The sequence below is a fragment of the Christiangramia sp. OXR-203 genome (assembly GCF_034372165.1).
In the GTDB taxonomy this organism is placed as follows: domain Bacteria; phylum Bacteroidota; class Bacteroidia; order Flavobacteriales; family Flavobacteriaceae; genus Christiangramia.
Genome location: NZ_CP139698.1, coordinates 2,363,802 through 2,594,487 on the forward strand (window position 1 = coordinate 2,363,802; position 230,686 = coordinate 2,594,487).

General features: G+C 38.3%; 195 protein-coding genes, 6 tRNA genes and 3 rRNA genes (1 of these 204 running past the window's edge). 117 read left to right on the forward strand and 87 right to left on the reverse strand.

Translation table 11 applies throughout. The annotated features are described in order from the left end of the window. The first annotated feature begins 37 nt into the window (after nucleotides 1-37). The 3 genes from T8I65_RS10960 (at nucleotide 38) to T8I65_RS10970 (ending at nucleotide 2,521) form a co-directional block, all read left to right on the forward strand. Nucleotides 38-688: an ATP-binding cassette domain-containing protein gene (locus T8I65_RS10960; protein ID WP_322300647.1), complete on the forward strand. Its 651-nt coding sequence runs from the start codon at nucleotides 38-40 to the stop codon at nucleotides 686-688. A 77-nt stretch (nucleotides 689-765) separates the two neighbouring features. Further along, nucleotides 766-1,491 carry a class I SAM-dependent methyltransferase gene (locus T8I65_RS10965; RefSeq protein WP_322300648.1) on the forward strand — a complete coding sequence of 242 codons (726 nt, stop codon included), beginning with the start codon at nucleotides 766-768 and terminating at the stop codon, nucleotides 1,489-1,491. A gap of 460 nt (nucleotides 1,492-1,951) precedes the next feature. Beyond that, entirely contained in the window at nucleotides 1,952-2,521 is a 570-nt protein-coding gene (locus T8I65_RS10970) for a PepSY-associated TM helix domain-containing protein (protein ID WP_322300649.1), read from the forward strand. Between the two features lies 1 nt (nucleotide 2,522). Here the strand turns inward: T8I65_RS10970 and T8I65_RS10975 are convergent, their stop codons facing one another. The 4 genes from T8I65_RS10975 to T8I65_RS10990 all read right to left on the reverse strand — a co-directional run bounded on the left by T8I65_RS10975 (nucleotide 2,523) and on the right by T8I65_RS10990 (nucleotide 5,304). After that, the gene (locus tag T8I65_RS10975; RefSeq protein ID WP_322300650.1) at nucleotides 2,523-3,239 is read right to left on the reverse strand and encodes a glycosyltransferase; all 717 of its coding nucleotides are present in this window, start codon (nucleotides 3,237-3,239) and stop codon (nucleotides 2,523-2,525) included. A gap of 131 nt (nucleotides 3,240-3,370) precedes the next feature. Further along, nucleotides 3,371-3,444: transfer RNA gene (locus tag T8I65_RS10980), tRNA-Pro, on the reverse strand. 68 nt (nucleotides 3,445-3,512) lie between these two features. Then, nucleotides 3,513-4,361 (reverse strand): aldo/keto reductase, encoded by an 849-nt coding sequence (locus tag T8I65_RS10985; protein WP_322300651.1) that lies wholly within the window; start codon nucleotides 4,359-4,361, stop codon nucleotides 3,513-3,515. A gap of 43 nt (nucleotides 4,362-4,404) precedes the next feature. After that, entirely contained in the window at nucleotides 4,405-5,304 is a 900-nt protein-coding gene (locus T8I65_RS10990; protein WP_322300652.1) for an alpha/beta fold hydrolase, read from the reverse strand. Between the two features lie 137 nt (nucleotides 5,305-5,441). Here T8I65_RS10990 and T8I65_RS10995 point away from each other — a divergent pair, with 137 nt between their 5' ends. Then, entirely contained in the window at nucleotides 5,442-6,686 is a 1,245-nt protein-coding gene (locus tag T8I65_RS10995) for a YaiO family outer membrane beta-barrel protein (protein ID WP_322300653.1), read from the forward strand. Here T8I65_RS10995 and T8I65_RS11000 read toward each other — a convergent pair. From T8I65_RS11000 to T8I65_RS11010, 3 genes are read right to left on the reverse strand one after another with little or no spacing between them, the layout of a single operon-like run. Continuing rightward, nucleotides 6,683-8,134: a glycosyltransferase gene (locus T8I65_RS11000; protein ID WP_322300654.1), complete on the reverse strand. Its 1,452-nt coding sequence runs from the start codon at nucleotides 8,132-8,134 to the stop codon at nucleotides 6,683-6,685. The genes T8I65_RS10995 and T8I65_RS11000 overlap by 4 nt on opposite strands. Next, the gene (locus T8I65_RS11005) at nucleotides 8,124-9,176 is read right to left on the reverse strand and encodes a hypothetical protein (protein WP_322300655.1); all 1,053 of its coding nucleotides are present in this window, start codon (nucleotides 9,174-9,176) and stop codon (nucleotides 8,124-8,126) included. The genes T8I65_RS11000 and T8I65_RS11005 overlap by 11 nt, the downstream gene beginning before the upstream one ends. Continuing rightward, nucleotides 9,173-9,529, reverse strand: coding sequence for a response regulator (locus T8I65_RS11010; protein WP_322300656.1), 357 nt, complete (start codon nucleotides 9,527-9,529; stop codon nucleotides 9,173-9,175). The genes T8I65_RS11005 and T8I65_RS11010 overlap by 4 nt, the downstream gene beginning before the upstream one ends. Nucleotides 9,530-9,938: 409 nt before the next feature. Between T8I65_RS11010 and T8I65_RS11015 the strand changes: the two genes are divergently transcribed. The 8 genes from T8I65_RS11015 to T8I65_RS11050 all read left to right on the forward strand — a co-directional run bounded on the left by T8I65_RS11015 (nucleotide 9,939) and on the right by T8I65_RS11050 (nucleotide 18,048). Beyond that, nucleotides 9,939-10,352 carry a response regulator gene (locus T8I65_RS11015; RefSeq protein WP_322300657.1) on the forward strand — a complete coding sequence of 138 codons (414 nt, stop codon included), beginning with the start codon at nucleotides 9,939-9,941 and terminating at the stop codon, nucleotides 10,350-10,352. Between the two features lies 1 nt (nucleotide 10,353). Beyond that, complete coding sequence (locus T8I65_RS11020; RefSeq protein WP_322300658.1) at nucleotides 10,354-10,908, forward strand: heme NO-binding domain-containing protein; 555 nt, start codon at nucleotides 10,354-10,356, stop codon at nucleotides 10,906-10,908. Continuing rightward, nucleotides 10,895-13,270 (forward strand): PAS domain S-box protein, encoded by a 2,376-nt coding sequence (locus T8I65_RS11025; protein WP_322300659.1) that lies wholly within the window; start codon nucleotides 10,895-10,897, stop codon nucleotides 13,268-13,270. Before T8I65_RS11020 ends, T8I65_RS11025 begins: the two co-directional genes overlap by 14 nt. Before the next feature lie 1,068 nt (nucleotides 13,271-14,338). Beyond that, complete coding sequence (locus T8I65_RS11030) at nucleotides 14,339-14,503, forward strand: hypothetical protein (RefSeq protein ID WP_322300660.1); 165 nt, start codon at nucleotides 14,339-14,341, stop codon at nucleotides 14,501-14,503. 278 nt (nucleotides 14,504-14,781) lie between these two features. Beyond that, a complete protein-coding gene (locus T8I65_RS11035) occupies nucleotides 14,782-15,102 on the forward strand; it encodes an Hpt domain-containing protein (protein ID WP_322300661.1) in 321 nt (106 codons plus the stop codon). An 11-nt stretch (nucleotides 15,103-15,113) separates the two neighbouring features. Then, nucleotides 15,114-15,833 carry a LytTR family DNA-binding domain-containing protein gene (locus tag T8I65_RS11040; protein ID WP_322300662.1) on the forward strand — a complete coding sequence of 240 codons (720 nt, stop codon included), beginning with the start codon at nucleotides 15,114-15,116 and terminating at the stop codon, nucleotides 15,831-15,833. Nucleotides 15,834-15,960: 127 nt separating this feature from the next. After that, nucleotides 15,961-17,040, forward strand: a complete 1,080-nt coding sequence (locus tag T8I65_RS11045) for a mannose-1-phosphate guanylyltransferase (protein ID WP_322300663.1) — start codon at nucleotides 15,961-15,963, stop codon at nucleotides 17,038-17,040. A 99-nt stretch (nucleotides 17,041-17,139) separates the two neighbouring features. Further along, nucleotides 17,140-18,048, forward strand: coding sequence for a hypothetical protein (locus tag T8I65_RS11050; RefSeq protein WP_322300664.1), 909 nt, complete (start codon nucleotides 17,140-17,142; stop codon nucleotides 18,046-18,048). A gap of 500 nt (nucleotides 18,049-18,548) precedes the next feature. On the opposite strand, the gene T8I65_RS11055 is transcribed toward T8I65_RS11050, so the two are convergent. After that, nucleotides 18,549-18,734, reverse strand: coding sequence for a hypothetical protein (locus T8I65_RS11055; protein WP_322300665.1), 186 nt, complete (start codon nucleotides 18,732-18,734; stop codon nucleotides 18,549-18,551). A gap of 479 nt (nucleotides 18,735-19,213) precedes the next feature. On the opposite strand from T8I65_RS11055, the gene T8I65_RS11060 reads away from it, so the two are divergent. Beyond that, nucleotides 19,214-19,570: an STAS domain-containing protein gene (locus T8I65_RS11060; protein WP_322300666.1), complete on the forward strand. Its 357-nt coding sequence runs from the start codon at nucleotides 19,214-19,216 to the stop codon at nucleotides 19,568-19,570. Between the two features lie 473 nt (nucleotides 19,571-20,043). Beyond that, nucleotides 20,044-21,237: a glycosyltransferase gene (locus tag T8I65_RS11065; protein WP_322300667.1), complete on the forward strand. Its 1,194-nt coding sequence runs from the start codon at nucleotides 20,044-20,046 to the stop codon at nucleotides 21,235-21,237. 75 nt (nucleotides 21,238-21,312) lie between these two features. Here T8I65_RS11065 and T8I65_RS11070 read toward each other — a convergent pair whose 3' ends face one another. Both T8I65_RS11070 and T8I65_RS11075 read right to left on the reverse strand, forming a co-directional pair. Further along, nucleotides 21,313-23,304 (reverse strand): response regulator, encoded by a 1,992-nt coding sequence (locus T8I65_RS11070; protein WP_322300668.1) that lies wholly within the window; start codon nucleotides 23,302-23,304, stop codon nucleotides 21,313-21,315. Further along, entirely contained in the window at nucleotides 23,305-24,117 is an 813-nt protein-coding gene (locus T8I65_RS11075; protein ID WP_322300669.1) for an alpha/beta hydrolase, read from the reverse strand. A 1,736-nt stretch (nucleotides 24,118-25,853) separates the two neighbouring features. Between T8I65_RS11075 and T8I65_RS11080 the strand changes: the two genes are divergently transcribed. Together T8I65_RS11080 and T8I65_RS11085 are read left to right on the forward strand one after the other, a co-directional pair. Then, nucleotides 25,854-26,285 (forward strand): hypothetical protein, encoded by a 432-nt coding sequence (locus T8I65_RS11080; protein ID WP_322300670.1) that lies wholly within the window; start codon nucleotides 25,854-25,856, stop codon nucleotides 26,283-26,285. Nucleotides 26,286-26,295: 10 nt separating this feature from the next. Beyond that, nucleotides 26,296-27,978: a zinc-dependent metalloprotease gene (locus T8I65_RS11085; RefSeq protein WP_322300671.1), complete on the forward strand. Its 1,683-nt coding sequence runs from the start codon at nucleotides 26,296-26,298 to the stop codon at nucleotides 27,976-27,978. A 170-nt stretch (nucleotides 27,979-28,148) separates the two neighbouring features. Here the strand turns inward: T8I65_RS11085 and T8I65_RS11090 are convergent, their stop codons facing one another. Both T8I65_RS11090 and T8I65_RS11095 read right to left on the reverse strand, forming a co-directional pair. Beyond that, on the reverse strand, nucleotides 28,149-29,372 hold the full coding sequence (locus T8I65_RS11090) for a site-specific integrase (RefSeq protein ID WP_322300672.1): 1,224 nt from the start codon (nucleotides 29,370-29,372) through the stop codon (nucleotides 28,149-28,151). Between the two features lie 216 nt (nucleotides 29,373-29,588). Continuing rightward, a tRNA-Pro gene (locus tag T8I65_RS11095) sits at nucleotides 29,589-29,663 on the reverse strand. Nucleotides 29,664-29,781: 118 nt separating this feature from the next. On the opposite strand from T8I65_RS11095, the gene T8I65_RS11100 reads away from it, so the two are divergent. The 14 genes from T8I65_RS11100 (at nucleotide 29,782) to T8I65_RS11165 (ending at nucleotide 45,323) form a co-directional block, all read left to right on the forward strand. Next, on the forward strand, nucleotides 29,782-30,972 hold the full coding sequence (locus tag T8I65_RS11100; protein ID WP_322300673.1) for a PQQ-dependent sugar dehydrogenase: 1,191 nt from the start codon (nucleotides 29,782-29,784) through the stop codon (nucleotides 30,970-30,972). Between the two features lie 4 nt (nucleotides 30,973-30,976). After that, a complete protein-coding gene (locus T8I65_RS11105; RefSeq protein ID WP_141878234.1) occupies nucleotides 30,977-31,444 on the forward strand; it encodes a c-type cytochrome in 468 nt (155 codons plus the stop codon). Between the two features lie 120 nt (nucleotides 31,445-31,564). Next, entirely contained in the window at nucleotides 31,565-32,173 is a 609-nt protein-coding gene (gene udk, locus T8I65_RS11110; protein ID WP_026914810.1) for a uridine kinase, read from the forward strand. A gap of 19 nt (nucleotides 32,174-32,192) precedes the next feature. Continuing rightward, entirely contained in the window at nucleotides 32,193-32,507 is a 315-nt protein-coding gene (locus T8I65_RS11115) for an FtsB family cell division protein (RefSeq protein ID WP_322300674.1), read from the forward strand. Between the two features lie 25 nt (nucleotides 32,508-32,532). Next, nucleotides 32,533-33,933 (forward strand): methylmalonyl-CoA mutase subunit beta, encoded by a 1,401-nt coding sequence (locus T8I65_RS11120; protein WP_322300675.1) that lies wholly within the window; start codon nucleotides 32,533-32,535, stop codon nucleotides 33,931-33,933. A 5-nt stretch (nucleotides 33,934-33,938) separates the two neighbouring features. Continuing rightward, nucleotides 33,939-36,068: a methylmalonyl-CoA mutase gene (gene scpA, locus T8I65_RS11125; RefSeq protein ID WP_322300676.1), complete on the forward strand. Its 2,130-nt coding sequence runs from the start codon at nucleotides 33,939-33,941 to the stop codon at nucleotides 36,066-36,068. Between the two features lie 19 nt (nucleotides 36,069-36,087). Further along, a complete protein-coding gene (locus tag T8I65_RS11130) occupies nucleotides 36,088-36,969 on the forward strand; it encodes an SDR family oxidoreductase (RefSeq protein WP_322300677.1) in 882 nt (293 codons plus the stop codon). Between the two features lie 153 nt (nucleotides 36,970-37,122). After that, nucleotides 37,123-39,954, forward strand: a complete 2,832-nt coding sequence (locus T8I65_RS11135) for an insulinase family protein (RefSeq protein WP_322300678.1) — start codon at nucleotides 37,123-37,125, stop codon at nucleotides 39,952-39,954. A 149-nt stretch (nucleotides 39,955-40,103) separates the two neighbouring features. Next, nucleotides 40,104-40,868 (forward strand): ParA family protein, encoded by a 765-nt coding sequence (locus T8I65_RS11140; RefSeq protein ID WP_141878241.1) that lies wholly within the window; start codon nucleotides 40,104-40,106, stop codon nucleotides 40,866-40,868. A gap of 2 nt (nucleotides 40,869-40,870) precedes the next feature. Next, the gene (locus T8I65_RS11145; protein ID WP_141878242.1) at nucleotides 40,871-41,776 is read left to right on the forward strand and encodes a ParB/RepB/Spo0J family partition protein; all 906 of its coding nucleotides are present in this window, start codon (nucleotides 40,871-40,873) and stop codon (nucleotides 41,774-41,776) included. Further along, the gene (locus tag T8I65_RS11150; protein ID WP_322300679.1) at nucleotides 41,766-42,359 is read left to right on the forward strand and encodes a DUF5683 domain-containing protein; all 594 of its coding nucleotides are present in this window, start codon (nucleotides 41,766-41,768) and stop codon (nucleotides 42,357-42,359) included. The genes T8I65_RS11145 and T8I65_RS11150 overlap by 11 nt, the downstream gene beginning before the upstream one ends. Then, nucleotides 42,360-43,073 (forward strand): 4-hydroxy-tetrahydrodipicolinate reductase, encoded by a 714-nt coding sequence (dapB, locus tag T8I65_RS11155; RefSeq protein ID WP_322300680.1) that lies wholly within the window; start codon nucleotides 42,360-42,362, stop codon nucleotides 43,071-43,073. A gap of 49 nt (nucleotides 43,074-43,122) precedes the next feature. Beyond that, complete coding sequence (gene lepB / locus T8I65_RS11160; protein WP_322300681.1) at nucleotides 43,123-44,685, forward strand: signal peptidase I; 1,563 nt, start codon at nucleotides 43,123-43,125, stop codon at nucleotides 44,683-44,685. Between the two features lie 2 nt (nucleotides 44,686-44,687). Beyond that, on the forward strand, nucleotides 44,688-45,323 hold the full coding sequence (locus tag T8I65_RS11165; protein WP_322300682.1) for a WbqC family protein: 636 nt from the start codon (nucleotides 44,688-44,690) through the stop codon (nucleotides 45,321-45,323). Here the strand turns inward: T8I65_RS11165 and T8I65_RS11170 are convergent. The 7 genes from T8I65_RS11170 to T8I65_RS11200 all read right to left on the reverse strand — a co-directional run bounded on the left by T8I65_RS11170 (nucleotide 45,318) and on the right by T8I65_RS11200 (nucleotide 51,532). Next, nucleotides 45,318-46,346 (reverse strand): endonuclease/exonuclease/phosphatase family protein, encoded by a 1,029-nt coding sequence (locus T8I65_RS11170; RefSeq protein WP_322300683.1) that lies wholly within the window; start codon nucleotides 46,344-46,346, stop codon nucleotides 45,318-45,320. The genes T8I65_RS11165 and T8I65_RS11170 overlap by 6 nt on opposite strands. After that, nucleotides 46,347-47,252, reverse strand: coding sequence for a rhomboid family intramembrane serine protease (locus tag T8I65_RS11175; RefSeq protein ID WP_322300684.1), 906 nt, complete (start codon nucleotides 47,250-47,252; stop codon nucleotides 46,347-46,349). After that, complete coding sequence (locus T8I65_RS11180; RefSeq protein ID WP_322300685.1) at nucleotides 47,252-47,995, reverse strand: rhomboid family intramembrane serine protease; 744 nt, start codon at nucleotides 47,993-47,995, stop codon at nucleotides 47,252-47,254. Before T8I65_RS11180 ends, T8I65_RS11175 begins: the two co-directional genes overlap by 1 nt. Continuing rightward, complete coding sequence (mutL, locus tag T8I65_RS11185; RefSeq protein WP_322300686.1) at nucleotides 47,995-49,848, reverse strand: DNA mismatch repair endonuclease MutL; 1,854 nt, start codon at nucleotides 49,846-49,848, stop codon at nucleotides 47,995-47,997. The genes T8I65_RS11180 and mutL overlap by 1 nt, the downstream gene beginning before the upstream one ends. Further along, on the reverse strand, nucleotides 49,849-50,142 hold the full coding sequence (locus T8I65_RS11190; protein WP_260443423.1) for a hypothetical protein: 294 nt from the start codon (nucleotides 50,140-50,142) through the stop codon (nucleotides 49,849-49,851). It abuts the gene before it with no gap. A gap of 106 nt (nucleotides 50,143-50,248) precedes the next feature. Next, nucleotides 50,249-50,755, reverse strand: a complete 507-nt coding sequence (gene ribH, locus T8I65_RS11195; protein WP_322300687.1) for a 6,7-dimethyl-8-ribityllumazine synthase — start codon at nucleotides 50,753-50,755, stop codon at nucleotides 50,249-50,251. Between the two features lie 3 nt (nucleotides 50,756-50,758). Then, a complete protein-coding gene (locus T8I65_RS11200) occupies nucleotides 50,759-51,532 on the reverse strand; it encodes a tetratricopeptide repeat protein (protein WP_322300688.1) in 774 nt (257 codons plus the stop codon). A 147-nt stretch (nucleotides 51,533-51,679) separates the two neighbouring features. Between T8I65_RS11200 and recF the strand changes: the two genes are divergently transcribed. Genes recF through T8I65_RS11220 form a run of 4 tightly spaced genes read left to right on the forward strand, consistent with a single transcriptional unit; the run spans nucleotide 51,680 to nucleotide 53,713 of the window. Then, entirely contained in the window at nucleotides 51,680-52,759 is a 1,080-nt protein-coding gene (recF, locus tag T8I65_RS11205; RefSeq protein ID WP_322300689.1) for a DNA replication/repair protein RecF, read from the forward strand. Then, on the forward strand, nucleotides 52,756-53,199 hold the full coding sequence (locus T8I65_RS11210; protein WP_322300690.1) for a lipocalin family protein: 444 nt from the start codon (nucleotides 52,756-52,758) through the stop codon (nucleotides 53,197-53,199). Before recF ends, T8I65_RS11210 begins: the two co-directional genes overlap by 4 nt. Beyond that, the gene (locus tag T8I65_RS11215) at nucleotides 53,177-53,479 is read left to right on the forward strand and encodes a DUF721 domain-containing protein (RefSeq protein ID WP_322300691.1); all 303 of its coding nucleotides are present in this window, start codon (nucleotides 53,177-53,179) and stop codon (nucleotides 53,477-53,479) included. Before T8I65_RS11210 ends, T8I65_RS11215 begins: the two co-directional genes overlap by 23 nt. Before the next feature lie 9 nt (nucleotides 53,480-53,488). Beyond that, the gene (locus T8I65_RS11220) at nucleotides 53,489-53,713 is read left to right on the forward strand and encodes a hypothetical protein (protein WP_322300692.1); all 225 of its coding nucleotides are present in this window, start codon (nucleotides 53,489-53,491) and stop codon (nucleotides 53,711-53,713) included. Between the two features lie 61 nt (nucleotides 53,714-53,774). Here T8I65_RS11220 and T8I65_RS11225 read toward each other — a convergent pair whose 3' ends face one another. Together T8I65_RS11225 and T8I65_RS11230 are read right to left on the reverse strand one after the other, a co-directional pair. Beyond that, on the reverse strand, nucleotides 53,775-54,194 hold the full coding sequence (locus T8I65_RS11225) for a nucleoside-diphosphate kinase (protein WP_026914833.1): 420 nt from the start codon (nucleotides 54,192-54,194) through the stop codon (nucleotides 53,775-53,777). A 75-nt stretch (nucleotides 54,195-54,269) separates the two neighbouring features. Then, the gene (locus tag T8I65_RS11230; RefSeq protein ID WP_322300693.1) at nucleotides 54,270-55,286 is read right to left on the reverse strand and encodes an alkaline phosphatase D family protein; all 1,017 of its coding nucleotides are present in this window, start codon (nucleotides 55,284-55,286) and stop codon (nucleotides 54,270-54,272) included. Nucleotides 55,287-55,363: 77 nt separating this feature from the next. Between T8I65_RS11230 and T8I65_RS11235 the strand changes: the two genes are divergently transcribed. The 3 genes from T8I65_RS11235 to T8I65_RS11245 are packed head-to-tail and all read left to right on the forward strand — an operon-like array spanning nucleotide 55,364 to nucleotide 58,082. After that, entirely contained in the window at nucleotides 55,364-56,380 is a 1,017-nt protein-coding gene (locus T8I65_RS11235; RefSeq protein ID WP_322300694.1) for a bifunctional oligoribonuclease/PAP phosphatase NrnA, read from the forward strand. Then, the gene (gene gldI, locus T8I65_RS11240) at nucleotides 56,377-56,949 is read left to right on the forward strand and encodes a gliding motility-associated peptidyl-prolyl isomerase GldI (protein WP_322300695.1); all 573 of its coding nucleotides are present in this window, start codon (nucleotides 56,377-56,379) and stop codon (nucleotides 56,947-56,949) included. The genes T8I65_RS11235 and gldI overlap by 4 nt, the downstream gene beginning before the upstream one ends. Next, nucleotides 56,949-58,082 (forward strand): peptidylprolyl isomerase, encoded by a 1,134-nt coding sequence (locus T8I65_RS11245; RefSeq protein WP_322300696.1) that lies wholly within the window; start codon nucleotides 56,949-56,951, stop codon nucleotides 58,080-58,082. Before gldI ends, T8I65_RS11245 begins: the two co-directional genes overlap by 1 nt. Before the next feature lie 66 nt (nucleotides 58,083-58,148). Here T8I65_RS11245 and T8I65_RS11250 read toward each other — a convergent pair whose 3' ends face one another. Then, the gene (locus T8I65_RS11250; protein ID WP_322300697.1) at nucleotides 58,149-59,609 is read right to left on the reverse strand and encodes an aminoacyl-histidine dipeptidase; all 1,461 of its coding nucleotides are present in this window, start codon (nucleotides 59,607-59,609) and stop codon (nucleotides 58,149-58,151) included. 136 nt (nucleotides 59,610-59,745) lie between these two features. Between T8I65_RS11250 and T8I65_RS11255 the strand changes: the two genes are divergently transcribed. From T8I65_RS11255 to T8I65_RS11290, 8 genes are all read left to right on the forward strand, one after another. Continuing rightward, complete coding sequence (locus tag T8I65_RS11255; protein WP_322300698.1) at nucleotides 59,746-60,819, forward strand: DUF3810 domain-containing protein; 1,074 nt, start codon at nucleotides 59,746-59,748, stop codon at nucleotides 60,817-60,819. A gap of 84 nt (nucleotides 60,820-60,903) precedes the next feature. Then, complete coding sequence (locus T8I65_RS11260) at nucleotides 60,904-63,882, forward strand: amidohydrolase family protein (protein ID WP_322300699.1); 2,979 nt, start codon at nucleotides 60,904-60,906, stop codon at nucleotides 63,880-63,882. Between the two features lie 10 nt (nucleotides 63,883-63,892). Continuing rightward, complete coding sequence (locus T8I65_RS11265; RefSeq protein WP_322300700.1) at nucleotides 63,893-65,206, forward strand: amidohydrolase family protein; 1,314 nt, start codon at nucleotides 63,893-63,895, stop codon at nucleotides 65,204-65,206. A 111-nt stretch (nucleotides 65,207-65,317) separates the two neighbouring features. Further along, nucleotides 65,318-66,130 carry a TrmH family RNA methyltransferase gene (locus T8I65_RS11270; RefSeq protein WP_322300701.1) on the forward strand — a complete coding sequence of 271 codons (813 nt, stop codon included), beginning with the start codon at nucleotides 65,318-65,320 and terminating at the stop codon, nucleotides 66,128-66,130. A 10-nt stretch (nucleotides 66,131-66,140) separates the two neighbouring features. Further along, a complete protein-coding gene (locus tag T8I65_RS11275; RefSeq protein ID WP_322300702.1) occupies nucleotides 66,141-67,379 on the forward strand; it encodes a M48 family metallopeptidase in 1,239 nt (412 codons plus the stop codon). Nucleotides 67,380-67,414: 35 nt separating this feature from the next. Continuing rightward, entirely contained in the window at nucleotides 67,415-69,625 is a 2,211-nt protein-coding gene (locus T8I65_RS11280) for a RelA/SpoT family protein (RefSeq protein WP_322300703.1), read from the forward strand. Nucleotides 69,626-69,648: 23 nt separating this feature from the next. Then, complete coding sequence (locus T8I65_RS11285; protein ID WP_322300704.1) at nucleotides 69,649-70,104, forward strand: transcriptional repressor; 456 nt, start codon at nucleotides 69,649-69,651, stop codon at nucleotides 70,102-70,104. Between the two features lie 12 nt (nucleotides 70,105-70,116). Beyond that, entirely contained in the window at nucleotides 70,117-71,391 is a 1,275-nt protein-coding gene (locus tag T8I65_RS11290) for an adenylosuccinate synthase (protein ID WP_322300705.1), read from the forward strand. Nucleotides 71,392-71,733: 342 nt separating this feature from the next. Here T8I65_RS11290 and T8I65_RS11295 read toward each other — a convergent pair whose 3' ends face one another. Continuing rightward, nucleotides 71,734-72,606, reverse strand: coding sequence for a ferritin-like domain-containing protein (locus T8I65_RS11295; protein ID WP_322300706.1), 873 nt, complete (start codon nucleotides 72,604-72,606; stop codon nucleotides 71,734-71,736). A 25-nt stretch (nucleotides 72,607-72,631) separates the two neighbouring features. Then, nucleotides 72,632-73,438 carry a ferritin-like domain-containing protein gene (locus tag T8I65_RS11300; protein ID WP_322300707.1) on the reverse strand — a complete coding sequence of 269 codons (807 nt, stop codon included), beginning with the start codon at nucleotides 73,436-73,438 and terminating at the stop codon, nucleotides 72,632-72,634. A 279-nt stretch (nucleotides 73,439-73,717) separates the two neighbouring features. On the opposite strand from T8I65_RS11300, the gene T8I65_RS11305 reads away from it, so the two are divergent. The 8 genes from T8I65_RS11305 (at nucleotide 73,718) to T8I65_RS11340 (ending at nucleotide 83,772) form a co-directional block, all read left to right on the forward strand. Continuing rightward, nucleotides 73,718-75,457: an OstA-like protein gene (locus T8I65_RS11305; RefSeq protein ID WP_416173217.1), complete on the forward strand. Its 1,740-nt coding sequence runs from the start codon at nucleotides 73,718-73,720 to the stop codon at nucleotides 75,455-75,457. Then, the gene (locus T8I65_RS11310; protein ID WP_322300709.1) at nucleotides 75,454-76,653 is read left to right on the forward strand and encodes an aspartate aminotransferase family protein; all 1,200 of its coding nucleotides are present in this window, start codon (nucleotides 75,454-75,456) and stop codon (nucleotides 76,651-76,653) included. Before T8I65_RS11305 ends, T8I65_RS11310 begins: the two co-directional genes overlap by 4 nt. Nucleotides 76,654-76,741: 88 nt before the next feature. Further along, entirely contained in the window at nucleotides 76,742-78,139 is a 1,398-nt protein-coding gene (locus T8I65_RS11315) for a tetratricopeptide repeat protein (protein WP_322300710.1), read from the forward strand. Nucleotides 78,140-78,178: 39 nt separating this feature from the next. Further along, nucleotides 78,179-79,117 (forward strand): DUF368 domain-containing protein, encoded by a 939-nt coding sequence (locus T8I65_RS11320; protein ID WP_322300711.1) that lies wholly within the window; start codon nucleotides 78,179-78,181, stop codon nucleotides 79,115-79,117. Then, nucleotides 79,104-80,120, forward strand: coding sequence for a DUF368 domain-containing protein (locus tag T8I65_RS11325; protein ID WP_322300712.1), 1,017 nt, complete (start codon nucleotides 79,104-79,106; stop codon nucleotides 80,118-80,120). The genes T8I65_RS11320 and T8I65_RS11325 overlap by 14 nt, the downstream gene beginning before the upstream one ends. Continuing rightward, nucleotides 80,117-80,845: a shikimate dehydrogenase gene (aroE, locus tag T8I65_RS11330; protein ID WP_322300713.1), complete on the forward strand. Its 729-nt coding sequence runs from the start codon at nucleotides 80,117-80,119 to the stop codon at nucleotides 80,843-80,845. Before T8I65_RS11325 ends, aroE begins: the two co-directional genes overlap by 4 nt. A 115-nt stretch (nucleotides 80,846-80,960) precedes the next feature. Next, nucleotides 80,961-83,237 (forward strand): DUF349 domain-containing protein, encoded by a 2,277-nt coding sequence (locus tag T8I65_RS11335; protein WP_322300714.1) that lies wholly within the window; start codon nucleotides 80,961-80,963, stop codon nucleotides 83,235-83,237. Nucleotides 83,238-83,397: 160 nt separating this feature from the next. Next, a complete protein-coding gene (locus tag T8I65_RS11340; protein WP_322300715.1) occupies nucleotides 83,398-83,772 on the forward strand; it encodes a DUF2200 family protein in 375 nt (124 codons plus the stop codon). A 443-nt stretch (nucleotides 83,773-84,215) separates the two neighbouring features. Here the strand turns inward: T8I65_RS11340 and mazG are convergent, their stop codons facing one another. The 5 genes from mazG to T8I65_RS11365 all read right to left on the reverse strand — a co-directional run bounded on the left by mazG (nucleotide 84,216) and on the right by T8I65_RS11365 (nucleotide 87,553). Then, a complete protein-coding gene (gene mazG / locus T8I65_RS11345) occupies nucleotides 84,216-84,989 on the reverse strand; it encodes a nucleoside triphosphate pyrophosphohydrolase (RefSeq protein ID WP_322300716.1) in 774 nt (257 codons plus the stop codon). Between the two features lie 62 nt (nucleotides 84,990-85,051). Further along, nucleotides 85,052-85,453, reverse strand: coding sequence for a lipocalin family protein (locus T8I65_RS11350; protein WP_322300717.1), 402 nt, complete (start codon nucleotides 85,451-85,453; stop codon nucleotides 85,052-85,054). A 92-nt stretch (nucleotides 85,454-85,545) separates the two neighbouring features. Beyond that, a tRNA-His gene (locus tag T8I65_RS11355) sits at nucleotides 85,546-85,621 on the reverse strand. A gap of 60 nt (nucleotides 85,622-85,681) precedes the next feature. Next, nucleotides 85,682-86,398: a bacillithiol biosynthesis deacetylase BshB1 gene (gene bshB1, locus T8I65_RS11360; protein ID WP_322300718.1), complete on the reverse strand. Its 717-nt coding sequence runs from the start codon at nucleotides 86,396-86,398 to the stop codon at nucleotides 85,682-85,684. A gap of 6 nt (nucleotides 86,399-86,404) precedes the next feature. Continuing rightward, a complete protein-coding gene (locus tag T8I65_RS11365; protein ID WP_322300719.1) occupies nucleotides 86,405-87,553 on the reverse strand; it encodes a PLP-dependent aspartate aminotransferase family protein in 1,149 nt (382 codons plus the stop codon). Nucleotides 87,554-87,720: 167 nt separating this feature from the next. Between T8I65_RS11365 and T8I65_RS11370 the strand changes: the two genes are divergently transcribed. Both T8I65_RS11370 and T8I65_RS11375 read left to right on the forward strand, forming a co-directional pair. Further along, the gene (locus tag T8I65_RS11370; protein WP_322300720.1) at nucleotides 87,721-88,767 is read left to right on the forward strand and encodes an NAD(P)-dependent alcohol dehydrogenase; all 1,047 of its coding nucleotides are present in this window, start codon (nucleotides 87,721-87,723) and stop codon (nucleotides 88,765-88,767) included. Between the two features lie 2 nt (nucleotides 88,768-88,769). Further along, nucleotides 88,770-89,147: a PH domain-containing protein gene (locus tag T8I65_RS11375; protein ID WP_322300721.1), complete on the forward strand. Its 378-nt coding sequence runs from the start codon at nucleotides 88,770-88,772 to the stop codon at nucleotides 89,145-89,147. Between the two features lie 69 nt (nucleotides 89,148-89,216). Here T8I65_RS11375 and T8I65_RS11380 read toward each other — a convergent pair whose 3' ends face one another. Further along, nucleotides 89,217-89,585: a DUF1622 domain-containing protein gene (locus T8I65_RS11380; protein WP_322300722.1), complete on the reverse strand. Its 369-nt coding sequence runs from the start codon at nucleotides 89,583-89,585 to the stop codon at nucleotides 89,217-89,219. Between the two features lie 3 nt (nucleotides 89,586-89,588). Continuing rightward, entirely contained in the window at nucleotides 89,589-91,208 is a 1,620-nt protein-coding gene (gene treA, locus T8I65_RS11385; RefSeq protein WP_322300723.1) for an alpha,alpha-trehalase TreA, read from the reverse strand. A gap of 90 nt (nucleotides 91,209-91,298) precedes the next feature. Between treA and T8I65_RS11390 the strand changes: the two genes are divergently transcribed. After that, a complete protein-coding gene (locus tag T8I65_RS11390) occupies nucleotides 91,299-91,763 on the forward strand; it encodes a GNAT family N-acetyltransferase (RefSeq protein ID WP_416173199.1) in 465 nt (154 codons plus the stop codon). Nucleotides 91,764-91,824: 61 nt separating this feature from the next. Then, complete coding sequence (locus T8I65_RS11395) at nucleotides 91,825-92,637, forward strand: MBL fold metallo-hydrolase (RefSeq protein WP_322300725.1); 813 nt, start codon at nucleotides 91,825-91,827, stop codon at nucleotides 92,635-92,637. A gap of 481 nt (nucleotides 92,638-93,118) precedes the next feature. On the opposite strand, the gene sucC is transcribed toward T8I65_RS11395, so the two are convergent. Then, on the reverse strand, nucleotides 93,119-94,312 hold the full coding sequence (gene sucC, locus T8I65_RS11400; protein ID WP_141878289.1) for an ADP-forming succinate--CoA ligase subunit beta: 1,194 nt from the start codon (nucleotides 94,310-94,312) through the stop codon (nucleotides 93,119-93,121). Nucleotides 94,313-94,538: 226 nt separating this feature from the next. Here sucC and T8I65_RS11405 point away from each other — a divergent pair, with 226 nt between their 5' ends. Together T8I65_RS11405 and lysA are read left to right on the forward strand one after the other, a co-directional pair. Continuing rightward, nucleotides 94,539-95,705, forward strand: a complete 1,167-nt coding sequence (locus tag T8I65_RS11405) for an MFS transporter (protein ID WP_322300726.1) — start codon at nucleotides 94,539-94,541, stop codon at nucleotides 95,703-95,705. A 105-nt stretch (nucleotides 95,706-95,810) separates the two neighbouring features. Next, nucleotides 95,811-97,049 carry a diaminopimelate decarboxylase gene (gene lysA / locus T8I65_RS11410; RefSeq protein ID WP_322300727.1) on the forward strand — a complete coding sequence of 413 codons (1,239 nt, stop codon included), beginning with the start codon at nucleotides 95,811-95,813 and terminating at the stop codon, nucleotides 97,047-97,049. Here the strand turns inward: lysA and trhA are convergent. The 7 genes from trhA to T8I65_RS11445 form a co-directional block, all read right to left on the reverse strand. Continuing rightward, on the reverse strand, nucleotides 97,046-97,693 hold the full coding sequence (gene trhA / locus T8I65_RS11415) for a PAQR family membrane homeostasis protein TrhA (RefSeq protein ID WP_322300728.1): 648 nt from the start codon (nucleotides 97,691-97,693) through the stop codon (nucleotides 97,046-97,048). The two genes, lysA and trhA, sit on opposite strands and share 4 nt — an antisense overlap. Before the next feature lie 54 nt (nucleotides 97,694-97,747). Further along, nucleotides 97,748-98,854, reverse strand: a complete 1,107-nt coding sequence (locus T8I65_RS11420) for a sensor histidine kinase (protein WP_322300729.1) — start codon at nucleotides 98,852-98,854, stop codon at nucleotides 97,748-97,750. Then, nucleotides 98,854-99,615, reverse strand: coding sequence for a LytTR family DNA-binding domain-containing protein (locus T8I65_RS11425; protein WP_322300730.1), 762 nt, complete (start codon nucleotides 99,613-99,615; stop codon nucleotides 98,854-98,856). Before T8I65_RS11425 ends, T8I65_RS11420 begins: the two co-directional genes overlap by 1 nt. 166 nt (nucleotides 99,616-99,781) lie before the next feature. Then, nucleotides 99,782-100,333: a hypothetical protein gene (locus T8I65_RS11430; RefSeq protein WP_322300731.1), complete on the reverse strand. Its 552-nt coding sequence runs from the start codon at nucleotides 100,331-100,333 to the stop codon at nucleotides 99,782-99,784. A 255-nt stretch (nucleotides 100,334-100,588) separates the two neighbouring features. Continuing rightward, nucleotides 100,589-100,792 carry a hypothetical protein gene (locus T8I65_RS11435; protein WP_141878296.1) on the reverse strand — a complete coding sequence of 68 codons (204 nt, stop codon included), beginning with the start codon at nucleotides 100,790-100,792 and terminating at the stop codon, nucleotides 100,589-100,591. A gap of 158 nt (nucleotides 100,793-100,950) precedes the next feature. Beyond that, the gene (gene serA / locus T8I65_RS11440; RefSeq protein WP_322300732.1) at nucleotides 100,951-102,840 is read right to left on the reverse strand and encodes a phosphoglycerate dehydrogenase; all 1,890 of its coding nucleotides are present in this window, start codon (nucleotides 102,838-102,840) and stop codon (nucleotides 100,951-100,953) included. A 204-nt stretch (nucleotides 102,841-103,044) separates the two neighbouring features. Continuing rightward, entirely contained in the window at nucleotides 103,045-104,289 is a 1,245-nt protein-coding gene (locus T8I65_RS11445) for an NAD(P)/FAD-dependent oxidoreductase (protein ID WP_322300733.1), read from the reverse strand. Nucleotides 104,290-104,563: 274 nt separating this feature from the next. Between T8I65_RS11445 and sbcD the strand changes: the two genes are divergently transcribed. The 4 genes from sbcD (at nucleotide 104,564) to T8I65_RS11465 (ending at nucleotide 114,033) form a co-directional block, all read left to right on the forward strand. Further along, nucleotides 104,564-105,784 carry an exonuclease subunit SbcD gene (sbcD, locus tag T8I65_RS11450; RefSeq protein WP_322300734.1) on the forward strand — a complete coding sequence of 407 codons (1,221 nt, stop codon included), beginning with the start codon at nucleotides 104,564-104,566 and terminating at the stop codon, nucleotides 105,782-105,784. After that, a complete protein-coding gene (locus T8I65_RS11455) occupies nucleotides 105,785-108,808 on the forward strand; it encodes an AAA family ATPase (RefSeq protein ID WP_322300735.1) in 3,024 nt (1,007 codons plus the stop codon). 313 nt (nucleotides 108,809-109,121) lie between these two features. Further along, nucleotides 109,122-109,973, forward strand: coding sequence for a universal stress protein (locus tag T8I65_RS11460; RefSeq protein ID WP_322300736.1), 852 nt, complete (start codon nucleotides 109,122-109,124; stop codon nucleotides 109,971-109,973). Nucleotides 109,974-110,094: 121 nt separating this feature from the next. Next, the gene (locus tag T8I65_RS11465) at nucleotides 110,095-114,033 is read left to right on the forward strand and encodes an AsmA-like C-terminal region-containing protein (RefSeq protein WP_322300737.1); all 3,939 of its coding nucleotides are present in this window, start codon (nucleotides 110,095-110,097) and stop codon (nucleotides 114,031-114,033) included. Between the two features lie 148 nt (nucleotides 114,034-114,181). Here the strand turns inward: T8I65_RS11465 and T8I65_RS11470 are convergent, their stop codons facing one another. Both T8I65_RS11470 and T8I65_RS11475 read right to left on the reverse strand, forming a co-directional pair. After that, nucleotides 114,182-116,491, reverse strand: coding sequence for a glycoside hydrolase family 3 protein (locus T8I65_RS11470; protein WP_322300738.1), 2,310 nt, complete (start codon nucleotides 116,489-116,491; stop codon nucleotides 114,182-114,184). A 326-nt stretch (nucleotides 116,492-116,817) separates the two neighbouring features. After that, nucleotides 116,818-118,599, reverse strand: coding sequence for an alpha-amylase family glycosyl hydrolase (locus tag T8I65_RS11475; RefSeq protein ID WP_322300739.1), 1,782 nt, complete (start codon nucleotides 118,597-118,599; stop codon nucleotides 116,818-116,820). A gap of 239 nt (nucleotides 118,600-118,838) precedes the next feature. Between T8I65_RS11475 and T8I65_RS11480 the strand changes: the two genes are divergently transcribed. The 4 genes from T8I65_RS11480 (at nucleotide 118,839) to T8I65_RS11495 (ending at nucleotide 121,694) form a co-directional block, all read left to right on the forward strand. Next, nucleotides 118,839-118,985 (forward strand): hypothetical protein, encoded by a 147-nt coding sequence (locus T8I65_RS11480; protein WP_322300740.1) that lies wholly within the window; start codon nucleotides 118,839-118,841, stop codon nucleotides 118,983-118,985. 120 nt (nucleotides 118,986-119,105) lie between these two features. Beyond that, complete coding sequence (locus tag T8I65_RS11485; protein WP_322300741.1) at nucleotides 119,106-119,441, forward strand: hypothetical protein; 336 nt, start codon at nucleotides 119,106-119,108, stop codon at nucleotides 119,439-119,441. A gap of 179 nt (nucleotides 119,442-119,620) precedes the next feature. Next, nucleotides 119,621-120,304, forward strand: a complete 684-nt coding sequence (locus T8I65_RS11490; RefSeq protein ID WP_322300742.1) for a type 1 glutamine amidotransferase domain-containing protein — start codon at nucleotides 119,621-119,623, stop codon at nucleotides 120,302-120,304. A 202-nt stretch (nucleotides 120,305-120,506) separates the two neighbouring features. Then, nucleotides 120,507-121,694, forward strand: a complete 1,188-nt coding sequence (locus T8I65_RS11495) for a glycosyltransferase family A protein (RefSeq protein WP_322300743.1) — start codon at nucleotides 120,507-120,509, stop codon at nucleotides 121,692-121,694. Here T8I65_RS11495 and T8I65_RS11500 read toward each other — a convergent pair. Both T8I65_RS11500 and T8I65_RS11505 read right to left on the reverse strand, forming a co-directional pair. Next, on the reverse strand, nucleotides 121,613-122,932 hold the full coding sequence (locus tag T8I65_RS11500) for a bifunctional PIG-L family deacetylase/class I SAM-dependent methyltransferase (protein ID WP_322300744.1): 1,320 nt from the start codon (nucleotides 122,930-122,932) through the stop codon (nucleotides 121,613-121,615). The genes T8I65_RS11495 and T8I65_RS11500 overlap by 82 nt on opposite strands. Then, on the reverse strand, nucleotides 122,929-123,987 hold the full coding sequence (locus tag T8I65_RS11505) for an acyl-CoA dehydrogenase family protein (RefSeq protein WP_322300745.1): 1,059 nt from the start codon (nucleotides 123,985-123,987) through the stop codon (nucleotides 122,929-122,931). The genes T8I65_RS11500 and T8I65_RS11505 overlap by 4 nt, the downstream gene beginning before the upstream one ends. A gap of 302 nt (nucleotides 123,988-124,289) precedes the next feature. On the opposite strand from T8I65_RS11505, the gene T8I65_RS11510 reads away from it, so the two are divergent. The 9 genes from T8I65_RS11510 to T8I65_RS11550 all read left to right on the forward strand — a co-directional run bounded on the left by T8I65_RS11510 (nucleotide 124,290) and on the right by T8I65_RS11550 (nucleotide 139,563). Beyond that, nucleotides 124,290-124,466: a histone H1 gene (locus T8I65_RS11510; protein ID WP_322300746.1), complete on the forward strand. Its 177-nt coding sequence runs from the start codon at nucleotides 124,290-124,292 to the stop codon at nucleotides 124,464-124,466. A 915-nt stretch (nucleotides 124,467-125,381) separates the two neighbouring features. Beyond that, nucleotides 125,382-125,645 (forward strand): helix-turn-helix transcriptional regulator, encoded by a 264-nt coding sequence (locus tag T8I65_RS11515; protein ID WP_322300747.1) that lies wholly within the window; start codon nucleotides 125,382-125,384, stop codon nucleotides 125,643-125,645. A 3-nt stretch (nucleotides 125,646-125,648) separates the two neighbouring features. Further along, nucleotides 125,649-126,911, forward strand: a complete 1,263-nt coding sequence (locus tag T8I65_RS11520) for a type II toxin-antitoxin system HipA family toxin (RefSeq protein WP_322300748.1) — start codon at nucleotides 125,649-125,651, stop codon at nucleotides 126,909-126,911. Then, the gene (locus tag T8I65_RS11525) at nucleotides 126,912-130,187 is read left to right on the forward strand and encodes a helicase-related protein (protein WP_322300749.1); all 3,276 of its coding nucleotides are present in this window, start codon (nucleotides 126,912-126,914) and stop codon (nucleotides 130,185-130,187) included. It abuts the gene before it with no gap. 2 nt (nucleotides 130,188-130,189) lie between these two features. Then, a complete protein-coding gene (locus T8I65_RS11530) occupies nucleotides 130,190-133,657 on the forward strand; it encodes an Eco57I restriction-modification methylase domain-containing protein (protein WP_322300750.1) in 3,468 nt (1,155 codons plus the stop codon). Nucleotides 133,658-133,660: 3 nt separating this feature from the next. Further along, nucleotides 133,661-135,607 (forward strand): AAA family ATPase, encoded by a 1,947-nt coding sequence (locus tag T8I65_RS11535; protein ID WP_322300751.1) that lies wholly within the window; start codon nucleotides 133,661-133,663, stop codon nucleotides 135,605-135,607. A 6-nt stretch (nucleotides 135,608-135,613) separates the two neighbouring features. Continuing rightward, complete coding sequence (locus T8I65_RS11540; RefSeq protein WP_322300752.1) at nucleotides 135,614-137,608, forward strand: ATP-binding protein; 1,995 nt, start codon at nucleotides 135,614-135,616, stop codon at nucleotides 137,606-137,608. Between the two features lie 867 nt (nucleotides 137,609-138,475). Then, a complete protein-coding gene (locus tag T8I65_RS11545) occupies nucleotides 138,476-138,880 on the forward strand; it encodes a BfmA/BtgA family mobilization protein (protein ID WP_322300753.1) in 405 nt (134 codons plus the stop codon). A 293-nt stretch (nucleotides 138,881-139,173) separates the two neighbouring features. Then, nucleotides 139,174-139,563 (forward strand): hypothetical protein, encoded by a 390-nt coding sequence (locus T8I65_RS11550; protein WP_322300754.1) that lies wholly within the window; start codon nucleotides 139,174-139,176, stop codon nucleotides 139,561-139,563. Nucleotides 139,564-139,567: 4 nt separating this feature from the next. Here T8I65_RS11550 and T8I65_RS11555 read toward each other — a convergent pair whose 3' ends face one another. Next, nucleotides 139,568-140,779, reverse strand: a complete 1,212-nt coding sequence (locus tag T8I65_RS11555) for a site-specific integrase (protein ID WP_322300755.1) — start codon at nucleotides 140,777-140,779, stop codon at nucleotides 139,568-139,570. A gap of 239 nt (nucleotides 140,780-141,018) precedes the next feature. Continuing rightward, nucleotides 141,019-141,103: transfer RNA gene (locus T8I65_RS11560), tRNA-Ser, on the reverse strand. 217 nt (nucleotides 141,104-141,320) lie between these two features. Between T8I65_RS11560 and T8I65_RS11565 the strand changes: the two genes are divergently transcribed. Then, nucleotides 141,321-141,947: an SGNH/GDSL hydrolase family protein gene (locus tag T8I65_RS11565; protein WP_322300756.1), complete on the forward strand. Its 627-nt coding sequence runs from the start codon at nucleotides 141,321-141,323 to the stop codon at nucleotides 141,945-141,947. A gap of 196 nt (nucleotides 141,948-142,143) precedes the next feature. Next, nucleotides 142,144-143,166, forward strand: a complete 1,023-nt coding sequence (locus T8I65_RS11570; protein WP_322300757.1) for a M28 family metallopeptidase — start codon at nucleotides 142,144-142,146, stop codon at nucleotides 143,164-143,166. Between the two features lie 78 nt (nucleotides 143,167-143,244). Here the strand turns inward: T8I65_RS11570 and T8I65_RS11575 are convergent, their stop codons facing one another. Further along, a complete protein-coding gene (locus T8I65_RS11575) occupies nucleotides 143,245-143,886 on the reverse strand; it encodes a protein-L-isoaspartate(D-aspartate) O-methyltransferase (protein ID WP_322300758.1) in 642 nt (213 codons plus the stop codon). Between the two features lie 136 nt (nucleotides 143,887-144,022). Between T8I65_RS11575 and T8I65_RS11580 the strand changes: the two genes are divergently transcribed. From T8I65_RS11580 to miaA, 8 genes are all read left to right on the forward strand, one after another. Then, a complete protein-coding gene (locus tag T8I65_RS11580) occupies nucleotides 144,023-144,988 on the forward strand; it encodes a Gfo/Idh/MocA family oxidoreductase (RefSeq protein ID WP_322302799.1) in 966 nt (321 codons plus the stop codon). A gap of 65 nt (nucleotides 144,989-145,053) precedes the next feature. After that, complete coding sequence (locus T8I65_RS11585; protein WP_322300759.1) at nucleotides 145,054-145,944, forward strand: 3-hydroxybutyryl-CoA dehydrogenase; 891 nt, start codon at nucleotides 145,054-145,056, stop codon at nucleotides 145,942-145,944. A 76-nt stretch (nucleotides 145,945-146,020) separates the two neighbouring features. Further along, nucleotides 146,021-147,256 carry a DUF1015 domain-containing protein gene (locus T8I65_RS11590; protein WP_322300760.1) on the forward strand — a complete coding sequence of 412 codons (1,236 nt, stop codon included), beginning with the start codon at nucleotides 146,021-146,023 and terminating at the stop codon, nucleotides 147,254-147,256. A 63-nt stretch (nucleotides 147,257-147,319) separates the two neighbouring features. After that, nucleotides 147,320-147,979 carry a YggS family pyridoxal phosphate-dependent enzyme gene (locus T8I65_RS11595; protein ID WP_322300761.1) on the forward strand — a complete coding sequence of 220 codons (660 nt, stop codon included), beginning with the start codon at nucleotides 147,320-147,322 and terminating at the stop codon, nucleotides 147,977-147,979. A gap of 18 nt (nucleotides 147,980-147,997) precedes the next feature. Further along, nucleotides 147,998-149,371 carry an exonuclease domain-containing protein gene (locus T8I65_RS11600; protein ID WP_322300762.1) on the forward strand — a complete coding sequence of 458 codons (1,374 nt, stop codon included), beginning with the start codon at nucleotides 147,998-148,000 and terminating at the stop codon, nucleotides 149,369-149,371. After that, nucleotides 149,364-151,343, forward strand: coding sequence for a DUF3857 domain-containing protein (locus T8I65_RS11605; protein WP_322300763.1), 1,980 nt, complete (start codon nucleotides 149,364-149,366; stop codon nucleotides 151,341-151,343). The genes T8I65_RS11600 and T8I65_RS11605 overlap by 8 nt, the downstream gene beginning before the upstream one ends. A gap of 24 nt (nucleotides 151,344-151,367) precedes the next feature. Continuing rightward, nucleotides 151,368-152,192, forward strand: coding sequence for an ion transporter (locus T8I65_RS11610; protein WP_322300764.1), 825 nt, complete (start codon nucleotides 151,368-151,370; stop codon nucleotides 152,190-152,192). Next, nucleotides 152,185-153,093 carry a tRNA (adenosine(37)-N6)-dimethylallyltransferase MiaA gene (gene miaA, locus T8I65_RS11615; RefSeq protein ID WP_322300765.1) on the forward strand — a complete coding sequence of 303 codons (909 nt, stop codon included), beginning with the start codon at nucleotides 152,185-152,187 and terminating at the stop codon, nucleotides 153,091-153,093. Before T8I65_RS11610 ends, miaA begins: the two co-directional genes overlap by 8 nt. On the opposite strand, the gene T8I65_RS11620 is transcribed toward miaA, so the two are convergent. The 14 genes from T8I65_RS11620 to T8I65_RS11685 form a co-directional block, all read right to left on the reverse strand. Beyond that, complete coding sequence (locus tag T8I65_RS11620) at nucleotides 153,083-157,834, reverse strand: HYR domain-containing protein (RefSeq protein ID WP_322300766.1); 4,752 nt, start codon at nucleotides 157,832-157,834, stop codon at nucleotides 153,083-153,085. The two genes, miaA and T8I65_RS11620, sit on opposite strands and share 11 nt — an antisense overlap. A gap of 376 nt (nucleotides 157,835-158,210) precedes the next feature. After that, nucleotides 158,211-158,933 (reverse strand): response regulator transcription factor, encoded by a 723-nt coding sequence (locus tag T8I65_RS11625; protein WP_026914972.1) that lies wholly within the window; start codon nucleotides 158,931-158,933, stop codon nucleotides 158,211-158,213. 3 nt (nucleotides 158,934-158,936) lie between these two features. After that, nucleotides 158,937-160,514 carry a HAMP domain-containing sensor histidine kinase gene (locus T8I65_RS11630; RefSeq protein ID WP_322300767.1) on the reverse strand — a complete coding sequence of 526 codons (1,578 nt, stop codon included), beginning with the start codon at nucleotides 160,512-160,514 and terminating at the stop codon, nucleotides 158,937-158,939. A gap of 67 nt (nucleotides 160,515-160,581) precedes the next feature. Continuing rightward, nucleotides 160,582-161,172 carry a dephospho-CoA kinase gene (coaE, locus tag T8I65_RS11635; protein ID WP_322300768.1) on the reverse strand — a complete coding sequence of 197 codons (591 nt, stop codon included), beginning with the start codon at nucleotides 161,170-161,172 and terminating at the stop codon, nucleotides 160,582-160,584. Beyond that, nucleotides 161,169-162,116 carry a YbbR-like domain-containing protein gene (locus T8I65_RS11640; protein WP_322300769.1) on the reverse strand — a complete coding sequence of 316 codons (948 nt, stop codon included), beginning with the start codon at nucleotides 162,114-162,116 and terminating at the stop codon, nucleotides 161,169-161,171. Before T8I65_RS11640 ends, coaE begins: the two co-directional genes overlap by 4 nt. Further along, entirely contained in the window at nucleotides 162,100-163,119 is a 1,020-nt protein-coding gene (locus T8I65_RS11645) for a glycosyltransferase (protein WP_322300770.1), read from the reverse strand. The genes T8I65_RS11640 and T8I65_RS11645 overlap by 17 nt, the downstream gene beginning before the upstream one ends. A gap of 75 nt (nucleotides 163,120-163,194) precedes the next feature. Further along, nucleotides 163,195-164,016, reverse strand: coding sequence for an enoyl-ACP reductase FabI (locus tag T8I65_RS11650; RefSeq protein ID WP_295181476.1), 822 nt, complete (start codon nucleotides 164,014-164,016; stop codon nucleotides 163,195-163,197). Between the two features lie 87 nt (nucleotides 164,017-164,103). Beyond that, the gene (gene recN / locus T8I65_RS11655; protein ID WP_322300771.1) at nucleotides 164,104-165,756 is read right to left on the reverse strand and encodes a DNA repair protein RecN; all 1,653 of its coding nucleotides are present in this window, start codon (nucleotides 165,754-165,756) and stop codon (nucleotides 164,104-164,106) included. Between the two features lie 58 nt (nucleotides 165,757-165,814). Further along, nucleotides 165,815-166,705, reverse strand: a complete 891-nt coding sequence (locus T8I65_RS11660; RefSeq protein WP_322300772.1) for a DUF4835 family protein — start codon at nucleotides 166,703-166,705, stop codon at nucleotides 165,815-165,817. Beyond that, nucleotides 166,698-167,906 (reverse strand): bifunctional phosphopantothenoylcysteine decarboxylase/phosphopantothenate--cysteine ligase CoaBC, encoded by a 1,209-nt coding sequence (gene coaBC, locus T8I65_RS11665; protein ID WP_322300773.1) that lies wholly within the window; start codon nucleotides 167,904-167,906, stop codon nucleotides 166,698-166,700. Before coaBC ends, T8I65_RS11660 begins: the two co-directional genes overlap by 8 nt. A 15-nt stretch (nucleotides 167,907-167,921) precedes the next feature. Then, nucleotides 167,922-168,248: a DNA-directed RNA polymerase subunit omega gene (locus T8I65_RS11670; RefSeq protein WP_141879238.1), complete on the reverse strand. Its 327-nt coding sequence runs from the start codon at nucleotides 168,246-168,248 to the stop codon at nucleotides 167,922-167,924. A gap of 10 nt (nucleotides 168,249-168,258) precedes the next feature. Next, the gene (locus T8I65_RS11675) at nucleotides 168,259-169,068 is read right to left on the reverse strand and encodes an outer membrane protein assembly factor BamD (RefSeq protein WP_295181485.1); all 810 of its coding nucleotides are present in this window, start codon (nucleotides 169,066-169,068) and stop codon (nucleotides 168,259-168,261) included. 138 nt (nucleotides 169,069-169,206) lie between these two features. Then, on the reverse strand, nucleotides 169,207-170,082 hold the full coding sequence (dapA, locus tag T8I65_RS11680) for a 4-hydroxy-tetrahydrodipicolinate synthase (RefSeq protein ID WP_322300774.1): 876 nt from the start codon (nucleotides 170,080-170,082) through the stop codon (nucleotides 169,207-169,209). Beyond that, complete coding sequence (locus T8I65_RS11685) at nucleotides 170,082-170,588, reverse strand: DUF6913 domain-containing protein (RefSeq protein WP_322300775.1); 507 nt, start codon at nucleotides 170,586-170,588, stop codon at nucleotides 170,082-170,084. Before T8I65_RS11685 ends, dapA begins: the two co-directional genes overlap by 1 nt. Before the next feature lie 363 nt (nucleotides 170,589-170,951). Between T8I65_RS11685 and T8I65_RS11690 the strand changes: the two genes are divergently transcribed. Beyond that, complete coding sequence (locus tag T8I65_RS11690) at nucleotides 170,952-171,707, forward strand: 5'-nucleotidase (protein WP_322300776.1); 756 nt, start codon at nucleotides 170,952-170,954, stop codon at nucleotides 171,705-171,707. A 1-nt stretch (nucleotide 171,708) separates the two neighbouring features. Next, on the forward strand, nucleotides 171,709-172,614 hold the full coding sequence (locus tag T8I65_RS11695; protein ID WP_322300777.1) for a metallophosphoesterase: 906 nt from the start codon (nucleotides 171,709-171,711) through the stop codon (nucleotides 172,612-172,614). On the opposite strand, the gene T8I65_RS11700 is transcribed toward T8I65_RS11695, so the two are convergent. From T8I65_RS11700 to T8I65_RS11725, 6 genes are read right to left on the reverse strand one after another with little or no spacing between them, the layout of a single operon-like run. Next, on the reverse strand, nucleotides 172,615-173,235 hold the full coding sequence (locus T8I65_RS11700; protein ID WP_322300778.1) for a M15 family metallopeptidase: 621 nt from the start codon (nucleotides 173,233-173,235) through the stop codon (nucleotides 172,615-172,617). It lies immediately after the preceding gene. A gap of 57 nt (nucleotides 173,236-173,292) precedes the next feature. Then, complete coding sequence (gene ligA / locus T8I65_RS11705) at nucleotides 173,293-175,290, reverse strand: NAD-dependent DNA ligase LigA (protein ID WP_322300779.1); 1,998 nt, start codon at nucleotides 175,288-175,290, stop codon at nucleotides 173,293-173,295. 12 nt (nucleotides 175,291-175,302) lie between these two features. After that, nucleotides 175,303-175,971 carry a VOC family protein gene (locus T8I65_RS11710; protein WP_322300780.1) on the reverse strand — a complete coding sequence of 223 codons (669 nt, stop codon included), beginning with the start codon at nucleotides 175,969-175,971 and terminating at the stop codon, nucleotides 175,303-175,305. Between the two features lies 1 nt (nucleotide 175,972). Continuing rightward, on the reverse strand, nucleotides 175,973-176,575 hold the full coding sequence (locus T8I65_RS11715; protein ID WP_322300781.1) for a TIGR00730 family Rossman fold protein: 603 nt from the start codon (nucleotides 176,573-176,575) through the stop codon (nucleotides 175,973-175,975). Further along, a complete protein-coding gene (gene prmC / locus T8I65_RS11720) occupies nucleotides 176,559-177,422 on the reverse strand; it encodes a peptide chain release factor N(5)-glutamine methyltransferase (RefSeq protein WP_322300782.1) in 864 nt (287 codons plus the stop codon). Before prmC ends, T8I65_RS11715 begins: the two co-directional genes overlap by 17 nt. A gap of 13 nt (nucleotides 177,423-177,435) precedes the next feature. Continuing rightward, nucleotides 177,436-177,921: a GNAT family N-acetyltransferase gene (locus T8I65_RS11725; RefSeq protein ID WP_322300783.1), complete on the reverse strand. Its 486-nt coding sequence runs from the start codon at nucleotides 177,919-177,921 to the stop codon at nucleotides 177,436-177,438. Between the two features lie 28 nt (nucleotides 177,922-177,949). On the opposite strand from T8I65_RS11725, the gene ribD reads away from it, so the two are divergent. From ribD to T8I65_RS11745, 4 genes are read left to right on the forward strand one after another with little or no spacing between them, the layout of a single operon-like run. Beyond that, on the forward strand, nucleotides 177,950-178,999 hold the full coding sequence (gene ribD / locus T8I65_RS11730) for a bifunctional diaminohydroxyphosphoribosylaminopyrimidine deaminase/5-amino-6-(5-phosphoribosylamino)uracil reductase RibD (protein ID WP_322300784.1): 1,050 nt from the start codon (nucleotides 177,950-177,952) through the stop codon (nucleotides 178,997-178,999). Beyond that, nucleotides 178,992-179,600, forward strand: a complete 609-nt coding sequence (locus T8I65_RS11735) for an HAD family phosphatase (RefSeq protein ID WP_322300785.1) — start codon at nucleotides 178,992-178,994, stop codon at nucleotides 179,598-179,600. The genes ribD and T8I65_RS11735 overlap by 8 nt, the downstream gene beginning before the upstream one ends. Then, nucleotides 179,597-180,469, forward strand: a complete 873-nt coding sequence (locus T8I65_RS11740; RefSeq protein ID WP_322300786.1) for an EamA/RhaT family transporter — start codon at nucleotides 179,597-179,599, stop codon at nucleotides 180,467-180,469. The genes T8I65_RS11735 and T8I65_RS11740 overlap by 4 nt, the downstream gene beginning before the upstream one ends. Continuing rightward, nucleotides 180,466-181,083, forward strand: coding sequence for a YigZ family protein (locus tag T8I65_RS11745; RefSeq protein WP_322300787.1), 618 nt, complete (start codon nucleotides 180,466-180,468; stop codon nucleotides 181,081-181,083). Before T8I65_RS11740 ends, T8I65_RS11745 begins: the two co-directional genes overlap by 4 nt. Here T8I65_RS11745 and T8I65_RS11750 read toward each other — a convergent pair. Continuing rightward, nucleotides 181,077-181,475 (reverse strand): thioesterase family protein, encoded by a 399-nt coding sequence (locus T8I65_RS11750; RefSeq protein ID WP_322300788.1) that lies wholly within the window; start codon nucleotides 181,473-181,475, stop codon nucleotides 181,077-181,079. The two genes, T8I65_RS11745 and T8I65_RS11750, sit on opposite strands and share 7 nt — an antisense overlap. Nucleotides 181,476-181,680: 205 nt before the next feature. Here T8I65_RS11750 and dnaA point away from each other — a divergent pair, with 205 nt between their 5' ends. From dnaA to T8I65_RS11765, 3 genes are read left to right on the forward strand one after another with little or no spacing between them, the layout of a single operon-like run. Then, nucleotides 181,681-183,108 carry a chromosomal replication initiator protein DnaA gene (gene dnaA / locus T8I65_RS11755; RefSeq protein WP_322300789.1) on the forward strand — a complete coding sequence of 476 codons (1,428 nt, stop codon included), beginning with the start codon at nucleotides 181,681-181,683 and terminating at the stop codon, nucleotides 183,106-183,108. A 12-nt stretch (nucleotides 183,109-183,120) separates the two neighbouring features. After that, nucleotides 183,121-183,588, forward strand: a complete 468-nt coding sequence (locus T8I65_RS11760) for a low molecular weight protein-tyrosine-phosphatase (RefSeq protein ID WP_322300790.1) — start codon at nucleotides 183,121-183,123, stop codon at nucleotides 183,586-183,588. Next, the gene (locus T8I65_RS11765) at nucleotides 183,585-184,313 is read left to right on the forward strand and encodes an SAM-dependent methyltransferase (RefSeq protein ID WP_322300791.1); all 729 of its coding nucleotides are present in this window, start codon (nucleotides 183,585-183,587) and stop codon (nucleotides 184,311-184,313) included. Before T8I65_RS11760 ends, T8I65_RS11765 begins: the two co-directional genes overlap by 4 nt. 2 nt (nucleotides 184,314-184,315) lie before the next feature. Here the strand turns inward: T8I65_RS11765 and T8I65_RS11770 are convergent, their stop codons facing one another. The 4 genes from T8I65_RS11770 to dapF all read right to left on the reverse strand — a co-directional run bounded on the left by T8I65_RS11770 (nucleotide 184,316) and on the right by dapF (nucleotide 187,529). After that, the gene (locus T8I65_RS11770) at nucleotides 184,316-184,987 is read right to left on the reverse strand and encodes a peptidoglycan-binding protein LysM (RefSeq protein ID WP_322300792.1); all 672 of its coding nucleotides are present in this window, start codon (nucleotides 184,985-184,987) and stop codon (nucleotides 184,316-184,318) included. A gap of 196 nt (nucleotides 184,988-185,183) precedes the next feature. Further along, nucleotides 185,184-186,227: an endolytic transglycosylase MltG gene (gene mltG / locus T8I65_RS11775; RefSeq protein WP_322300793.1), complete on the reverse strand. Its 1,044-nt coding sequence runs from the start codon at nucleotides 186,225-186,227 to the stop codon at nucleotides 185,184-185,186. Next, complete coding sequence (locus tag T8I65_RS11780) at nucleotides 186,217-186,747, reverse strand: GNAT family protein (RefSeq protein ID WP_322300794.1); 531 nt, start codon at nucleotides 186,745-186,747, stop codon at nucleotides 186,217-186,219. The genes mltG and T8I65_RS11780 overlap by 11 nt, the downstream gene beginning before the upstream one ends. Next, on the reverse strand, nucleotides 186,741-187,529 hold the full coding sequence (dapF, locus tag T8I65_RS11785) for a diaminopimelate epimerase (RefSeq protein WP_322300795.1): 789 nt from the start codon (nucleotides 187,527-187,529) through the stop codon (nucleotides 186,741-186,743). The genes T8I65_RS11780 and dapF overlap by 7 nt, the downstream gene beginning before the upstream one ends. A gap of 132 nt (nucleotides 187,530-187,661) precedes the next feature. On the opposite strand from dapF, the gene T8I65_RS11790 reads away from it, so the two are divergent. From T8I65_RS11790 to T8I65_RS11815, 6 genes are all read left to right on the forward strand, one after another. Continuing rightward, nucleotides 187,662-189,062: a trypsin-like peptidase domain-containing protein gene (locus tag T8I65_RS11790; RefSeq protein ID WP_322300796.1), complete on the forward strand. Its 1,401-nt coding sequence runs from the start codon at nucleotides 187,662-187,664 to the stop codon at nucleotides 189,060-189,062. Nucleotides 189,063-189,181: 119 nt separating this feature from the next. Beyond that, nucleotides 189,182-190,630: a glyceraldehyde-3-phosphate dehydrogenase gene (locus T8I65_RS11795; protein ID WP_322300797.1), complete on the forward strand. Its 1,449-nt coding sequence runs from the start codon at nucleotides 189,182-189,184 to the stop codon at nucleotides 190,628-190,630. A gap of 202 nt (nucleotides 190,631-190,832) precedes the next feature. Continuing rightward, entirely contained in the window at nucleotides 190,833-191,429 is a 597-nt protein-coding gene (locus T8I65_RS11800; RefSeq protein WP_141878370.1) for a hypothetical protein, read from the forward strand. Nucleotides 191,430-191,450: 21 nt separating this feature from the next. Beyond that, entirely contained in the window at nucleotides 191,451-192,131 is a 681-nt protein-coding gene (gene trmD, locus T8I65_RS11805) for a tRNA (guanosine(37)-N1)-methyltransferase TrmD (protein WP_322300798.1), read from the forward strand. A gap of 117 nt (nucleotides 192,132-192,248) precedes the next feature. Then, a complete protein-coding gene (gene rplS, locus T8I65_RS11810) occupies nucleotides 192,249-192,602 on the forward strand; it encodes a 50S ribosomal protein L19 (RefSeq protein ID WP_141878372.1) in 354 nt (117 codons plus the stop codon). Nucleotides 192,603-193,135: 533 nt separating this feature from the next. Then, nucleotides 193,136-195,364, forward strand: a complete 2,229-nt coding sequence (locus tag T8I65_RS11815; protein WP_322300799.1) for an NADP-dependent isocitrate dehydrogenase — start codon at nucleotides 193,136-193,138, stop codon at nucleotides 195,362-195,364. A gap of 50 nt (nucleotides 195,365-195,414) precedes the next feature. Here T8I65_RS11815 and T8I65_RS11820 read toward each other — a convergent pair whose 3' ends face one another. Then, a complete protein-coding gene (locus T8I65_RS11820; protein ID WP_322300800.1) occupies nucleotides 195,415-196,029 on the reverse strand; it encodes a DEAD/DEAH box helicase in 615 nt (204 codons plus the stop codon). A gap of 175 nt (nucleotides 196,030-196,204) precedes the next feature. On the opposite strand from T8I65_RS11820, the gene T8I65_RS11825 reads away from it, so the two are divergent. The 4 genes from T8I65_RS11825 (at nucleotide 196,205) to T8I65_RS11840 (ending at nucleotide 200,883) form a co-directional block, all read left to right on the forward strand. Further along, a complete protein-coding gene (locus tag T8I65_RS11825) occupies nucleotides 196,205-197,431 on the forward strand; it encodes a multidrug effflux MFS transporter (RefSeq protein WP_322300801.1) in 1,227 nt (408 codons plus the stop codon). Nucleotides 197,432-197,507: 76 nt separating this feature from the next. Continuing rightward, nucleotides 197,508-199,841: a TonB-dependent receptor gene (locus tag T8I65_RS11830; RefSeq protein ID WP_322300802.1), complete on the forward strand. Its 2,334-nt coding sequence runs from the start codon at nucleotides 197,508-197,510 to the stop codon at nucleotides 199,839-199,841. A gap of 2 nt (nucleotides 199,842-199,843) precedes the next feature. Beyond that, complete coding sequence (locus T8I65_RS11835) at nucleotides 199,844-200,653, forward strand: DUF4249 domain-containing protein (RefSeq protein ID WP_322300803.1); 810 nt, start codon at nucleotides 199,844-199,846, stop codon at nucleotides 200,651-200,653. Then, nucleotides 200,653-200,883: a DUF6095 family protein gene (locus tag T8I65_RS11840; RefSeq protein WP_322300804.1), complete on the forward strand. Its 231-nt coding sequence runs from the start codon at nucleotides 200,653-200,655 to the stop codon at nucleotides 200,881-200,883. The genes T8I65_RS11835 and T8I65_RS11840 overlap by 1 nt, the downstream gene beginning before the upstream one ends. A gap of 787 nt (nucleotides 200,884-201,670) precedes the next feature. Here the strand turns inward: T8I65_RS11840 and rrf are convergent. From rrf to T8I65_RS11865, 5 genes are all read right to left on the reverse strand, one after another. Further along, nucleotides 201,671-201,780 (reverse strand): 5S ribosomal RNA (gene rrf, locus T8I65_RS11845). Between the two features lie 162 nt (nucleotides 201,781-201,942). Continuing rightward, nucleotides 201,943-204,777: ribosomal RNA gene (locus T8I65_RS11850) — 23S ribosomal RNA — on the reverse strand. A gap of 233 nt (nucleotides 204,778-205,010) precedes the next feature. After that, nucleotides 205,011-205,084, reverse strand: a tRNA-Ala gene (locus T8I65_RS11855). 122 nt (nucleotides 205,085-205,206) lie between these two features. After that, a tRNA-Ile gene (locus T8I65_RS11860) sits at nucleotides 205,207-205,280 on the reverse strand. Nucleotides 205,281-205,379: 99 nt separating this feature from the next. Next, a 16S ribosomal RNA gene (locus T8I65_RS11865) occupies nucleotides 205,380-206,909 on the reverse strand. The 16S, 23S and 5S rRNA genes sit together here with 2 tRNA genes alongside, the layout of an rRNA operon. 891 nt (nucleotides 206,910-207,800) lie before the next feature. On the opposite strand from T8I65_RS11865, the gene thrS reads away from it, so the two are divergent. From thrS to rplT, 4 genes are all read left to right on the forward strand, one after another. Beyond that, nucleotides 207,801-209,747, forward strand: a complete 1,947-nt coding sequence (gene thrS / locus T8I65_RS11870) for a threonine--tRNA ligase (protein ID WP_322300805.1) — start codon at nucleotides 207,801-207,803, stop codon at nucleotides 209,745-209,747. 81 nt (nucleotides 209,748-209,828) lie between these two features. Continuing rightward, entirely contained in the window at nucleotides 209,829-210,326 is a 498-nt protein-coding gene (infC, locus tag T8I65_RS11875; RefSeq protein ID WP_141878380.1) for a translation initiation factor IF-3, read from the forward strand. Between the two features lie 36 nt (nucleotides 210,327-210,362). Next, nucleotides 210,363-210,560, forward strand: coding sequence for a 50S ribosomal protein L35 (gene rpmI, locus T8I65_RS11880; protein WP_141878381.1), 198 nt, complete (start codon nucleotides 210,363-210,365; stop codon nucleotides 210,558-210,560). A gap of 132 nt (nucleotides 210,561-210,692) precedes the next feature. Then, nucleotides 210,693-211,037, forward strand: coding sequence for a 50S ribosomal protein L20 (gene rplT, locus T8I65_RS11885; RefSeq protein WP_026914511.1), 345 nt, complete (start codon nucleotides 210,693-210,695; stop codon nucleotides 211,035-211,037). A 72-nt stretch (nucleotides 211,038-211,109) separates the two neighbouring features. On the opposite strand, the gene T8I65_RS11890 is transcribed toward rplT, so the two are convergent. The 6 genes from T8I65_RS11890 to tgt all read right to left on the reverse strand — a co-directional run bounded on the left by T8I65_RS11890 (nucleotide 211,110) and on the right by tgt (nucleotide 217,863). Next, nucleotides 211,110-211,544 (reverse strand): secondary thiamine-phosphate synthase enzyme YjbQ, encoded by a 435-nt coding sequence (locus tag T8I65_RS11890; protein WP_322300806.1) that lies wholly within the window; start codon nucleotides 211,542-211,544, stop codon nucleotides 211,110-211,112. A 9-nt stretch (nucleotides 211,545-211,553) separates the two neighbouring features. Further along, nucleotides 211,554-212,903 (reverse strand): asparagine synthetase B, encoded by a 1,350-nt coding sequence (locus T8I65_RS11895; protein ID WP_416173218.1) that lies wholly within the window; start codon nucleotides 212,901-212,903, stop codon nucleotides 211,554-211,556. Further along, on the reverse strand, nucleotides 212,881-214,428 hold the full coding sequence (gene dnaB / locus T8I65_RS11900) for a replicative DNA helicase (RefSeq protein WP_322300808.1): 1,548 nt from the start codon (nucleotides 214,426-214,428) through the stop codon (nucleotides 212,881-212,883). Before dnaB ends, T8I65_RS11895 begins: the two co-directional genes overlap by 23 nt. A 169-nt stretch (nucleotides 214,429-214,597) precedes the next feature. After that, the gene (locus T8I65_RS11905) at nucleotides 214,598-215,551 is read right to left on the reverse strand and encodes an acetyl-CoA carboxylase carboxyltransferase subunit alpha (protein WP_322300809.1); all 954 of its coding nucleotides are present in this window, start codon (nucleotides 215,549-215,551) and stop codon (nucleotides 214,598-214,600) included. A 95-nt stretch (nucleotides 215,552-215,646) separates the two neighbouring features. Then, nucleotides 215,647-216,723 (reverse strand): LptF/LptG family permease, encoded by a 1,077-nt coding sequence (locus T8I65_RS11910; protein ID WP_322300810.1) that lies wholly within the window; start codon nucleotides 216,721-216,723, stop codon nucleotides 215,647-215,649. 9 nt (nucleotides 216,724-216,732) lie between these two features. Further along, the gene (gene tgt, locus T8I65_RS11915) at nucleotides 216,733-217,863 is read right to left on the reverse strand and encodes a tRNA guanosine(34) transglycosylase Tgt (protein ID WP_141878387.1); all 1,131 of its coding nucleotides are present in this window, start codon (nucleotides 217,861-217,863) and stop codon (nucleotides 216,733-216,735) included. A 166-nt stretch (nucleotides 217,864-218,029) separates the two neighbouring features. On the opposite strand from tgt, the gene T8I65_RS11920 reads away from it, so the two are divergent. The 3 genes from T8I65_RS11920 (at nucleotide 218,030) to T8I65_RS11930 (ending at nucleotide 220,597) form a co-directional block, all read left to right on the forward strand. Further along, nucleotides 218,030-218,875, forward strand: coding sequence for a transketolase (locus T8I65_RS11920; protein ID WP_322300811.1), 846 nt, complete (start codon nucleotides 218,030-218,032; stop codon nucleotides 218,873-218,875). A gap of 33 nt (nucleotides 218,876-218,908) precedes the next feature. Beyond that, on the forward strand, nucleotides 218,909-219,862 hold the full coding sequence (locus T8I65_RS11925) for a transketolase family protein (RefSeq protein WP_322300812.1): 954 nt from the start codon (nucleotides 218,909-218,911) through the stop codon (nucleotides 219,860-219,862). 132 nt (nucleotides 219,863-219,994) lie between these two features. Beyond that, nucleotides 219,995-220,597: an outer membrane beta-barrel protein gene (locus tag T8I65_RS11930; RefSeq protein ID WP_322300813.1), complete on the forward strand. Its 603-nt coding sequence runs from the start codon at nucleotides 219,995-219,997 to the stop codon at nucleotides 220,595-220,597. A gap of 63 nt (nucleotides 220,598-220,660) precedes the next feature. Here the strand turns inward: T8I65_RS11930 and recQ are convergent, their stop codons facing one another. Next, on the reverse strand, nucleotides 220,661-222,856 hold the full coding sequence (gene recQ, locus T8I65_RS11935) for a DNA helicase RecQ (RefSeq protein WP_322300814.1): 2,196 nt from the start codon (nucleotides 222,854-222,856) through the stop codon (nucleotides 220,661-220,663). Nucleotides 222,857-222,940: 84 nt separating this feature from the next. On the opposite strand from recQ, the gene T8I65_RS11940 reads away from it, so the two are divergent. Genes T8I65_RS11940 through lptB form a run of 4 tightly spaced genes read left to right on the forward strand, consistent with a single transcriptional unit; the run spans nucleotide 222,941 to nucleotide 225,879 of the window. Then, nucleotides 222,941-223,906, forward strand: coding sequence for a KpsF/GutQ family sugar-phosphate isomerase (locus tag T8I65_RS11940; protein ID WP_322300815.1), 966 nt, complete (start codon nucleotides 222,941-222,943; stop codon nucleotides 223,904-223,906). Further along, nucleotides 223,906-224,748: a twin-arginine translocase subunit TatC gene (gene tatC, locus T8I65_RS11945; RefSeq protein WP_322300816.1), complete on the forward strand. Its 843-nt coding sequence runs from the start codon at nucleotides 223,906-223,908 to the stop codon at nucleotides 224,746-224,748. The genes T8I65_RS11940 and tatC overlap by 1 nt, the downstream gene beginning before the upstream one ends. A gap of 3 nt (nucleotides 224,749-224,751) precedes the next feature. Beyond that, nucleotides 224,752-225,099, forward strand: a complete 348-nt coding sequence (locus T8I65_RS11950) for a carboxymuconolactone decarboxylase family protein (RefSeq protein WP_141878394.1) — start codon at nucleotides 224,752-224,754, stop codon at nucleotides 225,097-225,099. A gap of 39 nt (nucleotides 225,100-225,138) precedes the next feature. Further along, the gene (gene lptB, locus T8I65_RS11955; RefSeq protein WP_322300817.1) at nucleotides 225,139-225,879 is read left to right on the forward strand and encodes an LPS export ABC transporter ATP-binding protein; all 741 of its coding nucleotides are present in this window, start codon (nucleotides 225,139-225,141) and stop codon (nucleotides 225,877-225,879) included. Here the strand turns inward: lptB and T8I65_RS11960 are convergent. Then, nucleotides 225,876-226,625: a CDP-alcohol phosphatidyltransferase family protein gene (locus T8I65_RS11960; protein ID WP_322300818.1), complete on the reverse strand. Its 750-nt coding sequence runs from the start codon at nucleotides 226,623-226,625 to the stop codon at nucleotides 225,876-225,878. The two genes, lptB and T8I65_RS11960, sit on opposite strands and share 4 nt — an antisense overlap. Before the next feature lie 139 nt (nucleotides 226,626-226,764). Between T8I65_RS11960 and lnt the strand changes: the two genes are divergently transcribed. Further along, nucleotides 226,765-228,360, forward strand: a complete 1,596-nt coding sequence (gene lnt, locus T8I65_RS11965) for an apolipoprotein N-acyltransferase (protein WP_322300819.1) — start codon at nucleotides 226,765-226,767, stop codon at nucleotides 228,358-228,360. Nucleotides 228,361-228,473: 113 nt separating this feature from the next. Here lnt and T8I65_RS11970 read toward each other — a convergent pair whose 3' ends face one another. Next, nucleotides 228,474-229,868, reverse strand: a complete 1,395-nt coding sequence (locus tag T8I65_RS11970; protein WP_322300820.1) for a sugar transferase — start codon at nucleotides 229,866-229,868, stop codon at nucleotides 228,474-228,476. Nucleotides 229,869-229,907: 39 nt separating this feature from the next. After that, nucleotides 229,908-230,686 carry the 3' portion of a glycosyltransferase family 4 protein gene (locus tag T8I65_RS11975; protein ID WP_322300821.1) on the reverse strand. It continues 226 nt past the right edge of the window, so only the last 779 of its 1,005 coding nucleotides appear in the window; its start codon lies off the right edge, out of view; it ends in the stop codon at nucleotides 229,908-229,910.

Genomic DNA, 230,686 nt, shown 5'->3' on the forward strand with positions numbered 1-230,686 from the left:
TTCATTTCGGTCTTAATGATTCTAATATCACGGTTATTTGAGTAAACTTCAACTGGATAGTGTACAAAAGACTTATGATAGTCAAAAGATCCTGAACGATGTTTACCTACAGTGTTCAACTGGGGAAGTAGTTGGTTTGCTGGGAAGAAATGGAAGTGGGAAATCGACGCTACTTAAGATCATGTTTGGATCATTGACGGCAGACAGTCGGTTTCTAAGAATAGACGAAAATGTTTACCCGAGCTCAAAAACGATTAATGATATTAAGTATTTACCGCAGGATAGTTTTTTAATTAAAAGTATTAATGTTAAGAGTACTATTAAACTGTTTCTTAGTCGGCAGTATAGCAGAATTGTTCTGGAATTACCTTTAGTAAAACCTTTACTGGCAGAACGAGTAGGCCATTTAAGTTTAGGACAAAGAAGAACCCTGGAAGTTCTGCTATTGCTTTATTCTGAATCCAGATTTCTATTAATGGATGAACCTTTTAACGGACTCAGTCCTACCAGCAGAGAAATAATTTCGCAGCTTATCCAGGAAAGAAAAGAACATAAAGGCATTATTATCACAGATCATGATTACCGCAACGTAATTTCTCTATCAGATCGAATAATGCTAATGGACAATGGTAATCTTCGTGAAGTCGATGATCTGGATCGCTTGACTCAGTACGGTTATCTCACTTAAAGATTCTGCAATTTTAAACGCTGTCGTACTGAAGTTTCAGAAAAAGCATTAAATCGTAACTTTAGGAAAAAGATGCTATGAAAAATCATTACAATTTGTTGCTACTAATACTGCTTGCGTTAAGTATGACCGCATGCGGACAAACAAATAGGAATAGTAAAAGCGAAGAAACCTATACTTTCCAAAAAGGCGACCCAAACGGAATCGGAAAATGGTATATGGGTAGAGAGATCGCGCACGTCATGGGGTACCAGGGAATAAACTGGCTGGAAAGATCTGATCGCGAAAAAGAGGAAAATACGAGTCAGTTGTTAATGAACATGAATATTCAGCCGGATGATACGATCGCTGATATAGGTGCCGGCAGTGGTTATCATACTTTTAAAATGGCCAAATTGACTTCGGAAGGTTTTGTTTATGCGGTCGATATACAACCGGAGATGCTTCAGGCGATTTCAACAAAGCAGTCAGAACAACAGGTGAATAATATTCAAACCATTCAGGGTTCAGAAAAAAGTATAAATCTAGATGAGAATTCAGTATCAAAGATATTGCTAGTGGATGTCTATCATGAATTTAATTTTCCGAAGGAAATGATCGAATCCATGCACAAATCTCTGACTTCTGATGGTAAAATTTATTTGATCGAATATAAAGCAGAAGATGAAAGTATTCCGATCAAAGAAATTCATAAAATGAGTGAAAAACAGGCAGTGAAAGAATTTAAAGCTTCCGGTTTTAAACTAGAGCAGAATATTGAGAATTTACCCTGGCAGCATTGCCTGATCTTTGTAAAAGAATGAATTGATTCTGCCGAAACACTCTAAATAACTTATAAATTTTTGAATTCTAAATCCAGATCAATATTAGAAAGTTCTTAAACCTATATCGTGGAAGTACCTGTCTCTAAGTTTCCTTGTGAGTTTTATGTTCTATACACCCAACTCAAATGCGCAACTCCCGGATATCGAGATCATGCATGAGCGCAGAGATGATAAATGCAACGAGTTTAATTACCGGAAGAATAAACCGGGCACTTACTATCTAAAGTTGGAGTTTCCATATTTTCTTTGAACCCGCTTTCAAGCCAAGACATTAGTATATAAAGTTTACATTTTTCTGAAAATTTAGCCTGGTTTATAATTGCTGCTATGGCTTCAATTTTCTTCGGAAGGAATCAATTCTTTATATTGAGATCAAATTTGATGTAGTATGATAGTTTTCTGAAACATTTTCCTATTTTCGTCGGAAGGTGAAGCCCCTATGAATAAACAGAAATCAAGAGTAAAACAGGCCCGTATCTTAAGAATTTTCAGAAAGATCCATCGTACTATGGGCGCCTTTTTATTCGTTTTCTTTTTTATCGTATCCATCTCAGGAATCCTCTTGGGAGCCAAGAAAAATACTGGCAGCTTTATTCTTCCAGAAACCCAAAGCGGGCAAACTTCAAATTTTGAAGAATGGAAATCTATTGCTGTTCTCGAGCAAATTGCACAACAAACATTGAAGGATTCAGTTTCATCTTTCTTATCCAGTGATATCGACAGGATGGATATTCGAAAGGAAAAAGGTATTGTAAAGTTCCTTTTCGAAAATCACATTCACGAGATACAACTTGATGGAGCTACAGGTGAAGTGCTAAGTATTGGCCAGAGAAGATCAGATGTTATCGAGAATATACATGATGGATCCATTGTGGATGATTACCTGGGCACCGGTGGCTACTTTAATTTGATCTATTCTGTTAGTATGGGAATTGCATTACTAGTATTTACTATTACCGGGTTCTGGCTTTGGTATGGTCCCAAGAAATTGCGTAAGACCGGCAGATGATCTATTTCAAATACTTCTCTCCTACTTCGTAATGTATATAGTTTCGCTTCATCCATAAATAACCAAAGCAATCTATCAAAGGTTTGATCAACCTGTTTCGCAGTCCAAATTTTGCGGTTCCGGCTACTCTTGGGTAATGGCGAATTGGGATCTGAATCACTTTACCTCCCTGTAGCATGATCATTGCCGGTAGAAACCTGTGCAGTCCCTTAAAAAACGGAATGCGCTTAGCGTAGTCTGTATGCATGATCTTTAGGGGACAACCCGTATCATACATCCCATCATTCGTGAAAAAGTTCCTTACGTTATTGGCCACCGTTGAAGAAAGATTCTTTTTAAAAGAATCTTTACGCTGATTCCTGTAGCCATTTACTAATTGATAGCTATTGATTTCTTTAAGCAGAACTTCAAAATCTTCAGGATCTGTTTGCAGATCAGAATCTATATATCCGGTAAGACTGGTGTTTACGTGATCGATCCCGGCCTTGATTGCCGCACTTAAACCAGCATTTTTCGTAAAAGATATGTAACTAAAATGTTCAGATCTTTCACAGATCTCCCTGACCATTTCCAAACTATTATCTGTAGACCCATCATTTACCAGTAATATCTGAGTGGGAATACTGGAATTTTCTGCATACTCTCCAAGTTTCTGCTCAACGCGGAGCAGGTTCTCTTCTTCGTTAAATAAAGGAACTATAACAGTTAATTGATACATTCAGAAATATTAGTCAGATGATGTATAAAAATCTTAAACTGCCGCAAATATATAAATATTGCTCAATAGTAATTTCCACGTAATTCCGAAGCATAAAAAACCGACAACAGAATTGTTGCCGGTTCGTTTCGTCGAGATGACAGGATTTGAACCTGCGACCCCACGCCCCCCAGGCGTATACGCTACCAGACTGCGCCACATCTCGATTGCTTTGCAAAAATAAGCTGGTTTTATAGAGAATTCAAAAAAAGTTTTAGGCAAATAACAGGTTATTTAAAGGTCCATTTCTTCCATAAAAGTATCTGGGTGAGCTCCAGTCCGCGTATTATCTTCCAGATCATCGATCTTAGCAACCTCATCGTCTGTGAGTTCAAAGTCGAAGACATCGGCATTTTCCTGAATTCGTTGCTTATGTACACTCTTCGGAATAGTCGCAACCCCTTTTTGCAGATCCCAGCGAATTACTATTTGTGCTTCAGACTTTCCATATTTTTCAGCAATAGTTCCAATAAGCTCGTTCTTTAATATTTCTCCTCGCATAAGTGGTGACCAGGCCTGATACTGGATCCTATTCTTCTTGCAGTAGTCAAGAATATCCTGCTGAATAAGTTTAGGATGAAATTCATTTTGCAAAACCATTGGCTGTACACCTCCGAGTTCTTTAATACTCTCCAGCTGATGGATCATGCAATTACAAACTCCTATAGCTTTAATTTTTCCTTCCTCGTAAAGCTCCTGCAAAACTTTCCAGGATTCCAGATATTTACCAGGCTTTGGCCAGTGAATAAGGTAAAGATCCAGGTAATTCAGTTCCATTCTTTCCAAAGTCTCTTCAAAAGCTTTACGCGTGGTTTCAATTCCCTGGTCTTCTATCCACAGCTTAGACGTAATAAAGATCTCTTTTCTAGGAATACCGCTTTTTCTAATCGCTTCCCCTACTCCCTTTTCATTTCCGTAAAAAGTTGCGGTATCTATCAATCTGTAACCAGTTTCAAGAGCCGCTGCAATTGCATTATTTATCTCTTCTCCGTTATCGGCTTTATATACCCCAAGTCCTAAACCCGGCATTTTATAACCGTTATGCAATTCTATTTTACTACTAATATTATCTAAGATCTTCATCTTTTTCAAGAAAGTTAAGAGTAAAAGAAGAACATCTGAGTCTCTAATTCGACTTTAAAAATTCTTTAACCTCTTTAAGATAAATTTCGGGTCTCTCAAGCCAACCATAATGTCCGCAGTCTTCCATTAAAATCAGTCTTGAATCTGGAAGAACACTATCTGCATAGATCGCAATATCCTTATGAACGATCTCATCTACTCCATTCAGGATTAAAACAGGTTTATTAAAATTTTTCATCTCTTCGGAAACATCAAAATTAATAAGGTTCATATTCGCCCACACCTGAGAATTAATTGTACGGTTTGTAGTCATAAGCCTTTCTGCTACTTCTGAAGCTCTGGTGGAATCATTCAAATAAGCGCTTGCCATAAGTTTCGCCCGCTGGTAACGAGTCTCCCACAGCGTATCACCAAAACTTATTTTCATAACCAATTGATTCAATTCATCTAACTGGGATCTGCTTAATCTATCACGAAGATCCGGGTAATCTCTCAATCTCAGATCCATGCCACCTGAGTGCGACTGTATCATCGCGCATACTCTTTCAGGGTACTTCGCCGCATAGGCATATGCGAGCATTCCTCCAAAGGAATGACCAAGTACGATCCAGTTCTCATATCCCAGGTGTTTCCGTAACACTTCAATATCCTCCACCATAAAATCGATAGTATAGTCTTTATCCTTATTAGAAAGAATCTTAGACCCTCCAGTACCTCTCTGGTCGTAGATTATAGTTCGATTGTCTTCTGAAAGCAATTGAGCCAGTTCTCCAAAACCATCACTACTAATCCCAGGACCACCGTTTATGATGAGAACAGGATCTCCTACGCCAAAAGTACTGTAGTGCAGTTTACCATCTTTATATTCGATTGTTTCTTCAGACTGAGCCTGAAAATTATGAGTGATAAGAAATAGAAAAGTTAGATGGAGAAGTAGTTTCATAAGCCTGGTTTTGATTAAAAATACGTTTTTAATGCGCTTGTCTCCTTTAAAACGCAGCATGGACAATTTTAGTTCAGGTTTGCAGCAAATCGCCTAATATGCTTATCTTCACCCCGGTTTTGCCCAAATCAACCTCTATGAATAGATCACTTTTACTCTGCCTGTTCTTCTTCGCTTTTGTTAAGTTGAACGCACAGCAAATCACTGAAAAGAACACTGATAGTCTTTATTTCCAGGGACTCGAACTCTACCAAAATAAACAATATCAAGAGTCCTTACAATACACTAACCGGGGATTACAACTTGCTTCAGAATATCATGATATCAGAATATTAAGAGTTCGGAATTTATGGGCACTAGATAGTATTGATAAGGCTACTACAGATCTTGAATTCCTAATGCAGAATGCCCAGGATTACCCGGGTGTTAGAGAACTCACCGTTCGCCATACCAAATTATTAAAGGATCCTGAAGAGGCTCTGGCTTACCTTGAACAACTGGAAAAAACACAGAGTTTAAGTGCGAATATGCTTATTCTTAAATCTGAACTTTTACTTCAGAATAAGGATAAAAAAGCCTCCAGAGAGATCGCTTTAGACCTTTTCAATAATCGTGAACTGGATCAAAACAAGCGATATGTCCTTCAGAATATATTAAAGAGAACGATTAGGGATGAGATTGGGGTAAATTACCAGTACATCTATTTTAGCGATGAATATAATCGTGAGAACTGGCAAACCATTAGTCCGGAATTTCAGCATTATTTCAACAGCAGTGCAGTGATCGCCCGGGTCAATTATACAGATCGTGGTTATGACCAAAGTACTTTATATGAGCTGGAATCTTACCCTGTTTTCAGCAATAAAGTTTATGCATTTTTAAACCTGGGAATTTCAGATGGAACTCTATTTCCAGACCTGAGAACCAGTGCCTCTCTATTTGTCAATATCTTCTCGATCTTTGAATTAGAAACCGGGGCGAGATTACTACATTTCTCAGATGAGGATTATTACTCCGGAATTCTGGGGCTTACTATGTACAAAGGTAAATTCTATATCAACTCAAGAGTTTTCCTTGGACCGGAGATAAATGATCAGTTAACCCAGAACTACCAGTTAAACGTACGTTACTATCTTAATAATGCAGATAATTTCTTCTTCTTAAGACTTGGTACGGGTATTTCGCCAGATGAAACTACAATCTTTACGCAAGTTCAGGAAAATCCTTCTCTGGAAGCATATTATTCAAATCTCGGCTTGAATTTCACCATTGGACCTCATCATATTTTCCAGGTTGGTGGTGGTTACCTGTTCGAAGATATCACTTCAAACAGGCAAGGTGATCAATTTATTGGCAATGTTGGGTATCGCTATAGATTCTAGGTGTCTGAAACCTTAAATCCTTTTCTGGTCATGGTACCCCAGCCAGATTTAATACGGAAGATCTTCTTATAATAACCCTTCATTTGGCCATATACCAGTATTGGATGATACAGGAAAGGTTCGAGATATGCAGCAAGAAGAAGTTCTACAACCTGCTTTGGTTTGTTATAATGATTAAAGTTCTTGACATACATAAAAATGGCTGCCGTGGAAAAGATACATCCTACAATGTAAGCTGCTGTAAATAATAACACTGCCATTGTCCAGTTAATCATTCCGAAGAAAGCAAAAGCGATGATACAAATGATTCCCAGAAATTCAATAATAGGCGCTCCAAACTCGAAAAACAACCAGTAAGGATAATAGAGAATTCCCATGTAGCGATACTTAGGATTGAAGAATAATTTCCTATGGATCTTCAAAGTTTCCCAAAGTCCCCGCGCCCAGCGATCACGCTGCTTAATTAAAATATCATAATCTGGCGGCCCTTCTGTCCAGCATAAGGTTTCCGGTAAATAAACCACTTTATAAGGTAATTCCTTTTCTTCCATCAAACGTCTTAAGCGAATACATAGCTCAAGATCTTCTCCAACTGTTTTTGCATCAAATCCACTTACCTCGATCACCCTCTTCCTAGGATACATACCAAAAGCTCCAGATACGAGCATGAGTCCGTTTATTTCGCTCCAGGCCATTCGACCTAACAGAAATGCCCGAATATATTCCACGACCTGCACCATAGGCACCAAGTTGTTAGGCAAACGCAGTTCTTTCATCACCCCGTTCTTTACGACCGAATCATTTGCAATTCCAATACCACCGCCACAGGCGATAATTTCGCTGTTATATTCTTCTAGGTAAGGTCGTACCATTTTTAGTAGGGCATCCTGCTCGATGATACAATCCGCATCTGTACAAACTACCAGTTCTGATGTTGCAAAATTGATCCCGGCATTCAGGGCATCTGCACGGCCACCGTTGTTTTTATCCAGAACAGTAAGATGGGTATATTTTGAAAGTGTACTTTTATAAACATATTTTACGGTCGCCGTAGGAATAGGCTGTGTGATAAAGGTCGCATCCCTTCTCTCCAGTTTGAATTCCTTGATGAGCTTTTCCAGTGAATCATCTTTACTTCCATCATTTACCAGGATTAGTTCATAATATGGATATTGTATGGATAATAAGCTTTTTACGTTCTCAATAATGGTAAGACCTTCATTATAAGCAGGAGCAATAAGCGAAACCGAAGGAATATCTGTAGCACTAACAATATCATTTACCTGCAGGAATCGCGATTTCTTCTTATTTCGGCGTATGGCACGGCTGGCCAGGATCACACCTGCGAAATACATGCTCATCAGGGCGATCCCGTACGCAAAGAAAAAATAGTTTGCAGCAAGAAATACATATTCCCCGCTAAAAAACCTTTCTATATCATTCAACATTTAAATTTGAATTTTCAGGGTATTGCTGGTAATAGAATTCCTGGACCTTTTCTTTGTATCCATTGTTCCATAGAATTTCAGCAACATTCAGTTTTAGTTCTTCATTATTTCCATGAAGCTGTCTTAGGTAGAAGTCCACGTCAATATCAGAATTATCATAAATATAATTTAATAGTTGCGCCTGCTGGACTGGGTTTGCTACTCTTTCGTAGACATCCTTGATATAATCCATTCTTTCCGTAGACAATGCAAAGGTTTGAATACAGTAAATAGCAGTTTCACGTACCTCATAATCCGGATGCTCTAGATGCTCCATGATAAAAGGAATTTCAGTATGCAATTCAAATTTTCTAATAATTCTCATGACCAGTTTCTTACCAAAAAGCTTATCGGTCTTATAGGCCCTTTTTAACCATTTCATTTCTGGTTTTGGATACAGATCATAGAGCTTTTCAACGATCTTAATTTGTTGCCACAAGGTGATATTTCGTTTAAGGTATGGAAGAAACCTGAGTGATTCCCATCCCATAAAAACAACCATTGCGATCTGTGCTTCTCTTCGCACGAATACGTTCTTATGATTCTGAAACTTAAAGACCTCATTCATATGCTGAGACTGATTCATCTCATAAATTTCCCTAATTCCACGAGCTTTGGAATACCACCCCCACTTGGAGATTTTGGTGAATGAAGCATTGTACGGCGGGATCTGCCCATATAGCTTCTTAAGCTTGAAGTAATTCTCCCCAAGAATAGTTCGCTGAGTACGTATCATCAATCGAATAAGATACTGCACGTTATTTCTGTTTCCTTTACGGATACCAACGGCTTTTAAGCGATCATTGATCTCACTAATGAGCAAGGGATCATCTTCGTTATTATAGAGATAACGGCTTACAATATCAGCGAAAGTATATTCAATACGCTCCAGGGCACGCATACGATTCTTTCTATAGATCATGGTGACCGCTATGGAAATCCAGTAAATAAACAGGATCGCCAGCACGCATTTAATAAAAAGTAATACTCCCGCTTCGGTCATGAATATGCCTGAATTGTTGATTCGATTTCGTCCAGATCTATGGGCACTGCGTAAAAGCCAGTAATATCTTTCAATGCGAAGATCTCCTTCTTTATTTTATCCTGTCCCATGTTCGTAACCACCAATAAATTCTTATGCGGAATAATTTCCTGCACCTGGGCCACAAATTCCAGTGGTGCAATTCCTTCAAAAAGAATGTCTGTGATAATAAATTCAAAATCACTTTGTTGATCCTCTATCGTAAGCGCATCCAGCGATCTTATGGCTTTACAATCAAAATGGTTTATGGTTACAAGCCTTTCCAGAATCTTTAAAATAATTATATCTTCCTGAATGACCAGAACTTTTCGCATGCTCAAGATTTAGGTGGAAATATACGTAATAGGTCGTTAAACAGTAAAAAATAATACATTTCGGTTGATATAATATACAATTTTGAAAAATGAGTAAGAAACATCTTTCGATATTATGCTCGTTTTAACTAAGTACGCAAGAATCCTAAAACTGAAAACGTATATTTCAAATTTAGAATCTGTTACTTTCTAGAAGGTTGATCATTATAGAATAGATTATTAAAATAAGCTTGGGTACGGTCAACCAATTAAAAAATTTAGAAATGTAAGCTTATAAACCAACCTACTTTTGTCCTAAGTCTATTTATCTACACTAAGTTGTAACTGACCGAATGTAATGCTTGCTTAATCGAATTAATAGCTTTAAAATCGATTGTTATAGCATCTTTGATTGACTAATCCTATTCCTATGAAACGTAAGTTAAATATCCTTTTTATCGAAGATGATGAAATTGAGGTAATGAAACTAAATCGTACGCTAAATTCAGTAGAATTAAAGCATATGGTTCAGAATGCAAGAGATGGTGAAGAGGCATTAGAATTTTTGCAACATAAGGATCGTTTACCAGAAATAATATTATTGGATTTAAATATGCCTAAAATGAATGGTATCGAATTTCTTAGTATTTTAAAACAGGATGAAACGCTAAAGTATATTCCTACTATTATCCTTACAACATCAAGTAATCGGAAAGATTTATTAGATTGTTTTAATATTGGTATCGCTGGTTATATCATAAAACCTCTCAAATATGATGATTATGTCTATAAACTAAAAAGTGTACTGGATTACTGGAGCATTAACGAACTGATTAAAGTATAATATGAAAGGAATTGTTTTTACTGAGTTTCTGGAGATGGTCGAACAGGAGTTTGGTCTGGAAGTTCTGGATCAAATCATCAATGAATCTGATTTGAGTTCAGGAGGTGTATATACTGCGGTTGGAACCTATGACTTCATAGAAATGCAGAGGCTCATTGTAAAACTTTCAGAAAAAACAGGTTTGAGTGCAAATGATCTTCTGTATGCATACGGAAAAACATTTTTTGCAGTTCTTGAAAAGAATCATGCAAATATTTTCAGCCTATATGATGGACCACTGGAAATGCTAGCTTCCATCGAAAATCACATCCATGTAGAAGTTAGAAAATTATATCCAGGAGCTGAGCTACCTACCTTTCGTGTTATTCAGCAAGACGACAATTTTCTTGAGATGATGTATTATTCAGACAGGTCTATGTACATGTTTGCAAAAGCGCTCATGGTACAAACCTTTGACCATTTTCTTGAAAATTCAAGGATAGAACTGGAAAAAGTTCAGGACGATGGAACACAGGTGAGGTTTAGAATTTACAAAGAGCCACATGCAGTTAACTAAGAACGTTGAAATTTTAGAGCGTGCACTTATGCGTGAGAAAGCTGCCCGAAAGGCGGCTGAAGCAATATTGGAACAAAAATCACTGGAGCTATATAATGTCTCTGAAGAATTACGCCAAACTAATTCGCGGCTTGAGGAAACCCTTGATAGAAAAACTTCTGAACTTGAAGGCGTATTTGAAACATTGATTGATGCTTTCATTGTCATGGAACTATCTGGTGATGTAATTAGTATGAACCAGGCAGCCAAGGATTTGCTTGGTTTCGACCCAGAAGAAGAATCTGTTAATTTAAACCAACTTGTAAAGGACAAGTACAAGGAATATACTTTTGAAGCTTTTAAGGAGCTTACCATCCACGGAAAGTTTAACAATTATCGCGCGGTGATTATTACCAGGAATGGTGAGGAAAAGATCGTTCAGATAAATGCCAGTATCATTTATAACATTAAAGGTGAACCGATCGCTGCCCAGGGTATTGCGCGGGATATTACGCAGGAAACCGCGATGAAGCGGCAATTGCAGTACCAGAAAAGACAGCTTGATATTATCTTCGGAAATTCACCTATTGGTGTGTCCCTCGCAAGATCGATGGATGGTGGTCTTCTTATGGTAAACAACGCCATGACCAAGATGTTTGGCTACACGCCTGAAGAATTTGAAAAGGTTGATGTGAACAAGATCACACATCCTGACCATCGCAAAGAAACAATGAAATTGAGGGAGAAGCTTTTTGCAGGAGACATAGAAACCTACCAGATGGAAAAGCGGTATTTCAGAAAAGATGGAACTCTACTTTGGGCTAACACCAGTGTTACTGCCGTTCCCGATGACAACGGTGTTACTGAATATCTAGTAGCCACTGTTGAAGACATCACAGAGCGAAAAGAAGCAAGTAATAAACTTAAACAGTCAGAAAACAGAATGTCCACTCTTATTAAGAACATGCAGAGTGCGGTATTGCTGGAAGATGAAAATAGAACAGTTAGCCTTACGAACCAGAGATTCTGTGATCTCTTCGAGATCCCTGCTCCCCCAGAGGCTTTAACAGGTACCGACTGCTCCAGTGCTGCGGAACAATCTAAAGTTCTTTTTTCTGAACCGGAACAGTTCGTTAGTAAGGTCGAAAATCTTATTAAAAATCGTACCACAGTCATTGGAGAAGAGATTGAAATGGCAGATGGCAGATTCCTTGAGCGTAGTTATATCCCTATTTTTAGTGATGGAGTTTACAAGGGTCATCTGTGGAGCTATGATGATATCACTATTAGAAAACGCTACAAAGAATTTTTACAAGCCCAGAAAAATAAATATAGTAGCATCATAGCTAATATGAATTTAGGTTTACTGGAAGTAGATGCCGATTTAAGAATTTTAATGGCCAATCAAAGCTTTGAAGAGATTAGTGGATATTCTAAGGCTGAACTAATTGGCAAACATCCAGGTGAACTACTATTAACGAAAAGATCAAGAGAAATTTTTGAGAATGAAATTGGAAAAGAAAACACAGATCAAATCAGGAATCATGAATTGGACGTTATTAATAAGAACGGAGAATTAAGAACCTTGTTAGTAAGTGGAACTCCAAACCTGAACATGAAGGGCGAAAATATAGGTTCTATCTTTATTCATCTTGATATTACAGATCGGAAAAATCTCGAAAACAAACAGGTTGAACTTCTGGAAGATCTTGAAGTTCAAAATCAGGAGTTGAGTGATTACGCACATATCGTTTCCCATGATCTAAAATCTCCTCTTCGTAATATTTCGGCACTATTGAGCTGGACCAGGGAAGATTTTAAGAATCAGTTGAGTGATGACAGCCTTATTAATATCGATCTTATGCAAAATAAGGTGGAAAAGATGGATCATCTTATTGAGAACATTCTCAAGTACTCCAGCATAGATCGCAGCTCGGCAAGCAGTGAAAAAGTTGATGTTCAGTCACTGGTGGAAGATATCATAGCCATGATCTATATTCCTGATCATATAGAGATTAGGATCAAAAATAAATTACCAGTGATCCAGGCTGACACCACCAGAATTCAACAATTATTTCAAAATATCTTGTCGAACGCTGTAAATTATATTGAAAAGGAACAGGGAACCATTGAAGTAGACGTTGAAGAAAAAGCACAGGATTATATATTCTCCGTTAAAGATAATGGTATTGGAATTCCAGTAGACCAGCATGACCGAATTTTCCAGATCTTTAATACGGCATCAGACCGTAAAAAATCTAACGGAATAGGACTGAGTATTGTTAGAAAGATCATTGATCTCTATCACGGAAAAATATGGCTGGAAAGCACACCTCATGTTGGCACTACATTCCATTTCAGCATTAAAAAATCTCAGGTATAAGCGAAAATGGAGCTATAGTCATTCTGATCACTCTTGAAAAATCTCATTCGATATCAACTCAGCAATTATTCGTTAATATAGATGGAATTAGAATGAGCAAAGAATTGTTCAGGAAAATGGATTATCAAGACACGAATATAATTTTGTAATTTCATCAGGAAATTTACACTGTATATCTTGCTGAAGAGGTGGCGTTAGCCAAGGTACTGAAAACCCACTTGTTGTTTGTAAATGTTGCTGAAGAAGGAAAAGTTGTGAGCATTGATTTCTATGGCGATGATCTTAAAATTTCCTTCGGAAATTGGTTGGTGGATCCTATTTGGTCCTGAAAGTATTATCACTGAATCTGAAAATTTTGTATTGTTTTAACTCGATGGATAACCAGCACTAAATCTGTACTCAAAATATCTGGGAACAAAATCTGTCGAGCTACCGCAGTCTTAGTTCTTCTACACTCTTTACTTAAAAAAAAGTCCACAAACATCCGTTGATACGTACAATTCTAAATATTAACTGGGAAAACAATTCATTAGTCCCTGGCGTGAGATATCACTTTGGGTTCAAGATAATAGCTTCTGCAACGCACTTTAAAAAGGTACTCAGGATTCAGCAACTCTGGCCAACCAGAATGGAAAGAAATGACCTGAACTAGCACTTCTGGTAAGTTGTATTGGCCGCCGACTCGTCCTAAGTCAATGAGCAGAAGAAGAGATCGATGAAGTGATCAAAGTGATTGCAAAAGCTTTGGAAGAATTGAATTTAAAAGATTTTTCAACCTTTTCAATGAATCTTATAGCAATAGTGAAGAACAGTTGAACATGCAACAGTGTGGATCTCGCGTTATCTGAGATGGACTTTATAATGCCGAACAGAAACTGCGTAAAGTTGTAATGTATCAAAATTCTATATCACTTCTGCGATCCAGGCAGGCCTTAAACTCTAAAGAATTTAATAAAGAGAACTGAAAATTCCAGAACAATGAGCTTTCAGAACATTTTCATTAGAAATATTAATAATTTCAAAAATTTTAAATATAATTTTGAAGCTGAAAAGAATTGAATGTCATGATTGAAGGAATTCCTAAATATTCTATTATTGAAATGGCAGATCATGGCCCGTACCAGATATCTAGTTCATGAGATTGTAGAACTGTTGGTTATTTCCGATGGTAACAAAGTGGAAATTTCAGAAGAGCTTCCGCCTGTTGAAGTAGATAAATTTAGAATTCCGTAACTATTCGAAAATATTATTTACAATATGGTAAAAAGTGTTGAATAAGAGACAAAATAGAGAACATTGTTGCCAATAACTTTGGAAATGAAATATTAAAGAATCTGGCACAGGAGCTACTGTAAGGCATTATTATAAGATCATTGAAAAGATCCACGCCAACAAGAACTCTAACAGAATCAGGTTCTATATTATCATAAAGATGGTAGATTTCTATAGAGGTTAGATTAGTTGGGGAGTCATGAATACGTAGGAATCAATTTTTATTTTACTTTACCAAAATGAAAGAAAACCCAAATTTAAACTACCTGTATAGGCTATCTGGCGGAGATAAAGAGTTCGAAAACAAACTCTTAGATATTGTCAAAAAAGAATTCCCGGAGGAAGAAGCGGTTTACCAAGAAAATATAAAGCAGAGTAATTTTCTAGATGCTGCCTCCAATGTTCATAAACTTAAGCACAAAATTAGTATTTTAGGCCTTGAAGAAGGTTATCGCTTTGCGGAAATCTATGAAGAAGAACTCCGTAAGAATGATCCTAAAAAGCATAATAGTTTTACAGAGATCCTTCAGACCATGGGCGATTACATTGAAAAGTTTTAAATTAATTGTTCATGAAATGTTTAGTAATTGACGATGAGGCTACGGCCAGAATGATTATAAGTCAGCTTATAGATACTCATAAGGAACTCAACCTTGTTGGTGAGTTCTCCAATGCTATGCAGGCGATCAAATATTTAAACCAAAATCCGGTAGATCTTATATTTCTGGATATCCATATGCCAGACTTTACTGGATTCGACTTTATTCAAACTTTGATAAATCCTCCAAATGTAATTCTTACGACTTCAGACAGGAGCTTTGCAATAGAAGCTTTTGAATATGACTGTATTGTAGATTATATGGTGAAACCAATAACTCCGGAACGTTTTAAGAAGGCTGTTCAAAAAGCTAAAAATGCTAAACCTGCCAGACAGTCTATTCCAGAGCCAACAGAAATTAATTCAGATGTTAACAAAACTGACAATGATCTGTATGTGAATATTGACCGTAGGCTAATCAAAATCGATATTCCAAGTATATACCTGGTGGAAGCCAAAGGTGATTATATACAAATTAAAACATTCGAAAAGAACTACACTGTTCATTCTACCCTGAAAAAGATCGAAAACAAGTTGCCTGAAGATCTCTTCCTGAAAGTGCACAGATCTTTTGTGATTAATACCAAGCACATTATTGATATTGAAGACAATAGCGTTCTAATAGAAAAAGATGTTGTTCCGGTTAGCCGTAGCAATCGCCCGGAACTTATAAAAAGATTGAACCTGCTTTAGCAACTTAACTCCATATAATTCCTGTTCGTCGCTCTTAGATTCTGCTTAGACGAATATTCCCACACACCTCGCATTGTGCCGGTATCTTTACATCAAATAAGTACCTAAACGTCAAAATAGTAAAGCGATGAAAATTCATAACTACGCAATAATCATGGCTGGTGGGGTTGGAAGTCAATCCTGGCCCGCATCCAAACAATGCTGTCCTAAACAATTTCAGGATATTCTTGGAAGTGGTAAAACGCTTATTCAAAACACTTTTGATCGTTTGAAGAGTTTTATTCCGGCTGAAAATATTCTTGTACTTACTAATACAATTTACAAGGAAATCGTAATGGAGCAGTTGCCGGAAATTTCAGGTTCGCAGGTAGTACTTGAACCAATTATGAGAAACACTGCTCCAGCTATCTTACTTGCAGCTATGAAGATACATAATCGTGACCCCGAGGCCAGGATGTTGGTGGCTCCATGTGATCACTGGATCCAGGAAGAAAGTTTGTTTGAACAGGACATGTGCATGGCTTTTGAAGAAGCTGAAAAAGGAAAAAGACTGATAACTTTTGGTATCAAGCCCCACTTTCCTAATACCAGGTATGGCTACATACAATATGATGATAAGGGAAATGAGCAGATATACCACGTTCAAAGATTTACAGAAAAACCAGATTTCCAAACTGCCCAGAATTTTATGAACCAGGGAAATTATCTATGGAATAGTGGGATATTCGTTTGGAAAGCACAAACCATCCTGAACAAATTTGAGATACTACTTCCGGATATGTTCAGATTATTCAAAGTTGGTGAGGGCTTTTATAACAAACCACACGAGACAAATTTTCTGAGAAGTCATTATCAATACGCTGAAAATATCAGTGTCGAATACGCAATCATTGAACATTCAGAAGAAGTGATGGTTATTCCCTTATCTTTCTCCTGGAACGATCTTGGAGCATGGGGTTCTTCAGAGAACGAATTTCGCGGTTATGGCAAATCTAAGACGGTGGTAAACACGAAATTCATACCCGTTGAAGCCTCAGGTAAAATTATTAGAACTGAAGGTAATAAGATGGTTTTAGTCGATGGATTGCAGGACTACATGATCCTAGAAAACGATGAAGTGCTACTTATTGTTCCGAAGGAAAAGGAACAACGGCATAAACATATCAGGAACGAGGTTATAGAACGCTACGGTGTTCAATTTATCTAACCATTCACCGACACTAAATACTTTTTTATCGTCTGGTCACCTACAACCAACGAATAATTCCATGAAAAGCAGATTCAAACTTTAATTTTAGTCAAAGTTATGGGAAAACTACTACAATTTTTTTATCTCATTTTATTACAACATCTTCCGGCTCAGGAGTTTACCTATCTTGGTAATTACAATGAGCCAGAAGTAGCAGATCATCTGGAACTGGTTGACGATTTCATGACTTATGCAAATATGCTGAGGACCGAGCCCGCCCTACCGGAAAGTTATCTTTTTCCAGACTACAATCCGCAGTGCATCTCTGCCGGTTATGATAAAAGTTTCGAACTGGCAGAGGTTGCGGCGGTTGGTGAAATTGAATTTGATCATTTGATTCATTATAGCTATAACCGTAATGTTATCATGTTTATTGTTTACCAAATTGAGGATACGACTCCAAACTTTGAGCTAATCGGCGTTAAAATGATAGCCCATAAGGCACATAACTCTGAACCTGTTAATGTTAGAATTATAGATGAGGTGAAAACCAGTATAGCAGTTGATTATCGGCATTATCCCTTTGCGACAAGGCATAAAATTATAGGGGACATAGAAAGCTTTTTTCCAACTGAAGAAATTTTTAATCAAATTATGCCCACTTCATATGTGATAAGCAACAATTCTCACTTAAATACCCATTGCAAATTGTTACTCAATCAGGTATTATATGGTATTCATTTTCAGTCTTCAATTCCAGAAACTAAAAAAGATATAGCAACAAAGAAAAGCAGGCTTCTAACTGAAACCCTAAATAAACCGTTGAGTAGAGTAGCTTTTCAAGTTACAGAAAAAATTAACGCCGTCCAGAGATGGAAAAGCGATAAGATGGTCGGCATGTACCCTACTTTCTTTGTGAAACGAAAGTTTTATGAAGATAGCCGGCTTTGTCTTATCGTGAAGACCAAGGAGTGCGAATCCGGCTTCACGATAAATAATAAAAAAGGGGTGTGGAATATAGTGTAGTTTTTTAATAACACTAAAGACCTGGAAAAAGATCCACTTAAAAGGAAATGGAAAAACAACACCCATTCATAAGAATACTGTAATTTCAAAAGGAGATGGAAATTTAGTATGTAAAAATACTATGACCTTTCAAATGTTTCATCATATGAACAAGGTTTTCAGTTTTTAAATTGCGTTACTACAATGTAGAGTGCTATGGTTTGCAAAAGATCATTTTTTTACGGGAAATTTACTAATTGTAGCTAGTAATATTGCCCAAATCTAGTAAAATATCAGGAAAGATTTACACTTAGTTTGTTGGTTACTTACTAAGTATTTAGGTGGTTAGGTGAATAAGCCGGGGAGTGGTCTCCGGCTTATTATTTATCTAGTCTATAGTAAATTTAACCATAGACGTGTGCTTACGAATTTTTTAAAATATCAAAGTGTTTTGAATTAATATCATATTTATGCTATACATCCAAATAAAAAAATACTATTAACAGGATCTCCGTAGCCTCTTAATTCTTTCTGACTGGCTGGTAAAATATCTTTTTGACCAATATATTTTTTCTACTTTCCGAAACTCCGGTGATCGCAGTATAAACTTCTAATGGGATTTCGACATCTATATTCTTCAGTTTGTTCTTCTTTGCCCCCAGTACCTTGATGTAATTCTTAGAAGTTCTTCTCTTTTTCTGGCGCATCAATATTTTTCTTTATAAAACTGCTTCTCTCTATTATTAGTTTTACTATAATGAAGGGTGAAAATGTATGTTTCGTATTCTGTGTAAATTATTTATTTGAAAAATAATTGCGGCAAAACTGATAGTGTCCCATTCTAAAAAGGTGTTCGCAGGTAGTGATCAATTACAAAACTGTAGAAGATATATTTTTGAAAAGATAAGGGATTGGAGTTCGAGCTATTAGTATTTATTAATAGGTAGGTATTCATTCCATTATTAAAGTTAATTTAGATTTGGCAAGCTACTCAGTTACAGCTGTAAACTACATCTAAGAAAAGGATTAAGAATTACTACTCGTCCATTAAACTGATCTTATCGACGAAATGAATCCCCTCTAAATCCGGTATATTCATCTACAGTACGATGTCATTCATCGAATAGTATCATACTTTCCTAGCCTTAAAAACGATCTTAAAGCTCATAAACTTTAAATTAACATTATGACCCTAAATATTTATGAGATCGAAGGAGTTTTTGAACTACAAGGTGATGTTACAACCTACAATGCTCAACAAGTCGAAATGTACTTTGAAGTTATGTTGAGGTTAAAACCTCAAGTAATTATCAACTTGTCCAGACTTGAAAGTATGGATGTTGCAGGTGTTTATGCTTTCTGTAATCTATTGAATCAAGCATCAAAAGAAGGAAAGTTCTTGCGTTTTGTTGGAGCAAACAATTTCAAGCTTCAAAATGCATTTCTTAACTCAGGATGCAATTTATTTGACTTCAATTATTTCGATTCAAGTGCAAAAAAACATTTTAAAAACTTCACTATACTTTCGAAAAAAGAACTTTAAATGGGATCGTAAATAAAGTAGCTCACGCTATTTTATATGATTGAATAGTGTTTGTAAAAAACATACATCTCTATTCCCTAGATGAAGGTATTAATATTTTTAATGTACCAGTATTACGGAGCCAATAGAAATCTCTTTAAAACACATAAACCTTAATCAAAATTTTTTGAAATGCAATTACACTAATTCTGTAGTTGAGAATATCTGAATTGGGTACACTGGTATTATGACCTGCAAAGTCATTATTAAATATTGTTTTCGAAAATAATTTCATCACTTCTTGTTTTGAACACAATATATTCACCTTCAGGTAACAAGACCTTCTCAATTTGGCTTCAGAATAACTAAAGTTGTAGTTATTTTACCAGACGTAGTCAAGAATTCATCGAAACCAATCTTCTACCTATCGAAAATATTCCTGCTAATAATATAATAATGAGATCTTCACAGAGAAAAATACTAGAACAAATACTTTGAAACTTGCTTTCATTAGTGCTCACCCTTACAGCATAGCTACCTTGAATAAATATGGTTTACGGCTTGCTAAACAATTGGCTCAAAAAGCCGAAGTTGATGAACTGGTATTGATCTCAGACCAGCGTGACCCTATACAGCTGGACAATAAAATTGGAAAATGTAAGATAAGTATTGAACAATCCAGGAATTCCAATAGTTCTAACAATATATTCAACATTTATAGAAATATTGTTAAACATCAGCCTGATGCAATTCTTTTTAATTTTCAATTCAATAAAACTGGATACAAAAAACTTTCCGTCGTCTTAGGTTTTTTATTAGCCTTAGTTTTTAGATTAAAAGGAATCCCAACGATCGTAATCCTTCATAAAGATCTTGAGGATACGGCTTCCATTAATGATAATTTATTGCATGAAAGATTTCTCTATAACATCGATTCCTTGATGAGAACCGGACTAACTAAAGTTTTACTGCAAGCAGATACTATCGCTCTTACTTCAGAAAAGTATATGAATATTGTAAGAGAAAAATATAATGCTCAAAATTTAATCCAAATTCCTCAAGAATCATTTAAAGCAATCCCTGAACCAAATTTTGACTTACCAAATGGACCTAAGAAGATTCTTACATTTGGGAAATTTGGAAAACATAAGAAAGTGGAAGCCTTTATTGAAGCAATTATAAAATTAAGAGCAAGTACCAATCAGGAACTTGAAATAGTAATTGCCGGAACAGATCATCCTACTACTCCAGGTTATCTAGCTGGAATAATGAAACAATATGATCATATTAAAAATCTTACGTTTACGGGATTTGTAGATGAGGAAAATGTTGCAAAGAATTTCAAAGAAAGTACGTTGGTCGTCTTGCCTTATACTTCCGAAAGAGTGAGCTCAGGAATGCTACTTAAGGCTGCTTTTTATGGAAAAGCTGTCGTGATCCCAAACTTCAAAGATCTTGCTCTAAACATAAAAAAACAAGGATTTGCCGTGGATGTATATGAACCTGGCGATGTAGATTCACTCGCAAATTCCTTAAAATGCATTATAGTTAACGATTCATATAGAAGAACTATTGGCGAAATGAACTATAAGGCTTCATGTAGTTTGCCTATGGAGAAAATTGCTCAGTTATATCTTGATGAATTTCAAAAGCTATTTCGCGCTAAGATGAATTTAAATTTTGTTTGAATAGGTTGATTATTGTTTAGATGAAAAGGGTAAGAAGAAATTCTTATCCTTTTTGGTTTTCTGTTCAGCCCACATTTAATTCATTAAACTTTTCACATCTATATTCTTCAAGGAGATAATTACCTGGTGGAATTCTGCAGTGGCATTTTTAATGACAGCTTCTATTTCTTCAGAACTTGCGTTCTTATCTTCAAAACAACTCTGGCAGTCTCTTAGTAATTTCACCAGTTTATTAGACTGAATGTAGTATACCGACATGGTGCTTTTATGAATAAGCTCTGAGATTTGATTAGCATCCCGCAAATCTGCAGCTTTCTGAAAATCTTCTAAATAGTCTTGAAAAGCTGTCAGGGTATTGTTTATAAACTTCCGTAGAAATTCGGGCTTATTATTCGCCATTTTTACGAATCGTCTTAAATCAATAGAATTCTCAGAGGCTATTTTATTTTCTTCCGAAGAAATCACACCGAGTTTGTCCTTTTCCAATTCGCTAGTCTTTATACGGTCTGAAGCAGTAACTATATAATTTGAAATAAGTTTATGCAAGTCCTCCGGTCCAAATGGCTTGGAAATAAAATCATCTATTCCTGCACGATTGAGCTCAGCTTCTATTGCCTCCCTGCTCGTGGCCGATAATGCCAGGATCACAGGTTGTTTTTCAAGATAAAGGTTCCTAATGGTAGATGATGCTTCAAAACCGTTAATAACAGGCATATGAAGATCCATAAGAATTACATCGTAATTCTTTTTCTTCGCGGCTTCGATGGCTTTTTTACCATTTTTGGCGGTATCAAAATTGATCTTCCATTCCTTAAGATACTCTGAAATAACAAAAATATTGACAGGATTATCTTCAACGATCAGTAATTTTGCTAAATCCAATTTTTTTCTTTGAATGCTGTCATGGGCATCCATTTCATTTACTGAATTGCTGTACTTCTCATAAGTGATATCGAAGCTAAATTCAGAGCCTTCTCCCAGTACACTCGCTACTTTGATTTCACTTCCATGAAGCTTCAATAATTGCTGGGAAATTGTTAGGCCCAGACCTGTACCACCATATTCCAGATTCACTTCATAACTAGCCTGTGAAAATTCTTCAAAAATACTTTGCAACTTATCTTCTGGAATTCCAGTACCGGTATCAATTACACTGAAGTTAAGATCTAGTTTTTCTGAAGTTGATGCAGTAAGTTTTACGATTAATTTTACATGACCTTCGCAGGTAAATTTTATTGCGTTTCCCAGTAAATTTGTAAGTACCTGGCTAAGCTTTATGGGATCTCCTGAAATGTAATTGGGTATATTCTCATCTATTTCAGCAAGGAGCTCAATACCTTTTTCATTGCATTTCAATTTAAAGGTATGGATCAGGCTATTGACTAGAGTGCGAATGGCGAAAGCCTTTTTTTCCAACTGAAGCGCTTTAGCTTCCAATTTACTAAGATCAAGAATGTTGTTTACCAAGCCTAGCAGATTCTCAGAAGATAACCTGAGAATATCAGTATATTCCTTCTGTTTCTGGTCTAAGGACGTTTTAGTTAATAGATCGCCAATTCCAACAATGGCGTTCAACGGCGTTCTTATTTCATGACTAATGGTTGCAAGAAATTCTGCTTTTATCTGGGCAAGTTTTTCTGCCTTTAGTTTTGCATTCATCAATTCCTGTTCGTACTTCTTTCTATCAGAAATATCATAAACTGAAGCTCTGTAGCGATTCTCACGAACAGTAGGACCTTTTAATTCCTTGACATTAATGAGTGCGGGAAAAGTGGATCCATCATTTTTTCGAATTTCGAAATTGATTTCATTTGCAAAACCCTGGATCCTTATTAATGGAAAAAAATGAGTTTCGAAATACATTCTTCCACCCATTTTAAAAAGCTCATAGATCTTTTTCTCTCCCAGAATTTCATTTCTGTCGAATTCCAGCCATCCCAGTAAGGTCTTATTTATATTATATATCGTACCATCATTTCTGAATGAAACATATCCGCATGGTGCGTCATGATACAAATCTTCAGCAGATTCAAATATTTCAGGATTTTTTTGGGTTTCCTCTTGCATTTAGTCCTTCTTTTCCAGGTAATGTTTTATCGCAGAAATCGTTTCTTCCGGAGCACTTAAGTTTGGACAGTGTCCGGTTGCATCGATCAATTTTAAGGTACTGCTCGTAATTTTGTCGCTAACATATTCAGCAACTGTGAGTGGTGCGATAGCATCTTCTTCGCATTGAATGATCAAAGTAGGTATTTTAAGATCATTTAGATCTTCACGATTGTCTGAAAGGAAAGTAACTTTCGCAAAATGCTTTGCTATCTCCGGGTTTGTTCTACAAAAACTATTGGTTAATTCTTCCCCTAATTCTGGTGTCTCTGGATTTCCCATAATAACCGGCGCCATTGCAGATGCCCAGCCAAGGTAATTGCTTTCCAGGGTTTCCAATAATTCATCGATATCCTGCTGACTAAATCCACCTTTATACCCTCCTTTATCTATATAGCATGGAGAAGGTCCAATCATGATGATATTAGAAAATAATGTTGGCTCCTTATTAGCTGCCAGCAATGAGATCATTGAACTAACGGAGTGACCAACGAGGATAACATTTTCCAGGTCCAATGCATGGCAGATTTCCAGAATATCGTCTGCATAACCTTGCAGGCTATTGTATTTCTGTATATCATAATAGGCTTCATCAGAGTTTCCAGACCCTACATGATCGAATAAAATGACTTTATAATCATCTAGAAAGGCAGGATAAACGAATCTCCACATATAGTGATCACAACCATAACCATGCGCAAAAACAATAGGCTGCCGACCATTTCCCCTAATAGTAACATTATTACGTTTTAATACGTCACTTTGATCGATCATAGCCATAGAGATTAGCTTGCTAAATTATGATATAATTTTAAGAATTGTGGAATTAGGCTTTGAGTTTCGAAATTAAAAAATAAAAAAATACTATGGAGCTATTGATTTCGTCCCTGAATATTCACAATGCCATTAATTTATTCTAATTCAAGGTATTGTGATTTTGCAGTAAATAGAAAGACTTTCATCCTTAAATAACAAAAGTGGATACAGACATTTCAAGAAACCTGGACATAAAAAAAGGTAACAACATGATCTTCATGAAATTACCTTTTAATCTTCTTTAATAAGTCGGGGTGGCAGGATAATTTATTTTTGCATAAACGCCCTGTCCACAATACTTTCACTGCTAATTATTTAGATGCTTCACCGAATGATTCACCAAACTTCATAAAACAAAGAAGATTAATATTATTTGCTCGTCTTTGTATTATAAAGATATAATTTTCTTTAAAAACAAGCTTGCCCAAAAGCCAATTTTCAGAGTTTTTACTACTAATCAAAAAAAGTAAATTTTTGCGATAGATTACCTTGTCAAACTTACAAGGGGTATTTCTCATTTATTTTTGAAAAAAAATGAAGGGGGAATAGCAAGAGGGTAACGGGCAGAGCCACGTTACGACATCCAATTCCCCTAAATATTCAATGAGTTTATCGCTTTGTGATTTAAAAATACATTCTATTTTTCACGCAAAAACCTTTGAAACGCTTGAAAACAAGCAGATTTTTCACGCAAAAATCTAATTTGTACAATGTTATCCAGCCCGTCGAAATAACCCAAAAGATTCATTTTGAATTTGAATTTAAAAATGTTTTTTACGAAAAAACCTTCGCAGCCCAGTAAAATTGGCAAGGATTTTAGTAAAAAATATCTATTTTAGAATACAATTCTTACAGAAGTGATAGAGTAAAATATCTCCAAAATTACTACAGTAGAATTAGATTTCTGGAAGAAACAAAGAGCCTTCACCACATTTCCTTTCTCTTCGCAAAAGCTTCGTTTCAGGAAAAGCGGCTTAATTAAAAGGTCTTGGACACGAGCCAAAAAGCTATGAGTAAGTTGGATGTGGATGATAAACATGCAAAACCTTTTTGACTCAAGTCCGCCAGATTGGTTTTCATGACCTTATTCTACAAAACGATCCAGATCTACCTTTCAATCCTCATCTGCTATTCTTGCATCGCCTTACCATTTAATGCTGAAATAACAGGATTTAAAATTAGCGGACTGCATAAAGCCGCTTTGCTTTTTATAAGTCCTTATTAATTTCAAATCCTGAATTATATATTGACATCAAAAGGTAATGCAAACAGCTCTGAAAGAAGTAAATTAGAAAAGCTGAAATCTTTTCATTTAATCTTACTGGGATCCATTCAATCAAAACAAAAGGAAAATGCTCCAGGTAAAAAAAGTAAATTTTTATATTAGAGAGTGATGTTATTTTTTATTAGGTTTTAAGGATTTTATTTAAGGGGTTTTTAAGAAAATTGGCTTAAAGACGGACAACTAGATCACTTCACGAATTAAGAAAAAAGAAGACAAAGCAAGATGTGTCATTGTCATGACAATCTTGCTTTGCGCCCGGAGGTTGCAAAGAATACGGAATTTCAGCATTGAATATAAAACCGTATATTTAAAGATATCTTAAAAAGCCAATATTTTAACGCAACCATTTAATATGTTTTGCATCTATTCAATACACACTACTATATCCTAAATCTAAATTCACTTACCCATGAAAAATAAAATATTAATATTTTGTCTTCTTCTTGTCTCGCTTATCGCCTGTTCTAGTGATGATAATAAGAATAAAAATGAATTGCAAGAAGAATTGGATATCACGGTAGAAAATATCAAGGGAACTTGGTTGGCAGTCGAATATAGTGATCATTCAGGCAGTGACTTCCAACCTTACCAGTCTATAGAGAAAGATGATCAATATACTTTTACATTTAAAAGTGACCTTTCTTTTTTAAATACCTCTAACTCACAATGCAACGGATTCTATGAGGTAAATCAAGAAGATAGGAAGCTTATTTTATATTTTGAGAGTGGTTGCAGTTCAGAAACAAGCGTTTCCACTGTTGCAGAAATTACAAATGATTTAATGATTTTAATTAGATCAGCTGGTGATGAGGCAGTAAAAATTAAATATAGAAAGCAATAACCTAACTAATATGCCTAAAAAACTACTTGTACTTTTAATGATATTCTTTCTATTTCCAATAATTTCTATCGCTCAAAATGATATATGTGGAACTCCTGACAATCCTTTAACTCAAAAAACAAAGGATTTAATAAATCAGTCAAAAATGATGCAAGTAGAACTTTGTGTAAATATACGGTTTCATATTTTACAGAATTCCTCAGGAGATAGTGCAGTTCCAGATTCGCATATTAATTTAATCTTAAATGATTTAAACTTGGCTTTTAACCAACATCAAATCTTTTTTAACAACGTCGGGATAAATCATATTCAAAACGATACATATTACAACATTGATGATAATGGGGATGATGAGGGTGTAACAGAATTTAATGGATTGATAAGTCTGAATGATAATGATCCCAATGCAATTAACCTATATATCGTTAACGATGCCGAAAGCTTTGGAGGAAGAGCCCAGCGTCCAGGGAATTCTACTGTAATCGCTTCGAGTTCAGTTCTATCAACAACTAATGCTCATGAGATTGGCCATAATTTTGGTTTACTACACACGCATTCTACTGCTTCTGGCACAGAGAATATAGAACGTTCTGGCTCTAATGCTAACTGTAACCAAGCCGGAGATGGCTTTTGTTCTACACCTGCAGATCCCAATTTATTAAATCAAATTGTCGATCCTCCAGTATATAAAGTTGATACTAGCTGTAATTATACAGCTGCTGAAACCAGAAATGGTTTGCCTTATGATCCTGACACAAGTAACTTTATGTCCTATTCCAGACGCTACTGTCGGGATAGTTTTACCCAAGAGCAAGGTGATTTCATGAATGTAATGATACAGACAGAATCAGTATTGCAACAAACTGTTAGCTCTATTTGTACAATCCCAGAAATTGTAGGTAGTGATTTCATCTGTATTGGATCCAACTACACATATATATTACAGAATCCACCTTCTACTTATAATTGGTCAATTAGCAATAATATGGATATAGTTACTTTTACAAGTTCTTCTATTACTGTGAAAGCTAAATACTCAACAAGTCAAGGGAATGGTTTTATTACGGCAACCTATAATAATGGAGCTGAAGCTACAAAAGAAGTCTATGTGGGAAAACCTTATGCTAACCTACCGCAGGCACCAAACCTTTGCACAAACAGTTTTTCAGACCCATATACTCTCCCAGCTTCTGACGGTGCAACTTCCTATAGACTAGAATCAGGTTCGCCAAATTTACAAATTAATGGTCAGAGTGAAGTTACCTTTACAAACGCTCCAGTGCCATTAATTTATTTTTCTTCCAGCAGCCCTGGTACTTATTTAGTGCAACTATTTACATCGAATCCTTGTGGAGGAGAAAGTAGAGGTGCAATGTATGTTACCTCAGAAACCTGCGGTTTGGGAGGTCCGGGAGGATTTAATGTATATCCGAATCCGGCATCTAGCGAAGTCACTATAGAGGCTAATCCAGAAAAATCAAACAGCACTTATGAAACGCAAAGTTTAGTAATCGCACAACCTACTCAACTCGCGAAATTATATGATTTTAACGGATCCTTTGTCAAAGATATAGAGCTTGATCCATACGGAACTACCAAACTGGATGTCTCTAACTTAAAGGAAGGCATGTATTTTCTAAAAATACAAGTTAAGGAGGAAGAGGAAACTTATAAGATAATTGTTAGACGATAGATTATATAACCTTTAATATAAAAAGGGATTCTATTTTCTAATAAATAGAATCCCTTTTTTGAATAATTTTGGTAAACTTAAGTTTCTAATTTTTTCCCCGAAAAATCTATTTTTTATTGCAACCATCGGTGGTAATAAAGATTTTGCCGACAGGCACACATCTTACACTCCTAAACATATGAACTAAGTTTGTCTTTCAATGCCAGCATATCTTCACTCAATTTATTTTCCAAAACTCTTGCATAAATTTGTGTAGTTGATAATTTCGTATGGCCCAATAGCTTAGAAACTGTTTCAATAGGCACTCCATTAGATAAAGTTATTGTAGTGGCAAAAGTATGCCTGGCAGAATGAAAAGTGAGGTTCTTTTTTATTTTCAATTGCAACATAATCTCCTTTAGATATTTATTGACCTTTTGATTAGAACATACCGGAAACAAATAATCATTTGAAGTAATTTGGTGCCTGTATTTATCTAATAGAAATTGCGCCTGGGGAAGTAATGGCACTTTTACGGTTTCATCAGTTTTTTCCCGTTTGGTAAAGATCCAGTTACTCCCATCAATTCCTTTTACAATCTGATGAATAGTTAATTCTTTAATATCAACATAAGAAAGCCCAGTATAACAGGAAAAAATAAAAATATCTTTTACTTTCTCTAAGCTACTTCTAGTAAATTCGGTAGACTCTACTATTTGAAGCTCTCGCTTACTTAGGTATTGCCGCTCATTCTTTTCAAACCGGAATTTAAAGTTATTAAAAGGATTTTTAACTAACCACTCTAGTTTAATTGCCAGATTGAGCATCTTTTTAAAGCGCTCCAAGTGTTTCATCGTGCCGTTATTGCCACAAGTCTTTCTGGAAACCTTTGCAGAATACTTGCGCAAAAACTGTTCAAAGTCGGTTACAAACCGGTAATTGATTTGCTTAAGGATGATGTCATTGCAGGTCATTTTCTTCTTTAAAAACTCCTTTAAATAAGTTTCAGTGGTATAATAATTTTTGAGCGTTCCGGGTTTTAGCACATTTCTCATATGAGAATTATGATAATCCATGAGTTCCAATAAGGTTTTCTTATGATCATCACTCCCGTAGAAACGAGCTTTGATACTTTGGGCGGAGATTATTTTATTCTCTGAAGATAGTTGTTTGTGGCAGTCAAGCAACTTATTGTAAACCTGGTCCAAATACTGGTTCAGGATTCGTGATTTTGTAGCTGTTCCCCTGGCGCGTCCTTTTGAGGCGTCCCAATGATTCACCGGAATTGATCTTTTTAGACTGATTTCGGAGCGTCTTCCATTGACAGTAATTCGGGTGTAAATAAATAATTTCTTCGTCTCATCATGATGTTTGCGAACAAAGAATAATACGGAAAAGGTAGTGTAATTAGGCATTTCAAGCGTCTTTAATGAAACAATCAGTTAGCAAAGACGAAAGTCAAATCAACTAAAATGCCTTATGAAGTTAAGCAATTATTTGTAATAAATGATTCACCGAATGATTCACCAGACTTATGCTTTTAAATGATATTATTTGATATCCCTAAAAACAAAAAAACACTGAAAATCAAGAGATTAACAGTGTTTTGTATCCACTTATTAGGTGGTTCGTCGGGGTGGCAGGATTCGAACCTGCGGCCTCCTGCTCCCAAAGCAGGCGCGATAACCGGGCTACGCTACACCCCGAAAATGCTTTATTTAGCATTAATTGGGCGGCAAATATAAGAATAAATCATATCCTACCATGGAAAGTTTCATTTTTTTATATCTTAGTTCAAACATTGCTGTAAAAAAGAAAAGAAATATGAAAAATTATATTGCATCCATAGGTATTCTACTTTCAGTTTATGCCTGTGGTGATTCTAAGTCTGAAAGCGATCTTTCAGAAAATACAAATGACCCTGTTGCCGAGCCCGGAGATACTTCTGAAGAAGGTCAACAGGTACCAGCCCCTATCGAAGCTGGAGTTTCAGATGCTTATGGATTTGAAATGGTTGTTGAAGGGCTGAATATCCCATGGGGTTTTACATTTATGCCGGATAAGAGCATACTTATTACTGAAAAAAACGGTGATATCATTCATTTTAAAAATGGTGAAAAGATCCAGATTTCCGGTGGTCCTGAGGTTTATGATCGCGGTCAGGGAGGTTTACTTGATGTGGTGCTTCACCCAGAATACGAATCTAATGGCTGGATCTATTTCTCCTATGCTTCCCCGGAAGGTAATGCAGATGGTGGGAATACTGCCATTATGCGTGCAAAACTTGAAGGCAACAAACTAACTTCAAAAGAGGTGCTTTACAAAGCTTCTCCAAATACAACCAAAGGTCAGCATTTTGGCTCCAGGATAGCTTTTGATAAAAACGGTTACCTGTTCTTTAGTGCTGGTGAAAGAGGTGAGCGCGATGTAAACCCACAGGATATCTCTCGTGACAACGGAAAAGTTTACAGGTTAAATGATGATGGTTCTATTCCATCAGACAATCCTTTCGTTGGTGAAGAGAATGCCGTTGAAGCGATCTATTCCTACGGACATAGAAATCCGCAGGGAATGATTCTTAATCCTGAAACCGGAGAGATCTGGGTACATGAGCATGGACCAAAAGGTGGAGATGAGATCAATGTTGTAGAGAAAGGCGCTAATTATGGTTGGCCTGTAGTGACTTATGGTGAAAATTACAGCGGGACGCCTATTACCGACGAACGCAGCAAACCAGGAATGAAAGATCCTATTTTCTACTGGCTACCTTCTATTGCTCCTAGCGGATTCGCTTATGTAACTTCAGAAAAATTTCCAGAATTGAAAGGCAACCTTTTAGTAGGATCTCTAAAATTTCAATATCTTGAACTCCTTGAATTGGATGGTAAAAAGATCACTAAAAGAACCAAACTTATTGATGGTGCAGGACGTATGCGCGACGTAAGACAGGGACCAGATGGAGATATTTATGTTGCCATTGAAGGAAAAGGAATTGCAAAATTAACCAACAAATAATCACATGAAGAAACTACTTTTCGTATTTGGATTAGCCGCGATGGTGGCTTGTAAATCTGATAAAAAAGAAAATGAAACCGAAGATGAATCTTACGTAATTCCTTCTTCGGAAAAGTCCAGCGAACAAACGCCGCTAACTGCAAGTATTAAGAGAGGAAAAGGTATTTATTCAGATCTTTGTGTGACCTGTCACTTACCAAACGGGAAAGGGATTGCAGGAACCTATCCTCCACTCGATGGTTCAAACTGGCTTACAGAAAAGCGTGAAGAAAGCATTCGCGGTGTTAAATATGGAATGAAAGGTCCTATTGAAGTGAACGGTGAGAAATATGACAACGTAATGACTCCAATGGGCTTGAGTGACCAGGAAGTTGCAGATGCAATGAACTACGTCATGAACTCCTGGAGCAACAATATAGACGATATGGTGACGGTTGAAGAAGTAGCTGCTGTCAAGGAAAGCGCTGAGTAAGAAACCATCAACAATTTCAAAACCGACTTTTACAAGTCGGTTTTTTTTATTTCGAAAGGCGTGCTCCACTTTCCGAAGATTTTTAAAAAGTAATATTACCTTTGCAAAAATTCTAGAAACATGCTAATTATTGGGATCGCCGGTGGTACCGGGAGTGGTAAGACTACGGTTGTAAATCAAATCATCGATGAACTAAAACATGAAGAGGTAGATGTAATCTCCCAGGATTCTTACTACCAGGACACCTCTCATCTTACTTTTGAAGAGCGTAAAAAGATAAATTTTGACCATCCCAAATCAATAGATTTCGATCTTCTGGCTGAACATTTAAGACAGTTACGCGCTGGTCATAACATTCAGCAACCGGTTTATTCTTTTAAGGAACACAATAGAACCGGAGAGTTTGTAGAGATACATCCTCGAAAAGTAGTGATCGTTGAAGGGATCCTTATCCTCACCCATCCTGAAATTCGCGATCTTTTTGACATCAAGATCTACGTTCATGCAGACAGTGATGAGCGATTGATTCGGCGTTTAAAACGTGATATTGCAGATCGCGGTCGTGATCTTGAAGAAGTGCTCTGGAGATACCAGACGACTTTAAAACCAATGCATCAGCAGTTTATAGAACCTACCAAAGAATTTGCTGATATCATCATTCCTACCAATCGCTACAATACGGTGGCTGTTGACATCGTTCAGACTATTATCAAAGATCGCTTAAGCTAATTTTGTATCTTTAAAAACTATGAAATTAAAAGACCTGCGTAAAAAACGATGGTTCCGGTTTATCAGCAACAAATATGTACTGATAAGCATTATTTTCATAGGCTGGATGTTCTTTCTGGATACTAATTCCTGGTTTATACATCATGAACTGGATTTGGAAATAGAAGAACTTCAGCGAAATAAAAGCTATTATCAGGAAGAGATCGCGAAAGACAAGGCTATCATCGAAGATCTTCAGGATTCGGTGCAACTCGAACGTTTTGCCCGCCAGAAGTACTATATGAAAAGACCCAATGAAGATATTTATATTATCGAGTACGATACTATAGATTGATCTCGCCCGCCAAAAAACTAAAATCATGAAGCAATTGTTATTTCAGGAATTTGAAAATGTTTCTGCAAAGCAATGGAAACAAAAGATCCAGGCAGATCTTAAAGGTGCCGATTATAACGAGAAACTGGTTACCAAAACTCTCCACGGCATTGATATAAAACCCTTCTATTCTTCGGAAGATATTTCAGAAAGTCTTTCGATCCCCAATCCGGCTCACTGGAACATCTGTGAAAAGATCTATATCACTTCTGAAGCTTCCGCAGTGAATAAAGCCAAGGAGAAACTACAGAAGGGAACTGAATCTTTATGGTTCATTTTAGCTTCTGAAGAAATCGATTTCGTAGAAATTCTGAAGTCGATATCTGAAGAAGTTCCGGTTTACCTGCAATGTGAATTCCTGAATTCAGAATTTATTCTGAAGCTGGATAAGGAAATTAGTAAGACTAATCGAAAGGTTTACTTGCGCAATGATATTATAGGCAACCTGGCCCGATCTGGAAACTGGTTCGAAAACCTGAAATCTGATCATTCAGAATTAGAAAATATTATACAGAAAAGCTCAGGTTTTGCTTCAGTATTAAGCATTGACCTGGGTTTATATCAAAATGCGGGGGCAAATATTCCGCAGCAACTGGCATATTCACTTGCCCAGGTTTCAGAATATCTACATTATTTTGAAGGACTGGAATCAGAAAAGAAGGCGAGTATTAAAATTCAATTTTACGTTTCGGTAGGATCAGATTATTTTTTCGAAATTTCAAAAATAAGAGCATTACGCTGGCTATTTGCTACCATTGCACCAGAATTCGGGTTCCATAAAGATTGTCATATTGTTGCTGAACCAACAAAACGAACTAAAACCTTATACGACTTCAATGTTAACCTGCTTAGAACCACCACAGAAAGTATGAGTGCGATCCTTGGAGGTGCAGACAGCATTTGCAATTTGCCTTACGATGCGATCTACCATAAAAATAACGAGTTTGGTGACCGCATTGCCCGCAATCAATTGCTGGTGATGAGACACGAAAGCTATTTTGGAAAAGTAGGAAATGTTGCTGAAGGCACTTATTATATAGAAAGCATCACACGCCAAATTGCTGAAAAAGCTTTACAGATATTCAAGGATATCGAAAAAGGTGGCGGTTTTTTAAAGGAGCTTAAAGAAGGAATTATTCAGAAAAAGATCAAACAAAGCGCGAAAGAAGAACAACTTAAATTTGATTCGGGAGAATTGATCCTTATTGGAACTAACAAATTTGAAAATCCTGAAGACAGGATGAAAGATGATCTTGAGTTATTCCCTTTTTTAAAGCAGAACCCAAGAAAAACGCTTTTACAGCCAATCCTGGAAAGAAGATTAAGTGAAGCGATGGAGCAAAAACGACTGGAAAAGGAAACTTCTGCAGAAACCTCTCAAAATTAAGAAAGATGTCACGTAAAGACCTTCAACATATAAGCTTAAACGATAAAGATCTATCTTCAGCAAAGAAAATAAGTGCGGAGACCTTTGAGACTCCCGAAGAGATAGAGATCAAAACATCTTACTCGAAAGAAGACCTTTCAGAAGCAGAACATCTTGAATTCGCCGCCGGAATCCCTCCCTATTTACGTGGACCATACAGTACGATGTACGTGAGCAGACCATGGACGATAAGACAATATGCAGGCTTTTCCACCGCCGAAGAAAGTAATGCTTTTTACAGACGAAATTTAGCTGCAGGACAAAAAGGACTATCTGTAGCCTTCGACTTGCCCACCCATCGAGGATATGACAGCGATCATGAACGTGTAGTTGGAGATGTTGGTAAAGCCGGGGTTGCGATAGATTCGGTAGAGGACATGAAGATCCTTTTCGACCAGATTCCGCTGGATAAAATGTCGGTTTCCATGACTATGAATGGAGCAGTTCTGCCCATTATGGCGTTCTACATCGTTGCTGCGGAAGAACAGGGCGTAAAACCAGAATTATTGTCAGGTACGATCCAGAATGATATATTAAAGGAGTTTATGGTAAGGAATACTTATATCTACCCTCCTACTCCTTCCATGAAGATCATTTCAGACATATTTGAGTATTCATCTCAAAAAATGCCGAAATTTAATAGCATTAGTATTTCCGGTTATCATATGCAGGAAGCCGGTGCTACCTGCGATATTGAGCTTGCGTATACGCTGGCTGATGGACTGGAATATATTCGTAAAGGACTAGATGCAGGAATGAAAATAGACAGTTTCGCGCCAAGACTCTCGTTTTTCTGGGCGATTGGAATGAACCATTTTATGGAGATCGCCAAAATGCGCGCAGGAAGAATGTTATGGGCAAAATTGGTAAAGCAATTTAATCCTACGAATCCTAAATCCCTAAGTCTTAGAACACACTCACAAACAAGTGGATGGAGCTTGACCGAGCAGGATCCGTTTAATAACGTGGCGAGAACCTGTATCGAGGCAGCGGCAGCTGCCTTTGGTGGAACCCAGAGTTTACATACCAATGCTCTCGATGAAGCGATCGCACTGCCAACCGACTTTTCCGCCAGAATAGCTCGAAATACGCAACTTTATCTTCAACAGGAGACGAATATTACCAAGACGGTGGATCCATGGGCTGGAAGCTATTATGTTGAAAAGCTTACCGAAGAGATCGCTGCCAAGGCCTGGAAGCTCATTGAAGAAGTTGAAGAACTTGGAGGGATGACCAAAGCTATTGAGGCCGGGATTCCAAAAATGAGGATCGAAGAAGCTGCTGCCAGAAAGCAGGCCAGGATAGACAGCGAAACAGATGTGATCATAGGTGTGAACAAATATCGTCTGGATAAGGAAGATGATATGGTTACTCTGGAAGTAGACAATCAAACCGTGCGAAAACAACAGGTCGCCAGGCTAGAAAAAATAAGATCGGAGAGAGATTCAGATAAGGTGAAAAATAGCCTTGAAAAACTGACCAGAGCTGCTAAAGAAGAAAATGCTAACTTACTGGAACTTGCCGTTGAAGCAGCACGTGATCGTGCTACATTAGGTGAAATTAGTGATGCACTCGAAAGCGTCTATGGTAGATATAAAGCTAAAATTCAGTCATTCAGCGGAGTATATTCAAAAGAAATGAAAGACAACAGCTCATTTAAAAAGGCTCGAGAAATGGCCGACAAGTTCGCTGAAATGGAAGGTCGCCGACCCAGGATCATGGTTGCGAAAATGGGACAGGACGGTCACGATCGTGGAGCGAAAGTAGTAGCTACCGGATATGCCGATCTTGGTTTTGACGTAGATATTGGACCATTGTTCCAGACTCCTGCCGAGGCAGCACAACAGGCTGTAGAAAATGACGTTCATATTCTTGGGGTATCTTCACTGGCTGCTGGACACAAAACCCTTGTTCCCCAGGTTATTGAAGAACTTCAGAAGCTAGGACGTGATGATATCATGGTCATCGTTGGAGGTGTGATCCCATCTCAGGATTATCAGTTTCTTTTCGATTCTGGAGCCGTGGCTGTATTTGGCCCGGGAACCAAGATTAGTGATGCTGCGATACAATTACTAGAAATATTAATCGACGAATAATCATATAACCAACCAAAATATGGATTTAAAGAAAAAAATGCTCCGTGATGATGCTTTAGCCGGAAAAACGATAGTTGTAACCGGCGGTGGTAGTGGTCTTGGAAAATCGATGACCACTTATTTCCTGGAACTGGGAGCAAACGTTGCGATCACTTCCAGAAATATGGAAAAGCTGGAGAAAGTAGCAAAAGAACTGGAAGAACAAACCGGTGGAAGATGTCTTCCTTTGCAGTGTGATGTGAGACATTACGATCAGGTGGAAGCTATGCGCGAAAAAGCGGTAGCCGAATTTGGATCTGTAGACATTCTCCTGAACAACGCAGCTGGTAATTTTATATCTCCAACAGAACGTTTGAGTGCCAATGCCTTTGACACTATTATAGATATCGTTTTAAAAGGTAGTAAAAACTGTACGCTTGCTTTCGGGAAACACTGGATCGACGAAAAGCAAGAAAACAAAAATATTCTTAATATCGTTACTACCTATGCCTGGACGGGATCTGCTTATGTAGTTCCAAGTGCTACCGCAAAAGCCGGTGTACTTGCCATGACCAGATCTCTTGCAGTAGAATGGGCGAAATACGGGATTAGATCTAATGCTATCGCCCCTGGACCTTTTCCTACTAAAGGCGCATGGGACAGATTACTACCAGGGGATCTAAAAGAAAAGTTCGATCTGGCTAAAAAAGTCCCCCTTAAGAGAGTTGGAGATCACCAGGAACTGGCAAATCTCGCGGCATATCTTGTTTCAGATTTCTCTGCATATGTAAATGGCGAAGTGATCACCATAGATGGTGGAGAATGGTTGAAAGGTGCCGGACAGTTTAATTTACTGGAAGATGTTCCTGAAGAAATGTGGGACATGCTGGAACAAATGATCAAATCTAAAAGAGGAAAGTAGTTGTACACTTCATAATTTAAACCGGGCCTCGTAGCCCGGTTTTTTTTATGAAGCTCAATGTTATTTTTTAGACATTACCGTGTCAGTTTTATACATTAATTGATTTGAAATATTATCTTGTACGCAATTAATTAACACCTATTTCAAATTATTATGAAAAAAAACCTAACAGGCAACCTATGGATGCTGTTCCTGGTATTTACTGGTATTGGTTTCGCTCAAACTAGCGATACCGATGAGATTCCAATGGATCCAAATGTGAAGATCGGGAAACTTGACAATGGTCTAACCTATTACATTCGCAACAATGGGAAGCCGGAAGACAAATTAGAATTACGTCTCGCGCTTAAAGCAGGCTCTATTCTGGAAAACGATGATCAGCAAGGTCTTGCTCATTTTATCGAACACATGAACTTTAACGGTACCAAGAATTTTGAAAAAAATGAACTGGTAGATTACCTGCAAAGCATTGGAGTAAAATTTGGAGCAGATCTTAACGCTTACACCAGCTTTGATGAAACAGTGTATATTCTGCCAATTCCAAGTGATGATCCTGAAAAACTTGAAAAAGGCTTCACCATTCTTGAAGACTGGGCGCATAATGCTCTTCTTACTGAAGAAGCTATCGACGGCGAACGAGGAGTTGTGCTGGAAGAATACAGACTTGGACTTGGGCCAGATAAAAGAATGATGCAGGAATACCTTCCGAAGGTAATGTACAATTCAAGATATGCTGAAAGACTTCCAATAGGAAAGAAAGACGTGATCGAGAATGCAGATTACGAAACTATTCGTAACTACTATAAGGACTGGTACCGTCCAGGGCTTATGGCGGTTATTGCCGTTGGTGATCTTGATGTGGAAACTATCGAAAAAAAGATCAAATCTCATTTCTCAAATCTTGAAGCCAGAGAAAACCCGGTAGAACGTAAAGAATATGGTGTACCTAACCATGATTCAACTTTTGTAGCTATCGCATCAGACCCTGAAGCTAATTTCAGCCAGGTTAGTATCTATTATAAGGATATGGAAGAAGCGGAAGATGTAGTGACTATAGCAGATTACAAAAAACAAGTGGAGAAAAACATGTTTTCCTCTATGATAAATAACAGGCTGCAGGAACTTGCTAATTCCTCTACTCCTCCATTTACTTATGGTTTTTCTTATTACGGCGGAACATATTCCCCAAAGAAAAACGCATACCAGTCCTTTGCTATGACAGGAGAGAATTCACAAATGGAAGCTCTAAAAGCACTGGTAACAGAAAATGAGCGAGTAAAAAGGTATGGTTTTAGCGAAGCTGAATTTGAAAGAGCCAAGAAAGAATATCTTGCCCGTCTTGAGAAAGCCTACAAGGACCGTGACAAGCAGGAAAGTAATAGAATTATTGGACAATACGTAAGTCATTTCCTGGAAGATTCACCAATACCTGGAACAGAATGGACCTATGAATTTGCTAAGAACAATCTTGATAACATTAAACTGGACAACATCAATGGATTGATAAACAACTTCCTGCATGATGAAAATAGAGTGATCGTTTTCACCGGTCCAGAAAAAGAATCGGTTAAAAAGATTTCTGAAGAGCAAGTACTTGCCGTTCTTAATGAAGTTAAAAACTCAGAGATCGAGAAGTATGCAGATGAAGAAGTCCGCGAAAATCTGATTACTGAAATGCCCGAAAAGGGATCTGTAAAAGAATCAACTACCAATGAAGAATTGGGTATTACGACAATGATTCTTAGCAACGGTGCTAAAATAATGCTGAAGAAAACTGATTTCAAAAATGATGAGATCCTGTTTTCAGCTTATAGTGAAGGAGGAAACTCTTTATACTCAGACGATGAATACATGTCCACAGTTTATGCCAATGCTGGTCTTAATGAAGCTGGTGTAGGAGGTTTAGATAAGAATGACATGAATAAAATGATGAGTGGTAAGATCGTGAATGTGAATCCGCAGATATCTACTTATTCTGAAGGTTTAAATGGATCTTCTACTCCTAAGGATTTCGAGACCCTGGTGCAAATGATCCATTTGTATTTTACAGATCTTAACAAAGATGAAGAGGCATACCAGTCTTTTGTGACTAAACAGAAGAATTTTCTAGGTAACCTGATGTCCAATCCAAACTTCTATTTTCAGAATGAGTTAAGTAAGTTCAGAAATGAAGGTAATACGAGATATGTAGGTTTCCCTACTCCAGAAAAGTATGACGAAATGGATTACGATCTTGCTTACCAGAAATACCAGGAACGTTTTGCTGATGCTTCAGACTTTACATTTTTCTTTGTTGGAAATGTAGATGAAGCTCAATTAAAGGAATACGCCAGCACTTATATCGCAAGTCTTCCTGCTTCCAATTCTGATGAAGAGTACAAAGCGCCAGTATTTAGAGAGAAAACCGACGAGCAGCGTACTAAAACTGTCTATAAAGGTTCAGATCCTAAAAGCCAGGTAAGCATTATCTGGAATGGTGAAACTGAATACGACAAAGAAAATGATCTTGCATTTTCTGCACTTGGAGAAGTTCTTACCATTAAACTGGTAGAACAACTGCGTGAAGAAGAAGGCGGTGTTTACGGAGTTGGAGCTCGCGGAAACATGTCTAAAATTCCTTATAACAGCTACAACTTTTCGATCTCCTTCCCTTGCGGCCCTGAGAACGTAGACAAGCTTACTAAAGCTGCTCTTGCTGAAGTTGAAAAGCTAAGAACTGAAGGTCCTACGGACGAAGATCTTGCAAAAGTGAAAGAGACCTTTAAGGTACAGCGCAAGGAACAGTTACAGGAAAACAGATTCTGGATGCAACAGCTTAGAAAAGCTGAAGAAGAAGGTTTCAAATTAAGCGAGATCAACAAATTCAATGAAATGGTTGATGATCTTGAAGCAGAAGAGCTTCAGGAACTAGCGGAAGAATTCTTAGGTTCAAATTATTTACTGGGAGTTCTAATGCCAGAAACTGAAGAAGCTTCAGCAGAATAAATAGAGAAAATTTTTGTTTAATTGACCGCCGCCAGAATTAACCTGACGGCGGTTTTTTATTTTAAGAATTCTTCAGAAGCTGTTAACAAATACATTTTCTAAACCTATAATAAATTGTATTTTTACCTTTCAAAAATCAGACTGAATTAATGGGTAAAATCATTGCTATTGCCAACCAAAAGGGAGGAGTGGGTAAAACCACAACATCTGTAAACCTTGCAGCTTCACTTGGGGTTTTAGAGAAAAAGATCTTATTGATTGATGCCGATCCACAGGCCAATGCCACATCGGGATTGGGGATAGATGTTGAGGAAGTGGAAAATGGAACTTATCAACTATTGGAGCACTCGGTAAAAGCAGAAGACGCCATTCAAAAAACCAACTCTCCAAACCTGGATATTATCCCGGCACATATTGATCTTGTTGCCATAGAAATTGAATTAGTGGATCAGGAGAACAGGGAAAGCATGTTGAAACGGGCTATTACTCCTTTGAAGGAACTGTATGATTATATCCTGATAGATTGCGCTCCTTCTCTTGGGCTACTTACGCTAAATGCACTTACTGCTTCAGATTCTGTGATCATACCTATTCAATGTGAATATTTTGCACTGGAAGGTCTGGGGAAATTACTCAACACCATTAAAAGCGTTCAAAAATTGCATAATAACAAGCTCGATATTGAAGGCTTGCTATTAACTATGTATGATTCAAGATTACGTTTGTCTAACCAGGTGGTAGATGAGGTTAAAAAACATTTTGATGAGATGGTTTTCGAAACAATCATTCAGCGAAATGTTCGTTTAAGTGAAGCACCAAGTTATGGAGAAAGTATCATAAACTATGACGCTTCCAGTAAAGGAGCCAGCAATTACCTAAGCCTGGCACATGAAATTATTAAGAAAAACGAATAGAAATGGCTAAGGCTACCAGAAAACAGGCATTGGGGAGAGGACTTTCAGCCTTATTAAAAGATCCTGATAACGATATAAAATCTGCAGAAGATAAAAATGCCGATAAACTCGTTGGGCATATTGTTGAACTGGAACTATCTTCTATTGAAGTAAACCCATTTCAGCCAAGAACCAGTTTTAACGAAGATTCGCTTAAGGAACTTGCTACTTCTATCCGGGAACTCGGAGTTATCCAGCCAATTACGGTAAGAAAACTTGATTTTGACAAATACCAGCTGGTATCTGGAGAAAGAAGATTTAGAGCATCAAAACTGGTAGGTCTAAAGACCATCCCTTCCTATATTCGAATCGCAAACGACCAGGAATCGCTGGAAATGGCGCTTGTAGAGAATATTCAGAGACAGGATCTGGATCCTATAGAAATTGCTATTTCTTACCAGAGATTGATCGATGAGATCCAGTTAACCCAGGAACAATTAAGTGACAGGATTGGGAAAAACAGGTCTACAGTTGCCAATTACCTCAGGCTTTTGAAATTGGATCCTATCATCCAGACCGGAATGAGAGATGGTTTCCTTAGCATGGGACATGGCCGTGCGCTCATAAATATTGATGACACGCAGCAACAGCTTGACATTTACGAGAAGATCCTTCAAAAATCATTGTCGGTTCGAGAAACCGAGCAATTAGTTCGTGAGCTTAACGGCAAGGGTAAGACTTCAGCAAATACAACTGCTAAGACCAGCGTACCAAAAACCTATAAAAAAGGAATCAAGGAATTTTCAGAATACCTGGGAACCAAGGTTGATGTAAAGGTGACCAAAAAAGGAAGTGGAAAACTAACTATTCCATTTTCTTCGGAAGAAGATTTTGAGCGTATCAAAAACCTGATCAAAAGTGAAGAATAGATCACTACTTTGTATATTTCTAGTTCTGATCACTTTTTCAGGAATACAGGCGCAAACCGACTCTTTGAGCATTCAGGTAAAAGAAGGTGTTGAAACCGAAGTTGTAGAGAAGGATTACGAACCCTATAACGCACTTGCCCCGGCAAAGGCTGCTTTCTACTCGGCAATACTTCCCGGTTTAGGACAGGCTTATAATGGCAGCTATTGGAAAATTCCTATCGCTTACGGCGGACTGGCTACTGGAATTTATTACTACCTCGATAATGACAAGCAATACTCAAAATACCGGGACGCCTATAAGAACAGGATCGCAGGTAGAGAAGATCAATTTAACGGCAAGGACGAAAAGGTATTTGTTAGTACAGATGGTCTTATAAGAGCTCAGGAAGTATATCAAAAAAATAAAGAGATCTCATTGCTGGTGACGGTTGGTGTATATATTCTGAATATCATCGACGCCAATGTAGAGGCTCATTTACGACAGTTTAACGTAGATGAAGATCTAACGCTTCAACCTAATTTCGATTTCAATTCACTTACCGGAAAAACTAATTACGGACTTACTTTAAACTTTAATTTTTAAATGAAAATTGCTCTTTTAGGCTACGGAAGAATGGGTAAAACCATTGAAGAAATCGCGAAAAACAGAGGTCACGAGATTGTACTGAAAGTAAGCGATGGTATCGAAAAACATGATCTCACAAAGGCAGATGTCGCTATAGATTTCAGTATACCCAATGCTGCATTTAAAAATATTACTACTTGTTTTAAAGCTGGAGTACCCGTTGTAAGCGGAACTACCGGATGGCTGGATGATTATGAAAAGGCAACGAAAATCTGTTCCGAAGAAAATTCAGCATTTATATACGCTTCAAATTTTAGTCTAGGGGTCAACGTATTTTTCGAATTGAACCGAAAACTAGCGGGGATGATGCAAGGTCTGGAAGATTATTCCGTAGAGATCGAGGAAATTCATCATACTAAAAAACTGGATGCCCCTAGTGGTACCGCAATTAGCCTTGCTGAACAGATCATTCATGAAAACAAGCAATTAAAGGGCTGGCAATTAGACTCGGCAGATGAGAATAAAATCCCGATCCATGCCAAGCGTATTGAAGATGTTCCAGGAACCCACGTGGTTAGCTACGATTCTGAAATCGATACTATAGAGATTAAACATACCGCTAAAAACAGGCAGGGATTCGCCCTTGGAGCTGTGGTCGCTGCAGAATATCTTCAAGACAAAACAGGTATTTATAGCATGAAAGATGTACTTGCAGATCTTTTTAAGAACTAAATTGTAACAAATGCAGGCGTTTTCAGCCTAACCAGTAAAAGAAATCAATATGACATTTACCGAATGGTTCATTTTTTTCCTGATCATACAGGTGGTTCATTTTTTAGGGACCTGGAAACTTTATCAGCGTGCAGGTAGAAAGGCATGGGAAGCTGCGATTCCGGTTTACAATGCAGTAGTTCTAATGCAGATCATTAACCGACCAAAATGGTGGGTTGTACTTTTCATTATTCCCATCGTAAACCTGATCATCATACCAGTTACCTGGGTGGAAACGATTCGAAGCTTCGGTAGAAATTCTACTGCCGAGACCTTTGCGGTAATTCTAACCTTAGGATTTTATATTTACTATGTAAATTATGCTACCAACGATTCATATATCGTAGATAGAGACCTTAAGCCGCGATCTGAAGTTGGTGAATGGGTTAGTTCCATCCTATTTGCGGTAATTGCAGCAACTATCGTGCATACTTACTTTATGCAGCCCTTTACCATTCCTACATCCTCTCTCGAAAAAACTTTGCTTGTAGGTGACTTTCTGTTGGTTAGCAAATTCCATTACGGTGCAAGAATACCGAAGACTGCAGTGGCCTTTCCAATGGTACACGATACAATTCCTGTAGTAAATACAAAGTCATATCTTAATGATCCAAAGATCCCGTACCTTAGATTTCCCGGTTTTGAAGATATAGAACGTAACGATATTGTCGTATTCAACTGGCCAGTAGATACCGTAAATGCTTTTCAGCAATATGGAGATGGGAAGTATTACGAAAAACCCATCGATAAAAAATCCAATTATGTGAAGCGTGCGGTGGGAGTTCCGGGAGATTCATTATCAGTAAAGAATGGATTGGTATATATTAACGGAGAGCAACTACAATTACCGGAAAGAGCTAAACCACAGTTTACCTATACCGGTGTTACTAAAGGGCAACCATTCAGTCCTCAAACGCTATACAAAGTTTATGATATTACAGATGGTTTTGGGTATAATCCAGCCACAAATGAATTTACTTTCGTTGCTATTACAGAAGAGACTTTTGAAAGACTTAAGAATCATCCCAATGTGGCCAGCATCAAAAGAGCGGCAGATACTTTATCTAAAAGCAGCAGGTTGTTTCCAAATGACCGCGCACGCTGGAACAATGATAATTTTGGTCCCATCTATATTCCGAAAAAAGGTGTTACTGTAGACATCACTCCTGAAAGTATGCCGTTTTACAAGGAGATTATCGAAACTTATGAAGGTTCTGAATATGGTTTGAATAATAAACTAAGCCTTAATGGAACCCAGGTATTGTTGAATGGAAGCCCGATCTCTGAATACACGTTCCACCAGAATTATTACTGGATGATGGGAGATAACAGGAACAATTCTGAAGATAGCAGAACCTGGGGTTATGTCCCAGAAAATCATGTGGTAGGTAAACCTGTATTCATCTGGTTGAGCTGGGATTCCAATGCCAGCGGTTTTGATAAAATACGCTGGGAGCGTGTATTTACCACGGTTAAAGGCGATGGTGATCCAACTTCGTTCTTACCATATTTCCTGATCGCCCTGGTTATTTTCTTTGGGTGGAAATTTTTCAAACAACGTAGAGAAGCATAGAAATGGATCCGGTTTTATTACATCCCTCCTATTTTGGACCTGTGAGCCAATGGGTTGCTTTTACCAAAGCTGAAGCAGTAGTATTTGAATCTGAAGATAATTACCAGAAACAAACCTATCGCAATCGCATGTATATATATGACGCGAACGGAAAACTGACTCTGAATATTCCAATTAAACATAGTGCTGCCTTAGGGCTCCCAAAAAAAACCAGGCAAAAATATCGGGATATACAGATCGAGAATGAATTCCCTTGGCAGTTGCAACACTGGCGAGCGTTTAAAGCGTCGTACCAGACCTCTCCTTTCTTCGAGTTTTACGAAGATGAATTAAGACCACTTTACAAAAATAAGTTCAAATACCTACTGGATTTCAATTATCGCTGTATGGAATTTGTCGCCAATTCCTTGCAGATAGAATGGACTTTTGATCAAACATCAGAATTTGAACTGAAGCCGGAGGGAACTGTTGATCGTAGAAACCTTATAAATGCCAAATTAGATTCTGGGTTTGAAAGCGAGAGGTATCACCAGGTTTTTGAAGAGAAGCAAGGTTTTTTAAACAACCTGTGTGTTCTCGACCTTATCTTTAATGAAGGGCCAGCATCACTGGCTTACCTAAAGGAACAAACTTTATAGTTTAATTGAAGTAGTTACTGGGAAATGATCTGAGAAGTCAACTTCAAATCTTTGAAATTCGAGTATTTCCATTTGCTTTTCTATCAATAAGAAATCGATACGAAGTGGAAAATAATTCAGTTTAAAGCTTTTTCCGAAGCCTGTACCAGCCGTTAAAAATGCATCGTTAAATCGACCATCCTGACGCACCAGGTCATAAATATAAGAGAAGCTGGTATTATTAAAATCACCCATAATAATGGTCTTAAAAGGGGATCTGTCTACTTCTTTCATCATCATTTCTGCCTGTTCCTGCTGTAGAGAGAAGCCATAACCAATTCTACCAAGTAATTTCTTTGAATCTTCGTTCTTAAGATCGGTGATCCCTGGTTTAATATTTAATGACTGGAAATGCACATTAAAAATACGCAGCGTATCATTATTTACCAGAACATCCGCATATATTGCATTGTTATTCCCATCATGGGGGAAGTCTACGGAATGCTCCTTTAAAATTGGATATTTAGAAAAGATCGCCGATCCAAATTCTGAATTCTTACCCTTCAGCTTAACGTACTTATATGGATAGATTTTCGATAATTCGGCAGCACCAACATAATGTTCCTGCACACTAAGAATATCCGGATCCTTTTCTTTTACAAAAGCAGTGATCTTTTCAGGAATATCGGTCCTTTCGGTCCAGTTATAGGCGTTGAACATTCGAACGTTATAACTCATTAATGTAAGATCTGCTTCCAGTTCTTTATCGATATCATTTCCGAAGTTTACAAAGACAGAGATATAATTATAGCCTAGTAAAAGCACGATCAGGGAAAGCAATAATTGTCTTTTAAGTCTGATCAACCAGTAAACCAGAAAAAGTGTATTTAAAATAATGAGTACCGGTACTCCCAGACTTAGTACAGAAAGTAGCGGAAAGGTCTTTGGAGGAACATGAGGTAATAAGTAGGAGAACAGTAAAGCCGCAGCTGCAAGCGAATTAAGTACAAAGACAAGCTTGTCGAAAAGATTTAGATTCTTCATCTAGTCTTCTTTACCGGCCTGGAATAAATAGTCTTTTTCAGCCTTGGACAAACTTTCATATCCGCTTTTGCTGATCTTGTCAAGGATGTTATCTACTTTTTGTTGTTTCTCATTTTTACTTGAGGAAGTTTTCGTTTTTATATTGCGTGGTTTTGCAGCCTGAGTCTTGTTACGATGAACGGTTTTCATTTTTGGCTTGCGTTCGGCTGGTTTAAATAAAGCTGCAACACTATCCATAATATTCTCGAACCATTTTCCAATATCATTTCCTTTCTGAAGCTGTTTAGTATAAATATACCCTAGAGCTGCACCTCCAAGATGCGCAAAATGACCCCCTGCGTTACCCATTGGAATTTGTATGACATCAAGTGCAACCAGAAATGCGGCGATATACCAGAATTTCACACTGCCTATCAGCATTAATCTCACTCTCATGTTCGGGACGTGTGTGGCTATTCCTATAAGTACAGCCATCACTCCTGCGGAAGCTCCTATCAGATAAGATTTACCTGTACCCTGGAATGCTGGAAAAAGGTTATAGCTAAGCATATAGACCAACGCTCCAATGATAATCCCCAGGAAATAGTAATTCAGTAGTCTTTTAGGTGAAAAATAATTCAGAAAATAGATTCCCGAAAAATATAGAATAAGCATATTGGATACAATATGCCAGATGCCGCTATGTAGAAATGCATAGGTAATGATCGACCATGGCTTCATAATATATTCCAGCGGCTCCTTCGGAAAAACTAACCATTCCAGTAAAAAATCTGAAGGTATATTGAATAAATAGGCAATGGTTCTGAATAGGTAGAAAACAAGGAACGCCAGTACGTTCACCGCAATAAGCTTCTCCACTACCGTAGCAGTTTGTAACTTAAATCTTATTTTGTCTGCTGCGCTCATTAGTACCAGCGATTGTCGTTAAACTGATTCTTTTTCCAGTAATACATCATCAGGAACCCGAAAAGGGCGCCTCCAACGTGGGCAAAATGTGCTATAGACCCTCCAAATAATGAATAGCCAGTCACCCCTGAGAACAGGTCTAATAGAATGATCGCAGGGATAAAATATTTAGCTTTAATTGGTACGGGCACGAATAACAGAAATAATTCTACATTAGGAAACATCATACCAAACGCTACCAGAATCCCATATATTGCTCCGGAAGCCCCAACAGCAGGTGTAGTGAAGGCTTCGTAGGCACTTTGTAAAGTATCCATGGGAACAGTGTCCAGAATAGCTTTTGGATACTCCCCGCTTAAGAAGAAGTTATCCACCTGGGTCATATTCATCCCGGCATCCAGTAAATCCTGAACTCCCGACTGGTACCCATAAAAATTCACGAGGGTATGTAGCAAAGCGGCTCCAATCCCGGCTGTGAAGTAAAAAAATAAAAATCTTTTCTGTCCCAGCATTTGCTCTATAGGTCCACCAAAAGCCCACAATGCATACATATTAAAAAGAATATGTGTAAAACCACCATGCATGAACATATGGGTTACAACCTGCCAAACCTGGAAGTTCGGATTCTTGACGAACCAGAGTGCGAAATACTCGTAGGCTACATCACCTAATAACTGACTCCCAATGAAAAATATCACATTGATAATCAATAACGTCTTTACCGTATCCGTAATTCTTCCCATCAGGCAAATTTTTTGTCCAGTTCCTCTATAGATAGCGTAGTGAAAATGGTTCTATTTGAAGGACTTAGAGCCGGTTCTTTACAGGCAAAAAGTCGGTTAACAATATGTTGTTGCTCAGCTGAATTCAACATGGTTCCAGAACGTACTGCCATTGAATTTGCCAAGGATTTTGATAATAGATCGGTTTGAGAAAATCCATTATCAGGAACGTCTTTTTCAAAGTCGGCAATGAGCTGTTCCAGTAACATTTCTACTTCACTTTCTGAGATCAGCGTTGGAATCCCAGAGATCTCCACTTCATCCTTATCGAATGATGAAAAGATAAAACCGGTCTGTTCCAGCGATTCTTTGATCTCCTGCAGCATCTCCATTTCCTGATGATTGAACTGAAGTTTCAAAGGAAATAATAATTGCTGACTAACTGCTGCAGAAACAGTAATATTCTTTAATAATTCCTCGTATAGGATGCGTGTATGAGCACGGTGTTGATCAATAACGAGTATACCGCTCTTTAAGGTGGAAATAATATATTTTTTATGAAGCTGAAAGGTGGATTTCTCGATCTCATCCTCTTTTCCGGCAAAAAGATTACCGGTAACCTCTTCACTTTCAAATTCTATTTGCCGAACATCTACGTCTGCCGTTGACTCAGATTCCAATCCAGAGTACAGGCTCTCCCATTCGGCAGGCTTTTCTTTTCTATATCCAGAATTTGTTGGGTTATATGAGCGTGCAGAGTTTTCAGATTGAAAAGGATTAAAATTTCTATCTACCTCGATCTGCGGCGCGCTCGCCTGTTTTGTCTGGTAATTATACGGTGTATCCAATTCAGAATCCCGATCAAAATCCAGAATAGGCGCTACATTGAACTGCCCGAGCGAATGCTTGATCGCACTTTTTAAGATAGCGTACAAGGCATGCTCATCGTCAAACTTGATCTCAGTTTTAGTAGGATGAATGTTAATATCGATCGTTTTTGGATCTACATCCAGATAAAGAAAATAACTCGGGTAGCTTTTATCTTTCAGCAGCCCTTCAAAAGATGCTACAACAGCATGATTTAAATACGGACTTTTAATAAAACGATTATTCACGAAGAAGAACTGTTCTCCCCTGCTCTTTTTTGCGAATTCAGGTTTCCCCACGAATCCGGAAATTTTAACAATACCAGTATCCTCTTCAACCGGAACAAGTTTTTCGTTTGTTTTTCCACCGAGAATATTGGTGATTCGCTGGCGATGATTGGCCGCAGGTAATTGAAATAATTCGTTCCCGTTATGAGTAAGTGAAAAACTAATATCTGGATGCGCCAGCGCCACACGTTGAAATTCATCAATGATATGCCGGGTTTCAACATTATCAGACTTTAAAAAATTCCTTCGGGCTGGTATGTTATAAAAAAGATTCTTAACACTGATACAGGTTCCCTGTGGAGTTACGCAGGGATCCTGGGCAGAGATCTTACTCCCTTCGATCTTGATGCAGGTACCAACTTCGTCGTTCTCTGTCTTCGTCTTTAACTCCACATGCGCGATCGCAGCAATAGATGCGAGGGCTTCACCTCGGAAACCTTTGGTTCTCAAGGCAAAAAGATCATCGGCAATTTTTATTTTAGAAGTTGCATGTCTTTCAAAACTCATGCGCGCATCTGTGATACTCATTCCAGCACCATCATCAATGACTTGAATCAAGGTCTTACCAGCGTCTTTAATGACTACCTGTATACGACCAGAATGAGCGTCTATGCTATTTTCGAGAAGTTCTTTGATTACTGAAGCCGGCCGTTGAACCACCTCACCCGCAGCGATCTGGTTTGCAACATGATCGGGCAACAGTTGAATAATGTTATTCATCTAACGGGGATTCGAGAAAATGGACAAATCAAAATCTAATATCCACAGGCAAATAAAGACGAGTACTACTATAATATATACCACACGACGGTTTATACTTCTATTACCTCGCGTTCGACTGGATTCACGAGCCTCAGCCCAGTGAGAACCAAAATCGATCGCATTTGTAGCCTCTCTGTATTTGTTGAATTTTGAGTCAAAATCATAGACATTCCCGGTATCCTTCCCCTTATAATAACGAGGAGTGTAATTATACCTGGTATTTTTCCTGATCTTGCCTAAATTAATTTTCAAAACTGTAGATTGTTTGCTGTTCCAAATTTACTCAAAATGCTTCAGAATTCCGAAGCCTTACTCGATTAATAAGAACACAAAGACAATGCCGTTTTGAAAATCCCGCTTATCCTTTGTAGAATTTTGCGTCCTTTCTAAGCTGAGCCATCTTTATTGCGGCAATTGCAGCTTCTGTTCCTTTATTCCCGTGTTCTCCACCACTTCTGGCTCGAGACTGTTCGATATTATTATCTGTAAGCACACAAAATATGACCGGGATATCTGTTTGTACATTAAGGTCTTTAATACCCTGGGTTACACCATCACATACAAAATCGAAATGCTTAGTCTCTCCCTGTATTACATTTCCAACGGCAACGATTGCATCCAGCATTTCAAAACTTTCCTGCATTTTCTTGCAGCCGTAAATAAGTTCAAAGCTTCCTGGAACGTTCCAGCGTACAATGTTCTCCTTTTGCACACCATTTTCGATCCACGCATCAAATGCACCCTGAAACAAACCTTGTGTTATTTCCTCATTCCATTCAGAAACAACAATCCCAAACCGAAAGTCTTTCGCGTTTGGGATCGTATTTTTATCGTACTCTGAAAGGTTATTACCTTTTGTAGCCATATATTATTTTTTCATAGCGCGAGCCTGTCCAAGATAGACCGCCACCTTATCTGCTTCAGGAGAATCTGCATACTCCTCTTCGATCTTCATTAAATATTCTTCCGCAGCATCAGCATCACCAGTATTAATTGCAGTGATCGCAGCTTTTAGAAGAAATCTTGGGGTGGTGAATGAATTTGTACGCATTTCTGCGGCCTTCTCGTAATAACCTAAAGCTTCTTCCGGCTGGTCTAGCTGCAGAAAAGCATCTCCAATTCCACCAGTTGCTAGTGCAGAGAAAATCTCATCATCACTACTAAATCCTTCCAGTTGCTCGATAGCTTCCTGATACTTTCCAGTTCTTAGATAAGCGAAACCGGCATTATACTTTGCAAGATTCGCAGCATCGGTACCACTATAATTCTCTATAATATCAAGGAATCCGTATTTACCTTCCCCACCATTTAGTGCAAGATTGTAAAGGGAATCACTCTGTGCTCCATTTGCTCTAAGAGCTGAAGCCATGTAGTTCTGTGCCATTGCCATCTCATTGGCAGCTTCGTTCTGTTTTGGTTCATGGATAAAACGATTATATCCAAGGTATCCAAGTACAGCAACGATAGCAACTCCCACAATAATGTAGATATACTTTTGATTATCGGCGACCCAGGTTTCGGTTCTACTTGCCCCTTCATCTAAACTGTTAAAAACTTCAGCAGTTGTTGATTCCTGTTCTTCGATTTGTTCCTTCTCAGATTTCCCGGAAGGCTTGTATCCTCTTTTCTTATAAGATGCCATAAAAAATTTTTAATGCGTGGCAAAAATATAATATTTTGTGAAAATTAAAAGAGAAAATATTTGTATTTTTTGAATAATTTGAAGTCCTTTTGCAGCTTTCAAAATACCTCTTCATTTCTCATATTTCTAGCTGAAAAACAGCCATTTATGCATCTAAAAAATCTTAGTCTTCTCAATTACAAGAATCTAAAGACGGCTGAATTTACTTTTGACAATAAGATCAATTGCCTGGTTGGTAATAACGGCGTTGGAAAAACTAACGTTCTGGATAGTATTTACCATCTCTCCTTCGGAAAAAGCTATTTTAATCCGATCACTTCTCAGAATATCAATCATGATGCTGAATTCTTCGTCGTGGATGGAGAATTCGAAAAGAATGAGAAAGCTGAAAAGATCCTGGTTAGCGCTAAGAAAGGACAAAAAAAGGTGATCAAAAGAAATAATAAAACCTACGATAAAGTGAGTGATCATATAGGTTTTATTCCTACCGTGATCATTTCTCCTGCAGATCGTGATCTTATTATTGAAGGTTCAGAAACAAGGAGAAAGTTTATGGACGGCGTTATTTCTCAAAGTGATCAATCCTATCTCCAATCATTACTGAATTATACGAAACAGATCTCACAGCGAAATTCATTATTGAAGTATTTCGCTGCCAATTCTACTTTCGATCGTGATACCCTGGAAGTTTACAACCATCAAATTAGTAAGCTTGGACAGGATCTATTCGAAAAACGAAAAAGCTTTCTCAAGGAGTTCATACCGATCTTCAATAAACGTTATGCCGATATTACTAATAATAAAGAGATCGTAGATATTAATTATAGGAGTCAGTTATCTGAAAAGTCTTTATTATCACTGCTTGAAGAAAATCTTCAGAAGGATATGGCTTTACAATACACCTCTGTGGGAACCCATAAAGATGACCTTAGTTTTGAAATCGAGGGTCACCCTATTAAAAAGTTCGGCTCCCAGGGACAGCAAAAGAGCTTTTTGATCGCATTAAAACTGGCACAGTTCGATTTTATAAAAAAAATTAGCCAGGTGAACCCTATTCTCCTTCTGGATGATATCTTTGACAAACTTGATGAAAACAGGGTTGCTCATATAGTAGCATTAGTGGCTACCAATGAACTTGGACAGATCTTTCTTAGTGATACTCACGCAGATAGAACCGAGAAGGTTGTAAAAGGAAGTAATCAATCTTATAAAATTTTTAAACTGTGAAAAAAGCTTTCTACTTATTATTAGTTGCTATAGTTCTAACTTCCTGTACGAACACAGACCCCAATCAACAATTGCAAAATCTCACCGGGTACTGGACGATCGAGAAAGTGGAAGTTGAGAATGACTCTGTAGTAGAATATAGTTTGAGCCAATACATTGATTATATAGAGATCAAGGATAGTGTTGGTTTTCGAAAGAAACTTCAGCCAAAGATCGATGGTGGTTATATAAAAGCTTCAAATGATTCAGAAAAAATTACCGCGAAGATCGAAGATGATGTTTTGAACCTATATTATAGTACAGCTTTCGATGAATGGCAGGAAACGGTTCTAATAGCTACGGAAGATGAACTGGTCATCAAAAATCGCGATGATAAAAAATATTATTATAAAAAATACGAACCTTTAATTAGCACAAATGAAGAAGAGACGAAAGAATGAGGAAATGGTCCTCGGTGATCTGCTGAAAAGTTTTGTAGGCGAGAACAAGTTGGATACGAAAGGATTGAATCAGGTACAGATACGGGAAGTATGGAATAACCAAATGGGGCCTGCGATTGCAAAATACACTACCGGACTTAAACTGAAGCATGACACGCTGTTCGTGCAATTGAGTTCTTCTGTACTAAGAGAGGAATTAAGTTATGGAAAGGAAAAGATCATTAAAAACCTTAACGAGGAAATGAACCAGGAATTGGTCAAAAAGCTGGTTTTACGTTAATTTGGCAGTATGAATAAGAGACTGAAATATTTTCTAGCCTTTTTGCTGGTTTTCACCGGACTTATGATGGCGATCAGTGAATTTCTAAGATATTTCTTTGAGCTGGACGGCATATCAAATACTTTAATTACAGCACTTATTACGGTATGTATTTCTCCACGGCTACAGCCCGCAAAGGAAGGCGATAGCTACATTTTTAAATGGTCCTGGTTTACCAAACCAATTGAGATTTAGAAATTTGATAAAAAAAACCCGGACTTTTCAGTCCGGTTTTTTTGTTTTGGATGAGTTCTATTTAGAACATCTCTCTACCTGCAAAATGGAAAGCACCTTCAATTTGTGCATTCTCGTCGCTATCACTTCCGTGAACAGCGTTCTCACCAATACTGGTAGCATATTTTTTTCTGATAGTTCCTTCAGCAGCATCTTCTGGGTTTGTAGCACCAATCAATGTTCTGAAATCTTCAACAGCATTGTCTTTCTCAAGGATCGCAGCAACAATAGGTCCGCGAGTCATGAATTCAACTAATTCCCCGAAAAATGGACGTTCATTATGCACAGCATAAAAAGTTTCAGCATCTCTCTTGGTCATTTGAGTAAGTTTCATCGCTACGATTCTAAATCCTGAAGCGGTGATTTGATCTAATATTCCACCAATATGCCCGTTTTCAACTGCATCTGGCTTAATCATGGTGAATGTTCTATTATCTGCCATTATCTGGTTTTTAAATTTGGTGCAAAAATAAATTATTTATGGGCATAAACAAGTGCTTTCTTCCAATATGTTGACTTACTGGAATTCAACGATATAATCCTGCTGTTTACGGTTATTAAGTCCGCGCATTTCCAAGCTTACTCTAGAATTCTCAAAGTCGAATTTCAATAACCCAAAACTCTTTTTGCTCACTACCTCTCCTACTCTGTGCTCATTGGGCTCACCATCAAAAGCTTCATAAGTATGGGTGAGTCCGCTACTTGTAAAATCTACCAGAGGATAGCTAAGACCCTTGATTCTTTCTTCGGAAAATTCAGAAATATGGCGGTCTCCACTTAACAGGATGACATTTTTTGCTTCCGAAGCAACAATAAGATCTTTTAATTTTTTTGCTTCCGAAGGGAAATTACCCCAGGTTTCAAATCCGTGCTCGTCTGAAAGTATCTGGATACTGGAAAGAATAATATTGAACTGCGCATTCGAAGTTTCTAGTTCATTTCGCAACCAGCTCCACTGCTGTTCGCCAAGAATAGTTCCGCTGGAAGGCTCATAGCGCCTGTTAGCATCACTGGTCCTAAGCAGATCATCTCTAAAGTAACGCGTATCCAGCATGATCACTTTTATGGAACCTTTGGGTGTCTCCAGAATCTCTGAACTATAGATACCCTCCCGTTCTCTTCTTGGATCATTTTGCGCAACACCCATAAAATCCAGGAAATATTGCTGACTTTCTTCTTTAATTTCATATTCCTTACCTCCATCGTTCTGGCCGTAGTCGTGATCGTCCCAAACTCCATAAACTGGCACGGTGTTGAGTAAGTTTTGATATCCTTCATTACTTTTTTGAACGGAATACGCCTCTCCTATTACCGTAGCAACATCTGTATCTGCATATACATTGTCACCTCCCCATAAGAAAACATCAGGTTCATTTTTGAGAATTTCACTCCATAAAGGCTGGGGTGCATCTTCCCGGTTACAGCTTCCAAAAGCAATGATATAATCCGGTTCTTTCTCCAGCTTAATATCTTCGGTAGACCCGCAGGACACGAGGATGGATATAAAAAGGAATACCAGTAATCTTTGTTTCATAGTTGTAATTTACAAGCTCAAATTTAAGGCTTCCACTGTTTCTATAGTGTTATTATATTGTATATTTAACCTCGATTATGATAGACACAAGAATACTCGAAATCACGGCAGAACTGGCAAAGGCAGATAATATCGTGATCGTCCCGCACAAAGGACCTGATGGTGATGCGATGGGCTCTACTCTTGGATTAATGCATTTTTTAAGAGATAAAGGTCATAAAGCGAATGTTATTGCTCCTAACGATTATCCACATTTTTTAAAGTGGCTTCCAGGTAGTGAGGAAGTTTATATATATGAGCAGCAAAAAGAAGTTTCAGATCAATTGATCGCTGAAGCTCAGATCGTTTTTACACTGGATTTTAATGACCTATCCCGATGCGGTGGAATGGTGGAATCCCTTAAAGCTTCTGATGCTGTTTTTGTGATGATAGATCACCACCAGGAACCTTCAGATTATGCTCATTATACTTATAGTGATTCCACGATGAGTTCGACCTGCGAGATGGTACACAAATTCATAGAAAAGTTACGTGCTGGCAAACAGATCACTCCTGAGATTGCCACCTGTTTATACACCGGAATCATGACAGATACAGGAAGCTTCAGATTTAGCTCTACTTCCAGTGATACGCATCGTGTTATCGCAGACCTGATGGACAAGGGAGCGAAAAATTCTGAGATTCATAATTATATCTACGACACCAATTCTGGAAATAAACTGCAGTTGCTTGGAACCGCACTTCAGAACTTAAAAGTGATTTCAGAATTTAATACCGCTTACATCAGCCTTACTCAGGAAGAGTTGGACCGTCATAATTTCAAGAAAGGTGACACTGAAGGCTTTGTAAATTACGGTTTAAGTCTGGATGGAATTAAATTTGCAGTCATTTTTATTGAAAATGAGAGTGAGAAGATCATAAAAATTAGTTTCAGGTCTAAAGGAACTTTCAATGTGAACAAGTTTGCGCGGGCACATTTTGAAGGTGGCGGACATATAAATGCGGCCGGAGGAAAAAGTGATCTTTCCATGAATGATACGATCGTAAAATTTAATAAGATCCTACCTGAATATGAGCAAGAATTAACCCAATGAAAAAGTTTCTATTTCTAATAGTTATGGCAATTGTCGTAGTTTCCTGTAAATCCCCGGAAGCACGTTATCCGGTTTCCCAAAGCAGTGGCTCGTATATCGATAAATCTGTAGAAAAGAACAGGGAAATGATCGCGCAGGAAGAAGATTATATCAAACAGGTAATGGGAGAAAATACCAGTACGGAATATCTAACCTCAGCAGATGGTTTCTGGTATTACTACAATAACAAGACACTGGACAGCCTCAATACTGAAACGCCCGAATTTGGTGATATCGTAACTTTCGATTATAGTATCTCTACAATTGAAGGTGAAGCTATTTATGCTGAAGGTGACAAACCTACACGGGAATATGCTATAGATCGTGAAAAATTATTTACCGGTCTTCGCCAGGGTCTCAAATTAATGAAAGAAGGCGAAACAGTTACATTCCTATTCCCTTCGCATAAAGCATTTGGTTATTACGGAGATCAGGAACGTATTGGAAGCAATAAACCTATTAGCGCTAAAGTGACCTTACACTCTATAAAGGAAGAAGAACAATCAAACACAGAAACCAAGGAACAATAATGAGGACAAAAAGTTTATTTGTGCTTTTCGCCGTTGCGATTAGCTTATTTTCATGTAAAGAAGAATACCCGGAACTTGAAGACGGGATGTATGTTGAGTTTAACACCTCTATGGGGCCTATAATAGCTGAGCTTTATCACGAGGAAACTCCTATGACCGTTGCTAATTTCGTATCGCTTTCTGAAGGAAGCAGCACTATGGTAGACAGTACTTTTAAAGGCAAAAAATATTACGACGGTATTGTATTTCACCGTGTGATAGATGGTTTCATGATCCAGGGTGGTGATCCTATGGGCACCGGTAGCGGTGGACCGGGTTACAAATTCCCTGATGAATTTAAAGATTCTTTGAGTCATGACGAGAAAGGAATTCTATCTATGGCCAATGCAGGTCCTGGAACTAATGGAAGTCAGTTTTTTATCACTCTGGAACCGGTAATGCAGCTTGATGGTAAACATACGGTCTTTGGAAAAGTAGTAAAAGGTATGGATGTCGTTGAAGCGATTGGAGAGACTGAAACTGGTCCTAGAGACCGTCCTGTGAAAGATATCACCATGAATGAGGTGAACATCATTAGAAAGGGAAAAGCTGCTAAGAATTTTGAGGCTCCAAAAGTTTTTGAACAGGAACTTGCAGATCTTGAAGCTGAAAATGAAGCTAAAGAAAAAGAGCTACAAGAAGTAAGATCTAAAAGAGTTGAAGAGTTCGCTTCTCTTGAAGCCAAAGCAGATTCTCTGGAAAGCGGATTAAAATTACATTTTATTACCAAAGGTGATGGAACTCAGCCTAAGCAGGGACAAATGGTAAAAGTGAATTATGAAGGTTATTTCGCAGACGGAAAGATCTTTGATACTAACAAAAAAGAACTTGCCGAGGAATTTGGTATTTATGACCATAGAAGAGACCAGGCTATGGGTTACCAGCCAATGGATGTGGTTTATGGACCGGACGCTCCAATGATCCCTGGATTTAAAGAAGCAATCCAGCAGATGCAAGTTGGTGACGAAGTTGTAGCTTTTATCCCAAGCCATTTAGGTTATGGAGAAAGAGGCTATGGCAGAGCAATCCCGCCAAATTCAGATCTTGTATTTAAGATCTCTGTAGTTGGAATTGCAGGAGAAGATCAGCAATAGTAAGTAATCAGTCATAAAAAAAGCCCCGTGCATCTGCACGGGGCTTTTTGTTTATAGAAAACATTCCTAGTTCTCTGGAATATTCTTTAAAACCTCTAATAAAAATTTCCAGTATTTCTGAGCAGAGCTAATACTTGCGCGTTCATCTGGTGAGTGAGCTCCGCGTATAGTTGGTCCAAAAGAGATCATATCCATTTCAGGATAATGGCTTCCAATGATACCACATTCAAGACCTGCATGGCATGCTGCGATATTAGCCTTTTCAACATTCATCCTTTCGTAGATCTCATCCAGAGTCTTTAGAATATCTGAATCACTATTTGGAGCCCATCCAGGGTATTCTCCAGACAGTTTTACATCAAAACCTGCCAGTTTAAAGACAGATTTTAGAGAATCAGCCAGATCATCACGACTGGATTCAACAGAGCTTCTTGTCAAACATTTGATCTCGATCTTTCCACCCTCTACACTAACTTTCGCAACATTATTTGAAGCTTCAACAAGATCTTCGATCTCCGGACTCATTCTATAAACTCCGTTGTGGGCCGCTGCAAGTGCCAGTAATAGCTTTTCTTGAGAATCAATATCCATAACCTCAACTTCAGAAGGAACTTTTTGAATTTCAATTTTCATATTAGGTTCCAGAGAAGAAAATTCAGCTTTAATAAGATTGATCCTCTTATCAAGTTCTTTTTTAAAACTTTCTTCTTCAGTTTCGGGCAAAGCAATGATCGCTTCACTTTCTCTTGGAATCGCATTTCTTAATCCGCCACCATTAATAGAAGAGAGTCTAAGCTTATATTCTTCCGTAGTATTAATAAGCAGGCGGTTCAGTAATTTATTAGCATTTGCCAGGCCTTTAATGATGTCCATTCCGGAATGTCCACCCATAAGTCCTTTTACCTTGATAGCAAAGGCACGATAGGAATCTGGAGTACTTTCTACTTTGTAAGTTCTGCTCGCTGTGATATCCACACCACCGGCACAACCTATACCAATTTCGTCATCCTCTTCTGTATCAAGGTTCAATAAAATATCACCTTCCAGAAGATCAGGACTTAAACCTTTCGCACCGGTCATTCCCGTTTCTTCATCTATTGTAAACAAAGCTTCGATCGCAGGGTGCTCTATAGAGTCGCTTTCCAGAATCGCCATCATGGTAGCCACGCCCAGACCATTATCGGCTCCTAAGGTAGTTCCCTTAGCTCTAACCCAGTCTCCATCTACATACATCTCGATTCCCTGTGTATCAAAATTGAAGTCTGTATCGTTATTTTTCTGGTGCACCATATCAAGGTGAGCCTGCAGCACGATCTTTTTCCTGTTTTCCAATCCTGTCGTAGCTGGTTTACAGATCACTACATTGCCTACTGAATCAACTTCGGTCTTAAGGTCAAGATCGTTTCCAAATTTTTTGATAAATTCAATAACCCTTTCTTCTTTTTTGGAAGGCCGTGGCACCGCGTTAAGATCGGCGAATTTATTCCATAATATTTTTGGTTCTAATGCTCTTATTTCTTCGTTCATATCTATAATTCTTCAATTGTTTTCAAAGATACCTTTTAAGCTGCTGAAACAAAAATTCCATTACATTCTGTATAATTTAAGCGCTTTCATCATTACTGAAGTTAGGCCAGATTTGAATTATTTGTACTTTTAAAATGTGAATAAGAAAACGACCCTCATTCTTGCGATCCTATTACCTGTCCAGGTTATGTTATTGAGCCTGCTTAATAGAGGATCTCTCTTTATCGAAACCTATTATTCCAACGGAATCTACCCGGTGATCTCCAGTATTCTGAGATATAGCATTGGGATTCTACCATTTTCACTAGGTGATCTTATGTACGCACTCCTGGTGATTTTACTCCTGAAATGGATCTGGAGAAGATTTAGTCAGAAATTCAAGAATCCGAAACAATGGATCCCCGATTCGCTTGCTGCACTGTCCATCATTTATTTTTGCTTTCATCTTTTCTGGGGCTTGAATTATTACCGCCAGCCATTACACACAACTCTTGAAATTGATAATGAATATACTACTGAAGAATTAGTAACACTTTCAGAAATACTCATCAGCAGATCCAATGAACTGCATGATGATTTAGCTGAAAATGATTCGGCTTCCGTAAAGTTTGAACTCTCAAAAAAAGAGCTCTTCCGAAGAACCATTGAAGGTTATGATCATATAGCTCTGAATTATCCTGAACTAAACTATAAAGGTAATTCACTAAAGAGATCGATATACAGTATCCCTCTAAGCTATATGGGTTTTAACGGTTATTTAAATCCTTTGACCAACGAAGCACAGGTGAACAGTATTATAGTCCCTTACAAAATTCCTACTACAGCCAGCCATGAAATAGGGCACCAACTGGGTTTCGCCAAGGAAAATGAAGCAAATTTTATCGCCTGCCTGGTCACCATGAACCATACAGATCCTCATTTTAGATATTCCGGTTATACTTTTGCTTTGAGTTATTGTTTAAGTGAAATCTTCAGAAGAGATAAAGAGGAAGGAGAACGATTACTGGAGAGTATGAACCCTGGAATCATTGAAAATTACCGGGAAGTACAAGAATTCTGGCTTGAACATGAGAATCCATTGGAACCTATCTTCGCTGCGACCTATAACCGCTACTTAATCGCCAATAATCAGGCTGGAGGCATGAAAAGTTACAGTTATGTGGTGGCTTTGCTCGTTAATTACTATAAAGATGCAAGAAACGACCTGTAGGAAGATTAACAGTTCTGCTATTTTTAGTACTTTAAGGCTCTTAAAATTTTAATCAATCTATATTTTCAAAAACTACCCACTTTTATGAAATTAAAATTTCTGCTTTTGGGAATAGTCCTGAGTGTTAGCTCTGCTTATGCACAGGATTATTTCCCAAAGAACGATGGTGTTAAAACAGAAAACACCAATTACACCGTCTTTAAAAACGCCAGGATTCATGTGGATCCAAAGACGACCATCGAGAATGGAATGTTTGCCGTTCAGGATGGAAAGATAACTGCCGTTGGAAAGAATATTTCTATTCCAAAAAACAGTATTGTAGTTGACCTTACAGGAAAAGAAGTATATCCTTCTTTCATTGACCTTTATTCCAGTTTTGGAATAGGTAAACCAAAACGCGTAGAAGGTGGAAATGGTCCGCAATATGACGCTAATCGTGAAGGTTTCTACTGGAACGATCATATTCGCCCTGAAACTAATGCGGTGGCTCATTTCAAGTATGATTCTGATGAAGCCAATAAACTTCTCGAAGCTGGTTTTGGTGCTGTAAATACTCATGTTCCAGATGGTATTGTACGTGGCTCTGGAATGCTGGTTGCATTGACTCCTGAAGTTAGCGAAGGTGACCGAATTCTCGATGACAGGTCTGCACAGTACCTTTCTTTTGACAAAAGCGTCTTATCAAGACAGTCCTACCCTACTTCTCTAATGGGTGCCACTGCACTTATAAGACAAACTTATATTGATGCCGACTGGTATGCAAAAGGAAATGCAAAGAATAAAGACCTTGCTCTGGAAGCTTTGAACAACAATAAGGATCTAGTTCAGATCTTTGCTACAGATAATTTGCTGAACGAATTTAGAGCAGATAAAGTAGGTGACGAATTTGGTATCCAATACGTACTCCTGGGAAGTGGGAAAGAATACCAGCGACTGGATAAAGTAAAAAGCTCCAATGCTACGTATATAATTCCGCTAAAATTCCCTGCAGCTTTCGATGTGGAAGATCCATATCTTACTAAGCATTTAGCTCTTGAAGAAATGAGAGAATGGAACCAGGCACCAGCAAATTTAGCAATGTTGGAAGAGCAGAAAATCCCATTTACGATCACCGCTCATGATATCGATCCTGCCAAAGATTTTAAATCTAATTTGATGAAAGCGATGGAGTTTGGATTAAGCAAAGAAGCAGCTTTAGCCGCTCTTACTACTATTCCTGCCAGAACACTGGGACAGGAAGGGAAGATTGGTACAATTAAAGAAGGTGCCTGGGCAAACTTCCTCATCACATCCGGAGACTTTTTTGATAAAGAAACAACCTTATTTGAGAACTGGATTCAGGGAGAAAAGAAGGTGCTTAATAGCATGGACGTTACCGATATTACTGGTAAATACGACCTTAAACTGGATGGAAAAACCTATACACTGGCCATCACCGGGGAACCGGCTAAGCCAAATGCAGAAGTAACTTTAGACGAGACTAAAATTGGATCAAAATTGAGCATTTCAGAAAACTGGATGAATCTTTTGATCTCTTCTCCAGACACTACTAAGACCGAATTCATTAGGCTGGTGGCCAATGTTCCAACAAACTCCAGGAACATTTCAGGTAAAGCAATTCTACCTGATGGCAAGGAAACCCGTTTTGAGGCTACTATGAAAGACGTCGAAAAAGAAGAAAAAAATAAGGATGACGAGAAGAAAGAAGAGGATAACACCCGTGAGTTGATCGCGGTAACCTATCCAAATGTTGCTTATGGTTTCAAAGAAAGACCAGAGCAGGAAGATGTACTTTTCAAAAATGCTACTGTATGGACTAGCGAAGATGAAGGTGTTCTGGAAAATACCGATGTTTTTGTAAAAGACGGTAAGATCGTTAAGGTTGGAACAAACCTTAATGCCGGCAGAGCGAAAGTTATCGATGCTACCGGTAAACATCTTACTGCCGGGATTATTGATGAGCATTCACATATCGCGGCATCAGACATTAATGAAGCAGGCCATAATTCTTCTGCTGAAGTGACCATGGAAGATGTAGTTGACCCTACAGATATCAATATTTACCGCAACCTGGCTGGTGGTGTTACGACCATTCAGCTATTACATGGTTCTGCAAACCCCATTGGAGGTAGATCTGCGATCCTGAAATTAAAATGGGGAGCTCCTGCAGATGAATTGATCTTCGAACAGGCACCACCGTTTATTAAATTTGCACTTGGTGAAAACGTAAAACAATCAAACTGGAGCGGGAATCGCTTTCCGCAAACCAGAATGGGTGTGGAACAGGTATTTATAGACTACTTCAGTCGTGCTAAGGCTTATGAAAAAGAGAAGCAGGCTGCTGGAGACAATTTCAGAAAAGATCTTGAAATGGAAACTCTTGTAGAGATTCTTAATGGCGAACGCTTTATCACTTCCCACTCTTATATCCAAAGTGAGATCAATATGTTGATGAAAGTTGCTGAAATGTTCGATTTTAATATCAACACGTTCACACACATTCTTGAAGGCTACAAAGTGGCCGATAAAATGAAAGAACACGGTGTTGGTGCTTCAACGTTTTCAGACTGGTGGGCTTATAAGTACGAGGTGAACGATGCTATTCCTTACAATGCAGCGATCATGAACGATGCTGGCATTACCGTAGCCATTAATAGTGATGATGCTGAAATGAGTCGCAGACTAAACCAGGAAGCCGCAAAAAGTGTGAAGTATGGTGGAATGAGCGAAGAAGATGCCTGGAAAATGGTTACGATCAATCCTGCGAAATTACTACATGTAGATAATTTAGTTGGAAGTATAAAAACCGGAAAACAGGCAGATCTTGTCTTATGGAATGATCATCCACTTTCAATTTATGCGGTTCCGGAAAAAACAATGGTAGAAGGCGTTGTTTATTTTGACAAGGATAGAGATCTGGAACTTCGTAAGGAGATTCAGAAGGAAAGAAGCAGTCTTATAAGCCAGATGCTGAAGGAAAAGAACAGTGGAGTTAAAACACAACCAGTGAAAAAGAAAGAAAAGCAGCATGTACACTGTGATCTTTTAGAAGCTGTAAAATAATATACTGAAGATGAAAAAATTAAATATATACATAGGATTGCTTAGCTTACTTTTTTGCGGAAATAGTTTTGCACAGCAAACCCCAGCACCAGAACAGGCGGAAGCGATCAGCATTGTAGGTGCTACCGCTCACATTGGAAATGGTGAAGTAATCGAGAATAGCCTTATCATTCTTGAGGATGGCAGGATTACCGAGATCATTGCCGCAGATCTCACCAAAAGACAATATCCAGGTAAACAGATCGATGCTACTGGAAAACATGTCTATCCAGGGATTATCGCTCCAAATACCACGCTTGGATTAGTAGAGATTGCTTCTGTAAAAGCTACGGAAGATCAGGATGAAATGGGTGACATGCTGCCAAATGTAAGAAGCCTCATCGCCTATAATACAGAAAGTAAGATCGTAGAATCCATGAGACCTAATGGTGTACTTCTGGGACAGGTGGTTCCTCGAGGCGGATTGATCTCCGGAACTTCTTCCATCGTACAATTTGATGCATGGAACTGGGAAGATGCTGCTGTAAAAGCTGATGATGGCCTGCATATCAACTGGCCCGATTCATTTAGACGTGGTCGCTGGTGGAGAGGTGAAGACCCGGGGCTTAATCCTAATAAAGAGTATACCGAAGAAATTCAGAAGTTGTCAGATTTCTTCGCTTCCTCAAAAGCTTATCTAAATGGTGATAGAAATGATCAAAACCTGCCATTTTTAGCCATGGAAAAAGTTTTTAGCGGAGATAAAAAGGTATTTATTCATGCAAATGGTGAAAAAGAGATCCTGGATATTATTCAATTTAAAAAAGAAAATGAGCTTTCTTCTGTAGTAATTGTTGGAGGTTACGACGCACTTGCGATCGCTTCAGAATTGAAGAATGCAGAGATCCCGGTATTGGTAAACAGACCGCACAGTACTCCAGATAATGCTTACGAAGATTACGACCAGTCATATAAGCTAGCAAAATTACTGCATGATGCAGGAGTTATGGTTGGACTAGAAAGCAGCGGACAGATGGAACGTATGAATACCAGAAATCTACCTTTCTATGCTGGAACGGTAGCTGCATTTGGTATGGATAAAGAAGAAGCTCTAAGTCTTATTACCGCCAATAATGCAAAGATCCTTGGAATCGGCAGCGATTACGGAACTCTCGAAAAAGGGAAATCTGCCACTCTTTTCATTTCTGAAGGTGATGCACTGGACATGCGTACAAATATTCTTTCGCATGCATTTATTGACGGAAGGGAACTAAGTCTGGAAACACATCAAACTGAACTTTGGAAACGTTATTCCAAAAAATACAGCGAGCAGGAATCTGAGTAATTAAACTAATTTCAAAGTTGCCCGAAGGACTGGAATGGAAATGCTGCAAAGCTTCCACTCTACTCTTCGGGCAACTTTTTTTATGCCTAATATCTACTTACTTTTGTGACTATGTTGAAAAAGATCACCAGTCTGCAGAACAAGGAAGTGAAGTGGTTGCTTCAGTTGCAGGAGAAATCAAGAATTAGAAGAAAGGAAAATGCATTTCTTGTTGAGGGCTTGAGGGAAACAGGTCTTGCGGTAGCCCATCACTACGAACTGCTTCACCTTTATTATGTTCCTGAAAAAATAGAGTTTCAGAAGGTGCTTGATTTTGTAAAAAAAAGCGATCAACATACAGAACAGATCACTGAACTTTCCCAGGAGGTATACGAGAAGATCGCTTATAGAGGTAGTACCGAAGGAGTTATCGCCGTTTTTCGTACCCGTGAAAATAAACTGGAAGATTTAGACTTTAGCTCAACTTCTCCTTTAATCCTGATCGCTGAAGCACCCGAAAAGCCAGGGAATATTGGCGCAATCTTAAGAACTGCAGATGCTGCTGCGGTGGACGCGGTCATTATTGCAAACCCTAAAACAGATCTCTATAATCCAAATATTATAAGGAGTAGCGTAGGTTGTGTTTTCACCAATAAGATCGCCACCGGGGAAACTTCAGAAATCATAGAATTTCTACGGAATAAGAACATCAATATTTATGCGGCCATTTTACAAGCTGCGAAACCTTACCACGAAGTTGATTTAAAAGGACCAACAGCAATTGTCGTTGGAACCGAAGCTACAGGGCTTAGTGATGAATGGCGCGAACAATCCCTGCAGAATATTATCATTCCTATGCAAGGTGCTATCGACAGTATGAACGTTTCGGTCGCAGCTGGCATTCTCATCTTTGAAGCACGAAGACAACGGGGCTTTAATATTTAAACTTTATAATTTGCAAGCTGAAACTCTTTACCACCTCATCCTTGGAGTCGTAATCGTTGATTTTCTTTTCGACACCCTCCTTGATACATTGAATGCTAAACATTTCGATGACCCTATTCCTTCGGAACTGGCAGATGTTTACGATGATGAGAAGTATGAAAAGTCTCAGCGATACAAAAAAGAACGTTTTAAGTTCGGTCTGCTCTCTTCTGGTTTTTCAGTACTTCTTACGATACTCTTTCTGGTTTTCGAAGGCTTTGCCGCGGTAGATGGGATTGCACGTGAGTTTTCAAGCAATCCTATTGTGATAGCTCTAATATTCTTCGGGATCATCATCATTGGTAGTGATCTGATTACAACACCTTTTTCCTGGTACAGTACTTATGTGATAGAAGAAAAATATGGATTTAATAAAACCAGTAAAAAAACATTTCTTATTGATAAATTAAAAGGTCTTTTAATGACCATCATCGTAGGCGGTGGAATCTTAGCATTAATCATCTGGTTCTATCAGATAGCAGGGGAAGATTTCTGGTGGTATGCATGGATTGTTGTATCTGTTTTCGCGGTTTTCATGAATATGTTCTATGCAAAATTGATCGTTCCGCTTTTTAATAAGCAAACCGCTCTGGAATCAGGTAGCTTGAGAACTAAAATCGAAGCTTATGCGGAAAAAGTAGGATTTCAGCTAGACAACATTTTTGTGATCGATGGCTCCAAACGTTCAACTAAGGCCAATGCTTATTTTTCCGGTTTTGGTTCAGAAAAAAGAATTACTTTATATGACACTTTGATCAATGATCTGGAAGAAGAAGAGATCGTTGCAGTTCTGGCACACGAGGTTGGTCATTACAAAAAGAAACATATTGTATTTAATTTAATTGCTTCAATAGCTACCACTGGATTCACCTTATGGCTGCTATCCTTGTTCGTAGGTAGTCCCGTACTATCATCTGCATTAAGTGTAAGTGAGCCAAGTTTTCATATTGGCCTGATTGCCTTCGGAATATTATATAGTCCGATTTCAGAAGTAACCGGTCTTATTATGAATTACATTTCGAGAAAGTTTGAATACCAGGCTGATGACTATGCGAGTAAAACTTACAACGCACAATACCTGGTAAGTAGTTTAAAAAAGTTATCTGGAAATACATTGAGCAACTTAACTCCTCATAAAACCTATATTTTCGTACATTACTCACACCCGAGTTTACTGCAAAGATTTCAGAATTTGAAGGCAGGTATTTAGTTGTTTACTTTTTATCTTAATTGTACTTTTAACCTATGACCGAGGCTGCGATAGAAAAAGAGAACAAGCAAATTGCAAGGCAATACAAGGAATTGCTGCGTATAAGCTACCAAACCCTTTCCGAAGATGACAAGAAACTCATTCGAAAGGCGTTTGATACTGCGGTAGATGCACATAAGGATCAGCGAAGAAAGTCTGGTGAAGCTTATATTTTCCATCCAATAGCCGTGGCAAAAATAGTTGCTTCAGAAATTGGGCTGGATGCGACTTCGATCGCTGCTGCACTTTTACATGATGTGGTGGAAGACACAGAATATACCCTTTCAAATATTGAAAAAATGTTTGGTGAAACCGTGGCAAAGATCGTTGACGGACTCACCAAGATTTCAAGTCTTAAAAAAGATAAGGATGTTTCCCTACAGGCGGAAAACTTCCGTAAAATGCTTCTTACCCTCAACGATGATGTTCGAGTTATCATCATTAAGATCGCAGACCGCTTACATAATATGCAAACGATGGATGCCATGCGTCCTGATAAGCAGATTAAAATTGCTTCGGAAACCTTATATATTTATGCTCCTCTGGCACACAGGATCGGGCTCTACAACATAAAAACCGAACTTGAAGATCTCGGTTTAAAATATACAGATCCTGAAGTGTATCACGATATCTTAACGAAGATCAAAGAAAGTAAGGAAGATCAGGATAATTATATCAAAGCATTCAGCCGTGTGATCGAAGACTCGCTGGATAAGGAATCCCTGGACTATAGTATTAAAGGTAGACCAAAATCCATCTATTCTATCAACCGGAAGATCCAGACCCAGAATATTAGTTTTGACGAGATCTATGATAAGTTCGCGATTAGGATCATTTATAAAAGTGAACCGTCACAGGAGAAGTTCCTGGCCTGGAAGATCTATTCTATAGTAACCGATCACTTCCGTCCTAATCCTACCAGATTAAGAGACTGGATCTCATCTCCTAAATCTACAGGATACGAGGCCCTGCATATTACAGTTATGGGACCTAAAGGCAGATGGGTGGAAGTTCAGATTCGAAGTGAACGAATGAATGAGATCGCAGAGAAAGGATATGCTGCTCACTATAAATACAAACAGGGAGATGACAATAAGGAAGAACGAGGTTTCGAAGAATGGGTAACCAGACTTCAGGAAGCACTCGAGAATCCAGATGTAAATGCCGTTGATTTTGTTGAACAATTTAAACTCAACCTGTATAGCAAGGAAATATTCGTCTTTACACCTCAGGGAGATCTTAAATCTCTACCTAAGGGATCAACTCCATTGGACTTTGCTTTCAGCATTCATACAGAAATTGGATTACGAACTCGAGGTGCTCGTGTAAATAGTAAATTGGTTCCTCTAAGTCATGAATTGAAAAGTGGTGACCAGGTGGAGATCATCACTTCAGATAATGCTCAGCCTAATGTGAACTGGCTGGATTATGCTACTACCGCAAGAGCCCGTGCAAAGATCAAATCTTCCTTAAAAGATGAGAAGAAAGAGATCGCAGAGGAAGGAAAGGCAGTATTGGCAAGGAAACTAAAAGCACAAAAGATACAGTTCAACGAAAAGTCTATCAACGAACTTGTTGTATTCTTTAATCTGAAAACTAGTCTTGATCTTTTCTATCGCGTAGGTATTGGGAAGATCGACAATCAGTTGCTAAAAGACTTTGCAAACTCTCGCAGCAATTCCCTGGTAAGCTATTTCAAAAGTAAGATCAAAAAGCCACAGGTAGCGGCAGATATTAATAAGGATGAGATCACTGCTAAGTATGACCAACTGGTGTTTGGCAAAGAAGAAGAGAAACTGGATTATAAATTAGCAAATTGCTGTAATCCTATTCCCGGGGATACCGTCTTCGGATTCATTTCTGTAAATGATGGTATCAAGGTTCATAAGAAAGATTGTCCGAACGCATTGCAACTCCAATCTAATTATGCCTATAGGATCATCCAGGCGAAATGGATAGACAGTTCACAACAGGACTTCCAATCTGTTATAAGACTTCAGGGAATTGACAATCTTGGGTTGGTAAGTGAGATCACGAAAGAGATTTCTAGTAACCTGGGTGTGAATATGAAAAACCTGAATTTTGACAGTTCAGATGGTATTTTCAATGGAAGAATTACGCTGGTTGTGAAGAACAATAACAACCTGAATACGATCATCCAGCGACTGAAAAAAATTAACGGCATAGACAAGGTAAGCCGTGAATAAACTTTTACCTTTGCAAGGCAATTATGAGCAAAAAAGTCGTAAATAAGAACGATCAGGCGGTCGTAAAAAACGTTTTCACGAAGTATCTTGAAGACAAAGGACATCGGAAAACACCCGAACGTTTCGCTATTCTTCAGGAGATCTATAATTCTGAAGATCATTTCGATATTGAGTCTTTATATATAATGATGAAGAACAAGAAATATCGAGTGAGCCGGGCAACACTATACAACACGATCGAACTCCTACTGGAGTGCGGACTGGTTAGAAAACATCAGTTTGGGCAGAATCAGTCACAATACGAGAAATCCTATTTTGACCGTCAGCACGATCATATCATACTTACAGATACAGGAGAAGTTATTGAATTCTGCGATCCAAGGATACAAAGTATCAAGCAAACGATCGAGGAAGTATTTAATATCGAAATCAATAAACACTCCCTGTATTTCTACGGAAACAAAAAATCAACCAACTAAGTTTAAGAATTCATGGCTGTAGATTTACTACTAGGTCTTCAATGGGGTGACGAAGGAAAGGGCAAAATTGTCGATGTACTCACCTCCAAATACGATATTATTGCCAGATTCCAGGGCGGTCCTAACGCAGGACATACTTTGGAGTTTGATGGGCAAAAGCACGTTTTACACACGATACCTTCAGGTATATTTCATGATGACAGCATCAATCTTGTTGGAAATGGTGTAGTTATAGACCCGGTCATCTTTAAAAAAGAACTGGATAATCTGGCCAAACATGGAATAGACTATAAATCTAAACTGTTAATCTCCAGAAAGGCACATCTTATTCTTCCAACGCATAGATTGCTTGACGCTGCTTCTGAAGCTTCAAAAGGCAAAGCTAAGATTGGATCTACTTTAAAAGGAATTGGTCCAACTTATATGGATAAAACCGGTAGAAATGGTTTACGTGTAGGAGATCTGGAAATGGCAGACTGGCAGGATCGTTATCGTGCTCTTGCAGATAAGCATGAGAAGATGATCGCATTCTATGATGTGGATGTACAGTATGATCTTAAGGAACTTGAAAAAGAATTCCGTACCGCGATCGAAACTCTCAAAGAACTTACTTTTATTGATAGTGAAGATTACCTTCACAAGTCTATGAAATATGGAAAATCCATCCTTGCTGAAGGTGCCCAGGGCTCTTTACTGGATATTGATTTTGGAACATATCCATTCGTAACTTCATCCAATACTACTGCTGCTGGCGCTTGTACCGGGCTCGGAGTAGCGCCACGCGAGATCGGGGAAGCATATGGAATATTTAAAGCATACACCACCAGAGTGGGTAGTGGCCCATTCCCTACCGAACTTTTCGATGAGACCGGAGAAAAGATGGGACGAATAGGTAATGAATTTGGAGCGACTACAGGAAGAAAAAGAAGATGCGGATGGCTGGATCTGGTTGCATTGAAATACGCAGTTCAGGTGAACGGGATCACTCAGTTAATCATGATGAAAGGTGATGTGCTTAGTGGTTTCGATATTTTAAAGGTGTGTACCGCTTATAAATATAAAGGTGAAACTATTGATCATTTACCTTTTAATATAGAACCAGAAAATCTTGAGCCGGTTTATACCGAAATGAAAGGCTGGAAAGAAGATCTTACTAAAATGACTGATGCCAGCACGCTTCCAAAAGAATTCAACGACTACGTTGAGTACCTTGAGCGAGAACTGGAAACACCAATTACCATTGTATCGGTAGGTCCAGACAGAAGTCAGACGATTCAAAGAAGCTAACACAAAGTTATTTTATATATCAAAAAGCCCCTGTGTGGGGCTTTTTTTTGTGTAATTGATACAAAATAATTACTGAAATGCTTCCGTTTCACCATAGTATAATTTGATAGCCTTGCTCATCAAACGCCCATTCTAGTTTTCCAACTTCAGTTAGCTTAAAGAAAGCATAACTTTTAAATTTGATGATTAAAATTATTATTAATTCGATCTAAGTAAGAAAACTACTGAAATTGCACTAATGTACTTCTGAATCAATATTCTAATCTGGAATATTTAACTTAAAATGACATAAAAAAAAGCCCCCTGATTGGGGCTTTTTCTATTCGGTAGTATTGAGTTAGGTTAGCTATCTGAGTCAGAATCCGAATCTGAATCGTCAGAAACTATAAATAAACTTGCAATAGCAGTAGCGGTCTCAGCTGTGATTGGCTCATCAAAAGCTTGAGAAACAGCTTCAGCAGCATCACCTACAAGTGGAGAATCTCCGTAATCATACCCTACAAGATCGATACCTGCTTGAGTTGTTACTTCTTCACCATCATATACGGCCTGAGTAGCTTCCGGCATACCTTCACCTCTGTTATTTAAAGTAATCCAACCTTCAAGTCCGCGAATTCTTCTAATTTCAGAAGCATGACGCGCTTCTACGGAGTGAATTTGAAGAGCTGGCTCTAAGAATGCTGTTCCCATTAGATTTGCAGCCTGCCCTTTGTAGGCTCTAACGCCAGTATCTTCGAAAGCCTGAGCTAACGCAAGTAATTGCGCATAAGCTGTAGCCTCTCCAATACCGTTATCGTTAAAAGGATCAAAGGCACCACCAGCCGTAAAGTCGAAGTTTGGCTTAGCTACCGGAGTTGCTCCAGCTCCTTCTAATCCTGCCACTAAGAAATCTACGTGTGCCGATTCATGCTTAGAAATTTGCATATATACCGTTTCTGGTCTACCTGCAGGTAGCACACCCGATTCCAATGCTTTTAAATAAAATTCGGCTTCTAGATATTCCAAGGTTAATGCTAATTGTAATGCATCTACCGCTGGATTTCCACTGTCCTGAAACATTGCATTAGCTTTTGTACTAGCCAATCCAAAAGGAACAGCAGCCATTGCCGCCTTTTTTCCGAAAGAACCTAGGGTACTGAACATCTCCCTACGTGAAGAAGATTTCGTCGTTAATTTTTCAGATGAAAATTCATCCAATAGTTTTATTATACTCATAATGTTTTTTTTAGATTTTAATAGATTACGCTCCAGTCATTGGTTCAGGCAGCTCATTAGCTGTGAAATCAGTTACAATAAATCCTCCTGCAATGTCAAATACTTCTGCTGGATCATAAGCAAGATCTAAACCTGTATCCGTAGTAATTACGTCATCACCTGCGAAATCTGCAGAATCTGGATTAAGTAATGATCTGATAGCAGACGCGTGTCTAGCCTCTACTGATACAATTTTACCAGCTAATAATAGGTAAGTAGGATCAGCAATACGATCTCCAGCACCATTGTAAGCTCCAACTCCAGTATCCTCAAGTGCCATTGCAGTTGCAAGTACCTGATCTCTACTAGACAAATCTACAGAACTTAAATCAAATTCCAGATCTGGCAACATTGCCTCCGGAGTATCTGCGGTTGCTGCTGCTATAGCAGTTCTAAAAAATTCTCTGTGTATAACTTCATGATTATAAAGATCATCCATTAGATCTTTTTCTTCTTGTGGAGCGCCTGCATAATAGTCACCACCTCTTACAGCAGTATAAAATGCAGCTTCCAATTGCTCTAAAGCATATGCGTAATTAAGAATACCCAGATCTCCGCTTCCTAGATCAAATACTGCGTCTACTGGTGGATCAACAGGTTCTGGATCTACTGGATCTGGTCCTCCTACATCTCCTCCTGGGTTAAACATATCATCATCGCTACATCCGTACAGTAAAAAGCTGGAACCGGCTATACCTAGACCACCTAATTTAATGAACTTCCTGCGCGAATTCTTGTTCGAATTTTTCGGTGATGCATCAACTACATCTACCTTCACTAAGGGTTTTTTCATGATTAAAATTTTAGTTTCTACGGAAACTTACGAAGGGAAAGGCAATTCAGTTTTAATCCAATCGTTAAGATTGTCTTAAATGCCAAAATTTTTTGATTTCCTTAAGGATTATACGCCTTTTGATGGAATTTTATTAAGATTAATTGGCATACCAAAAATTCTAGTCTCACGTTTATGTGTATAAACCTATGCATTTAAATTTTGAGTACTTTTGAAAAAAATACTGAATTGCGATACTTCTTTAACGTACTTCTTTGTGTAATTTTCATTCAGGTAGGAATGGCACAAAATAGTCAGGAAATCAACTACGAATCTGATAGAACTTTAAAAAACGAAGCCAGATATCCAGGCGCTTTAATTCTAAGTAAAATTGATAACCAGGTATATTTTGATCATGATGGAATCGAAGTATGGTGTGATAATGCCGTATTTTATAAGGAAGCCAATTTCTTTAAGGCTTATGGTAATATTAGAATGCAGCAGGGTGATAGTGTAAGTATGACCAGCAACTATGCTGAATATAATGGTGATACTGAATTTGCCTTTGCCAGCGGGAAAGTATTAATGAAAAGACCTCAAACCACTCTTGAAACTGACAGTTTGTTCTTCGACAGGTTAAAACAAGAGGCATATTACAGAAGTGGTGGAAAGGTTCGAGATACCGCCAGTGTACTTACCAGTAGGATTGGCCGCTATTATATGGAACAGAATAAGTATAGTTTCATTAATGAAGTAGTAGTAACTAACCCGGAATATACTATAAACTCTGAACAACTCGATTTTTATTCTGAAACTGGATATGCTTATTTATATGGTCCTTCCACGATCAAAAGTGAAACCAGTACAGTGTACTGCGAACGCGGATTTTATGATACCAGAGCAGATAATGGTTATTTCGTAAAAAATTCCAGGATAGATTATGAAAACCGAGTACTGAAGGGAGACAGTCTATATTTTGATCGTGAAACCAGTTTCGCATCTGCCACAAATAATATACAGGTCATCGACACTATAAACCAAAGCAAAGTAACCGGTCATTATGCTGAAGTGTATAGAGATAAAGATTCTGTTTTTATAACCAAAAGAGCTCTTGCCGCTAGCTTACAGGAAAGAGACACTTTATTTATCCATAGTGATACCATTATGATCACTGGGAAACCTGAGCATAGAATTATTCGTGGTTTCTATGATGTAAGAATTTTCAAAGAAGATCAAACCGGTGAAAACCCTATGAGCGGGCGTAGTGACTCTATACATTCAGATCAACAAAGCGGACTTTCAAAATTAATTAATCTCGGTCGTTTCGGGGATAAAAAACCGGTATTATGGTCCGGGCTCAATCAAATGAGTGGTGATAGTATTCACCTTCAATCCAATCCTAAATCTGAACAACTGGATAGCCTATTGGTATATGACAATGCTTTTTTGATTCAGAAGGATACAATAGAAGGATACAACCAGTTAAAAGGAAAGATTCTCACCGGCTATTTTGAAGATAATCAACTACGGGAAGTAATTATTGATAAGAACACTGAAACTCTCAATTATCTAAGAAATGATGAGGGTGCCCTTATTTCGATCAATAAAACTCTTGCCAGTTATATACGCATTCTGTTTCAGGATCAACAGATCGAATTCATAGATTATTTAAATGCTGTTCAGGGTAAAATGCCTCCGGAAGATGAAGTTCCTCAAAACCAAAGAACATTAGCAGGTTTCAACTGGCGTGGTGATGAAAGAATTATTTCTAAAGAAGGACTATTTGAAGGAAAACCTGTACCAGAACTTACCAGGATCAAAGGTATCGAAATGCCTGAAACTCCTGAAGAGTTTTTTGATGAACGCGAGGAAGACGACCTCCTACTGGATCAAAATTCCAGACTTAAACCAGAAATTCTAAAGAATAGAGCTAAAGATTCTTTAAAGTATAAAAGCGAGAAGGTTCAGGATTCACTCAAAAAACCCATCGAAGAAATTACAAAACCTGTAAAGGACACTCTAACTGGCAACCAGGAATGAAAGAAGATTTTTTAAAATTTCAGGCCCAAACCACTCCTCACCCACTGGCATTAGAGGTAGAAAGTGCCATAGGTAGTTATATAAAGACAAGTGATAGCAAAAATTACCTTGATTTTGTTGCGGGCGTATCAGCCTGTACTCTTGGTCACTCTCATCCAGCAGTGGTAAATGCTATCAAAGAGCAGGCTGAGAAATACCTGCATGTGATGGTTTATGGCGAATACGCCCAGGCTCCTGCAGTAGAGCTTAGTAAATTGCTTGCAAAAAATTTACCTGGTTCGCTATCTAAAACCTATCTCGTAAATAGCGGAACTGAGGCGATCGAAGGTGCACTGAAACTTGCCCGAAGGGCTACTGGAAAAACGGGGATCATTGCTGCAAAGCGTGCCTATCACGGAAATACGATGGGCTCCTTAAGTCTAATGGATTTTGAAGAACGGGTAGAACCTTTCAAACCTTTGATAGGAGATGTTTCATTTATAGAATTTAACTCTACTAAAGATCTCCAGAATATTAACGATCATACAGCATGCGTTATTCTGGAAACAATACAGGGTGGTGCCGGATTTATCCAGCCTGTAGATGATTACCTTCTGAGAGTAAAAAAACGTTGCGATGAAGTGGGCGCCCTACTTATTCTGGATGAAATACAACCAGGTTTTGGAAGAACCGGCAAATTATTTGGGTTTGAAAATTTCGGGCTTGTTCCTGATATCCTGGTAATGGGAAAAGGAATGGGCGGAGGATTGCCAATTGGAGCCTTCACAGCTTCAGAAGAGGTCATGGATTTACTTATGGACAACCCCAAAATGGGACATATCACCACTTTTGGAGGTAATCCGTTAATTGCTTCCGCAGCACTGGCTACTCTAAAAGAGCTTCTGGGCACAAGTCTTATTGCTGAAACCTTGCAAAAAGAAAAGCTCTTCAGAAAACATTTACAACACCCACTCATTCAAGAAGTTCGAGGAAGAGGATTAATGCTGGCAATCATTTTAAAGTCTGCCGAAATTGCAGACCAGCTGGTCCTAAGAGCAAAAGACGAACAATTGATCTTATTTTGGCTGTTGTTCGAAAAGCGAGCAGTAAGGATCACTCCACCCCTGACAATATCTTCTGAAGAAATTTTGAAAGGATGTGGCATTATTGTTGACATACTGGAAGAGTTAAATAGCAATATTGAAGCTGTTGATTAATTTGTTAACAACAATGCAGGCGGGCGTGCCTATTGCCCTTATTCCTTTTTAACTTTATTAATAGTAGAAATCCCATAATCACTCTCTTATGCAATTGAGCCATAACGAAGAAGATAATTTCTCTCTTGATCGCTTCGAATCCATGCTAAAGACCAATGATGTTCTTTTCTTCGATTCTAACGAATTTGAGAATATCATCAACCATTACATGGAGAATGGCAAGATTGCTCTTGCCAAGAAAGCGGTGAAAATGGGTCTCGCCCAGCATCCTACTTCAGTCAATCTAAGATTATACAAAGTTGAGATCCTGGTATTTGAGGATAAACTGGATCTTGCCGACAGCATACTTAATGAACTGAAGAACCTGGAATCTTCCAATGAAGAGATTTATATTCAAAAGGCTCAGATCTATTCCAAGCGAGATATGCACGCTGAAGCTATTACGATGTTGGAAGCCGCTCTGGAGATCACGCTTGAAGATGCTGAGATATTTTCGCTCATCGGGATGGAATATCTGTTTCTCGAAGATTTTGAAAATGCGAAATATAGCTTTATGAAATGTCTTGAGGCAGATGATGAAGATTATTCTGCACTTTACAATATCATGTACTGCTTCGATTTTCTTGAACAGAAAGAAGAGGCTATTGATTACCTGAATCTATACCTGGACAAACACCCGTATTGTGAAGTAGCTTGGCACCAGGTTGGAAAGCAGTACTTTGATCTTAAGAACTATACAAAAGCACTGGCAGCTTTTGATTTTGCAATTATTAGTGATGACAGGTTTGTGGGAGCTTACCTGGAAAAAGGAAAGGTCCTTGAGAAATTAAAGCGTTATAATGAAGCCATCGAAAACTATAATATTACTCTGGAACTCGATGATCCTACATCTTTCGCATATTTGAGAATTGGTAAATGTTTCGAAAAACTTGGTTGTGATGATTTCGCGATCAAGAATTACGAGCAAACCGTGCATGAAGACCCTCTACTCGATAAGGGCTGGATCGCGATTACCGACTTCTATATAAAAAAACTGAACTTCCCAAAGGCTTTATATTATATCAATAAAGCGATTAATATAGACGAGGAAAACGTTCTTTACTGGAAACGTTACGCAAAGATCAACAGTAGGCTGAATTTCCCTGAGGAAGCTGAACAAGGCTATAAAAAAAGTCTCGAACTGGGAAATTACGAATTAGAGACCTGGATTAGAAGATGTGACATTCTGATTGGACTGGGAGAATATGAAACTGCGATTTCCAGCATGATGCAGGCTCTGGAATTTTACCCAGGTACTGCGGAAGTCGAATATCGTCTTGCCGGTTTATATTTTAATACGAACAATGGTGATAAAGGTTATTTTCATTTGAACAATGCCTTAAAAACCGACTCAGAATATTACATCATCATAGAAGAACTTTTTCCGAATATTTTCGAGCGAAAAAGCATCAAACAAATTATAAATTCCTTCGTAAAGCTCTCTTAGTAATTTTGCTACCTTTGAGCAAAATCATAAAATTCTAAGATGCAACGCAGTTTAGTGGACTATCTAAAGATAAGCCTTAAAGGAATGGCTATGGGAGCCGCAGATGTTGTTCCCGGAGTTTCCGGCGGTACTATCGCATTTATTTCAGGTATATATGAAGAGTTGATCACCACCATTAGTGGAGTGAACCTTAGTTTGCTTTCTACCTGGAAGGCAAACGGTTTTAAGGCTATGTGGGACGAGCTGAATGGTAATTTTATCCTGGCTCTTTTCGCAGGTATTCTCGTAAGCATATTTAGCGTAATGCGTGTAGCCAACTATCTTCTTGAAAATCATCCAATTCTAATCTGGTCCTTTTTCTTCGGACTTGTGGTTGCCAGTATTTGGTTTGTAGGTAAGCAAATTCCAAAATGGACCTGGAAGATCGTTTTAGCGCTGGTAATTGGTGCCGCGGTTGCGTTCTATATTGTTAGCCTGCCGCCACTTTCCGCCAGTAATTCCTACTTATTTTTATTCTTTGCTGGGGCACTTGCCGTGTGCGCAATGATCCTGCCTGGAATTTCAGGGGCTTTTATTCTGGTATTGTTAGGTGCATATAAGTCAATTACTGAAGCAGCTCACGATTTTGATTTGAAAACATTAGGTATTGTAGGAATTGGAGCTGTTTTCGGACTGCTTACCTTCTCAAAGATCCTGAAATGGCTATTCGTTCATTACAGCAGTATTACCCTCGCGGTTCTTACCGGATTTATCGCTGGCTCACTAAACAAGATCTGGCCGTGGAAAGAGACTCTGGAGACCGCGATGTATGGTGAGAAAGAGGTTGTTCTTAAGGAAGCTTCAGTTTTACCATGGAACTTTGACGGTGATCCACACACATTATGGTCTGTCGCACTTATGCTGGCCGGGTTCTTCCTCATCTTAGGCCTGGAAATGTTGGCTGGTAATAAACCTGAAAATGCCAATGCAGCAAACTAGGACCTTCACAGATAAGTTCCTGCTGGTTCTAAAAGGTCTGGCTATGGGCGCTGCGAACAAGGTTCCTGGTGTGTCTGGAGGTGTTGTTGCTTTTGTTGCCGGATTCTATGAAGAGTTCATTTATTCGCTACAAAAAGTAAATCTTAAAGCCTTTAAGCTTTTGATCTCTGGTAGATTCAGAAGCCTTTATCATTATATCAACGGGAAGTTCTTAATTCTATTGATCCTTGGGATGCTCATTAGCTATTTTAGTGTTTCCAAGATTTTGGATTACCTCATTATTCACTATGAACTATACGTCTGGTCAGCTTTCTTCGGAATGATCATTGGCTCCATTTATTACATTAGTAAGGACTTTGAAGACTGGGATCGTAACTCCATTGTATTTGCAGTACTTGGGATCATTGCCGGATTAGCCATTAGTTTCCTGGAACCTGCAAGAGAAAATGACAATCTCTGGTTTGTTTTTATCTGCGGAATGATAAGTGTGTCGGGGATGACACTTCCAGGCCTCTCCGGCAGCTTTATATTGATTCTGGTGGGGAACTATGTCCTGTTGCTGGTAGACTCAGTGAATGCACTTTATGATACGTTGGCCGATATCCTGCTGCTGGATTTCTCCTGGACCGGAAATGCGGAAAGAATTCAAATGCTCAAAGTACTGGCCGTCTTCGCCATCGGGTCTCTGGCCGGACTGGTTTCATTATCTCATTTGCTTGGATATGTACTGAAGACTAGAAAAAAAGAAACTTTTGCAGTCATCATTGGTTTTATCACCGGCTCCCTTGGAGTTGTATGGCCATGGAAGGAGAAAGTTTATAAAATTGGTGAACAGGGTAAAGTTCTTATTGATAGGAACGGAAATAAGGTGATCGACAATTACGATCGATACTGGCCACAATTCGATCAGGTAGAAACTTTCGCGGCAATCTTTTGTATAGGAATAGGAATTAGCATTGTACTTGGACTCGCCTGGTACGAAAAAATTACTTCGGAAAAATGAGAACCTTTGGACTCGTTGGAAAAGACATAGATTATTCTTTCTCCAGGAACTACTTCAGCAAGAAATTCAGCAATAATATAATCGATGCCAGGTATATCAATTTTGACCTTAAAAGCATTGATCAGTTTCCTGAAATTTTTAAAACTACTGAAATTTCCGGATTGAACGTCACCATCCCTTACAAGGAAAAAGTAATTCCATTTTTAGATCATCTTGACCCGGAAGCGCAAAAAATAAGCGCTGTGAATACGATTAAAATTTCTAAAAACGGTGAGCTCACTGGCTATAATACAGACCATTTTGGCTTCAAGAAATCACTCGAAAATCACTTGGAAAGTTTCCATAGCTCTGCCCTAATCCTGGGAACCGGAGGAGCTTCGAAAGCCGTCGCCTATGCTCTTGACAAACTGTCAGTTCCCTACCAATTTATCTCTAGAAACTCTTCGGAAAACACATTGTCATACAGTGAACTAAGCATTGAAGTAATTAAACATAATAAACTGGTAATCAACACAACACCTCTAGGAACTTCTCCCGAAACTGAACGCTACCCTGATATTCCTCTCGAGGGTATCTCCAGCCAGCATATCATCTTTGATCTTATCTATAATCCGGAGGAAACCAGACTCATGAAGCTAGCTTCTGAACGTGGCGCAAAAACCTTAAATGGTTATAGAATGTTGGAACTTCAGGCTGAAAAAAGCTGGTCCATCTGGAATTCTTAATTCGACATTCAAAGCTTCATTCTATTTATAAATAGAATCATTCCCTTGTCCAATTTTAGTGGAGTTGTTATCTTTCAGAATAATTCGATTTTGAAGAACCCTAACATTGAAAGATATGTCCACTACAGAAAATGAGAACAAGAAAAATGAAATGTCTGAGAACCATGATAAGGACTCCAAACAGACCTCCGGTTCCACAGATCATTCTTTGAATGACCCGAAAGAAAACTCTGAAAAACTTCAGCAGGCAACTGAACGAAAAGGTGATGATGGGACCGATCATGAAGATGCGATCGTTCATGAATCTGCTTCAGGAAAGGCAACTTCAGATCAAAAAAAAATAGAAAAAACAGATCCTGATAAAGATCCGTATACAGCCATGGAAGGTGATGGAGATACTTATCCTGTAAAGAAGAAAAATGAATCTGTTGAACCTGAAAACAAATCTGTTCGAAAAGTTTCAGAATCTACAGATCATGAAGATGCGATCGTTTCAGAATCTGAGAATAGGAAAACGGCGGCAAATACTGAAGAACAGGATGAAGATCTTGATAGTGATATTGGTGAAGCAGTTGTTGGGGAGAATCAGAAAGGCAGCGGGAGTCATGAGGAAGACATGGAGAACTCTGTTGCTGAAGAAAGTGAAGATGAAAGTGCTGGTGAACGGCATGCTATAGAGAAGAAGGATTACCATTCCATGAGCAAGGAATCACTTGTTGAGGAACTGGAAAGACTGCTGAAAACCGAGAAGGTTCAGGCGATCAAAGAACATGTGCAGGAGATCAGAACCGAATTTAATGCCAAATTCGATGAGGAAATGGAAGAGAAAAAGGAAGAGTTTCTTGCTGAAGGCGGGAATATAATTGACTTTTACTACTCTACTCCACTTAACAAGCAATTTAGTTCGATATACTTTGATTATCGTGAGAAGAGAAATGACTATTATAAACGCCTGAAGAAAGACCTCAACTACAACCTGAATATTCGCTTAGAGCTTATAGAGGAATTAAAGGGACTTCTGGGTGTTGAGGAAAATATTAATACTACTTACAATCATTTCAAGGAAATTCAGGATAAATGGCGTACCGCCGGACCTATTCCTAGAGATCGTTATAATAATGTTTGGAACACCTATCATCATCATGTCGAAAATTTCTATGATTTTCTCCATTTAAACCGGGAATTCAGAGATCTGGACTTTAAGCATAACCTTGAGCAAAAGCTTAAGGTGATAGATCGTGCTGAAGAATTAGCACAGGAAAAAGATACGAATCGTTCTTTCAGGGAATTGCAGATGCTACATAAAATGTGGAAGGAAGAACTTGGTCCCGTAGCGAAGGAGTATCGCGAAGACATCTGGAAGCGATTTAGCGCTGCCACAAAACAAATTCACGACAAGCGTCAGGCATATTTTTCTCAGCTGGACGAACAGTACGAGAAGAACTGGGAGAACAAAAGAGATATCATTATCAAGATCAAGGAAATCGCAGAACAGGATTTCGATAGCCACAACAAATGGCAGCAAAGTATCAAGCAAATCGAAGCTCTACGAGAAGAATTCTTCAAAGCTGGGAAAGTCCCAAGAAACAAGAACCAGGAAACCTGGAATGAGTTCAAAGAGCATGTACGTAAATTCAATCGAAAGAAAAACGCGTACTACAAGAACTTAAAGAAACAGCAATACGATAATCTCGAGCAAAAGAAAGAACTTATTAAAATTGCAGAAGACAATATGGATAGTGATGACTTTAAAACGGTCACACCGCTCATGAAGAAAATCCAGAACGATTGGAAGAAAGTTGGACATGTACCCCGAAAAGATAGTGACAAGGTCTGGAAACAGTTTAAGAAAGCCTGTAATCATTATTTTGATCGTATGCACGCCCAGAAGAATGAAGAAAATAAGGATGAAGTGGAAGCTTTTGAGAAGAAAAAAGCCTTACTGGATAAAGTAAAATCTTTGGAACTAGCTGGCACCAAGAAGGAAAACCTTGCGGCTATCAAAGATAAAATCAACTCCTGGAAGGAAGTGGGTCGTGTACCCTATAATAAAAGATTTATAGAAGGAAAGTTCAATAAAGCGCTGGATCAACTCTTTAAAAAGCTTGACGTTGACAACACCAAAGCAGAGATGATGAAGTATGAGAACAAGATCCAGGCTCTTGATGATGCTGATGATGACAAAAAGATCAGGAACGAACACTATTTTCTTACCAAAAAGATCGAAGAAACCAAGGCAGAGATCAGGCAACTTGAGAACAATTTACAGTTCTTCAGTAATGTAGATGATGATAATCCACTGGTACAGGATGTACATAAGAATATTGCTCAGCATAAAGCCGACCTGGAAGTATGGCAGGAAAAACTTGCTAAGATTAAAACCTTGTACTAGTAAGAGTTCAATGCTATTGCCTGTAATATTTTTTGTGATCGGTTAAGTTATAAAACTTTTCTATAAGAAGTTTTACAGGCTATAGCTCTTTAAAGAACCAGGAAAATGGCGATTGCGTTTGTGTCGCGATATTCTATCTGGTACCTATCAATTTTGAGTCATGGCAGTAGTAACAGCAGAAAAGAATGAGCAAATCGCGAAAATGAATTTCGGCGCTGTTTATCCGCATTACCTCAATAGAATAAAGAAGCACGGTAGAACTAAAGATGAACTTGACAGGATTATTAAGTGGTTGACGGGCTATAATCAGGATAAATTAGAATCCTTTATTGGCGGTAATGGAACTTTCGGTGATTTTTTCGAAGGAGCCAGGATACACGAGAATGCATATCGGATCAATGGAGTAGTGTGCGGTTATCGTATTGAAGATATTCCTGAAGAATTCGCTTTGTATCGGGATTGCAGGAAAATGGAAAAGTTGATTGATGAATTGGCCAAAGGACGAGAGATGGAAAAAATTTTGAGAAGTTCATAAAAATCGGAGTTACACTGTTGTTAACAATCACTATAAGGAAATGCTAGTCTCATCATAATTCGGCAATCCCTGCGGAAGTTTCAATGTGTTGATGCTTGAATAATTGAGCCCTTTTCTTAGGCAAATATCTACAGACGACCCTTCTTTTTTACCTAACTAATAAAGTGAAAAACTGTACCAAACCACTTTCACAATCAAGGCGAAGAGCTATCAAAAGTTTTACAATTTCTTCGGAAGCACTTATTCTTTAAGGTTGGATGCAGGTGCTATAACAAAAGCTCTATGTAATCAACCCGATATTATATATTAAGTACAAATACTGGGTTATCTAAAATGGTCGGGGAAAACTGAAAGTTTAAAAATTATCAGTTCTAATTACTTATGCCGTTGATTCCTGAAACCTTCCTTTGTTGGTAAAATGACCGGAAAAATATACTGACTATTTATACATTTTTAGCCTCGTTCCAGAATATATCCATTTCAGAAAGGCTCATATCTTTCAGAGCTTTGCCCTGCTCTGCTGCTTTACTTTCGAGATACTGAAATCGTTTAATGAATTTTTTATTGGTACGCTCCAACGCATTTTCAGGATTCACTTTTAGAAAACGAGCATAATTAATCATAGAAAACAATACATCACCAAATTCTGCCTCGATAAGATCACTGTTGTTATCTGTAACTTCATCTTCCAACTCCTTTAGTTCTTCCTGAAGCTTCTCAAATACCTGTTTGGGTTCTTCCCAGTCAAACCCAACACCTGCAACTTTATCCTGTATCCGGTTCGCTTTGACCATTGCCGGCAACGATTTGGGTACTCCTTCGAGAACACTTTTCTTACCTTCCTTTAATTTCAGGTTTTCCCAATTCCGCTTTACTTCTTCTTCATCTGCGACAACCACATCCCCGTAAATATGAGGGTGCCTGTCTATAAGTTTGTCACATATACCATTCGCAACATCTGCAATGTCAAAATCATTAGTCTCGCTTCCAATCTTCGAATAAAACACAAGATGTAATAAGACATCTCCCAGTTCTTTCCGAATCTCATCCATGTCTTTATCTAGAATGGCATCGCCAAGCTCGTAGGTTTCTTCAATGGTAAGATGACGCAAGGATTCCATGGTTTGTTTACGATCCCAGGGACATTTTTCCCGGAGCTCATCCATGATGGTTAATAATCTGTCAAATGCCTGTAGTTGATCTTGCCTTGAATTCATATTGAAATACGATTTTTTCAAAAGTAATATATCAGAACCGTATGATGAACATGAACTGAGGTTTATTGCTTGCGATATCTATAAATACAAGCTTCTATACAACCTATATAACTTATCTCCATTTCGCTTTCAGTAATGCTAACTACCCTAAAGAAGCGCATACTTTCTGTATCATTCGAACAGGTGAATGAAAGTGTGCTTTCATTTAGATCGAGATTATAGGTTCCTATTGGACATTGATCCTGCGTAGCACTGAAATTACCATTTGGAGAAAATGTATATTCTGTACCATTTTCAACCGTTTGCCAGGATGTCTCTCCGCCCGGACTTACATATGCATGCGTCATTTTCCAGGTTCCTGAAAGACTATCTACTGAAAGATCTACGGTTAACAGGCTGTCATCACTACCGCTACAGCTACTCAAAGAAATGGCTGCGACGAATAGAAGTATAAATTTTCTCATTTTTTAATTGCTTTGATTCAACAAGTAGATGTAAATAACTGAGAAAGGTTGCGTAAACAAAAAAAGCTTCTCATTTCTGAGAAGCTTTGTGAGGGTGGAAGACCGGTTTCGAACCGGCGACCTCCGGAACCACAATCCGGCGCTCTAACCAGCTGAGCTACAACCACCATTTGATTAGCGGTTGCAAATGTAAGTTATTTGTACATTTCAGCAAAGAAAAATTTTCAATTAAATAAGGTCGAATACGGAATCTACTGCTACATAACGATCTACGTTATAACCTTCGGCATGTTCAGTATTAATGAGCCTTCCCATATCCTGTGCCCGGTAAGTAATGCTATCCAGGAAGTTACTGCTGGATATTGGAGTTTCAGGCTCTTTACTATCTTCGCTGTAGAATTGCGACCTGTAAGCTTTTACCGAATCAATTTTTTTATCCAGAAAGCCTGTAATGTCCACTACAAAATCAGGTTTTAGATTCTTCCACTGGATATAATGGAAAACATGCTTTGGTCGCCATGCTGGCTGGTTCTCACCATTCATGATAGTTTCAATCTTACGCAAACCACTCAGAAAGCAAGCATCACTTATTAATTTTGCAGCCTTTCCATGATCAATATGCCTGTCGTCAACCGCATTACATAGCACAATCTCTGGCTGGTACTTTCTTATCATTTTAATGATCTCCATTTGGTGAGAAGCATTGTTTGTAAAAAAAGCATCGCTAAATTCGAGATTCTCGCGAACCTCAACCCCTAAAACCTGGGCTGCAGCCGTTGCTTCCTGATCACGAATCTCTGCAGTTCCTCTTGTACCAAGTTCCCCCCTGGTAAGATCAAGGATTCCAACCTTTTTTCCCCGACTAATTTCTTTTGCAATGGTTCCAGCACAACTTAATTCCACATCATCAGGGTGTGCGCCAATCGCAAGTATATCTAATTTCATAAATCTTTATTTGGTGTTTGCTATTGCCTGCTCAAGGTCTTGTTTAATGTCTTCAAACTCTTCGATGCCCACAGAGAATCTCAAAAGATTATCCTTGATCCCTTGCTGTGCTCTTTCTTCTTCTGTCAATAATCCATGACTGGTTTTTGAAGGTAGAAGAATGGTACTTTCTACACCGGCAAGGCTCATGGAGGGTTTTATTAGTTTCAGAGATTTCATGAAATGCTGCACATCGATTTCATTATTCAGTTCAAATGACATCATTCCGCCGAAACCAGACATTTGCTTTGCTGCGAGTTCGTGATCTGAATGATCTTTCAAACCAGGATAATAAACATTCGCAACACTGGGATGGGCTTTTAAAAATTCCGCCAGTTGCAAAGCATTCGAATTCTGGGCTTTTACACGTAAGCCCATGGTCTTGATACTTCTTTCCAGTAACCAAACCGTATAATCACTTAAGTTTCCACCAAAATTCTTCGCCATTTGAAAGATCCGGTCGATATGATCTTCGGAACTTATTGCAGTTCCCGCCAAGATATCACTATGGCCTCCCATATATTTCGTTGCAGAGTGTAAAACGATATCTATTCCCATATCCAGAGGGTTCTGGTTTACCGGTGAGGCAAATGTATTATCGATCATACTAATAAGTCCGTGCTTTTTAGCCAGACCTGCAACCCCTGCAATATCTATGATCTTCAGCAGAGGATTCGATGGTGTCTCGATATAAATTACCTTCGTATTTTCCTTGATTTCAGACTCTAATGAAGCTATAGAAGAGTCTTTCGCAAATGTATACTCTATTCCGAATTTAGCGAATTCCTCTACTGCAAGGTTACTGGTTCCGCCATAAAGGGCGTCTGGAAATACTACGTGATCTCCAGAACTCAAAAATGCCATTAATGAGGTGCTAACTGCGGCCATTCCACTTCCAAAGATCAAAGCAGCTTCTCCGTGTTCCAGTGCAGCCATCTTTTTAGCAAGGGCTACCTGGTTTGGAGTATTAAAATACCTGGGGTAACGCTTGGTTTCCACATCTTCAAATGCGTAAGACGTTGCCATATAAAGTGGTGAAACCGCTCCCTTGAACTGAGTATCTTCAAGTTCTCCAGCATGCGTACATATCGTATTGATTCCTTTAGAATCGCTCATAATTTAGATTTCAATATTGAGCTCCTAAGGTACTAAGAATTCTTTGAAAGCAATGGACTACAGGAAACTTGACCTACGTCAATTCAGCACGTTAAGAATAGTTAAACCTGTATAGAACTTCACTTACAGCAATTATAATTTGAGTAACTTTCAACAAAAGAGATAAAATGAAAAATGTAAAAGCTTACGGCGCAAAGAGGAATGATGCAGATCTTAATATGATGGAAATCGAACGCAGGGATATCCTTGCAAATGATGTGAAGATCGAAATAGATTATTGTGGAGTTTGTCATAGTGATATACACCAGGTTAGAAATGATTGGGGCAATAGTAAATATCCAGTGGTTCCAGGCCATGAAATCATTGGTCGCGTAGTAGAAGTTGGAGCAGATGTTGAGAACTTTAAGCAGGGTGATCTTGTTGGAGTTGGATGTATGGTAGACTCTTGCCAGGAATGTAAATCTTGTGAAGATGGTCTTGAGCAATATTGTGAGAATGGAATGACCGCTACCTATAATGGTAAGGATGAACATTTAGGCGGCCACACTTTTGGCGGATATTCTGAAATGGTGGTGGTACGCGAAAAATTTGTCCTGAAGGTTCCTGAAAACCTGGATACAAAGGCAGTTGCGCCATTATTGTGTGCAGGTATTACAACATGGTCTCCACTTAGACAATGGAATGTAAAAAAAGGTGATAAAGTTGGAGTTGTTGGACTGGGAGGTCTTGGACATATGGGGGTTAAGTTTGCCCACGCATTAGGAGCTCACGTTGTGATGATCACTACCTCTCCTGCTAAAGCCGAAGATGCTAAATCCCTTGGTGCAGATGAAGTTCTTATCTCGAAGGATGAAGCAGAAATGAAGAAACATGCCAATTCATTCGATTTTATTCTGAATACAGTTCCTGTTGGACATGATACAAATCCTTATGTTGCTTTACTGAAAAGAGATGCGACAATGACATTAGTTGGTGCGATCGATGAAGTAGATATTCATGGTGGCGGACTTATTATGGGAAGAAAAAGACTTGCAGGTTCACTAATTGGCGGAATCAAAGAAACTCAGGAAATGCTTGATTTCTGTGGAGAGCATAATATTGTTTCAGATATTGAAATGATCGATATGGACTCTATTAATACTGCTTTTGACAGAGTTGTAAAATCTGATGTTAAGTATAGATTTGTAATCGATATGAAATCATTAAAGAATTAAATATGAGCCTACTATCCTCATTGCTTGGTAATGCCGGCGCTATAGAGAATTCAGTTATTCAGGAGAAATATGGCAAATTGCTGATTGATTCTGAAGAAGTTATAGCTGGATTCAAAATCATTCGAGATACTTTTATTTTTACCAACAAACGACTGATCATTGTAGATGTGCAGGGATTAACCGGAAGTAAGATTGAATATTTCTCGGTGCTATATAAAAGTATAACACGTTTTAGCGTGGAAACTGCAGGAAGTTTTGATCTGGATGCAGAACTTAAGATTTGGATTTCCGGGGAACAATCACCCAGTATTTCTAAGAAATTCAATAAGAAAGTTGATATCTATGAAGTTCAGAAATTGCTGGCTGAGTATACTTTATAGGACAGGATAGTTAGAAATTTATAGGAAAAGCCACTGAGAATCTCAGTGGCTTTTTTTTTATGTAAAGGTTTAAGCTTCCTGATCCAGCCTGTTCTCTTTTTCCTTCCTTTGCCATGGAAATCTGCCTTCAATCTCCAATTCAATGGAAAAACTCAAAAATGTTCTTATCAGGACGATGATCCCTAAAGAAATAACCTCATCAAGTGTAGGTTTTGTTACTACGGTTGCTATAATATCTGCAGCAACCAGGATTTCAAGTCCAAGCAGAATAGCTTTTCCCAATTCCTGTCTCAATAATTTATAAGATCTGACTCCTTTACTTTGCTTTGCCAGTATATATTTGAATAATGCTACGATTGTTCCCAGGAGTATTACCGCTACTCCGGTTACTTCTATAAACTTTGCCGCATACTCGATATACAAACTTATATGTTCCATAAACTATTCTTCTGAAGATAATTTTTTATAAACTCCGTTAGTCCAGCCAAACCCATCCTGGGTTGGATATTCCCCTCCTCCACTTTCCTTGGAAAGGTCGATTACATTATACTTCTCCGTCATCTTATAGGTTCGGTTGTAAACTGCGCTGTTTACATCAAGCCATCTTGTTTTTATTTCTTCGGATAGTTCCAGATGCTTATAATTCCGTAGTCCCTCAATAGTGACCCACTGCAATGGAGCCCAGCCATTTGGTGCATCCCATTGCTGTCCGGTACTATATGGCGTGGTTACAACTCCTCCAGGTTTAAGAAAATCTTCTTTGATCCTTGTAGCCACTTTGCCGGCTTGCTGTTCATCTGCGATCTGGAAGAATAAAGGATACATTGCTGCCAAGGATAGATTTCCGGTGAATTCCTGCTTTTCAAAATTGTAATCCTGGAAGAATTCTTTCTTAGGATCCCAGAAGTAGTTTTTAATAGCCTGCCGTCTATCTTCAGCCAGCTTCGCATAAGTAGCCGACATTTCCTTTCTTTCCGCAATTTTGGCTGCCCTGGAAATGGTCCTTTCCAGTTGATAAAGCAACGAATTTAGATCAACCGGAAGGATCGAAGTAGTTTGAATACTCGAAAGATTAAACTCATTTCGCTCATTTTTTACCAGCCATCTGCTTGAATAATCCCATCCAGATTCTGCACCTGCTCTTAAATCACGATAAATATCTTCTTTCTTGAGCATTGGATTAGTCTTCAATGCAATTTCTGCAGTTTCTACATCTTCACGGTAGCTTTCTGGCCTTGGAGTAGCGAATTCATCATAGTAGCGGTTCAAAATAGTCCCATCCTTCAATTTAACAACTCTATTAGTAGCATTACCTGGTTTTAGTTCTTTACTTCCATTCATCCAGAACTTATGCTCTTGTTCCAGTACATCTAGAAATTCCGCATAAACCTGCTCACCTTCAATATCAGCCAGAATATCGACCATAAGCGAAAAGAATGGTGGTTGAGATCTTCCGAGGTAATAGGTACGATTCCCATTCGGAATAAAGCCGAGTTCATCTATGAGGAATGCAAAATTTTCTACCATGTTCCTGATGACCTCATTTTCACCATCTAACTGCAATCCCAACATCGTAAAGTAACTATCCCAGTAATAAACTTCACGAAATCTACCACCCGGCACTATATAATCATTTGGCAGCGGAATAAGGGTTCCCGAAATACTATCATTTGCAGGCCTTTTCAAGACTTCCCATAAACTCTTTATGTGCATACCTATCTCCAAACTATCGCTTTTAAAATGCAGATCGGCTTCAGGAATACTGAAGTGTTGATCCAGAAAAGTTTTCATTCCCTTAACGGTAGTATCTTCCAGCATATCATATCGTTGCCTGATAAGACCTACACTATATTTTGGATTCGCATCAACAAAGGTCTTGCTGTCCTCGAAAATAGCCCGGGTTTGTGCATCATAGAATAAATTTCCGTAGAGTTCGGCTGGTGGTAGTATAGTAATTTCCTTGCCATCGTGGACGACAACTGGATCTGGACTGGACTTGCAGCTGTTGAATGCAATTAATAAGCATAGCAGGCATAACTTAAAATATCTTCGGAAGTTCATATAATATGTTTAAGATCTATAAATATAAAGAAATTGATTACTGAAAAGCCTGGCTACTCAAAGCTTCTTTATATTTTTGATCTATAACTAATGATCATGGAGATACTCAACTGGGATAAGAAATACGCGGAAGAATTCGAAAATATGAATTTACACTGGCTGAATGAATTCTTTTATGTGGAACCACATGATGAGGAGGTTTTAGGAAAACCTGAAAAATATATCATTGAGCCGGGAGGAAAGATCTTCTTTGTAAAAAAGGACAAAACTATCGTTGCCTGTGTAGCTTTAATGAAGATGGAAGATGATGTTTTCGAACTTACAAAAATGGCGGTTAAACCAGCATTTCGAGGTCATAAGATCGGACACTTTCTAATTGACCATACCATACAGTTTGCTAAAGGGAGCGGCTGGAAAAAATTGATCATTTACTCTAATCGAAAACTGGAAAACGCTATTCATTTATATCGCAAATATGGATTCGAAGAAATTCCTATTGAAGAAAATAATCCTTACGCTCGTGGGGATATTAAAATGTCATTAATCCTTTCATAATTCTTTATTAAACCAAATAGCTAAAGTCATGTCTGGCCTTATCTTAGGCTAAAAATTGACTATGAAAAATGTAGCTACTCTAATTGCCGCAGGCTTATTGCTTGTTGGTTGTAAAGATCAGGGGAATGAAAAGAATAAGATGATGAATGACACTCTTGCAGAGAACAATGCAGAGATGAGTCAGACGCCTTTTCAGGAGACCATGGATCTTAAAATCGAACCTATTTCCCATGCCACTGCAGTTTTTAAATGGGGTGATAAAACCTTTTACACAGATCCCGTAGGTGGAGTTGAAGCTTTTAAAGGCATAGACAGACCAGATTTTATTTTGATCACAGACATACATGGAGATCATATGAATGCTGAAACGCTAAAGGCGATCGGTCTGGATAGTGTAACTGTAATTGTACCACAGGCCGTAAAAGATAAATTACCCGAAGATCTGAAGGCTGTATATATAGTAATGAATAACGGAGACTCCAAAGAACTCATGGGTTTCAATATTCAGGCAATACCAATGTACAATTTACCTCAGTCTAAAGATGCAATGCACGTGAAAGGTCGTGGGAATGGATATATCATTGAGAATAACGGGAAGAGACTATATATTTCCGGTGATACTGAGGATATTCCGGAAATGAGAAATCTAAAGAATATCGATGTTGCATTAGTGTCTATGAATCTACCTTATACCATGCCAGTAGATCGTGCAGCAAAAGGTGTCCTGGCTTTCACGCCTAAAAAAGTAATTCCATACCATTACCGTGGTAAAAATGGACTTTCTGATGTTGAAGGATTTAAGAAATTAGTAAACGAAGGAAATTCTGATATTGACGTGGAACTAATGAACTGGTATCCGGAAAGATCGAAGTAGAAGATTTCTGGAAACAGGAAGTCGCTCTTCAGATTAATACGCTTGAAATTTTTGTAAAATTTTTAGTTGGCTAACACAAATTCAACAATTATTTCATCAAGCTAGAACATTAATCTGGGAAGCGACTTTTAAGTTATTGATTCTCATATTATTAAATATAAGGTTTCCTCTCTATTTAGAACGAATCTTTTTTAACTCAATTGTCCGCAACCAGTAATTTTTAGAAAACTTTATGATTTAGCGGTTTTAAGATCTGAACTTTTCATTGCAATAAATTGACTGTCTAAATCTCTAATACCCAGGTTCTATCCTACTTTAATGAAAATAAGTTTTATTATGCATCAGGGAATAGAACTAGATACTCAAAAATGAAATCGGGAACTATGACATTACTTTAAGTAAAACAATTCATAGCGCAGAACATAATGAAACAAAAAAACCCGGCCAGTTGGCCGGGTTTTTTTGTAATATGAATTAGTTACTAGGAAAGTACTTCCTGAACTTTGTCTGCCGCTTCCTGGAATTGTACCGCGCTGTAAACTTTAAGTCCACTATTATCGATAAGTTCCTTAGCAATATCTGCATTTGTTCCTTGCAATCTTACGATGATTGGCACATTCATAGCGTCTCCCATATTCTTGGAAGCGTCTACAATACCCTGGGCAACACGGTCACATCTTACGATTCCTCCAAAGATATTAACCAGGATTGCTTCTACTTTATCATCTTTCAAGATCAGTCTGAAAGCTTCTTCTACTCTCTTGGCATCAGCTGTTCCACCAACATCAAGGAAGTTAGCTGGCTCTCCACCTGCTTGTTTAATAAGGTCCATTGTCGCCATTGCAAGTCCTGCACCGTTTACCATACATCCAACGTTACCGTCAAGATCTACGTAGTTAAGTCCAACTTCTCTCGCTTCAACTTCAGTAGCATTCTCTTCCCGAACATCACGCATTTCAGCATAATCCTTGTGACGGAAAAGTGCATTGTCATCTAACGTTACCTTAGCATCTACTGCCATGATCTTATCATCACTCGTTTTCAACACAGGGTTGATCTCGAAAAGTGAAGAATCAGATTTTTCAAAAGCTTCATATAAAGACATTACGAATTTGGTCATTTCTTTAAATGCCTTTCCGCTAAGTCCAAGATTGAAAGCGATTCTACGCGCCTGGAATCCAAGCAATCCTGTAGAAGGATCAATCTCTTCAGTAAATATAAGGTCTGGAGTTTCTTCAGCAACAGTTTCGATATCCATTCCACCTTCTGTAGAATACATGATCATGTTACGTCCGGTGGCTCTGTTTAAAAGAACAGACATATAATATTCTTCCGGCTCACTGTCTCCAGGATAGTAAACATCTTCAGCAACTAAAACCTGGTGTACCTTTTTCCCTTCCGCAGAAGTTTGAGGAGTTACAAGATTCATCCCGATGATCTCTCCGGCGATTTCTTCAACTTCCTTCAGGTTTTTGGCAAGTTTTACACCACCACCTTTACCACGTCCACCAGCATGAACCTGTGCTTTGATCACATGCCATCCAGTACCGGTTTGCTCGGTAAGTGCTTTCGCAGCATCTACTGCTTCTTTAGCGTTTGTTGCTACGGTTCCACGTTGAATGCGGACTCCAAAGCTGCTCAAAATTTCTTTTCCTTGATATTCGTGTATATTCATAATCAGCTATTTCTTCTGTATTTATTATGGAAAGCAAAAGTAACAAATACATACTATTGTACCAATCTTTTTTGAGCTTCTTAACGATAGGCTAATAGTCGGAAATTCTTATGCTACAGGGCTTTTAGAATATCTTCGGAAAAACGAAAAGGTTATCGCAGAAAACTGAAGTAAATCTGGTGAGACTTTCAATTCTCAACTAAATTTGATCTTTTAATTAATTCTCATGAAGAAGGCATTACTGGCGCTGGCAATTGGAGGTTTTGGAATAGGAATGACGGAATTTGTGATCATGGGAATTTTGCCTGAGATCGCTAATGATCTGGAAGTTTCCATCCCGGTCGCAGGACATTTTATATCGGCATATGCTCTTGGAGTAGTCGTTGGCGCTCCCCTGCTTACCATCTTCGGAAATAAATGGCCGCCTCAAAAGACACTTTTAGGTTTGATGCTATGGTTTACCATATTCAATACGCTTTCAGCTTTTGCAGATTCCTACGAGCTTTTAATGCTCGCCAGGTTCCTATCCGGTCTACCTCATGGTGCATTCTTCGGAATTGGCGCCGTGGTGGCTGGAAAACTCGCCCGTCCCGGGAAAGAAGCTCAGGCCATCGCAATGATGTTCACCGGGCTAACAGTGGCCAACGTGATCGGGGTTCCACTTGGGACCTGGTTAGGACAGAACTTCAGCTGGGGAATCGCATTTCTCGCAGTTGGTGTGGTTGGGATTTGTGCAATCCTGAGTATCAGATTCTGGATGCCGGAAGTGAAAATTGCCAATGCCGGCGGAATGAAAGAAGAATTAAGATTACTTCGGAAACCAGAACTCTGGATGGTTATCCTTCTAACAACTATTGGAACTGGTGGCTTTTTCGCCTGGTACAGCTATATAGCTCCGCTAATTACAGATGTTGCCGGTCATTCTGAAAATGTTGTTAGTTATGCGATGATCCTTGCCGGTCTGGGAATGGTCGCCGGAAACTTTCTGGGTGCGAAACTGGCTGAGATGTTCAGTCCGATCAAAGCAGTTATTATTGCACTGATCCTGATGGTTACCGCGCTTCTAGTAAATACTTTTGTTGCTTACGACCAAATTGGAGTACTCATTACCACGTTCATTATTCCTGTAATTGCATTTTGTATCGCCACACCTATACAAATGGCCGTCATCAATACTGCGAAAGGCTCTGAGATGCTTGGTTCTTCGCTTAATCAAAGTGCTTTTAACATGGGAAATGCCAGTGGAGCCTATCTTGCCGGTCTACCTATCGCTTACGGGTACGGAATTGTATCTGCTCAATACGTAGGAGCTGCCATGGCTGGAATCGGAATTATTATAGGTATTGGAGTCATCTATATGCGAAAGAAACAGGCTGATCTTCAAACTGCCTGATAGGAGTACACATATTTAACAAAAGGTATAAATTGGTTATATTTAAATTTGATCTAGGGTAACTTTTACAAAACACTGTAGTTTTACGTCAAATTAGGATTAGAAATGACACATAAGGATCTACTTTCTGTAGCAAATGATTTTGGCAGCCCGGTTTACGTCTATGATGCTGAAAAAATTACTTCTCAATATCAAAGATTAACCAATGCATTTAAGGTTGATGAACTAAGAATTCACTACGCCGTAAAAGCACTTTCCAATATTTCGATCCTTAAGTTACTTAATTCTCTGGGTTGTGGTCTGGATACCGTATCTATTCAGGAAGTGAAACTGGGAATACAAGCAGGTGTATTTCCTGAAAAGATCATTTACACTCCTAATGGTGTTTCTCTGGAAGAAATCGAGGAGGTAGTTAAACTCGGAGCCCAGATCAACATTGATAATCTTTCCATCCTGGAGCAGTTTGGAAGCAGGCATCCTGAAATTCCTGTCTGCATTCGTATTAATCCTCATGTGATGGCGGGTGGAAACTCAAAAATTTCTGTTGGGCATATTGATTCCAAATTCGGGATTAGTATTCACCAGATGCCACATTTGTTGAGAATTGTAGAAAATACAGGAATGCACATTAACGGTATTCATATGCATACTGGAAGTGATATTCTTGATATTGGAGTTTTCCTACATGCTTCAGAGATTCTTTTTGAAGCAGCAAGAAACTTTAAAGAACTTGAATTCATAGATTTTGGAAGTGGTTTCAAAGTTCCTTACCGTCCTGGCGATATAGAAACCGATATCGAAGACTTGGGCGACCAACTCACCCAGAAGTTTAAGGCTTTTTGTAAGGAATACGGCCGTGATCTAGCACTCGCTTTTGAACCTGGTAAATACCTGGTAAGTGACGCCGGGAAATTCCTGGCGAAAGTGAATGTGATCAAACAAACCACCTCAACGGTTTTTGCAGGAATCGACTCCGGGTTTAATCATTTAATCAGGCCCATGTTCTATGGATCACATCATGAAATTACCAATATTAGTAACCCGGATGCCAAGAACAGGTTCTATAGTGTCGTTGGCTATATCTGCGAAACCGATACTTTTGGAAATAACAGGCGTATCTCTGAAATAAGAGAAGGCGATATTCTTAGTTTTAGCAATGCTGGTGCTTATTGCTTTAGCATGGCGAGCAATTTCAATTCCAGATTGAGGCCTGCGGAAGTATTATGGTACAATAACATGGCTCACTTAATTAGAGAGCGTGAAGTTTTTGAAGATCTAACCAGGCATCAGATCGAACTTGATTTTGAAACTAGAGAACCGGAAGTTTCAGAAGTTCAGAATTAAACGACGTACAGGTAAATGGATATAAAATGGGAGAATGTTCCCATGAGTACGAAGACATGGAAGATAGCATGGTTAAAAGGTATTTTTTTCAGCATAAATAGGATAGCCCCTATGGTATAGGAAACTCCTCCAGCTCCCAGCCACCATAAACCTTCAGTACTCAGATTTTCTAACATGGAATTTCCGGCGAAAACGATGATCCAGCCCATCGCCACATACATAATAGTAGAGAGCAGCTGGTATTTTCCCGTAAAGAAAAATTTCAGAATTATTCCCGCCAATGCGATCAGCCAGACGGTCCAGAGTATGATATTACCAACCAGACCGGGTAAACTAATGACTGCAAATGGTGTATAGGTTCCAGCGATCAAAATATAAATTGATGCGTGATCCAGAATATTCAATCTGGCTCTCCTTTGATGGTCTTTAGCGCTATGATACAATGTACTCGCCGCATACAACAGGATCATACTGGCACCAAATACTGAGAAACTTAGAAGATAAGCGGTAGAATCAAATTCTAATGCGCGGTAGATAAGCAGGTAAAGTGCGACAATACTCAGCAAAAAGCCGATCCCGTGGGAAATTATATTCAGGCGTTCCTCTTCTGGTGAATAGTATTTAGGCTCTATGCTTTTTTCCATGGAGCAAAATTAATCTTTTTAAGAAATTCCTTCTAAAATTCTAATAGAAACCACTTATGCAGGGATTTTCACCAAGGTTACCACTCCATTTCCATCTGCCCTGTTCCTGATTTCAAAGATGTACTTGTCCTTGTACAAATTTCTCAAACGATCATCAATATTTCTTAAACCAACGCCCTTTTCAAGCAGTTCTTTGTGAGTAAGTTTTAAAGGTTCTCCATCATTTTCAACTCTAATGATCAGGTAACCTCTTTCTTCACGTATCTTAATAAGGATATGAAGATCTGTATGATCATAAGAATAACCATGCTTGATAGAGTTTTCTATCATTGGCTGTAGTAACATCGCCGGAATTTTCTTCAGCAGTAGTGATTCGTCAATTTCCTTTTCTATACTGAGATGATCTGAAAATCGAACATTCAGAATATTTAGATAATATTCCAGTATTCGGAGTTCCTCATCAAGGCTAATCCGGTTTCTGTCGCTATGGTACAGGATTTCACGTAGAAAATCGCTAAGATCTGCAATAGTATCCTTCGCTTTGTTACTATCCAAATCTGTTAATACGGCAATACTATTAAGCGTATTGAACAGAAAATGAGGTTGCAATTGTGAGGAAAGCATTCTCATCCTAGTGTTCATTAACTGACTTTCCAGTTTCAAATGTCGTTTTTCTGCCTCCTTTACCTGGCGGAGATAGTAGTAGGTGTAGATGATAAAGATCATCGCGAAATAGATGAGAAAATTCAGGTCAAGAACATAGACGAATGCGTTTACACTCTTCCGAAGATCAAATTCTGCAAGGCTTATTCTTCCTGCAAGTATGGAATAGAAATCGAAGACAAGCCTGATAATAAGACCAATTAGTAAGGAGAATAGAGTGTGTATGGAAATGATCTTTACCCATGAATAGTTCTTATTTAGAAACCTCTTTGTACTAATCGCGATGAGCGTCATATAGCTGACTACGATGATGTAATCAAAAAGCATGTTATATACAAGAAAGTCAGGCCAGCTGAAGTGTTGCATTTCCTTAGGCATAAACTCTTGCATATACGCTGTTTTTGCAATATGTATGAGGTCAAACATCAGGTAGAACCCTGCAAGTAAAAGGACCAGCTTGAAATCTATATACTTTTGTTTTAAATCATGAAGGCTCATTAGATTCCAATTTTTTCAAGAAATTCCTTCTTATGGGATTTACTTACGTGCAGTAATTTACCACAGGTCATTTTTGCATCGATCTCAGAATAATCTGAATGTATAATTTCATGTACAAAATTGAGATTTACGATCGTAGACCTGTGGATCCTGATAAAATTATGATCCAGGATGTCTTGAAGGTTGTTTAGCGATTCTCTCAGAACATGCTTTTTATCTTCTACATAAATTTCAGCATAATAACCAGATGCCTGTATATAATGTATTTCTCGAGGGTCCACCAGTGAGGTCTTATTGCCTTGTTTAACTGGAATTTTTGAAACCGAATTCAGATGCAGGTTGCTTTTAGAATATTCGTGAAATAGTTCTACGAGTCGCTTTTCAAAATTCTCTTCAGCTTCAGAAGTAGTCGTGTTCAAAACCTTTGTGATTGTTTTAAAAAATCTTTCGTCCTTAAAAGGCTTCAGAAGAAAATCAAATGCTTCCGCATCAAAGGCTTTAAGGGCATACGTGTCATAGGCCGTTACAAAAATTACGATTGGTTTAGGATCTATTTCGATCTTCTTAAGCACATCAAAACCATTCATATCTTTCATGTTAATATCCAGAAAAATAAGATCAGGCTTGTCGCGATTAATTTTTTCTATTGCAGTTTTGCCATTGGAACATTCACCTAGAATGTCTATTTGCGATACATCTTCCAGTAAGTTTAGAACACGTTTTCGGGCTAGTTCCTCATCATCGATGATTAAAGCTTTCATATAAAATGTTATTTGGCTACTACAAGTTATGATTATTTCCAATAAGTCAGATTGACTTAGCCTGTGGTAAATATTGATCTATAAGCGATTGATTCTATGATTGCTCAATAAAGGGCTATCGAACTTTATCCGACAGCCCTCTGACTAACTAACTACTAACCTATTTTTAATTACTTGCTACCGACACTCTCGAAATTGTTATCGGATCCAATTTAACCGTTCGTTTTTGATTTGCATTTTCCAGCCTGATCTTATAGATTTCTTTGTCAAGGAATTCCCCTTTTCCAGAAGCCATATATTTATTCGAGATCATCGTCCAGCCCTTATTTGAACTATAAAGTTCTGATCTTAATGCTGATGGTAAAGCAATATTTTTGAATTTCTGACTGGTTCTCTGCAACTTTCCATTTTTGTCAAATTCGGCTGCCAGATAGCCTTTGCTGCTTCTAAAAGTTACCTGATAGGTAACAAAGTTCTCTTCTGCCAGTTCTTCCAGCATCGCAGTGATATCGAGATTGGACCGCATAAAAGCGATTGGGTCTTTTTCAAATTCCCCGGAATGTTTCTCGGTTACGGCGTAAGTAAATCCATCGCCAGATTTGACAAATTTAGATTTGTTGGTTTCCAGGCGAACTTCAGCTTCGTCTAATTCAATTTCCTGTGCGTTTCCAAATGCTGTTACTGCGATTAGCAATAATGAAATAAATAAAGTTTTCATAATGTACGTTTTTTGAATGATGAATAATGATTTATTGATATCACTAAACTACATTCAAACAACAGATTCAATTGACTCAATGATCTGGAGCACAGTTTTCTGGAACTGAAGACTGGAAAAAAAGATCTAAGTTGAAAAGGAGGGTAAAGCAGAGTAAGATGAAAGAAACTAGTTGTTCACCGCTCTAAAATGATGTTTCGTAAGGCATTCTAAGCTATTGACAGCTTTATAGTTCGGAAATGGAAATTTTCTTTATTAATCAAGATCCATCATTGGACCTGATCTGAATATAGTAGCAGAAGTCATTCGCTTTCGAACTTTACGGAGTGAGCTCAATTCGCGTTTGTAAGATTTAATAAGCTTTTCCTGCCTGGAATTGTCCTTTCTCAACTGGTAATAAATAGCTCCAATAATGGTAATAGCTGCACCCAATACTGAACAAAATAATGTAGTATCCATTTTGTTTCTTTTTGAAGTTAAATCTTTGGGGGGATCTATAAAGATAAATTTCACAGTCAGTTAATTTCTTAAAATTGAGTTAATTAACTCCGATGAAAACACAAAAAAAGAGATCAAATATACCATGATCTCTTTTCTAACTTCAAATTAGATACCGATTAATATAGAACTCGGAATCTAATTGTACCCTGTATACCTTTCAATTCCTTGATCACCACATCATCGTAAGCCTTGTCAATATCTGTAATCACATAACCTATGGTTTCATTGGTTTTTAAATACTGTCCAACAATATTGATATCGTTAGCCGCGAGTATTCTGTTTATATGAGCTATGATTCCCGGTTTGTTATGATGAATATGAATGAGTCTGTGTGCGTTTTCAAGAATTGGAAGTTGTAAATTCGGGAAATTGACCGAGTTTGTAGTACTTCCCGTGTTAATGTAATTTATGATCTTTCCTGGTACAAAGTTCCCGATATTTTCCTGAGCTTCTTCCGTAGAACCTCCAATATGCGGCGTAAGAATAAGATTAGGTAAACCTCTCAACGGTGATTCAAATTCTTCCTGGTTCGTCTTAGGCTCTTTTGGAAAAACGTCCACCCCTGCTCCAATGATCCTTTTGCTTTCCATATGCTTTCGTAGTGCATCTACATCAACTACCTGTCCCCTGGCGAGATTCAGGAAAACACTTCCTTCCTTCATCCATCCAAACTGTTTATCGCCAATCATATTGGTATTTTCCTTGCGACCGTCAACATGTAAGGTTACAATATCAACTTTTTCGAATAGCTCTTTCAAACTATTACATTTAGTGGCATTCCCTAAAGCAAGTCTCTCCACCAGATCATAATAATAAACATCGAAACCTATCGCCTCTGCTACTACAGATAATTGCGATCCAATGTTCCCGTAACCAACGATACCCAGTTTCTTACCACGGGTTTCGTAACTACCTTTTGCAGATTTGTTCCATTCCCCTCGATGCATTTCTGCAATTCTATCGGGCAGGTTTCTCATTAACAGGATGATCTCTCCTATCGCTAATTCCACTACAGACCTGGTATTACTATACGGCGCATTAAAAACTGCGACCCCTTTCTTAAGACAGGCTTCAAGATCGATTTGGTTCGTCCCAATACAAAAAGCACCAACAGCGATGAGTCGATTTGCCTTTTCAAGCACCTTTTCAGTAAGATTGGTCTTGGACCTGATCCCAAGAATGGAGACATCTTTGATCTTTTCTGCAAGTTCCTGCTCATCCAGAGCGCCAGAAACTGTCTCTACATTATAACCTTCCTCCTTCATAATGGCAACGGCATCTGCATGCACATTTTCAAGAAGTAGTACTTTAATTCTGTTCTTAGGGTACGATATTGCTTTGTTCATTTTGTGTAAGTATAGAAATTCGTCCAGGCTGGGAGTTACATGATCAGCTTTTTCAAGCACCTCTCCACGTTGAACATTTTCAGTAAAAGCGTAAAATTTATTGGCCAGTCCCGCCGCTTTGATCTCGTAATCGTTGTAGCCATCGCCAATTACATAAACGTCACCTTGTAGATCCATTTCCTTTAGCAGTGCGACCTTACCGTTACTTGAAGATAATACATTATCTCTGTCAAAGCCGGTTATATGACCGTTTTCAGAAGTAAAAGTATTCGCATATACATTTTCTTCTCTCACTCCAAGCTCCTTTACTATAGGAACGATGATCTCTTTGAAACCATTGGAAATTATATAGATATGGTCCTTGTTCTCCTGGAAGAAGGCTTCATTTCTCACAAAAGAAACAGATACCTTGCTTTTAAGATCTTCGATCACCTGAGGGATCATATTCATATCTGCTTCCAGGATCTCGAGTCTTTTTTCCAGTGATTCTCTAAAACCTATTTTTCCTGCCATTGCAAGATCTGTAAGCTCGGTTAATCGGTGCAGTTTCTGATCCTTTTCAGGATGAGATTTCAAACTGATCTCGCCCAGAACATCCAATGCTTCCACTTGCGTGAAAGTGCTGTCAAAATCAATTACATAATGTCGGTTCTCCTTCATAGCAGGATTCAATTCGGTTGAAATTATTTATAAAACTAGTTGTTTTCTGAAGATTTAAAAATGACTAATTCCTTCTAATTTTACTGGATTAGCATATTCTCAATTTCAGTTTAAAATTTTGATTTAATCTGAAAAAGGAAAGCGGAATTAAGGTTTTGCCTGATATTTATTCAATCATTCAGAAAAGAATTCGATCTCAGGTTCTTATCCTTCCAGTACTTCGATCACTCCTAAAGCTGCGCGCTCACCACTAAGCATAGCTGCATTCTGGGAACCATTAAGCAGTTTATCTCCGGCAAGGAAAACCTGTGTACTCAAGCGGGCCTCCGTAGATTGCAGTTCATACTGAATATCTTTCAAGTCTGGAAGCGCCTTTGGAATATAGAAGTGTTTTAAAAATTTGATCGTTTTAATGCCAAATTCAAACTTTAGTTCTTCTGAAACCTTCTCAACCAATTCTTCTTCGCTGTATTCTATATCACGCACAATTGTTGCCGATAACAGCTTTCCTTCTGAAACGTTATTGTTTAAAATTGAAGAATGGTAAAAAATATTATTGACCAGTTTCTCTTTATCAGATTGTAAACCTATAATCGCATCTCCAATCACATCCTCTTCCACGGTAAAATATAAACATCGACATGATTTCCAGTCCTGCTTTTGCCCCCGAAGATTCGCTACCATTGAACTTGCTTCCGTAGCAATAATGGTAAAATGAGATTTCACCTGCTCGCCACTTTCCAGCGTCAGCACATCATCAGTTACCTGATTGATCCTGGAATTAAAATTCACTTTGGTAGTCTTCAGCCTTTTATACAGTTGCATTGGGATCGCATTAATTCCATTCTTCGGGATCACCGCATCTCCTTCCCCGAACATTTTATAGACGAACTCGAACATCCTACTGGAAGTCTTCAAATCTGGCTCAAGAAAGATTCCTGAGAAAAAAGGTCTGAAGAAATTACTGATCATTTTTTCTGAGAACCCTTTATGCTGAAGATATTCCAGCGTAGTGGTTTCTTCTTTACTGAAAATTTCCTCAAGGCTTAGTTTCTTAAGCTCAAGGTTAAGTTTAAGCACTTTAAATTTATCTGAAATCGACCCGATACTTGAAAAGATCGTTGGAAATAACGCCGAAATATCTCTGGTAGGATCTCCAATCCTGGTACTTTCACGCTTATTATAAATCACTGCGCCGGGCTTCAGCTTTTGAAGCTGCAAAGCTTCCAGATCAAGATATTGCTGAATTTTTGGATACTGACTCAACATTACCTGGAAGCCTCTATCCAGCTTGTATCCATCCACTTCAAATGTTCGCAACCTTCCTCCCACATGACTTTCAGCTTCATAGATTGTAGGTTGATAACCATGATCTTCAAGCACTCTGGCTGCAACGAGTCCGCTTAAACCAGCTCCAATAATATTAATACTGTAATCTTCTTTTTCCATAACAACCCAAATGTAAAACTAAAAAGCAGCAGAAGGTTCTATAGAATTGTTAACATTCTCAAGATTACTACTTTAATATCCATGGTCGCCAGCAGATCTTTATTGTCAAAATTGTTGGTAAAAACCTGCTATTTTAAATGCTTCCGGTTTTCCTGAAACTCAAATTTCCCTATCTTGATTTCGCGAATTTCTTACCTGAAATTCAACGACTCCTCACTTGCGACGACAAGATCTGTCACAGGTGCAGCTTACATTAGCATTATAAAATTTTTGCATGAAAATAGTTCATACTGCCGACTGGCATATTGGAAAGAAATTACATAAACATGATCTTGGTGAAGACTTCGATCTATTTATCGACTGGCTTACAGAATTTATAGAAATTGATAAGGTAGACCTGCTCTTGATATCCGGGGATATTTTTGACCTGGCGAACCCGTCTTCTGAAGCTCGCAGACAATATTATCGCGCACTCGTTCGCTTACAAAAACTGAATTGCAAGATTATTGCCACCGGCGGGAATCACGATTCTCCGGCCATGCTGGACGCTCCACAGGAAATTATGCGGGCCTTAGATCTTAGTATAATTGGCGGGCTGCCGCAAGATTTGGATGAAGTGATCATTCCGGTAAAAAATAAAAGCGGGGAAACTGAATTGGTGGTCGCAGCGATCCCCTACTTACGGGATGCCGATCTTAGAAGCGGTGAGCAGGTATCAAATCATGAAGATAGAATTGAAGCTATTAGACTGGGAATTGAAAGAGTCTTTACTGAAGCTGCAGCTATTTGCCAGCAAAAATATCCGGGAATTCCTGCAATCGCCATGGGACATTTATTTACGGCGGGAATTGAATCTTCAGAAAGTGAACGAGACATACAAATTGGAAATCTTGCTGCTTTCCGGGCGTCACAATTCGGAAGTTATTATGAGTATCTCGCATTGGGACATATTCACAAACCTCAAAGAGTATCTGCAGAAAAACCTGTTTTCTACAGTGGTTCTCCATTTCCGCTTAGTTTTAGTGAAAGATCTGATGAAAAAAGAATTCTTTTACTGGATACCGATACCAATTATGAACCAGAAAGCATTACGATTCCGAGTTTCAGAAAGCTTATTAAGTTGAGTGGAAATCTTAGCGAACTAGAATTAAAACTTAATTCACTGGAGCATAACTCCAGTTTAAAATCTTTAATAGAAGTAGACTTGGTTGAAGAACAGTATGACGCACAAAAAGTCTATGCGCTGGACCAGTTAGTAGATCAATTTCAAACCGATGGTTTTGAGATCGTAAAACAACGTGTTCAGTTTAAAAATCAGATTGAAGGTAGTTCCCAGTTGTATGACCAGGACCAGCAATTGGAAGATCTAAAGCCTAAAGATGTTTTTGCTGAATTAATAGCCACTCACCAATACTCTAAAGATGATCAAAATGAGATGATGGCTGCTTTTGATGAAATACTGGAAGATGTTCAATCTGGAAACAACGTCATTTAAATGAAGATCCTAAAAATAGAATTCGAGAATATTAATTCCCTCAAGGGATACCATAGTATCGATTTTACCAAAGAACCTTTCACCACCAATTCGCTTTTTGCCATCACCGGTCCTACTGGCAGTGGGAAGAGTAGTATTCTCGATGTGATCTCTCTGGCATTGTTTAATCATGTGCCTAGGTTGGGGAAGATCACCAAGAACGAGATCGCTACCAAAGGAGCAATCCTTACCCGGAATCAGAAAAACGCGATGGCTCGCATTACCTATAGCTGTAATTCCGGGATCTATAGTTCCCAATGGACCATAGAGATCAACCGAAACAACAATCTGAATGATTATGAAATGGAAATTCATGATCATCAATCTGGCAAATTGATTGACTTAAAAAAGTCACTAATTCCAGGTAAGAATGAGGAATTGATCGGGCTCAATTATGACCAGTTCATAAAAGCTGTTTTGTTGGCGCAGGGTGAATTTGCCCAATTCCTAAGAGCAAAAAAGGATGAACGAGGTGAATTACTGGAGAAGATCACTGGAACCGGCATCTATCGACAGCTTGGAATTCGAGCTCATGAAAAAAATAAGGCTGCCAGCCAGGAGATCATTCAGCAGCAGAACGAGATCAGGATCATAGATCAAAATTTGCTTAGTGATGAAGTATTTGTCGAGAAAAAGAAGGAACTAAAGGAAAAATCTCAGATCTGCGAAAACTGGAGATCTGAGATAGAAGGTATCAAAAAAGCTATTGAGCTTAAAAAATCTGTCTCAGACCTGGAATCGCAACTTTCTAGTTTAAAGTCTTCGGAAGAAAAAGCTAAATCTCAACTGGAAGATTTTGAAAAGGAACAGGGAAAACTTTTAAAATTGCATGAGAAGATTGAACCCAAAGCTGAAAGATTTCGGGAATGGTCTCAAAACATTGCTAGAATAAAGGAACTGGAAGCTGAAAAGTCCAGACTCTCTAATAAGCTCATTTCTACAAAAAAACATATCGATGAGCTCTTGGAAAATGCTTCAGCGCTTACAGGTTCAAAAATTTCAGAAGAAAATCTGGAAAAAGGCATATTCGGTTTTAGACAACGAGTGCTGGATCTACAGCAAAAAAGAGCAGATAAACTTTCTCTTTACACTACCAGAAAGGAGCAGTTAAAGACAGAATTAAGAGATACGGAAATTTCAGTGAGTGATGATGCTGCTGACTTAAAATCGAATCTCAAGACTGCTTTTAGTACTATTTCTTCGGATTTAGACAAGCTACTTCAGAAACATCAAATTGCGAGAATCGAAGATATTTCAGAAGAAAAGGAAAAACTACGAGTATTTCAGAAGCGATCGCGGGATGCTTACCGTTATTTCATAGAGCTTCAGGATAGCAGAAAGGAGTCTGCCGCAATAATGGAGCAACTGAAACTTCTGGAACCTGAACTTAAATCTGCACCTGAAAAGATCAACAAACTATCAAAAGACACTGCTTTATTAAAGTCCGATCTGGCAAACAAGCAGCTTAGCCTTGAAAATTTGAGGTTACGTGCGAGCCTGGAGGAACACAGAAAGAATCTTGTGGATGGAAAACCATGCCCTCTCTGTGGAGCAACAAATCATCCTCTTGCAGAAGAAAATGCGGGTAGTGCTTCAGTTCTGGAAACTGAAATTGCCAGCCTGACAAAGAATTACGAGAGTTCCCGCGAATTACTAACCCGTGAAGAGTCTAAACTGGAAAATATCAGGAAAAATTTCAAAGAGTATTCTGAAAAGTTGAAAGCACTTCAGCAACTGGAGAAAGAGCAAATTCACCGTTTAAGTACTAATTATGAAGAATTCAGCAATTTAAAGACCAATGAAGAATTTCAGGAATACGAGAACAGCCTTGAAGAGAAAGCTCAGGATCTGGCGAACATGGAAAGGTCTTCGCGTCTTAGCAATTCTTACAAGAATGCGCTGCCTATCGTGGATGAAATTCAGGAAATTATCGATGCGGGTAAAAACCTGAAATTACAGATCGATGGCCTTTATTCAGGATCGAATATTCAAAATGATGTACAGCAACTGCATACAAATTGGATCAGACTTCTTCAGGAAAGAAATAGCCTTACAGAGCAACTGAAAACTATTACTTCTCAACACTCTAAAATCATAGAAAACCAGGAGAAATTAATAAGCGAACTTAAAAGCTTCTGCTTGGAAAATGATTTTGAAAGTATAGAAGCTGCCAGGAAATTTTTGTTGAGCGAATCTGAAGCCAGCAACTATAGAAAAGAAAAACAGCAGATCACCGATCGATTGACCAGTGTTAATGCTTCTGCTAAAACACTATTGGAACAGCTATCAAAATTGAAAAAGATCGAACCTGAGCAAGAGCGTACGATGCTCGAAAAACAGCTGGAAGACAAGACAACTAAACTGGGTAGCATGGATACTGCTTGTAAAGAGATCGATAGGATCTTAAAAAATTACGAGGAGAATATAGATCGTAAAACAAAACTGCAAAAGGAAATCTCAGAAAAGGAAAAACAGAGTAAAAGATGGCGTATTCTTAATGAACTTATAGGAGATTCTAAAGGAAAAAAATTCAACGATTTCGCCCAGGATCTTACTTTATCAAGATTACTAAGTCTTGCCAACGTTCGATTAAAAGATCTCAATGATCGCTATCTTATAGATAAACCGGAAGCACAGGAAGACGACGGACTCGTAGCAATTGATCAGCATATGGGTGGTCAGCGAAGATCTGTAAAAACGCTGTCTGGCGGAGAAACTTTTATACTTAGCCTGAGCATGGCGCTGGCATTGTCTGATCTTGCTTCTAAAAATGTAGAAATTAATAGTCTGTTTATCGATGAAGGTTTTGGTACACTGGATCCTGAAACACTGGATCAAACCCTGGATACTCTGGAAAGATTACAGGCCGAAAGTTCTAAGACCATTGGAATTATAAGTCACGTGGATTCACTGAAAGAGAGAATTTCCACGCAAATAAAACTGACAAGAAATGGACAGGGTTATAGTAGCCTGGAAATAAGTTAAAAGAGAAAAGCCGGATTCTCCGGCTTTGTCTTAGGCTAATTCAATGATTAAAAATTAAAAATTGAACCATAGTTTTAAAATTTTATCTCTCCATATAAACCTCCTTCTTTTTAGTCTCAATATATTTACGACAATTTGTAAGTCAGGGTTTTAAGGGAATCGACACTATTGGTTAAATAATTAACACAAAAGCAACGAATCTCATGATTCCCTCTTATTTCAGCAGGAATTATCACAAAGTGACTGCAATGTTGAATTTCATACCAAGGAGTTTAATTATATTTACTCAAACTGTCCACTACACACATTATTTATGGAAAAGAAGATCCTAGTCCCTACTAATTTTACCAAACACTCATGGAGCGCATTGATCTTTGCCATGAAGCTGTTCAAGAAATTTCCATGTACATTCTATTTAATTAACGTTTATAGCTCTCGCGGTTCATTAAGTGAAGCGATGTCCATCCACAAAGAAGATGATGAGGAAACCAATGCATCTGTTTCTGAAAAAGGACTTGCCAGGATCATGCAGGGATTGAATTTTAGAAAGGAGAATCAAAAACATAAATTTGAACAGATAAGTTTTGATGGCAGTTTGGTTGAGGGAATACAGGAGCAGGTGAATAAGCTTGGAATAGATATGATCATTGTAGGTTCTCCCGGCGATACTGCAGGAATCAATACTACAGAAAACAATAAGATCTCCAAAATCACTGAAAAAATCAAAGAATGCCCGGTACTGGTAATCCCGGAGAAATATGAAACAGCGGTTGATCCTAATTTAGAAATCGTGTTTCCAACAAATTTACGCAAGCCCTTTAAGCCAAGCGAACTGGAACATCTCATAGAACTTGCTCAAAATACAGAATGTTCCATAAGAGTACTCTATATCAATACGGAAGGGAAAGCGCTCTCAACTGAACAGGAGAAAAATAAAGAAGACCTGTTGAAGCAACTGGCCAAGGTAAATACCAGTTATCATATGCTTACCAAAACCAGTCCTACAACCGGAGTGCATTTGTTTATTGAAAGCCGGGAAAGTGATTTTCTTGCGCTGTATCAAAGAAAACAAGGATTCTTCGGAAAGATTTTTAATAAAGCGGCTATTGAGGATATCGACTTTGATCCAAAATTACCAGTGCTTATTCTGAAGGAAATACGCTAAGAATTTTATTTATAGCGACCTACATTGGTTTCATATGAAAATGCGGAACCAATTCATTTTTAATGTATTTTGGATCACTAAGATTTCACCTGATTAACCTGGAAAGAGCTCAACCGAATCTGTGGATAATACCAGCAAGAAAAAGAATAGAAAAAAGCCAAATTGGATCAAACGCATTCTAATTGCATTAGGTCTGCTATTTATTGCGCCAATATTTCTATTTACATTGGGATGGTTTAGTCGGGACCTTTTGATCGATGAACTTCAAATATGGTATGAAGCGAATAGTAACGGGACTCTGGAAATTGGAGAAGTAAACGCAAATTTTATCACTGGTTTTCCAAATGTTGGTTTTAGTATAGAAGATGTCAAACAAAGTAGTTTCGATACCATTCTGGATAAGAGAACCATCATAAAGCTGGCTCGAGTAGATGTGAATATTGCCGCAAAAGACCTGATGCGGGGAAATATTCAGTTTCGTAATATCAAGATTAGAGATGCGAGAGTTCATACCCAAGTTCTTACGCAAAAGAATCTGCAGGAGTATATAGAACTAAAGCTAAAAAAGCAGCTCGAACAGAACAGCGGATTTGATCTTCCCTCCTGGGTTCATCCTGAAAAAATCAATTTTCAACTGCAGAACGTTCACTTAATAGCTGAAAATAAGATCCTTCATAAGTATTTTGATCTTGTTGCAGAAAACGTCTCCGGCCAGGTTAGATCCGGTGACGAAATCATCAGTGGAAATATTAACTACGAGGTTTTAATCAACGATCTTGGATTCAATACGCGAAAAGGCAGTTTTATCAATGGAGCCCTGGCAACGGGAAGTCCTGAATTTGAACTGAAAAAATCTAATTATACACTAAGTATACCAGCTTTTAATCTTCAATTGGATGATCAAAATTTTGAAACGGAAGCTCGATTCGTTTTTAATAAACTTACAGAATACGAATTCAGTCTAAAAAATGAGCTAACAGATTTCAAGAAAATCCAGCAGTTCCTGGCAGATTCCCTGGCCGCTAAGGTAAAACCATACCAGCTACAGGATCCCATCGCTACCAATTTGAAACTAAAAGGAAAATTTGCATACGGGAACGTTCCATTCATTCATGTCGACTTCAGCACAAATAATAACAAACTTCAACTATTCGAAGAACTTGAACTGGAAAATGTAGAATCACACGGAATTCTCACTAATAACCTAAATTCGGTAGACTCCTTCGCAGAACAACCCGGGAAGCGAGATATTAAGCTTTATTTCAAGGATTTTTCAGCGAATCTGGATGATATACAGGTAAGTGCTCAGGACAGTTATTACCAGTCTACGGCAAACTTAAGAAACCAGGTTAAGGCCAATGTACAGGTCAAGGGTTCAAATGAAACCATGGCCACGGCTCTTGATCATGAGAATTTCAGTTTTAAGGGCGGACAGTTTTCTCTGGATGCTACAATAGATGGCAATATCGATGATCCTTATATGATCCTTAATGCTGCCAATGGTACATTTACTATGGGAAATACTCGGGTAGCTTTAAAGGAAAATAATGTACAGTTACCACTCAAGCGACTTGATCTAAAACTGGATCATAATAATTCCACTGTTCAACAATTACAGATCGACCTACCCAATGGGGAAAGTTTGAATTTTCAGGGTACTGTAAAGAATGTTTCCGCATTAATGGCTTCGAGCCCTTCTGCGCCTGCAGAGGCCAGTCTTATTTTGAACTCCGAAGCACTCAATCTTGATGACCTCATTAATACAGCAACTAAATTCACTTCAGAAAATGATAGTAATCAGGATAATTTAAAGACACTGCACCAGACACTCGCTGCGATCTATAAAAAATTTCGACCTGGCTTTCAGCTCAATATCAATTCTGTGATCTACCAGGATAACTTATTTCAAAATTTGAATGCCCGAGTACATTTGAAGAGTTCTGAAGTTATCCAGTTCGATCAACTTCAGTTCGATTACCAGGATGCCGAAACTTTACTTTCAGGAAGTGTTCGCGTTCCAGAAGTCAAAGAGAATAATCGCGAGCCTATTTTCATAAATGTAACCGCAGATTCGAAAGGCTCAATTAGAGTTTTTCAGGATCTTTTCAATATCAAATTGGTTTCTTTGCGCAAGGGTGATTATGCTTTTCAAGGTAAATTTACGGGTAATGTTCAGTATTTCGATCAGTTATTGAGAAACGCTGAAGGGGATCTCCAATTATCTGGTACAGAATTTTACTATCCTGAGGCCGAACTGAAATTTGCCATGGACACTCTGCATGTAGGAATTGAGAAAAGCAATATTCAGATCGACCGATTTGCATTGGAAACTATAGGTCATCACCCCATTTATCTACAGAGTAAGATAACAGATTTCGCTTCATTTCTATTGGAGGAGGATTCTGAAACCGGAAGTATTGCTGTAAAACTGGATGCAGATTATATCAATATTGACCAGTGGCTGGAATCCATTGCTGAAATGGAGCGAGACAGTTTGAAGGATATCAACAAGAATACACATGTTTCAAACATATTTCAGGATATCTATAAATTTCATCCAAAGATCCAGATTGAGTTGGACTCAGTAAAATTCAATGATCTTATTTCTGAAAATCTTAAAGCTATCGTGAATTTCGAGAATGACTCAATCCTCAAGCTTGATGAACTTAATCTGAATTTTAAAGAGACACGCGCCAATATTCAGGGCGCTATCACTGCAAGGGAGCCGGTCATTAATACTGAAAATGAAAATCCTTTTGACTTCCAGTTTTCCCTGGCTATGCAGGGGAAATCGAAAAATCTTAACGAGCTTCTTAATACTGTAAACTTTGAACTAAGTTCTGGTGATTTTGAGTTTACGGGAAGTTACCAGGGCCGGGCACAGGACCTTAATATTCTTAATTCTAATGCTGAAGGAGATCTTAAACTTGGTGCGACACTGGTCAGGATCAATGAAACAGATCTTGAAATTCCTGTAGATAGTTTGCATTTGATCATTAAAAATGATCTTGCAACTCTTGATCGACTCGATGTAGATCTTCCCGGTAAAAGTTCGATCGATATCACAGGTACTATCGATCATTTTTCGAATTTTATTAATGATGAACAGTCGGAACTTGCCCATACTTCTAATTTCATGATTAGATCGCCATACCTGGATAATAAGGATATTGCTGAATTTATAGGTTCTGATTCCTCAAAGAGAAAAAAGAAGAATAAATCTGAATTTAAGGTCACTAATCTCAAAGAAATTCTAAGAAATATTAATGATTCATACTTTCCAACTGCCATTGTCGCCCTGGACAGTGTTATACTTGAAGGGCTGGAGGTTTCAGATTTTAATGCCAAATTGAGTTTTGATACTGAAGGCAATTTTAAACTGAACAATACAGATTTTAGTTACCACCAGGGATCAATTGATGTTGATCTGTTGGCCAGTGTGGATACTTCGGAAGAGCTTCCAGTACATTTGAAGACAGAGATCAAAGCTATAGATATTCAGAAGCTAATAGCAGATCTTGATTATTTGAATATCGAAGAATTACGTGCTGCCGAAAAAATTGCAGGCATACTTGATCTAAAAATTGATGCCAGAACCAGGTTATTGTCCGACGGAAATATAGATATCAACTCACTAAACGGCACCATAGTTTTTGATCTGCAAGATCTGGAACTTTACGATTTTAAACCCGTTCTGGAGTCGGTAGTTCTAATGAAAGAAGAACGTTTTGAAAACTTAAGGTTCAGACCAATAACTCAAACTTTCAGAATTGAAAACGGTGTAGTAAAAGTTCCAAGAACACAAATACAATCTTCAGCTTTGCAATTGTATGCTGAAGGAGAATTCAAGTTGAACGAATATTTTGATATCTGGCTTTCCCTACCCTGGAAAAATTTAAAGTCAAATGACGGAATTCAATTACCTGAAAAGGAAACCTATCAGGAAGCAGGAGCTAAGTTTTACCTTCATCTAATTCAGAATAAAGAAAGCAACGAAGAAAAGGAACGAAAGCTGAGAACACGTTTTCGATTGTGGAATCGCGAATTAAAAAACAATTAGTGTTTGATAAGATTATACTTTTCAACTTAGCCTTCCTATTCGCGTCCTATCAATTACTGTTCTCAGCTTTCTTAATAATAGACATTCTTTCGTACCAGGCAATGATGAATGTTTCAACGATACCGTATTCTTGTAAAGCCAAAAATCTTTAGTTACCCTTTACATATTTGTTGGTTCTTCCATCTTCAATTTTTCCGCTCCAATTTAAACCGTAACCAAAATCATATATATTACCAGCTGAATCTTTATATGGAATCATATCGTAGGGAACATCCTCTTTTTGTTCCTCTACGGTTTTCATGCTTGCAGGCATCTGCACTGGAAGTAGTCCCGAAGGTTCATTCTTACCAGATATTATATCCAGAACAGCCTGTGTTGATACTCCAAAATTTAGAACGATACCTTCCACCTGCTTTTCAAATTCAGAAAATATCATAGGTTTATCTGCTGTCACAGAGACTATTACTGGCTTGTCACCCATAATCATTCTAGTATCCTGAATTGTTCTTAAATCCATAATATTAGATGCTGTACTGGTCTTTCCTTTATAAGAACGGTTCTTGACCTCCGGATCTATGACTGGATCTCCAGCTGCAATACTCTGCTCTCGAGCATTGGTAGCGGTATATGTTTCGTACTGCAAGGAAATTGGCACATATCCGTTGCCACCCTGCTTCCTGTCCTCTCTACTGTAGCCTGCTTCCTTCGTCTGCGGACTTCTTACAAAAACTATAGCAAAATCTGCCTTTCTCGCATCATCAGTTAAATTATAGTATTTCTTGACAAGGCTTGTATCAACAGGATATTCAAAACTGGCAGGAGTGGCATTACCAAACCAGCCTGTTTCCAATGGCGTATAAATCTTCGGAATATAAACTGTAGATTTTTCCTTTCTCGGAAGGATCTGATTTTTATTTTTATGCAAAACAATAGACTTTAACTGTGCATCGTATCCTTGCTTCATAAATTCAGGGCTGCCCACGATAGTTTTTGTTTGCGTCAATTGGACATATGGATTTTCAAACAAACCTACTCTTAATATATTCTTCAGCAAACGAACAGCAGAACGCTCAAATCTTTTGCGCATATAGTCTTCCCCAAATTCTTTAACTCCCATACGATATGCGGCCAATACAGGGGCTTTATCATTATTTCCTCCAAATTGATCAACTCCTGCCTTGATCGCTTTGTAATGCCTTTCTTCAACAGAAAGACCTTCCACGCCCCATGGTTTTCCTGCAAACGTATCTGGCATCGGTCCTTCATCATCGGTAATTCCCCAATCTGTACAAACCACTCCGTCATAGCCATATGTATCGCGTAGCAAGTCTGAAATTAGATATTTACTGAACCCATTTCCAACATTTTCATTGTACACATCGTCTATATCATAGCTAATTGTGTAATAAGGCATGATCGCCGAAGCCTTTCCAGTTCCTCCTTCCAGTTTAAACGCACCTTCCGTGAAGGGTTTAAGATGATCCTGAATATTATTTCCTGGATAAACGGCAAATTTTCCATTGGCCCAGTGCCCATCACGTCCACCTTCCTCGGGACCACCTCCAGGCCAGTGTTTTACCATTGCATTTACACTTTCAAAGCCCCAACCATTACTGATGACAGAAGCTTCACTGGAAGTTTGGAAACCTTCAATGTATGCTTTACCCATATCCTTTACCAGCTCCGGAGATTCACTAAAGACATACGTGGTTCGATACCATCGGGGCTCTGTGCCAAGATCTACTTGAGGCGACAAAGCTGTAGTAATACCCAGTGCCCGGTATTCCTGAGAAGCGATATTCCCAAATTGTTTTACTATATCTGGATCAAATGTTGCTCCCATTGCCAAACCATCTGGCCATAAAGATATTTGTCCTCCAGCTCCGGCATTGAATTCTGAAGTTACATTAGCCGTATTGCGCGGATCTGAGCTATTATTTACGGGTATTCCAAATCCAATTCCTTCTACAAGTGCCTGAACATTATTATTCCATTTAGCAGAGACTTCCGGAGATTGTACCGAGGTAATCAAAATATGCCTTAGATGATCCTCCTTTAAAAATTTTAGTTGCTGATCGGAAATATCTGAAGCCTTCATTCCGCTTTCAGAAATTGGTTTTCCATTATAAGTACCGGCTCCAAAACCATAAGGTCTTGCGGGTATGCTTTGATGATCACTATAAAGCATAAGACCGGCGATTTGTTCTACAGACATTCTTGAAGCAAGATCTTTCGCTCTTTCAGCTACCGAATTTCGCCAATCTTCATAAGGATCTAATTTACCGTTCCTGTTAAGATCCTTAAAAAATTCTCCATCTACTTCAAGAATCTTTATTCCTGAGCTTTGACTATATCCCAGGGTCATTCCATTACTATTTGTTAGTATTTTGACCTCTTGAGCGAGGCAAAGCTGTACTCCTAAAATCAGGCATAAGGAGAGAAGAGATCTGTTGTACATTCTATAATTGGTATATGTAAATATTACATGCAATATAATAATATCCTATAATTCCATTTTAACTCTCAAACCGGATCTCAAAAAGCTCGAAGTCATATGAAGATAGATGCTTTGATTTGCTATACCCTAAGCTGTGGACTGTATTAAGATATAATCTAAAGCTTAGTTTTTAGTACATACCTGTATACGAAATTGTTCAGGATTCTATATGAAAATACAGTTTAAGACGTAGGAGTCAGAAATTTAAATACCTATTAAGAGAAAGCGCTAAAACATTACCTATCAATTAAATTCCCGCTGAAAGGGGGGAATATTTTGCTTATGATCTAACCCTGAGTAAAGATGAGTGCGGAGTATCCTGGAATCTCAAAAGTTCCCATGTTCGCTTCTTCTAAATTCTCTGCATGAATTTCCGGGTCGTGGACTTCCATTTCTGAAAAATCATCATCATACTCTTTAGCCACTGTATTTAAACGCAGTTTCCAGTTAGATTGTTCCGCTAGACTCAGGTTGTACTCAGTATAATCTGTATTACTGAAGTTTATAACTATTAGAACTTTGGAATTCTCTTCGCCACGATGATATGCCAGAACTTTAGAATCGTTATTTAAGTGTATGATTTCGATAGCCTGTTGTCGTAGACCATCGTAGCCTTCAATTTCACCAGTTCTTAATTTAATAAGATCACTAACCAATCTGGAGATTCCCTTGTGTCTTTCTAATTTCTCCCAGTTAAGCTCCACAGTATCCTGGAAATAAGAATCTTCCATAAATTCCTGACCCTGAAAAAGCATGGGAATTCCTGGAGCAGTAAGCGTAAGTACAATCCCTAGCAGCGCTCGTTTTTTAGCGTAAGCACTTTCGGCATCACCGGGCTGAACCTCTTCAGGCACCCTTGCTTTTCCATTAGCGACTTCATCATGAGATTCAGTATATATGACCCTCTTAAAAGCATCATTGCTTTGCACGAACTGCAATGCACCAGCGATCTTTTCCAGATCCCTGCTATCATCATGCGTATCTGTGAGGACTTCACGAACGGGATGCACGAAATTCATATCCCATTGGGAACCATAACCAATGCCTCCATTTTCGATAGTATCGGTTACCATATCATGACCTTTAAGATCTTCAGCAATAGTAATAATATGAGGATATTTTTCCTGAATCTCATTGATCTCACGCATCATTTGGTTTCCTTCTTCAATAGCAGTGTCCTCACCCAGTCCCCCACCTTCAAAACGAATATAAGAGGTAGCATCCATGCGCAATCCATCACAACGATATTTCTCTATCCACATGAGGGCATTGTCTCTTAAATACTGTCTAACCTCTTCCCTACCATAGTCAGGACGGGTGTCACCCCAGGGAGTTTTGCTTCGATGGTCGTTATAGAAATAAATACCACCTTTATCAATCTGCGACCAGCCATCAAATTGCCAGAGATCCATATCTGAAGGGCCAAAATGGTTGTAGACAACATCCATGATCACTCCAATTCCACGTTGGTGAGCAGCTTTTACCAGATTTGCCAGTCCGTTTGGACCACCATAATCCTGTTCTATGGCGAATGGATGCGCCGGGTTGTAACCCCAGGATTCCCCACCAGGGAACTCAGCTACCGGAAGCAGTTCTATACAATTGATCCCCAGATCTTTCAAATAATCCAGCTTCTCAATAACATCTTCAAATGTCCCTACCATATCTGCCGATTTCCTGTTGAAAGTACCTACGTGCAGTTCATAGATTACTAATTGATTGAAAGAGGGCAACTGGTATTGATCATCACCAAAATCAAAGTTAAGATCACGAATTACAGAATTACCATCGCTATTAGTGAGTTCAAACGCGTAAGGGTCGTTGCGGTAAAAGGTTTCACCATTATTATGGATGACGTATTTATATTCATCACCTTGCTTTGCTTTATCGGTCGTACCAGCCCAGTAACCGTTTTCTTCATGTTCAAGTTCGAGGTCATGGTCGTTCCATTCATTGAAAGTTCCCGTGACGAATATTTTCTCGGCATTTGGTGCCCAAACACGAAAGGTGGTAAGCCCTTCATTTATGATACAGCCCATTCCCGGCGAGCGTTTTATGATAGTTTCCATATTAGTTATTGAAAATTAGATCCTTAATTGAAGTTCTTTAAACAAGAGGTAAAAGTAACTTCAGATCTTATTACAAAACGTTAATTATCATTACATTAACTTGTACTTCAGCTGATGCCAATTCTCTTTACCTTTTCTACTTCGGAAGAATTTAGCTTCAGAAATAATCCTGGACATGGGAACATCAATTAATTCTGAATATTGCATATATTAAAAGCTGAAACATTTAAAATTCAGTAGTGATCCAACAGAAAGAGCAGTATTATATCCTATCCAAAAAATGGAGCCTGGATCCAAATCAATGGTCGATGCTTATGGATGGCACGGCAGTTTTATTGACCTTGTTTGGCCTTATCATCGCATTCTGGCTCTACAAGGTTCAATGAGCAGATAAGGCCACAGATGCACATCGTTTCTTCAAATCATCCTTACCCGGATTAAAATCTTCTATACATCATGCGATCGCAGATCTACGGGAGTTTCGAGAATCACTGGATCTGGACAAAGTGGTCGACCCTGTCCTTTCTGTTTCTCTGAATGACAAATTTCTGGAGAAAGTGAATCTGGTCGCTTTAAATCGCTATTATGCGAAAAATGAATCGGCGAATCTCGAAAACTTCAATCAGTTGCTGGTTGATTCAAATTTCTTTGGAGATTACCGTGACTATATCACTAACCAGATCAAATATTTTAGAACTGTATACCTGGAAAGAGCTGATGATAATTCTGGAAATATTCTAAGGATGAAAGAAAAGATAAGAACGGTGCTGGACAAGGATATTTCCAGATTCGAAGACATACTTGAGAATATTAATCTTCTACTTAAGGATAGTTCGAAATAGGTATTTACTGGGAGATCGAAGAATTGTAGATAAATTACATTTCTGTTGTATCTCAAGGATATCCATTGTTTTGCTAATTTCATATTTAGGTTTTTGAAAAATTATAAATGATTTATGATATTGAAAACTTCATTTTCGAGGGCTTTTGGTAATTTCATTCAAATCAAAAAAATCTCGTTATGAAAAAGATATTAATGGTGGTGACATCTCACAAGGCATTGGAAAATACAGACAGCACCACTGGCTTATGGATTGGAGAATTTACAGATCCATATTATGTTTTTAAAGATGAAGGTTATTCTATAGAGATCGCCAGTCCTATGGGTGGCAAGCCACCTATTGATCCAATGAGCGAGCTAACCGAACATATCACAAGTTCCAATCGAAGATTTCAAGACGACGAAGTGGCTCAAAATGCATTAAATAATACAAAACTTCTCTCAGAAGTTTCAGCAGAAACTTATGATGCTTTATTCTTTCCTGGCGGGCACGGACCCATGTTCGATCTTGCCTCAAATCATGATAGCGGGAAATTGATCCTAGAGTTTATTGAAAGTAACAAACCGGTAGCTTCAGTTTGTCATGGACCCGCGGCACTAATCAAAGCTGCTGAAATTGAACCTGACTTACTGAAAGGAAAGAGAGTGACCGGCTATTCGAATCTCGAAGAAAAAATGTCTCTTAAAATGGACAATATCCCTTATACACTCGAAAACCGACTAAAAGAACTGGGAGGAGAATATCATACTGCTAGCGCTCCTTTCCTTTCACATGTAGAAGTTGATGGTTTATTGATAACTGGACAGAATCCATTGTCTGCAGAACCAACTGCAAAGGCTCTAGTAGATTTCTGGAATAATTGATCCTTAAATATATAATTTAACCGATATATAAAGTGAAAACCCTGATTTGGAAATCAGGGTTTTCACTTTAAAGATGTGTATAATAAAGCAATACATAAATACTGGATGTTATATCAGAACATAACCCTTGCATTTGTTAATTTCATTATAAGCTGTATTATTTCAGCAGAACAAATGAGTATTTTTCGGATAAAAACCTTCAGTGAGCATTGAATCTATCTCTAAAATTGTTACGGAGCTAAAAGCTTTTAACCACCAAATTCCATCGGTATCGCCAGAAATTGAGTTAAGTGTTTGTATACCTGCCAGGAACGAAGCCCAAACGATCTGGAAAACCTTAACGGCTTTGGCTAATCAGCTTTCTGGGGATAAAGCCGTTTCTACCCAGCTATATGAAGTTCTGGTTTTATGCAATCATTGCGATGATCATACTGTAGAACTTTGCAAACTTTTTCAGGAACTCAATCCAGCATTTCCGTTTTATTATTATATAACAACTAATCCAGTGATCAATAATGTTGGTGCTGCAAGGAGAGTTTTAATGGATCTTGCCAGCGAAAGACTTAAAGATACTGGTTTTATCATCATGACAGATGCTGATACCATTGCTGATAAGAACTGGCTTGAATCATTTTTGAAACTTCAAAGCGAACCAATAGACCTGGTATGCGGACAGATCACACCAGACATGAAAGGTTTAAATGCTGAAGCAAAGAAGAATCTATTTGAAAACAGGCATTACCTTGACCTGGTAAGCAGACTGGAGAGTGAAATATACCCGCAGCAATCTGATCCCTGGCCGAGGCACTCACATAATTCAGGACCCAACATGGCGATACGAAATTCAGTTTATAAAAATATAGGAGGTATTCCACCTATCGCCTGTCTGGAAGATATCGCATTGTATCAAAAAGTTATAAGCTCTGGTTATGCAATTAAACATGCGATGGAGCCTAAGGTTACAACTTCCTGCCGTAGCTCATCCAGAGTTCAGGGAGGTTTTGGTTCCCAGATCCAGAACTGGTCGGCTTCTAAAACTGAAAATGTTGAAGGCTACGATAAACTTAGAGAACGCTTCACTGCTTTTGATGAAATAGAACAATATTATTCTCAGACTTCTGAAGAACTTCGGAATTCCATCGGTCACCGTCTGAAAATTCAGAAACAAATGCTGCTATCGCTAATTGAAAACCACGATAGTAGTAATTCCCTGGTCATTTACCTGGAAAAATTTTTGAAGGATCATGCTCCATGGAATGCCGCCCATCCTGATATTAGTATTACTGAAGCTATTGAAGAGCTAGAAAATCACTTTTCAGTCTTTTCCCAGACTTCCAAAATATACAGCTCAGCTCGCTCAGAATTAAGCAGTTTAAAACGATTCGAGTAATTTTTTCTGAAATTATCATGAACCTGTTGTCCCGTAAGTGGATATGATCTCACATATGCCGTCCAGTGCACCATGACCAACATTCCACCTGGCTGCAAAGAGTTCGTAATATCTTTAAATATTTTACCTAAACTATTCAGATCAAAATAATAACCTACTTCAGAAAAAAAGATAGCGTCATAATTACTTCCTGGCAGACCATTACTAATATCCCAATGCACGAACTTACATTGCGAAAACGAAGCACACCTTTTTATAGCCGACTTTAAGGCTTCCTGACTAAGATCAACAGCAAGTAGATTCTTGCATTTTGGCGCTAGTAATTTGGTGAAAACTCCGTTGGAACATCCAATTTCCAGAGCATTCTCGAATGACTTTCCTGAGACCGAAGCAATAGTTTTATGGTATTTTTCCTGCTCGTAACTACTAGTTTCAAAATCCCATGGATCGTCATTGTTTGCATACAATTTCTCGAAGTAGGTTTCACTAACTGCAGGTTTAGATTCGGTTGGAAAAAAGATATATTCATAATGCCCCATAAAAGGCTGCATAAGATTTTCAGTAAGAATAAAACCTTCAGGATCATCATCGATCAAATTTGTCGTCTGACTTATATGAGCCAGGATCGCGGCTTTTTTAATTTCTTTTACGGAATCTATCTGTAATCTGAAAGCCAGAACTTCATCTTCGGTGGGCCAGTCGGCAGGTTCTCCCTTTTTCCAGAGCCAGACAGGATATTCAGCAATAGTGATTGCCATTTTCTCTGCTGCTTTGTCTACCAGGCTGTAAGCAGAAATATGATCAATATGATGGTCTCTACGCCAGGGTGCAAAAATAGTGTCCGGTTCCTTCTGCTGAAATAATTGTTTTAATTCATTGATGACCGGATCGTCTTTTCTAAACTTTTCAGCTAATTTCCCATCACCAGCATTTAGAAATATGAGATTTTCTTCCTTTACCCCTAAAATTTTACAGGCATTGATCGCTTCAGACTTTCGCAATTTCCCCAAGTCTTCTGGTGAAAATTTAATGGAATTGGGATGTGAAGCATCTCCATTGGTAAGAAAAAACACATATACCTCTGCATTCTGAGCAGTTAAATAAGCGATCAATCCTCCGCATCCGAGACTTTCATCATCGGGATGTGGAGCCACAATGATCACTTTTCCCAGGTCTCTATGGAGTCCTTCGATATTTAAAAATGGGGCTTGTTCTACGTGTTCCCTGGTGTTTTTCATCTCTTATAATGATCAAAAGTATAGGCTCCTACATTTTTGAGTGCAAGATCTGGTCCTGGTTGTTTAAGATATACTTTGAGATCCCTGTACACCTGCTCCATAGGATGATTTTCCATAAAACCCTGGACGCCAATTGAACGTTCGGTTAGCTGTAAGATTTCTTCGGAAATATTTAAAATTGCGCTGCGCATCATATCTGCAAAATTCACAATTTCAGCTGAAGTATAATCTTGCTGATTATCATCTATTTCCTGTGCTTTTTTTAACCAGAATTTCCCAGTTTCGACCAGTATCGCCATAGTACCCATACGCTGCTGTTGGTACGGATCGTTAGATTTGTTTTGTGTATTCAGGTGATCGATCGCGGAATGCAGCAAAGCCTCTGCCCCGCCGAGTTGAACCGCTGCAAAACGCATGGCGCCACCCGAAAACCACGGCTGTTCCTGGTAAGCATCTAATTTACCTAGCTTAAGTTCGCTTGACACTTCTATCCCCGAAAAATCGATTCGACAACTTACCGAGTTTTTCATTCCCGTGGGATTCCACAAGGACCAATCTTCGGTTAGTTTCGGGTATTCCTTAAGCGGAAGAATCAACATCTGTTTAGCTCCATCAACTTCAGCGGTTATAATTGCATGATCAATTTGTAGTCCTCCTGAACAAAAGGTTTTTGCTCCATTAAGCTCAAGCTTATCTGCAATTACGTGTGCCCTAAGGGCTTCAGAACTTATTTCTGTATTCCATACGCTAAATAATTTTCCAATTTTAGCCTTTTGGAAAAAATACTCTTTTTGCGACTCAGACCCATGATCCTTGATAAGCTTGATGGCGTTTAAATGACCTTCATAAATTCGCCCTACAGATAGATTGCATTTGCCAATCTTAAATAGAGTTTCGTAAACAGGGATGCGTTGAGCTTGTTCACGAAATCTATCCGGAAGATTGATTTGAAGCAATGATTGTTCATGGAGTAATTGCATTGCAATCGCTGGAAAATGTCGTGAATCTTCTGGGATCTTTCGACAACATGAATTAATATCTGCAAAATTGGGCATGCCTATTTTTTAAATAAAAATAAAATGTCCCATCAACTCCCTTGTTAATATCATACTAAATTATCATCCGCACTTGAAAATATATTGTCGCGTGTATACCTGAAGCTGAAGAATTATCGGTAAATATTTATAATTATATCAAATTAAATATCTAATGTTCACTTGATTAAAAAAGCGCCTTCGGAATAATCAGGTTTAACCGAATCATATTCATCGCCAATTGATGCTACGAAAAATACAGGAAGAAGTCCGCATCCCGGAAAAATCTTCTATTTTCGCACATTAACCTAAAAATTTCAAAAATGAAAGATCTAGTTGAAAACATTCAATCAACATTTGAAACATTCCAGACAGAAGCCAATACTCAATTAGAGAGTGGTAATAAAAGTGCTGGAACCAGAGCCAGAAAAGCATCTTTAGAATTAGAAAAACTTCTAAAAGAATTTCGTAAAGTATCTGTTGCAGAATCAAAAAAGTAAACTAAAACCTCCTTTAAAGGAGGTTTTTTTATTATACAGAAGCTACAACTCACCTTCAAGTCATTAAAGTACGATTCTACGTAAACTGACCAGGAGCAATTCTGTCAAAAAGCCTTAATTCAAATGTATTCATTCACTTGATCCCTAACTAGCGTCTACCCCAAAATGTCATTCATATTCTAGTTTCTTCAAGGAACGCTATGTGTTTAAGTCTTACTGCTATAAATTCCAGGAGCCAAATCGAATTGATTCAGTAAACTAAACACTGGAAGAATTATCTATACAAAGTATATATGTAGTGAGAATTCGCAAGTTTGGAGTTGTAGTTTAAGGCAACAAGCTTATTCACTCGTATATTTTAGCTAAATCGTACACTCTAGCTAAAACCAATCACCATTTCTAAATCACAAGGATAGAAATTCAAGAAATAATCCTCAATTGTAAAATTACTTAAGGGTTAACTTCTAAATCAATGATGCTGAAATTTCAATGGTAATACTACATAAAAGAAAAACCCCATTATCTTAAAGATAACGGGGTTTTATGCGGAGAAAGAGGAACTAACCAAATCTCATTTTAAGCCTATTTTCAACGCTTAAAAGCCTTTTCAAATTTTACTGACACCGAATTAGCCCCTTTTTAACAAAAAGTTGGGAGTTTTGAGGAAGTTTTTCGGATTGGCACTTCAAATTCGTATAAATGAATTCAAATTATATTTTTAAAAAAAAGCGTTTATAGTAAACTTATGAGATAATTACCAAAAATCGGTGTTTTTCTCTAAAGTTTACTAAGATTCAATCTTTCCTCTTTCATATGATAAAGCATAAAATTACTATTCTTCAAAATAAAGTATTTAGTATTATAATGGTAAATATTGAATAAAAAACATACATTTAACCATTATATTGGTACAATATGCTAAGCGTAACTACAATAAAAGATGTGAAACTCAAGATTGGTGAGGCGTGCAAGGCACTTCGTAAATCGAATGGGCTCTCTAGAGACGAACTTGCGGAAGTGCTTGATGTCTCAAGTACTACCATTCAAAACATCGAGAAGGGTAAAAATGCCACGCTTGATAATGTTTTAAAAGTAGCAAACCATTTTGGATTATTACAATCTATAGCTAAAGAAATAGATAAAAATATTGTTGATCAAAACGACATTTCACTGTATTAATAGATGGCTAGAGATAAAATTATAGATGTAATTGCTTTTGACCAGGAAATTGGTAAACTAGGCTATGATATAGACCAGGGTAAATCTTTTTTTCAATACAATCCTGAATTTTTAGAGTCTGGGAAATATTCAAAGTTATTCCCATTTATTTTTAAACGCACCAAACCAGCACAAGTATTTACTGAATACCAACAAGATACCTTTCAAGGCTTACCGCCAATGATAGCCGATTCCCTACCCGATACTTTTGGTAATATCATATTTCAAGAATGGTTAACAGCACGGGGAATAAAAAAAATAAAGCCGCTAGAACAATTGGCTTATGTGGCAGATCGTGGTATGGGAGCGTTGGAATATAAACCGATTAAAGAATTACCCAATTCACCAAAAGTAAATATTGATAAAGTAATTAACATCTTAGAAAAGGTGCTCAAACTCAAAGATGAGACCACAGGAAAAGATCTAAGTGAATTATCCTTACTGAATGTGTTTAAAATAGGAACTTCAGCGGGTGGTGCCAGGCCTAAAATTTTGATCTCAGAACATAGAGAAACGGGAGAAATCATTGCTGGTGATAGAGAGACGAGCGAGAGCTACCACCATTATTTAGTAAAGCTACATCTTGATGATAGTGATGGCTATAACAAAGAGAAGGTAGAATATGCTTATTATCTGCTAGCACAAGAAGCGGGGATCGATATGATGTCCTCTAAACTCATCGAAAACAAACACTTTGCAACCCTACGTTACGACAGGCAAAATGGAGAAAAACAACATGTGCTAACCGTAACCGGATTAACAGGCTGGGATTTTAAAAGTCAACCAGAGAATTCTTCTTATGAAAACGTATTCAAAGTAGCCTTAGGGCTAGAAGTGCCTCATAAAGATATACAGCAGCTGTTCAAGCGTATGGTATTCAATCTTGTATTTAGAAATGTAGATGATCATTTAAAGAATCATAGTTTTATTTATGACAAAGAAAATAATAACTGGAACTTGGCCCCAGCCTATGATCTTACCTATGCACTAAACCCATTAATAACATTTAAGACAACTTCTAGAGCTTTATCCATTAACGGAAAACGAACAGAAATTACTTTAAAGGATGTACTAAGCATTGCCGAAGAATTTTCTATTAAGAATCCTAAAGGCATTATTGAGGAGATTCAGGCATTGATTCCAAGTTGGATGGAGATCGCTGGTGAATTAGAGATATCTGAGAAAATCAAAGATAGAATAAATAAAGATTTAGAAACATTAGTATAAATGGCAACAAAGTTTTTTACGAATAGTGGCGACAATACACTGCTGAATAAATTTGATGGAATTTTTAAGAATACATCTGTACACTATTTTGATGCATTAGTAGGGTATTTTAGATCATCGGGCTATTTTCAAATAAGGAAATATTTGAAGGATGTAGATCAAATAAGAATTCTCGTAGGCATTGACGTTGACCATTTGATCAGCGAAGCAGCAAGAAAGGGATTAGAGTTTAATTTTAACACAGAAGTTACTAGGCAAGAGTTTATTAGAGAATTTAAAGAAGATATTCAACAGGCAGAATATCAAAAAGATGTTGAGGAAGGAATAGTTCAATTCGTTGAGGATGTTACATCTGGTAAAATTCTAATAAAAGCACATCCCGATAAAAACATACACGCAAAAATATACATCTTTAAACCGGAAAATTGGAATGAACACAATAGTGGTTCAGTCATTACGGGCTCTAGTAATTTGAGCGTTTCAGGATTGGATAGAAATTTTGAATTTAATGTTGAGCTACGGGATTATGATGATGTAGTGTTTGCAGGACAGACATTCGAGAACTTATGGAAAGAGGCTATTGATATTCTGCCTTCTGAAATTGAAACTGTTAAGAAAAAAACCTATTTAAATGATACGTTTACACCTTTTGAGCTATACATTAAATTACTTATCGAATATTTTGGAAAAAGCATAGAGTATGATCCTGAATCTATAACTGACCTGCCAAAAGGTTATAAAAAATTAGCTTATCAAATGGATGCTGTGAACGATGGCTATGCAAAATTATTTAAACACGATGGTTTTATTCTTGCTGATGTCGTCGGTTTGGGAAAAACTATAATTGCTACCATTATCGCAAAAAAATATTATTTCAGTAATGGTTACCGAACTAAGATATTGGTGATTCATCCACCAGCACTTGTTAAAGGGTGGACTAAAACTGTAAGAGATTTTGAAGTTCCAGGAGTTGAATTCATTACTAATGGAAGCTTACATAAAATTAAACATCCCGAAGATTATGATTTGATTATTGTTGATGAAGCACACAAGTTTCGATCAGATGAATCGGAAATGTTTAATCAATTGCAAAAGCTTTGTAAAACACCAAGAAAACGTAAAGGCAATGATGGTAGTGATAAGAAAAAAGTCATTTTAGTTACAGCAACTCCATTAAATAATAAGCCTGAAGATATTAGAAACCAGTTGTACCTTTTTCAAGATTCAAAAAAATCTACACTTGAAGTTGGGAATTTGCAGCATTTTTTTAGACCACTTATAGATCAATATAGAAAACTAAAACAAGAGCGAGATCACGATAAAATAGCAAAAGGGGTAAAAAAAATATACAATGAAATCAGAGTAAAAGTATTAGAATCAATTATAGTTAGAAGAACAAGAACTGATATAAAAAACACACCGGAATATTGGGAAGACATTGTTAATCAAGGTGTCGTTTTTCCGAATATTAATCCGCCCAGACAAATACTTTACGAATTAGATAATTATACAGATAATCTTTATGACATTACTTTAAAAACCCTTAAAAAAGAAAGTAAGGATTTAGGTTATTACAGATACCAGGCAATTAAATATTTAAGGCCTGAGGCCAAAGAGGCCTATCAAAAAGCTACTGGTGTAAACCCAAGTCAAGCTGATAGAATTTCAGATCAATTAGCTCATATTATGCGGATTCTTTTAGTTAAACGAATTGATAGTAGCTTTCACGCATTTAAAATGAGTTTGGGTAGGTATTATGACGCAAATAGAGCAATGCTCAAAATGATTAAAAATGGAACTATTTATATAGCACCAAAACTTAATGTTAGTGATTTCATTTTGAATGAGAATGAAGCTGAACTTGAAGAAATTTTAAGGAATGCTGAAGACACTGAAACTATAAATGCATATCCTATAGAGGATTTTTATGAAGAATTTATTCAAGGTATAAAACATGATCATCTGACGTTAACTAAATTGAAAGTTAAGTGGGATGAAGTGACAGAAGATCCAAAGTATAACACATTTGTAAAAAGGATTAATAATGAATTAATGGATTCGGTTATTAACGATAATAAAAAATTACTGGTTTTTTCCGAATCAAAAGAAACAACAAACTATCTTTTTGAAAGGCTGAAAAAAGATGGGTTTAACAATGTCTTATGTGTTGATAGTTCTAACTCAAAAGAATTGACTGAAATAATATCTCAGAACTTTGACGCGAACGAACCTATTTCGGAACAAAAAGATGATTATGATATAATCTTAACTACTGAAGTCTTAGCAGAAGGAGTTAACCTTCACCGCTCTAATATCATTTTAAATTATGATATTCCTTGGAATGCAACGAGGCTAATGCAACGAATAGGACGTGTAAATAGAATAGGAACAGAATCAACTAATATATATATCTACAATTTCTTTCCGACTTCAAGAACCGATAATGAAATAGAGTTAAATAAAAAGGCTTACATAAAGTTACAAGCTTTCCATTCTGCACTAGGAGAAGACAGTCAAATTTACTCAACAAGAGAAGAATTTGATTCTTTTGGTTTATTTGAAAAAGTTCCTGAAGAAGAAAAAGATGAACGCTTAGAGTTTCTTAATTATTTAAGGAAATTTAGAACAGAAAATCCAGATTTGTATCAAAAAATTAAGAAAACTATTCCTAAGAGGGCTAGAACTGGACGACACAATAAAAGTTCCAAAAATCAAACTATTACTTTTATCAAGAATAAAAAAAGAGATGTATTTTATCTTATTTATCCAAATCTTCAATTTAAAGAATTAACTTTTGTTGAAACAGCCCGAATATTTAAAGCACAATTATCTGAAAGACCAATTCCAATACACGGTTTACATCATGAGCAGATTCAAATAGCACTTAATTCTTTTCAAAACGAGGAAAATCTGACAAATTTGGGAGATTTAGGTGCTGTAAAATTAGGTCCTAATGATAAAAGAGCTATAGCATTTATCACAAAACAAGCCTTACAGGAATTTGTTTCTAAAGAAGATAAAGAACTCATAGAATTAACAAAACTGGCTATTAAAAGAGGCAAATTCCAAAAATTACCTCGTGAAATTAATAAGCTTTTAAAAAGTATTAAGGACAGTGGTTTAACGCGTTCTGAAGTTTTTGAAAATCTCATTGAAATTCTTAAATCATATCCCCTAGATGATGTCTCAAAGGAAATACCAGAAATTAAGAAAAGTAAAACACGTCAGGCAGTTTCGACACCGAACATAATTTTATCCGAATCATTTTCAATATAAATATGGAAACAAACCAATTACAAAACATATTCCAGAGTATTTTCAACTACGATGATTGGAAAGAGGTTATAAAAAGCCATTTTAAAAATGTAGATTTTTACCTAACACCAGAAAACAGAAAAGAAGAAAAAAATACTCATAGACTAGCAAAAACCATTATAGAATTTGGTTCTGCTCAATTGGCCGATAATAAAATCTTAAAATTTTATGACGTCGAGCTTGAAGAGAATAAAGACGTTGCAAAAAACAGAGTTGGTCTGCGTAACCTCATTCATAATGACGTAATTCCTGGGGATGTGGATGCAATATTGGTAGTTTTTCATACAAAAGGAGATAGTGAATGGCGATTGACATTTATATCTAAAGCTATTTTTTGGGATGATGATTTTAATGAAAATAAATTAGAAACTAGCCCAAGACGATACACCTATGTTTTAGGTGAAGATGAAAGCGTAAAAACAGCTGTAAAACAGTTTCAGAAATTACAAAATGAGCAAGTAACTATTAAACATTTAATAGAACTTTTTAATGTAGAAAAATTAAATAAAAAGTTTTTTGATGGTTATGTAAAACATTATAAAAAATTCTGGCTTTATCTGTTAGATGATAAATACAGAAAATTATTCCCTAGTATAGATAAAGAGAAGCAAGAAAAATCCATTCGCGATTTTACCAAGAAACTATTAGGGCGAATAGTATTTCTTCATTTTTTACAAAAAAAAGGCTGGATGGGTTGTGATCCACACCCAACTGAATGGGAAAATGGCGAAAAACAGTTTCTATTGAAACTGCTCGATGGTTTTAGAGATAAAGAACACTTCCATTCCAATTGTTTAACCTATTTATTTTTTAATACTCTAAACGCAAAAAGAGAGAATAATATTTTTAAAATTGATGGTCTAGGCAACGATCTTAACAACAGTAAAGTTCCATATTTGAATGGTGGTTTGTTTGAGACGGATAAAGAGGTAAATGCAAAAAGTATAGATTTCCCATTTTCTTATTTTCAAGATTTATTTGAATTCTTTGGGCAATACAATTTTACAATTGATGAAAACAGTCCAGAAGATCACGAGGTTGGTATTGATCCTGAGATGTTAGGACATATTTTTGAGAATTTACTTGAAGAGAATAAAGAAAAAGGTGCATTCTACACACCTAAAGAGATTGTGCAGTATATGACTCAAGAGAGTTTAATACAATACTTACAGACGCATCTGGGTGAACATCATGAAATTCAAGAATTTATTAGAAATGATAATAAAGGAGATGAAACCGCCAAAGAAAATTTTATTAGGGATAATGCTAAAAAAATAGAAGAACTTTTAGATAATGTGAAAATTTGTGATCCTGCGATAGGGTCTGGCGCATTCCCTATGGGTATGTTACAAGAAATATTTAAAGCTAAAATGGCTTTAGACTGGACACTTGATCGTTCTGAAGTGAAAAAGAGTATTATCCAAAATTCAATCTACGGTGTTGATTTAGAATCTGGAGCAGTAGATATTGCGCGTCTTCGGTTTTGGTTAGCCTTAGTTGTGGATGAAAACATACCCCAAGCCCTACCAAATCTAGATTATAAAATAATGCAGGGAAATAGCTTACTGGAAAGCTTTGAAGGTATTGACTTGAGCGAGATACACGAAGGCATAGCTATTGAGGTTGATGAGGAAAATTCAAAAGCCAATTTGTTCAGTCAGGAGCTTAAAAAGAAGGCAAATGTTGAAAATCAGGAAAAATTAGAGGATTTAATACATACCTATTTTGATTTAGATGATCCGGATGAAAAAAAAGAACTACATAATAAAATTGATAAGCAAGTTCTTAATAACATCTATTTCACACTGTATGATTATAGCTCATCCTTAGTAAAAGATGTAAAGAAGTTAAAAAAGAAAATAAAAAATAAATCTTCATCATTAACCCAAGCTACTCAGAAAATTAAATATGAAAACGAAAGCAAGGATGCCAAAAACTTAAAAAAGCTTAATAGTAAACTAGAAGAAATTGCTAGTAAACAACAGAACTTAAAAGAACTTTATAATTCTAACGACCGTCCATTTTTTTTATGGCATTTAATGTTTAAAGAAGTATTCGACGAAGGAGGGTTCGATATCGTAATTGGAAATCCGCCATATGTGGACTCAGAAACAATGGTTAGAAATGACAAGGAATTGAGAAATCTTATCAAAAATAATTTTGATACAGCTACAGGAAACTGGGATTTATTTATTCCATTTGTAGAACTTGGTTTTCAAATTGCTAAAAAAGCTTCCCAGTTTTGCTTCATAATACCTAATAAAATTATCAGTGCAAAATACACTACAGCATTACGCCATTACTTATCTACAAAAGAAATTATAGAAATTAGAGATTACTCTTCAATTAACGTTTTCAAAGAGGCTAGTGTATATCCTATTACTTTACTGGTAAATAATTGTATACCAAATCATACCGTAAAAATGTCAAAAATGGAAACATTAGTAAATGAAGCTTATTTCAATACAGTTCCAGAAAATAAATTTTACTTGGACATTTCTTGGTCAAAATATTTTTTTAAACCCAATATAGTTAATCTTATAAATAGAATTGAAGCAAATACGAGTTTATCAGATTATTCCTCGAAAATATCGATCCTTGGTGCTGCGACGGTGTCTGAAGCATATCTTATTAAAGAGATTGTTGAGGATGGAGAGTCCAATGAAAACAATTTAAAATTGATAAATACTGGAACAATAGACCCATTTGTTTCATTGTGGGGAGTAAAGGATACTCAGTACATAAAAGGTAGATATGAAAACCCTATTGTGCCCAACGAAAAATTAATTGAAATAAATTCAACTCGATTTCAACAATCAAAGCAAAGCAAATTGATTGTAGCTGGAATGGCTAAAACTTTTGAAACTTTTTATGATGCTGAGGGTGAATATTTAGCTGGAAAATCTACCACCATCATATTAGAGGATGAGGAAAATCTAAAATTTTTACTCGGATTATTAAACAGCAAGGTCTTGACCTTCTATTTAAACTATGTATATCATTCTTTAAAAATGGCTGGTGGCTATCTAAATATAGGAAATGAAATCTTGCGAAACTGTCCAGTAATATTGAGTGATGATAAATTTTTAAACATAATAGTAGACTATATAATTTTTTCAAAAAAACTTCAATTGGGCAAAGAAAAGGATTCAAATAAATTTGAGGTTATTTCTCTGGCTTTTGAAGAAGTCTTAGATGCAATAGTTTTAGAAATGTATTTCCCTGAAGAGTTTAATGAGGCTAAAATCAGAATACTTCAAAATTCAAAAGAAATTTTCAAAAATTTTGATAGTTCCGATGAAAATGAAAAATTTGAAGTAGTTCTTCAAGCATATCAAGAATTATCAGAAAAGAAAAATCCCTTGCGTAATCAAATTAAGCTTATGAAGATTGAGTTAAAACAACTATTAAACCCAATTTTAAGCGTTTAAATTATGCAAAGAATACAATCCATCACCCTGCGTAATTTCAAGTTCTTTTATGGCTTAGAAACTGAGCAGAAACAAAATAAAATTGATCTCAATCAAAATAACCTATTACTATATGGGGAAAATGGTAGTGGGAAAAGCTCTATTTATTGGGCTCTCTACACATTTCTGCAATCTTGTTTGAAAACAGATGTGCAAATAAAGAAATACTTTGATCCTACGGATTCGCAGAACTTAAGAAACCGTTTTTCAAGTGATACTGATGATTCTGCTATTATTCTAGAAATAGTTGATGAAAATGGAGCTAGAACAAAAGAAATTTCTAATAGAAAGTTAGAAACTAATAAAACTACAGATACTACTGTGGATAAAATAATTGCAGGAAGTGATTTCATCAATTATAAATTCCTGTCAAAACTTTATGATTTTAGAAATAGTGAAGAGATAGATTTATTTGATTGGCTGGAAAGGGAAGTTTTAATGTTTGTTGATTTTGAAGAATCATATACAGATAATCAAGGAAACTTATCGACTAGCACATTAGCAAGTGACTGGTGGAGTTTTATTTGCGAAGCACCAAATTCATTAACTCCTAACAAAAAAAACAAGAACACGGCAAAGCGTGATTCACCAGAATATCTTGCGTTAGTCAATACTACATTGCCTAAATTTATTGAGCTATTAAAGACCTTTTTGACAAAGATAACTATAAAGACTAATCAATATTTGAAAGAAGATTTTGATGAATCTTTTAAGGTTGATTTTGGTATTTCTTCCATAAAATCTAATTATAACAATTGGATAGGTAAGGGCAATATATCTAGGCCAATTATTCCTTTAAAAGTAACTTTCGATCACGATAGCTTAGAATCATATAAAAAAGAAATAGGAAAACCACATACCTTTTTAAATGAAGCGAGATTAACTGCTATCGCATTAGCTATAAGGTTGGCAATGTTAGAAGAGAGGTTGTACGACGAAAATTCAGCCAGTTTATTAGTTTTGGATGACCTCTTGTTAAGTTTAGATATGAGTCATCGGGATAAAGTTTTAGATATTATACTAAAAAAAGTCGATGAATATCAAATATTCATTCTGACGCACGATCGCGCATTTTATAGCTTGTGTAAGCGAAGAATAGAAAATAATGCCAGAATTGATGACACATTTAAATGGGATTTTAAAGAAATGTATCAAGATACAACAGATAAAGGTATTCCTTGTCCGTTTATCCCCGAGAAAAAAAGCTATATAGACCTAGCAAAAAAATATTTAAAAGAGTTTGATTACCCTGCTTCAGCTAATTATATAAGAAAGGAAAGTGAAAGAGTTCTGAAATATATTTTACCAGAGAGTAGGACGGTTAAAATAAAAGAAAGTGATGATGATGAAGGGAGTGTCACTTTAAACTTAGATGGATTAATAAATAATTTCACAAAATACTTTAGGGATTTGGGTGGTGATTTGAGTCCGTTTCAAAAATTTAAAGAGCATAAGGATCTATTAATGAACCCATTATCTCACGATAATATAAGTTCACCAATTTATAAACAAGAAATTTTAAGTGCTATTAAAATTATAGAGAGTCTCAACAGCTTAGAATTAAAACTGTACGAGTCTGATTTAGTTAATACGAATACTTTTATTTTAAGCGAAATTGATTCTGAAGGTAAAAATTGGGCATATACATTTTACCTAAAAGACAATTTACGATTAATCAAAGATTTGAACGGAACCTGGTTAATTAATAACCCACATTGCCAATTTATATCAAGGCAAAACACTACAGACGCTTTGCCTTTAGAAACATTTCCATCGCCTCATAATGCCAAATTAAATGCTGGATATACAACGATAAGACACGTACTAGGAATTAGAATTGGAGAAGCAGATAATAAAAAGAATATTATAGATATAATTACTAAAGATGGCGAGCCTTTAACTACTAATTAGATGTTTATGAAAAAACATACCTCAAAAATAACAGCAAAAAGTATTGAACAAAGTGGTCTTTCAGAAGGGTATAAAGCAATCGCAGAGTATATATGGAATGGGTTTGATGAGGGTGCTTCTTATGTTAATATTAATTACGAAGGCAATGAAGTAGGTTATCTACAAGAACTCTCAATAGAGGATAATGGAACGGGCATAGACTTCTCTGATTTAGAAAACACCTTTGGAAAATTTCAAGATTCCCAAAAAGCCAAGACCTTTGCAAAAACAGGTTTTGTAAAAGGTAAAAAAGGTAAGGGACGCTTCGCTTTCACAACATTCGCACATACTGCAACCTGGGATACAGTTTTTGAAAAAGAGGGCAAACATTTGCAGTATCAAATTAAAATCAATAAATCAAATAGTCAAGATTACGAAACTTCAGATGACCGCAAAATAGTATCGATCAAATGTGGTACAAGAGTAGTTATTAAGAACATATTTGACTTATATGGTGATCAATTAGATAATGATGCATTTTATGAGTTTTTGGCTAGCGAGTTTGGATGGTTTCTTCTACTAAATAAAGATAAGGATTACCATATCAACTTAAATGGGGAACGTTTGGACTATTCGATAGTTATTGATGACAAAGATATCACCGACACTACAATCATTGATGATAATTTCAAGATTAGCTTTGTAAGATGGTCTAAAAAAATTGGTGACAAATACTATTTCTATTTCTTGGACAAGGAAAGGGTAGAAAGATATCGATTGCATACTTCTTTTAACAACGGTGCAATAGATTTCCATCATTCTGTTTTCGTAGAATCAAAGTACTTTGACGATTTCAAGCCAACAAAGGAGGACAGTTCAACATTTGATAAGAATCAACAAGACGGTACCTTTAAAGCATTGGTTCAACATCTAAAAGAAGTTGTAGCTAAAAAGGAAAAGGATTTTATTAGACATAATAAGGCCGAAAAATTAATTGAGAGATATCGTCAAAAGAAAATATTTCCATCTTTTAAAAATAATGCATACGACCAAGTAAGAGAAAAGGATTTGGAGAATGTAGTTAAAGAATTATATTGTGCAGAGCCATCGATTTTTAAAAATTTGAAAACCACCCAAAGTAAGACACTTGTTGGGTTTTTAAATCTGCTTTTGGACAGTGAAGAACGAGATAAAATTTTAACTATTATTGATGGTATAGTAAACCTTTCAGATGAGGAGCGCAACGAGCTCGCGAAAGTCTTACAAAAAACAAAGTTTACATATATCTTAAATTTAATTCGTTTACTGGAAAGTCGACATACGGCTGTTGAAACGCTCAGGATTCTTATTTACGATCTAAATAAATTCACGAATGAAAGAGACCATATCCAAAAAGTAATTGAAAATAATTATTGGCTATTTGGTGAAAAGTATCATTTAGTTTCAGCAGACCAGAATTTTGAAGCAACCCTTAGCAACTATCTAAAATTCTTAGAAGAGAACGACAACAAAAAACCAAAAATAGGTGACTTAAACCAAGACGAAAAATTAAGACGTCCCGACTTACTTATATGTCGTAAGTCAGATAAGCCTGATCATCGCACGGAAGATGGGCTTATAGAAGAAAATATTGTTGTTGAATTAAAGAGACCGAGTGTAGAAATTGGTAAAGTACAATATCGCCAAATAGAGGATTATATGAATTTCATAATTTCTGAAGACCAATTTAATAGCCAGCTAAGAGAATGGAAATTTATCATCGTAGGAACAACCGTTGATGATTACATAACTGGTCTATACAAAAGCCAAGAAGTCAAAGGCAAAAGATTTTTAGTACACGCTATTGATAGATGTGAGATTTATGCAATGACTTGGGATGATTTATTTAAACAGTATCGCAACAGGCATAAGAACCTCGTTGACCAATTAGAGTTTAAAAATTCCATTAAAGAGGAACTGAAAGCAAAAGACATAAATTTTGACAAGGAACTTTCAAATAAATTGACTAAAAAAATAGCTTGATTCAATTAATCACCTCAAAATATACTAAAATTTGAGCCGAATAGCATTTCTATTCGGCTCATAACATCAAATTCGTATAGAAATTATAGCCCGTTCCACCCCATTCCTCTGCATTCCGCCAGAAAAGGGCTTCATTCCGATAAAAGCGGTTCACTACAACATCTTGAACCCAGTCGCAGAAAAAGCGACAGCGTTCGCCAAGCAAAACGATTACAACAACCTTTTTCTACACAAAGATTTAAAATTTAGACCGAGACAAACTGCATAACCGGTCGCACTCTCCCTTTTATAAGTCCTTACTCGCTCACAATTTTAGTGTCGGTTATCGAAAAGGTAACGGCGATGGCGCTATGGAAAGTAAGTGAATGAAATTGAAATGGCACACTAATCTGTATCATTTTGCTACAAATTAAATAGATAATTACTAGGATACGTAGCATTCCATATCAAATGAAAAGGAAAACGCTCAGGATATAATAAGTAAGTGTTTTAAAAAAGAAAAAAAGACCAAATTATATCAATCTAAACCATTAAAAATTATTATGGAAATAAGTATTAATTCTATGTTTATCAGTCAATTAAAATGTTTTAACTTCAAATATGTTGGTAATAATTGGGGAGCTAATTAGTTATTAAAAACACTTTTCAATGCAGGCTAAAAAGTATGAAAATCCCGAAATGTAATGAAGGGATGGAATAGCAAGAGGGTAACGGGCTAGCGCCACGATACATCATTCCATCCGCTCAAAACACCAGTTAAAACGGGACTTTTCAAAAATTGATCATTTATTTTTTTTAAGTTTCATCAGGTTTTTTCAGAAAAAATATGATCAGCCCAACAAAAACAATTAAAAATTTCAGAAAAAAATGGACGAGGGATATGAAAATGAAACATTTGAGAAGCTGGGAATTAAAACTTCTGTAGCCAAAAGATTTAGAAAGTTTTGTAAAAAAATGAGTAAATCACAATCGATGACTTTACTCTTGATGATCGACTTTTTTGAGGAAAATGCAATCTCCCCGGCAGAGTCCATGGGACCACGAATGGAAACCCTGGAGAAAAGAATATCACTACTTATCAAAAAACGTATGAATGGAATGATCGCCATCATGAAGGATATTGAAAAATCTCAAACTAAACCAACAGCCGCAATGTTATATGCTCTTTTTGAGCATGTTGAACCACCTAAAAAGAAATCACTGATTTTAGAGAAAACAAAGTTTGAAGAAAAGGAAGAAGTGAAATTTAAAGAAAAAATTGAAAATGATTAAACCTGGCAACTCATGGAAAACGTAAATTATATTACTCACCTAAATACGGTGTTTGATCTTTTTAATAATGATGACAGGATTAAGCAGGGCCATATTACTCTTTATCTGGCATTCTTTCAAAAATGGAACCGTAAGTTCTTTAAAAAATTATTACAGTGAACAGGCAGTTTATTATGGAAAATGCAAAAATAAAATCTAAAACTACCTATCATAACTATTTAAAAGATCTGAATTCCTGGGGTTATTTGCAATACTTTCCCTCCTATCATCCGGCCAGAGGATCAAAGATCAAGATGACCATTTATGGAACTAGTAGTGGTACAAGTAAGGTTCAAAATTTGGCCAGGAGCGATCCAAAACCTAGCCAGAATATGGTATCTTCTTATAAACAGAAAACATTAAAAAACTTAAATAAAATGGCCAGACCTTTTAATGAAGAAGAAGTTTTACTTTTTTTTAAAACAAATAATTGGGAGGCTATTGAAGGAAAAAAATTCTATGCTTATTATCAAGCAAGAGACTGGAAATTAAGCAGAGGATTTAAAATAAAAGACTGGAAGCTGGCCGCCAGTAATTATGTTGAGAAAGGCTTTAAAATAAAGGAAGAATATACCAGTCCAATTTCTGACTATCTAAATAATCTGCGTAATAACAAAGATGAAGATTATAGCGTACCTCTTTAAAATCTTACTTAAATTTTGATCTTAATATGGCCATATCCTTGCTCACTTTCATATCTAAGATTTTGGCATAATGCTGCGTAGTTTTAAGGTTAGTATGACCAAGCATTTTACTTACTGATTCAATTGGCACCCCGTTGGTTAAAGTTACTGTTGTTGCGAAAGTATGTCGTGCTAAATGAAACGTGAGATTCTTTGTGATGCCTGCCAATGTTGCAATCTCTTTAATGTAGGCATTCATTTTTTGATTACTTAATACAGGTAAGACCAAATCTTTTTCTTTCAACAGCTCGTTGTCTTTATACTTCTCGATAATAACCTTAGCAATTGGTAAAATTGGAATATTACTTCTAGTATCTGTTTTAGATCGTTTTGTTTTAACCCATTCCTCACCGTCTGCACCAACGCTAATATCACCTCTATTCAGTTTTTTGACATCAGCATACGCCAGACCCGTAAAACAGCAAAAAATAAAAATATCGCGCACTTGATCAAGACGTTCCATTTTCAATTCGAGAGTTATAATTTTTTGGATTTCTTCTTCGGTCAAAAACTCTCGCTCAACGATTTTCAATTTTCCTTTCCAGTGCAGAAATGGATCTTTATCAATCCAATTATTAGCATGAGCAATACGGATGATCTTTTTAAAATTAGTAATATACTTTATGGCAGAGTTGTGCGCGCACTTGCGAGTCGTTTTAAGATAGTATTCAAAGCCTGTGATGAACTTATGATCTACATCCTGTACAGGAATATCATTTTTCTTATATTTCTTCTTTATAAAGCCTGCTACGTGTTTTTTGCAAGTGCGATAGCGCTCAGCGGTTCCTGCGGCAAAGTCTTTCCCAATAAGACTATCAACTTCGTCGTTATGCTCCTGGAAGATTTCTAAAAGCATCTTTTTTGTTTTGTCCTTACCTAAATATGCCTCGCGAAGTTGAATAGCGGAGTAGGCTATTCCATCTCTTTGAAATTTTTGTTCTATGGTGTAGATTTTGTTTTTAATCAATTCAATTTCCCTATTTATTTCCTGATTCTCTGGTAAGTTACCCAATGCTTTTTGTGATCTACTATTCCATAAATCAATATGTACTTTTCGATTAATACTGCACTCAGCCCGCTTACCCTCTAAGGTTATGCGGAGATAAATATTAGTAAGACCCTGAAGATTGGCCTTACTTTTTTTGACATAAAATAATATTGAGAGTTGAACTGACACCGAATGAATTTAAAATTTACTTCAATGTAGTAAAAAATAATTAAATCAATATCATTTTTAATAACTGAATATCAAACGTTTAACCTCTATTCGGTGTCAGTTGTATATAGTTTTTAAGTGACACCGAATTAGCCCCTTTTTAACTGATATTATTTGATATGAAAGGAAATCATATAAAATGAAAAACCCTCTAAATCAAGTATTTAGAGGGTTTTTGTTGCCTTTTGTAGGACTTTTCGCGGAGAAAGAGGGATTCGAACCCCCGGAGGTGTGACCCTCAACAGTTTTCAAGACTGCCGCATTCGACCACTCTGCCATTTCTCCTGAGTGTCTCACCAGCTATTTGCTGATTGCGGGTGCAAATATAACAAGCTTTTTTAATTTTCAACAACTAATTTCCAAACTTTTTCCTCTTTTTTCGTAGCTGCTTCTGTATCAGTTAATTTCGTATCCAGAATTTACTTTGAAAAATTTAGTATAAGTTTTAGCTTCTATTAATATTTGCTTTTCTTTCAATCTCAAAAGAAATTATATCAAAATAATGGAGCATGACTGGGCATCCTTAAATAGGTATCGAGAAGAGAACAAAGAGGTTTTACAAAACTCAAAATGGCCGGAGGTGGTTTTTATGGGCGACTCTATTACAGAAGGATGGACGAATCTTGATCCACAATTTTTCATCCGCAACAATTACCTTGGTAGAGGTATTGGCGGTCAAACCACTCCACAAATGCTTATAAGATTCACGGCAGATGTACTGGATCTAAATCCGAAGGCTGTAGTAATTTTGGCTGGAACTAATGATATCGCCGAAAACACAGGTATTTCTTCCATCAAAATGATTACTGATAATATTAAAGCCATGGCATACCTGGCAGAAAAGAAAAATATTAAAGTGATACTAAGTTCGGTGCTTCCGGTCTATGACTATCCATGGCGACCCGGGTTGAAACCTGTTTCCAAAATAGAAGAACTGAATGCCTGGCTTCAGAATTTTACGCAAGAGAATGGATATGTCTATCTTGATTATTTTGACTCTTTGCATGATAAAAATAAGGCATTGCCGAAAAAATTTTCCGAAGATGGAGTGCATCCTAATTCCATCGCATATCGAATCATGGCGCCTTTAGCTATAGAAGCTATCAAAAAGGCAATAAGAGAAAATTAGAAAAATTCGAAAATTCTTATCTTCAACAGTCTGTATGATATAAAAATTCTATAGAATTTTAATTAATTTCTTCTATACGCATGAAATTCAATTTAAACCTTTTAAGATCATCTTAGTCTATTTAACTGAGTGACATTCACGTCCTTGATAACAAAACCGCTATATTGGCGGGATAAACGAACAACTAATTTATAATATGAGAAAAATTTGGTTTCTGGCTTTACCTGCCCTTTTAGCCGCATGTAGCGCCCAAAACAAGAAGATCGAGAACGTAGATCCTATGGAATATGCTAACACGATCACTTCCGAAGAGCTTAAAGAACATCTTTACACTTTTGCCAGTGATGAATTCGAAGGTCGGGAGACTGGAGAACCTGGTCAGAAAATGGCTGCAGAATATCTTAAGAACGAATATAAAAGTCTCAACCTGCCTTCTCCAATTGGCGGTGATGACTATTACCAGGAAGTACCTGTAAGTTATTTTAGAAGAGGGAATGTGAAACCAACAGAAAATGTCGTTGCCTTTTTAAAAGGTTCTGAAAAGCCTGATGAGATTCTTGTCATTTCTTCTCACTATGATCATGTTGGAATGGACGATGAAGGAAATGTTTATAATGGTGCAGATGATGATGGTTCTGGTACCGTTGGGGTTCTTGAAATCGCAGAAGCTTTTGTTGAAGCAAGTAAAGATGGATACACTCCAAAACGTTCTATTCTTTTCCTGAATGTAACAGGTGAAGAAAAAGGACTTGTTGGTTCTAAATTTTATACAGATGAGCCAATTTTCCCACTTGCTAATACGGTGGCAAACCTTAATATCGATATGATTGGTAGAATCGATCCTGATCATGAAGGGAAAGAAGACTACGTATATCTAATTGGAAGTGATAAGTTAAGCACAGATCTTCATGAATTAAGTGAGAACGTGAACTCTAAATTTGTGAATATGGATCTTGACTATAAGTATAACGACGAGAACGATCCAAACAGATTCTATTACCGAAGTGACCACTATAATTTCGCCAAAAACAACATTCCGATCATTTTCTATTTTAATGGGACTCATGCCGATTATCATAAAATGACCGATACTCCAGATAAGATCGAATACGACCTCTTAGCCAAACGTGCACAACTGGTATTCCTTACCGCGTGGGAGATCGCTAATCGTGATGAGAGAATCGTAGTTGATAAACCGATCGAAAAAGATTCAGAATAATTGCTGAATAACATAAAACTAAAAAGCTCCTTCACAGGAGCTTTTTTTATGCTTTGATCTCAACTTTCGAAATATTATCTAATTTTTATTTTGAAGCAATGGAACAAATCTGAAGTTCCCATATTCGGTTTTATCAAACTCTTTTGGAGATTTCCGAATGAACAGGGTCATGATCTGCACATCTGTTCCTACCGGGATGACCAGGCGCCCCCCGACTTTTAACTGACTCAGCAGATCCATAGGAACTTCTGGTGCTCCAGCCGTAACAATGATCTTGTCATAAGGTGCATATTCCGGGATTCCTTTATAACCATCCCCAAAACTCAGATATTTAGGTCTGTAACCGATCTTGGTTAGAAAGGTTTTGGTCTTTTTATATAATTCCCTTTGTCTTTCAATACTATAAACCTTAGCGCCAAGCAGGCAAAGAACCGCCGTTTGATAACCACTACCAGTTCCAACTTCGAGCACCTTTTCACCCGGCTTTAATTCCAGAAGTTCAGATTGAAATGCAACCGTATAAGGTTGTGAAATAGTTTGATCTGCCGCAATTGGAAATGCCTTATCCTGGTATGCATGATCTTCAAAACTGCTATCCATGAACAGATGCCTTGGGATCTTTCCAATGGCAGCCAGCACTTTCTTATCGGTGATTCCCTTTTTCTCCACCGTTCTTACTAATTGCTGTCTTTTTCCCTGATGTCTGTAAGTATCTTTCAAGTCCGGTTTACTTTGATGCGGGTATAAAATTAGGCAAAGAAGCCGACTATTCCCAAGTAATTTGCAGTCCCAATTTGCCCTGTAATTGTAAAGTATTTAATATCAAAATGCTATTTTTGTGAAAAATGCAAAATATATGCTGAAAGCAGGAGTTCTAGGTGCAGGTCACCTGGGGAAAATTCATCTTAAATTATTACAGCAGTCAGAAAAATATGATCTCATCGGGTTTTATGATGCGAATGCTGAAAATGCAAAAAAGATCTCAGAAGAATTTGGCTACAAAATGTATGAGAATCTTGATGAACTTATTGCAGATGCAGATGTGATTGATGTGGTTACTCCTACCCTCGCGCATTTTGATGTTGCAAAAAAAGTGATTACTGCCGGTAAACATTTATTCATTGAAAAACCAATTACCAACACCTACGAGGAAGCAGAAGAACTCATCGAACTTGCTAAAGAACATGAAGTAAAAGGACAGGTTGGTCACGTAGAAAGATTCAATCCAGCATTTCAGGCGGTTAAAGATCGCATTGAAAACCCAATGTTCATTGAAGCGCATCGCTTGGCTGAATTTAATCCTCGTGGAACAGATGTGCCGGTTGTGCTCGATCTTATGATCCACGATATCGATGCGGTAATGAGTGTAGTAAGATCTGAAGTAGTAAAGATCAATGCCAGCGGAGTTTCGGTAATCAGCGACACTCCAGATATTGCGAACGCGCGTATAGAGTTCGCAAATGGTTGTGTGGCAAATCTTACCGCGAGCAGGATCTCTATGAAGAACATGAGAAAATCGAGATTCTTTCAGCGTGATGCATATATTTCAGTAGATTTTCTGGAGAAAAAATGCGAGGTCGTGAAAATGAAGGATGCTCCACAAGATCCAGATGATTTCGCAATGATCCTACAGAATGCTGAAGGAGTGAAAAAGCAGATCTATTTTGATAACCCAGATGTTTCAGCCAACAACGCCATTCTTGAAGAACTGGAAAGTTTTGCTGAAGCTATCCATAATAACACCGAACCAGTGGTTACCATGCAACAGGCGGCAAATGCCCTTAAAGTTGCCAACCAGGTGATCGCCAATTTTAATATTTAAACTAAAAAACTGTTCAGGATGTTTCCGAAGAGAAGCAAACCGGAACACTTAAAATCTATATTTCTATGAAAAATATTGCCGTAATAGGAGCCGGAACAATGGGAAATGGTATCGCACATACCTTTGCCCAAAGCGGATATAAAGTACATTTGATCGATATTTCTGAAGATAGCCTGAAACGAGGAATGGATACTATTTCCAAAAACCTTGATCGTATGGTGTCCAAAGAAAAGATCACCGAAGATGATAAAAATGACACACTTTCTAACGTTAGTACTTTCACCAGCATTGCTGAAGGAGTTAAAGGTGTAGACCTTGTTGTTGAGGCTGCCACAGAAAACACAGACCTTAAACTTAAGATCTTTAAGGATCTTGACGCAAATACTGGAGGCAAAACTATCCTGGCAACAAACACCAGTTCTATTTCGATCACCCAGATCGCCGCTGCAGTTTCTAATCCTGAAAGAGTGATTGGAATGCACTTTATGAATCCTGTGCCAATCATGAAGTTAGTAGAGATCATTCGCGGTTACAACACCAGCGATGAAATCACCAATACGATTATGGAGCTTTCGAAGAAACTAAATAAAGTACCGGTAGAAGTAAACGATTACCCTGGATTTGTCGCAAACAGAATTCTAATGCCAATGATCAACGAGGCGATCGAAACTCTTTACAATGGAGTTGCCGGAGTTTACGAGATTGATACTGTGATGAAACTTGGAATGGCACATCCTATGGGACCACTGCAACTGGCAGATTTTATTGGTCTTGACGTTTGTCACTCCATTCTCGAAGTAATGTATGATGGCTTTAAAAACCCTAAATATGCACCTTGCCCACTACTTACCAACATGGTTCGTGCAGGTAAGATAGGTGTTAAATCTGGTGAAGGTTTCTATGATTATTCTGAAAGTAGAAAAGCTGAAAAAGTTTCAGAACAATTTAACAGCTAGAACTGCTGATATAGTATGAAGGCTCAATTTCAGGTTATACTGAAATATTTACAGCCTGGAAATAGCATTTAAAAATTTGACAAAAATACTACCTTTTAAAGCGGTTCGCCCGGCAAGAGAATTTGCCGGGCTTGTCGCATCCCGTTCTTATGAGGACTATAATGAAGAGGAATTGAAGGCTCAGCTGGAATTCAATCCTTATTCATTTCTACACATCATAAATCCCGGGTATAAATTTCAGCATGAGATTGGCGGTGAAAAGCGATTTGGAATGGTCAAGAACCGTTACCTCGAGTTTCGCGAAGACTGTACTTTTATACAGGATGAACTTCCCTCCTATTATATTTATAAGATTCATACCCGTGATGGGGATTGCTGCGGAATCATTGCAGCGGCAAGTGTTGAAGATTACGAAAACAACATCATCAAACGGCATGAAGATACCATAGCGCACCGTGAAGAGTTATTTAAGGAATACCTGAAGGTCGTTGGCTTTAATACAGAACCGGTACTGCTTACCTATCCAGATGATCCCGTGATCAATGAGTTGCTGGAGGAAAGAATGAGATCAAGGCCAGAATATGAATTTGCAACGGCGAATAAGGAAATCCATTCGCTATGGCTTATCGATGAACCTGAAAACATTGAAAAGATTAAGCAACAGTTTGCTGCGATCGAACAATTGTATATTGCAGATGGTCATCATCGTAGTGCATCCTCCTGGTTACTGGCGAAGGAAAGCAGAGATCAAAACCCTGACCATACAGGAAAAGAAGCCTATAATTTCTTTATGAGCTACCTCATCTCTGAAAGCAACCTTCGAATTTTCGAATTCAGCCGACTCATAAAAGACCTGAACGGACATTCAAAAGAAGAATTCCTGATCCTGCTGGATGAATGGTTCAGAATAGAAAATCGAGGGATCGATATTTACAAACCCTCCAAAAAGCATCATTTTAACATGTATCTGGACGGCGAGTTCTATTCTTTATACCTTCGGAAGCATAACGCAAAGTTTACAGATTCACTAAGTGAGCTGGATTCCTACATATTATACGAGAAAATTCTGAAGCCTATTTTGGGAATCGAAGATCTTCGTTACGACAAACGTATCGCGTATATTCATGGTCGCAATGATCTAATAGAATTAAAAACAAGGGTAGATAGCGGGGAATTTGAAGTCGGATTTGGAATGTTACCTGCCGGTATCGAAGAAATCAAGCAAATTGCCGATGAAAATTTGACCATGCCGCCAAAAAGTACTTATATTGAGCCGAAATTGCGAAGTGGTCTTACCATTTATGAATTTTGACTTCAGCGCAATAACCAACCTGCCCTACCAGGGATTTTATATCCTTAATTAAAGTTATAAAGGATGAGTGTTTCAGAAAATATAAAAAAATACAGAAGTGAACTTCCTGAGGATGTGAAGCTGGTCGCTATTTCCAAGACCAAGCCCAACGAAGATCTTATGGAAGCTTATGAAGCTGGTCAACGAATTTTTGGAGAGAACAAGATCCAGGAAATGACCGATAAATGGGAAGAACTTCCCAAAGATATTGAATGGCATATGGTTGGTCACGTACAGCGCAATAAAGTGAAGTACATGGCACCCTATGTGAACCTGATTCACGCGGTGGATAGCCTTAAATTATTGAAGGAGATCAACAAACGCGCTAAACAGAATGAACGTTCCATCGATTGTTTATTACAGATCAAGATCGCTGAAGAGGATTCAAAATTCGGGATCAGCAGGCAGGAAGCTCGTGAGATACTGGAATCTGAAGCTTATGCTGAAATGAATCATGTCAATATCGTTGGATTAATGGGAATGGCAACATTTACTGAAGATGAGAAACAAGTTCGCCAGGAATTTGATCGTTTAAAGTCCGCTTTCGATGATTTTAGCCAGGATTTCCCTGAACTTAAAGAGATCTCTATGGGTATGAGCGGCGATTACAAAATTGCCCTTGATTGCGGTTCTACCATGGTGAGAATTGGCAGCAGCATCTTTGGAGAACGCAACTATAATTAATGTAAGAGGAGAGAGTATTTGTACGCTATACTAGACATAGAAACCACCGGTGGGAAATATAATGAGGAAGGGATCACCGAAATAGCAATTTATAAGTTCGATGGCCTTAAGGTCGTGGATCAATTCATTAGCCTGGTAAATCCAGAACAGCCTATCCAGCCGTTCGTGGTTAATCTAACCGGGATCAATAATGATATGCTTCGGAATGCTCCTAAGTTCTATGAAGTAGCTAAACGAATAGTAGAAATCACCAAAGACTGTATCCTGGTTGCGCATAACGCGAAATTTGACTACCGAATCCTAAGAACTGAATTTAGAAGACTAGGCTTCGAATACGAACGCCAGAGTCTTTGCACTGTGGAACTTTCTCAAAAGTTAATTCCCGGTCAGCCTTCTTATAGCTTAGGCAAACTGGTAAGATCGCTGGGGATTCCTTTAAGTGATCGTCACAGGGCTTCAGGCGATGCACAGGCCACTATTAAATTATTTAAAATGCTACTTGCGAAAGATGTCGAAAAAGACATTATGAAGGAGCACGTACGAAAAGAACCAAAAAAGAATCTCGATACTAAGCTGGTATTTATACTGGAAGAACTACCTTCAGAAACAGGTGTTTACTATTTCCATAATGAGAATGGAGATATCATCTATGTTGGGAAGTCGAGAAATATCAGGAAAAGAGTAAATCAGCATTTTACCAATGACAATCCAAAGTCGCGGGAAATGCAGAAAAAGGTAGCTTCAGTATCTTTTGAACTTACCGGCAATGAGCTCATTGCGCTATTAAAAGAGAACCAGGAAATAAAACAGATAAAACCTAAATATAACCGGGCTTTAAAAAGAGATATTTTCAGTCATGCTTTATATCATTCAGTAGACGAAAAAGGCTATATCAATTTAAAAATCGGTAAGGCTGTAAATTCCAGGGATCGCATCACCACCTTCAGTTCTTTGCGTTCTGCGAAGAACTCTTTAACCAAATGGGTTGAGGAATATGAATTGTGTGAGAGATTATCTGGATTACACGGGGGCAGTGGAAATTGCTTTGCACATACTATCAAGAGCTGCCACGGTGCCTGTGTGGAAGAGGAACAACCGGAAACCTATAATGAACGAGTGCGTGAACTTATTGATCGCTATTCTTACGAAAACAAGGATATGCTGTTGGTAGGTCGTGGAAGAGATGTAGATGAAAAGAGCGCTTTATTGATCGAGGATGGCGAATTTAAAGGCGTAGGTTACTTCAATTTAAATCACCAGATCAACAATCTGGACATCATCAGGTCTATTATCACACCCATGAATAATAACCGTGATGCTGAACATATTATCCAAAGCTTTTTAAGAAAAAAGCATCAATTTAAAATCATCCAATTATCCATTCATGAGTAAATTTTTTACGCTGGTATTTTTATTATGTATCAGCTTTGTTCCTGCCCAGAATTCCAACTATTCTACAGAAGATTTTGAAGTATCAAGAGAAGATCTACTAGCAACTAATTACGCACTGGACACTACAGCCCATGCTGTTTATATCTACGAGTCAGGTTTTACTGAATTTGATCCAGACGAAGATCACGATCTGGTAACCAATTATAAGGCGAAGATCAAGATTCTGGATAAGCAAGGAATTGATTATGCTACTATAAGAGTGCAGCTGGGAAAGAACAGAGATAGCGAAAAGGCTATGGAATTGAAAGATCTTAAAGCTCATACGTTTAAATTAGTTGACGGTCGTATCATCAAGAAAAAAGTAGAAACATCGGCTACTTTCGAAAGCGAGCATAAGTTCTACAACGAATTTTCTTTCGCGTTTCCGGATGTGGAACCGGGAGATGTCATTCAGCTTTCATATAAGATCGTTTCTCCATTTACATTTAATTTCAGAACCTGGGAATTTCAGGAGGATATTCCGAAGATGCATTCGCAGTTCACGTCGAAGATCCCGGCAAATTATGAATATCACACTACGCTTACCGGAGGAAGGAAGTTGCACAAACATGAAGATAAAGTCCTCGAACATTGTATTAGTTTCGGTATTACTTCTTCCATGGCAGATTGCGTAGAAACCTTGTATGTGATGAAAGATATTCCTGCGTTTATTGAGGAAGATTACATGACCAGCGAAGACAATTATATCGCTAAGATCGAGTACGAATTGAAGCAGGTCACAAGAACCGATGGTTTTGAACGTAAATACACCCTAACCTGGGATGATGCAGATAAAGAGATTAGAACATCCAGCAATTGGGGAAAACAGTGGAATAAAGACAATGCCGTAAAGGATGTACTTCCTGAAGCAATTAGCAGTCTTCCTAATACGCTGGAAAAGGCAAAAAAGATCTACTACTTTATTCAGGAGAATTACAAGTGGAACGGCGAATACGACATTCATGGTGATATGAACATCAAAGATATCGTAGATAGTAAATCTGGAAGTGTTCTTGAAATCAATAGTCTGTTGCATAATGTCTATGCCGTAGAAGAATTTAATGTTTCTCCTGTGCTGGCTTCAACCCGAAGAAACGGTTTCGCTCCAAGGGTTCATCCTGCAATTTCAGAATATAATTATTTCTTCATTCAGCTAAATCTGGATGGAAAGGAATACAATCTCGACCTAACCGATGAGCAGCTGGATTTTGGCCGACTTCCATTTCGCGCTCTGAATACCTATGCGCGTAAAGTAAACCTGGATGGCGCCAGTGACTGGATGTCGATCGAACCAAATGACTTTAGCAATTACGCTTTTAGAGATTCTATAAAAGTGCACAAGGATGGTACAGCTTCAGGAACATCTAATCAGCATTTGAGTGGTTATCATGCAGTGAATTTCAGAAATAAGATCAAGGAAAACGGTAAAGACAAGATATTCCAGGACCTTTCTAAAGCTCAGCAATTCACAAGATCTACAGATATCACGGTAGAAAACCTTGATGATGTTGAAAACGGACTCCAGATCGAATACACGCTTGAAAATGTGAGTCAGAAGATCAATGATCTTATCTATTTGAATCCCTTCAGCTTTCAGTTTTTCGAAAAGAATCCTTTTAACCTGGATGAGCGTACCTATCCTATTGACTTCGGATACAGGAATGCTTTTAGCTATTCCGCAGAAATTCATATTCCAGAAGGCTATTCAGTAAAAGAACTTCCGGAGCAAAAGGCCATCAGGTTACCAGGTAATGGAGGTGCTTTGATATTTAATGCGGTCAGTTTTTCAGAGAATGTGATCATGGTTCAATGCCGAATGACGCTTTCTCAAACGCTATATACTCCGGAATACTACGACGGACTCAAAAAATTCTTTAATGAATTGATGACAGTTCAAAGTCAGTCGCTCATTGTACTCGAGGAAAATAGTTAAATTAGACCTGATTAATCGTAGATTTTGAATAATAAAGAAAAACTTCCCGATTGGAAACGCAAGCTGCATGAGGTGATTTACGAAGCCGATACTCCGGCTGGTAAAACCTTCGATGTGGCTATTTTGCTGGTTATTCTTATTAGCGTTGCGTTAGTAATGATGGAAAGTGTCTCGTGGATGCTGGAAAAATATGCGACAGAATTCTACATTGCTGAATGGGTGATCACGGTGATCTTTACCATCGAGTATGTTCTAAGGATCATTACGATCAATAAACCGAAGCGTTATATCTTCAGTTTCTTCGGAATGGTGGACCTTCTATCTACAATCCCTAGTTATATCGGGTTCCTGTTTGGAGGCGCCAACCTTTTGTTTGCCATTAGAGCACTGCGATTACTAAGAGTATTCAGAGTACTAAAAATTACCCGTTATGTTGGGGAATCTCAGAAGCTGGTCTCTGCATTAAAGAATTCCAAAGCGAAAATTCTTGTCTTTTTATTCGCGGTTTTAATCATTTGTATTATCGCCGGGACCTTAATGCACCTTGTTGAAGGCGAGAATGGCGGATTCAATAATATCCCTCTTTCAATTTACTGGTGTATCGTAACATTAACTACGGTTGGATTTGGTGATATAGCCCCGGTCACGCCGGTGGGCAGATTGATCGCTTCAGTAATCATGATCACGGGATACGGAATAATTGCAGTTCCTACGGGCATTGTGAGCGCAGAATATAGCAAGGCAACCGATGCTCCAAAAAATACTCAGGCTTGTCCCAATTGCAATGAAACAAAGCACTTGGATGACGCTGAATACTGTCATAGTTGTGGATACGAATTAAATGACTAAGACACTTATCAATATTGTGGGTCCTACTGCTATTGGGAAAACTGCACTCTCGATCAAAATTGCGAACCTTTTCAAAACTGAAGTCTTATCAGCAGATTCACGGCAATTCTATAAAGAAATGTCGATTGGAACGGCAGTGCCCGAACCGGAAGAACTCGCAGCAGCTCAGCATCATTTTATTCAGCACAGATCAATTACTGAAGATTACAATGTTGGAGATTTTGAAAGGGAAGCACATACAAAACTAGATGAACTTTTCGAAAAACATGATGTGGTGGTAATGGTAGGCGGCAGCGGATTGTACACCAAAGCTGTGGTGGAAGGTCTCGATCATTTCCCAGAAATAGATAGCAATATTCGTATAAAACTGAATGAAGAATTGTCAAAACACGGTCTGCAATCACTTCAGCAAAAGCTACAGAAGATGGATCCGGAATATTATGCAGTAGCCGATATTCAAAATCCACATCGCCTTATTCGTGCTCTAGAAATTTGCATAGGCACCGGTAAAGCTTTTTCATCTTTTCTAAAGAAGAAAAAGAACGCCAGAAATTTTGAGACAATTTCTATTGGTTTAACTGCCGAAAGAGAAGAAATATATGACCGTATCAACCAAAGGGTGGACCTTATGATCGAAAATGGTTTAGTAGACGAGGCCAGACAAATATATCCTTCCAGAAAATACAATGCATTGAACACGGTTGGCTACAAAGAGATGTTCGCATACTTTGATGATCAATGGGATTTGGAAACTGCCGTTGGTGAGATCAAAAAAAATACGCGAAGGTTTGCAAAAAGACAATTAACCTGGTTTAGAAAAGATGAAACTATTACCTGGTTTGATCGGACTACAATTTTCGAATTGATTGCCACACACCTGCGGGAAAAGATCAATTCTTAATAATAAAACGCTTTGTCTTCTCACCTTCGTTGGTGATCATTTTTACCACGTATACCGCTTCCTGCAAAGGGCCGGTACTAATTGCATATTCCAGTGCATTAGCCGGATAATCCTTACCGGTAATAAATCTTCCACGGTGATCGAAAACTTCAATTCTGGAAATAGTCACATCAGCTGGGGTTGCTACTTTAAAACTACCACGATTTGGGTTGGGATATATAAAGATGTATTCTGAACCTTCTGTAGTGTCATCGCAAATTCCGCTTTCAGCAAAAACCTGTACTTCTACAGAAGTTGTACTGGAGTTTCCGCTGGTATCTGTTGCGATCACGTTAATCTCATTCCATCCAAGGTCCTTGCAACTAAAAGTACTTCGGCTTAATTCATAGCTAAGATTGTTGTCACAGTTATCGCTGAAATTGACAAGTACGTCCCGCGGAGTAATAGTTGCAGTTCCGGAAAAATTAAGATCGATACCGATATTCTGAATTTCAATTTCGGGTTTGATTCGATCAACCACTTCGATACTTATGTCACAGGAACCATTTTCATCTCCTGAATAGCTTAATATAACCTGATTAGCTCCAAGGTCGTCACAGTCGAAATTCTCCTTATCTAGGCTAAAACTGACTCCTGAGGCATCACCAGTGTACAATTCAGTAATCTGGAGCTTAGCTATCCCGTTTTCATCCAGTTCGAGAACATAAGACTCCACACACTGAAATCCTCCGGTGTCTACTGGCACTACACTAATAGTAACCGTCGTTTCAACTTCAGTAAAACCATCGAAAACATAGTATACAAAAGTGTCGTCACCAATAAATCCGTCATTTGGAGTATAGACAAAAGACCCATCAGGATTTAACTGAAGCGTTCCATTGGTTACATCTTCAACAAGCGTTGCCGTAAGCTCATCTCCATCTGCATCCATATCATTCGCCAGAACTCCTTCTTCCACAGAAATATTTAAGGTTGTATTGACGGGTATGGAATAGAAATCTTCATTCGCAATAGGAATATCGTTTCCTTCAGTATCGACTGCTAAGGTCAGCATGAAACTACATTCTGAAGCATTGTTAGTGTTAGAGGTATCAAAAGCTATAAAACTCACCTCGGTATCTTCTGAAATTTGCGTACCAGGTGCCGGATCCTGAATGATCTCCGCCAGTCCGCAATTGTCACTTACCTCCAATTCCCCTCGATAGTCCTGGATTTCAACACTTTCACCCTCTGCAACTACTATCATTCGATCATCAGGACAACTAAGCATGGGCGAAGTATTGTCTTTTAGAACGAGTTCGAAAGTACAGGAGTCTGATTCTCCTTCAAAACTTGCGGTAATTTCAATGCTCGTTGATTGTTCTATTCTCGTTCCTGCTGGTATAGATTGGGAGAAAGTTGCATTAGCAGGTGAGTAAATGATAGTATTTGAAAAATCAGGTACTATATATTCACAGTTATCATCAGCTTTGATCACACTTTCATTTTGCGGACAGTTAAGCGCAAATTCTTCGGGCTCTTCGTCCAGGGTCAATCTGTAGGTTACCTGGCACTCTTCAGTATTTCCAGCAGAATCGGTAGCCGTGATTATCACTATATAATCCCCTGCTTCTGAATATGTAGTACCCGCCTGCGGATTCTGAACGATTTCCAGATCTTCAAAAGCGGTACAATTATCGGTAACAGTAAAGCGATCGGTTACCTGAGGTAATACGAAATCACCTACTGCAGGTATTACCCGTTGCTGAATATCTGCCGGACAAATAATAAGTGGTGCGCCAACATCCTTGACGGTTGCTTCTACAATACATGAAAAATTTTCTCCCGTCTCCCTATCTGTAGCTCGAATAGGCAGGTCAAAAGTCCCAATATCCTCGCAAGTGAATTGCTGAACATTTAGTTCAAAATCAAGGTTAGAGCTATCAGACAAAATAAATTCTGAAGTTGGTATTTCTGTCACCGGTGAATTCTGAGAGTCTTCGCCAAGGTTTACCGTGATCGATTCGATGCATTGATAGGTCGCTGTCTGGCGGACTAGATTAACCGAAAAGGAGCACTGCTCTACCACCGTATTATTCACCCGCAACTCAAATCGGACTTCAGTTTCACCAAGCTCAAAAAACTCTCCAGATGAAGAACCTGCAGTTTGAAACAATTCTGCTTCTGAACAGTTATCCTCAAATTGCGGAAGATCAAACGTGATGATCTTTCCAGATTCTGAAGCTTCCAGTAACTCTGAAATATCATTGGGACAGAAAGTGAAATTAGGTTGTTCTGTATTTTCAACAGTAATTGTGAAGCTACAGGAGACGGGATCATTAAATCCATCGGCAACCTCATAAGCAATCGTGGTGATGCCTACTGGAAACACATCGCCTGAATCAAGATCTAAATTATCGGTACGGGTAATTGTAAGATCGTCACCTTCAGGATCGGTCATAGTCGGTTCTCCAAATTCTACTATTGCTCCGCAAATTCCGCTGTCATTGTTAATGGAAATATCATCAGGACATTCTATTGAAGGTGCAAAATTGGGAGGAAGAATATTGACATTTAAAGTACAGAAGCCAACATTACCGTTGGAATCGGTTGCCTCAAAAACTACATCAGTAGAACCAATCGGGAAATTGCTTCCAGATATCAAGCTTCCCTCAGAAACCCTGGATTGTAAAACCCCATCACATAAATCTCGAACTGTAGGTAGCGAGAAATTTATAGTTTTTGAATCAGATCCAGGTGTTGCCTGAGCAGTAATGTCTGGTACGCAAGTTAATATTGGAGCTTCAGTATCCTGAACTACGATATCAAAACTGCAGGTAACGGGATCGTTTGTTCCATCATTTGCCTGAAAAATAATCGTTGTGGTTCCAACGGGGAATAAACTTCCGGAAACTAGATCTGTATTTTCATCGATTCTTGTGACTTCTACATTTCCATTTGCATCACTTGCCGTTGGACTAAAAAATGTTACTACGGCTCCACATTCACCGGGATCATTGGCTACTTCAATATCTTGGGTTGGGCAATTGTCAAATTCTGGTGGTGTATCTTCTGGTTCCTCGGTGATCGTAACTGTAAAACTACAAGTTTCAGCATTCTCATTCTTATCTGTGATTACGAAAGTATTTGTAGTAGAGCCTACTGGAAACTCAGAACCTGATGGTAGACCTGCAGTTTGTATGCTAGTCGTTCCGGGACAATTATCATCAAAGGTTGGATTTTCGTAATCAATAACTTTTCCAGTCTCCCCAAAAGGAACAGTTTCATTAATATTTGATGGACAGCTTAGCAAATCAGGACCTTCAGTATCCTGAACTATAATATCAAAACTGCATTCGACCGGATCGTTCGCTCCATCATCTGCCTGGAAGGTAATAGTTGTAGTTCCAACGGGAAATAGATCTCCGGAATTCAATCCAGAATTATCAATCCTTGTTACCGTTAAAGATCCACTCTCATCACTTGCCGTTGGACTAACAAATGTTACTACGGCTCCACATTCTCCGGGATCATTTTCTTCAGTAATATTTGGTGGGCAATTGTCGAATTCTGGTGGTGTGTCTTGTACATCTGGTGCATTTACTGTGACCTTAAAAGTACACCTAGCTTTATTGCCGCAAAGATCTGTAGCTTCATAAACGACATTGTAAATACCTGTAGCCCTAAAATCACCCGATTCTGGCCCGGCAATAAGTTCTACTTCAACATTATTTTGATCTGTAGCAATTGGTATAGAATAAGCAACCTCAACCTCATTTTCTCCCTCAGCAATTTCCAATACTAAATTTTCAGGACATGTAATTATTGGAACTTCATTGTCAAATACAGGGGTTCTTTGGTATATCTCAAGATCGAATTCAAATTCTTCCGGAAGATATCCAAAGATTGTATTTCTACCATCAGCATACGCATTGTCTACATACATCCGGTTACAATTCCCAAAAGCAAGATCAACGGGAAATTCAATCTTTTCAGTTACTTTTCTCTCAAAATTCTCAGCCTGATCATATATTCTGATGAAATATGAATTATCATCTATCCCATCATCTATCTCTTCAGCGATATCCTGAATTTCTCCAAAACTTAAATTTTCAAAATTTATAAATTGACTGAAATCAATTCTACCTGCATACTCTATTACATGTATAAAGCCAAATAAATCTATATTTATACTTCCGGGAGATTGAATATTCGGTAACAAACCAGTTATATCCAAATTGCTATCTAAAGTAAGAACTGCGGGATCACCTGCACCTTCCTGACTTAAATAAACATTCTTTTCTGCACTAACAGCAATTCTATATGGTCGTTCAACATTTCTATTCTGTGCAATTCTAATCCCATTTTGATTGTAGATGCTTACTCTGCTAAGTTCATCACCTTCACAACCATTACCGGGAGGATTATATTCAGCCACATATAAATTACTGTCACTATCAACATCAATTCCTAGTGGCCGATAAAATCCAGTGTATATAATTCTATCGAAAGAGCCATCAGGGTTGAAGATTCTTATTTTACCATTTTCCGAACAAGAACCATCTTCAGAATAATCTGCAACGTAAAAAAAACCTTCGTTATCAATTACGAAATCCAGCGGACTACTAAGTCCGGTTATGAAATTAGATGTAACGATTGTACCATCGGAATTTCTTTTCTGAATTCCATTTCCGAAGGTTAGAATGTAAAGAAAGTTATCGGGTGACAAATCAATACTAATAGGAATTTCATCCGTATCCAAACTAGTTAAAGTCTGATTAACAAGATCAACTTTATTGAGCCAATCATGAGAAGGAACAGCCTCAGTTGGATCCTGCCCATAGCTATTGACACTAAAAAATAAAATTAAGAATAAGCTAATGCAGACTTTTCTTAGAAAAGAACTCCTGTAGGTAGGTATATCTGCTGCATTTATCAATCTAGGGCATTTTATGGAATGCCGTAAAGATACATATTGTAAGAAAACCGCTCTTATTTTCATGTTAAGAATGCGGCGGTAAGTAAAATTTCGTAGTTAGAGAAATTTTCGATAGCTCGAAAAAGCCTATCACGAGAAATGATACCGCATCATAACGAATGTTATGATGCAGCACCTCCCGGAAACTGAATTTATTTTATTATGCTTCGGTCTCTTCTTTGTTTTTAATAACAAGTCTAAAACCTTCACCGTGGATATTCAGAATTTCCACATTTTCATCTTTCTTTAGATACTTTCTTAATTTGGCGATATAAACATCCATACTTCTGGAAGTAAAGTAGTTATCGTCTCTCCATATCTTAGTCAAGGCTAGCTCTCTAGGCATCAGGTCATTCTCATGCAGAGCAAGTAGTCTCAATAATTCGTTTTCTTTTGGAGAAAGCTTCTGAGGCTCTTCATCTCTAAAAGTTAAGAATCTAAGTTTTGAATTCAGGTGGAAACCACCAATTTCGAATTCAAATTGCTTGGAATCTGCAACGCTATCGGTAGCCTTACGCTGCATGATCGCCTTGATCTTCATTAAAAGTACTTCAGAATCAAAAGGTTTGTTCAGGTAATCATCTGCTCCAACCTTATAACCTTTCAATACATCTTCTTTCATGGCTTTAGCCGTTAAAAAGATGATCGGCACTTCTTCGTTCTTCTCACGAATCTCCTTAGCAAGAGTAAAACCATCTTTATAAGGCATCATCACATCAAGAATACAAAGGTCGAAATCATCTTTTTTGAATTTTTCGAATCCTTCCATACCATTTTTGGCGTGAGTTACCTCGTAATCGTTCATCGCAAGGTAATCTTTAAGGACAGTTCCAAAATTTGGATCATCCTCTACTAATAGAATTTTTTTGTTTTCAGTTTCCATATTTTAAGATATTAGTGGTAATTTAATGATGAAGGTACTACCCTTCCCTTTTTCGCTGGTTACGGTGATCTGTCCATGATGGTCATCCACGATCTGTCTGGCATAAGCCAATCCAAGTCCGTGACCTTTTACATTATGGATATCCCCGGTATGTTCACGATAAAATTTTTCAAATATTTTCTTTTGAACCAGTTTCGTCATCCCAACTCCCTGGTCTCTTATTTCACAATAAATATAATTCTTAACGTTCGTTGTATAAATATCGATCTTCGGCGCTTCTTCTGAATATTTGATCGCGTTATCAAGGATATTCACAACAACATTCGTAAAATGATCCTGGTTTGCAAGAACCGAAGAGCGTAAAGCTCCAAAATGAGTCTGCACATAACCGCCACGGTCTTCTATAATTAATTCTACATGCGTGATGGCATCAAGAATAATATCGTGCAACTGGTGTCTTTCCTTTTTAAGATCCAGCTCGTTTTTCTCCAGTTTTGAAATCCTTAGTACGTTTTCAACCTGGGCGTGCATTCTCTTATTCTCATCCCTGATCATCTGCAGGTATCTATTCACCTTGGAACGATCTTCGATCACTTTAGGATTCTTGATCGCGTCCAGGGCCAGATTTATCGTCGCAATAGGAGTCTTGAACTCATGCGTCATATTATTAATAAAGTCAGTTTTAATCTGCGAGATCTGTCTCTGTTTAATTAGCTGAGATAATGCACTGGAATAAGCGATTACAATGATCAGTGTGAAAATGATTGACAAACAAGCCATTAATATTACTGAAGAAAGAACTGCTTCTTTTCGGTTCGTAAGGTTTACCAGTAACTGATAGCCGCTTCTTCCTGCAGAATCTACAAAAAGTGGTACAGCATAGGTAGCTGGATGATCCAGACTAAAATTTTCTGAATGTACCGTAGTAGCTATGGAATTATTAAAGATCCCAAATTCGAATGCGGTCTTTAAGTTTCTCTCTGCAAGCTGCTCTTCCAGTAATTCCCTGATCTTATCTTCTGAAACCCTGTTATGAATAGGAATCCTTACAACCAGTTCTGAAATCGCAGATCTAAGAATATCCTTCTCTACCTCTTCCATCCTGGATAGTCTCTCTATATGCTCAATTCGCTGTCTTGCACTTAAATTCCCGCCTTCAAGATTATTCTCCTGAACAATATCTGTCACTTTCTTGTTGATCATTTTAGTGAACTTGATACTGTCTTCGGCAAACTGCAAAAAGCCTGAGGAAACCTTATAATCTTCTTCTAAAATCGTTTCAGAATTAAAATAGGTTTCGTTCCTGTTTTCGTCCTTGTTCGAGTAGAAATATTCAGTAAGTGTGCGATCACTTAACGTGCTATTGATACTATCCGGATTCTTAAACTGAAAGTAATAACGTTCAAATTCTGAATTCTGAATTTCTTCGGAAACCTTTATCAGTGCCTGTTTCGCGTTATAGGAGAATTGCTCTTCCCTGTCATCGATCGTACTCTTTATCCAATATCCCTGAACGAATATGATGCCTATTAAAGACAAGCTCATCAGCGCTACGAGAAGGACAAAAAGCTTCTTATTCATGCGGTCAAAAGTAATATTTTAACATTTAGAGCTTAAGCTGTTTAACCAAATGTTAACAGAACTTCCGTCAATTTTCGCGTGCTTTTAAGATTTGGATATGGATATCGCTAACCTCTTGTTTGGTTTGCTGCAAATCCTTGTTTTCTATAAGAAAATCGGCAAGTTTCGCTTTCTTTTCATCTGGCCACTGGTGTCCCATTCTGGCTTCAATTTCCTCTACCGTACTATCATCTCTTTTTTGAAGTCTTCCAATTTTTAACTCATGTGGAGCAGTCACCAGAATGCTGAGATCGCATTTCTTATATCCTCCAGCTTCAAATAGAATAGCTGCTTCGTATATGATATATTCTGAAGTTTGCTTTGAGACCCAATCCTGAAAGTCGCTAGCAACTGCCGGATGTATAATAGCATTCAATTTTTCAAGCAGGTCCTTATCTTTAAATACCTTATTTGCGATATACTTTCTATCGGGTACTTGCTCATTGTATGCAGCTACACCTAATAATTTGCTAACCTTTTCTCTGATATCTGAATTTTCTTCCAGCAATCTTTTCCCTGCATCATCTGCGATATAGACCGGAATACCCAGATCTTTAAAAAAGCCCGCCACTGTAGTTTTTCCACTTCCAATTCCTCCGGTAAGACCTACTATTTTCATCGTTTGATCACAAATTGAATTCTACGTTCGTTTAGCCGAATATTATTAACGAATTTCGGTTTGCTTTTGATCTGTGCGATCATATAATCGTCACCTTCCTTCACACTCTTATAATCGCATACTACGGAAAAGTCGGAAGCCCCAACATTTTCAAAATCTTCAAGGTTTACCTGGTAATACACTACAACCGACTTCGGGAAATAAGCCAGGTTGAGATTATCTGGAACGTTAATGACCTCTACCGGGATTTCAGCTTTTCCTTCAGTAAATTTTTCAACTTCCTGGGTATACCGTACGCTATTTTCGTAGAAACTTAATTCACCATAACCCGTAGTGTCCAGTTTAACACTCCCGTCAAGATCTGAATTTACATTTTCCAGTTTTTTACTTAAAGTTGGTATGGAACTCAATTTGGCGATCACTTCCTCGGGTCCACTAACTTTTACTGAATCGGGGACTAGTTGAAGAGGCGCGTCTGCCGAATAACCTACGGCATAGCTCACCTCAACATTCGAGATGATCTTTAGCATTTTTTCTTTCTTAAATTGAAACGGGATTACGATCTCGTCCTGGATGATCCTTGAATCTTCCAGGGTCACCTTCAGTTGCTGTTCAATCACCGTGATATGATTTTCAATAGAATAGATCAGGTTCTTATCACTTTCAATTGCTTCGGAAAGATCTATATCAAGCTTCGGATTAAAGATTTTATAGTAATAGATACTGAAGCCATTATCTTGAAGCTGAAGATCCACATGGTCAGGTCGCTCTTCAGAAATACTTTTATCCAGGGGAACATTAAGATAATTCACAGGTACTTCGATCACCTGAGTATACGTTTTAGAAAACTGGACCAGTACCCACACGATCGCAGAAAAGATTAGGAAAAAACCGAATGTTTTTATGCTTGATTTCTTAAATCTTCTTCTATTCCTGGTTGCCATGCTTTTTGAAAAATAATTGAGGAAATGCCACTTCCGGTTTTTGCTTCTGAATATTTATACGATAATTGGACACTATAAAACCATAACCATAACCTGAAAACTGTATGATCACCGCTTTTACAGCCAATAATCCAATATATAGACTTTTATTTCGTATCGCTGCATCCACAGCAATAATTAGTAAATAAATAAGATAACAGCTTATAAAAAAACTAAATCCTGCAAATAAAAAGATGATGGAGAGTATGAGTCCGATCATGAATAACGAAGGAAACCAATAGGTGATCTTTGCAGATCCAGGATGCCATTTATTCAAAATTGGCCGAACCATCCCGAACTTCTTAACCTGTACAAAGAACTTTTTCCAGTCTATTCGTCGCTTATGGAACACCCGGGCCTTTGGAATCAAACAACTTTTAATTCCCGATTTCTTTAACCTTAAACTCAAATCCGGGTCTTCCCCGGGATGGATCCTGCCAAATCCACCACTGAGTTCAAATGCTTTTTTACTCAAGCCCATATTAAAACTGCGGGGCTGGAATTCATCCACTGCTTTCTTACCTCCACGTATACCACCAGTGGTAAACAAGGATGTCATACTGTAATCTATCGCCTTCTGGGTGTTCGAAAAAGATTCATGGGCTGCATCTGGCCCTCCAAAACAATCGTGAAAATTGCCAGTTAAAAATCCATGAACCTCCTCGAGGTAATCTTCAGGCATCAGCACGTCTGAATCCAGAATTAAGAAATAGGAAGCCTGGGCTTTTCTCATCCCGTAGTTCCTGCTATCGCCTGGCCCTGAGTTTTCTTTAAAGTAATAACTTATAAATAATCGATCCTGGAACTCAGCAACAACAGCTTCAGAAGAATTTGTAGAGCCATCTTCAACAATCACTACTTCAAATGGAACCGGGGCGCGCATCTTTAGCATGCTCTGCAATAACTCCCTGATCTCATCAGGTCTGTTATATACAGGGATCACAAATGAATATTCTGGTTGCATGTTGATTATTTAAAATAGAACTGCCGGAAGCCGAACATAGTGTTCAGGTTCCGGCAGTTTATATTTAGAGTTTAATTATTCTGAATCCTTAACAAAAGTCTCCATTACTTCCTGGCTAACTCCCGTGTTCGAGAATCCACCATCGTGAAATAGATTTTGAAGAGTTACCTTTCTGGTTAGATCTGAGAATAAAGTCAGGGTGTAATCTGCACATTCTAAAGCCGTAGCATTTCCAAGCGGAGACATTTTTTCTGCAAATGCAATAAAACCATCGAAGCCTTTAACTCCAGTTCCTGCGGTAGTTGGCGTTGGAGATTGAGAAATAGTATTCACTCTTACTTTTTTATCCTTTCCGAAGAAGTAACCAAAACTACGCGCAATAGACTCCAGATATGCTTTGTTATCAGCCATGTCATTATAGTCCGGGAATACACGTTGTGCCGCCATATAACTTAGCGCTACAATGCTTCCCCATTCGTTCATTGCATCTTTCTTATACAATACCTGCATGGTTTTATGGAAAGAAACAGCTGAAACATCCCAACCTTTGGTCGTGAAATCATAGTTCATATCTGTATAATGTTTTCCTTTACGAACATTCACAGACATCCCGATAGAATGAAGAACGAAATCGATCTTCCCTCCAAGGATCTCCATAGACTTCTCTACAAGGTTTTCAAGATCTTCTACTTTAGTAGCATCTGCAGGAATGATCTCAGAACCTGTTTTTTCAGCCAGTTGATTGATACTTCCCATTCTCATTGCGATTGGAGCATTTGTCAGCACGAAAGTCCCACCTTCTTCGTGAACTCTTTCCGCTGTTTTCCAGGCAATTGAATTTTCGTCCAATGCACCAAATATGATTCCTCTTTTACCTTTTAGCAGGTTATATGACATGTGATTTAATTTTTGTGGTTGTTAAGCCTGTAAATATAGCAAAGTTGAAATAAATCCTCCGCCTTTTAGGCTTCAGATGATATGGTATTAATTCAGCAGGGCTTTTGCATGGGCACGTGCAGAATCACTTCCACTAGTACCTCCAAGCATCATCGCCAGTTCATCGATTCTCTGGTCCTGTTCCAGCTTTACGATCTTGGTTTGAGTTGCAACCTCGCTGTCTTCTTTAAAGATCTTAAAATGTGAACTTCCCTTTCCGGCTATTTGTGGTAAGTGAGTGATCGCGATCACCTGCATATTAGCGCCCATTCTGGCTAGAATCTCTCCCATTTTATGGGCAATATCTCCAGAAACACCAGTATCAATTTCATCAAAAATGATCGTTGGCAGTTTACTTTGTGCTGCAAGTATGCTTTTTACTGCGAGCATAATTCTGGAAAGTTCTCCACCCGACGCTGCTTTCTTGATCTCTTTAAAACTTCCGCCTTTATTAGCCGCCAGGAACCATTCGAGCTTATCGCTCCCGTTACTTAAAAACTCTTTTGTGCTACTAAGCTCAATATTAAGTCTCGCATTCGGCATTCCCAGATCTTTCAGTATGATTTCCGTCTGTTCTATAAAGGCCGGGATGATTTTTAAACGATTCTTATGAAGTTTCTCGGCAGTAGCAGATATTACGATAAATTGTTTTTTGATCGCTTTCTCAGCTTCTTCCAAAGCAGCTTCCGCATTTTCTGTTACCGAAACCTTCTCCTGAAGATCTTCCGCAATTTGTAATAGTTCTTCTACACTTTCAGCGTTATGCTTTTTTTGTAAATTATAGATCACCTGCAGCTGCTGATTCACTTTTTCCAGCTCTTCCGGATTTGCTTCCACAGCTTCCAGTGCATCTGTCATTTCAGCTTCCAAATCGTCGAGTTCAATGATCGCACTCTGTAATCTTTCATGAAAATTATCATAAATTCCGGAGAATTTAGCTATTCTCGAAATATGGGACCGAGCCGACTTCAATGTCTCCATGCTTCCTATTTCTTCTTGTTGTATTGAGCTTAATGCCGCACTTAGATTTTCAGTAAGCTCCTCTACATTGTTCAAAGATTCATAGCGTTCTTCGAGATCTTCCAGCATTCCTGATTTCAACCTTGCTTCCTGCAGTTCATTCAGAAGAAAAAGATTGTAATCATATTCCTTTGATGCCTGCGCCTGTTCTTCTTTTAACTCTTCAAATCTCTTCTGAAATTTTCGGTACTCCCTCAATTCTGATTTATACTGAAGTATACTTCCTTCATTTTTTGCGATGGTATCAATAACATTGAATTGATAATCTGAATTTCCCAGACTAAGGGTCTCATGCTGACTATGAATATCGATAAGGGAAGTTCCCAGCTTTTGCAAAGAAGTGATCTTCACCGGTGTATCATTGATAAATGCACGGGATTTCCCGGAAGGTAAAATTTCACGCCGAATGATACTGGTCTGCTCATAATCCAGATCTTCTTTTTCAAAGAATTGCTGTAAAGCATAATCTTTAATGCTAAAATGACCTTCGATAACGCATTTCTTTTCAGTATTTCTAATACTACTGAAGTCTGCGCGATCTCCCAGCAACAAACCCAATGCACCCAGCATGATAGATTTCCCGGCACCGGTTTCCCCGGTAATAATCGTAAAACCAGATTGAAGATCCATCGTAATATCTTCAATAAGCGCGTAATTCTTTATGGAAAGAGATGTAAGCAATTCAGTTAAAATTTGTGCTAAATATACGAGAGAAAATACTCGTAATCAACCAAAATTCTTACTGAATATTTCGCCAGCTACGGGCATACCTGGCTGCGATATTATTCAGTGTCTGGATAAGTTCATCCTTAGCAGGGTAAGCAGGCCCTCCGGTATAGACAGAAGCAATTTCATCTGCCTTAGAGTCAAAGAAAGCTCGAAGCAGCAGGGAGTTATTTCTGCGATTGTTCATCACTTCCAGCTTATTCAAAGATTCGGCAATTGCAGTTTTACCAGCCATTACATCAGCGTGCATGACATCTAGACCCAACCTGTGATAGTCGTAAAGTGCTTCACGATATTCCGCATAAGTGTTCGCCAGTAGATCTGCATTCAGCCGGAAACGCGAACGTTGACCGTCTGAACCTCTCCAACCCTGCGAGTTTCCCTGCTGGGCAGTTGTAACGATTCTGTTGGCTTCCTCAAAAAAAGCCGTGCCGCCTTCCGGAGCAAAGGTATCTGCATCAAGTCCAAGAATAGTATATACGTAAAAGGAAATAACAGATACGAGATTATTCGTATAAGTATTCTGACTATAATTTAAAGGTTGATACTCCCGGTAACTAAAACTTAATTGTTCGTCGTTAAAATTAAAAACAGGAGTGATCATACTGGTTCCATAAACCGGTCTGGAAGATTGGACCTGGATTGTTCCATTAAAGCTTTCTCCTTCAAAACTATTGATCGTAATGAACATACTACAGCTAATACGTTCATGATCCTGCAAACGCCTGTCTGTCCAGGTGGTCTGGTTGATAAACTCATTCAGCGATCTTTCCAGCGTCTTAAATACAGAAAGATTTGCCTGCCCCGTTTGTTCTGCGTTAACCACTACCTCGCAACTTAATTGCTGTGCAATTCCTGAATAGGAAAATATAGTGAACAGTACTAGAAAGGTAATTCTAAGCATGAAACATTTTGATTACTTCTGTAATGATATCCTGGGCAACTTCCGTTTTACTTTTAAGGTCAAATTCCAGTTTTCTATCTGGATAAATGATCTTAATCTTATTGGTATCTCCTTTAAAACCTGCACCGGTATCCTGAAGGGAATTTAAGACAATAAAATCTAGATTTTTCTTTTCCAGCTTTTTTCTTGCATTCTCTTCCTCATTGTTAGTTTCCAAAGCGAAACCTACCAACTTCTGATCCTTCTTAATAGCTCCCAGAGAAGCAAGAATATCTTCAGTTTTGGTTAATTCCAGGCTTAAAGCGGGATCGTTCTTTTTAATCTTTTGATCTGCGACCGTTTTAGGCCTGTAATCGGCTACAGCTGCCGCAGCAATAAAAACATCGGTGTTCTCAAACTCCGCATGAGCAGCATCGTACATATCCCGGGTGCTTACCACTCTTTTAAGTTCAATATTATCATGTGAGATATCAAGATGTGTAGGACCTGTAATTAATACAACTTCAGCACCAGCTTCTGCCGCCTTTAATGCAATTGCGAAGCCCATCTTACCACTGGAGTGATTTCCAATAAATCGTACCGGGTCTATGGCTTCATAAGTTGGCCCGGCAGTAATTACAATTTTTTTGTTCCGAAGTGGAAGATCTTTAGAAAGGTGATCTTCGATAAAGCTAATGATCTCTTCAGGCTCTGCCATTCTCCCTTTTCCTGAAAGTCCGCTCGCTAGCTCACCGGTTCCTGAAGGAATCATGATATTGCCATATCCCTGGAGCGTTTCGAAACTTTTGGTTGTAGATGGGTGTTTATACATGTCAAGATCCATTGCCGGAGCAAAGAAAACTTCACATTTAGCTGAAAGATAAGTAGCAAGCAAAATGTTATCGCTATTCCCCGAAGCCATTTTAGATAGAGTGCTCGCTGTGGCTGGGGCTAAAAGCATGAAATCGGCCCAAAGGCCGAGTTCCACGTGATTGTTCCATTGTTCATTCTCATCCTCTTCACTAGTAAATGAAGAATAAACTTCATTCCTTGAAAGAGTTGAAAGTGTAAGAGGAGTGATAAATTCTTTTGCAGCCTGTGTCATTACAACCCTCACCTCTGCACCAGACTTCACAAATAGTCGTACCAGTGAAGCAGTTTTGTAGGCAGCAATACCTCCGGTAATGCCGAGTAAAACTTTTTTGCCTTGAAGTACAGACATATCAGTTAACCGATTCTATTCTTCGGTTTCCATAGTGTTTCTCCAGTAGATCTTGTCATCAAGCCACTCCTGGATCGCAAGTGATTGCGGTTTTGGAAGTTTTTCGTAGAATTTTGAAACCTCGATCTGCTCTTTGTTTTCAAAAATCTCGTCAAGAGAATCGTTATAAGTAGCGAATTCATCAAGCTTCTCTAAAAGCTCTTTTTTGATTTCACCATTAATCTGTCCAGCTCTCTTCGCTACGATAGATATCGCCTCGTAAATGTTTCCGGTAGGTGCATCTACTTCATTCTTGTTGATAGTAGTTGTGTTAACCGGGGCATCAATTTTTTTAAAATCCATCATTCCTTTATTAAAAATTCTCTAACCTTTTATCAATTTCCATCATGGAAGCCTCAGAGTCCTGAGTAAACTCTCCTTCTGGATAATATTTATTATAGGAATTATAAAATTCCCTGGCATTTTCAAGTCTTTCTTGCATTAAAACTTCAAAGCTATTGATCGCTAGCTGGTATGCTGAATCGTATCGATAGTAATAAGCAGCTTCTCTAAACGGCGATCCCGGATATTCTGCAATGAAGTTATTGAAAGAAGCGATTGCCGCTTTATAATATCTGGTTTTGTGATATTGCTTTGCGATCTCGTAAGCTTTCTTTTCCAGCTTCACTCGCAACTCTGTCGCATAATCATTTGCTGAATCTACAAATTCTCCTTCCGGATACTTATTTAGATAAACCTGAAGTTCTTCGATCGCTTTTCTGGTATCGGTTTGATCCAGGTTAAAGCGCGGAGAACGATTGTAATAGCTAACCGCCGTTTTATATTCGGCTTCTTCTACCTTCTGGCTATTTGGATACAACTGAACAAAACGTTCAAAATTGAAAGGCGCATTATAATAATCACCTAACTGGTAATACGTATCTCCAAGAATATAAACAAGGCGTTCCCCCTGAGGTTTTCCTCGATACTCAGGCTCGATCTGTTCCAATAATCGTAAAGCCTTACGTAGCTTTCCATTATCATCTTCTTCTTTACCTTCGGTATATAATTCCTCTGCAGCCGTATATTTAGGTGCAGTTTCCTCATTTTTAAGCAATGACTGATATTCACTACAGGATATAGTGACCATCAACAGGCCTAGAGCGAGAATTCCTTTTTTCATGATACGTAAAAACATCTGGCAAAAATACATTTTTTGTTAGTATAAAAAAAACTTTCCTAATCTACTCAAATAACCCTGTTTACGGGTATTTATTGTATCAGGAAAGTCTTTTAAATTTTATTTTTACTGCAAAAAGAACTAGAAACTTTCAACGAAGGCTGAAATTCTAGCATAAAGACCATCGGTCGCTTCGACTAAAGGTAGTCGCAGATTATTCTTAATTAGAGATCTTTTGTGTAGCATAGCTTTAATTCCAGCTGGATTCCCTTCAGCAAAGATCATGTCTATAGAAGGTGCAATGCGATAATGTAATTTATAAGCTTCTCTAACTTCCCCTTTTAACCCCAGACGTACCATTTCTGAAAATTCTTTAGGCAAGCCCTGACCAATAACCGAAATCACACCTTTCCCGCCTGCCAGTGTCATTGGCAAAGTAATCATATCATCTCCTGAAATCACAAGAAAATCTTCGGGAACAAGCGAGATCAATTTCATAGCCTGCACTATATCTCCGGCTGCTTCTTTTACCCCAATCACATTTTTAAAATCTCTGGCGATCCTGTTGATGGTTTCCGGCAGGATGTTACTCGCAGTTCTACCCGGTACATTATATAAAATTAACGGTAGTGGTGAAGCTTCAGCTACTGCCTTAAAGTGACGGTAAATCCCTTCCTGTGTTGGTTTGTTGTAAAATGGAGAAACTGATAGTATTGCATCAAAACCTTCCAGATCTTCTGATATAAGTTCTTCAACCAGCCCAGCCGTATCATTACCTCCCATTCCAAGCACTAAAGGTAGTTTCCCCTGGTTTGCCTCTTTGACCACAGTTTTTACAAGCTCCTTCTCTTTTTTACTAAGGGTTGCACTTTCTGCAGTAGTTCCTAAAACCACCAGGTATTCAATCCCGTTATCTATCTGATCTTTCACTAATGCTGAAAGGGCGTTCGTGTCTACACTAAGATCATCATTAAATGGAGTAACCAGCGCTACTCCGGTACCAATAAAAGCTTCCATTACTTTTTATGTTTTAATATTTTATAATATCTGATCAATTCTGCTTCCAGAAGAGAAGGATCATTTTCAAAAATTTCTATATCCAGGATCGAAAATGGATCCGGAGATTTACCCATCAAAAATGCTGCCCCAGATCTTAAAGCCACAAAATTTGAAAGCAAAGTTTCTTCTCCGCTTATAACGATTGCTGATCCAAATTCATTTTCCAGCAGCGCTGAGAGATCCTTGTTTTTGAACTCGCCATCAAGACTTAAGTCTTTTAAACTAATCTGCAACAGATCTTTATCATCAATATCACGAACATTTCCGCAGATCACAACATCAAAAGCATTTTCGTGCAGGCCTAAACTTTTCCAGAGATTCTGAAGACTCCCATAATTTTCGAAATTATCTTCAGAAACAACCAGTAATACCCGGTTTGAAATATTAGCGCCGAATTGTCTCTTCTGCTTCAGTTTCTCAATAGCTTTTTTTAGCTGAACCGATTTAATTTTATTTGTGATCATTAAATGATTTCGGAGGGCAAATGTAAATAATTTCTATATGCAAACTATGTCTTGAGGTGGCTACCGAAGAGAAGATTCTACAGATTAAACAGCTTTCTATAATTTGTAAAATTTTAGACCAAGCCAAGTCAGCTACATAAGCTATTTTAATTCCCAGACAAAAAGAAAGCAGAGAATCATAATTGATAGGTTCGCATGCTTTAAAAGAAGACTTAACTTTAAAAATCAATTTTGTAACCAGGATGTTGGAAACCGAATAGGATTGCCAGAAGCCAGAACTTTATAAAGTTTCAACTTATCAATGAGCTGAATACAGGACTGACCGGCTATTCTTATTATATTTGAAAAGTAATGCAAAATTAAATGAAACACCTTACCACGATTATATTTGCTTCAGTTCTTATGCTCAGCTCCTGTAAAACTGAGTTTAAACATTTAGAGCAGATAGATGGAAAAAGAATCGCTGTCGACAATAGTATCGAAGAAGATTCAGAGATCGCTGAATTTATCGCTCCATACAAGCAACACCTCAACGAAACTCTTGATTCACCGCTTAGCTACAATCCTTCATTTCTCTCCAAAAGCGACGGAGACCTGAATACGGCTATTGGCAACCTGATGGCAGATGCGCTGATGGAACAGGTGAATCCGTTGTTCAGAAAAAACACCGGAAACAGTATAGATATGGTCTTACTAAATCATGGTGGGATACGTGCAGAAATCCCTGTGGGTAATGTTAGCACCAGGACTGCTTACCAGATAATGCCGTTCGAAAATGAAGTAATCATTGCTGAGCTGAAAGGTGAAAAGATGCTGGAAATGATGGATTACCTCAGCAAAGCCAAAACTGCACATCCCGTAAGCGGTATAAAGATCATTGCTGATGGCAGTTATATGATCAAGAATGCGACGATCAATGAACAGCAGATCTCGAAGGATAGCACCTACTTTGTTGCGACTTCAGATTACCTTGTGGGTGGTGGTGATAACATGAAATTTTTCGCTAATCCTGTAAGTATTCATTCCAGTGATTACAAGATTCGAAATGTGATGATAGACTACTTTAGTAAAACCGATACGATTAGAAGTGTGATCGATGACAGATATATAAGACAGTAACATGAAGAGAAGAGATTTTATTCAGAATACGGCAGCCGCTACAGCTTTAGTGAGTCTGGGCGGACTTTCAGCATTGTCATTTAAACCTGAAAGACAACAAATCACGATCCTGCACACCAACGATGTACATAGCCATATCGAGGCATTTGGTCCAGATGCCGGTAGAAATGCAAATCTTGGAGGCGTAGCCAGAAGAGCTACCCTGGTGGAGAAAATACGTAGAGAAAATCCCAATACCCTGTTACTGGATGCCGGAGATATTTTCCAGGGCACGCCCTACTTCAATTTTTATGGTGGTGAACTGGAATTCAAATTAATGAGTATGCTAAAATATGATGCTGCAACTCTTGGAAACCATGATTTTGATAATGGTATCGATGGACTATATGCCCAGCTACCACATGCAGAGTTTCCCTTTGTAATATCAAATTACGACTTCAGCAATACTGTCATGGATGGAAAAACTGATAAGTTCCGTACGTTCGTGAAAGATGGTATCAAGATCGGCGTTTTTGGAGTTGGTATCGAATTACAGGGATTGGTAAGCAATAAACTATACAAGGAAACTGAATATTTGAATCCAATCGAGATCGCTACTGATATGAGCCGCATTCTCAAAGAGGAAGAAAATTGTGACCTGGTTATTTGTTTATCACATCTTGGATATAAATATTCATCTCAAAAGATCGGGGATATTAAACTGGCGAGAGCTACAGAAAACATTGACCTAATCATCGGAGGCCATACCCATACTTTTCTTGATAAACCAACTGTGGAAACCAATAAGGCAGGAAACCCAGTCCTAGTGAACCAGGTTGGCTGTTATGGCGTGTATCTGGGCAGAGTTGATTTCTTCTTTCAAAATGGAAAAAAATCTTCCGCAGACGGTGTAAAGCTTGCCATATAATTATTTTATCGGGAAGTCGAAATATTGATGAGGAAAGGGTTCGGCATTCAAGGTATAATGCCACCATTCTTCAGAATAACTTCGGAAGCCATTTTTAAGCATAACTGTTCTTAAAAGCTCCCTGTTTACCTTTTGTTCTGAAGTGACCGAAGTTGAACGATGATGAGATATTTCTCCGAAAAAATCATAGGCTCCACCCATATCCAATTCCTTACAGGTGTTTACGTTCACCAAAGTAAGATCTACAGTTCCACCCCTGGAATGTCCAGATTTTGAAGCGATATAACCGAGTTCAAACAACCTGCTTTTTTGAACATCGGGATAAAATTCGTTTTTCGCCAGGGTATCTTCGGGTTTTCGAGCCCAGGCTACGAATTCATTAACAGCAGTCTGAGGTCGGTAAGCATCGAAGAGCTTTACCATCAAATCCTTCTGAATAAGATCTTGCTGTACTTTTTTTAAGGCTTCCGCAGCTTTCTTGGTCAGAATGATCTGCGCCGACTCATATCCGGGAACTGGTCTGCCTGTAAAATTATGCTCACCTGCATAACGTACTTCTTCGATCGCAAATGGTAGCACGTCTCTCAGATATACAAAATCTTCAGGGATAGTCTGTGCCATGGAAAAGAAACCAGTTTTCAGAAAAATTAGAAAAAATAAAAACTTTTTCACAGCAATCTATTTATCCAGCATAGCCAGGAATTCATCTTCACTCAACATCTGAGTACCCAGCTTTTCTGCCTTGGCAAGCTTACTCGGCCCCATATTTTCACCGGCCACCAAATAGTTAGTTTTGGAAGAGATCGAACTGGAAACTTTTCCGCCGTTATCCTCAATAAGCTTTTTTAGATCATTTCTGGAAACCTTGTTGAAAACTCCGGAAATCACGAACGTGTTCCCTTCCAGGATACTGGTTTGATTCGCCAGTTTCTCTGCGGAAATTTCCATTTGTATCCCATATTCCCGAAGACGCTCCACATTCTTCCTGTTTTCAGCATTACTGAAGAAATCACCAACGCTCCAGGCAATACGTTCTCCAATTTCATCAATATTCTCCAGCTCTTCTTTGCTGGCCGCCATCAATGCTTCGACCGATTTGAAGTGTTTAGCCAGTTTCTTAGCTACCGTTTCACCTACATATCTAATTCCTAATCCAAATAAAACTCTTTCAAATGGGATCTCTCTGGATCTTTCTATACCGGTAATAAGATTCTCTGCCGACTTTTCCGCCATTCTTTCCAGGGGAAGAACGTCCTCTTTAGTGAGCGTATAAAGATCTGCGTAATTATTAATAAGGCCTGCGGTGACCAGCAAAGCAACGGTTTCTCCTCCAAGACCCTCAATATCCATCGCCTTTCGTGATATATAATGCTGAATTCTACCTATGATTTGCGGAGGACATCCATTGGTATTTGGACAATAATGTTGTGCTTCTCCTTCATTCCTGATAAGCTCTGTATCACACTCCGGGCAACGAGAAGCATATTCTGTAGGACTGGAATCCGGATCGCGCTGAGTAAAATCAACACCTACGATCTTCGGAATAATTTCTCCGCCTTTTTCAACATAAACTGTATCTCCTTCCCTGATGTCCAGCTTTTCAATTTGATCTGCGTTATGCAAGGAAGCACGACGTACTACCGTCCCGGCGAGTTGCACAGGTTGCAGGTTTGCCACAGGTGTGATCGCGCCGGTTCTTCCAACCTGGTAAGTTATTCTATCCAGCGTGGTAGACTCCTGTTCTGCCTTGAATTTGTAAGCAATTGCCCAACGCGGGGATTTAGCAGTATGGCCAAGCTCATCCTGTTGATGGAGATCATTTACTTTAATCACAACGCCATCTGTTTCATAAGGCAAATCGTGACGATGCTTATCCCAGTAATTTATATAATCAAATACTTCCTCAATAGAATGTTTCAATTCCGATTCTGCAGGAGCTTTAAAACCCCATTTCCTGGCCATTTCAAGACCTTCGTATTGTGTTTTGATATTCAGGTTATTTCCAACGATACTGTAAAGCAAACATTCGAGCGGGCGACGAGCCACCTCGGCACTATCCTGAAGCTTTAAACTTCCGGAAGCTGTATTTCTAGGATTTGCGTAGGGTTCTTCCCCGGCTTCCACTCTCTCTGCATTCATTTTTGCAAAACCTTCATAAGGCAAAACGATCTCTCCTCGAATATCAAATCGTTTCGGGAAATCGCCCTTCAGTTTTAATGGAACGGAGCGAATCGTTCGAACGTTACTGGTAACCTCATCACCCTGAAATCCATCACCACGTGTTACCGCACGGGATAATTTACCATTTTCATAAGTAAGACTTATAGAGGCACCGTCATATTTTAACTCGCATACATAAGAAATATCGCCATCCACGCTTTTACGAATCCGTTTCTCCCAATCTTCCAGCTCTTCTTTAGAATAGGAATTTGAAAGCGAATACATACGTTGATCATGCACGATGGTTTCAAAGTTTTTAGTGACCGTACCACCCACCCGCTGAGTAGGTGAATTTTCATCGAACAAATCTGGGTTTTGATCTTCCAGCTGCTGCAATTCCTTCAGCTTCATATCAAAATCATAGTCACTTATCTGAGGCTTGTCCAACACATAGTAATTGTAATTATGCTGTTGTAATTCTTCTCTTAAAGCCTTTATCCTTTTTTCCGCGTCCATATTTTCTTTTTCTTATTCGGAAATACTTACTATATCATTCTCGAACTTCAGCTGAAAGTTCTTGTTTTTATGCTCGAAATCCAGTTGAAAATCTGAAGGATCTGCATTAACATTTGTGGGAAACCATTCCTTGTTATGCTTGTTTACGACAATAAATAAGCCTGAATCTTCTCCAATTGCGCAAAAATGCTCGTAATCTCCATCATATTTATGCAAATCACTCTTTACGTTCAATTGTTCAAATACTTCTTTAATATTAGACGTTGCCAGGCCTATTTCTGCAATTCCTACGATATTTTCAGCGGTAAATACGCCGAGCTCAGGTTTGCAAAAATTTCTGCGGGAAATAAACTCCACAATGTTTCGGTCTTTATCGTAAAAGTAAACCGACTTCGCATTCCAGTTACTAAAGTCAATGATCTCCTCATCATTGTACTTTAGAACCGGAACTACAGTTTTCAACCAGTTAAGTGCCTCCTGTTCCTGCTCATCTGGTATATGAAAAGCGAAATGTGTTGGCACACTATTTTCCCTGAATTCGAATCGTAAAATTGAATATCCGCATTGTACTTCAAAACTATCTTCTTCATAGTTGATGATCTCCATTCCAAGATCATCTTTGTAAAATGAATATTGGCGTGCAACATCTGAAGTGTACAGACAAAGTTTATGGATCTTCATATCAGGTTTGGTTTTTATTCATCCATTTAGGAACTGGTCTGGCTTTATAATTATGCATCAGCTTCAGTAATTCTTCAATAGAATCAGCTACCAGCAAGATCTCCAGGTTCTCCTCTTTGAGTAGACCCTTGGCTGTCATATTTTTCAGCATACTAAGAAGGTCGTCATAGAATCCGTTAATATTCAGCAAGCCAATAGGTTTACGATGCAAACCAAGCTGAGACCAGGTAACGATCTCGAATAACTCTTCCAGTGTTCCAAAACCACCGGGCAAGGTGATAAAAGCGTCGCTAAGTTCGTTCATGGTTAATTTGCGCTCGTGCATGTCTTTAGTAGTAATTAACCTGTCAAGTTCTGTATGAACTACCTCTTTGGTCTTTAGAAACTCCGGAATAACCCCTGTTACAAATCCGCCATTTTCCATAACTCCTGCGGCAACCTGACCCATTAACCCCAATTTACTACCACCATAAATAAGCCGAATATCTCTTTTGGCGAGCACTTCGCCTACTATGCGGGCCATTTTAAATATTTCAGGATCTACTCCATCGCTACTCGCACAAAAGACCGCTACATTTTCAATAATATTATAATTCTCCTCCATTAGTTCTAATTGCTTTTAGCATTCGGTCATTCCCAAAAATATCCTTTTTTAACTCTGCTTCAAAACCGAATCCTTGCACCAGACTTAAAGTTTCTTTACCCAGATACTGGTTGATTTCAAAATATAAACTACCTCCAATTTTAAGATTTTTGACCGCCAATTCGCTAATTTTCCTGTAAAATAAGAGTGCATCTTCATCCTCTACATACAACGCAAGTGCAGGTTCGTGATCAAGCACATTGAAATGCATCTCCTTCTTCTCCAGGTTACGTACATAAGGCGGATTGGAAACAATGAGATCATATTCCTGTTCCAGATCTTCAGTTTGCAGAATATCCTTCAGTTGAAAATCTACGTGTACATTATTGATCTTAGCATTGAAAACAGCAATTTTTAAAGCTTCTTCTGAAACGTCCCAGGAATGTACTTCCGCAGTATTCAAATTTTTCGCCAGGCTTACAGGGATACAACCACTACCCGATCCAATATCCAGGATCCTGATGGATTTCTCTTCCGAAGAAAGGTCCTCAAGAACCCATGATACCAGCTCTTCAGTTTCAGGTCTGGGTATAAGTACATCTTTGCTAACTTTGAACCGGAGTCCGAAGAATTCTGTCTCTCCAAGAATATGCTGAATCGGCTCATATTTTTCTAACCTTTCCAATGCCTTCTGAAATTGTTCCTTTTGCTCTTCTGAAAGTTCATACCTGGGTTCAAGCGCCAGGTCCAGCCTTGTTTTCCCCAGGTAATGCTGCGTCATTAAAAAGTAAAATGATTGCACTTCAGTTTCAGGGTAAGAACCTGAAAGCTCCTCGAAAAATCGTTTTTTAAAATTTGATAACTGCATCAATTTTCCAGCCTTATAGATCTCTAAGCATGTAAACTGTACAGTTGTAATGACCGGTATCACCTACAGGCTTCTCCACAGTTTCAAATCCGCTTTTGTGGTAAAGTTTACGCGCGTTTTCCATGTAGGGAAGTGTTTCTATATAACATTTCTCAAAAGAATGCTGCCTGCCAAAATCCATACAGGTATTGATCATTTTCGTCCCAATTCCTCTACCTCGCGCTTCAGGCAGGAAATACATTTTCTGAAGTTCACAAATGGGTTCTTCAGTTCCTCTTAAAGCAGCAATGCCAGCTCCACCTATAACTTTATTGTTCTCTTCGACTATAAAATATGCTTTCCTGTCTCCATCATATTCCGCGGTCATATCCTCTAATGCTTTATCCTCATACGCAGTTCCAACTTTAGGAACTCCCATTTCTACTAACACACTTTGGATTAAATGCTTAACCTGCTGATTATCTTCGGCTTTGATTTCCCGAATTTTCCATGTATTCATTCTGCCTAATTAATTCTATTTTTGTGCTGTGAATATACACGAAAAATACATTAAACGCTGTATACAACTGGCCGAAAACGGCCTGGGAAGCACCTATCCCAATCCGCTGGTAGGCAGCGTGATCGTTCATAATAACCGGGTCATTGGTGAAGGTTGGCACCAGAAGGCGGGCGAAGCTCATGCCGAGGTAAATGCCATTAATTCGGTTCAGGATCAGGAGCTATTAAAAGATTCTACTATTTATGTGAGTCTGGAACCGTGTAGTCATTTTGGAAAAACACCACCCTGTAGTGATCTTATTATTGACCGGGGAATCCCAAAGGTTGTAATTGGCACTATGGACCCATTTGCAAAAGTTGCTGGCCGCGGAATTAAAAAATTATTGGAGGCAGGAAAAGAGGTTCAGGTTGGAATTCTTGAAGAGAAATGCAATGCGCTCAATAAGCGATTTTTTACTTTTCACAAAAAACAAAGACCTTACATTATTCTAAAATGGGCCCAAACCCGAGACCTGTTTCTTGCTCCAGAAACTAAAGAAACCAACCGACCGGTCTGGATTTCGAACAGGTATAGCAAACAACTGGTTCATAAGTGGCGTAGTGAAGAAAGCGGAATCCTGGTAGGCACAGGTACGGCGAAGGCAGATAATCCTCGTTTAGATGTTAGAAACTGGTCAGGAACTCCGCCTGTTCGACTGGTTATTGACAGGGAATTAAAACTTTCCAAAGATCTGGCACTTTTCGATCTGTCAATAAAAACGATCGTTCTAAACGAAAAAATAACCGAGAATAAGCACGAAAACCTTGTTTACCAGAAAATCGAATTTTCAGAGAATATCGGGAAGGAAATTTGCAGGATCTGTTACGAACAGGAAATCCAATCGCTTATCGTAGAAGGTGGAGCAAATATCCTAAAACAATTTATTACGTCCAATCTTTGGGATGAAGCGCGAGTTTTTACAGGTGACAACTATTTTAGTGATGGTGTTAAAGCTCCGAAACTAGATGGAAAACCAGCTTCTACTCATCAAATCGAAACAGATCTTTTAGAAATCTTCAGAAATAGCGACAATGATTAAGACCCTAATATTTGATTTCGGGGATGTGTTTATCAATCTCGATAAAGCTGCAACTCAGCAAAACCTTAGAAAGATACAGATAGATGAATTGCCAGAACATATCCATAGCCGGAATCGTGATTATGAGCAGGGATTTGTAACTTCAGATGAAATATCAAATATCTATAGAACTGAATTTCCACAATTACAACATTCAGATTTTCTAGATTCCTGGAATTCAATTTTACTGGACTTCCCGAAATACCGACTTCAGTTTCTTCAGAAATTAGCAGAAAAAAAGAAGTTCCAACTCATTTTACTGAGCAACACGAATGACAATCATATTGAAAATATAAAGTCAAGGATCCCATTTTACGAGGACTTTAAAAGCTGTTTTGATGCATTTTATCTGTCACACGAAATAGGAATGCGCAAGCCCAATCCCGACATATTCGAGTTTGTACTCGAGCAACATAAGCTCATTGCAGAGGAATGCCTTTTTATAGATGATACTGCTGAGAATACTCAGGCTGCGGCCGCATTGGGAATGCACGTATGGAACCTTGAACCAACCCGGGAGGATGTAATCGATCTATTCACCACTAAAAAAGAGTTATTTTGATCTATCTGCTTCTAAGCGTTCTTTCATCCACGATTATTTTTATTGTATTCAGACTTTACAAAAAGTACGAAGTAAATACTTTGCAGGCGATCGTGATCAATTATTTTATTGCCTGTACTGTAGGTTTTTTTGGATTTATTGAAGGCTCAGATTTTACTGCTGTTCCTTCTGAAAAATGGTTTCCCGGGGCCTTAATGCTAGGAGTGCTATTTATAACCGTTTTTAACCTCGCAGCGATTACCACCCAGAAAAGCGGACTATCTGTAGTAGCAGTAGCCACAAAAATGTCGGTTGCTATTCCTGTTTTCTGCGGAATATTCCTCTATAATGAAAGCACCGGAGTTCTGAAGATTGCTGGAATATTACTTGCATTAGTAGCAGTATATCTAACTTCTATAAAAACCAAAGATGGAATAAGTATAAAATGGCAAAATCTTATTTTTCCACTGCTGGTATTTCTTGGAAGCGGAATTATTGATACCAGTTTAAAATTTCTTGAAACCAGTTATGTTTCGAAAACCGATGTAGGTCTTTTTAGTTCGACCATCTTCGCAACAGCTGGAATCCTTGGGGTGCTGGTGATGATCTTCCAGGCGGTTCGGGGCGAATTAAAGCTTCAGTTTAAAAATTTACTAGGCGGCATAGCTTTAGGGGTGCCAAATTACTTCTCTATTTACTTCCTTGTTCTGGCTTTAAGGAGTGAAGGATACGAGAGCTCAACCATATTTACGATCAATCACGTGAGTATAGTCGCACTTTCAACGATCGTGGGAATCGTGCTTTTTAAAGAAAAACTTATTCGGAAAAACTGGATAGGCCTTATTCTAGCTATGATTAGTATAATTCTAGTAGCGAATTCAGCCATATGAAGGACACGTATCAAACTATTACTGAAGCATCCCCGGAAGTATTATTTAAGGATCGTAATTCCAAGTTCTACGGATACGCATTTCCAATTAAAACTGAAGAAGAAGCGGCTAAACATCTGGAAGAATTACGTGCTTCCCACCACAAGGCAAGACACTGGTGTTACGCCTGGCAAACAGGTAAGGCCGAAGAAGACCATCACTATCGTGCAAATGATGATGGAGAGCCTTCAAACTCGGCAGGAATGCCAATCTATGGACAGATACAAAGTTTTAACGTCACCAATATCCTGATTGTCGTAGTTCGATACTTCGGGGGAGTCAAGCTAGGTGTTGGCAGACTCATTAATGCCTATAAAACTGCAGCGCAAATGGCTCTGGAATCTTCAAATATTCTAAAGCGAACCATCGATGAGGTTTTCGTAATAAAATTTGATTACCCTGAAATGAACAAAGTCATGCAAGTGATCAAAAAAAACAATTTGAACGTCATCGACCAAAAACTAGAATTGGATTGCAAAATTTTTATAGCAGTTAGAAAAAGTGACGTCGAAAGCATTTATAATAAGTTCGACAATACCTACAAAGTTGAGATTTCAAGATTGGAAGATCAATAACCAAGCGCCTCTAACATATATTTTGGACACCTAACCGGCTTCCTGGTTTTTGCATCCATAAATACGAGCACAGTGTAGCCGGTAGTTACCAGATTTCCCTGTTCATTGTAAAGAGAATAGTCGAATATAATTTTAACATTTGGCTCTTCGCGAAGGCGGGTCTCAATCCTGATATTTTCATCAAAAGTAACCGGTTTGTGATATTTTAAATTTAATTCGAATACCGGCAACATTATCCCTTCCTCTTCCATACTTTTGTAGGAGATGCCAAGTGTATCTAGCCAGTTAAGTCTAGCAATTTCAAGGTATTGTGGATAAATACTATGATGTACCACTCCCATTTGATCGGTTTCGGCATATCGTACTTTAACAAAGGTTTCGTGTGATTTCATGTGATTTTTGTCGCCTTTCACGGAAAGGTTTTTTATATTCAGGCTCAGAATCAAGTATGCAATAATTTTTCTTAAAATTCAACCCGAATTTGGTTTTTTTATTAGATAATTTGTTCACATATTTGCTTTGCTCAAGTTGGAGATCTGTATGCTTCATAAGCCACTTTAGAACTTTCTACTAACCTAAAATAACGTCTAACTAATAATGTCAAAAACTGCGCAATCGGTTTGGAATAACTGTCTGTCTTTTATTCAGGATAACATTACACCTCAAGCTTACAAAACATGGTTTGAACCTATCCAAGCAGTGAAACTAACAGATTGTGCCCTGAGTATCCAGGTGCCTTCTAAATTTTTCTACGAATGGCTGGAAGAACATTATGTGAAGTTATTAAAGGTTTCACTTACACGTGAACTAGGAGATAAGGCGAAATTGGTTTATGTGATCAAGATGGAGAATACCTATGGTAATAAGCTCCCATTTACAGAGAAGATCCCAAGTACTCAAAGGTCGCAGATGGCTTCTCAGGAAGTAGATGTGCCAGTAAAGAACAAAAGCCCGGAACTTAAGAATCCTTTCATTATTCCTGGAATTCGAAATGTAAAGATCGAATCTCAGCTGAATCCTAATTATAACTTTGATAATTTCCTTGAAGGTGAGTCGAACCGACTTGCCCGTTCGGCTGGACTCGCTGTTGCAAATAAGCCTGGAGGTACTTCCTTTAATCCATTATTGATATTTGGTGGTGTAGGACTTGGGAAAACGCATTTGGCGCACGCTATTGGTGTTGAGATCAAAGATAAATACCCAGAGAAAACAGTTCTTTATATTTCTGCGGAAAAATTTACCCAGCAATACATTGAATCTGTCAAGAAGAATAATCGTAATGATTTCATTCATTTCTACCAGATCATAGATGTTCTGGTGGTCGATGATATCCAGCTATTATCTGGGAAAGCAGGAACACAGGACGTGTTCTTCCATATTTTCAACCATTTACATCAAAACGGGAAACAGGTTATTTTAACCAGTGACAAGGCTCCGGTTGACATGCAGGATATCGAACAACGCCTGTTATCTAGATTTAAATGGGGACTATCTGCTGAACTTCAAAATCCAGATTTTGAAACTCGCGTTTCCATTATTAAAAATAAACTTTATCGTGATGGCGTAGAAATGCCTGAAGATATCGTGGAATTCCTGGCTAATAATATCAAAACTAATATCAGGGAACTGGAAGGTGCTATTATTTCATTAATTGCTCACTCCTCTTTTAATAAGAAAGATATCACTCTGGAACTTGCGAAAAAGATCGTAGATAACTACGTGAAAAATACGAAGCGTGAAGTTTCCATAGACTACATTCAGAAGGTTGTAAGTGATTACTTTCAAATGGATGTAGATACTTTACAATCCAAAACGAGAAAACGTCATATTGTACAAGCCAGGCAACTTGCAATGTTCTTTGCGAAGAAGTTCACAAAAGCTTCATTGGCAAGTATTGGTTCTCAAATTGGAAGCAGGGATCATGCTACCGTTCTACATGCGTGTAAGACCGTAGATAATCTTGCCTCTACAGATAAGCAATTCAAGAAATTTGTTGAAGACCTCAACAAAAAGCTCACTTTATAAAATTACATATTTATGAAAACCAGGGTATTGATGGTGTGTCTCGGGAATATCTGCAGATCGCCGCTGGCCGAGGGTATTCTTAAATCCAAAGTTGATCCTGAAAAAGTTTTTGTAGATTCCGCAGGAACCGGTGACTGGCATGTTGATTCTGAACCAGATAAAAGATCGATTGCCATTGCCAGTAAGAATGGCCTCAATATTTCCCAGCAAAGAGGAAGACAATTCAGCAAAAAAGATTTCCAGGATTTTGATCATATTTTCGTAATGGATAATTCCAATTTTAAGGATGTGATCGCCATGGCAGCAACCGACGAGGAACGCCAGAAAGTACATTTGATTCTCGAAGAAATATTCCCATCAGAAAATGTAGATGTACCAGATCCATATCATGGAGGTGATCAGGGTTTTGAAAACGTTTATATGATGTTGGATGAAGCAACAGATGAACTAAAAAGAAAACTTGAATCCGGAGAATTATGAGTTCTGATGCTTCAAATTCAGGTAAACTCTACCTAATACCCGTTGGTCTAGGCGCTTCAGAGGCAGATAAAATTTTCCCGGGTATCAACGCTGAAATCATTTCGAATATCGATGATTTTATTGTCGAAAATGAAAAGACCGCTAGAAGATTTATCAAAGAAATTCTTCCTGAAAAATCACAACCTTCCCTTAATCTTTCAGCTTTGAATAAATTTACAGAAGCTTCAGAAATTACAACATTTCTTGATGCTGCTAAAGCCGGAAGAGACATGGGATTAATGAGTGAAGCGGGTTGTCCCGGAGTAGCGGATCCAGGTGCCGAAATTGTCAGACTGGCTCATGACGCCAACATACAGGTGGTTCCAATGGTAGGCCCCAGTTCTATTCTACTTGCTATGATGGCTAGCGGAATGAATGGTCAAAGCTTTACTTTTCATGGATATCTTCCTATCGATAAAAAAGAAAGGAAGAACGAACTCAAAAACCTGGAAAGGATTTCAGCAGATAAAAATCAAGCTCAGATCTTTATAGAAACGCCGTACAGGAATAATAAATTTCTGGAAGACCTAGTTCAAATGCTACATCCAGCTACCAGGATATGCGTTGCCTGCGATCTTACCCTAAGTACTGAATTCATTAAAACGGCAACAGCAGCAGACTGGAAAAATATAAAAGCCGACCTCCATAAGAGACCGGCTATATTTATCATCCAAAAGGATCTGTAATTTTAAGCTTCGTTTAAATTTCCAAAATCTACTCTGGCATTTTTGGTAGTAGTTACAAATGATGTATCGTAACCACCAAAACGCTTCATATAAGTCTTTATTGTAGTACCAAATGCATCACTAAAAGCCTGTGCACCCCAGCTACGCAAATACTTCTTAACACTTCCAGGTCCTGCTAAATGAGCTGCTGCAAGAATCCCGGATTCTGTCACAATAACTCCGTTTATATTTTTACCTACAAATCGTTTGATATCACGCTGCAAGATCCACTTATTTCTGGATGCATTAGCATAAAAGGCAGCTTCCTGCAAGGCTGGTGAATTCAAAAATCCCATAGTGTCGTAAACACCTACCAATTCTAAAGTTCCTTTACCAAACTGGTATTTTCCAAGGTAACCAAATTCGTTTATGGATTTGTAATCACCACGAGATTCTTTAAAAGCCAGGGCTTCCTTAAAACCAACATAGGATTTCCCAAGAAACGGAGAAGTCGTTGAAAGTTGAAATTCGGGTTCGATCTCATCTCGCACATCAGGAACAGTATAATCAAGTTCCAGATCATAAGTTGAGTAATCTTCCAAATCGAGATTTGCAGCTTTTTTCGTTGAAAAACTAAAAAAAATAGAGCCTGCTGCAAGAGGCAAGATTGAAAATTTTGCAATTTTCTTTCTCATTACATGTGTTTTTGAGAAGTTAATGGTGGTTCAATTATTTGAAATTCACCCTCCTCATATTCGCGGCGCAAATGTACGACATTTTTTAATAAACTGACTTACAGTATGTTAAAGCTTATTTAAAGTATTAATGGAATTAACTTTAAGATAACTTATTGTAGTTCAATACGTTAAACATTCCGTAAGAAATTAGCTACTAACGTCTAATCCCCTGCTTGTTAATCCAACGCACATATTCCTGCTTATTCCGGTTATGCTGCGCTAAGTTTTTAGCGAATTTATGGTAACCGAAATTTTCAACATTTGCTACGAAATAGAAATAATCATGATCCTCGTAATTTAGTACCGCATTAATAGATGAGATATCGGGCATCCAGATTGGTCCTGGCGGCAGTGTAGAATATTTATAGGTATTATAAGGTGAATCTATTTTCAGATCTTTATAAAGAACTCGTTTGATGATCGTGTCAAAATTCTGAGTTTTTCTCTTGATGGCATAAATGACCGTTGGATCTGCATCGAGCTTCCAGCCATTCTTGAATCGGTTCATATAAACACCTGCTACTATTGGGCGCTCATCAACCTTTGCTGTTTCTTTTTGAACAATTGAGGCAATGGTGATCACTTCAGATGGAGTTAAACCAATTTGCTCAGCCTTTTCTAGCTTCTCTGTAGTCCAGAACCTGTCATATTCTTTTTTCATTCGCTGTTGAAATTCTTCCGCAGATGTATTCCAGTAGAACTCATACTGGTTTGGTATATACATTCCTAAAGCTGTGTTCTGATCTAAATCATTTTCAGCTAGAAATTCAGGATTTTTAAAGGCTTTTAGCAACTCTATGCTATCTGCTTCAATTTGCTGAGAAATCCTACCCGCCAGATCTTCCAAACGTTCCTGGTTATTGAAAATGACCTTTACAGGGTTGTTTCCAACTCTCAACCTGTTCACCAGGTCATTATTATTCATCCCCTTTTCGATAGTATATCTTCCAGGTCTTACCTTAGAAGCATAACCTTTCTTCTCGGCCACCAGTCTAAAGGACTCTTTGTCTTTAATATAAGGATCCAGAGTATCAAGAACCGATTGGAATGTAGCGCCCGTTGGAATATACACTACTTTCTCTGAATCCTCCATTTTAATATTTGAGGTGAAGATGCTATTGTATATATAGTAACTAAATATACCTGCGCCAATTAAACCCAGAATAGCAATCGCCAGAATAATTTTCTTAATGTACATCGTTGATCAATTGATAAAGTAATTCATCTTTATATACTCCGTTATGTAAGCTCCACTCTTTCTTTAAGCCTACTTTTCTAAAGCCATTCTTTTCGAAGACTTTCTTACTGTCCTCATTGCCTTCGGTCACATTTGCATAAACCTGGTGTAGTCCTAGGTGCGTGAAACAGAAATTACATAGCAACGAAAGACTTTCTCTCCCGTAGCCTTTTTTGCGATCTTTAGGATCTGCGATCAATATACCAAGTGCAGCACGCTGATCCTTAATATCAAGATCGAAAACATCAATAAGCCCTACAGCTCTACCCCTTTTTGTGCATATCACAAGTCTTAATTGTTTGATATCATAGATATCGCGGTGTGCGTTCTCAATATACTGTCGAATCAAGAATTTCGAATATGGAGTTTGCGTTGAACTTACTTCCCAGAAATTCTCATTATTTTCAATTTCATGAACAAAATCCAGATCTTCCGGCTCCAGCGCTCTTAGGAATATTTTCTTTCCATTTAATGTTAACATACAATTTCTCCTTTAAAAACCTGAACGGCCGGCCCCGTTAGCCAGATATTTTCAAATCCTGAATCTGTTTTCTCAAACCTTACTTCCAAAGAACCTCCAGGTGTTTCAAGCTTAACTTCCTTATTCTGTATCTTACCAGTTTGGTAGGCCGCGATTGCCACTGCCGTCACCCCGGTACCACAGGAATAGGTCTCATCCTCCACTCCCCGTTCATAAGTGCGAACCTTCAGAACCTCATTATTCATTTGTTGTACAAAATTTACATTTGTACCATTATTCTCTCTGTACAACTCAGAATATCGAATTTCTGAACCTTTCTGCTGAACGTTTTCAGATTGCACATTTTCAACAAAGATTACGTGATGTGGCGAACCAGTATCCAGGAAACTGTATTCCTCCTGAAGATTAACATCTGTAACATTCTGCATTTTCAAACTTACAATACCTTCCTTAATTCTAGCTTCATGCGGTCCGTCTATTGCAGTAAACCTTGCTGTTTTTTCAACTATTCCCAGGTAGTTCGCAAAGGCAACCAGGCAGCGTCCTCCATTCCCACACATACTACTTGGATTACCGTCTGCATTGAAATAGACCATCTTAAAATCATCTGTAGAAACATCGGGTTTCTCGAGGAGGATGAGTCCGTCACCTCCGATCCCGAATCTTCTGTCACAGAGTCGTTTGATTAATTTGGTATTATTTTTGGATACTTTCAGTTCACGGTTATCGATCATGACAAAATCGTTTCCGGTGCCCTGGTACTTATAGAATTCTAGATTCATTTCTTCATTTTCAAGAGGCGCGAATATACGATTTTGAACAGAAATCATAGCCTGTTAAATGGTCGTTAAAAATCGCAATTTGAATACTAAGTTTGAAAAATTAAAGGTTAAATAATTAAATAACATCCGAAAATGAAAAGAATAGTAAATCTAATTTTAGTCTCTGCTCTTGGAGGCGCCATGACCCTGGGAAGTTATAAGTTGCTGGTAGAAGATGACAATACCAGATCCTACCAAACCAACAGTCAACCCACAGAGAGTTTCCTACCTGTTAGTAATACTCCTAATTACGGGACAAATGTTGATTTCACGGATGCTGCGGAAAAGACCATACATGCTGTGGTGCACGTGAAAAACGTGGCCGTCTTTAAAGGAGGACCAAGAAGCATTTGGGAGTATAACCCTTATGGTACTGAAGGTGGTCGCGCTTTACAGGGTGCTGGATCTGGAGTTATCATAACTCCAGATGGTTATATCGTTACGAATAACCATGTTATTAAAGGAGCGAGCGAAATCGAGGTTACTTTGAATAACAATAAAACCTATACTGCTGAAGTGATTGGTAGTGATCCTGCTTTTGATATTGCGCTTATTAAAGTTGAACCGGAAGAAGAACTTGATTACATTCCGTTTGGAGATTCAGATAATGCTAAAATCGGAGAATGGGTGCTTGCCGTTGGGAACCCTTTTAATTTAAAATCAACTGTTACTGCCGGTATCGTAAGTGCAAAAGCGAGAGATCTCAATGTTTACGACAGTTCGCCGCAATCGTTCATACAGACAGATGCCGCCATTAACCCAGGAAACAGTGGTGGTGCTCTAGTTAATATTAACGGTGAATTAATTGGTATTAATACAGCGATCACCTCTCCTAGTGGCAGCTATATTGGATACGCCTTTGCTGTCCCTTCTAATAACGCGAGAAAGATCGTTGAGGACATCATGGAATACGGAGATGTTCAAAAAGGAATTCTTGGAATTCGAGGAGGAACGTTGAATGAGCAAATTTCAAATGACCGTAATCTCAATATTTCACAGGGTGTTATCGTTGGTGCAGTTACTCCTGGTAGTGGTGCAGAGAAATCCGGAATTCAGGAATTCGACGTTATTAGAAAGATTGATGAAATTGAGATCGCAAAGTTTTCAGATCTTACCGGTTATATCAATTCCAAACGACCTGGAGATATAGTAAGAGTACACTTGATACGAAACGGAGAATCTAAAACCGTTGAAATTGAGCTTACCAAACTTGAAACTTACTCTCTTCCTACTCTAGGCTTTGAAGTTGCTAATACTACTAAAGAAGAGCTTAAAAAGTACAATGCCCCCAACGGTGTTCGTATTAGTAGAATGCTTACCGATGATCTTCCATCTTCAGAATTAATAGGTGGTATCATTTCTGAGATTAATAATAAAAAAGTCAATTCTATTGGTGATGTGGAACAAATCATGGAAAATAGAAAAAAGTCAAATCCTATCGTCATTACTTATCATAATTTAAAAGGTGAAAAGCAACGTATGATCTGGAGATAAGTGATATTCCAAACAATCAAAAAGCCCTTCATAATTGAAGGGTTTTTTTATATCAAAAACCTTTACGAAAACGTTTGAAATATATACTTTTGCCGAAAATTATAACATCACAACAAAAAATGGACTTTAATAAAGTTTACGAAAAAGAACTTTCATTCCAGGCAGATCGTCGCAAAGCAACGGTCGAGTTTATCAATATCGTTAGCGACCTGTGGTATGACAAATCGATCGAACTCGTTTTATTCAGAAATCAGTTAATAAATAAAAACGTTAGCGATATTCTGGACCTTCATGAATACGCAGGAGAATTTGTAGGTAAACCTATATCAATTTTTGATTCGGTAGAGATTGCCAAGGCAATTCAGGGATTGAATCTTCCACCAGCAAAGCTGGATATTGGAAAACTTACCTATGAATATCATCTTGACGGTCAAACTCATAATAATGCGATGGCATTTGTGAGCAGCAAACTGAGTGATGCTAAATTAAATGAGGTAGTTACCCCGAAAGATGTCGTATTATATGGCTTCGGAAGAATTGGAAGACTGGTTGCTCGTGAATTAATGACAAGAACCGGGAAAGGAAATCAGCTTAGACTTAGAGCGATCGTAACCCGGGGCAATGTAGACCAGAGTGTTCTGGAAAAACGTGCTTCACTCCTGAAGAGCGATTCTGTTCACGGACCCTTCAGCGGAACTGTAAATGTAGACGTTGAAAATTCAGCATTGATCATCAACGGGACTACGGTTCATATGATTTCAGCAAACCAGCCGGAAGATATTGATTATACTCAATATGGTATCAATCATGCTCTTGTGATCGATAATACCGGTGCCTTTAGAGATAAGGAAGCGCTTACAAGACATTTGAGTTCTAAAGGAGCTGCAAAAGTTCTTTTAACTGCCCCTGGAAAAGGAATCCCAAATATCGTTCATGGTGTAAACCAGAAGGAACATGATCCAGACAGCGTTGATATTTTCTCCGCTGCATCCTGTACCACCAATGCCATAACCCCCGTTCTAAAAGCAGTTCAGGATTCTTTCGGTGTGGTACATGGACATCTTGAAACTATTCATGCTTATACGAATGACCAGAACCTGGTCGATAATATGCATAGCAAATATCGTCGTGGAAGAGCTGCAGGGCTTAACATGGTGATTACTGAAACTGGAGCAGGAAAAGCAGTTTCCAAAGCACTGCCTGTTTTTGAAGGTAAACTAACTTCAAACGCGATTAGAGTACCGGTACCTAATGGTTCACTTGCGATCCTGAATCTTGAAGTTGAAAAAGAAACCAGCCTTGAGGAAGTTAATTCGATCCTTAAAAAATACGCACTGGAAGGTGAACTTGTTGAGCAAATACAATATTCCGTAGACAATGAACTGGTGTCTTCAGACATTATTGGCTCTTCTGCCCCGGCGATCTATGATAGCAATGCTACCATTGTATCTTCAGATGGTAAAAATGTGATCCTATATATATGGTATGATAACGAATATGGATACAGCCACCAGGTAATCAGACTGGCAAAATACATCGCAAAAGTTAGGAGATTCACCTATTACTAGAATCTCAAAATTTTTAAACATTTAGACCCTGCCATTGGCAGGGTTTTTTTATTTTTGCGGCGGTTTAATTCAAATAATAAACTGACTCAAAAGAATTTAAAAACACGAATAGGCGAATTTCTGTCCGAAAATCTGAAATATACTAACTCTATTTTTCGCCCGTTGAAGTGTATTAACCCAAACAATTTCAATTACCTAAAAGATGAGTAACAAAATTTACATTGTAGCTGCTTTTGTTATTGCTAGTGTATTTCAGATGAATGCCCAGACAGACAGCCTTAAAACAGACACGCCCATACAGGACGAGTTTACAAGCCTTATCAAGGAATCCAACAATTATCAGGGTTATAAGGTTGTGGATTATGATAAGCTTATAGAACTTAGAAATACCACCCGGAGTTATATCACCGAGTTAAAAGAAGAGATCGTAGTTCAGAAGAATACTGTAGATCAACAAAACGATGAGATTCAGCAGCTAAAAGCAGATCTGGATTCTACTCAACAAGACTTGCAAAGAGTAACCGAAGAAAAGGATGCCTTGATGTTTTTAGGAATGCCATTTTCCAAAGGTGGTTACAAGGCTATGATGTGGGGAATCGTAGGTGCTCTGGTTGTGATCCTCCTAATTATATTTTTTAGATATAAAAGCTCACATGCCGCTACAAAAGATGCTCAGCAAAAGCTAGATGAAACTGAAAAAGAATTCGACACCTATAGAAGTAAGGCTCTTGAAAAGGAACAACGCCTTGGAAGAATGCTTCAGGACGAAAGAAATAAGTCGAATAACCCGAACATCTAATAGAGATTCAGTTCTACAGAAATGCGTATAGATATCATAACCGTCGTTCCAGATATTTTAAAGAGTCCTTTCGAGGCTTCTATACTTGAACGGGCTATTAAAAAAGGCCTCGTAGAGATCCACTTGCATAATTTAAGAGATTACGTTAGTGATAACTACAAGCAGATTGATGATTATCAATTTGGTGGTGGTGCAGGAATGGTAATGATGATCGAACCAATAGACAAATGCATTTCAAAACTAAAGTCTGAGCGAGTATACCAGGAAGTGATCTATATGACTCCAGATGGAGAAAGACTGGAGCAGAGAACCGCGAACAGTTTATCTTTACATGAAAATCTTATTATTTTATGTGGTCATTATAAAGGAGTAGATCAACGAGTACGCGATCAGTTCATTACCAAGGAGATCAGTATTGGAGATTACGTATTGTCTGGTGGTGAATTAGGGGCGGCCGTACTTTGTGATTCGATCATTCGATTGATTCCAGGAGTTCTGGGGAATGAAACTTCTGCCTTAACAGATTCCTTTCAGGATGATTTGCTTGCTCCTCCAGTTTACACCAGACCTGCGGAATATAAGGGCTGGAAAGTACCGGAGATCCTTACAAGTGGTAATTTTCCAAAGATAGAAGCATGGCGTGAGGATCAGGCTTATAAGCGCACGAAAGCACTTCGACCTGATCTATTGAAGGAAGATTAATTTTTTCAAATACAGGCTTGTAAAATAATATTATTTAATTAATTTTGCACTCATTCTAAAATAACCTCTGGCGAGAAACGTGTATGTTGTTTTTGAATTTACTTTAAACTATTAAGAATGGAATCGTTAGTAAAATTTGTTCAGGACGAATTCGTATCAAGAAAAGATCTACCTGAGTTTTCAGCAGGAGATACAATTACTGTTTATTACGAAATTACAGAGGGTCAAAAAACAAGAACACAGTTCTTTAGAGGTGTTGTTATCCAGTTAAGAGGAACAGGGTCATCTCAAACCTTCACTATTAGAAAGATGAGTGGAACTGTTGGAGTGGAAAGAATCTTCCCAATCAACCTTCCGGCGATTCAAAAAATTGAGATCAATAAGAAAGGTAAAGTTAGAAGAGCAAGAATTTTCTACTTTAGAGAACTTACTGGTAAGAAAGCTCGTATCAAAGAAGCTATCAGAAGATAATTCTTTCTCATACAAATATTTAAAAGCCCCGGTTCTTCCGGGGCTTTTTTGTTCAAATCATTTACTATCAAAAAGTTAAAGTCTTTTCAGAATAGAATTATATTAGTTATCTTTAAGTAAGAGATTTAGGATGACAAAAGGATTTTTAGATCTTGAAGGAAGTAAAGAGTTTTTTTTACTTCTAGAGTTTGAAATTTTCTATATAACATTAGTGTTTTGGACATCAAAACCAGTTTGAAAGATTTCTTATTCGATCATATTTTCTTTTAGAATTTATGATTTTCTGGAAGCAGTAATGATTCGATTGAGTTTTAGCTTAGTTTAAAAATGAATCAATTACAGTTTCTGAAGCCATTTCATTTTAGTTATAAGATGAAATGGCTTTTTTTATGCTCTAAATTAAGATCTCTTAACAGCTCATCATCTACTCACTTTTAGGAAAAAAGAGTGAAAATCTGTATATTGCGCGTATGACGATACCCTGGAATGTTCCAGGGTTTTCTTTGAACTTATTGCAATCAAAAACAAAATAAATGTCTCAGAAAGAAAAAATTATTTATACCAAAACTGATGAAGCTCCAATGTTGGCAACTTACTCTTTCCTGCCAATCGTTGAAGCATTCACCAAAGCAGCAGGCGTAAGTCTAGAAACCCGTGATATTTCACTTGCCGGAAGAATTTTATCTCAATTTCCAGATTATCTCAAGGATGATCAAAAAGTAGCAGATGATCTTGCTGAACTTGGTGAACTGGCAAAACAACCGGAGGCAAATATTATCAAGCTTCCAAATATCAGTGCTTCAGTTCCGCAATTGAAAAATGCTATCTCTGAATTACAATCAAAAGGTTTCGCTATTCCAGACTACCCGGATGATGCTAACACTGATGAAGAAAAGGATATAAAATCAAGATACGATAAAGTTAAAGGTAGTGCTGTAAATCCGGTACTTAGAGAAGGAAATTCTGACAGACGTGCTCCGAAAGCCGTTAAGAATTTCGCTAAAAAGAATCCGCACCGCATGGGAGAATGGAGTGCAGATTCTAAAACTCACGTTGCTACGATGAACGAAGGTGACTTCAGAGCGAACGAACGTTCTGTTACCTTATCCAAGGATGATACGCTTAAAATCGAATTTACTTCAGAAGATGGATCAGTTAAAACCCTGAAAGAAGGACTAAAAGTTCTGGATGGTGAGGTGATCGATGCTACGAAAATGAGCAAGAAGGCACTTTTAAAGTTTCTTCGTGAGCAGGTAAAAGATGCGCAGGATAAAGGTGTTCTTTTCTCTCTGCACATGAAAGCTACCATGATGAAAGTATCTGACCCTATTATTTTTGGTCATGCTGTAAAAGTATTCTTTGAAGATGTATTCGATAAATATGGAGCTGAACTTGAAAAAGCTGGTGCAGATGTTACCAGTGGTTTAGGAGATGTTCTTCAGGCTGTTGAAAATCTTCCGAAGGACAAACAGGATGAAATTAACTCAGCTATTGCTAAAGATCTTAAGGATGGTCCGGATATCGCAATGGTAAATTCAGATGAAGGAATCACCAATCTTCACGTTCCCAGTGATGTGATCATTGATGCATCTATGCCAGCCATGATTAGAACAAGTGGCCAAATGTGGAATAAGGAAGGTAAGACTCAGGACACTAAGGCTGTGATCCCTGATAGTTCTTACGCTGGTTTATACCAGGCTACTATAGACTTCTGTAAAGAACATGGAGCATTCGATCCAACAACGATGGGAACTGTTCCTAATGTTGGTCTAATGGCTCAAAAAGCTGAAGAGTATGGATCTCACGACAAAACTTTCGAGATCCCAGGTAATGGTTCAGTAAAAGTTATCAATGCAGCTGGAGAAACTATTCTTGAACATGATGTTGAAGAAGGTGATATCTGGAGAATGTGTCAGGTTAAAGATGCGCCGGTTCAGGATTGGATCAAACTTGCAATTTCAAGAGCGAAAGCTACTGGAATGCCTGCAGTTTTCTGGTTAGATGAAAATAGAGCTCATGATGCTGAACTTATCAAGAAAGTAAATAAATATCTTCCAAACCACGAAACTGATGGTTTAGAGATCAAAATTATGGCTCCTACTGAGGCTACTAAATACACACTTGAGAGAGTAAAGGATGGTAAGGATACGATCTCGGTAACTGGAAATGTACTTCGAGATTATCTAACTGACCTCTTCCCTATTCTGGAACTTGGAACCAGTGCGAAGATGCTTTCTATAGTTCCTTTGATGAATGGTGGTGGACTTTTTGAAACCGGTGCAGGTGGATCTGCTCCAAAGCACGTTCAGCAATTTGTAAAAGAAGGTCACCTGCGTTGGGATTCTCTTGGAGAGTTTCTTGCGCTTGCGGTTTCTCTGGAACATCTTGGTGAGAAATATAATAATTCAAAAGCTTTGACTCTTGCTGAAGCATTGGATGATGCGACAGAGAGATTCCTTAATGAAGGTAGATCTCCATCACGTAAGGTGAATGAGCTGGATAACCGTGGAAGTCACTTCTACCTGGCATTATACTGGGCTGAAGCACTTTCTACTCAAACCAGTAATAAGGACCTGAACGTTTACTTCGGAAGAGTGGCAGATATGCTTAAAGAGAATAAAGATCAGATCCTTAAAGATCTTATCGATGCTCAGGGAAAACCTGTAGACATTGGAGGTTACTACGAACCGAATGAGGAAATGACTAAAAAAGCCATGCGTCCTAGTAACAAGTTGAATGAAATTCTGGCGACCGAAGTATAAGTAACCAGATTATAATTTATATCAAAGCCTCGTCATAGACGGGGCTTTTTTTATTTCATTTTGATGATCTGAGCACGGTCCATAAATTGTTCCTGTAAACGCTCCATTTTTGGTTCCATCGTTTCACCAAATACAAGGTATTGGCATTTCGAAATACTTAGAGGAATTCTGAGGATATGATTTAAATGACCTCCACGTGAAATAAATTCGGCATCTTCAATAATAAACATCTTGAGTTGACCCAGGTGTATTCCGGTCATAGAAAATAATTTGCTCAACCGTTGAGGGGTAGCGATCACAATGTCAACTCCATAATAGATCGCATCCTTTTGATCATCAATATTCTGTTCGTCATATGCCGAATAAACTCTAAGATCAGTTTCAGAAGTAAAATCCCTGAACCTTTCTTCAAGACTCAATGCAGCCTCCTTGTTTTTCACAAAAATTAAAGCTCTTGGAGAATCTTCAAATGCTTCAGCATTTAATTGCTGTATTACACTTATGATAAGTGCCGTGGTTTTACCGCTGCCTTTGGGAGCTATCATATAAAGATCTGCTCCACTTTTAATTTTAGGTAATGCCGTCTTCTGAAAAGCGTTAGCAGATTCCAATCCTATTTCCTCTAAAGTGGATTTAAGAACAGGGTTCAGTTTTTTAAATGACATACTTAAAATTTTGTTAGTTCAAGATCAGCCTTGGCCGATCGCAAAGTTCGACATTTTGCTCAAATAGTCGGTCACTAAAGCAAGAAGCTTTGATTGCCTTCAATAAGCTATTTAATCTTTCGTTAAAGCTATCCGGAAATTAGAACAGGCTATTCACTTTGCTGAAATTTGCATAATGCAGAATACTTCAGAAGAGCGAAACAAAAAACAGGAGTTTATTATACTTCTTGTTTTGGGAACACTGATCGCTTTAGGCCCTTTCTCTATCGACGCGTACTTACCTGGTTTTGAAAGTATAGCCCAGGATTTTAATACTACGATTAGCCAGATTGGTTTAACACTTACCAGTTACTTTATAGGAATCTCTCTTGGACAATTAGCCTATGGCCCAATCATGGACAAATACGGTAGAAAAAGGCCATTACTTATTGGCCTTGGTATTTATTTCCTTGCAGCATTAAGCTGTATGTATTCACCAGATCTTACCTGGCTCGTTATATCACGATTCTTTCTAGCACTTGGAGCCGCAGGTGGTATGGTGGCAGCCAAAGCCATTGTTCGTGATGTTTTTCCGGTTAACGAAGTAGCAGGCGCGATCTCTGTGCTTATGTTGATCATGGGTGGCGCACCAATAATCGCCCCTACAGTAGGAAGTTTTATCATAGATGCTATGGGATGGGAAATGATCTTTCTCTTTTTAGCCATTTTTAGCGTGTTGATGATCTTCAGTGTAACCAAACTTCTTCCGGAAAGTAAAACACCCGACGGGGCAGTTAATTTGAGACCAAAACAGGTTGCATTTAATTACTTTAAAATACTTACCCATCATAAGTTCTGGAGTTTTTCAATGGCTGGGAGTTTCGCTATTGGAGCAATGTTCGCATATATTTCAGGAGCGCCAAAACTGTTTATGGAAAATTTTGATCTTACTCAGAAAGAATTCGGAATCCTTTTCGGTATTAATGCGGCAGGTCTTATCCTTGGAAGTCAGATCAACCGACTTTTTCTCAAAAAATACACTCCATTCCAGATCACGATATTTAATAGTGTGATCCTCTTAGTACTCTCTGTCTTATTTCTGCTGAATACAATAGCAGGATTTGGATTGGTGATTACCGCAGTTTTACTATTCCTTATGCTATTTTTACTGGGTTTTCAAAATCCGAATACTACCGCATTATCATTAGAACCATTCGAAGCTAAGGCTGGTAGAGCTTCCGCATTAATAGGTAGTTTAAAAATGATCCTGGGAGCGCTGACATCTTTCGCTATAAGTCAGTTTCACACTTCCAGTACACTACCTCTGGCAATCATTCTACTAGTTTGTTTCGCAATCAGTTTCGCACTCTTGTTTCAATTTTCTAGTAAGGAGAAAAAAGCCTTGAAGTTCAGTGAAGTATAATTTTTGGGTTTCCACGGTATAGCCTATTTTTATTGAAAAATTGAAATTGCGACTTTTAAGTTTTCTACTACTAGTCATGCTACCATTTATTGCGTTCTCACAAGAGTTTACTTTAAGCGGTAGAGTGATCGACAAAAGCAGTAACGAAACCCTAATAGGGGTTAATCTTATTTTCCCGGATCTTGCAACCGGCGTGGTTACGAATGATTATGGTTATTATTCGATCAAACTTCCAGCTGGCACACATAGGGTCATTCTTACTTATATTGGTTACGCGAATGCTGAAGATGAAGTGAACATTTCAGATGATACGCAACAGAACTTTCAACTTTCAGAAGCTTCTGAAAGTCTGGATGAAGTAGTCATAACAAGCGATATAGAAGCCCTTAATATCAAGAAACCAGAGATGAGTGTGAACCGACTCTCCATTGGAACTATAAAAAAGATCCCAGTGGTGTTCGGAGAAGTTGATGTAGTAAGAAGTCTATTATTATTACCTGGTGTTTCTAATGCTGGTGAAGGTTCTTCTGGCTTCAATGTGCGTGGAGGCGCAGTAGATCAGAATTTAATTTTGCTGGATGAAGCTACCATTTATAATTCCTCACATTTATTCGGATTATTTTCAGTTTTCAATCCAGATGCGATTAAGGATCTTAAGTTATACAAGGGCGGAATTCCTGCAGAATATGGAGGTCGTGTATCTTCGGTTCTGGACATTTATCAGCGTGATGGAAATAGCCGGGAATTCAAAATGCAGGGAGGAATTGGTGCGATTTCCAGCCGTCTTCTAGCTGAAGGCCCCATAGTTAAGGATAAAGGAAGTTTTTTAGTTGGGGCAAGAAGTTCTTATGCCCATCTATTTCTGAAATTGACAGACAATGATAACTCAGCTTATTTCTATGATCTGAACACTAAATTAAGCTATGAGCTGGATGAAAGCAATAAGCTGCTTTTAAGTGGTTATTTTGGTCGGGATGTCTTCAATATTAGTCAGAATTTTGAGAATACTTACGGGAATGCTGTACTTAACCTGAGATGGAATCATGTATTTTCAGATAATATTTTCACAAATCTATCTGCAATTTATAGTGATTACTACTACGGACTCAATCTGAACTTTGTTGGATTTAACTGGGATAGCGGCATTAGAAATCTTAATCTCAAGTATGATCTCAACCATTATATTTCAGAGAATTTCGAGCTGAAGTATGGGATGCATAATACTTATTACAAATTCAATCCGGGGGAAATAGAACCTATCGATGAAACTTCAGGAATCAATTACTTCAAACTGAATGATAAATATGCTCTTGAAAATGCCTTTTATATTTCAGCAGAACATAAATTTTCAGAAAAGTTTTCCGCAGAATATGGAATGAGACTGAGTAATTTTTTCAGATTGGGTCAGAATGAATTCAATACATACGCCAATGATGAACCAGTTGCGTACAATCCCAGAACTGGAATTTATAGTGAAGCTGATATTCTTGAAAGCAGAGATGTTTCGCGCGGAGAATCACTTGAAACTTTTACCAATTTTGAACCAAGACTGGCCATCGCCTATAATTTTGCAGAGGACCAGTCAGTAAAAGTTTCTTATAACCGGATGGCCCAATACTTACATTTAATTTCAAATACCAGCAGTCCCACTCCTTTAGATGTGTGGACTCCCAGTGGTCCTTATGTAAAGCCACAACTTCTGGATCAATACGCTGTTGGCTATTTCAGAAATATTAATAATGGGGATTATAGCCTGGAAATTGAAAGTTTTTATAAGGATATACAAAACAGAATAGATTACATAGACGGTGCGAATTTAATCGCCAACAATGCAATTGAGCGAGTAGTTCTTAATGGAGAAGCAAGAGCTTACGGACTAGAACTACTATTACGCAAGAACGAGGGAAGATTCACAGGATGGTTGGCTTACACCCTATCGAGATCTGAGCAGAGAACACCAGGTAGAAACTCCCAGGAAATAGGAATAAACAATGGCGACTGGTACAAGACGAATTTTGATAAGCCGCATGATGTGACTATTACCGGTAGCTATGATCTAAATGAGAGCTGGGATCTTAACGCCAATTTTATTTACCAGACGGGGCTTGCTACTACTTTTCCAAATGCACAGTACGAATATGAAGATGTGAATATTCCCGTTTATGGTGCACGAAATGAGGATAGACTTTCTTCTTATCACCGATTAGATCTTTCGGCAACTTATTATCCTAAAAAGAATAAGGGTCGGAAACTACAGAGCTCATGGAATTTTGGAATCTATAATGTATACAACCGCCAGAATGCTTATTCGATTTCGTTTCGTGAAAACATGGATACAGGGAGAAATGAAGCTGTAAGACTAACACTCTTTGGGATCATCCCATCGGTAACTTATAATTTTAAATTTTAGAAATGAGATTGTATAAATCATTTTTGGCCATAGTTGTCTTATTGGGATTCATCTCCTGCGAAGAAGTCGTAGATATCGACCTGGAGGAGTCTGAACCAAAATTAGTAGTAGAAGCTTCTATTATCTGGATCAAGGGAACAGATGGCAATCGTCAGGAATTCAGGTTAAGTACAACGAGTCCTTTCTATGAAGAAGAACTGCAGCCAGTGACAAATGCTTCAATAGCGGTTACTTCTGAAAATGGTACTAGATACGAATTTTCTCATGAACAGGATGGTATATATTTAAACGAAGAATTTCAACCTGTTCTTGATCTGGAATATGAACTCGAGTTAATGTATAATGATCAGGTTTATACTGCAACTGAAAGTTTTGAGTCGGTCTCGGGAATAGATTATGTGGAACAGTTAGATGGTGGAGGCTTTGCTGGCGATGAGATTGAGATCAAAGCATTTTATACAGATCCGGTAAGTCAGGAGAATTACTACTTATTCAAGTTTACAGATGAAGACGTGTTTCTGGAATTGTATGAAGATGAGTTTACAGATGGTAACCAGATCTTCGGTTATTTTTCAAATGAAGATATAGAAACGGGTGATGTAATTTCCATACAAATGGAAGGAATAAGCAGAGAATATTATGATTATATGTTTGTACTGCGGTCACAAGTTGGCACGAACCAGGGTGGCCCGTTTGAAACAATGCCAGCTGTAGTAAGAGGCAATATCGTAAATGAAACAAACCAGGATAACTTCCCGTTTGGTTATTTTAGACTATCTGAAGCAGATTCAATAACCTATAGCGTAGAATAATGAAACATACAGATAAAACGACTTTATCAAAAGGAGTAAAATATCTCGCAGGATCTCTACCCTTAATAATGATAGGGCCTTCGGTATTGTACAATGCTTTTAATAATCAGAATCATCCCTGGTATATTCCTGTTCTGATTATTGGCATCATTGCAACCTTTGCTGCGATCTTTTTAATGTTCAAGGGTATTATGACCATGGTTAATTCTTTCTTCGGAAAACGCTCTTAAGATATATTACTTGGTAGCAGTATAATGTATAATCTAATAAAACTCAGTTAGTAGTATGAAGGGGGAGATTAACTACTAAATTGAATTGAAGTGATAATCATCGGAATATAGTATAGTAAAGCTAAATAATTTAGATCCAGGTCCCTTAAACTAATCTATTGATGATTCAAAAGCGAAAATAATTATAGGTTTCATCTACAAGTTCTTCCTACTAAAAGGAAGAAGCATTTTCAATGCAAACTTCATCATTCTAATTACCTGTAAATTCATGTTCTGACATTAGCGAATACAACATTACGATTTGTATACACTTTTGATTATATACCTGTATCTAGAAAAGGTTGATAATAATTAGTATGATGATCGTATAGATTTGTTAGCAGATCAATGGCAGATCACTTTCAATATAAAACTAGATAAGTTTGAAACCAGTGCAGAAGTAAATATAACCTACGTCTGTGTTGAAATCCGAGTTATACCAGCATTGGATTCATCCCGGATGAAAGTATGTTTCTATATAGTAGCATCTAAGATTAGCTAAGATATTAATGATAATCGGTTTTGAAACTGAAGGTTGGAAGAAGTCAAAATGCAGATTACAAACTACTCTTTTTCAGATCTGGATGTTAGGTTATTCGGAAATAAGATAGTAACAGATACCATTATGTTTACTGAGTGAAGTCATGGAAGGGCTTCTCAGACATCAAGTTTACTAGAAAATGCTACGTTATCCCTGACTTTATTGCATAAAAAAACCCTTCATCGATATGATGAAGGGTTTTAAAGAAGAAGGCGGCGACATACTCTCCCACAATACAGCAGTACCATCTGCGCTAACGGGCTTAACTACTCTGTTCGGGATGGGAAGAGGTGAGCCCCGTTGCTATAGCCACCTTAAAAGGTAAGTTATAAGCTTCGAGCTTAAAACTGTTCTAATTACTTAGATTAGAACTAATATCGTTGACATAATTAAAGAAACAAAAAAGTTACAAGTACCTGTACTACAACTATAAAATAAGCATTTGGCGGCTCTGAGGTTTTAAGGCCTCAGAGCCATCGCGCATCAAGCTTTACGGATTATTAGTACTACTCGGCTATGACATTACTGCCTTTACACCTATAGCCTATCAACGTGGTAGTCTCCCACGGTCCTTTAAAGAAATCTCATCTTGTGGTGGGTTTCGCGCTTATATGCTTTCAGCGCTTATCCCTTCCGAACGTAGCTACTCTGCAGTGCTCCTGGCGGAACAACAGATACACCAGAGGTTCGTCCAATCCGGTCCTCTCGTACTAGGATCAGGTCCACTCAAATTTCTAACGCCCACTGTAGATAGAGACCGAACTGTCTCACGACGTTCTGAACCCAGCTCGCGTGCCACTTTAATGGGCGAACAGCCCAACCCTTGGGACCTTCTCCAGCCCCAGGATGTGACGAGCCGACATCGAGGTGCCAAACCCCCCCGTCGATGTGAGCTCTTGGGGGAGATCAGCCTGTTATCCCCGGCGTACCTTTTATCCTTTGAGCGATGACCCTTCCATGCGGTGTCACCGGATCACTATGCTCTACTTTCGTACCTGATCGACCTGTATGTCTCTCAGTCAAGCTCCCTTTTGCCATTGCACTCTACGCACGGTTACCAAGCGTGCTGAGGGAACCTTTAGAAGCCTCCGTTACTCTTTTGGAGGCGACCACCCCAGTCAAACTACCCACCAAGCACTGTCCTTCCGTTGGAAGTTAGGCTCTAAACAAGTAAAGGGTAGTATTTCAACAACGACTCCACCACACCTGGCGATGCAGCTTCAAAGTCTCCTACCTATCCTACACATCACTTGTTCAAAGTCAATACTAAGCTATAGTAAAGGTGCACGGGGTCTTTTCGTCCCACAGCGGGTAATCGGCATCTTCACCGATACTACAATTTCACCGAGCTCATGGCTGAGACAGTATCCAGATCGTTGCACCATTCGTGCAGGTCGGAACTTACCCGACAAGGAATTTCGCTACCTTAGGACCGTTATAGTTACGGCCGCCGTTTACTGGGGCTTCAGTTCAATGCTTCGCTAATGCTAACATCTCCCCTTAACCTTCCAGCACCGGGCAGGTGTCAGGCCCTATACGTCATCTTTCGATTTAGCAGAGCCCTGTGTTTTTGATAAACAGTCGCCTGGATCTTTTCACTGCGGCCCCCCCCATAAGGGGGGCGACCCTTCTCCCGAAGTTACGGGCCAATTTTGCCTAGTTCCTTAGCCATGAATCTCTCGAGCACCTTAGAATTCTCATCCCAACTACCTGTGTCGGTTTAGGGTACGGGTTGCCTCCACTCGCTTTTCTTGGAAGTCGCTCCTCTGGATTATCACGCCGGCCGTAGCTTTTGTGTACTATCGGGGTGTTACCACTCCCTTCAACGTACTATTCCGTCAGTACGCACCAAATTTACGCCTCCGTCCGCTTTAACGTGGGGCAAGTAGCAGAATATTAACTGCTTGTCCATCGACTACCCCTTTCGGGTTCGCCTTAGGTCCCGACTAACCCTCAGCTGATTAGCATAGCTGAGGAAACCTTAGTCTTTCGGTGTGCGGGTTTCTCGCCCGCATTATCGTTACTTATGCCTACATTTTCTTTTGTAACCAATCCAGCAAGCCTCGCGACTCACCTTCATCTCTGTTACAATGCTCCCCTACCACTATAGTAAACTATAGTCCATAGCTTCGGTAATATGTTTATGCCCGATTATTATCCATGCCGAACCGCTCGACTAGTGAGCTGTTACGCACTCTTTAAATGAATGGCTGCTTCCAAGCCAACATCCTAGCTGTCTGGGCAGTTCAACCGCGTTTCTTCAACTTAACATATATTTTGGGACCTTAGCTGATGGTCTGGGTTCTTTCCCTCTCGGACATGGACCTTAGCACCCATGCCCTCACTGATATGAAACATTTTATAGCATTCGGAGTTTGTCAGGAATTGGTAGGCGGTGAAGCCCCCGCATCCAATCAGTAGCTCTACCTCTATAAAACTATCTATATCGCTGCACCTAAATGCATTTCGGGGAGTACGAGCTATTTCCGAGTTTGATTGGCCTTTCACCCCTACCCTCAGGTCATCCCAAGACTTTTCAACGTCAACGGGTTCGGTCCTCCACTATGTGTTACCACAGCTTCAACCTGCCCAAGGGTAGATCACACGGTTTCGCGTCTACCACTACCAACTAAAGCGCCCTATTCAGACTCGCTTTCGCTACGGCTCCACAGCTGAACTGCTTAACCTTGCTGGCAACGGTAACTCGTAGGCTCATTATGCAAAAGGCACGCCGTCACCCCACTAAAGGGCTCCGACCGCTTGTAAGCGTATGGTTTCAGGATCTATTTCACTCCCTTATTCAGGGTTCTTTTCACCTTTCCCTCACGGTACTGGTTCACTATCGGTCTCTCAGGAGTATTTAGCCTTGGCGGATGGTCCCGCCGGATTCATACAGGGTTTCACGTGCCCCGCACTACTCAGGATACTGCTATGCTTTATATCAACTTTCCTATACCGGGCTATCACCGTCTTTGGCCAAGCTTTCCAACTTGTTCTAATTCATTGTACAAACAATGTTGCAGTCCTACAACCCCAATAAGTCCGTAAACTCATTGGTTTGGGCTTCTGCGCGTTCGCTCGCCGCTACTAGCGCAATCACTATTGTTTTCTCTTCCTCCGGGTACTTAGATGTTTCAGTTCTCCGGGTTCGCCTCCTTGCGGATACTATATCTTCAATATAGTGGGTTGCCCCATTCGGATATTCGCGGATCAATTTGTATGTGCCAATCCCCACGACTTTTCGCAGCTTATCACGTCCTTCTTCGCCTCTGAGAGCCTAGGCATTCCCCATACGCCCTTATCTAGCTTGTATGCGCTTTGCTTAATGCTCTAATCTATCCTAACTTGCGCTAGAACAGAAGTATTATAATGTATTACTTATATTAAATATTTCTATCTAATAGTGTTCTCGTATTCTTTGTTTCTTCAATATGTCAATGAACTTTTTTCCCGTATTCACAATAGAGTCTCGATGATCTTACAAACTAAAAACTTATGTTTCCTGGTTGTTTGTAAAAACTATAACCCACTCTATCTCTAGGAATCGTGGAGAATATCGGAGTCGAACCGATGACCTCCTGCGTGCAAGGCAGGCGCTCTAGCCAGCTGAGCTAATCCCCCATTATTTTAGTATCCAGCTAACCAGTTATTAGTTAACAGTACTTATAACGGCTACTCAACCTCTAAAATTTCCTTTCAGTTTTTCAAATGAACTTATAAACCTGATGGCTTACTCTTTCAAGTAGTCTCAGGCAGACTCGAACTGCCGACCTCTACATTATCAGTGTAGCGCTCTAACCAGCTGAGCTATGAGACTGTCCATAATAACCGAATTGACATAAGAATCAAGACCAAATTGGCCTTCTAAACTTCCCTTTACTAATTGTCGCTTGCATGTAAACATGCAAAGCTCTAGAAAGGAGGTGTTCCAGCCGCACCTTCCGGTACGGCTACCTTGTTACGACTTAGCCCCAGTTACCAGTTTTACCCTAGGCCGCTCCTTACGGTGACGGACTTCAGGTACCCCCGGCTTCCATGGCTTGACGGGCGGTGTGTACAAGGCCCGGGAACGTATTCACCGCATCATGGCTGATATGCGATTACTAGCGATTCCAGCTTCACGCAGTCGAGTTGCAGACTGCGATCCGAACTGTGATAGGGTTTAAAGATTCGCATCCCCTCGCGGGGTAGCTGCCCTCTGTCCCTACCATTGTAGCACGTGTGTGGCCCAGGACGTAAGGGCCGTGATGATTTGACGTCATCCCCACCTTCCTCACAGTTTGCACTGGCAGTCTGGCTAGAGTTCCCGACATGACTCGCTGGCAACTAACCACAGGGGTTGCGCTCGTTATAGGACTTAACCTGACACCTCACGGCACGAGCTGACGACAACCATGCAGCACCTTGCAATTAGTCCGAAGAAGGGTCTGTTTCCAGACCTGTCCAACTGCATTTAAGCCCTGGTAAGGTTCCTCGCGTATCATCGAATTAAACCACATGCTCCACCGCTTGTGCGGGCCCCCGTCAATTCCTTTGAGTTTCATTCTTGCGAACGTACTCCCCAGGTGGGTTACTTATCACTTTCGCTTAACCACTCAGCTCTCAATCGAGCCGAACAGCTAGTAACCATCGTTTACGGCGTAGACTACCAGGGTATCTAATCCTGTTCGCTACCTACGCTTTCGTCCCTCAGCGTCAATATATTATTAGTGATCTGCCTTCGCAATAGGTGTTCTGAGTAATATCTATGCATTTCACCGCTACACTACTCATTCCAACCACTTCATAATAATTCAAGAACAACAGTATCAATGGCAATTCTACAGTTGAGCTGCAGACTTTCACCACTGACTTATTATCCCGCCTACGGACCCTTTAAACCCAATGATTCCGGATAACGCTTGGACCCTCCGTATTACCGCGGCTGCTGGCACGGAGTTAGCCGGTCCTTATTCATACGGTACCGTCAAGCATCTACACGTAGATGTGGTTCTTCCCGTATAAAAGCAGTTTACAACCCATAGGGCCGTCTTCCTGCACGCGGCATGGCTGGATCAGAGTTGCCTCCATTGTCCAATATTCCTCACTGCTGCCTCCCGTAGGAGTCTGGTCCGTGTCTCAGTACCAGTGTGGGGGATCTCCCTCTCAGGACCCCTACCTATCGCGGTCTTGGTAAGCCGTTACCTCACCAACTAACTAATAGGACGCATACTCATCTTTAAGCCATAAATGTTTAATGTAATCTCCAGGTGAAGTCTACATACTATGGGGTATTAATCCACGTTTCCATGGGCTATTCCCCGCTTAAAGGCAGATTGTATACGCGTTACGCACCCGTGCGCCACTCGTCAGCAAATTAGCAAGCTAATTCCTGTTACCGTTCGACTTGCATGTGTTAGGCCTGCCGCTAGCGTTCATCCTGAGCCAGGATCAAACTCTTCATCGTTAAATCTTAAATATATTCAACAATTACTAAAGAAATTGCTCAGTATGACTTTTCTAGTCTTAATTCTTATACACTTGATTCTATCTAATTAAAGATAAAACCCTTTGTCAATTCAATATATCAATGAACTTTAATTGGTCTCCCAATCTGTCTTGTTAAAACCTAAGGAATCGAACCTTATTCTCTCACCCCATCCGGTGGTTTTCAGTAATTTCAATCTGTAATTTTTGAACGTTTGCTTGTTCTCAAAGCGGGTGCAAATATACAACGCTTTTTCTTTATCCACCAAAACTTTTTTAATAAAATTTTTAGTTTCTTTTTCTAAAGCTTTCCTACCTTTAAACTCTGCCAACCTTCTTAAGAACGTCGCTTCGTTTTTAAAGCGGGTGCAAATATAAAACTAGTTTTACTCTCCAGCCAAATAAAATTTAAAGAAATTTAATTTTTATTTTTTTGCCTTAGACCAACAATAGCCTACCCTTTACAAACCCTTTCAGTGAACGCACGCCTTGCTCTCAAAGCGGCTGCAAATATACACTAACTTTTTTCTTTCTACCAAACTAAAATTTAATAAATTTTAGTTTAATTTTTTAAAGCCAGATCCTTTCACATCACCCACCATTACTACTCTCAACGAACATACGCCTTGCTCCCAAAGCGGCTGCAAATATACACCCCAATTTTAATTACACAATGACTTTTTGAAAAAAAATATAAAATAAACACAAGATTATTTATAAGTGGTTGAACTTCAGAATTATCAATGTCTAAATAATTTCATAATACATTTCCGAAGAGATAATCAACACCTATATATAGTATATAGGTAAGTATGTATTGTGCAACCAAACTCAACACCTTATCTTTGCGACTTCGTAAAACATGTATATAATGATCAAGATCACTCTGCCAGACGGAAGTATTAAAGAGTTTGAAAAAGGCACTACTCCAATGGATGTAGCCAGAAGTATAAGCGAAGGACTTGCAAGGAATGTTATTTCTGCAAAGTTCAATGATGAAACTGTGGAAACCACAACACCTTTAAATACCGATGGCGATCTTGTTCTTTTCACCTGGTCTAATGATGAAGGTAAAAAAGCATTCTGGCATTCATCTTCTCACGTAATGGCTCAGGCTATTCAGGATCTGTACCCGGGAGCCAAGCTTACTATAGGACCAGCGATTGATAGAGGATTCTACTATGATGTAGACTTCGGAGGGAATAAGATCTCAGAAAATGATTTCAAGAAGATCGAAGATCGTATGCTGGAAATTTCCCGTGGTAAACATGATTTTGCACTGCGTTCAGTTTCTAAAGCCGATGCGCTGGAATTCTACAAGAAGGAGAACAATCCTTTTAAGGTAGAGCTTATCGAAAATCTTACTGATGGTGAAATCACCTTCTGTGATCATGATACTTTCACAGATCTTTGCCGCGGTGGTCATATTCCAAATACAGGAATCATCAAAGCGGTAAAATTGATGAGTGTTGCCGGCGCATACTGGAGAGGTGATGAAACCAATCCTCAATTAACCAGAGTATATGGTATATCATTTCCGAAGCAAAAAGAATTAAAAGAATATCTGGCTCTATTGGAAGAAGCCAAAAAAAGAGATCATAGAAAATTAGGGAAGGAACTGGAGCTATTCACTTTTTCTCAAAAAGTTGGACAGGGATTACCATTATGGCTTCCGAAAGGTGCAGCTCTTAGAGAGAGACTCGAGAATTTCCTAAAAAAAGCTCAGAAGAAAGCCGGCTATGAAATGGTTGTAAGTCCGCACATTGGTCATAAGGAACTATATGTAACTTCTGGTCATTATGCTAAATACGGGGAAGATAGTTTTCAGCCAATAACGACTCCTAATGAAGGGGAGGAATTTCTACTGAAGCCCATGAACTGCCCGCATCATTGTGAAATGTATAATGCGAGTTCATGGAGTTATCGTGACCTTCCGAAGAGATTTGCGGAGTTTGGTACTGTATATAGGTATGAGCAAAGTGGAGAATTGCATGGTTTAACCAGAGTTAGAGGCTTTACTCAGGATGACGCCCATATATTCTGTATGCCGGAGCAGCTGGATGAAGAATTTAAAAAAGTAATTGACCTTACCTTATATGTATTCTCATCTTTAGGTTTTGATGACTTTACCGCGCAGGTGTCTCTAAGGGATCCTGAGAAGAAAGATAAGTATATAGGATCTGATGATGTTTGGGAAAAAGCTGAGTCGGCCATTTTAAGTGCTGCGGAAGAAAAAGGTCTTAATTATGTGATCGAAAAAGGTGAAGCAGCTTTCTACGGACCAAAACTTGACTTCATGGTTAAGGATGCACTGGGAAGAAGCTGGCAACTTGGAACGATTCAAGTGGACTATAATCTGCCAGAGCGCTTTGACCTGACATACAAAGGTAGTGACAATGAGTCACATCGCCCAGTCATGATCCACCGAGCTCCTTTTGGAAGTATGGAAAGATTTATAGCAATTCTACTGGAACATACCGGTGGTAATTTTCCACTATGGTTAATGCCGGAACAGGCTATTATTCTCTCACTCAGCGAGAAATATGAAAATTACTCACAAAAAGTTTTAAATTTACTTGAAAATCACGAAATTCGCGCCCTTGTAGACAATAGAAACGAAACCATCGGGAAGAAGATTCGGGAAGCCGAAGTAAACAAATACCCGTATATGTTGATTGTCGGCGAGCAGGAAGCCAAAGATGGTACGATTTCTGTTCGTAAGCATAGTGAAGGAGATTTGGGAACGATGAAGATCGATGATTTTGCAGATTTGATTAATACAGAAATCAGTAGTACCTTAAAGCCTTTCAAAACATAAGTTTAATTAAAATTTTAAGCCATAGCTATACGTAGAAAAAAACCGAACAGGTTCGGTCGACAAAAAGAAGAGCAGCACCGAATCAACGAGAAGATCAGAGCAGACGAAGTACGCCTGGTTGGTGATAACGTAGAGATGGATGTATATCCTGTAAAGAAAGCTCTTGCAATTGCAGAGGAACAGGGTCTTGATCTAGTAGAGATCTCTCCGAACGCAAAACCACCAGTGGTAAAAGTAATGGACTATAAAAAGTTTCTTTATGAACAAAAGAAACGTGAAAAGGCCATGAAAGCTAAAGCCAGTAAGGTAGTTGTTAAAGAAATTCGATTTGGTCCCAATACAGATGATCATGATTACGAGTTTAAGAAACGTAATGCAGAGAAATTCTTGAAAGACGGTGCAAAGCTAAAGGCTTTTGTATTTTTCAAAGGACGATCTATCGTGTTCAAGGATAAAGGAGAAATTCTTCTTCTAAGACTTGCACAGGATCTTGAGGAACTTGGAAAGGTAGAACAGATGCCAAAACTTGAAGGAAAGAGAATGACAATGTTTCTCTCTCCTACCAAGAAATCGAAATAAGAGAATAAGAGAGTTAATTATAAAAAGAGGACAGTAATGCCTAAGATGAAAACTAAATCCAGTGCCAAAAAGCGTTTCAAGCTAACCGGTACAGGTAAGATTAAAAGAAAGCACGCGTTTAAGAGTCATATTTTAACAAAGAAGTCTAAGAAACGTAAGCTAGCCTTAACTCACAGTACTTTGGTACATGATGCAGATAAGCAAAATATCAAACTTCAATTACGTTTAAAGTAAATTGAAGCTCTTGAGGTTTAATTAATTATTTAACCATGGAGTTGGGCAACACTTAGACTGAGCATAGTGCTACAGAATAAGTTAAGTTGAAAGTGTCGGTAAACGACCGCCTACTACAAAAAAATTTAAAATATGCCAAGATCAGTAAACTCAGTTGCCAAAAGGGCACGTAGAAAAAAAGTTTTAAAGCAAGCTAAAGGATATTTCGGACGTCGTAAAAACGTTTGGACCGTTGCTAAAAATGCGGTTGATAAAGCGATGCTTTATGCATATAGAGACCGTAAAGCTAAGAAACGTAATTTCCGTTCTTTATGGATTATGCGTATTAACGCTGCAGCCAGACAGGAAGGATTATCTTATTCTCAATTTATGGGGAAAATCAAAACCAGTGAAATTGGATTGAACCGTAAGGTTCTTGCCGATTTGGCGATGAATCACCCAGAGGCTTTCAAAGCGATTGTAGAAAAAGTAAAATAAACAATTATACTCTCTTATAGAAAAATCCCGCAATTGCGGGATTTTTTGTTTTCCATTAATCCGAAAATGAATCTAGATATCCTCCTCCTCTCCATAGATTGTTAGCACAAGTTTTCTCGATCCTCCAGAGTTTCTATGTTCACACAAATATATGCCCTGCCAGGTTCCCATGTTCAAACTACCATTAGTAATAGGAATTTGCAAAGAAGGCCCGGTAAGTGAAGATTTGATATGCGCCGGCATATCGTCACTTCCCTCTGTAGTATGTTTGTAATAGTCCTGATTTTCCGGTACCATTTTGTCAAAATGACTACGGAAATCTTCTCTTACAGTTGGATCTGCATTCTCATTAATCGTTAATCCAGCAGAGGTATGTTTGATAAAGATCTGCAAGAATCCGAATTTAAAGTCTTCTATTTCTGAACAATGATTTAAAATTTCATCGGTAATTAAGTGGAAACCACGTTTGCGTGGTTTTAAGCGCATTTCAGTCTGATAAATTTCCATTCAATTTTGTTAAGTTTTCTGTTCCTTTTTCTTAGCTGCCGGAAATAGCACATTATTAAGAATAAGCCGGTATCCTGCCGAATTTGGATGCAACTGTAGTTCGGTTTTTGGATCCCCTACCCTGTGCTGATAATCTTCAGGATCATGTCCTCCATAAAAGGTGAAAAATCCCTTGCCTTTCACCCCATGGATGTATCTGGCTTCACCATTCAGTTTGGATTCGCCCATTATTAAAACCCCAGGTTTTATCGTTTCCGGATCGTAACTTGTTGTTTGTCCCATAAAACCTTTTACCAGTCGGGTATGATTTTGTGTAAGCATGGTAGGCACCACATCCCATTTCGCCGAATAGTCCATCAAAGTAAAATAATCACTTTCCTTTTCGATCATTTGCCGTTTCGAAGTCATATCAATATTAGAGAATTCATAAACCAACGGGCTTCTCTCCAAAATAAAATTGGTAAACGCAAAGCTGAGATCATAATTTAATTTAGATTGGTAAGCCGGTTCACTTGGATCACCATCAAACATTGCTTCTGCGATATCTACCCCATCTGCCGCCAAAGCGATATCGAAACTATCTGTGGCACTACACATGGCAAACATAAAACCTCCACCTTTTACATATTCACTTATTCTCCTGGCCACCGCAAGTTTCTCTTCTGATACTTTTTCATAACCCAGCTCTCTTGCCAGACTTTCAGCTTGCCTCTTGTCTTCTATATACCATGGAGTAGTTTTAAAACTGCGATAAAACTTCCCATATTGTCCGGTGAAATCTTCATGATGCAGGTGAAGCCAGTCGTACAAGAGCAGGCCATCTGCCAGAACTTCCCGATCGTAGATGGTAGTATATGGTATTTCAGCATAACTAAGTGCCATAGTAACGGCATCATCCCAGGGTTTATTTCCCTGCGGACTATAAACTGCAATTTTAGGTGCCTTCTCGAGCGGAACTGATTCCATATTCTGGGAAGGACTGCTTATTTCTTGTAGGATACTTTCAGCTTTTTGATCACTGATGATCTCGAAAGACACACCACGAATCTTACATTCTTTCCGAAGATCTGGATGATCTGAAACCAGGAACGAACCTCCCCTGTAATTCAGCAGCCAGTTCACCTTGAAACTTTTCTTAAGAGAAAAATACACCATTCCGTAAGCCTTCAAATGATCATTTTGCGTACTCGCATCCATTGGAATAAGTACTTTAGAGGCATTTGCAGTAGAACTGGTGATCAACAGAAACAAAAAAAGCAAAGTAGTTTGAAGTACTTTGCTTTTTATGATATTTTTTAAATGTCCTATCTTGCTGAAATTCTTCAGTTTAAAATCATTAAAATGGAACGTCGCTATCATCATCCTCACTATTCATTGAGCTTCCAAATGCTTCATCTGCACTAGGATTTGGTAAATTGAAATTTCCGAAGTCATCCCCATCTCCACTATTCATACTTGAGGGAATTTCAGAAGGGAAACTAAAGTCTTCTAAATTATCGAATTTACCGAGTTCTCCAATAAACTTTAAGCGAATATTTTCCAGACCACCATTACGGTGCTTTGCTACAATAAATTCACCCTGCCCCTGCGTAGGAGTTCTTTCTTCATCATCCCATTCCTCGATCTTATAATATTCCGGACGATAAATAAAGGACACAATATCTGCATCCTGCTCGATCGCTCCAGATTCCCTAAGGTCGGATAATAGTGGTCGTTTACTTCCACCACGTGTTTCAACCGCACGGGAAAGCTGTGAAAGGGCGATTACCGGAACATTAAGTTCTTTGGCAAGAGCTTTCAGGTTTCTGGAAATCATGGAAATCTCCTGTTCACGGTTTCCACCTTTCTGCCCACCACCAGCTGTCATTAATTGCAAATAATCTATAACAATAAGCCTTATCCCATGCTGGGAGGCAAGACGTCTGGCTTTTGCACGTAGATCAAAAATAGAAAGTGACGGAGTATCATCAATAAATAACGGTGCCTTTTCGAGATCTTTCACCTTTACATTCAATTGCTCCCATTCGTGCTGCTCCAGTTTACCGGTTCTGAGTTTTTCTGAAGAGAGTCCGGTTTCAGAAGAGATCAAACGAGTGATCAACTGTACTGAAGACATCTCTAAAGAAAAGAATGCTACCGGAAAACCCTGATCTACCGCAATATTCCGGGCCATAGACAACGTAAGCGCCGTTTTACCCATACCTGGACGGGCGGCAACGATAATTAAATCTGAAGGTTGCCATCCTGAAGTAAGATCATCAAGTTTATCGAATCCTGAAGGAACTCCACTAAGACCTTCTTTGTTGGAAATCTCCTGGATCTTCTTCTTTGCCTGGATCACCAAAGATTGTGCAGTTTCGGTGGATCTCTTGATATTCCCCTGGGTTACTTCATAAAGTTTGGATTCTGCTGAATCCAGAAGATCGAATACATCTGAACCTTCATCAAATGCTTCTTCAATTATTTCGTTGGAGATCTTAATTAATGATCTCTGAATATACTTCTGTAAAATAATACGCGCGTGAAACTCAATATGCGCACTACTGGACACCTTTTGAGTAAGCTGAATAAGATAATAGTCTCCTCCAACCTTATCAAACACCTTATCTTTCTTAAGTTGGTTAGAAACGGTTAATAAGTCAATCGCTTCAGAGGCATCGAACAGTTTTTTAATGGCATCATAGATCAACTTATGGGAATTCTTGTAAAAGGCATCCGGTACCAAAATATCAATGATCTCATCAACTCCTTTTTTGTCGATCATCATTGCACCAAGCACAACCTCTTCTAAATCAACAGCTTGAGGCGGAACTTTACCTTTTTCAAGGCTTACCACATTTGTTTTTTTATAGGATATGTTCTGGGGGGAGCTTATTTTTTCCATAGATACGAAAGTAAATAAAATGTTAAGATAATCTTAAGTAGATTGCCCTGAGGTACTCAACAGGTAATGAACAATTTACCTGTTGATAACTTCGATTTTGTGTTAATAAGACAAAAAAATCCGGAATTTGACTGCCGGATTTTCTAACGATGATGTATAAATAAAGCAGTTAGCCTTTAAACACTCCCATGTCTAAATATTTATCCATTCTATTTTCTACCAGTTGGTCTGGTGATAAGTTTCTGAATTCAGAATATGCTTTGGTAATTGAAGATTTTACCGTATTAAAGAGCTCTTCACGATTGCTATGAGCACCTCCTAAAGGTTCTTTCACGATCTCATCGATGAGCTTCTGCTTTTTCATATCTATAGAAGTCAGTTTCAAGGCATCTGCGGCAATTTCCTTGTATTCCCAGCTTCTCCATAGAATTGACGAACAGCTTTCCGGAGAAATCACAGAATACCAGGTATTTTCCAGCATCAGTACTTTATCTCCAACACCTATTCCTAAAGCTCCACCACTGGCACCTTCACCAATAATAACTACGATAATTGGCACCTTTAGTCTTGTCATTTCAAGAATATTTCTCGCGATCGCTTCACCCTGTCCGCGCTCTTCAGCTTCAAGACCAGGATATGCTCCAGGAGTATCCACCAAGCATACTACTGGAACACCAAACTTTTCAGCAGACTTCATTAAACGAAGCGCTTTTCTATACCCTTCAGGATTGGCCATCCCGAAATTACGGTACTGTCTTGTTTTGGTATTATAACCTTTCTGCTGACCAATGAACATAAAACTTTGATCATCGATCTTTCCAAGACCACCAATCATTGCTTTATCATCCTTCACATTACGGTCACCGTGCAATTCAAGAAAAGTATCTCCACAAATAGCATTTATATAATCTAAGGTATAGGGTCTGTTAGGATGCCTGGAAAGTTGTACTCTCTGCCAGGGAGTAAGATTCTTATAGATTTGTTTCTTGGTTTCAGCAAGTTTCTTCTCAATTTGCTTGCAGGTTGCCGTAACATCTACATCACTTTCCTGTCCAATATTGCAGGCTTTGGCATATTGTTCCTCCAGCTCCTTGATAGGTTGTTCAAATTCTAAATACTCCATATTTCTTATGGTTATTAATTTAAATAGCTCACAAATATAACAACTTTGAAAGGATAGAAATGGCTGATAAAGTTTAAATTTTCAACAGATATGGATTAACGCTTCGCGCGAATAAGAAGCACGATGGCCAGTATCCCAAATACTATATTAGGTAACCATACAGCTATCAAGGGCGAGAACGTCGACTGCTCTGCCATGGTTCCAAAAACCTTGTCGAAAAAGATAAAAATAAAGGCCAGGCATATTCCTACCGCAAGATTCACTCCCATTCCTCCTCTTCTCTTGAATGAAGAAACTGCAACGGCAATTATTGTTAGAATAAAAGCTGAAATAGGAATACTCCAACGTTTATAAGCCACTACTTCATACCTGCTTATATTCCCCGAACCTCTTCTCTTTTCCTTGGTGATGAACTCCTTTAGTTCGGTATAATTTAATGTTTCAGCGATATAAGATTCAGGTGTAAGTTCATCGAATTCGAATGGCAGAATCGTATCCAGGGTTCTATAGTTAAAAATACTATCGCCTCTGGCACCCACAATACGTTTGTCAGCCATAGTAAGCCTGTACGTACTGTCCTCTGGATTATAGCGTAAACTTGAAGCGCTTATCTTAAATTTCAACTCATTATCCTCAAAGTGTTCCAGCGTAAAGTTACGTGCAGAATTTGAACTTGGGGAAAAGTGATTCGCGTAGATGAACTCGTTATCATTGATCTGCCGGTAGACATCATTGGTTTCCCTGGTTTCCTGCCCGTGTTTTAAATACCTGTATTTAAACTCATTAAAACCTTTACTCGCTTGAGGTGCGAGATACATGGAAAGAATCAATGCACCAATACAAACAATGGTTGCCCCTATCAAATAAGGCCTCAGAAATCTATAAAAGGAAACACCGCTACTCAAAAACGCAACGATCTCGGTATTCATGGCCAGTTTCGAGGTGAACCAGATGACCGATAAGAATAGAAATATAGGAAATAAGAGATTTGCAAAATAGATGGTAAAGTCCAGATAGTAATAGGCAACTTCAATAAAGGGCACTTCATTATCCAGAATCTTGTCGATCTTTTCAGCAAGGTTTACAGTGATACCAATTGGAATAAACAACAACAGCATCATACTGAAGGTTCCCAGATATCTTTTAAGTATATACCAATCGAGAATTTTCAAATTCCGGAATTATAATCGTTTATCCATTTGTTTTACCATCTTATCTTTCCACTGCGTGAAATCTCCGGCTAATATATGCTTTCTGGCTTCTCTCGTCAACCACAGGTAGAAACTAAGATTATGAATACTTGCAATTTGCCTGCCAAGCATTTCATTTACTGTAAATAGATGTCGAACATAGGCTTTAGAATACTCTGAATCTACAAAGCTAACACCCTCAGGATCTATTGGTGAAAAGTCATCTGCCCATTTTTTGTTCTTGATATTAATGGTTCCGTGGGATGTAAATAACATACCGTTTCGTCCATTCCTTGTTGGCATCACGCAATCGAACATATCTACTCCAAGAGCAATATTTTCAAGAATATTAATTGGTGTTCCCACTCCCATTAGATAACGTGGCTTGTCTTCCGGTAGTATTGCAGTAACCACTTCAGTCATTGCATACATTTCATCTGCCGGTTCTCCTACAGATAATCCTCCAATAGCATTTCCTTCAGCTCCGGCATTTGCGATATATTCCGCAGATTGCTTCCGAAGATCTTTGTAGGTGCTCCCCTGTACGATTGGGAAAAGTGTTTGCTTATAATCGTAAATTTCAGGCGTTTTCTCAAGGTGATTGATACACCTGTCCAGCCAGCGATGCGTCATATGCATAGATCTCTTTGCATAATTATAATCACATGGATATGGAGTACATTCATCAAAAGCCATAATAATATCGGCTCCAATGGTACGCTGAATTTCCATTACATTTTCCGGAGTAAACGTATGATAAGAACCATCTATATGAGATTTGAACTTCACACCTTCTTCCTTGATCTTTCTTCTTGCTGAAAGTGAATAAACCTGGTAACCACCACTATCTGTAAGGATATTTCGGTCCCAATTCATGAACTTATGAAGTCCACCAGCTTTCCTCAGAATTTCAGTTTGTGGTCTAAGGTATAAATGGTAGGTATTTCCCAGTATTATATCTGGATTAATATCTTCCTTCAATTCACGTTGATGTACGCCTTTAACGGTAGCTACCGTTCCAACCGGCATAAAAATTGGTGTTTCGATCTTGCCATGATCTGTGGTAATACTTCCGGCACGTGCTTTACTACCGGCATCGGTAGATAAAAGTTCAAATTTCATAGTTCTGTTTAATCGCTGCAAAGATACTCATTCAAAACTCAAATGGAAGTCAGAGTTCACAGAGCCTGTTAGTATTTTGCTGAAAAAGTTAATAACTGGGGTATGGTTGCTTTGTCAAAGGCTTTAAATCGCTTATTTTTGCGGCAACAAAACAACACATTATAAAATGCCAAACATCAACGAATTACAAGATTTTGTCACTCAGGTTCGCCGCGATATTCTGCGACAGGTGCATAAAGTAAACTCTGGTCACCCTGGAGGTTCTTTAGGCTGCGCTGAATTTTTTACGGCTCTTTACCAGGAAGTTATGGATCACAACACCAGCTTCAACATGGATGGTAAAGGAGAAGACCTGTTCTTTCTTTCCAATGGTCATATCTCCCCGGTTTTTTACAGCGTTCTAGCCAGAAGTGGTTATTTCCCGGTAGAAGAACTCAGTACTTTTAGATTAATTGATTCAAGATTACAGGGACATCCAACAACTCATGAGGGATTGCCTGGAGTTAGAATCGCTTCAGGATCTCTGGGACAGGGAATGAGCGTTGCTCTTGGTGCTGCTCAGGCCAAGAAACTTAATAATGATGATCATATAGTTTACACTCTTCATGGTGATGGAGAGTTGCAGGAAGGTCAGAACTGGGAAGCGATCATGTATGCTGCCGGAAATAAAGTGGACAACCTTATTTCTACAGTAGACCTCAACGGTCAGCAAATCGATGGTAGTACAGAGAAGGTACTTCCGCTAGGAAACCTTGGAGCTAAATTTGAAGCATTTGGCTGGGACGTGATGGAAATTGAAGATGGAAACAATCTTCAACAGGTGATCGACGGACTTAAAGAAGCTAAAAACAGAACTGGAAAAGGTAAGCCAGTCTGTATTTTAATGAACACGGTAATGGGTAATGGTGTCGATTTCATGATGCATACGCACGCATGGCATGGGAAAGCTCCAAACGACGAGCAGTTGGAAAAAGGACTTTCTCAGAACCCTGAAACCCTAGGTGATTACTAAGCCAAATTCATTAAAATCAAAATTAAGAATATCATGAAAGAATATATAAATAAAGGAAGTAAGGATACCAGATCTGGTTTTGGAGATGGCTTGACAGAACTTGGCCAATCTAACGAGAATGTGGTTGCGCTATGCGCCGATCTTACCGGATCTCTGAAAATGGACGACTTCAAAGCAAATCATCCTGAAAGATTTTTCCAGGTTGGTATTGCTGAAGCGAATATGATCGGGATGGCAGCAGGGATGACCATTGGTGGAAAAATTCCGTTTACAGGAACTTTCGCCAACTTCTCTACCGGTAGAGTTTACGACCAGATTCGACAAAGTGTTGCCTATTCTGGAAAGAATGTGAAGATCTGTGCGAGTCACGCCGGAGTTACTTTAGGAGAAGATGGTGCAACTCACCAGATCCTTGAAGATATTGGCTTGATGAAAATGCTACCTGGAATGACGGTAATCAACACCTGTGATTATAACCAGACCAAAGCTGCTACCAAGGCGATTGCAGATTACGATGGTCCTGTTTACCTGAGATTTGGCCGACCAAAGGTTGCTAATTTTACTGAAGATGATCAGGATTTCCAGATCGGGAAAGCGGTGCATCTATATGAAGGTACCGATGTTAGCATCATTGCAACTGGTCATCTAGTTTGGGAAGCCATTCAAGCGGCTGTGGAGCTGAATGAAAAAGGTATTAGTGCAGAGGTGATCAACATTCATACGATCAAACCACTTGATGAAGAGGCTGTGATTGCTTCAGCTAAGAAAACCGGATGTGTGGTTACTGCTGAAGAGCATAACTTCCTTGGCGGCCTTGGTGAAAGTGTTGCCAGAACTCTGGCTTCTCACCATCCTACACCTCAGGAATTCGTGGCGACTGAAGATTGCTTCGGGGAAAGCGGAACTCCTGCTCAGCTGATGGAAAAATATGGTTTGAACTCTGCTGCTATTGTAAAGGCTGCGGAAAAAGCTATTAAAAGAAAATAATACTTCTATAACATAGAAGTCAGCATATTAAAGCCTTCTGAAGTTTATCTTCGGAAGGCTTTTCTACTTTTACTGAAATAAACCATAAACCCATGGCGTTATAGTAGCCTGAAATAAGATAAAATTATACCTATGAAAAAGTTAATGATGTTTGCACTAATGATTGGTGCGCTGAATGTTTCTGCACAGGATGCAAGTTTTGGGATCAAAGGTGGATTAAATTATGGTGCAACCGGAGAATACGAATCTATTAGCCGTCTAACCGATGATTTCAGCGATTCATTTGAAGATGGAGAAAACAAGACTGGATTTCATGCAGGATTTTTTGGACAGTTCGAAATACTGGGAATCTTTCTTCGCCCGGAATTGGTTTATACAGAAATGAACACCGAGTATTCACAATTTGATTATAAGCTTCAGAAGTTAGATGCTCCTGTACTTTTAGGAATTAATGTACTAGGACCTCTAAATATCAAAGCAGGTCCCACATTTCAATATATTCTGAAAAATGAACTGGAAAATACCAATTTGAGTATTGGTGATGTGGAAAATGAGATTAGCGTTGGCTATCAATTAGGAGCAGGTCTGGATCTAGGCAGGCTTGGTTTCGATATTCGATATGAAGGAGCTTTTCAGGATAACCAGGCGTTGGGTGGAAATCTTGCTGCCGATAGTGGTTTCACTATAGATTCAAGACCATCACAATGGATCCTGAGTGTAGCGTATTCGCTCTAGATTAAATTTGAAATTTAGATTTATAGTAATAAAAAAACCCGGAAGAGATTCCGGGTTTTTGTTTTAGTTCGCTACCTGACTTATAAACTTGATTCGGTATAATCGTAATTCTTCATCATCATAATCACCATCAAATTCCTCCATTGCTTCATCGATCTTATCGGTTTCAGCTTCCAGAAAATATTCATGAATCTCTTCCTGTTGATCTTCATCAAGAATATCATCTAGATAATAGTCAATATTCAGTTTAGTTCCGCTGTAGACAATCGCTTCCATTTCTTTGATAAACTCTGGCATTTGCATGCCTTTGGCAGAAGCAATATCTGATAATGGTAATTTTCTGTCTACACTCTGAATAATAAATAGTTTCAAAGCACTATTGGCTCCGGTAGATTTCACTACAAAATCATCAGGCCTTACAATATCATTATCCTCAACATATCTAGAGATAAGATCTACAAAATCGGCTCCATATTTTTTTGCCTTTCCTTCTCCTACTCCGTGAATGTTTCCCAATTCCTCTATATTTACCGGGTATTTAAGAGCCATATCTTCTAAAGATGGATCCTGAAAGATCACAAATGGAGGCAGGTCTTTCTTTTTGGCAACTTTCTTCCGAAGCTCCTTTAGCATTTTTACCAGCTGATCATCAACTGTATTCGCCGACTTTTGAGGTACAACGACCTCTTCAGTAATATCATTAAAAACATGATCCTCGGTCATCATAAATGACACTGGATTCTTAAGATACTCTTCCCCACGCTTAGTAAGTTTTACCACTCCGTAAGTTTCAATATCCTTTTTCAGGAATCCTGCAATCAAAGCCTGGCGGGTAAGTGCCATCCAGTAACCGGCATGTTGGTGACTACCTTTTCCGAAGAGACGATGCTCATCGGTCTTATGAGAAAGAATGACCGCATTACTTTTTCCAATAAGCGTTCGCACCACTTCCTTAGACTTATATAATTGATTTGTTTCTTTTACAGTTTTCAGCAATAGTTCAAGATCATCCTTGGCTTCATGTTGATTCTTAGGATTCCGAACATTATCATCCATATCTGCTCCTTCCCCGGTTTCAGAATCGAATTCCTCACCAAAATAATGCAGTATGAACTTTCTTCTTGAAATAGAAGTTTCAGCGAAAGCAACCACTTCCTGTAATAGCGCATGACCAATTTCCTGTTCTGCGACAGGTTTACCGCTCATAAACTTCTCAAGTTTTTCAATGTCCTTATAACTGTAGAATGCAAGACAATGTCCTTCACCACCATCTCTACCGGCACGACCAGTTTCCTGGTAATAACTTTCTATACTCTTTGGAATGTCATGATGGATCACAAAACGAACGTCTGGCTTGTCGATCCCCATCCCAAAGGCGATGGTCGCCACCACGACATCGATATCTTCCATAAGAAACATATCCTGGTGTCTGGAACGTGTTTTTGCGTCGAGGCCGGCATGGTAAGGAACGGCTTTAATACCATTTACCTGAAGGGTTTGGGCAAGCTCTTCCACTTTCTTTCTGCTTAAGCAATAGATGATACCAGATTTACCATCGTTCTTTTTTACGAAACGAATAATATCGGCATCAACATTCTTGGTTTTAGGACGTACCTCATAGTACAGGTTAGGTCGGTTAAAACTTGCCTTAAAAGTATTAGCATCGGTGATTCCCAGGTTCTTCAGAATATCTTCCTGAACCTTGGGAGTAGCCGTGGCGGTAAGGCCAATTACCGGTATATTATCTCCTATACGCTGAAGTATATGTCTTAAATTCCGATATTCTGGCCTGAAGTCGTGTCCCCATTCACTTATACAGTGCGCTTCATCTACGGCGAGGAACGAGATCTTCTGATGCTTCAGAAAGTCCACATAATCTTCTTTGGTCAGGGATTCCGGAGCCACATAAAGCAGTTTACAGACACCATTATCGATATCTGTTTTCACCTGGTTTACTTCTGTCTTATTTAAAGAGGAATTCAGAACATGAGCAATACCATATTCTGAAGAGATACTACGAATAGCATCTACCTGGTTCTTCATTAAAGCTATAAGTGGGGAAACAACAATCGCTGTTCCATCCTGTATTAGTGCAGGGAGCTGATAACATAATGATTTACCTCCACCCGTTGGCATAACAACGAATGTGTCATGGCCATTTACGATACTGGTGATTACATCTTCCTGAAGCCCCTTAAACTGACTAAAACCAAAGTACTTCTTCAGTTCTTTGTGTAAATCAATTTCGGTCAAACCCATTCAATTGTGTTACAATTTTACATACATTTGTATAACTAAATATACGGTTTTCTTTAGTACCTGCAATTCTTAATTTAATCTAATTTGAAACTTAGCGAGCAAATCATTTCTTCAGCGAAAGAAACCATTTCCAACGAAGCCAAAGCAATTGCGAATCTCGAAAATTACATTGACGAAGAATTCATTAAGGCGGTAGAAGTTATCTATAAGTCTGAAGGTCGTGTTGTGGTTACCGGTATTGGTAAAAGTGCCATTATCGCCAATAAGATCGTGGCCACCCTCAACTCCACTGGCACTCCATCCATTTTCATGCATGCGGCAGATGCGATACATGGAGATCTTGGAATCGTTCAAGATAACGATGTGGTGATCTGCATTTCTAAAAGTGGAGATAGCCCTGAAATAAAGGTTTTAGTGCCACTCATCAAGAATTTTCATAATGTACTTATTGGACTCACCGGGAATAAGGAATCATTTCTTGGGAAACAGGCGGACTATGTTCTAAACAGTTATGTTGAGAAGGAAGCCTGTCCTAATAATCTGGCTCCTACTACTAGTACAACTGCACAAATGGTTATTGGTGATGCTATTGCTGTATGTTTACTAAACCTTAAAGGCTTTAGCAGCAGGGATTTCGCAAAATATCATCCGGGAGGCTCTTTAGGTAAGAAATTATATTTAAGAGTTAGCGATATCGTATCTCAAAATATGGTGCCCATGGTATCTGCGGAAACCGATGTAGCTAACGTGATCATTGAGATTTCAGAAAAAATGCTGGGTGTAACCGCAGTTCTGGAAAACGAACGTATCATAGGGATCATCACAGATGGTGATATTCGTAGAATGCTGAAGGATCACGGAGAAATAAATGGACTCAAGGCACGGGATATTATGAGTGCCGATCCAAAAACGATCGAACAGGATACCCTTGCCGTTGTAGCTATGGAAATCCTTGAGAAGAATCAGATCTCACAACTACTGGCTGTTGAGAATGGAAAATATACAGGTGTAGTTCACCTGCACAATTTAATAAGAGAAGGAATTTTATAATGGAAAGAATCGCCCCCCAGGAAGAACCTGGACATGAAATGTCTTTTTTAGATCATCTTGAGGAATTGAGATGGCATTTGATTCGCGCGGTACTTGCCGTAGTGATCGCAGCAGGTGTAGCATTTGTATTGAAAGAGTTTATTTTTGATGTGCTGCTCTTTGGACCTGCAAATCCTGATTTTTTCTCATACCGAGTATTATGTGATCTATCTGGCCTCTTCGGAATAGATGGTGGCTTTTGCGACCAGGAAATGAATTTCCGAATCCAGAGTAGAACCATGGGAGGACAGTTCTCTGCCCACGTCTGGACGTCTATCACGGCTGGATTTATCATTGCCTTTCCATATGTGATCTACGAGTTCTGGAAATTTGTCGCCCCGGCAATGCATGACAATGAAAGAAATCATGCTAAAGGGTTTATTTTCGTTACTTCGGTTTTATTCTTTTTAGGAGTGTTATTCGGGTATTATGTGGTTACTCCACTATCCATCAATTTCCTCGGAAAGTACCAGGTAAGTGATACCGTTTTTAACGATTTTGATCTTAGTAGTTATATAAGTCTGGTAAGAGCATCTGTTCTGGCCAGCGGACTCATTTTTGAACTTCCCATCGTGATCTATTTCCTTACTAAAGTAGGAGTAGTAACACCAGAGTTCCTAAAAAAATACAGAAAATATGCACTGGTGATCGTACTGGTTCTTTCTGCGGTTATTACCCCGCCAGATATTGTGAGCCAGATCATCGTCGCCATCCCGGTATTGATACTTTATGAAGTGAGTATTATCATTTCGAAGTTCATGTATAAAAAAGAAGAAAAAGAAAAAGAAAAAATCAACAATTAAGCTATGACAAATCAAGTGGACGAATTTAATTCGTACCGTGCTAAGATGAACGATAAGATTCTTGGTGACAATAATAAGATCATTAAAAGAATCTTTAATCTGGACACCAATGCCTTTACTGAAGGTGCCCTGGATAAAAAAACCAAAGAATTACTTGGACTGGTTGCTTCTACGGTTTTGCGTTGTGATGACTGTGTAAGATACCACCTGGAAGCGAGTTATAATGAAGGAATTACCAAAGAGGAAGTAATGGAAACCCTAAGTATTGGTACCCTAATTGGGGGAACTATTGTAATCCCTCACTTAAGACGTGCTTACGAATATTGGGAAGCTTTGGAAGCCCAGGAATAAAACGGAACAATTTCTGCTTATTCAGAATAAATTGAGAATATGAAACTACGCGCTGAAAATCTGATCAAGACCTATAAAGGAAGAAATGTTGTAAAAGGAATTTCTGTAGAAGTTAATCAGGGAGAGATCGTGGGATTACTTGGACCGAATGGTGCGGGTAAAACCACTTCTTTTTATATGATCGTAGGATTGATCAAACCCAATAGCGGGAACATTATTCTGGATAAGCAGAACATTACCAAATTCCCCATGTACAAACGGGCACAGCATGGAATTGGATACCTCGCCCAGGAAGCTTCTGTTTTCAGGAAGCTGAGTATCGAGGACAATATTCTCAGCGTTCTGGAACTAACGAAACTATCCAAGAAAGAGCGATTAATGAAGATGGAATCGCTAATCGAAGAATTTGGGCTTGGTCATATACGTAAAAGCCGGGGAGACCTTTTAAGTGGTGGTGAACGCCGGAGAACAGAAATCGCCAGAGCTTTGGCTACAGATCCAAATTTCATTCTCCTAGATGAGCCATTTGCCGGGGTAGATCCAGTGGCGGTAGAGGACATCCAGAGAATTGTTGCTCAGTTAAAGGACAAAAATATTGGTATTCTCATTACCGATCATAATGTGCAGGAAACCCTGGCCATTACAGACAGAACTTACCTTATGTTCGAAGGAAGCATCTTAAAACATGGAATTCCGGAAGAACTCGCCGAAGATGAAATGGTACGTAAAGTTTACCTTGGACAGAACTTCGAACTTAGAAAGAAAAAGATCTTTAATTAAGCTGTTGCTTTCCTATTAGATATTACTGAAAGTAGTACATATAGCAGGATGATTGCTGGTATTGCGATAAACTTCAGTAATACTATGAGTAATAGGCAACTTACGATGAAGAAGTAACGAAGTTTATTCTCTTTAAATCCCCAATCTGAAAATTTTAGTGCGAATAATGGTAGTTCCGCATTCAGGAGAATACAGCTCAAGATCGTTAATCCAACTAAAAACCACTCGTTCAGGATCAATTGATTGATTATTGGAACAGATTCATAAGTAAGAATAAGCGGTAAACTAAGGATCAGCAAAGCATTCGCCGGAGTTGGAAGACCAATAAAAGAGTCGGTTTGGCGATCATCTACATTGAATTTTGCCAAACGATATGCTGAAGCTACAATAATTAATAAGCCTATAAGCGCGAAGGGTTGCAGGTTCAACTCAAATTCTGAGGAATCCCAATCGGTTGATAAGCTACCGCTGGATGGTAAAGCTTTTACGATCAACTGGTACATTACGATTCCTGGCACTACTCCACTGGTAACAACATCTGCCAGCGAATCCATTTGTAGTCCTACTTCACTTTTTACATCAAGTGCACGCGCGGCGAGACCGTCAAAGAAGTCGAAAAATATCCCTGCAGCTACAAATATAGCAGCCAGCACCAGGTTTCCCTGTACAGCAAAAATAACTGCGATACTACCAGATAGCAGGTTTAAAGAAGTAATTAGATTCGGAACGTGTTTTTTTAAGCCCATTTGACTGTTTTAAATAGAATCCACTAAACTAACATTTTGAATTTAAAAGCCTCTAAAAATACTGTTATATGAAAAGCTAGTCAGCTAAATTTAATGTTTCCTGTATAAGTTTATTATTTTTGAGCAGACTTCAGCATCTATGAAAAAAATTCTTCTAGCCCTTCTTAGCGGGATCATTCTGGCAATTTCATGGCCAACTTATGGATTTCCAATTTTCATATTTCTAGGTTTTGTACCGCTACTTTATGCTGAATTTAAAATTCGTAATTATTCTGAAAGCAAGGTTAAACTGAAAGTTTTTGCTCTTTCCTATCTTACTTTTTTTGTCTGGAATGTGATAACTACCTGGTGGATCTACAACTCGACTCCATTTGGTGGAGTTTTCGCCATATTGGCTAATTCGCTTTTAATGTCTACAGTCTTTCTCTTATACCATATTGTAGCCAAGAGAACTGGGTTTAAAGCTGCTTCAGCATTCCTTATTAGCATCTGGATGGTTTTTGAAAAGATACACTTGAACTGGGACTTTTCCTGGCCGTGGCTTAATCTTGGGAACGTATTTTCAGAAGTTCCAGCATGGATTCAATGGTACGAATTTACAGGAACCTTTGGAGGAACATTATGGGTATGGATACTGAACATCGCCATCTTCAAGTCCATTTTATCATACCGGGAATTTAAAGACAAAGCGATCATAGCAAGTGCCGCGGTAAAGGTCTTTTTGCTTATTGGTATTCCAATGCTAATTTCTGGGGTTCTAAACTGGACATACGAGGAACCTGAGGAATTCATAGATGTGGTTATCCTTCAGCCAAATATCAATCCTTATACTGAGAAATATAATACTACAGATCGAAAGATCGGGGAGCTGCTGCTTGAAATATCTGCAAAAGCTGTGACCCCAGAAACAGATTTGATCATTGCTCCGGAAACTGTCTTTGCTGATGGTACACAACTGAAGAACCTCAACAATTCTGAGGGAATATTTTACGGAGAGCAAATAAGCCAACTAGATGATGAATTATCGTTTCTGGGAGGAATTACCTTATACGAAAGGTTCAATGATCCAGGAAAAGTCCGCAGACAATCGAATAGAATCGGTCCTAACGACTGGTATGATGATTATAACTCTGCATTTATGATCAGTGATCACGCAGATAGTTTGCAATTATACCATAAATCAAAACTGGTCGTAGGCGTGGAGAATTTCCCGTACCAGGATATTTTAAAACCAATACTTGGTAATGTAATGATCGATCTTGGAGGCACGGTTGCGATGAAAACCACTCAGGAAAAGCGGGAAGTGCTTTATTTTGAGGACTCGCTGGGAACTGCACCAATTATCTGCTACGAATCGGTGTACGGAGAGTATGTAACCGGATATGTGGAAAATGGCGCGAATTTTCTAAGCATTATTACCAATGATGCGTGGTGGGGTGACACACAAGGACATCAGCAGCATTTAAGCTATGCGAGGTTGCGAGCTATAGAAAATAGAAGATACGTAGCGAGAAGTGCCAATACCGGAATTTCAGCGATCATAAATTCCCGCGGTGATATATTAAAAACTTTAGCATATGAGGAGCGTGGCAGCATTTCAGGGCGAGTCGGAATCCAGAATGAGCTAACTTTTTATTCGCAATACGGAGATTACCTGGCAAGAATCGCACAGTTTCTAGCACTATTCATCTTCTTATTTTCCGTAGTAAAATATAATAGGAAAAGACCTGCGTAAGAGCTGAGATTCCAGCTTCTTTCCATTTTCACTTCAATTGAAGACTGAAAGCAGACTACCTAAATCTAAGAACCATACAACAACCAAAACGTAAAACAGACAACCTCTAGCTTTTACTGTCCTCTAAAAAATAGAACGGTACTAAAGGTTTTTAAAAGTATACTTAGGTCGAGAAAGATTCCGCGATGTTTGATATAATAAAGGTCATACTGAAGTTTTTCCAGACTATCGTCATAGCAATCTCCATAGTTTGCCATTACCTGCGCCCAGCCAGTTAAGCCAGGTTTAATGATGTGCCGGGTATCGTAAAAAGGAATAAGTTCTGAAAGTTCATCCACGAAGACAGGACGCTCAGGTCTGGGGCCAATCAAACTCATATCTCCAAGTAACACGTTGTAAAACTGCGGAATTTCATCGAGTCTAGATCTACGTAGGAATCGGCCAAATTTAGTAACTCTGAGGTCTTTTTTCTGAGCAAATTGTGGTCCTGAGATCTCCGCATCCTTATTCATGGTTCTCAATTTTACAATTTTGAAAACCTCACCATTCTTGCCAACCCGCTCCTGAAAGTAAAAGGTCTTTCCACGATTCGCGATCAGGTTTCCGGTGATAATAAAAGGACTTAGTATTACTCCAACTAGAATTCCGACTATTGAAACTAGGATATCAAAACTCCGAAAGGCCAACAGATAAAATTTATTCTGATGATTTCTGCTGAAAGGAAAATAACGGTAAAAGTCTTTGTCAACATTTTGCACCGGAATTCTTTGGGTAATCTCCTCATAGACCTGCGAATAATCACGAATTGAAAACCCCTGCTTCTGAAGTTTGCTTAGCTGATTGTAAAGCGGCAACATCAATCCTCGTTGAAATGCACTGGTAACAACAATCTCACTAATATGCTCATCCTTGACGGTCTGCACGAGTTCCTGTACTTCAAACCTTAAAAGATCTTCTCTGGCGATATCAGTTTTCAAAGTTTCGTCGGTATTGATATAACCTACTACAAAGTAATTAGGATCAGCTTTTTGCAGGGATTCAGCTATTAACTTGATATCAAAAGAGTCGCCTACTACGAGAACCCGTTTATAAAATCTAGGACTTGAAATCAGACTGATATAAAGAGATCTCCAAATAAGCAGTGAAATGGCTACTGAAAGAAAGAAAAAGATAATCTGTAGTCGGTTTTCAGGCAAACTTGGAGTAAGCAAAGGCGTAAGCATATAAAACAGTACGGTAAGACTGGTGGTAAGCAGTACGTTTTTTAATACGCTGTCAAACCGATCTGCCTTCTGAAGGTCGTAAAGTTCAAATACATTTCCGAAGAAACTGAGATAAACTACAAATACCAGCGTCCACGTCCAGGTATCAGAATTAATTCTGAAGTAGTCAAACTGAAAAATTATTCCGACAATAGTTAGAGAAAGTAAGGCAAAGAGAATATCGAAAAGTTTTAATAAAAACTTTCGCTCAGAAATTTCAAAATGAAAAATAGGCTTTTTCGACATTGCGGCAGGGCTGGTAATGTACAGATAAATATAGAACTTTTAGCTTAGCAAATCCAGCCATTGGTGTTTAACTCGTTCCCAATCGAAATTCTCTACTTCGATTCTGGCATTTTTAGCAAGTTGAGTGCTAAATTCAGGCTCAGAAATCAATTTTACACAAGCAGCAGTCATAGCCTTAGAATCATCTGGAGGCACCAGGAGACCGGTTTGTTCATTTTCTATTAGATACGGCATGCCACCAACATTGGTTGAAACCACAGGAAGTCCCAGGGCCATCGCCTCCATGACACTCACAGGAGTATTATCCACGTTAGAGGTATTTAGAAAAATGCAGTAATCCTTTGATAGCGAAATAAGGTCAGGTTTAGAAAGCTTCCCGGGAAAGCTTACTTTCAAGTTATTTTCGTTCACATACTTCTTAAGTTCTTCGAGGCTACCATCCTTATCAGGTCCTGCCATACAAAGTTCGCTTTCAGGATAGAGGTCTGATAAATTTTCCAGTACTTCAATGGCTAGTCTGGGATGATATAGTTGCTGAAAAGAACGAATCCATAAAAGTTTTGGCTGGGTAATTTGTCTCTTCTGAAATGTATAAAGATGCAGGGCTACAGCGTTGGGAATACAGACGAGATTACTATAGCCGAACTCCTTGAACCGGTCATAAAGGTACAAAGAAGGTGCTGCCAGTGCTGAAGCATCACGGAATAGATTGGTCACATAATTACCAGAAGATTTTAGCTTATTCGGCAAATCACCACCATGCAAGATCAAATAGCATTTTTTCTTCCTCCATCTGGCAATACTCGCGCAAAGTTGTG

Excerpts from the sequence above, each read along its gene's own strand:
- T8I65_RS10965 (WP_322300648.1), top strand. The coding sequence starts at position 766 with ATGAAAAATCATTACAATTTGTTGCTACTAATACTGCTTGCGTTAAGT.
- T8I65_RS10970 (WP_322300649.1), top strand. The coding sequence starts at position 1,952 with ATGAATAAACAGAAATCAAGAGTAAAACAGGCCCGTATCTTAAGAATT.
- T8I65_RS10975 (WP_322300650.1), bottom strand. The coding sequence starts at position 3,239 with ATGTATCAATTAACTGTTATAGTTCCTTTATTTAACGAAGAAGAGAAC.
- T8I65_RS10985 (WP_322300651.1), bottom strand. The coding sequence starts at position 4,361 with ATGAAGATCTTAGATAATATTAGTAGTAAAATAGAATTGCATAACGGT.
- T8I65_RS10990 (WP_322300652.1), bottom strand. The coding sequence starts at position 5,304 with ATGAAACTACTTCTCCATCTAACTTTTCTATTTCTTATCACTCATAAT.
- T8I65_RS10995 (WP_322300653.1), top strand. The coding sequence starts at position 5,442 with ATGAATAGATCACTTTTACTCTGCCTGTTCTTCTTCGCTTTTGTTAAG.
- T8I65_RS11000 (WP_322300654.1), bottom strand. The coding sequence starts at position 8,134 with ATGTTGAATGATATAGAAAGGTTTTTTAGCGGGGAATATGTATTTCTT.
- T8I65_RS11005 (WP_322300655.1), bottom strand. The coding sequence starts at position 9,176 with ATGACCGAAGCGGGAGTATTACTTTTTATTAAATGCGTGCTGGCGATC.
- T8I65_RS11010 (WP_322300656.1), bottom strand. The coding sequence starts at position 9,529 with ATGCGAAAAGTTCTGGTCATTCAGGAAGATATAATTATTTTAAAGATT.
- T8I65_RS11015 (WP_322300657.1), top strand. The coding sequence starts at position 9,939 with ATGAAACGTAAGTTAAATATCCTTTTTATCGAAGATGATGAAATTGAG.
- T8I65_RS11020 (WP_322300658.1), top strand. The coding sequence starts at position 10,354 with ATGAAAGGAATTGTTTTTACTGAGTTTCTGGAGATGGTCGAACAGGAG.
- T8I65_RS11025 (WP_322300659.1), top strand. The coding sequence starts at position 10,895 with ATGCAGTTAACTAAGAACGTTGAAATTTTAGAGCGTGCACTTATGCGT.
- T8I65_RS11035 (WP_322300661.1), top strand. The coding sequence starts at position 14,782 with ATGAAAGAAAACCCAAATTTAAACTACCTGTATAGGCTATCTGGCGGA.
- T8I65_RS11040 (WP_322300662.1), top strand. The coding sequence starts at position 15,114 with ATGAAATGTTTAGTAATTGACGATGAGGCTACGGCCAGAATGATTATA.
- T8I65_RS11045 (WP_322300663.1), top strand. The coding sequence starts at position 15,961 with ATGAAAATTCATAACTACGCAATAATCATGGCTGGTGGGGTTGGAAGT.
- T8I65_RS11050 (WP_322300664.1), top strand. The coding sequence starts at position 17,140 with ATGGGAAAACTACTACAATTTTTTTATCTCATTTTATTACAACATCTT.
- T8I65_RS11055 (WP_322300665.1), bottom strand. The coding sequence starts at position 18,734 with ATGCGCCAGAAAAAGAGAAGAACTTCTAAGAATTACATCAAGGTACTG.
- T8I65_RS11060 (WP_322300666.1), top strand. The coding sequence starts at position 19,214 with ATGACCCTAAATATTTATGAGATCGAAGGAGTTTTTGAACTACAAGGT.
- T8I65_RS11070 (WP_322300668.1), bottom strand. The coding sequence starts at position 23,304 with ATGCAAGAGGAAACCCAAAAAAATCCTGAAATATTTGAATCTGCTGAA.
- T8I65_RS11075 (WP_322300669.1), bottom strand. The coding sequence starts at position 24,117 with ATGATCGATCAAAGTGACGTATTAAAACGTAATAATGTTACTATTAGG.
- T8I65_RS11080 (WP_322300670.1), top strand. The coding sequence starts at position 25,854 with ATGAAAAATAAAATATTAATATTTTGTCTTCTTCTTGTCTCGCTTATC.
- T8I65_RS11085 (WP_322300671.1), top strand. The coding sequence starts at position 26,296 with ATGCCTAAAAAACTACTTGTACTTTTAATGATATTCTTTCTATTTCCA.
- T8I65_RS11090 (WP_322300672.1), bottom strand. The coding sequence starts at position 29,372 with ATGCCTAATTACACTACCTTTTCCGTATTATTCTTTGTTCGCAAACAT.
- T8I65_RS11100 (WP_322300673.1), top strand. The coding sequence starts at position 29,782 with ATGAAAAATTATATTGCATCCATAGGTATTCTACTTTCAGTTTATGCC.
- T8I65_RS11105 (WP_141878234.1), top strand. The coding sequence starts at position 30,977 with ATGAAGAAACTACTTTTCGTATTTGGATTAGCCGCGATGGTGGCTTGT.
- udk (WP_026914810.1), top strand. The coding sequence starts at position 31,565 with ATGCTAATTATTGGGATCGCCGGTGGTACCGGGAGTGGTAAGACTACG.
- T8I65_RS11115 (WP_322300674.1), top strand. The coding sequence starts at position 32,193 with ATGAAATTAAAAGACCTGCGTAAAAAACGATGGTTCCGGTTTATCAGC.
- T8I65_RS11120 (WP_322300675.1), top strand. The coding sequence starts at position 32,533 with ATGAAGCAATTGTTATTTCAGGAATTTGAAAATGTTTCTGCAAAGCAA.
- scpA (WP_322300676.1), top strand. The coding sequence starts at position 33,939 with ATGTCACGTAAAGACCTTCAACATATAAGCTTAAACGATAAAGATCTA.
- T8I65_RS11130 (WP_322300677.1), top strand. The coding sequence starts at position 36,088 with ATGGATTTAAAGAAAAAAATGCTCCGTGATGATGCTTTAGCCGGAAAA.
- T8I65_RS11135 (WP_322300678.1), top strand. The coding sequence starts at position 37,123 with ATGAAAAAAAACCTAACAGGCAACCTATGGATGCTGTTCCTGGTATTT.
- T8I65_RS11140 (WP_141878241.1), top strand. The coding sequence starts at position 40,104 with ATGGGTAAAATCATTGCTATTGCCAACCAAAAGGGAGGAGTGGGTAAA.
- T8I65_RS11145 (WP_141878242.1), top strand. The coding sequence starts at position 40,871 with ATGGCTAAGGCTACCAGAAAACAGGCATTGGGGAGAGGACTTTCAGCC.
- dapB (WP_322300680.1), top strand. The coding sequence starts at position 42,360 with ATGAAAATTGCTCTTTTAGGCTACGGAAGAATGGGTAAAACCATTGAA.
- lepB (WP_322300681.1), top strand. The coding sequence starts at position 43,123 with ATGACATTTACCGAATGGTTCATTTTTTTCCTGATCATACAGGTGGTT.
- T8I65_RS11165 (WP_322300682.1), top strand. The coding sequence starts at position 44,688 with ATGGATCCGGTTTTATTACATCCCTCCTATTTTGGACCTGTGAGCCAA.
- T8I65_RS11170 (WP_322300683.1), bottom strand. The coding sequence starts at position 46,346 with ATGAAGAATCTAAATCTTTTCGACAAGCTTGTCTTTGTACTTAATTCG.
- T8I65_RS11175 (WP_322300684.1), bottom strand. The coding sequence starts at position 47,252 with ATGAGCGCAGCAGACAAAATAAGATTTAAGTTACAAACTGCTACGGTA.
- T8I65_RS11180 (WP_322300685.1), bottom strand. The coding sequence starts at position 47,995 with ATGGGAAGAATTACGGATACGGTAAAGACGTTATTGATTATCAATGTG.
- mutL (WP_322300686.1), bottom strand. The coding sequence starts at position 49,848 with ATGAATAACATTATTCAACTGTTGCCCGATCATGTTGCAAACCAGATC.
- ribH (WP_322300687.1), bottom strand. The coding sequence starts at position 50,755 with ATGGCTACAAAAGGTAATAACCTTTCAGAGTACGATAAAAATACGATC.
- T8I65_RS11200 (WP_322300688.1), bottom strand. The coding sequence starts at position 51,532 with ATGGCATCTTATAAGAAAAGAGGATACAAGCCTTCCGGGAAATCTGAG.
- recF (WP_322300689.1), top strand. The coding sequence starts at position 51,680 with ATGCATCTAAAAAATCTTAGTCTTCTCAATTACAAGAATCTAAAGACG.
- T8I65_RS11215 (WP_322300691.1), top strand. The coding sequence starts at position 53,177 with ATGAAGAAGAGACGAAAGAATGAGGAAATGGTCCTCGGTGATCTGCTG.
- T8I65_RS11220 (WP_322300692.1), top strand. The coding sequence starts at position 53,489 with ATGAATAAGAGACTGAAATATTTTCTAGCCTTTTTGCTGGTTTTCACC.
- T8I65_RS11225 (WP_026914833.1), bottom strand. The coding sequence starts at position 54,194 with ATGGCAGATAATAGAACATTCACCATGATTAAGCCAGATGCAGTTGAA.
- T8I65_RS11230 (WP_322300693.1), bottom strand. The coding sequence starts at position 55,286 with ATGAAACAAAGATTACTGGTATTCCTTTTTATATCCATCCTCGTGTCC.
- T8I65_RS11235 (WP_322300694.1), top strand. The coding sequence starts at position 55,364 with ATGATAGACACAAGAATACTCGAAATCACGGCAGAACTGGCAAAGGCA.
- gldI (WP_322300695.1), top strand. The coding sequence starts at position 56,377 with ATGAAAAAGTTTCTATTTCTAATAGTTATGGCAATTGTCGTAGTTTCC.
- T8I65_RS11245 (WP_322300696.1), top strand. The coding sequence starts at position 56,949 with ATGAGGACAAAAAGTTTATTTGTGCTTTTCGCCGTTGCGATTAGCTTA.
- T8I65_RS11250 (WP_322300697.1), bottom strand. The coding sequence starts at position 59,609 with ATGAACGAAGAAATAAGAGCATTAGAACCAAAAATATTATGGAATAAA.
- T8I65_RS11260 (WP_322300699.1), top strand. The coding sequence starts at position 60,904 with ATGAAATTAAAATTTCTGCTTTTGGGAATAGTCCTGAGTGTTAGCTCT.
- T8I65_RS11265 (WP_322300700.1), top strand. The coding sequence starts at position 63,893 with ATGAAAAAATTAAATATATACATAGGATTGCTTAGCTTACTTTTTTGC.
- T8I65_RS11270 (WP_322300701.1), top strand. The coding sequence starts at position 65,318 with ATGTTGAAAAAGATCACCAGTCTGCAGAACAAGGAAGTGAAGTGGTTG.
- T8I65_RS11280 (WP_322300703.1), top strand. The coding sequence starts at position 67,415 with ATGACCGAGGCTGCGATAGAAAAAGAGAACAAGCAAATTGCAAGGCAA.
- T8I65_RS11285 (WP_322300704.1), top strand. The coding sequence starts at position 69,649 with ATGAGCAAAAAAGTCGTAAATAAGAACGATCAGGCGGTCGTAAAAAAC.
- T8I65_RS11290 (WP_322300705.1), top strand. The coding sequence starts at position 70,117 with ATGGCTGTAGATTTACTACTAGGTCTTCAATGGGGTGACGAAGGAAAG.
- T8I65_RS11295 (WP_322300706.1), bottom strand. The coding sequence starts at position 72,606 with ATGAGTATAATAAAACTATTGGATGAATTTTCATCTGAAAAATTAACG.
- T8I65_RS11300 (WP_322300707.1), bottom strand. The coding sequence starts at position 73,438 with ATGAAAAAACCCTTAGTGAAGGTAGATGTAGTTGATGCATCACCGAAA.
- T8I65_RS11305 (WP_416173217.1), top strand. The coding sequence starts at position 73,718 with ATGGCACAAAATAGTCAGGAAATCAACTACGAATCTGATAGAACTTTA.
- T8I65_RS11310 (WP_322300709.1), top strand. The coding sequence starts at position 75,454 with ATGAAAGAAGATTTTTTAAAATTTCAGGCCCAAACCACTCCTCACCCA.
- T8I65_RS11315 (WP_322300710.1), top strand. The coding sequence starts at position 76,742 with ATGCAATTGAGCCATAACGAAGAAGATAATTTCTCTCTTGATCGCTTC.
- T8I65_RS11320 (WP_322300711.1), top strand. The coding sequence starts at position 78,179 with ATGCAACGCAGTTTAGTGGACTATCTAAAGATAAGCCTTAAAGGAATG.
- T8I65_RS11325 (WP_322300712.1), top strand. The coding sequence starts at position 79,104 with ATGCAGCAAACTAGGACCTTCACAGATAAGTTCCTGCTGGTTCTAAAA.
- aroE (WP_322300713.1), top strand. The coding sequence starts at position 80,117 with ATGAGAACCTTTGGACTCGTTGGAAAAGACATAGATTATTCTTTCTCC.
- T8I65_RS11335 (WP_322300714.1), top strand. The coding sequence starts at position 80,961 with ATGTCCACTACAGAAAATGAGAACAAGAAAAATGAAATGTCTGAGAAC.
- T8I65_RS11340 (WP_322300715.1), top strand. The coding sequence starts at position 83,398 with ATGGCAGTAGTAACAGCAGAAAAGAATGAGCAAATCGCGAAAATGAAT.
- mazG (WP_322300716.1), bottom strand. The coding sequence starts at position 84,989 with ATGAATTCAAGGCAAGATCAACTACAGGCATTTGACAGATTATTAACC.
- T8I65_RS11350 (WP_322300717.1), bottom strand. The coding sequence starts at position 85,453 with ATGAGAAAATTTATACTTCTATTCGTCGCAGCCATTTCTTTGAGTAGC.
- bshB1 (WP_322300718.1), bottom strand. The coding sequence starts at position 86,398 with ATGAAATTAGATATACTTGCGATTGGCGCACACCCTGATGATGTGGAA.
- T8I65_RS11365 (WP_322300719.1), bottom strand. The coding sequence starts at position 87,553 with ATGAGCGATTCTAAAGGAATCAATACGATATGTACGCATGCTGGAGAA.
- T8I65_RS11370 (WP_322300720.1), top strand. The coding sequence starts at position 87,721 with ATGAAAAATGTAAAAGCTTACGGCGCAAAGAGGAATGATGCAGATCTT.
- T8I65_RS11375 (WP_322300721.1), top strand. The coding sequence starts at position 88,770 with ATGAGCCTACTATCCTCATTGCTTGGTAATGCCGGCGCTATAGAGAAT.
- T8I65_RS11380 (WP_322300722.1), bottom strand. The coding sequence starts at position 89,585 with ATGGAACATATAAGTTTGTATATCGAGTATGCGGCAAAGTTTATAGAA.
- treA (WP_322300723.1), bottom strand. The coding sequence starts at position 91,208 with ATGAACTTCCGAAGATATTTTAAGTTATGCCTGCTATGCTTATTAATT.
- T8I65_RS11390 (WP_416173199.1), top strand. The coding sequence starts at position 91,299 with ATGATCATGGAGATACTCAACTGGGATAAGAAATACGCGGAAGAATTC.
- T8I65_RS11395 (WP_322300725.1), top strand. The coding sequence starts at position 91,825 with ATGAAAAATGTAGCTACTCTAATTGCCGCAGGCTTATTGCTTGTTGGT.
- sucC (WP_141878289.1), bottom strand. The coding sequence starts at position 94,312 with ATGAATATACACGAATATCAAGGAAAAGAAATTTTGAGCAGCTTTGGA.
- T8I65_RS11405 (WP_322300726.1), top strand. The coding sequence starts at position 94,539 with ATGAAGAAGGCATTACTGGCGCTGGCAATTGGAGGTTTTGGAATAGGA.
- lysA (WP_322300727.1), top strand. The coding sequence starts at position 95,811 with ATGACACATAAGGATCTACTTTCTGTAGCAAATGATTTTGGCAGCCCG.
- trhA (WP_322300728.1), bottom strand. The coding sequence starts at position 97,693 with ATGGAAAAAAGCATAGAGCCTAAATACTATTCACCAGAAGAGGAACGC.
- T8I65_RS11420 (WP_322300729.1), bottom strand. The coding sequence starts at position 98,854 with ATGAGCCTTCATGATTTAAAACAAAAGTATATAGATTTCAAGCTGGTC.
- T8I65_RS11425 (WP_322300730.1), bottom strand. The coding sequence starts at position 99,615 with ATGAAAGCTTTAATCATCGATGATGAGGAACTAGCCCGAAAACGTGTT.
- T8I65_RS11430 (WP_322300731.1), bottom strand. The coding sequence starts at position 100,333 with ATGAAAACTTTATTTATTTCATTATTGCTAATCGCAGTAACAGCATTT.
- T8I65_RS11435 (WP_141878296.1), bottom strand. The coding sequence starts at position 100,792 with ATGGATACTACATTATTTTGTTCAGTATTGGGTGCAGCTATTACCATT.
- serA (WP_322300732.1), bottom strand. The coding sequence starts at position 102,840 with ATGAAGGAGAACCGACATTATGTAATTGATTTTGACAGCACTTTCACG.
- T8I65_RS11445 (WP_322300733.1), bottom strand. The coding sequence starts at position 104,289 with ATGGAAAAAGAAGATTACAGTATTAATATTATTGGAGCTGGTTTAAGC.
- sbcD (WP_322300734.1), top strand. The coding sequence starts at position 104,564 with ATGAAAATAGTTCATACTGCCGACTGGCATATTGGAAAGAAATTACAT.
- T8I65_RS11455 (WP_322300735.1), top strand. The coding sequence starts at position 105,785 with ATGAAGATCCTAAAAATAGAATTCGAGAATATTAATTCCCTCAAGGGA.
- T8I65_RS11460 (WP_322300736.1), top strand. The coding sequence starts at position 109,122 with ATGGAAAAGAAGATCCTAGTCCCTACTAATTTTACCAAACACTCATGG.
- T8I65_RS11470 (WP_322300738.1), bottom strand. The coding sequence starts at position 116,491 with ATGTACAACAGATCTCTTCTCTCCTTATGCCTGATTTTAGGAGTACAG.
- T8I65_RS11475 (WP_322300739.1), bottom strand. The coding sequence starts at position 118,599 with ATGGAAACTATCATAAAACGCTCGCCGGGAATGGGCTGTATCATAAAT.
- T8I65_RS11490 (WP_322300742.1), top strand. The coding sequence starts at position 119,621 with ATGAAAAAGATATTAATGGTGGTGACATCTCACAAGGCATTGGAAAAT.
- T8I65_RS11500 (WP_322300744.1), bottom strand. The coding sequence starts at position 122,932 with ATGAAAAACACCAGGGAACACGTAGAACAAGCCCCATTTTTAAATATC.
- T8I65_RS11505 (WP_322300745.1), bottom strand. The coding sequence starts at position 123,987 with ATGCCCAATTTTGCAGATATTAATTCATGTTGTCGAAAGATCCCAGAA.
- T8I65_RS11510 (WP_322300746.1), top strand. The coding sequence starts at position 124,290 with ATGAAAGATCTAGTTGAAAACATTCAATCAACATTTGAAACATTCCAG.
- T8I65_RS11515 (WP_322300747.1), top strand. The coding sequence starts at position 125,382 with ATGCTAAGCGTAACTACAATAAAAGATGTGAAACTCAAGATTGGTGAG.
- T8I65_RS11520 (WP_322300748.1), top strand. The coding sequence starts at position 125,649 with ATGGCTAGAGATAAAATTATAGATGTAATTGCTTTTGACCAGGAAATT.
- T8I65_RS11525 (WP_322300749.1), top strand. The coding sequence starts at position 126,912 with ATGGCAACAAAGTTTTTTACGAATAGTGGCGACAATACACTGCTGAAT.
- T8I65_RS11530 (WP_322300750.1), top strand. The coding sequence starts at position 130,190 with ATGGAAACAAACCAATTACAAAACATATTCCAGAGTATTTTCAACTAC.
- T8I65_RS11535 (WP_322300751.1), top strand. The coding sequence starts at position 133,661 with ATGCAAAGAATACAATCCATCACCCTGCGTAATTTCAAGTTCTTTTAT.
- T8I65_RS11540 (WP_322300752.1), top strand. The coding sequence starts at position 135,614 with ATGAAAAAACATACCTCAAAAATAACAGCAAAAAGTATTGAACAAAGT.
- T8I65_RS11545 (WP_322300753.1), top strand. The coding sequence starts at position 138,476 with ATGGACGAGGGATATGAAAATGAAACATTTGAGAAGCTGGGAATTAAA.
- T8I65_RS11550 (WP_322300754.1), top strand. The coding sequence starts at position 139,174 with ATGACCATTTATGGAACTAGTAGTGGTACAAGTAAGGTTCAAAATTTG.
- T8I65_RS11565 (WP_322300756.1), top strand. The coding sequence starts at position 141,321 with ATGGAGCATGACTGGGCATCCTTAAATAGGTATCGAGAAGAGAACAAA.
- T8I65_RS11570 (WP_322300757.1), top strand. The coding sequence starts at position 142,144 with ATGAGAAAAATTTGGTTTCTGGCTTTACCTGCCCTTTTAGCCGCATGT.
- T8I65_RS11580 (WP_322302799.1), top strand. The coding sequence starts at position 144,023 with ATGCTGAAAGCAGGAGTTCTAGGTGCAGGTCACCTGGGGAAAATTCAT.
- T8I65_RS11585 (WP_322300759.1), top strand. The coding sequence starts at position 145,054 with ATGAAAAATATTGCCGTAATAGGAGCCGGAACAATGGGAAATGGTATC.
- T8I65_RS11595 (WP_322300761.1), top strand. The coding sequence starts at position 147,320 with ATGAGTGTTTCAGAAAATATAAAAAAATACAGAAGTGAACTTCCTGAG.
- T8I65_RS11605 (WP_322300763.1), top strand. The coding sequence starts at position 149,364 with ATGAGTAAATTTTTTACGCTGGTATTTTTATTATGTATCAGCTTTGTT.
- miaA (WP_322300765.1), top strand. The coding sequence starts at position 152,185 with ATGACTAAGACACTTATCAATATTGTGGGTCCTACTGCTATTGGGAAA.
- T8I65_RS11625 (WP_026914972.1), bottom strand. The coding sequence starts at position 158,933 with ATGGAAACTGAAAACAAAAAAATTCTATTAGTAGAGGATGATCCAAAT.
- T8I65_RS11630 (WP_322300767.1), bottom strand. The coding sequence starts at position 160,514 with ATGAATAAGAAGCTTTTTGTCCTTCTCGTAGCGCTGATGAGCTTGTCT.
- coaE (WP_322300768.1), bottom strand. The coding sequence starts at position 161,172 with ATGAAAATAGTAGGTCTTACCGGAGGAATTGGAAGTGGAAAAACTACA.
- T8I65_RS11640 (WP_322300769.1), bottom strand. The coding sequence starts at position 162,116 with ATGGCAACCAGGAATAGAAGAAGATTTAAGAAATCAAGCATAAAAACA.
- T8I65_RS11645 (WP_322300770.1), bottom strand. The coding sequence starts at position 163,119 with ATGCAACCAGAATATTCATTTGTGATCCCTGTATATAACAGACCTGAT.
- T8I65_RS11650 (WP_295181476.1), bottom strand. The coding sequence starts at position 164,016 with ATGTCATATAACCTGCTAAAAGGTAAAAGAGGAATCATATTTGGTGCA.
- T8I65_RS11660 (WP_322300772.1), bottom strand. The coding sequence starts at position 166,705 with ATGCTTAGAATTACCTTTCTAGTACTGTTCACTATATTTTCCTATTCA.
- coaBC (WP_322300773.1), bottom strand. The coding sequence starts at position 167,906 with ATGTCTGTACTTCAAGGCAAAAAAGTTTTACTCGGCATTACCGGAGGT.
- T8I65_RS11670 (WP_141879238.1), bottom strand. The coding sequence starts at position 168,248 with ATGGATTTTAAAAAAATTGATGCCCCGGTTAACACAACTACTATCAAC.
- T8I65_RS11675 (WP_295181485.1), bottom strand. The coding sequence starts at position 169,068 with ATGAAAAAAGGAATTCTCGCTCTAGGCCTGTTGATGGTCACTATATCC.
- dapA (WP_322300774.1), bottom strand. The coding sequence starts at position 170,082 with ATGGAAGCTTTTATTGGTACCGGAGTAGCGCTGGTTACTCCATTTAAT.
- T8I65_RS11685 (WP_322300775.1), bottom strand. The coding sequence starts at position 170,588 with ATGATCACAAATAAAATTAAATCGGTTCAGCTAAAAAAAGCTATTGAG.
- T8I65_RS11690 (WP_322300776.1), top strand. The coding sequence starts at position 170,952 with ATGAAACACCTTACCACGATTATATTTGCTTCAGTTCTTATGCTCAGC.
- T8I65_RS11695 (WP_322300777.1), top strand. The coding sequence starts at position 171,709 with ATGAAGAGAAGAGATTTTATTCAGAATACGGCAGCCGCTACAGCTTTA.
- T8I65_RS11700 (WP_322300778.1), bottom strand. The coding sequence starts at position 173,235 with ATGGCACAGACTATCCCTGAAGATTTTGTATATCTGAGAGACGTGCTA.
- ligA (WP_322300779.1), bottom strand. The coding sequence starts at position 175,290 with ATGGACGCGGAAAAAAGGATAAAGGCTTTAAGAGAAGAATTACAACAG.
- T8I65_RS11710 (WP_322300780.1), bottom strand. The coding sequence starts at position 175,971 with ATGAAGATCCATAAACTTTGTCTGTACACTTCAGATGTTGCACGCCAA.
- T8I65_RS11715 (WP_322300781.1), bottom strand. The coding sequence starts at position 176,575 with ATGGAGGAGAATTATAATATTATTGAAAATGTAGCGGTCTTTTGTGCG.
- prmC (WP_322300782.1), bottom strand. The coding sequence starts at position 177,422 with ATGCAGTTATCAAATTTTAAAAAACGATTTTTCGAGGAGCTTTCAGGT.
- T8I65_RS11725 (WP_322300783.1), bottom strand. The coding sequence starts at position 177,921 with ATGAATACATGGAAAATTCGGGAAATCAAAGCCGAAGATAATCAGCAG.
- T8I65_RS11735 (WP_322300785.1), top strand. The coding sequence starts at position 178,992 with ATGATTAAGACCCTAATATTTGATTTCGGGGATGTGTTTATCAATCTC.
- T8I65_RS11745 (WP_322300787.1), top strand. The coding sequence starts at position 180,466 with ATGAAGGACACGTATCAAACTATTACTGAAGCATCCCCGGAAGTATTA.
- T8I65_RS11750 (WP_322300788.1), bottom strand. The coding sequence starts at position 181,475 with ATGAAATCACACGAAACCTTTGTTAAAGTACGATATGCCGAAACCGAT.
- dnaA (WP_322300789.1), top strand. The coding sequence starts at position 181,681 with ATGTCAAAAACTGCGCAATCGGTTTGGAATAACTGTCTGTCTTTTATT.
- T8I65_RS11760 (WP_322300790.1), top strand. The coding sequence starts at position 183,121 with ATGAAAACCAGGGTATTGATGGTGTGTCTCGGGAATATCTGCAGATCG.
- T8I65_RS11765 (WP_322300791.1), top strand. The coding sequence starts at position 183,585 with ATGAGTTCTGATGCTTCAAATTCAGGTAAACTCTACCTAATACCCGTT.
- T8I65_RS11770 (WP_322300792.1), bottom strand. The coding sequence starts at position 184,987 with ATGAGAAAGAAAATTGCAAAATTTTCAATCTTGCCTCTTGCAGCAGGC.
- mltG (WP_322300793.1), bottom strand. The coding sequence starts at position 186,227 with ATGTACATTAAGAAAATTATTCTGGCGATTGCTATTCTGGGTTTAATT.
- T8I65_RS11780 (WP_322300794.1), bottom strand. The coding sequence starts at position 186,747 with ATGTTAACATTAAATGGAAAGAAAATATTCCTAAGAGCGCTGGAGCCG.
- dapF (WP_322300795.1), bottom strand. The coding sequence starts at position 187,529 with ATGAATCTAGAATTCTATAAGTACCAGGGCACCGGAAACGATTTTGTC.
- T8I65_RS11790 (WP_322300796.1), top strand. The coding sequence starts at position 187,662 with ATGAAAAGAATAGTAAATCTAATTTTAGTCTCTGCTCTTGGAGGCGCC.
- T8I65_RS11795 (WP_322300797.1), top strand. The coding sequence starts at position 189,182 with ATGGACTTTAATAAAGTTTACGAAAAAGAACTTTCATTCCAGGCAGAT.
- T8I65_RS11800 (WP_141878370.1), top strand. The coding sequence starts at position 190,833 with ATGAGTAACAAAATTTACATTGTAGCTGCTTTTGTTATTGCTAGTGTA.
- trmD (WP_322300798.1), top strand. The coding sequence starts at position 191,451 with ATGCGTATAGATATCATAACCGTCGTTCCAGATATTTTAAAGAGTCCT.
- rplS (WP_141878372.1), top strand. The coding sequence starts at position 192,249 with ATGGAATCGTTAGTAAAATTTGTTCAGGACGAATTCGTATCAAGAAAA.
- T8I65_RS11815 (WP_322300799.1), top strand. The coding sequence starts at position 193,136 with ATGTCTCAGAAAGAAAAAATTATTTATACCAAAACTGATGAAGCTCCA.
- T8I65_RS11820 (WP_322300800.1), bottom strand. The coding sequence starts at position 196,029 with ATGTCATTTAAAAAACTGAACCCTGTTCTTAAATCCACTTTAGAGGAA.
- T8I65_RS11825 (WP_322300801.1), top strand. The coding sequence starts at position 196,205 with ATGCAGAATACTTCAGAAGAGCGAAACAAAAAACAGGAGTTTATTATA.
- T8I65_RS11830 (WP_322300802.1), top strand. The coding sequence starts at position 197,508 with ATGCTACCATTTATTGCGTTCTCACAAGAGTTTACTTTAAGCGGTAGA.
- T8I65_RS11835 (WP_322300803.1), top strand. The coding sequence starts at position 199,844 with ATGAGATTGTATAAATCATTTTTGGCCATAGTTGTCTTATTGGGATTC.
- T8I65_RS11840 (WP_322300804.1), top strand. The coding sequence starts at position 200,653 with ATGAAACATACAGATAAAACGACTTTATCAAAAGGAGTAAAATATCTC.
- thrS (WP_322300805.1), top strand. The coding sequence starts at position 207,801 with ATGATCAAGATCACTCTGCCAGACGGAAGTATTAAAGAGTTTGAAAAA.
- rpmI (WP_141878381.1), top strand. The coding sequence starts at position 210,363 with ATGCCTAAGATGAAAACTAAATCCAGTGCCAAAAAGCGTTTCAAGCTA.
- rplT (WP_026914511.1), top strand. The coding sequence starts at position 210,693 with ATGCCAAGATCAGTAAACTCAGTTGCCAAAAGGGCACGTAGAAAAAAA.
- T8I65_RS11890 (WP_322300806.1), bottom strand. The coding sequence starts at position 211,544 with ATGGAAATTTATCAGACTGAAATGCGCTTAAAACCACGCAAACGTGGT.
- T8I65_RS11895 (WP_416173218.1), bottom strand. The coding sequence starts at position 212,903 with ATGATAGCGACGTTCCATTTTAATGATTTTAAACTGAAGAATTTCAGC.
- dnaB (WP_322300808.1), bottom strand. The coding sequence starts at position 214,428 with ATGGAAAAAATAAGCTCCCCCCAGAACATATCCTATAAAAAAACAAAT.
- T8I65_RS11905 (WP_322300809.1), bottom strand. The coding sequence starts at position 215,551 with ATGGAGTATTTAGAATTTGAACAACCTATCAAGGAGCTGGAGGAACAA.
- tgt (WP_141878387.1), bottom strand. The coding sequence starts at position 217,863 with ATGAAATTTGAACTTTTATCTACCGATGCCGGTAGTAAAGCACGTGCC.
- T8I65_RS11920 (WP_322300811.1), top strand. The coding sequence starts at position 218,030 with ATGCCAAACATCAACGAATTACAAGATTTTGTCACTCAGGTTCGCCGC.
- T8I65_RS11925 (WP_322300812.1), top strand. The coding sequence starts at position 218,909 with ATGAAAGAATATATAAATAAAGGAAGTAAGGATACCAGATCTGGTTTT.
- T8I65_RS11930 (WP_322300813.1), top strand. The coding sequence starts at position 219,995 with ATGAAAAAGTTAATGATGTTTGCACTAATGATTGGTGCGCTGAATGTT.
- recQ (WP_322300814.1), bottom strand. The coding sequence starts at position 222,856 with ATGGGTTTGACCGAAATTGATTTACACAAAGAACTGAAGAAGTACTTT.
- tatC (WP_322300816.1), top strand. The coding sequence starts at position 223,906 with ATGGAAAGAATCGCCCCCCAGGAAGAACCTGGACATGAAATGTCTTTT.
- T8I65_RS11950 (WP_141878394.1), top strand. The coding sequence starts at position 224,752 with ATGACAAATCAAGTGGACGAATTTAATTCGTACCGTGCTAAGATGAAC.
- lptB (WP_322300817.1), top strand. The coding sequence starts at position 225,139 with ATGAAACTACGCGCTGAAAATCTGATCAAGACCTATAAAGGAAGAAAT.
- T8I65_RS11960 (WP_322300818.1), bottom strand. The coding sequence starts at position 226,625 with ATGGGCTTAAAAAAACACGTTCCGAATCTAATTACTTCTTTAAACCTG.
- lnt (WP_322300819.1), top strand. The coding sequence starts at position 226,765 with ATGAAAAAAATTCTTCTAGCCCTTCTTAGCGGGATCATTCTGGCAATT.
- T8I65_RS11970 (WP_322300820.1), bottom strand. The coding sequence starts at position 229,868 with ATGTCGAAAAAGCCTATTTTTCATTTTGAAATTTCTGAGCGAAAGTTT.